Origin of the sequence: Paenibacillus taichungensis, assembly GCF_013359905.1 — a bacterium.
GTDB classification, from domain to species: Bacteria; Bacillota; Bacilli; order Paenibacillales; family Paenibacillaceae; genus Paenibacillus; species Paenibacillus taichungensis.
Genome location: NZ_JABMCC010000115.1, coordinates 576,716 through 807,401 on the forward strand (window position 1 = coordinate 576,716; position 230,686 = coordinate 807,401).

Below are 230,686 nucleotides of genomic sequence, written 5' to 3' on the forward strand. Positions count from 1 at the left end.
TTGGATTAATACGTAAGAAACGGGATAGACGTTTAAACCTCAGGAGAGTTTTCCTGAGGTTTTTTCTTGTAAATATGAACGAGTGAGTTCTAATAAAAAATAAGCACTTTTTTCCAACAAAATGCCAAATGAATGACAACGAAATGTTATTTCTATTTGTAACTGCTTACTTTATGCTAGATTTCAACACCCGATGAAGAGACTGGATTATGTCTGTACATACGGTTATGAGGGTTAGCCATTGTGCAGAAGAAAACAAGTTCTTCGGATGTAAGACAGAAGTGCACGTAGAGAACCTTGATGTATTTGTAAGCGGTAACAAAAAACAGACTAGGAGGAAATCATGTGAGGAAGAGTCGTCGATTCATGTTCACGCTGTTGGTCATTTTATTAATGGTTTCGTCAGTGCCACTCCCTGCCACAGCCTATCAAAATCCGCAAACGTTACCGGATGAATGGGGACAATATGGACTCGGGGACCCCTATGTATTGAAATTTAATGGATACTATTACCTGTATGTAAGCACAAGAGATACGGACGACGGTGTCAAAGTCTGGAGCTCTAAAGACCTGGTGAATTGGTCGTACCGTGGATTAGCTACAACAGATCCCATTACGCACGGAGCTTATGCTCCTGAAGTTGTTTACTGGAATGGCATGTTCTACATGTATACATCACCTGCCGGAAAAGGACATTACGTGCTGAGCAGCACAAGTCCTACCGGACCCTTCAATGTAGTAACGGGCAACCTTGGAAAGTCGATTGACGGTAATGTGTTCATTGACGATGATGGCTCGTTCAGCTTCTATCACGCAGCACAGGGCCGCATAGATGCAGCACCGATGAGCAGTCCGACTGAGATCGGAGTGAGTGCGTCTACAGGAGTGGGGATGGGAGGCTGGACTGAGGGTTCAACCGTCTTCAAACGAAATGGAAAATACTATATGACCTATACAGGTAACCACGTATTTAGCAAAGGATATCGGGTGGATGTGGCAGTTAGCACCACAGGTCCGAGGTCCGGATATGTTACGGATAGCACAAACCCGGTATTAATTCGTACAGAGGGTCCAACCGTGGGATTAGGACACAACACTGTAGTAACAGGACCTAATCTGGACACTCACTATATGATGTATCACAATTTGGAAGGTAACGGAATCATTGGACCGCTGCGGCATCTGAACATGGACCGAATTGTATGGAATAACGACAAGATGATCGTGCAAGGTCCGACTTCAACGGATCAACCCAATCCAGAAATGCCTGTTTTCTATGACTACTTCGATCGTACTGCAATCGGAAGCAATTGGTCCAACGTGAACGGTGGTAATTGGGGCATCTACAATCAGGAACTCATGTGGCAAAATTCAATGGGCAGCTCAACTTGGTATAAACAAGTGACGGCTTCGAGCAGCGCATCGGATTATACGGCTGAATTTAACATGAAGGAAATGAATCGGGGAACGTCCACCAATCCGAGATACGGCGCTACATTCTCCTATACGAATGAGAACAACTACGGTGTTGCGCTGATCAGTTCGAAAAACAAAAGACTTGAGACATTTTTCCGAATTAACGGTGTGGATCAGGCTTGGCAAACATTCGATCTGCCTGCCGACTTCAATTATTCGAAATGGCATAACATACGGATAGAAAAATTGGGATCAACGTTTAAATACTACGTAGATGGTATGTTCAAAGCAACGCGTACCGCCAATGTAGGAGCAGGCAAAATTGGTGTTCTGACAGAGGATACACATGCGGACTTCGGCTATACTGCTTTTAGCAATGATGTGAACGGAAGCAGTGCATGGAATGCCTCCAAGCCGATTCCAGGCACAATTGAGGCCGTTCATTATATGAAAGGAGGCGAAGGTGTCGCTTATCACGATACAACGGCTGGGAACCTGGGCGGGGCTTATCGGACCGATGCCGGGGATATTCACCTGAATAACGAAGGACTGTTCAACTTAGGCTGGAATCAGACGGGAGAATGGTATAAATACAAAGTAAACGTAGAGTCAAGTGGATATTACGATATTGATTTTCGCATGGCTACCTCGTTGGACGGGGCTCAGATCCGAGTGTGGGATGGTTCGACCGACTTAACGGGTATCGTCAATGTACCTAATACGGGCGGATGGGATAATTGGAAAAACATCTCCAAGAAAAAGGTCTATTTAAATGCTGGACAACGGGAATTAAAGGTTGAATTCGTAACTGGCGAGGCTGATTTCTCAAGAATGACGTTTCAGAAGAATGTTGATGTGACAAGTGTAAGTGATAATTTTAACGACGGCGACGATAATGGATGGACACGGTTTGAAGGAACCTGGGCTGTAGAGAATGGTGAATACAGTGCAGGGAGCACCGGACCTGCGAAATCTACATTTGGGGATACAGGATGGGCAGATTATACGGTAGAGGCGGATATTAAGATGATTGACTCAGGGGGAGACGGGGGTTTACTTGTCAGAGTGTCCAATCCATCCCACGGCACAGAGCGAGGCCAGAACAATTATGATGCTTTACAAGGATATTATGCTTATCTGACCACAAGCGGAGTCAGTCTGGGCAAGATGAATTATAATTGGGCGCTCCTCAAGAGCAACGCGCAGTCATATTCCACCAATACCTGGTATCATATGAAAGTTGCCGTTAATGGTACCAACATCAAAGTTTATGTGGATGATATGGTTACTCCGAAGATCGATTATACGGACAACAGCCTGAATCCGTTCACGCATGGCAAAATCGGTGTTAGAACGGCAAACAAGCATACGCATTTCGATAACGTATCGGTTACTCCCTGAACCCGGAAGCCAAACGTTGAGAATGCAAATCGTTGTAACGAGAACTGGAATGCATATTAAGCCGCCAATTGGCGGCTTTTTTGCCTTAAACGATATAAACTATTGCGACCAAATGATGCCTTCCTCTGATCTCCTTCACCACCGTCATTTCCCATTAGCCAATCCAACCCAATTCATTGATAATTGAATGATGGATTCGACAGGAGAGGGTGGTTGGTAATGAAAAGTAGTGAACTTCTGAATGGATCGCATGTATCCTTTGGAGGAAAAGAGATGCTTCTCCAGGCTAGTAAAGAAGCCGCTTCTTATGGCGCATCTACATTTATGATGTACACCGGCGCACCGCAGAATTCGAAACGAAAACCTATTTTGCAATATAATATTGAAGCAGGTCATTTGCACATGAAGCAGCATGGCATTTCCAACATTGTAGTACATGCTCCATTCCTGATAAATTTGGCTAATAGTTACAAACGAGAAGTATTTGATTTTAGTGTACAGTTCCTGCGGGATGAGATTGAACGAACGGCAGCGCTGGGATCCAATCAGCTGGTCCTTCACCCCGGTGCCCATGTTAACGCTGGGGTAGACATCGGCATTCGGCAAATTATCCGGGGATTAAACGAAGTATTACAGGACGAAATTTACCCTGAGGTCCAGATTTCTTTGGAAACGATGGCTGGAAAAGGAACAGAATGCGGAACAAGTTTTGAAGAACTGGCACAGATTGTCGATGGCGTGCAACGGAATGAACGACTCTCCATATGTCTGGATACTTGTCATGTTCATGATGCCGGATACGATATTGTTCATCATTTTGATGGAGTACTCGAGCAGTTTGACAAGGTACTTGGCCTTGATCGACTAAAAGTACTGCACATCAATGATTCCAAAAATGTGCGGGGATCGAGGAAAGATCGCCATGAGAACATCGGACACGGACATATCGGGCTTCAGGCCTTGGATTATATTGTGCATCACCCCCAGCTTGCGTCACTTCCAAAATTGCTTGAGACGCCGTCGATTGGTAAAATTAAATATAAAAGTGCACCTTATCGACATGAAATTGCCCTGTTAAGAAGAGAGTGCTCTGAACCCGTGCAGAAGGAAGAGAATTCTTTAGAAAACAGTAAATAGAGAGTATCACAAACATTCGCTCACTCATTCCATGTTTATTCTCACGAGACATATGTTAAAATGGATGTAGAACGTTACTTTTTACTAAAAAGGAGGCCGCCATGCAGCCAATAGAGCCTCAAGACATCCAACACCGGATCAATAAACTTCTCGATCAGGACCTATATTTACACCTCGAACTCACGTCAGGTGCTTACGCCAGTCACTTCGATAGCACCAGGCATCCGGGGTCGGCATTCATTTCCAATGCGGTCATACGATATACGCAAGGATCTATCTCGGGCACGGGCCCATATCGAGTTGGCTTAAAGACCACTCACGGCTGGATATACGCTGAAGGACTTACACACATTGACGAGCTGGAACAAGAACGACTCATTCTGGCTGGTCACGATAGTCAAGGAAAGCTGGTTGTAGCTTTACAACTTAGTCGGGAATTGTTCTGATGAAAGCGGAGGATCAAATAAGCATGAATAACAAACAGATTGAACATCAGCGCATTTTAGTTGTGTTTCCCCATCCCGACGATGAAGCGTTCAGTTCATCGGGAACATTGGCGAAATACATAAAAGGCGGTGCTCAAGTCACTTATGCTTGCCTGACTCTAGGGGAGATGGGACGTAATATGGGCATCCCTCCATTTGCCAACCGGGTCACCTTGCCAATAATCCGTAAGGATGAACTCATAGAGTCCTCCAATGCGATTGGTATTCAAGATTTAAGGATGCTCGGTTTTCACGATAAAATGATCGAGTTTGAAGATCCTGAACTGCTAGATGGCCATATTTTGGCCCTGATCAAGGAGCTTAATCCTTCACTGGTCATTACTTTCTATCCGGGCTATAGTGTGCATCCCGATCATGATGCAACCGGAGCTGCGGTTACGCGAACGATTGGTCGACTGCCTGCAGAGGAGAGACCAATTGTGTACTGCTGCGCATTCTCGAACAATCACGAGGAGAGCATCGGAAAAGCGGATGTGATTGAAGATGTGAGTGGATTCCTCGCCGAGAAAATGGCATCGATTCGAGCTCACCGTTCGCAATTCCAAGCGCCTGAACTTGTCGGCAAGCGGGAATTGGATGATGAACAAATCCGAAATCGGTTTGGAAGAGAAGCGTTTTGGACCTATAAGTTCGATTAATTTTACAGTTTGTACAATCAAATTTTCGTAAAAGTCGCCATTATGGCGACTTTTTTTCGTTTTAAACATAACATATTGTTCAGAGGTGATTGGATTGGGAAGGGGCAATCGTATGGTTTCCATTGGCTTGCACGGGTAATAACATATTGACCATTAAACTCGTAAGGAGTGATACAATTGAAAGAACTTTGTTCTGTTTTTATTAAAATCCCGATGCTCTTTATGTTTGTTGCACTTACAGCTTGCTCTGGAGAAACGGAGCCGTCGTCCACCACTGAAACGTCAACACAAACAAATGAATCGGTTAAAGCTCCCACCACAGAAAACGAGGAAACATCTGAAACGACACGACCGCAAACAGAAAGTTTTGATTTGATGACAGGAGAGGGAAATTCTTCACAAACGGCAACCTTACATCAAGGAGAGGGTTTTTCATTGTACGTGTTTGAGAAGTTTTCTTTTGACGCTGCCAAAGGCCGCTTGTCGCTGATAAGCAATCCGGACTACTATGTAGATATTGAACCGCTGCCCTCAGATTATGATCTGGAAAAGCTTAAGACAACTGGGCAAGAGGACTTGGAAAAATTCGGTGCGGTGACTGATTATAGTGGAGAACTGATCGAGCATCCGCTTGGTTTCGCTGAGCTTTATCTTCAAGCCTCAGGTGAAAAAGGGATAAACGATTATATGGTCTGGAAATCAGAAAAAGGTGACGCTTTTTTATTCCGTCTTCACAATCCCAAAGGTGAAGAAGCCTCTGATTTCGCTGGTCCGGTCCTTGTGTCCTTATCCACGGTTCAAGGCGAATAGTCGTCATCGTCATCATAAGGAGTGAATGGACATCGTAATACCAAAAATGCGAAGCAAACGAATCATTCGAATTACTGCGATACTCATTTTACTTTTGCTCATATCATGCATCGCATTTGTTTATGTGAATGACAGACCTGGCGGACTAGCCGACCGGCGTATGTCCAAAACAATGGGAATGAGTGAAACCATGCATATTCCTATAGGAAAAACTGCTGAAGAAGCGATTCAGAAGTTTAGAGGCAAGGTTGATTCATTTCACATCATTCATCAAGAACCGGTGGACGGCGGCATAATTTTGTTTAAACAAAAAACGGGTCAGGAAAATAACAGCAATCTTCAGATGGAGTATGCTCGGAAGATAATATTCGGATGGAAGTGGGCTTGGGGTGGCGGATATTCCATCGGGGAATCATCTCAATTCACGTCTGCAATGGATTATATGAGCATACCTGAATTGAGTCATATATCGACACCTTTCCCTATGCTGTTTGGACATATACTAGACCCGGCTATTCAGCGTGTAACTGTCGAGTTCGAGGGGAATGAGAAACCAGTACTTGCGGAAGCCAAGCTGGTTGAGGTGGGCCTGGAAAGCATAATCTGGTTTGTAACACTGCCCTCGTCTGCAACAATTCCGTATGAAATAAAGGGATTCAATGATAAAGGGGAGCTCGTAACCCATAAACAAATGGATGATCCGAATGGCATGGGTTCCATGGTTCTGGAAGAGCGTTAAAGAGTGATCGTACGGGACCTGCGAGTAGGGCGGGATCGTCAAGTTTGGAAAACAATAAAAAGGGAACAACCCATTGTTGAGGGTTGTTCCCTTATACGTTACAAGGAAATTCGAGTTTACAAAAAAATAAGTAAAAGAATTCCGACTACGAAGCAATAGTATGAAAAGTAAATCAAGTTCCCTCTTGCCATAATTCCCATGAACCATCTCATTGAAAAGTAGGTTACGATAAGGGTCGTAATGAACGCTAAAATGTAAGGTACAGCCAACTGCGCTCGGTGCGGATCGGTTACAATGTCAGATGCACCTAAAATTACCCCGCCGATGCTAATCGGAATGTAGAGCATAAAGGAAAATTTCAACGCCGTTTCTTGTTTCATCCCGACAGCAATAGATGCAATGACTGTTGCACCAGAGCGGCTTATTCCCGGAATAAGAGCCACCGCTTGAGCCAGACCCACCAGTACTGCGTCTTTCGCAGACAAATCGCCATCTCTTTTGCGCCCGCGAAGATTTCGAATGAGCCATAGGGCAACCCCTGTAATCAGTAAACTAATCGCAACCGTATAGACAGAAGTGAATATTTCTTCAATTTTATCCTTGAACAGCACAGCCCCGATCGCAGCAGGCAGGGTACCAATGATTATGTATAGACAAAACATAAAATCTGCTTTGTACTCCGCATTGCGAGAGACTAGGAATCGCCAGCCTCCTACAATAAGTTTTTTGATATCTTCCCGAAAGATAAACATAATGGCAATCAGTGAGGCTGTGTTCGTCAAAATTTCAAAGGATAATCCGTTCTGCTCCATGCCAAGCAATCGTTGAACGATAATCAAATGTCCGCTTGAAGAAACCGGAATAGGCTCTGTAGCCCCTTGTACAATACCTAATAACACATATTTCAACCATAAAATAAAGTCTTCCATTGTATCCTCCTACTCATTATTTTCGATTAGCTTTGACATATTTCAGTTGGGCCACAATAATGACACTAATAATCACCAAAAGGAACCACGAACTGATCTTGCTAAAACTGACCAGCTGCCAGGAATCATGCTGGTCAGGGTATTTCCAGCCGTTAAAAAATGTAGCTATATTTTCAGCGGTCCAGATGAAAAAACCTACAATGATAAAAGCGAGTGTTAACGGCATTCGATAGGTAGTTAATCGTACCCGATAGATAATCCATGTTTTTCGAAAAACAATAAATACCAGAGCGGTCAACCACCAACGGAAATCGGGAATAAAATGATGTGTGAAAAAGTTGATATAGATGGCTCCACCTAACAGAAACGAAGATGCAAACCCAGGCCAGCCTGTCATGTCCATACGCAATCTGCGCCATATTTGACACATAAAGCTTGCAACACTTGCATACATAAATCCGCTATAAAGGGGGACACCAAAGAGCTTGGTATAACCAGGCTCGGGGTATGACCAGGATCCCATCCATACCTTATACATCTCCAGTACCAATCCAATCACGTGAAATATACATATGACTTTGATTTCATCACGTGTTTCCGATCCGCTCCGGTACATAAGGTATTGTACTGCTAATAAAACAAGCAGAATGGCATCATAGCGATAGAGAAAGGGTATCTGAATTACGCTAGAAAGGGCCAACGTTCCAAAGATCGCCACAGGAAAAATGCAACTCATCGCCTGATGATAACCAAAATGCAGGAGCTGTACTAAAGGTTTCAAGTTATGTTTATCTCCTTCCTAAGCCTTGTTCATAATAATATAGATATGGTCCGTTTGTAAAAAGAGAAAAAAAGATCTATATATTTTCTTATTTTCAATTCGTGCTTAATCAAAGACAAATAAGGCCCCTCGTCAACTGGAGGGACCTTGTTTTTTGGACAATTCAATTATGCATTTTGAGACAGCTTGTAGGCAGATTTAATCGTATGTTCGATGAGCGTCGCAATCGTTACAGGACCAACACCGCCTGGTACAGGTGTAATTGCTGAAGAAGGAACAAAGCAAGCTTCGTAATCCACATCTCCGACGTTGCCTTTGTTATAACCTGCATCAATAACGACAGCACCTGGTTTAATCCAATCTCCTTTAACAAAGAGCGGTTTGCCGACGGCTGCAATTATGATATCGCCAAGCTTCACGATTTCCTCCAGGTTCACGGTTTTGGAGTGGCAGGTCGTCACCGTTGCATTCCGGTTTAGCAGCATGGCTGAGACAGGTTTGCCCAGAATTGGACTTCTTCCGATGACAACCGCATGTTTGCCCTCGATCTGAATATTGTAGAAATCCAGAATACGCATAATAGCCTGTGGTGTACAGGAAGGGAATTCTGCATCTCCAAAAGCATTAAGTGCAAAACCGAGGGTCGTTACACCGTCAACGTCCTTCTCGATGCTAATGGCATCAAAAGCTGCTCTTTCATCGATGTGATTCGGGACAGGGTGCTGAAGCAAAATACCGTGTACGGAAGGATCATCATTTAGCTTGTTAATTTCTTGAATTAATTCATCTGTGGTGGTATCCGCAGAAAGAACGACCTTAATAGAATGCACGCCTAATCGAGCACAAGCATTTCCTTTCATTCGCACATAAGTCGCTGAAGAAGGATCATCTCCGACGAGAATTGTTGCGAGACAAGGCTGAATACCTTTTTCCTTCAGAATGGCAACCTTCGAGGCCATGTCTTCCTTCATAAAATCCGCTACCGTTTGTCCATTCAAGATCAGTTTATCAGTACTCATTTTCACATCGCCCTTTCAACATAAAAAAGAGGCAAGGAAATAAATATTCCTTACCTCTGCCCAGGCGTACGGCTTATTACAAAACCATATGCTCCCTCACGGTTCACCGTGTTCGCCAGTTACATATGATCGTTTAAATTGTTTAGATTGATAGTACTTGAAAAAGCAAAATTGTTCAATAGTTAATGGATTTCTCTTATAGAGAGATGACCTTAAGGATTAAGTATCTCTTCTATCAATGAAAATTCAACATGATCTACTTTCCAGCCCTTATTTGTATAGACGAGTGTGGCACTGCGGTAGAGTGTTTCCTTGTTACCATAAATGGAACTAGAACCCGAGTATTGACTTAATCTAGCTGTATTGCTGTCAGGGTAAGTCAGACTGGATTGGCTAATGATTTTGAATTTAAAGTCATATTCCATCCCTTTATCCCGAATAATTTGATTGATAAAACGATCTGTAAAATAGGCGCTAAAGTACGTCCGAATTTGCTTAATGGACGACAGATTTGTCGCTTCATTTAATTTGTCAACGAAGATTTGCTGTTGTTTGGCCGTTATTCTCTTTGTATTGGGCACTTGCACTTTGGGTTTTGCCATCGTTACCTGTAGTTGCTTACCATCAAGAGTAATGGTTGCTTGACTGGTTTGTTGATTCCATTGCACGTCAGCGCCTAAAGTTTGACTGATAAACCGCGCCGGGACATAGGTGGTGTTATCGTTTAATTCCGCAGGCACATCTAGATAAACTTCCTCATGGTTAACCAGTATCTTTTTAGAGTTAATGGTCAAAAGTATTGTCGATTCACCTTTGGTAATGGTGATATTTTTTAGTTCTTTGTTCCAGTTAACTTCCGCTCCCAAGTTTTCGGACACTGCCCGTAACGGAATTAGAACACGATTATTTTTTAGCATGCCTGTATCGATTGTGATGTACTGGTTTGCAGCTTCCCCGGTAGCCGCAAAACTCGGCAGGATGAGCAGAGTTGTTGTCAGCAAGGAAATAGTGATTTTCTTAAACATAGGCCCTCCTCAAAGGATTAATTGTTTGAATATGTAGACGTTATCAAATAGAAAATGTTTCTGTATGTAAGATGCCATTCTCCAAGCAGTAAGGTAGGCTCAGTTGAGAAAAGGACTTAATTCTAAATCTAATTCTAAACCTAAACCTTTCTTTTCCTTTTACCAGAAGAAACAGTTGATAACTGTTATCACTCGTGATATATTGTTAACCAGTAAACTATTTAATATTAAATTCCTGAATTAGTTTAATCATTTAAGGTTTTTTTAATTGTTTATAAGTAAATAAGGAGCGATTGAAGAATGGATTCAAACGATCGAACAAAACAGTTACTGTATGACCAATTCATCCGATTTTTACATGTATATGAGAATCACAAGGATACGGAAATTGAACATTTTCTAAGTATCGCTCAGCGGGAAAGCATGGACAAAATCCCTCAGCATTTGACCGCGGTTCATATGATAGATTGCATTGGCAAGCATGAACCTATTAACAACACGGGTATTGCTGAGGCGATGAATTTGTCCAAAGCGAGTATTACCAAGATCGGCAACAAACTGTTGGAGGAAGGATTCGTCAAACGTACGAAAATGAATGACAACAAAAAGGAGAGCTATTTCCGTTTGTCACCGCAAGGAAAAAAGATTTTTGAACTACATGAACGTTTACATGTACTTGAGGCTGAACGGTTTTATCGTTCTTTGGACAAATATTCGGAACCGGAGCTGAAAATAATACATCAATTTCTTCAAGACAGCAGCATGGATATGGAATCCAGATAAACTGAAGGAGAGTGAAACACTTGAGTCTGGCAGAATTGATCAGGGAACGCAGAAGTATTCGTAAATGTAATTCTACACCGGTGGAACAGGAGTTGGTTGTTGAATTGCTTCACAAGGCAACACGGCTTCAACCATCTGTTGAATCTGGCTCATGGCGTGTTGTTTATGCCGGAACTCCCGAAGCACGCAAGCGGTTGGTAGACTGCATGCTGGAGCAGATGTCGCAGAGCAAGTTCGGTAAGTTGATTCCGGGAAAACTGCTGGATGTGTTTAAAAAGAGGTTTACCGATATTCCTGCTCATGTCATTGTTATGTCGACTGTAGGACCGGATCGTCTGACCAATGACCGCAATTATGCGGCTGCCTGCGGGATGATGCAGAGCTTCCAACTGCTGGGATGGGAACAAGGGTTAGGAATGCTGTGGGATACAGAATCCATGATTCAGAATGAAGGCTTTTTCAAAGGAATTGGACTGCGTGAGGATGAAAGATTTGTTGGCATTCTTCATATGGGATATTACGACAAAGCGCCAAGAAGCCGGAAAAGAACACCAGCTGAGCAAAAGTGGACTGTATTTCAGGGTCAGACTACGTAGAAGGGGAGGATATAAAAATGGAATTGGCCAATCTGCAAGGAGGCATACACAGTCCAAAAGATTTTTTGGATCGACCGGTATCACAGGAACTAATCCTTGAATTGCTCAATCACGCCGTGTGGGCGCCAAATGATGGACTTCGTGAGCCGTGGCGATTTATTTTTGCCGATAATCGTAATGGGAAACTTATGCAGGGAATGCAGGAGCACGCTCCAGCCTATCTTCTGGTCTTGGTGAAGGAAGAGGCGGATCATCATAAGCGGGAAGAGGACTTTGCAGCTGTCTGCTGTCTGATCCAAAATTTTCGTTTGCTTGCCCATGAACAGGGCCTGGGTGTGCGCAGTACGTTGCATGACTGGATGTACGACCGGAGTCGTGCTGAAAAGTTTGGCGTGTTAGGCAACGAGCGAATTGCTGCGGTTCTGGAATTGGGATATGGCACTGTACAGCTGGAAGGGAAAGATGAGATAACAGAACCTCAGCTTCAGTTCGAACTGCTGTAGCGGGGAAGATATAGGGAAGAGAATTCAAATGAAAGAGGAACGACAAAACCTTAGCAGGGATTGTCGTTCTTTTTTTTGAGGTTAGCAAACATCCATTTCTAGCTGTTATAAACGTAACTTAGTTTCTCAAGAGGAGAGTTTGCAAAATTTCTAATCTTGGTTGAGTGCTGCTATCTGATCTTTGACATTTACATCACTCAATCCTCCGTGGTAACAAACAACGGATGTAATGTCGAGATCTGCATACTTTCTTAACGAGAGTTTTGCTGCGTTCATATCCGGTGTAGTCGGTGCGTGAATTCCACCAAGCATACCGTCTACACTGTACATGGAGTCCCCGGCAATGAGGGTTTTACTTTCCTTCAAATAAAGACTGATATGACCGGGTGTATGTCCAGGCGTGTGAATGACGCGAATCCCGCCGCAAAACGGCAGTTCCTGACCATCTATTAAAGTATGATTTACTGTGCCCTTTGGCGGATTATCCAGGTGACCATCTTTGATCAGAGGCAGTTCCCCTTGGATGTACGGCTTATCCAATTCGTGTGTATATACTTTAATAGTGTTGCCACGCGTCTGTAAAATCTCCGGAAGATTCCCTATATGATCGACATCCTGATGGGTCAAAATCACCGCATTTAATTTGTATAGAGAGACACCAGCCTTCTCCATTGCCACACGTAAATCCTCAAATTGACCTGGAAAACCAGTGTCTATTAGAATATTCATTTCTTGGTCCTTTAAAAGAATGGGGTGTATCACATTCCCATGATAGTCTAGATGGAGCATTTCGACTCCCTTTGAAATTTCCATAATATTAGTCCTCCGTAGAAAGAAATAGTATCTCTTTGTAAACGAATCAACTTCGTAAAAGATACGGGGGTAGAATTAAAAAAAAGATTAGTGTTTTCTTGTGAACCAAACCAAGTATAGGATGATCTAATGAATAGAAGGTATGAAGGAAAGGGGGAGCATTGGTGGATTTATCAGAAAAAGCCGAACTTGCAAGACAAGGAGATAAGGAAGCTTTTGTATTTTTAATACGTGCTGTTCAACAAAGCCTATTTGTTATAGGAAGATCAATCCTTAAAACGGATGAAGATTGTGCAGATGCGATACAGGAAACCATTGCTAAAGCTTTTTCTAATGTACATACACTGAAAGAGCCAACTTATTTTAAAACTTGGATCATTCGGATTTTAATCAATGAGTGTAATCGGATTATTAAGAAAAAAAAGCGAGTATCCCTTGTCCCTTATGATATGAGAAAGACATCTTATAAGGGGGATTTTGAACAAATTGAGCTGTTTGAGGTAATTGACGAATTGGATGAACAGCTTCAAACCATCGTGACACTTTTTTATATCGAGGACTTATCGGTCAAGGAAATATCTAGAGTGCTTGAAGTTTCTGAAGGAACAGTAAAGTCAAGGTTATTCAGGGCCAGACGACAATTATCAGAGCTCGTTCTAGGGGAAGGAGAGGGCAAATATGAATTTTCATGATCCGGTTGACCGTGAGATCAAGCAATTATTAAATGCTAAAAGAAAAGACCTGATCATTCCTGATACAGTACAACTTGCTATGGAGAACGCACTTTCCTCCATTTCGGAGCAGAAGGTAAAAAAGAAATATCCCCATAAAAAATGGAGATGGGCAGCAGCAGCTTTAGCCCTCTTTTTCATCCTAGGAGCGGTTTCGATTTATTCCGTACCAACATTTGGTGAGATGATCCGGTCTTTATTTGCCAAGGATAACCCGGATATTGGACTTTTGCGGGCACAAGAATTGGGACTAGTGCATAATCCTCATATCAAAGTAAAGGACAAAGGTTATACGCTGGTAATTGATGAAGCTGTTGCAGACCCTACCCGAGTGACGATGGCTCTTCAACTCTTTGATAAAAAAGGTAAGCACGATCGCTATAAGTTACTCCTTGGAGATCTGAACAACATTACAATCAAAGATGCTAACGGTAAAGACTTGGACACCATGTACGATATGGGGTACACAAATGATTTTTATTATATGGTTGCTTTCTTCAATGAGCCATTGGAGACAGACAAGATTACAATAGAAGGGAATATCGAGACGCTTGGCAAAAAGAATGAGCCTTCCATTGAAGGAGATTGGAACTTTAGCTTTGATATAGATATGAGAGAGGCTAACCAGCAAACAAAAATAGAAGAATTGTCTGGTAGCTACACAACGCCACACGGAATGACAGTCACTTTAAAGAGGTTAACGAGAATGGTGCAAGGAGTCCGTTTTGAACTGGAGACTGAACTCAATGATGCTGCAATGGCAAGGTCACCCGGTGATTTATGGGAAAAGCAGATGTTGAGCTTTCACTTTGAAACCATAGAGAATGAAGAAATTCATTCGGTAAATTCGAGAAAGAATGGTGACATGGTTAGTCTGATGTCTACTGATTATGCAGTCATTGGAGACGGAAAGATACGTTGGAGTTATATTTTCAAGTACTTGCCAGAGCACGAACCATATCGTTTTATTTTGGATGGTTACTCGGTCGCGGAAACAGACGGTAGCAGAATTTCCTTTAGGCCATCGGACCTGATAGAACCCAAAGCTTTTCAAATATTAACAGACCGCATAGAGTTGGTTGGGACGTCACTTGAGGACTCACAAAACCCTGATGCCACATTTGAAACCGCTTATGAATATCGGATTATGGGGTTAGACCACATTCCGGAGGAACTTATCCTGGTAAGACGTGTAGTGGATAAAAGGTACAAAGACCCGGACTGGTCCGTAATGCTAAAATAATTTATTAATGTGTAGTCTATCCATCACTAATATCCTCAGCATCACTTTCACAGCCGCCCTTCTGGGCGGCTTTTTGCATATTTGTTTTCCTGTAGGTAGAAGTCGATTTTTAGAAGGAAAACAGACATAAATCTAAACATATTAGAGATTAATCTTTAGTTTGTCAGGTTTTTATGTAACCGCTATCATTCTATAATTTAGTCAGAAAGGAGGTAAAAGTAAAAAAAAGAATTGCATCAAATGGTAATTGAGAACTTCAACCGAGAATCAGACGAAAGCAGTCGATAAGGCAAATACAATCATATTGGGAGGTAGAGTATGTTTAAATTTAGCAAAAAAATGTTGACGGTCATTCTTGCGGCTTCCATGAGTTTTGGCGTGTTTGCAGCAACCTCAAGTGCAGCGACAGATTATTGGCAGAATTGGACCGATGGCGGCGGTACGGTTAATGCTGTGAATGGATCGGGCGGAAATTACAGTGTGACATGGCAAAATACGGGGAACTTTGTTGTTGGTAAAGGCTGGAATGTTGGATCTCCAAACCGGACAATTAACTATAATGCTGGGGTTTGGTCTCCATCCGGCAATGGCTATTTGACACTCTACGGGTGGACAAGAAATGCACTTATTGAATATTACGTTGTAGATAGTTGGGGCACATACCGACCAACCGGAACGTTTAAAGGTACTGTCAACAGTGATGGAGGAACCTATGACATCTATACAACGATGCGATACAATGCACCTTCCATTGACGGTACACAAACCTTTGCCCAGTACTGGAGCGTAAGACAGTCGAAGAGAGCGACCGGGGTTAACTCCGCTATTACGTTCAGTAACCATGTGAACGCATGGGCAAGCAAAGGAATGAATCTGGGTAGCAGTTGGTCTTACCAGGTGTTAGCGACAGAAGGATATCAAAGCAGCGGAAGTTCCAACGTAACGGTGTGGTAAGTAATCCATGGTAAGCAACCCCACGGTGACCCGTTTAACGTAAGTAAAACAGATTTTTATACATTAGGGACAGGCTCAATGCCTTTTCCTCAGTTCTACCATCAGTCCGGATATGTTGAAGGCCGTTTTCAGTCAGACAAATGGCCTTCGACGTTGCCGGATGAGAATGGCAGTCATCATAGCCACTTATTTTCCCATTAGCTTAAAGGAGATCGTTCAATGAGAAAGCTGTTGATGTTCTTTTTAATAGCAACAATGCTAGTGATCAGTGCTTGTTCGCAGGATAAACCCGAACCGAAGGATAACCTTGTATTCGTGCAAGGTGGAACGTTTAAGAACAACAAGACCAATTTTGCCGGTAGAAATGTGACCCTGTCGAACTTTTATATCGGAAAATATGAGGTAACTCAAAAAGAGTGGGAAGATGTCATGGGAAATAATCCCTCAGGATTCAAAGGAGAACAATTACCCGTAGAAATGGTGAGTTGGTATGACGCGGTAGAGTATTGCAATCAAAGAAGCATACAAGAGGGCTTGAAGCCGCATTACAACATAGATAAGGGCACCCAAGACCAGAATAATAAGAATGATAACGATAATATAAAATGGACAGTAACGATTAATGAGGGAACTAACGGTTACCGACTGCCTACAGAAGCGGAATGGGAATATGCCGCAAGCGGAGGTCAGGAGAGCAAGAATTACACATACAGCGGCAGCAACAACGCCGACAAAGTCGCATGGTATTGGAAGAACGCCGGGGACAAAATCTTAACTGGAGACTGGAACTGGCCTGCCATAGAGAGCAACAAAAACAAAACTAAATCGATCGGTACCCAACAGCCCAACGAGCTTGGAATCTACGATATGTCTGGCAATGTCAGAGAATGGTGCTGGGACTGGTACAGCGATGCTGAGAGTCAAATCCCATTATTTCGGGTTGTAAAAGGCGGAGGGTGGATCGGCGGTGTCAATAATAACGAGATCGCTTTTCGAGGGAAATTTGATGCAAATGGTTTTGGTCCCGATCAGGGTTTTCGTGTTGCTCGCGGAGAATAGTCGAAAGGTGGTAAATTATCTAAATAGTTTAAGGCGGGCTCATATGCTGAAAAGTAGATCGTTGAACATAAAGAGATGTCCATGCTAATGCAGATTAGCCAGGACATCTCTTTTTTGAAATGCTTGTATTTCATTCAAAATGCACAGGATCGGAAACGTGATGCATTGCCATACAATTTGAACCTTTATTTTGAAGGATCAAAAAGTATCCTACGACACAAAAATGATCGGATCATACAAAAAAGTGCGTACTATTCAACGGTTAGGGCACCTGATAATCTAAAATTCGAAGGGCAAGTTGAATTGTCGTTCAATATAAAAAACGTACTGAAGGGGTGGGAAAAATGCCAGCGTATCAACTTCACTTGAAAGATAAACGGATCGTATGGGGAAACGCAATAGATGTGGAGTCTCTCATTGGCACATATCCACAGGACTCGATTAGAACAGGCGAGAATGTGGCTTTGGATTGGAAATTGCCTGACGGCATATATAGAGCAAAAGAGGTCGTCATTGAGCTGGATAAACTGCTTGAGGCGATTCTGGTTCAGCTGGGCGAACCGATAAACGGTGATCCTTCGGTGTTATTGGATAGCCTTCAAGCCAATTTGGCAATCTCCGGTGATTTGTCATCGCTACCGCTTGGTCCATTAGCTTTGAAGGATAAGGCAGGTGTTGAAATTACGACACAGGCGGCACGCATTGGTGAACAATTGGTTCACTGGGCAAGAGAGATTAATTCTGAAAAGAGGGCACTGTCGCAATATGGACCAGAGACCCTTGGAGAGCTGGAATTTAGAAGTCATTGCTACGGTCATACCCTAATACCGGAAGCTATTGCTCAGGTTTGGGGTCCCGCTGGGGGGCCGAGAGTTATGCAGTTATATAATGAATACTTACACCAATTTGTGTTACTGCGGGATGCATTACTTCCTTTTGCCAATTGGGAACAAGTACCTTTTGAAGTCAAGGAACACACGCAATTCAAAGGATTACGTTTTCTGGAGCCTGCCCGTAAGGTCTTTTTAACTCAATTGCTTGGGAAGGAATTAACGCACAAGGCGATTGTCCAGTATGCACAGAGTGTGCTTAGCTCGGGTTTGACTTCGGTAGGTTACGGCTTTCAATATCCTTTGGGAACTGTGTTGCCCGCTGGATTGGGAGAGTCGGCTGGAACGGCTGCGCGTTATCTTCTGAAATGGCATCCGGTACAAACCATTGAGACTAAAGATACAAAAGATATAGTTGCCATCTCATTGGAATATGAATATGACGATTATTATGCTGCACCACGAAATGAAGCAGGAACGGGTATACCTGGCAATAAGGATTACCTTCATATTTCAGAAGACCATAGTGATCTCCCATCCATCGCAAGGCTGCTTCCGAATACAGGGTCAGATCGAACAACCGTGCGTTTCACTGTGGAGAGAGATGGTCATGCATCATCTAGTGTAGAATCTAGTGTGGATCTTGGTCAGCTTTTCAGGGGACATCGATTTTCATATCGGCCTGAAAAGAACAACCATTCCAAGGAAGCTACTGTGAAGCGAACATCAACCAGCATTCATCAGGTAGCAGACATTTTGTCGCATTCCGGATTGGTGACAAATACGGACAATGGAGTCCATGTCATACCAACAGGCGGAAATGAACTTGTACAGTGGTCTTTGTTAGGCAAGCTGTATCCCGAAAATGTGGTGTTAGTGGACAAAGGAGATCAAGAGGAGCTGGAAGCAGCTTTGGTTTCTGGAAAGGGGTATGGAACGCAATTTTTGGTGTTGTAATGCTATAAACCATTCGTGACAGATGATATGACGACGGCAGCGTACTCGTACAGAGCTGCTGCCGTCTAATTACGACTACTTTAATTTACATTAGCGATGTCGCGGCGAGAGTCATCATTGTCGCAAGATACTTCGTCGGGGAATTTCTCGATATAAGTCGTGCCAAACTTGCACAACATCTGTAGCATGGGGGCCAGTTCCTCGCCCAGATCGGACAAATAATATTCTACTTTTGGCGGTGCCACCGGATAGACCTTGCGAATAATCAGGCCGTCACTTTCAAGCATTCTGAGCTGCATTGTAATCATGCGTTGGGTTGCGTCAGGAAGAAGTCGCTGAAGCTCATTAAACCGAATGGGACCTTTAGTTAAGTGATTGAGTATAGAAATTTTCCATTTGCCGCTAAGTAAGCTCATAACAATTTCCGAGGTACAGCGATAGGTTTTATTTCTAAAGTTAATCATCCTCCAACACACCTCTTTCACTTTGATTTTGTACTCCCCACTCACATAAACCTTCCAGAACGGGCAATAACGTTTCCGCTTTATCGGTCAGTCTGTACTCGACTTTAGGCGGGACTTGAGGATACTCTTTCCGTTCGACCATACCATCCGCTTCTAATTCTTTTAGTTGTGAACTCAGTGTTTTAAACGTAATCGCTCCAATTTGTCTTTTCAGTTCATTAAAGCGTACCGGTTGGTTTTCTGCTAAAAGATAAATTATGACCATCTTCCATTTGCCGCCAATGACAGACAATGTATAGCCAAAAGGCGTATCTTGAATATGTTTAACCTTACCTTGATATTCAGCCATGCTCATATTTATGCTATCCTTTCGGGTAGTACCTGTCATAATTGTGCGTACTACTTTTTGATTTGCGTTCAGTTTATACTAACCTTACTTTGAAGTAAAGGAGAGAAAACATGAATCAAAAAACAATACGTCTGTTAATGCCACAATGGCAAGGCGGGAATAATCCTAACTACTCTTTTGGCGCGGAACTGCTTGCCTGGCTGGCTCCTGATAATGATCAACCACTGATTCAAGTTCCTGTACAAGCATATGATGGAACTCCACTGGAAAACGAGAATGGTGTAAATGGGAGGAAACAGCTCCTTGAACAATTGGAAGCAGCCCAGCATATTATTCATGCTCACAAGCCTGACCGCATCGTCATGTTTGGCGGAGACTGCTTGGTCGAACAAGCTCCGTTTGCCTATTTAAACGAACGGTATAATGGAGAGTTAGGCTTGATCTGGATCGATGCGCACAGTGATTTGGTTGGTTACGTGGGATATGATAACGGACATACGTTACCACTGGGCAATCTTTTGGGAGAAGGGGATGAGGAGTTTGCACAACATGTAAAAATTCCTCTAAAACCTGAAAATGTCTTTATCGCGGGGTTGGCAACGCCTACAGAACAGGAGGGCGAAGTGATCTCAGAAGCGTTTGAACGATTAGGTATAACGACTGTAGAATCAGATGCAGAAATGATTCAAAGACTTGGCATTAGAACTTCCGGAGCTGAAGAGTTAACAAAAAGTACGGAATCCATCAAAGAGTGGATCAAAGAAAGCGGTATTAAGCATCTCGCTATTCACCTGGATCTAGATGTGCTTGATCCTAAGGCTTTTCGTTCGTTATTATTCGCGAATCCTGAAGGACCTTATACGTTCTCTCCTGCGGGCAGCATGCAAATCTCCCAGCTCCTGCATCTACTCAAAGAACTATCGGAAGAAACAGATATGGTGGGATTGGGTATAACCGAGCACATGCCATGGGATGCAATTAACCTGAAAAACCTGCTGGGGGAAATACCTATTTTAAATAAGTGAAATTATATGCGAGGGCTAATCATCGCTGAACAATAACTAATTTATCTCACCAAAGCAAAAAAAAGGGCCGTATATGACTACGGCTCCTTTTGTTTATCTTTCTTATTACTTGCCTCTGAATGAGAGCTTCAATGAAAAGGAACTGAACGATCTCCCCGAAGGGTCAGATATCAAGTTTACGTGTACCGATCCACTTCACCATCTCTGGGTCGTTATGAGAAAAGAATAGACTCTGCTTCGTATCTAATGCAGTAATCGATTCCATATCATCTTGGCTTAATTCAAAATCAAAGATATTGAAGTTCTCAACAATTCTCTCTTTACGAACAGACTTCGGAATGACAACGACATCTCGTTGTGTCAACCAGCGCAAAACGACCTGAGCAACAGATTTATTCACCTTTTTCGCAATGGATAGCAATACATCATTCTGGAAAAGATCATTTCTTCCTTCAGCAAAAGGCGCCCAGGATTGAATCTGAACATTATTCTCTTTCATAAATGCAGCACTTTCGATTTGTTGATTGAAAGGGTGTGTTTCAACCTGGTTTACCGCAGGAACTACCTCGTTATGAATGATTAAATCGATCAGACGGTCCATCTGGAAGTTACTAACCCCAATGGCACGGACCTTTCCTTCACGATACAATTCCTCCATAGCGCGCCAAGAGCCGTACACATCGCCAAAAGGCTGATGAATTAAATACAGATCCAACACATCCAATTGCAAACGTTCCAGAGATTTTTGGAATGCTTTTTTAGTGTTTTCATATCCAGTATCCTGAACCCAAAGCTTTGTAGTAATAAATAACTCTTCTCTTGGGACACCACTTCGTTTAATGGCTCGACCAACGGCTTCCTCGTTCAGATATGAGGCAGCTGTATCAATCAGGCGATATCCTGCCATAATGGCATCGTAAACGCTTTGTTCGCATTCATTTTGATCTGCAATTTGATAAACACCAAAACCCATAATGGGCATCTCCACACCATTGTTAAGTATTACTTTTTCCATGTTAAAGCCCTCCTTTTTATATGTTTATTATGTACCAAATCATAATTCTAGCGTTATATCATTCATATCAAATGTTTGCCTAATTATCTCACAGAACGTATAAAATTGATTTTTGACCTTCAAGTAAAAGACTTCTATTCTGCCTCGAATAGAAGTCTTAGGATTCTCCTTTAAAAATTACCCTTGCTCAAAACGTCCAAGCGGATCAAAAGAACTAAGCTTTCTTTTATAGCTTGACCCAGGCTACCAGGCCATCGGGTTGATCCGGGTTAATACCGTGCCGTTCGGCATTAGCCAAAGCGGCTATTTGCGAGATGAAAATGAAAGGAATACCCCGTACTGCTGTGTTAAGTGGATGACTTGTTGTGATCTCAAGATCTATGAACTCTTGCGGGATGCCCATCGCCCGATCGGCAAATGTAATAATGGTGGCTCCACGCTCCTTAATATCCCTTAACAGATTGTGTTGATGCTCAATACCACTGTCCGATAAGGCAGCGATCACTAAAGTATCCGAGCTTACGGTGACCATCGGCCCGTGCCGAACGTCAAGAAGATGGTATGCGTGGGCTTGTGTCTTGGCAATCTCGGTCAGAGCGATGGCGCCCTCAGCTGCCAGCCCTTGTAGTTCACCGTCTGCGAGCAAGACTGCGTTCGTCCAATTGAAGTTGGAGACGCGGCGGATGCTGTCCTCTACACGTGCCATGTAGGCTTCACCTTGATGAATCGCTTCCTGCATATCGATAATCAGCTCCTCATCACCAGCAAGAAAAGCGGCAAGCAGCAGATTGGCTGCATACAGATTGGTTACTGTGCGGGTCTGGCAAACGCTATGGTCGAAAGCCCAGGGCAGTTCCAGAGGGAAATCGGCGCTTTTGGATAACGGCGAGTCCGTTACACAAGAAATCGTTAATAAAGGAATACGTCGATCAGACTGGAGCAAACGCAATGCTTCAACGACCTCACTCGTACTGCCAGATCGTGACGGCGCTATGATCAGACTACCCTCCAGCATGGGACGATAGCGGTCTGCATGGAGCATGAGATCACCCGCGGCAAGTGACATTGCAGGCAGGCCGGCACGCAAACGGAAGGAAAAAGCGGCCGCTTCGCTCAAGCAATAACTGGACCCGGCGCCAACAAAGGTTACGGAGGTAATCGCTTGAGCTTGGACAAAGGCAGTAAATTCCGTGCGCTTGGCCAGTAAATAGTTGTACGTCTGCTGCAGGGCCTTATATTGTTCTTTTACTTCACGATACGTCAAACTCATAAAAAATACCTCCCGGGAATGATTTAGATTGATAACTTCAGTTTGTGATCTTTTCGATCAAATATACAGTTATATGATTGTGTTAATCATAATTATGCCTTTACAACGCACTAAATTGCAATAGTTTTCCAAAATAATGATTGATTTAATCAAATAAAAAGATTATTATGATCACAAGCTAGAAATTATCAAATGTTTCCCATACTCATCTGACCCGTGAAGGGAGGTGCAGGATCGTTCAAATCGTCGCGAGCGACGAAACCTTAAAAGGGGGAATGGATATGCCACTGATCTCGTCCACTGAAATGCTGCAAACAGCTCGCAGAGACCAATACGCCATCGCTGCATTTAATGTTCATACCCTGGAGATGCTTCAGGCTGTCGTTGAAGCGGCTGTAGAAACCGAGTCACCACTCATTATTCAAACTACGGTGGGTACAGTCAACCACTTGGGTCCAGATTACATTGCTCATGCGGCTAAAACCGCAGCGGACTTGACGGATATCCCTATCGTACTTCATTTGGATCACTGCACTGATTTCTCAACGATTATCCGATGCATACGAGCAGGTTATACCTCTGTAATGATCGATGCATCCATGTATCCTTTTGAAGAAAACGTGAACCTAACCCGTAAAGTGATGGAGGTTGCCCAGGCATCTGGTGTAAACGTGGAGGCAGAGCTTGGCAAGGTTGGGGGCGTTGAGGACGATATTGTCGTTGAGGAACAGCATGCTTCCCTAGCAGATCCGGAAGATTGCGTGCAATTTGTTGAACGCACCGGCGTAACTACACTCGCTCCAGCAATCGGTACCGCACACGGTATTTATAAGGGCCAGCCGAACATAGATTTTGAACGAATTGAAACCATTGCGGATCGAGTATCGGTTCCTTTGGTGCTGCACGGTGGTTCGGGCATTCCAGCTGAACAGATTCATCGGGCGGTTGCACTGGGGATGTCCAAGGTAAACATAGCCACAGAGCTGCGTATTGCTTTTTCCGAAGCTATCAAAGATGTATTTGTAATCCATCCAGAAGAGAATGATCCACGCAAATACATGGCTCCGGCGAAGGAAGCAGTTAAACGGCTTGCCATGGAGAAAATACGGTTATGTGGAAGCACTGGCAAAGCCGGCGTAGTCCGATGATTACCACAGTTACACTCCATGCGGCCATCGACCGGACGTTGTACGTTGACAAGTTTGGCGTAGGTCAAGTGCATCGAGTGACAAGACAGGTTAATGAGCCAGGTGGCAAAGGCAATAACGTAGCCAAGGTGATCCGGCAGCTCGGCGGTGAAGTCACAGCTACAGGCATTATTGCCGGCAATAACGGTGTATTTATTGAGAGAAATCTGACTGAACGGGGAATACGGACTGCTTTTATCCAATCAGAGGGAGACTCCCGAGTCTGCCTTAACATTGTGGACGATTCCAGTGGTACCTCTACAGAGCTGCTTGGGCAGGGCCCAACCATGTCAGAAGCCGAAGTTGAAGCGATCAAGAAAAAAGTACAGGAGCTCGCCACTCAGTCCAGTGCAGTTGTGATGTCTGGAAGTTTACCCCCAGGTGCGCCGGACACATTGTACGCAGAATTGATTTGTATTGTCCGTTCAGTAGGAACGAGAGCCTTTCTGGATACAGGTGGAACAAGTTTCAGCATTGGGCTGAGTGCAACGCCCCATTTCGTGAAGCCAAATGAACTGGAACTGGCCGAGTGGCTGGGGCAAAAGCCGAAAGACATTAACGGATGGGCCCGTGCAGCGCACAGGTTGGCGCATCAGGGCATTGACGAGGTGTGCATAACACTCGGCAGTGACGGTGCTCTGGCTATTTTAAATGGAAAAGCATATCTGGCAAAACCGCCATCCATTCAGCCTGTGAATACGGTAGGTTGCGGAGACGCCTTTGTTGCCGGCATGGCATATGCAGGAGAACGCGGTGATTCGCCCGACTCCAGACTGCGTACGGCTATCGCGGCTGCCGCTGCGAATGCAATGTCTTCCAAAGCAGGTGACATCGATCATGTACTCTTTGAGAAGTACGTACATCAGGTGCAAATTATACCTTTATGATAGTTGAAGGTTTGGAAAACCAGCTTCATATCCCTCATGAATAACCGTTAGATAGATGCTTTTCTTATGGGATGCAGTTCATGTCGACATATTGCAATCCATCCTTTCATCCTACACAATAGAGCTAGCACGGGCTGAAGTTAACGGATATCATGCAGGCCCAGACATATTAAAGGAGAGACTTATGCAATATTCAAAGGGTGAACTGCGCAGAGCACAAACATTGGAACTGATTAAATCGCATGGGAAAATATCGCTGCAAGAGATTGTCCAGACGGTTGGCTGCTCGGAAGCAACCGCAAGACGTGACTTGGACGCACTTGAAAAAGCGGGCGAGATTATTCGAACAAATGGGGGAGCCATATATGAAGGAGGCCTGACGTCGGCGGTATCGGAGCTGCCTTTTGCAGCAAAACGCGATTTCCGGCGGATGGATAAGGAACGGATTGCGGCCACGGCGGCAGCCCTTGTTAAAGAGGGAGACATTATCTGCCTGACGGGAGGTACAACGACGTTCTTTATTGCGAAAGCACTCAAAACGCACCGTAATATTACGATTGTCACCAACGCGGTGAATATTGCTTATGAATTGGCTGATGCCGAAGATATTCAGGTCGTCGTGATTGGCGGCGTTATGCGGTCTAAAAGCTACGAGTTATGCGGTCCGCTGGCGGAAAGCGTAATCGACAAAATTAACATTACGAAAATGTTTCTCGGGGTGGACGGAGTAACGCAGAATTTCGGCTTTACGATGCATTCCGAGCTTGAAGCTCGTATTGCCCAATTAACAATGGAACGTTCCAGCGAGGTTTATGCTGTATTCGATCAAAGCAAGATTGAGAAAAGTGCTTTGTTTACGATTGCTCCCTTAACTCAGGTGACTGGAGTGATTACGAATAAACAGCCGGAGGGATGGTTTGAGCAGGCGTGCCGGGAGCATCAGATTGCGATACATACAACTACAGACCACATTGCTTCTATATAAATACACGTAAAACTCAAATGTCCTTCCCTTCATATGCTGGCTAATTTGCAGGACAAGGGAGGATATGCGAATGCATTTTTCCAAGTTTATGCTGATCATTGCGATGGTTTGTGTTGTATTCGCTGAAGCAGGCTGTTCCAGCTCCTCCTCTTCAGGCGGCGATACATCCGCAGACCCGCAAGGTAAGGTGAATCTGGTCTTTTGGAGTCATCAGGAAGACGCCATTGTGGGCGCATACAAGAAATTAATATCCAAATACCAGACCTTACACCCCGATATAACGATCGAGTATCAGACCTTTCCATATGATGTATACAGCCAGAAGCTGAAAGCCTCATTCTCCGCGAAGAAACCACCCGATATTGCCGAATTTTTCGGCACGTGGGTGCCCGAATATTCCAAGAACGACCTGCTTGTCGAAATCCCTGATAGTGAAAATGTAAAAAAAGAGTACTATGATGCTCCCCTTGGGGGATATTTGCGAGATAACAAGTTATATGGGCTGCCACTTGAGTACAACATTGAGAATGGCGGCATGTTGATTCACCCGCAAATGCTCAAAGACCAAGGCTTCGATCACGCACCGTCCAACTGGACAGAGCTTGTGGACTACGCCAAAAAATTAACTGTCCGTGAGAACAATGTCATCAAAGTCAAAGGCTTCGATTTTGTATCTGCAGACAATATTACGTTTACTTTCTTATCCCTTATTTTGCAGCAAGGTGCAAGTTTTATGGGTGAAGACGAACATGTTAATTTCCACTCACCGGAGGCGGAGAAAGCGATGTCCACCTTGGTTTCGCTCGTGGCCGATGACAAAGTTGCGGATTTAACCACGTTCGGAAGCGAGCTGGATACCTCTGACTATTTTTTTCAGGGGAAATCAGCCATGACCTATCGCGGTCCGTGGACGATTGCTGCGGGACAGAACAACTACAAAGTTGATGATTTTGAATACGTTTCCGTGCCTTCCTTTACGGAAAATCCACCTGTTTTTGCTGCCGAATCCGGTTGGGGGCTAGCGGTGTCCAAGAAAAGCAAACAACAGGAGGCTGCGCTTGATTTCATCCAATTCATCTCAGAGAAGGACAACCTCTCGACCTGGAATACGGATACCTTTACCGTTCCAGCCAAAAAAGAAATTGCCGAAAACCCGGAATTCCTGAAGAACAATCCTCATCTAAAGCCCTCGCTGGACATATTGGCGTTAGGTCAATGGATCGGTCCTATAGCAGACCGGGATTTCTTCTTCAAGCAGGTTAACGACAATTTCCAACTGATGGCCAGTGGGCAGCAGAATGTTCAGGACGGGTTAGCGAACATCGAACAGACAATCAATGATAATCAGGATCAACATAAGTGATAGGGGTGCTGGGGTATGAGTACTGCTATATCTACCAACAAGGCGGAAAAGGTTAACCCAGCGGTAAAGTCAACAGCTTACAGGGCAAAACGAAGGTTCATCATCATCTCACTCGTACCGATCTTGCTTCTGTTCGGGGTGTTTGCTTTCCTTCCCATCGCTTGGAGCCTGGGCTTGTCCGCATTCAAGTATGATCCGCTCAGCTCAAACGCGATATTCGTGGGGGCGCAGAACTACATTCGTATGTTTCAGGACTCCATCTTTCTGAAGTCATTGTGGGTAACCTTCAAATTTGTATTTATCGCCGTATTGATCAACATTGTTATTACACTTTTGATTGCTTCAGCGATACAGCGAGTCCGCATCCCTTGGCTCAAAAATGGCTTTCGGACCGTATTTTTTCTTCCCACGATCGCTCCGCTGGCGGGAACGGCTATCGTATGGAATACCATGTTCAATTACAATGACGGCTTGTTCAACATGATTCTCGCCAAGCTGAATATGGCGCCGATCCAGTGGCTCAGTGATCCGCATTATGCGCTCTATTCCATCATTATGATGACCTTGTGGGCTGATATTGGCTATAATATCGTTCTTTTCATTGCTGGACTCGATTCTATCCCGGATATGTACTATGAAGCAGCGACGCTGGAGGGAGCGGGCCGATGGCATGTCTTTCTTCACATCACACTGCCACTGCTGCGCAGAACGTTGCTGTTTGTATCCATCACGACAGTTGTTTCCTATTTTCAGGCCTTCCCACAATTTCAGATTATGACCAAGGGCGGACCCTTCAACGAAACACGAGTGCTGTCATTGCAAATCTATGAACAGGCATTCTCCAGCTCCAATATGGGGTACGCATCTGCTATGGCAACCGTATTTCTAATGATCATCCTGCTTGTGACGCTGCTGCAACTTCGGTGGGGACGCACGCAATGGGAACATTGAGAGGAGAGGGGAGAAGAAACCGATGCCGCGTAAATTCAGCCTGTGGGAAGGGTTTACTATCGCAGTTCTTGCAGTTATAGCTTGTGTTATGCTTTTGCCTTATGTATGGATGGTGCTGTCATCACTGAAAAGTAACATGGACATCGTCTCGGGTTCCGGCGGTTTTTTTCCAAGTAAGCCGAGTCTGGACGGATACCGAACGGTTTTTAGCGAGGCGCCTTTTGTCACGTGGTTGCTGAACAGTCTGGTGACTTCCGTCATTATAACAGTGGTGACCTTGTTTACTAGCGCTCTAGCCGGATATGTTTTTGCCAAGCATCAGTTTAAAGGCAAGAAACTGCTATTCATTTTGATCCTGGCAACCATGATGATTCCCTTTCAGGTTATTATGATTCCCACGTATCTGATCACCGCTGAGCTTGGACTGGTTAACCATTTGCTGGCGATTATTTTGCCTAATCTGGTTAGCTCCTACGGCGTATTTCTGGCCAAACAATTCATAGAAGAGATTCCACAGGAGCTGCTGGAGGCAGCAAGGATGGACGGTTCTGGCGAATTCAGGCTGATGCTTCGTATCGTTATGCCGCTTATTCTGCCGATGCTGTCAGCGTTGGGGATATTCACGTTTATGAACTCCTGGAACAACTATCTGTGGCCATTGATTGTATTAAATGATGAGAGCAAGATGACCGTTCCACTGGCATTGGTCTATTTTAATGGAACGCATCAGGTCAATTACAACGTCGTCATGTCAGCTGCGGTACTGATTACAATACCGGTTATTATAATGTTCCTGATCTTCCAGAAGCAATTTATTAAAGGCCTAGCTATGACGGGCATGAAATAACGGGTGAGGAGAAGAGTTATGACTAAAATCTCAATTATCGGAGCAGGCAGTGCATTTACGCGAGAGATCGCTATGGATATCCTGCTGATTGAAGGCTTGGAGGGTGGCACCATTGCCCTGGTTGATATTGACGAGCGGCGGCTTGAGTTGGCACGCAGGCTGGTGCTTCAAATCGTAGAACGGACAGGAAAGAAGTGGGAGGTGCTTGCCTCTACGGATCGCAGAGAGGTCATCGGCGGTTCACAGTTCGTGATTAACCAAATTGAAGTAGGCGGACTGGAGACGGTTCGTTATGAATATGAAATTCCGCTGAAATACGGGGTTAAGCAGTGCATTGGCGATACACTTGGACCCGGAGGACTATTCAAGACACTCCGTACCCTTCCCAGCTGGATTGAAATTGTACGGGACATTGAAGCGCTCTGCCCAGACTGCATCATTCTAAACTATACCAATCCGATGTCGGCGGTTACACTCATGACTTCCCGCATTACGGATATTCCGGTAGTGGGACTATGCCACTCCATTCAGAATACGTCGGCTCAACTGGCCGAATATGCCGGAGTTCCATATGAAGAGATGTCATGGAAAGCCGGAGGTATTAACCACATGTCCTGGTTTGTGGAGCTGTCGCACGCCGGGAGGGATCTGTATCCAGTACTACTGGATAAAATGAAAACTCCTGAACTGCTGCGGCTCGACCCGGTCCGCTTTGATGCGATGAAATACCTGGGTGCATTCGTCTCGGAATCCAGCGGCCATTTCTCGGAGTATATCCCATATTACCGTAAACGCCAATCGCTTATCGACCAGCACTGCAACTCAGGTTATAACGGAGCTACGGGGTTCTACGCTGACAACTGGCCGATCTGGCGGAGAGAGAATGATGAACAGATCGTTTCACAGCTTGAGGGAACGGTACCGCTTGAGCTGAAATCCAGTAATGAATATGCTGCCATCATCATCGAAGCAGTATTGAAGAATGAGCCGAAGGTCATTTATGGTAACGTTCCTAACCGGGGGCTGATTGAAAATCTGCAGGCTGATGGCGTGGTGGAAGTGGCCTGTCTCGTTGATGGGAAAGGCGTTCAGCCCTGTCGCTTTGGAAGATTGCCCGAGCATTTGGCCGCATTATGTCGCTCGAACATGGCTTTTTTTGACCTGGCTGTAGAAGCTGTGCGGAGGAGTGACAGGGAGATGGCTCGCCATGCACTGATGCTCGACCCACTAACTGCTGCCGTATGCTCCCTGGAGGAGATCAGAAGTATGTTCGATGAACTGTATGAGGCGGAACAGGGATTTGTTCCGGTATTGAAATGATGCAGAGACAGCAAACAAGTCCCGTTGTTGTCATTGCTGGCGAGCTAAATGTAGACGTCATTGTATCGGGAACGGATGTTATGCCGGAATGGAATCGGGAGAAAATGGTCGATGGCTTCGAGATTGTTCTTGGTTCCTCTTCAGCAATAACGGCCTGTGCGCTGGCAAGTCTGGGAGCGGATGTGAGATTCGTTAGCGTAGTGGGAGATGACGATTTCGGCAAATTCTGTATAGCTGAGCTGCAGCGTATGGGCGTAAATACAGAGCATGTAAGCCGATTATCTGGCATCAAGACAGGTGTAACTCTGTCGCTCTCCACACCCGATGACCGCGGGTTGTTAACTTACGCTGGCAGTATCCCATTGTTAACACCGGATTATATCCCTGAGTCCCTGCTACAGCAGGCCGCACATCTTCATTTTGGTTCCTATTATTTGCAGGATGGAATGAGACCTCATTGGCGAGAGATCTTTACAAGATTGCGGGCAGGTGGAATCAGCACGTCTTTTGATACCGGCTGGGATGTATCCAATCAATGGGACCGCGAGGGCATAAGTGCACTACTGACGGTGACTGATTTGTTTATTCCCAGCGAGGATGAACTGCTGCACATTTTTCCTGCCGACGGAGTAAGCCATGTGCTTGATTCCATGCTTCCTGATGTGGCGGGTATTGTAGCGGTTAAACAAGGGTCAAAAGGTGCTACACTGCGCGAACTGGACGAAAGTAGAATATCGGCCGAATCTTACACTTTGACGCCCGTCGATACGACAGGAGCAGGAGACTGTTTCAACGCAGGAATCATATATGGATACTTGCTTGGAATGCGAAGCGATGAACTGCTGCGATTTGCCAATGCATGTGGAGCATTGTCCACACTTGGCATTGGTGGCACAGGGAGTTTGCCGACGATGGAGGCTGTTCTTCTTTTGCAGGCTGAGCATGAACAATAAATCCTGATTTTAATCTAACACAACCAAATTGATCAAAGGGAGTTGAGAATATGTTGAAATTCGGTAAAACATTGCTGATGGGATTAAGTATGGCGATAGGCATAGGACTGGTTTCAGGCATTGAATGGTCCTCATCTGCTGCAGCAGCAGGTACGGATTACTACGTAGCGACAAACGGAAATGACTCCAATGCGGGAACGAGCAGCGCTCCATGGAAGACGCTTCAGCACGCAGCGGATGCTGTTCCTGCAGGCAGTACAGTGCATGTTCGTGGCGGTGTGTATAACCAGAAGCTGAAGATCACCCGCTCAGGCTCCGCTTCACAAGGGCCGATTGTATTCACTAACGATGGTACGGAGACACCGATTATTGACGGCACAGGACTTTCGGTTAGCGGGATTGAAGGGTTGATTGACCTGACCGATGTGAATTACGTTACTCTTCAAGGATTTGAAATTCGCAATTATACTACAGCTACCAAGGACGTCATGCCCGTAGGCATTTATGTTCACGGATCGGGCAGCTTTATCAATTTGTCTGGCAACAAAGTCCATGATATCAAAAACACGGCCACTCCAACTGGTAGTGATCTGCTTGGCCGTGACGCACATGGGATCGCCGTATACGGCACAAAAGCACCTGAATCCATTCACGATATTACGATTAGTGGTAATGAACTGTATAATCTTGTGCTCGGCTCCAGCGAATCGCTGGTTCTCAACGGGAACGTGGACACCTTCTCGGTGACGAATAATGTTATTCACGATAACGACAACATTGGCATTGATCTCATCGGTTTTGAGGGGAAAGCGCCGAATACGGCTTACGATCAGGTGCGGAACGGACTCGTGAAGGGCAACAGAGTCTACAATATCACTTCCAACAATAATCCTTCGTATGGGAAGTCACTTCCGAATAACAGTAATGCGGCCGATGGCATTTATGTGGATGGTGGCAAGGATAGTATTATTGAACAGAACTACAGCTACAACAATGATATCGGTATCGAGATTGCGTCAGAGCATGCCGGTAAATCTACCAGCAATATTACAGTACGCAGTAACGCAGTCTACAACAACCGACTCACCGGCATCGCGATGGGCGGTTATGATACTAAACGCGGCTCCACAGTAAACTGTAAGATCGTTAACAATACCGTATACAAAAATGATACGCTTGGCGATGGCAGCGGCCAGCTTTACGTTCAATACGATACACAAAATAACGTAATTAAGAACAACATTTTCGTAGCCAGCTCTACAGATGTTTTGATTTACAATGAATACACCAAGAATTCCGGAAACGTTGTGGATTATAATCTTTATTTTGCCCCTGCCGGAAGCAATGGAGCCAGCTGGACATGGAAAAATAAAGATTACACAGGATTCTCCGCTTATAAAACGGGAACTGGCAATGACGCGCATTCCTTGTTCATTGATCCCAAATTTGTGAATGCTTCGGGATACGATTTCCATCTTCAATCTACATCTCCAGCAATTGATGCCGGGAACACGGACAATGCAATTATTGGAACACTGGAGATTGAGGGGAAACCAAGAGTACAGGGAGCTGCTGTGAATATCGGCGCTTACGAGTGAGACTTATAACCTAACGGGAAGACTCTCCCGAAGGCAATCCAACAAAGGCAGCTGAGTAATCAGCTGTCTTTGTTTTATTTTATTTTAAGAGTACTAACCCATTTTAAATAGCTGTACCTGAATTAGACCTTACGTAAACTCATATTTAGGTAGGGAGCGGCATTTCCATTTCGAGCCAAGGATAGTAAAATCGGTTATAGCATGATTAATGCTAAGGTTAATTCACAACTGTAGCGAAGAAAGGAGGGGATGGAATGAAACTCGGTTTTATCAAGTACAGCATGATTATCTATTGGGCCATAATCTTAATGCTAGTTTTGAGTGCGTGTTCCCGATCAGAGCAAAATGTAAGTCCGTCACTCCCACAACCCGCTCATCCTAAACAACAGCCAGCTGAATACAGGCCAAACCCTGATGAACCCGGATGGAAGCTTGATAACAGACCTGTGGATTTGACCTGGTTTGTGGGTGCGAACTGGTATGGTCACACATGGGGTGAGAGCATAACCTCCAAGATTGTAACTGAGAAAACAGGTGTCAACATCAAATTCGAAATCCCATCCGGCGAAGCCAGTGAACAAATTGCGCTCATGATGGCCTCCGATAAGCTGCCGGATTTGATAACAATAGGTTCGTGGGAAAGTGCGATTAATAAGTTATGGGAAGGAGATCAGGTATATGCCTTAAATGAATTGGCGGAGCAATATGATCCTTACTTTTTCAAGGTCGCGGGGGACGGTGCATTGAAGTGGTATCGTCAGGAAAACGGCAATACATATGGCATTCCAAATGATTCATACAGCCCCAGCCTGATGCAGGCCACTGGTTTGACGGCTGCGAACCAAACCTTCTTGGTGCGAAAAGATCTGTATGAGGCTATGGGAAGACCGGATTTGAGCACTCCGGAAGGCTTTCTGAACGCACTGCAATTGTTAAAGGATCAGTATTCTGTGTATAAAGGTCAGCTCATCAGTCCTTTCTTTGCTCAGGGGAATGTCTCTTACGGAATGACTGATTACCTGCAAAACCTGCTGGCTATTCCGCATGAAAAGGACGGCAAATTTAACGACCGTATGACCGACCCGGACTATATCACCTGGCTAAAAACCTTCCGCACAGCATATGAGCGAGGCTTGATTAATGTAGATTTTCTGGTGGACTCGAATGCTCAGGTAGAGGAAAAAACCAGTAATGCCCGTTATTTTATGATGATTCGCGAGTGGACTGGTATGGCGGCTATCAATCCGATTCTGGCTGCGGGTGCATATCCGAATTCGTACTACATCGCTGTGGATGGACCGCAAAACAGTCAAGGTGATTCCGCCAGACTGTTCCCTGGCAACATGGACGGCTGGATGGTTACGATGATTAGCAAATCCACCAAGAGTCCTGAACGAGCCATCCGATTTTTGAGCTATTTAGCGAGCGAAGAAGGCCAAAGGGATGTATTTCTGGGCAAAGAAGGCGAAACATGGGCGATGAGGGATGGCAAACCGCAGTTGACAGCCGAAATGGTCCAATTGCTTGACACAGATAGGGAGCGTCTGGAAAAGGAATACGGTATCATGGATACCTACTGGATGCTGCGCAACCCTGCTTTCGTTAACCAGTGGAGACCAGAAAAGGCGGCATCCGTTAAGCAAATGGAGGAGTTCGCGAATAAACAGGCGGATATGGACAGCGGCATCTATAAGGGAATAGATCCTGTTGGAGATTCCGATATAGCCTTATCCTGGTCGCGTATTTCTCAGAATTGGGAAGAAGTTCTGCCTGAACTGATTACTGCCAAAGATGAAGCTGCTTTTGATAAAATATTCGAGAATTTCTTGGCCCGCCGTGTGAATTACGGTTTTAATCAGGTAATGGAGTACCGTCAGACCGAGCTGGAAGCGAGAAAAGCTAAGATGGCTGAATAATCATTTCCTAACAACCTCGCTTTCTATCGACTAACTTGTAATATATGGTATAACAAAGGTGGTGAGGATTTCAGAGTGAATTACCTACTGACTAGATTGAGGAAACTTTACCGCAATGCCCGTATATCCCAAAAGCTGTTTCTGGCGTTCAGCCTGATGATTGCCATTCCCGTTATTTTAGTATCCTTTTTATATATTCGCATGCAGGAAACCCAGCTATATAAGGACGCTATGTCAGCGGGCAACAGCCATGTTTCATGGTTGAACGAACAATTGCGCAGCAGAATGGACATCATTGAGAACGCTTCCAATACGGCGCTCACTCAAAAGTCATTTGTGGATTTTATTCATTCCAATATGCTTGTGGATGGACTACGACTGGTGAAGTTTAAGCAAAACCAATTTGAGCAAATGCAAAATATCATTCAGAGTAATGCGATGATCAGTGAGCTCAGCTTTTACGTGGATAACCCGAACTTGTATGAAATCTGGCCTGAAATCTATCATTATCAGAAATTTTGGCCGCAAGATTACTGGGCTAAGCTTCGAGATGAAGGTGGTGCGGCTTACCGCTTATTTTCTTTTAAGGATGGTGAACATACGCTATCATACTACCGGCTGGTTCGCCTTCAGGGTCAGGAGAAAAAAAGGCCTAGTATTATGGAAATTCGCGTTCCACACAGTATGTTTTTCAGCGATCTGCTCCAGGAGAGCAAGGGAGACTTCTTCTCTGTTTTAATGAACGAAAGCGATCCTCCCCAATATGTTTATAATCCTGAGCATGAGTTTTCTCGAAAAGCCGGAGAAGGACTGGACGAAATCCTTGGTGGTATTCATCGCCAGCTGGATGTACTGCCACAGGAAAGTCCCGTTAAGATTAAGGTAGGTGATCAGAGCTACTATGCACTGTACCGATATATCGCTCCGCTAAATACTTATGTGGTCGATATCGCCTCCCATCAGGCATTGATGAAGGGGCCACGCAGCTGGTATGCATTTGTGGTAACGATTACATTATTTGTTCTGCTGCTCATCATGCTGCTTGTATCACATACAACTCGGCGCATTTTCCGACGGCTGGACAATGTACTGGCTTCAATGCGTCAGGTACGAAAAGGAGAACTGGATGCAACGATTGATACCGGCCTTGATGAGAACGAAAGAGGGGATGAGATTGATGAAGTGGCTGTGAGCTACAACAAAATGTTACATGAGGTTAAACGTCTGATGACACAGGTCGTGGATAAACAATTGATCGCCAAAAATGCACAGCTGCATTCACTGCATTCGCAGATCAACTCTCATTTTTTGTATAACGCACTGGAATCTATTCGAATGCTCGCGGAGGTTCAACGGCAACCTGCTATTGCGAATTCACTTGTATCATTAGGTTCGCAACTTCGCTACAGCATGCAGTGGCGCAGCGATACGGTTGCGCTTCGCGAGGAACTTGCTAACATTCAAAGTTACGTTCAATTTATTAATTTAATGGAAGGCGGCAGCATCATATTGAGGGCAGATCTTCCGCAGGAGGTGCTCCGCTATGCAATTCCTAAAATGTGCATGCAGCCTATCGTTGAAAATGCAGTGCATCACGCTGCACCATCAGGCGGGAGTGTGTGTATTCAGATCACCGTTTCAGTGGAGAATGAACGCTTGCTTATTAAGATACAAGATGATGGAGAGGGGGTAGACCCGGAGATGTTATTTCGACTGCAAGCGGCACTGCGGGGAGACTCGGATTCGCCGATTGTTACCAGCAAGAACGGACTTGGTTTGGAAAATGTGAATAAGCGGCTGCAGCTTCATTATGGCGAGGATTACGGTCTTTGGATTGATAGTGTTCAGGGCGTTTTTACCTGTGTAACGATACGTTTGCCTTGGGAAAATGTAAATCTTGGAGGGTGGTAGGAGTGATCAATATTCTGGTTGTGGACGATCAAAAGCACATCCGTGACGGTCTGCAGGCGATGCTGCATCAATTTCCTCTGGAGCTGAACAATATTTACTGTGCCGCAAGTGGGATGGAGGCGCTAATCCTTTTGCGCCAGCATAACATTCACATTGTTATTACTGATATTATGATGCCGGACATGGACGGGCTGGCACTGATGGCACAGACCAAAGAGGAGCGCATCGAGGTGGAATACCTCATTATTAGCGGTTATAGTGATTTTACATATGCTCAAAAAGCCATCGAACTTGGGGCAAAGGGATACTTGTTAAAACCTCTGAAGCGAGAGGATCTGCAAACTTCACTAGAGCATGTATGGAAAGAAATTCAGACACGGCAGGCTCTTACGCACAACATACAGCATATCTCTCGTCTCGCCCGAGAGACTGATCGTAAAGAATTACGAATGTTTATGCGGGGAGCATTAAACGATGAGGCTTGGATCCTCCAAATCCAGGAACAAAATCCTTCGCTTTGGCACAATTATCGCTTATGTTTGCTGCGAGAGAAATGTTGGATCAACCAGCCGGGTTCCAGCAGCGTCCATAGCATGGAAGGTATTGCTTATGATGTATTCGGTAGACAAGGTTGCGTTTGCCTGCAACACAGCCCGTATCTGATCCTCGCAGTGAGTGCAGCCATAGACCCGGAGGCTTTGCCAGCGGCGCTCAAGGAAGGAATGATCGATGCGATAACCGTTATGACTGACCCGCAGCAAGGATTGAAGACGTTGCCCGGCAGTTATACACAAGTACATGAGTTATTCCACCATAGTTATCTGTTTCCAGATCAATATATCATCCTGCCAGCAGTTATTGAGCATATGGAGCAGCAGTGGCAACTCCCTTATGAAGAGCTTTATGAACTGTTCCAGTCTGTTGGGACTGACGATAGTGGTAAAATTGCTCAGGGCGTGTCCGCAATATTTCATAAAAATGTGCTGCAACGCTATCATATTCGCTATACCCAACAGCTCTGCGGCGCCACAGTGCAGATGATGGAGGAATACGAACGAGTTGTTCGTCCCTACATGGGTGAAGAATCGCTGGATCTTGAATCTTTGCGTAATCTCTTTGATTATCCGGGGATGCGCGATTATATTCAAGCGCTGCAACAGCAGCTGCTTCGACTGAATCAGTTTTATTTTGAATATAAGCACAGTTATCGCAATTCTCAGGATCTAAATGAAGCTATCCGTTTTATACACGAAAGCTATCATAAGCCGCTGGACCTTGCGATGGTATCCAATCATGTGTCGCTTAATTACGCCTATTTCTCAAATCTGTTCAAGAAGAATATTGGCAAAGGTTTTGCCGAATACCTGAGAGATGTACGTATGGATAAAGCGCGGCGTCTCCTAGCCGAAACCGACCATAAGATTGTTGAAGTGGCTGCTATGGTAGGCTATGAAAGCTACAAAAGCTTTACACGAGCGTTCCGCCTTGCGATGGAAATTCAACCCACAGAGTATCGACAAATGATGCGCCAAAAGGTAGAACGTGAAGTGCAATACCACAGTACAAATATATAAATTGAATCAAAACCCAAAAAATTGGGATATAACAAAAATAATTGTACCTTTTCAGCAGTTTATCCTATTCGATAGAATAAAGATGTTCCCCGATGTAAGCGATTACCTTTAAACGCATAGATTGGGAGAAACTATTATCCTATCAAAGGAGGGCAATTATGAAACCATCTCACTTTACAGAGAAACGGTTTATGAAAAAGGTACTTGGTTTGTTCTTAGTGGTTGTGATGCTGGCCAGTGTTGGTGTGCTGCCAACTACAAAAGTTCAAGCAGCTGGAACGACAGTTACCTCAATGGAATATTTCTCACCAGAAGATGGACCTGTTATTTCAAAATCTGGCGTTGGCAAAGCCAGCTACGGATTTGTTATGCCTAAGTTTAATGGAGGCTCCGCAACTTGGAACGATGTTTACAGTGACATTGGTGTTAATGTGAAAGTAGGTAACAACTGGGTTGATATTGATCAAGCCGGAGGTTATATCTATAACCAAAACTGGGGGCACTGGAGCGATGGAGGATTCAATGGTTATTGGTTCACCCTTTCCGCAACAACCGAAATTCAACTGTACTCCAAAGCGAATGGGGTTAAGCTTGAATACCAACTTGTATTCCAAAATATTAACAAAACAACCATCACAGCGATGAATCCGACACAAGGGCCGCAAATTACAGCAAGTTTCACAGGCGGTGCAGGCTTTACATATCCAACGTTCAACAATGATTCTGCGGTGACCTATGAAGCTGTAGCTGATGATTTGAAGGTATATGTAAAACCCGTAAACAGCAGCACATGGATTGATATTGACAATAATGCAGCCAGCGGCTGGATTTATGATCACAACTTTGGCCAATTCACCGACGGTGGAGGAGGTTACTGGTTTAACGTAACGGAATCGATCAACGTCAAATTAGAATCAAAGACTTCCTCGGCTAACCTTGTTTATACCATTACGTTTAATGAACCTACAAGAAATTCATATGTCATTACGCCATACGAAGGTACAACCTTCACAGCAGATGCGAATGGTTCGATTGGAATTCCACTTCCCAAAATTGATGGGGGTGCGCCAATCGCCAAGGAACTGGGCAACTTTGTATACCAGATTAACATCAATGGACAATGGGTGGATTTGAGTAACTCCAGTCAGAGCAAGTTTGCATACTCGGCTAATGGCTACAACAACATGTCTGATGCCAACCAGTGGGGATACTGGGCCGATTATATCTATGGTCTTTGGTTCCAGCCAATCCAGGAAAATATGCAGATTCGTATCGGATATCCGCTGAACGGACAGGCGGGTGGAAATATTGGTAACAACTTCGTCAACTATACCTTCATCGGCAATCCAAATGCTCCGCGTCCGGATGTATCCGATCAAGAGGATATCGCAATCGGAACTCCAACCGACCCGGCTATCGCGGGCATGAATCTTATCTGGCAGGATGAATTTAACGGAACTACGCTGGATACAAGTAAATGGAACTATGAAACAGGCTATTATCTCAATAACGATGCTGCTACCTGGGGATGGGGAAATGCAGAACTGCAGCACTACACAAACAGCACCCAAAATGTATTTGTACAGGACGGAAAGTTGAATATCAAGGCTATGAACGATAGCAAATCTTTCCCGCAGGATCCGAATCGGTATGCACAGTATTCCTCCGGTAAGATTAACACCAAGGATAAACTTTCCTTGAAGTACGGCAGAGTAGATTTTCGTGCCAAGCTTCCTACTGGTGATGGCGTTTGGCCAGCACTGTGGATGCTTCCAAAAGATTCTGTATACGGCACATGGGCTGCATCAGGTGAAATCGATGTTATGGAAGCGAGAGGACGTCTTCCAGGCTCAGTAAGCGGTACTATACACTTTGGTGGACAATGGCCCGTGAACCAGTCTTCGGGTGGCGATTATCACTTCCCAGAAGGGCAAACTTTTGCTAATGATTATCATGTGTACTCCGTAGTCTGGGAAGAAGACAACATTAAATGGTATGTAGACGGTAAGTTTTTCTATAAAGTCACTAACCAGCAGTGGTATTCCACAGCTGCACCGAACAACCCGAACGCGCCTTTCGATGAGCCGTTCTATCTCATTATGAACTTGGCAATCGGTGGAAACTTTGACGGGGGCCGTACTCCGAACGCGTCCGATATCCCGGCAACTATGCAAGTAGATTATGTACGTGTGTATAAAGAACAGTAATAAAACAGCCGTTTGCGCGATTGGGGTCGTGTCGAGGCATTCACCATAGTTATCGGTGATGAAGCAAATTGAACGGAGAAGACTGGAAGACCAACAACAGAAATGTTGTTGGTCTTTTGGTTTGAGAAGGTAGCTGGTTAGTCTTAAGCGAAACTAATCTTTTCTACAATAATGAAGCAACCTTCGTTCAACAATTGAACGAAGGCTGCTTGTAATTCCATGAAAATGCTTTTAATGACGGGAATCTGATTGCGCTGGTACTACAGAGGCCTCTTCACGAACTGCCGCTTGTACTGTTGGACGTGTTACCCCAGCGGCTTCTTCACGAACTGTGGCTTGTGCTGCCGAACGTGTTACTACAGGAGATTCTTCACGCACAGCCGCCTGTGCAGATGGACGTGCCACTACAGCTGCTTCTTCGGGAACTACCGCTTGTGCAGATGGACGTGTTACTACAGGCGCTTCTTGACGGGCTACCACTTGGTCATCTGAACGTGGTACAACCGAAACTTCCTCACGAGCTGTCGCTTGAGCTGTTGGGCGTGCTACCACAGGAGATTCTTCACGAGCAGATGGATGCGTTACTGCAGGAGCTTCTTCTCGGACAGCCGCTTTCTGTGATGGACGTGTTACCGCGGAAGCTTCCTCACTCGCAACCACCCTCGGAGTATTGCTGGAAGCCCAAGCTGTTGTCATTGTACTAATTGCAGCAACGACGAATAGCGTCGATATCGCTACAACAAAGGTTTTCTTTTTCACATTCTTTACGTTAAGCATAAAAGTTAATCTCCTTTTTAGTTGTTTGCCATCCCCGGATAAAGAGGAGCAGAATTGTATAGGTAGATTCCTTGATCCTGCCACTACGTTCAGGATGGTTTCCCCATATCGTTTACGATCCGCAAGGGACATTCCCTTTACAACTTCTTCATCGCAGGACAGTTCACTCCACGTATGAATATCTTTCGAAAGCATATGAACCAATGGATTGAACCAATGCAATGCACGGGCTACTAATATGAGCGCCTTGATCCATAGATCTTTCCTTTTCAGGTGGATCAGTTCATGATGGAACACCATACCGATATCCACACTTTCAGAATTCTTCAGAGGCAGATAAATAGTAGGTTTCCTCAATCCAATTAAAAAAGGACTGCGAATTAGAGCGCTGTAAGCAAGACGAACCTCGCTCTTGAGACCCAGATTCTCCTTGATTACAGGGAGCAGCATAGCAACATCGCTAGTCTTCGGAACGCTGGTTCGCGTAAGTTTTAATGTCTTGAGAAACCTGTGATAACAATATGTTTGCCATGCTACAAAAGTTATGGTCCCGATTCCCCATAAGCATATAAAAGCGAGAGCTACGTTTGCTGAAATGGTCTGTACCTGGATGGCAGGAGCCGGATTGAATGGTCCAGGTAAAACTTGTTGAACATTTAAGGGTAACTCGTTTAATGTAGTACTGGATGTAAACAATGAAAAAATCCAATGAAAGACCAGAAAGATGGGCAATAGATACAAAGCTAAAGCCATTTTCCCAATTCCAAAACGCCATTTTGCAGGAATGACTTGAAAGGGAGCAAGGCGCAAAGACAGAATGAAAGCGACAACGACACTTCCGGCAACAGTCAGCGTAGACAGTAACACAAGAATGGTATTCATAGACTACACCTACTTTTCTGAAAACCATTGTCTCAGCTCTGCAATGTCTTGATCAGAAAGCTTGTCGCCATCATACAAAGCTGAAATCAAATTTTTTACAGAGCCTTGATATAATCCATCCAGGACTTGTTGTGCCTCCAATAGCTTGTAGTCTTCGGGCGAAATACGGGGGACATACTTGTTGGTACGTCCATCCCTTGTAGCTGTAAGAGCCCCTTTGTCTACTAGCCTAGAGAGAAAGGTGGAGATGGTTTGCGCCTTCCATGCTTTACCCCTTTGGGAAAACATGTTCAGCAGTTCGGTGGAGGTGACAGGTGGCTCACACTCCCAGATCACTTCCATCAGCTCCATTTCAGTATCTGATAATTTTTGAAGATGGTTCACAGTGAACACTCCTTAACTTCGTTATGCGTCCATATCGAAGGTTATTACTACACTACGTAGTAGATATAAGTTACTACAACGTGTAGTAGATAGTCAAGTATTGAATGGATGCTGCGGAATCAGAGGCAGGTCTGTACTAGCTATCAGCTCAATCTTTGATTGATTATAATGCAGAGACGAATGTCTGGAGTATATACTTAGTCATAAATTCTGAAATCACTATAGAGGAGAAATGATATGAATCTGTTTCATATACAATCTACATTGCAAGAGATCGATTGGACTGCATCGTTCCTGGAGAATAACTTTATCGGTATTGGTTGGCCGGCGACAGGAGATTTGGAGCATGAGCCTGCAGAAGAATGGAAAGAGCAATTAGTTCAACGCTACAGGATAGGAAAGACGGAAATTCGTGATGTCCTGGACACGCTCCATACTTTTGCCTACGTCATGCAGGACGGGGATTATGTTTTGATAAATGATGATGAATGGACATATGTAGGGGATTTGGGTGATTATTTTTACGATGATTCCAACGGAACCGGAGAGGAATACATATGCCACCGACGAGGCGTTACCTGGCTGGGACGCATTCCCTTAGCAGAGTTAAATGATAAAGCACTTGCACTTGTGAGTCATTACTCAATCATTGCGAAATTCGAACACCCAATTACACAGGCTCAACTGGAGCCCTGGGTTTCGATCACCTCTGTAGCCACTGAAGGAGATAATCATTCTTCAGTTAGAGTAGATGAAGGCACTATTCAAGAAGCACTCAATGTTCTAAAAAAGGCATTGCATAGCGAAGAAGAGGACCTGCGAATCCGTGCAGCGGCGGTAATTTTACAATACGCCAAATCCTAGGGGCGTTCTCAAATTGGTTTCTTTAATATCGGCTTCCTAGTTAGGGATAAGAGGTGGGACATAGGACATATGTATATGAGTTAAATAATAGTTAGTGTTGACCAGACGCCAAATGGTGTCATAATATTTAAGCGACACTACATGGTTTCGAATGAAATTAACTGCTTTTTCTTGGCAATCATATGTAAGAGTGAATCTTTTTAGAAAATACAATAAAATGATTAGCATGATGAAGGATGGTCCCTAATGACAACTAATAAAACTAATCCCAAGGTGGATGAATATTTAAACAAAGCAATGAAGTGGAAGGAAGAATCAGAGAAGCTAAGAGAGATCGTTCTTTCCTGCGACCTGACCGAAGACTTTAAGTGGATGCATCCTTGTTACACGTTGGAGAATAAAAACATCGTTATCATTCATGGATTTAAGGAGTATTGTGCGCTTCTTTTCCATAAAGGAGCCTTGTTAAAGGATGAGCAGGGTATTCTAATTCAACAAACAGAAAATGTACAAGCTGCTCGCCAGATCCGGTTCACCAATCTTCAACAAATCGTTGATATGGAAACCATCCTGAAAGAGTACATTCTTGAAGCCATTGAGATTGAAAAGGCCGGATTGAAAGTGGCACTCAAAAAGGATACAGAATATGCTGTTCCAGAAGAGTTTCAAACAAAACTGGATGAAAATCCTGATTTGAAAACGGCTTTTGAAGCACTGACACCTGGACGTCAACGGGCATACCTTTTTTATTTTTCCCAACCGAAGCAATCCAAGACTCGCGTGTCCAGGGTTGAGAAATCTACACAGCAAATTCTGGATGGAAAAGGGTTAAATGATTAAACCGTTAATTTAATTTGGGAAGCAGCTGTTTTAAAATTAATTTATATTCCTTGAAGCACCTGCCTTGGTAGGTGTTTTTTTGTTTTGTCTTTTGTCGAATATGAAAGCATCTTGTCAAATGTACTATTGCATGGTATCGTTGATAACGATTATCAATATCATTTGAAAAAGGTGGGTTTATTTTGCTGAAACGAAGAAATTCAATATGGATTATATCCGTATTTATTGTATTGCTCGTACTGAGTGCATGTGGTCAGTCCGCAACATCAAGCAATACAACGGAGACCGCAAACACAACCGGAGCTGCGGACACGGAATCATCAAGCGGCTCAACATCTGCGTCTGATGCCGATACTACAACAGGTGCCGAAGGAGAGACTGTTACATATCAATCGGATGCAGGTGAAGTGGAAGTACCTGTGGAGCCGAAACGAATTATCGATCTGACCGCATTTTCAACAGGGTACTTTGTTGCACTCGATGCTCCAGTCGTCGGAGCCTTGTCAGGTGCAATAAACAACAAGTACATCAAGGATCAGCTCAAAAGTGAGGGGACAACAGATCTGGGAGAGCAGCCAACAGCTGAGCAACTAATCAGCCTAAAGCCTGATCTGATCATCGCATACACAGGTACGGAAGGTCTCGACAAGTTGTCGCAGATTGCACCAGTGGTACAGTTACAATATGGTAAGCACAATTTCAAGGATCTCATGTTGGAGATGGGCAAACTGACCAATAGAGAAGCCGAAGCAAAAGACTGGATCACACAATGGGAAGCGAAGATAAATGAGTTGAAGCCAAAAGTGCTTGCCGCTGTAGGAGATCGTACAGTCTCCATTTTGAATCCATACGCCAAAGGATTATTTGTATTTGGTCATAATTACGGTCGTGGTGGTGAAATACTCTATGACGAATTTGGCCTGAAGGCACCAAAAAGGGCTCAGACAGAGGCAATTGATAGTGGCACAGGCTGGGCCTCAATCTCGATGGAAGTGTTACCGGAATATGCAGGCGACATCATCTTCACTAGCCCGTGGTCAGGAGATACAACCGATCCGAAGATTGTATACGATAATACGGTGTGGAAAAACCTAACTGCGGTCAAAGAGGGCCATGTGTTCCAGCTTGATCCGACCTCCGATACATACAACGACCCTGTATCGCTTGAAGGTCAGCTGAAGTTTATCTCGGACAGCCTGCTATCGGTGAAGTAGTCATTGAGTAATATATATTCTTTCAACCCTTTGGCGAATCTGGACCAAAGGGTTTTTCAATTTCATTTTCATGATAATATGAGAGGAAGTATGCGAAATAAATCTTGGTTAGGAGAAGATAATATGGACGTTTTTGCAGAATATCTAGCACGAATTGATAACCTGGGACATCGGGACCGTACGGAAGAAGTTTTAGAATGGATTATCAAGAAGTACCCAAATTTAGTACCTAAAATAGCGTGGAATCAGCCCATGTTTACCGATCATGGCACATTTATTATTGGATTTAGTGTATCCAAACATCATTTGGCTGTGGCGCCTGAGAAGGCAGGGATTAATCATTTTTCCGATGAAATTGTGAAGGCCGGCTATGAGCACACCAAGGAGTTGGTGCGTATCCGGTGGGATGGACCGGTTGATTTTTCATTACTGGAACGAATGATTGATTTCAACATTACGGAAAAAGCAGACTGTTCAACCTTTTGGCGGAAATAGGCATGATCGATAGCCTACAACAAAAGACCTCGCTCTCACTTATGTCGGTGAGCGGGGTCTTTGTAATGGGTTATTCAGCAATTGGTTTGCACATTGCACCAAAATAATCTATGACTACGCTGCTAAACGCGATAGCTGCTTTCGATATATATCTGTTTTTATGCGACAATAAAGCAATTTCCCTCACTAGGTTCTGATCCTCGATCCGGAGATATACAATTCGTTCCTGCGGGTTTCTTGCTGTATTGGGTATAAAGGCAATCCCAATCTCCGCCTCCACAAGTGCAGTTAATCTTGCAGGCTCATCTCCTTCATAAACATACTTCGGTACGAATCCGACGGATTGACATTTGGAGTCCACCAGATCACGAATACCATATCCTTTTTTCACCCCCACAAACCACTCATCCTTAAGCTCTTCTAATGTGATGCTGCTTCGATTCGCATATTGATGACCGAGAGGCACAGCAACTACAATTGGGTCCTGGAACAGCATCTGACATTCGATTTCATCTCCCTGGATTGGAGGGGAAGACAGACAAAAATCAATTTCGCCTCGGTGGAGAAGCGTGCACATTTCTTCCAACGTAACCATTTGTACATGAAACTGAACATTCGGCTTATTTTTTCGGAATTCCCGCAAGATTCCTGGTAATGTGCTTGCTGTAGTAACTGCCAATTGAAGTGTACCGTGATCCGGGTTGGAGAGATCAGCAATTTCCTGTTTTCCCTGTTCCAATTCGAATAAGGCTTTTTCGGTCCGTCGAAGGAATGTTCTTCCGAATTCGTTTAACCGCAGTTTTCTGCCCAATCGATCAAATAACGGTGCACCCAAGTCATCCTCCAAACGTTGTATCGTCTTGCTCAGTGAGGATTGAGTGACATGCAGCTTACCCGCAGCTTCTGTCACATGTTCACATCGGGCTAACGTCAGAAAATAGCGTAGCTGAAGAAGTTCCATTTCGCACCACTCTCTTATTCCTTTTAGTTCATCAAATCATAACATAAAATGCGTTGGAATAAATAAAGGGATTCCATTAAGATGACAACAGAAGAAGGAGGGATATACATAATGAATGTTCGAAATATATGGTTAATGATATCTGTGGGCTTGGGAATCATGCTGAATCCGCTCAATTCCTCCATGATATCTATAGCAATTGCAAGACTACAACAGGAGTTTATACTTGATGTTACGACCGTGTCATGGATTATTTTTTCCTTTTACATTGCAAGTGCTGTGGCTCAACCGGTCATGGGCAAGTGCAGTGATCTGTTCGGCCGCAGAAAGATATTCCTTATCGGTCTGGTTGTTGTCTTTGGTTCCTCCATGTTAGCTCCGTTATCTCCAGACTTTTCTTGGCTTATCGTATTCCGGATCATTCAATCTGTTGGCACAAGCATGATGGTAGCCGTCGGAATGGCGATTGTAAGAATCCACGTTACTGAGAAACAGGCTGCTGCCCTGTCTATCCTTGCGATGTTCCTGTCTGGTGCAGCCGCGGTAGGCCCTTTTATTGGCGGTGTATTGATTCATTGGTGGGACTGGCAAAGTATTTTTCTAGTGAATATTCCATTGGTAATCGCAAGCTTTATATTCGCCTGGAAAACCATTCCCAAAGAAGCGACCCTCAAATCCAACTATGGCGACATGTCCATCAGAAAATGGTTCCTGCTGATTGATGCGCCCGGCATACTTTTGTTTACCGTCGCATTGGTGACTCTGCTAATGAGCGTGCTTTCCGTTAAATCAACCGGACATCTTTTAACTTGGCACCTTATGGCAGGAGGGATCGGATTGCTTGCATTAGCAAGTTTTATCCGACATGAATTGAAAACAGCGTCCCCCTTTATTCCGCTGAGGGTATTTGCCAAATATCCCGAAATGACCTGGGTGAATGTACAATTTATGCTGGTTAACACTCTGTTTTACGCTCTGTTTTTTGGTGTGCCATCTTATTTACAGCAGGTACGCCATCTGAACGAAGTTCATACAGGACTATTGATGCTAACCCTTGGTTTATGTTCACTCATCTGTTCTCCTCTCGCCGGACGCTGGATTGACAAATCAGGTACGCGGCCAGCTTTGATCGTTTCAGCGGTGTTAATGACGTGCGGGTCCATCTGGATTGTGGCATTGGATAAAGGCTCACCAGTGGTGAATGTCATCTTGCCCTTAGCTGTATTTGGTATAAGTAATGGGCTCAACAGTGTTGGTATGCAGGCGGATTTGTTTAAAAGCACACCCAAAGATATGATCGGTGTCGCATCAGGTATTTTTAATACATCGAGATATCTGGGGACCATTTTGTCATCGTTGTTGATTGGAATTGTCATGGGAGACACATTCAGTTTTATAGGATTTCAAACGCTTGGAATCATCCTGACAGTATTAGCTGCATCTTTAATCATCATGACCTTACGACGCCAGAAATCATCCTCAACGCAGACGTTATAGTGCCGAATCTCATAATTCATATCATTACGTAGTCATATATTGCTTTCGAAATTGAAGCGGAGAAAACCCGATATACCGTTTGAAACAGGATGAGAAGTAGGGAGCATAACGAAAGCCCACTTCTTCTGCAATGCGATCAATCAACCAGTCTGTAGTAACCAGTAATCGCTTTGCACGTTCTAAACGAAGTTCATTTAAATATTCAATTGGCGTTTTACCATACTTCATCTTCATGCAACGGATAACATAGTTGGGATGAAAATGGAGAGCTGCTGCCAACGTTTCATTCGTGACCTTTGTCTTGTAATTCTGTTGAATATATATTGCTGCTTGTTCTGCTAATCGTGTCTGCACGGAATCCATAACCCGCAAGCTGCCTTCTTCCAGCATGGAAAGCAATTCACCTAGCAAGCGCTGCTCCTGCCAAAAGGAGCTATCCATTTCTAGTGTCAATAATTGCTCCAGAAGATTGAAAGCCGCTTGTGGATGGGCTAATTTCGAATGTTTAGGAAGCCTTAACGTATAAGGATTGCCAAACGGTCTGGAGGAATCTTGCAACTCCGGTTCATGATCAGAAGAGGTCAGCAAGCTTTCATATCTTTCAACATGCTCGAAATGCAGCCAGTAAAATACCGTTTTATGTGTACACGGCCTGACCGAATAGTGTTTTCCTTCTGGCAGCAGGATTAGTGAGTCTCCTTTCTCCAAGGTCCATTGCTGATCATTCTCTCCAATATATAATTCTCCCTTGACCACAATCAGTACATCGTAGATACCAAGCTTTTTCCGGTTCGGATGTTGATCTCCGATTTCATATTCAGAACGTCCTGCTCCTAGATAATAGGGGAGTTGGGGGACGTTAAGCTCTATGATTCCATCTCCATTCAAAACAGATAACCCTCCCTATTAGTGTTAAATTTTATAGAAAAAAGTTCAATTCAATTCTATTTTCCCATGTAATCACAGCTTATAATTGAAAACCACAAGAGTCAATTTTATAGGAGGAATTCCATAATGCGAAAAGCCAAAGTAGCCATTCAAGACACCTTCTGGAAAGAATACTCCGAATTAGTCCGTCAGACTGTCATTCCTTATCAATGGGAAGCGCTAAATGATCGAATCGAAGGCGCGGAGCCGAGCTATGCCATCCGTAATTTCCGAATTGCAGCTGGCTTGGAGAAAGGTGAATTCGGGGGATGGGTATTTCAGGATAGTGATCTCTACAAATGGTTGGAAGCGGTTGCTTATTCAATCAGTAACCAACCTGATCCCAAGCTGGAGAGCATCGCTGATGAAGTGATTGATCTGATTGGTCAAGCTCAACATGAAAATGGCTATGTAAATACCTACTTCACCATTAAAGAGCCTGGAAGACAATGGACCAATCTGTATGAAGCTCACGAGCTATATTGTGCTGGACATATGATAGAGGCAGCAGTTGCATATTATCATGCGACAGGGAAACGCATTTTTCTCGACATCGCATGTCGGTTCGCTGATCTCATTGATAGCTTGTTTGGAACCGAGCAAGGTAAAATTCAGGCGTATTGTGGGCACCAGGAAATTGAATTAGCTCTGATTAAACTGTACAACGTTACAGGAGAACAACGTTATTTGAATCTGAGCAGTTATTTCATTAATGAGCGCGGTAACAAGCCAAGTTATTTCGTGGAAGAGTGGGAACGCCGGGGAAGGAAAAATAATTGGTCACAGGGGACTCCCAATCTTGAGGTATATCAGTCTCATCTGCCAGTGAGAGAACAAACGGTCGCTGTGGGTCACTCTGTTCGTGCAGTCTATATGTACACCGCCATGGCCGATTTGGCACGCCTCACGAATGATTCAAGTTTGCGAGAAGCCTGTGAGCGGCTCTGGATCAATACAACGCGCAAGCAAATGTATATTACCGGCGGCATAGGTGCAACACATCTGGGGGAAGCATTCACGTTTGACTATGATCTGCCTAACGATACGGTTTATGCAGAGACCTGTGCCTCCATTGGACTAATTTTCTGGGCACGTCGGATGCTGCAATTGGAAGCCAAAAGTGACTATGCTGACGTCATGGAAAGAGCACTATACAATAATGTACTTGGCAGCATGTCCAAAGATGGACAACATTTCTTCTATGTAAATCCACTAGAGGTATACCCGGACGCAAGTGAAAAAAATCCAGACAAACATCATGTGAAGCCCGTACGGCAGAAATGGTTTGGTTGTTCATGCTGTCCGCCTAATGTGGCACGTTTATTGAGTTCACTTCATGATTATATTTATGACATATCTAATGACGGAAAAACGGTGTATGTGCACTTGTTTATCGGTAGCGAGCTTCAATGGGTGACAGGAGACGGTCTGCAAGTAACAGTACACCAACGATCCGAATTACCGTGGCATGGAAAGGTGGAGTTCTCGATTTCTTTGGCTGGTAATGATGCTAAAGCTGCTCCATTTGAGATTGCAGTCCGCATTCCTCAGTGGTTTCAAAGTCAGGATCCAATATTAAAGATCAACGGAGAACCTCAACATTATCGTAAGCATAATGGTTATGCAAAAATGGAACGTGCTTGGTCCGATGGTGATACAGTAGAGTGGATATTGCCACTAGAGACCCAATTGATCGCTGCTCATCCTCTGATCCGACCAGATGCTGGGAAAGCTGCCATCCAACGCGGCCCACTCGTTTATTGCCTGGAGCAAGTGGATAATGGATCTCCACTGTCTTCACTCTCATTCGCAGAGGAGCCAGAGTTGAGAGAACACGAAACGCCTGAACTGCTTGGTGGCTGCATTACTGTAGAAGTTGATGGGCTACTTGTGGATGAATCCGTGTGGTTGGATAATCAACCTTACAAGCCGTTACACAAAAACGTCAAACCAGTACAACTCACAGCAATCCCTTATTATTTATGGGGCAATCGACAAGCCGGAGAAATGAATGTTTGGCTTCGTACCTGACTCTATAACTCGTTTGTGACACCTTTCATTGAAAATCGGTAAAGAGACACAATTACTAAAAGTCGCCTAAATAGCGACTTTTTGCTTTATGGTCATGCTCATTTAATACAAACAGCTTCTTTTTTTAAACGAAATTTAAGATACGCATTAAACCAATGTAAGGTTGATCTTCTATACTTGCCTCTGAGCTTCAAAAATCATTCGAGGGAGAGATTTATATCAATCATACACGTTCATACACATCAAATCGAATCAGAATAACAGCCATCAGCGCACTCGCTATAATTCTGACCGCATGCCCGATCATAAATACGGGTAGTGCTGCCGCTAATGCAGCTCCTGTATCAGCTATTTCACAGGCCACAAAAGATATTCAGGCTCAAGCGCCTATCCAATATCGAATTCAAGCCCGGCTGGATGAGAAGAAGATGACCATACAGGGGAGTGAATCCATTACTTACAGAAATACGAGCAAAGATACATTGAAGCAACTGGTTTTTCATACTTATGCTGATGCCAACCTTTCGGAATCGACACAGACGACCATGTTTAAACATTCCAATGAAGAGATTAGCAAAAATAATCTTGATAAGAAACCGGAAGACTTTCTTGGAGGAATTGATATTGAAAAGGTGACGACCGGTGGGCAAGCCCTTGATTTCAGTAATAAAGACCAAGCTATGTCGGTGAAATTGGAGCAACCCCTTCAGCCTGGTGAATCCGTGTCGGTTCAAGTCCACTTTAATCTGAAGATTCCCTATGGAGCACAGCGGTTATCGTATTACAAAGATATTATCAATGGGGCTCATTGGTTCCCTGTAATGTCAGTCTATGATGAGGCCAAGCATGAATGGGATAGCAAACCTTATAGTAAAACATTTGAAACGGATTATTATACTTCAGCGGATTATGAAGTTCAGTTCAATGTTCCCGATCAATATCAGGTAGTGATGCCTGGTACGATAACCACACGGGATGATGAAGAGACTGGACGCAAAGTGGTATCCACCGTAGCCGAGAATACGAGGGAGTTTGCTTTCTTTGCCAGCCCAAACTTCAAAGTGGACAGCGTAACCCGGAATGGCCTCACCGTAGAGTATTATTATTTTGACAACCAGCCAGGTAAGAAAAAAATCGTTGATGGGTATGTTGATCAAGCATTCAAAGCCATTGATTTTTTCAGTGATAAATACGGTAAATACCCTTATCCTGAATTCCGGATTGTTGAATCATATGTAGAAGGTGTAGCTATCGAGTATTCAAGGCTTATCCAAATGGGGCAAATCGGAATAAATTCTGCTCCAGAACAGGACACCGTATTTGTGCATGAAATCGCGCACCAGTGGTTTCATGCGTTAATCGGGAATAACTCGGAGACAGAGTCTTTCCTGGACGAAGGATTTGCGGATTTCTCCAAAGTGTATTTTTCTGAGAAGCAGGGGGATACGATGAATGGCTTCAAGTCCATCCAATTTGACGATTCCACTGTGGATAAGGCTATTGCTTCAACTAATGACGAGGTGGGAGATTGGGCAAGCCCAGTTTATTACGATAAAGGCCGTCAAGCGATATATCAATTGTACCGTTCCGTCGGGGAAGAGAAATTCGATGCCTTTATGAAAGAGTATTTTAAGCGCTATGTGTACCAAAACGCTACGATTGACGGACTTCTGCAAACGATAGAAGATGTACTGGGGAAAGAGGCGCGAGATGATATGAAGACGGCTTTATATGAGCCTAATTTTACGCTGAAGCCCGAGTATCAACTGTCGAATGAGGAGAAAACGGCATACCTGCATGATCAGTTTCAATCGCTGTATGGATCAGCGTTAACTCAGGTTCCGAATTTACCTTTTGAAACGATGAGCCGTGTGATGGATAAAGCCCTTCAAGGTGAGCGATTAGCCATTGTGCTCAGTGATCAGGTGAGCAAGGCAGCGAACAAACAACAGGAAGCTATGGTAAACCAACTGACAACTCTTCTGGATTTAACCGGAGTGAAGTATGACCTGATCCAGGACCGGCAGGAATTGAAGCAAAAAATGAAAAAAGAACTGGCTACCAGCAACCTAATTGTACTTGGTAACGCCAAATCAAATGGTTTTGTACAAGCGTTAAAATCCAGCATTATAGACCGTGCTACCCATATCGGTTTTCAATGGAAAACGACTATGAACCAACCGTCTGCTGCGGGAGCCTATGTGATCAAACACCCTTATAATCAAAATCGTTTGATGCTGCACTATTTCTGGAATGAAGATCATCTGAGCAGTGGGAGTCTTGAACCATTTATGATGAAGATGCAAGAATCCATTGGATTCAGCAGCGCTTATTATCAGTACTATATGTTGGACAAGACGGGCAAGGTAACATTGGATAAAAAAGTGGAAAATCCACTTTCGAAATTTTTCGCTGAAGAATAACCCGAAGTGTCCATTCTTATAAAGAAAGATTAAATACCTTGGCAATTGTCATGGGAAGATCATCATATTGTCTCTGTTATTGAGTCGCCAATATGGCGACTTTTTTTATTTAAGTCCATTTTAGGTTTTTAAAACCTGTCCTGAAGGGTAAATATAACGTGGATCTTTAAATGGATGTCAAATAAAACACTGCGGAGGAAAGTGAAGAATGTTAGGGAAAGCATTGATTGTTAATATACTGCAAATAATAACAATATAATGTGCAAAGACACCTAAAAATGTACGACACGACAGTAACATCAATGACAAGAAAATGATTAGGATTCGGAGAACACCGAGATGAGGAGGACATATGAAAACAACCAAGGTCTCATTTTTTGTACTATCACTAATTCTGCTCCTAGTGGCGGGGTTATCCGGATGGTCGGGGGATGCCAATGCAAACTCTAATTCAGGTAAAACCTATGTGATCGGCACGGACATCACATTTGCGCCGTTTGAATATCAAGATGAAAATGGGGATTATGTAGGCATCGACATGGATTTGCTGGATGCGATCGCCAAAGATCAGAACTTCAATTATCAAATCAAAGCCCTGGGATTTAATGCGGCAGTGCAAGCTCTTGAGTCAAATCAGGTGGATGGCGTCATTGCCGGGATGAGTATCACGGATGAACGCAAACAAAAGTTTGATTTTTCAGAGCATTACTATGAATCAGGCGTTGTTATGGGGATTAGTGCCAATAATGATACTGTAAAAAGCTACGAAGATCTTCGCGGAAAAAAGGTCGCCGTGAAAACGGGCACAGAAGGATACAGCTTTGCTGAGTCTATCGCCTCAAAATATGGTTTTACCATTGTTCCATTCGACGATTCTTCGCAAATGTATGATGATGTGAAAACTGGAAACTCGATTGCATGTTTTGAAGATGAACCAGTTCTAAGATTCGGGACAAATCAGAATAACGGTTTGAAAATCGTGACCAAGAAAGAAGACGGGGCTTCCTACGGATTTGCAGTAAGTAAAGGGCAAAACCAGGAACTTCTGAAAATGTTTAATGAAGGATTAGTGAATATCAAGGCTAACGGTGAATTTAAGCGCATTACCGAGAAATATCTTGGTGAAAATGCCGTTGTCGCAAACCAAGGTCGTTGGGAATTAGTCCAAAAATCTCTGCCGGCACTGTTCAAAGGTCTGGGAAATACCCTCTTATATACGATTATTTCGCTGTTTTTCGCTTTTATCATCGGCTTGATCTTTGGCTTTATGAAAGTGGGTCAAAATAAGTTCCTTCGTGGTGTTGCTACTGTATTTGTGGATATTTTCCGTGGGATACCGTTGATCGTCTTGGCATTCTTTATTTATTTCGGGATTCCTCAGGCCATGGGCTTCACCATGCCACTGTTCCTGGCCGCCATTCTGACGTTGAGTCTGAATGCAGGGGCGTATGTAACGGAAATTATTCGCGGGGGTATTCAATCGATTGATCGTGGACAGATGGAAGCAGCCCGTTCATTGGGACTTCCTTATCGCAAAGCGATGATAAAGATTGTAATCCCTCAGGCCATACGGGTTATGATTCCTTCGTTTATTAATCAGATGGTTATTACATTGAAAGATACGTCGATCTTGTCCGTCATTGGCCTGGTGGAGTTGACGCAATCCGGTAAGATTGTTATCGCAAGAACATTCGCCTCTTTCGACATTTGGTTGACTGTTGCGATTATGTACCTGATTGTTATCATCACATTGACTAAAATTGCTGACTACCTGGAGGTGAGGGTTCGTCGTGGGTAAAATTAAAGTAGAAGGATTAAAGAAAAGTTTTGGCACGAATCATGTGTTGAAAGGCATCGATATATCGGTCAACGAAGGTGAAGTTGTCTGTGTCATTGGACCTTCAGGTTCAGGTAAAAGTACGTTTTTGCGCTGCATAAACCAGCTAGATGAGATCACAGCTGGACGGGTTATCGTAGATGATCGAGATCTAAATGATCCCAAAACGAACATTAACAAAGCTCGCGAGAACATAGGTATGGTATTTCAGCACTTTAACCTGTTTCCTCATTTCAGCGTGCTCAAAAATATTATGTTTGCCCCCAGAGAACTTGGGATTTTAAAAGAACAGGAAGCACGCGATACGGCACTTCGTTTGCTGGATCGGGTTGGTTTGTCGGATAAAGCAGACAGCTATCCCAACCAACTTTCGGGCGGACAAAAACAACGTGTAGCAATCGCTCGTGCGCTTGCTATGAATCCGGACGTTATGTTATTCGATGAACCAACTTCGGCGCTCGACCCCGAGATGGTAGGCGAAGTCCTTGGTGTAATGAAGGATCTTGCGAGCGAAGGTATGACGATGATTATCGTGACTCATGAAATGGGCTTTGCCCGTGAAGTTGCGGATCGGGTTGTCTTCATGGACGGTGGATATGTTGTAGAGCAGGGCACCCCTGTTGAAATATTCGGAAATCCAAAAAATGAACGGACGATCAGCTTCTTGGAGAAAGTACTCTAAAAAGCCAAATCAAAACCCCTTCAAGATCATTTCTTGAGGGGTTTTTAGTGTGCATTTAATTTGAATGGGTCATTGCTCGTAGACGTTTTACATCTTCTCTTGGCGGAAAACCAAACATGCGAGAATATTCACGACTGAATTGTGAAGGACTCTCATAGCCGACCTGAAAAGCGACATCCGCAGCATCCGTCGATTCAGACAATAACAGACGCCTTGCTTCCTGCAGTCTTAATTGTTTTTGGAACTGAATAGGACTCATGGCGGTAACCTCTTTGAAATGTCTATGCAGTGAAGCCACGCTCATTTTTCCAATCTCCGCAAGCTCCTCGATGCGAAACGTTTGATTATAACTACTTACAATCCGTTCAATCACATCTCGGATGCGGTACGTAGCACTTCCTTCAAGTGCAATCTGCTCTAACATGCCTCCATGCTCACCTTCAAGAACTCTGTAGAGAATTTCCTTGATATAGAGAGGGGCCAATATCGAGATATCCTTTGGTTTATCCAGCAACCGGACTAATCGAATTAGGGCATCCAACATCGTTAACTCCGTCGGGCTGACATATATGCCTCGTTTGGCATTTTCCTTCCGCCTATCTCGCAATTCGGTATCGCGTAATACATCCAGCACTTGCTCCGGCGTAAATACAAGATTTAGAGCCAAATAGGGAGCGTCTGAGGAAGCCTCAACCACTTGTGCGGTAACCGGAAGGTCCAAGGAGGCCACAAGATAATCGGCTGGACTATATCTAAAGCGCTCCTCGGCCAGCCATACATCTTTTGCACCTTGAACAATAATGCACAAGGACGGTTTGTAAACAGCATGCTTCGGACCGGTCACTGATGAGCGACGAATAAAAAATAAAGAAGGAATCGCAGTTTCATTTAAACCTTCGTGTTCTGAATATTGCTGAATAACACGGGCAAGATCTTCCTGTTGCTTATATATGGGCTTAGACATAATATCCTCCTTACTCCTTCAACGGAATAGCCCAATTATAAACCATGAAGATCCCATATATAAATGGTCTTGAGAAGATTAGGCAATCTTTTGCGATGAATTGGTTATCGGTCTTAAATTCACTTGGTGCATAATTGGATGACAGAGACACGGCAACAGCCTTACTTTTTTAGAGAGGAGAATCAGAATGAAAAATCGTTCTCTCGCTATTAACGAAATGCGTTCTGACTGGAGGTGAGAATTTGTTTACACGGATTAAAAATCTGTTTGAGATAAAAGGATATCGTTTATTCATCATTTGCATTCTGCTGGTCGGAATAGGTATTTCAATTACTCAGCCATATCTGTCCTTGTATGCCACCGAAGTTTTGGGAATGAGCATGGGAACCTTTGGCGTTTTCATGGCAGTAAGTTCATTAGGTGGAGTACTGGTCAACTCGCTTATTGCCAAACGGTCAGATCGCGGTTTGGATCGGAAATGGTTAATTATTTTGGCAATGCTATCGTCTGCGTTGGGATACGCTTCATATTTGGTGTTTGATCAATTCATTATTCTGTTGGTTGTCATAACTTTTTTTAGTGGATTAGGCGCACCTGCGATGCCGCAAATCTACGCCTATGCACAGGAATCGGCAGTAGCAAGTCAAAACAATGATAAAACGTTCGCTATGTCTATATTACGTTCACTTGTGTCCTTAGGCTTCCTGATTGGACCACTTGTCGGTACAGTTATATTGGGTGTACTTGGATATAAGGGACTCTTTCTGGGCACGTCCTTTATCTATATTACCATCGCATTTCTTGTTTTCTTTTTTCTACAAAGACGAAAATTAGTCCAGCAAAATAAGGATAAAGTAAAAAGCGCACACACTTCATCGCTGAAAAACAAAAAAATCATGCTGCCGTTTATCGCCTTTATCTTCATGTTTGCTGTAAATGCGATGAATACCATCAACACACCGTTGTTTATTGTTCATGAGCTTCAGGGTACACCGATGGAAGTTGGATTGGTCGTTAGTATCTCTGCTTGTTTGGAGATCCCCATTATGCTTGTATTAGGTTCCTTGGGCAAGAAGATATCAAACCACAGTTTGTTGATCATCGGTTGTTTTGTTGGGCTTTTTTATTACGCCATCTTAAGCCTATCCACCCATTCCTGGCAGCTTATCGCGGCGCAGCTTCTGCAGGCAATATATGTAGCCATTGTGATGGGGAATGGACTAAGCTATTTCACGGATTTGTTGCCTCATTCACCGGGACAGTCCACGACCCTCTATTACAATGGCTCTATTATTGGTCGTCTTGTGGGAAATATGGGCGGCGGTATTCTTGCCCAAATCATCGGATTTCGTCATGTGTACTGGATGTGTATCGTTATCATGATTTTCTCTGTGTTGATCCTATGGGCGACAAGGGTTCATTCAAAAGCCAAACCAACAGCAGGACACTCCGCGTAGTTCTTATTGCTTCAATTCCATGTTCAAAAGAAAGAGGCTGGCAGGTGTTCACTCAGGTGAATCTTGTTTAGGCTTCTTTTCCATCTGCAATGGCCTTCTCGCCCGTTGAATAAACCAATTGGTTACGAACCAGGGAGGGCAGGAATCTTAGATAGAAAAAGCTGACAGCGATCGTGCAGAATGCCAGCATGTAATGCAGCCAGGTGACCGATAACCAGAATGGAAAGGTAAGGGCGATACCTCCCAGAGCCAGTGAGTGCCCAAGCATCATAATTGGCTCGATTAATGAATTAACTCGGCCCATATTTTGTGGGGGAACAAGCTCTGGCATCCAACTGCCAAGCGCAATGTTAATGGGAGCTATGGTGATTCCCGCCAACAGGATGAGAACAAGATAGACTTCGATCCGCACGGTTGTTCCAAGTCCTCCGATGAGCAGGCTAGAAATGAATAGCCCCGATATCAAAATTGGAGTTCTTGTGAAGCGCCGGATGAAGTGAGGAGCAATGATACTGCCTATCAGAAAGCCGATCCCCATAAAGACAGTAATGAGCGAAGAATGAACGACGTAATTGTCGGGGCTTAGCTTGTATTTCATGGTGAAGATGGGGAGTACAGAGAAAACACCGTTTACAATACCGAAAAAAAGAAATCCACTAATCAGTACGAGAAGCAATCGATTTTCGGAAATATACCGAAGGCCATGCCAGAAATCCTTAAAAAGAAGTGATAGCCGTAGTTCCCGAATAGAGGTTCTTCCGTTGGGGATACGGGCACGTTCGGGGAAATCTCCCCAGGCTAACAGAAGACCGGAGATCAGGAAACTGACACAGTCGATGATAAAGGCACCTTTAATGCCGATAAAATGATAGGCCCCTGCTCCTAAGCTCATGCCAAAGAGCATGAACATCCCCATGATCATTTGATTGAGGCCGGAGGCCTGAACGTATTGATCCTGATCAATGCTGCCTTGCAGCAATCCCATTTCTGCTGGACCAAAAAATTTGGATATCGAGCTGCGTAAGAAGAGCATCAAAAAGCAGAAGAACAGCATGTCATAATGAACAAATAATAGCAGCAGCAGGGTAAGGCCTGCCCTGATCCAGTCACTGTAGGCGGCAATATGCTTGCGGTCGAATCGGTCAGCGATGACACCAACGATCCAGAACACAGTCAAAGTGGGCAATGAATACATCAGCTCTGCCATCGTAGCGAGTGATGGGCGCTCACTGTACCTGTCTACCAAATAAAAGGCGAATGCCATATTTCCAATCACGGTTCCTAGCTGTGACGCAAAAGTCGCAATGAAAAGCTTACAGAACGTTGGATTACGAAAAAGCGACTTCATTCCTTTTCCCCCTAATCTTACGTTTCTTTGATCGATACTGGATGGAGCAGATTCTTCAAATAAAGCATCAAGGCTTCATACTGCATTCGAGTATTTGCTTTTTCAGGACCAATGGCAATGTAGTGAGTCATAATCCCCTCCTGAAAGGAAGCTGCGAGTCTGGATATATCCATAATGTTCATGACAGGTGAGAACTCTTCACGTTCCACACCGAATCGAAGCAGCTCCGCAAACTGTGCGATTCCCTTTTCATATCGTTCAAGAAGCAGCTCGCGGCGTGGCTCTTCGCGCCACCCGACCAGAAAGTACTCATAGAACGCTGGCATCAATCCTCCGTGGGGAGAACGATGGAGTTCTTGCAACTGCTGGGAGTAAATCGTAGTCACCATTTCCCATATGGAGGAAGAGGAATCCATTAGCTGATTGATATACTGTTCATAATCGGCATCCTGATAATCCAGTAATGCTTCGAAAATATCCTCTTTGGTCTGATAATACAAGTAAATCCAGCCCCGACTCATTCCAGTTTCCTGAATGATATCCTTTAACGTCGCTGCACCATAACCCTTTTCGGTAAACACCCGTTTGGCTGCTTCAAGTATTTGCAGATTTCTCCGTTCTTTTTGAGTATCTGTTAGTTTGGGTGACATTTCACCACTTCCTTCCCTTTTCATCAAAATGAACCTCGTGTCATTTTTATAATAATGACACGAGGTTCATTTTGCAATAGAAAAAAATAATCAACGCAAGAACAATTCTTCAAGTGCGTTGATTATTTTTATATCACTCATCCAAATTGAAATTCTTCAACGAATAAGTAGTCATTTGCATGTTATTGGCGTAGTCAATTTGAAAGATACAGGAATATATCACGTTTAATACGTAATCAAAGGCAATTTGTGATGAAAACGTACCGATCTTTGCATGTTTTGTTTCGTCATTCGGCACCTGGATACAGATCGTACTCATCTTGGCCAACTCACTTTGATGATTCGCGGTAATCGTAATAAATGGAATTTTTGCACGCGAGAAATGTTGGGCTGCCTTTAGGAAAATGGGCGATTTTTCATGATAGGTCAAAAAAATGGCGCAATCCTGTGGGGTAAGATTTATGGTGTGGTAGGCCCATTCAGATAGCTCTGTTGTGATCACGACGTATTTATTGATTTTAATCAATTTATTCTGAAAGCTCTTCGCGCGAATCTGAGAATCCCCCAACCCATAGATGAAGATTCGTTTCGCCTGATCAAGCAAATGGGCTGCTTCTGTTAGAGAGGCTTCATCCATAAAAGCAAAGTTTTTCTCAATCGTTTCTTTCATTAGTTCAGCTATATCTTTTGCCACCTGGAGTGAAGATTCGCCAAGAGCGAACGGATAATTGGGATCGATATTGGAGATGTTCTGAGCATCCTGCTGAAACTCTCGGGCAAGCTTAATACTGAACTCCTTAAACCCTGAAAGTCCAAGCTTATGAGTTAAGCGATTGATGGCAGAATGTGACGTGTATGTAGCTTTGGCAAGCTCTTGAATATTCAAATGAAGCATTAGCTCCTTATGAGTCAGAATATAAGAAGCGATGCTTTTTTCATTTGGTGTAAAGTGGTTCATGTCTGTTAATTGGGTCAATATTTTCAACAGGTTCACCCCGGATTCATTGAAATAACGTTGATGTAGAGCGTCCAGTAAACATTTTGTTTAAAAAGAGGGCATCAGAATTACAAAACATTGATCAAATGTACCGTAATTTCTTCAAAGCTCCTCCGGAGGATTTTCTTCTTCTATAATAAACAAAAAAGAGCCTAAGGGGGAATTCATATGTTAACCATCGGTTACATTGGCAATGGCAAAAGTACAAATCGTTATCATCTTCCTTTTTCATTGAATCGGGATCATTTGAAAGTAAAAACGATATACGCCCGTCATCCGGAGAAAACGGAGTGGGAGAAAGTTCCTGGTGTTCTGTATACAGATGATCTTGCAGCTTTTATGAATGACGATGACATTCAGTTAGTAGTGGTATGTACACACACCGAATCTCATTATGAGTATGCAAAGAAGGCACTCGATTACGGAAAGCATGTACTTGTTGAAAAACCTTTTATGCTGACCAAGGAAGAAGCCGAATCCATTTTCCAATACGCCAAAGAAAAAAATCTCTTGATTCAATGTTATCAGAACCGACGATATGATTCGGATTTTCTGACGACTAAGAAAGTGATTGAGTCAGGAAAGCTTGGCGATTTGCTGGAAGTGGAGATGCATTACGATTATTATCGACCGGAGATCCCGAATGCTACCACCCATTTTTCCAAATGCAAAAGTTATTTATACGGGCACGGTGTTCACACCATTGATCAAGTATTATCCTATTTCGGGCAACCGGACAAGATACATTACGATGTCCGTCAATTGCTGGGGCCTGGCAGAATGAATGATTATTTCGATCTGGACTTTTATTACGCTTCGCTGAAAGTATCAGTCAAATCTAGCTTTTTCCGCTTAAAGCCCCGCCCGAGTTTTATAGTATACGGCAAAAAGGGAGTATTCGTAAAACAAACTGAGGATCGTCAAGAGGAACATCTGAAGTTATTTTACCTTCCTGAGGGACATCCCGATTTTGGTAAGGATTTGCCTCAGCACTATGGCGTACTGACGTACCTGGATGACGCAGGAATATACCATGAAGAAAAAGTGATCTCTGAACAAGGCGATTATGCAAGAGTGTATGACGATATCTATGAAGCCATCAACCATGGCAAAGAAAAAGTGATTCAAGACAAAGAAACGATCGCGGTTATGGAAATATTGGAAAAAGGTATGGAGGAGTGTAACTAATATGAAACTCGGAATTGTCGGAGCCGGAATGATTGTAAGGGATCTATTGAGCTTTATTCATGAAATTCCTGCGATTACGTTAGAGGCCATATGTTCCAGACCTGGTCATCAGGATAAATTGCTAACTCTGCAAGAAGAGTATGGTATTGCACAAATATATTCGGAGTACAGCGATATGATTGCAAATGATGAAGTGGATACGATCTATATCGGACTACCAAATCATCTTCATTATGCATATGCCAAAGAAGCGTTATTAGGCGGCAAACATGTTATCTGTGAGAAGCCGTTCACTTCCAATTTGCAAGAATTTCTTGAACTTAAAGAGATTGCACGGCAAAAACAGCTGGTGTTGGTTGAAGCCATCACAAACCAATATTTGAAGAACTATTTGTCTATGAAGGAGAATCTGCACAAACTGGGTGACATCAAAATTGTGGAGTGTAACTATTCCCAATATTCATCCCGCTATGAGGCTTTTCAGGCTGGAGAAGTGCTGCCGGCATTTAATCCGGAAATGTCTGGTGGAGCCTTGATGGATATTAATTTGTATAATATTCATCTGGTCGTAGGGCTTTTCGGGAGTCCGAAGAAGGTGGAATACTGGGCCAACATGGAACGCGGAATAGACACTTCAGGTATGTTGCTTTTGGACTACGGTGAGTTCAAGTGTGTGTGCATTGGTTCCAAAGACAGCACAGCCCCCAATGCAACGAACATCCAGGGCAATAGAGGGTATATCCATATGACGAGCTCGACCAACAAATGTGAATCCTTTGATCTTGAGCTTCATAAGGAAACGCCGATTCGGGTAGATGTTAAGGATCATCCTCATCGCATGTATGACGAGTTTGTTGAATTCGAGCGTATGATTCGTGAACAAGATTTGGAGAAAGTCACAGCTATGCTTGAGCATAGCGAGAAGGTGATGGAGGTTATTGAGCAAGCCAAACAATCTGCCAATCTTGTATTTGGACCTGATCGATAATATATTCTGAAATTACAGTATGATTATTGTATTATCTTTTTGTGCATTTCCCAAGATGACTGTGTTAAAATGCGGTGAAAGATATAAAAAGTTTATATGTCAGTGAACCAATAACAGTCTTCTTGGGGAGTATTTAATGATAACGATTAAAGACGTAGCAAAGTTAGCGGGTGTCGCGAGTTCAACCGTGTCCTATGTACTCAACGGCAAAAAACATGTAAGTGAGCACACAAGACAGAAAGTACTTGCAGCAGCAAGTGAGCTTAATTACATCAAGCACGGAGCCGCATCCGAATTAAAGCGAAAAAACACACAAACGATTGGTGTTATTGTTCATGATATGTCCGTCCCCTATTTTTCCGACTTGGTGAGTGGAATTGAATCCAGCGCCATAAGTCAGGGATATGATCTGATCGTATGCAGTTCTTTAGGCGGAGAGCGATCGACAGCCGCACGCTTTATCAGAGAGAGAAGGCTGGACGGCGTGATTGTAATCGCTGAAAATATTGAAGATGAGTTGTTGTTGCAGGCTGCTGAAACGGGATTTCCTATTGTTGTGATGGACCGGGAACTCCATAGTGAGCATATTGTAAATGTTCTGATGGATGATGAGCAGGGGGGGTATATGGCAACCCGTTTCCTTCTGGATAAAGGTCACCGCGCAATAGCCTACATTAGTGGACCTTTAAATTCGGATTGTAATCTGATGCGATATCAGGGTTATCTGAGAGCTATGCATGAAGCTGGGGTGGAAGAAAATGAGAATTGGAGACTTGGCGGCCAATTTCTGAAAACAGGTGGCTACAACGCAGCAAAGTTGCTAATGGAGGGAGAGCTTCCAACGGCAGTCTTTTTTGCGAATGATGAAATGGCCATTGGTGGCTTAGAGGCATTTAAAGAACACCAGGTTTCCATACCCGAAGATCTATCCATTATTGGATTTGATAACATACATGTAACCGAATACTTAAATCCACCTCTTACGACTTTTCGACAACCCAAAACAGATGCAGGCTCCTTTGCTGGACATGTACTCATTCAAATGTTAAAAGGAGAAGCTGTTGAGTCTACTTATAGGATCAATATACAGTGTGTCGAGCGAGACTCTGTTTCGCAGATGATCCTTTCTGAATGAAAATAGACTCAAAGAGACCCAACCTCAGTAAGGAGAAGTGGGTCTCTTCGTTGTTAACTTTTATTTGAAAGCAACATTCTCATGATTACTAATAGATGTTCCATGTTGATTGGTTTGCTCATATACTCTGTGGCTCCTGCGTTAATAATCCTCTTGCGATCTTCACTCATAGCCCGTGCCGTCAAAGCAATAATCGGCAGATTTTGATATTCTTCCATCAGCCTGATCTGTTGGATTGCTTCATAACCATCCATAACTGGCATCATAATATCCATTAAAATCAGATCTATAGCCGAGGATTGCTTCAGTTCCAGCAAGGCTTGTTCGCCATTTTTAGCTATGGAAACCTTCAGGCCTTGTGCTTTTAGAACCTTGCTTAAGGCAAACAAATTCCGATCATCGTCATCCACAAGCAAAACGTGTTTGTCCTTTAATATATCGTATTCTACCGAGGGAACTGATTCTGCTGTGGCTGCTATCCGTAAACTTTCGGATATTTCCCAGTCATCGGAGACCTGATCCTTTGTGATGGGTTGCTCATGCTGAGAGAAAGGGTTGTATTGAACAGGTAAATAAACGGTAAAAGTACTTCCACGTCCAAGTTCACTCTCCACAACGATATGTCCACCTAACAACATAGACAGCTCTTTCGTGATAGAAAGCCCCAAGCCTGTTCCTCCGTAGTGACGTTCCGTGTTTTTTTCAGCCTGCTGGAATGCCTCGAATATAATGGATTGTTTATCTTCCGAAATTCCAATCCCGGTATCTTGAACGGAAAACGCCAAAAATGCCTCTTCTGTCAGCCGTTCCGTTTCCAGTAATTCTTCCTCATTGGCCATTCTAATCTCAAGTTGAACAGACCCCTGAGAGGTGAATTTTAAAGCATTGGATAACAGGTTATTGATAATTTGCCTTAATCTCTGAGCATCCGTAAAGATCATATCCGGTACACTGTCTTCAACGTGAACCTGAAGATCAACATGTTTTTCACGGGCAATCTCACCAAAGTATTGCATCACACTTTCCGGAATCTCAGTAACATTGACGGCTTCTGCCTCAATATTTAATTTGCCCGCCTCCACTTTAGACAAATCCAGAATGTCATTGATCAGCTTTAGCAAATCCTCACCGGATGAGTGTATGGCCTGTGCATATTCCAATTCATCTGTTGTCAGTGATTCGGAATTATTTTCTTTGAGAAATTCAGATAATAATAAGATGCCGTTCAGTGGTGTACGAAGTTCATGTGACATGTTGGCCAAAAATTCCGACTTATAACGGGTGCTTCGTTCAAGTATTTCCGCATAGGTAATCAATTCAGCTTGGGCACGTTGTGCCTCAACTGTTTTTTCGTCCGCAATGAGCTGTCGTTCCTCCAGCTTGCCGTTTAGTACTTGCAATGATTCAGCTTGCATCTGAAGCTCCTCAGATTGTGTCTGTAATTCTTCCGTGTACACCTGCAGCTCCTCATTCATTCGTTGGGACTCTGTCAACAAGGATTCAATTTTCATTGTATTTAGAGTGCTGTTGATCGCAGCCCCAAAATCCTCTGTAATCGCCTCCACATAAGAGATTTGAATGGGTGTTAATGGTGAGAAGGCAGCAATTTCCGCAACAGCAAGTACTTCACCCAGGAAACAGATGGGAAACAGTAATAGCGAATGGGGAGGAGCGGAACCCAGAGAAGAAAAGACCTGGACATAATTCTCGGGTAGCTGATGGAATTCCATAAGTTTGGCTTCCTTGGCACACTGTCCCACCAGCCCTTCTCCCATCTGGAAAGAGGTACGAATATTTAATTGGGCATCACCTGCAAAAACAGCAGTTCGAATCATCAGATCCTGTGCATTCTCCTCTTGACGTACATAGAGTGCTGCATAGGGATAATGAAGCTTATCTGCCATATTACTTAGGAAAATGTCGCTTAGAGATTCAATCTCATGGATTCCCTGATATTTTGACATCATGTTATTTGTGTGTTCCTGCAGTTCGATTCGTTCCTGCTGAGAGCTAAGCAATTCATTCGTGACATGTCCCAAATCACTAATTTCATCATTGGATGTGATGGTGATTCGGCTCATCAGGTTTCTGGATGACGTTAAACCCAATATACTCTCCGTAATATTCCGTATTGGTTGGGAAATTGTCCGCGACATTAACCAGGCGGCTGATATCGTCACAACCGCAATGAGTCCCCAAATGAGATAGAGAAGTTCAATCAATAATGTGTTTCGTTCTGCCTGTCTGGCAATTAATTGATCTGTGTTTGCAGTCATGCTTGTACGGTACTCGCTGATTTGAGAGCGAATTTGATCCATCTGATTGATGCCGTCATCCGTTTGATATTGCGTCAGAACATCCCGATCCCGACCCTCCCGTTTAAGAGCAATCAATGGTTCACTTGATGAAGTAATCCAATGATCAACATTCGTTTTCAGGTTAGCAAGACGATTGGCTTGTGTTGAATCTTCCGTACTCCATGACAATAGTTTGTCATAGTTGTTCTGCAATTCTATACGACCTGACAGATAAGGTTCCAAATATTTGTCATTGCCAGTAATGACATAGCCTCTCTGCCCCGTTTCCATATCCAAAATATTTTTCTCCATTTGATTGGTCAGATTGGTGATTTCGCGATCCTGATGCGTAATTACGTTTGTTTCCTCCTGAAGCGCATTAATTCTGGAATGCATAACAAGTACAAAAATCAGTAAAGCTGTACTCATAAAAACAGTTAATGATAGTATTTTATTTTGAATCGTAAAACGTCTTCTGATGACACATGGCCTCCATTCGAGTATATAAAAAATGTAATGCGGAACCCTTTCAATTCTACGCGATTCCCCTCGGTTTAGATAGGTAAGTAGAAAGTTTTATCAGGTTTTATCCGTACTCTGGATGATGTTTGGTCTAAATGGACAAACTTTATGAGCTTCATAACAAAGCACTCATTAATGTTTCCTGTTATTCTATTATTAAAAGCTAAAAAGGCGGGACTATCCATGTCCATGAGAAACGGAAAGATAATCAAGGCACCACAAGAGATGGAACGTGCACCAGACAAGCAAGGAAGCTTAAAACAGAATGGGTTATCCGTTATTCAATTCTGTTTGCATACACAGGGGACAACAGGTTCATTTTTTCTGAAAGATCACATGTTGTTGTTCGTTATATCGGGTGTGTATACGGTCCGATTCAAGGATCAGGAGTACACTGTGCGCAGTGATGAAATGGTGTTTCTTCACAAATCGATTCGTATTGATTACATAAAGTCGGGTGAACCCGGCTCTGAATTTATGCTGGATTATATGATGTTTTTCCTGAATGAAAGTATGCTCGAAGAGTTTGTTCAGTTTTCTGGCTTCAAACAGACAAATAGCGTGAATGAAATCACTCCGGTGTCCATTATTCCGGTCAATGAACTCACTAGCTCGTTCATAGCGTCATTGAAACCCTATTTCGAACATCCAGACAAGGTACAAGATGGACTTGTCCGGCTTAAATTCATGGAACTTCTGTTTCATCTGGCGCAAGCCAATGAACAATTCTTACATCAACTACTGCAACCGAATCATAATCAAAACAGTAACTTCGGCAAAATAATGGAGGAGAATATAACGAATCCCATCTCCATAAGCGATTTGGCTTATTTGTCCGGCAGGAGCCTGTCTACCTTCAAGAGGGATTTTCAGACGCTATACCACACTTCACCCTTGAAGTGGATTCGTAATCAGAGGCTGGACAAAGCCAAGAAACTGTTGGCCGAGACGTCTCTGTCCGTCACCGACGTCTGTTTCTCAACAGGTTTCGAAAACGTTGCCCATTTTTCCAAAGTGTTTAAGCTACAGTTCGGGCTTCCGCCCTCGGAGTTTAGACAGCAATGCAAACGAAGCGAGGAAAAGATTAAATAGGGCCAGCATATTCTGTCCATACTCTAATAACAAGTGACTATGTGCAACTTTTGTGTAAAGCGCTTCGCGATAAAATATCGTGAAACGCTTTTTCCTTATTCGAGACAAATGAGCTAAATAAACAAATCCAATGAGCTTAGCAGCAAAGAAATGCATCTATTTTCTTGTTATTCTTGACACATGCGTTACAACGTTGTCTCAACCTAAATGTCTGAGGAGGATTAACCAATGGAATATGTGAAATTAGGAAATACAGGCATGGATGTATCTCGGCTTTGCCTTGGCTGCATGGGATTTGGTGAACCAGGACGTGGTTTTCATCAATGGGTGTTGAATGAAGAGAATAGTCGTCCCGTCATTCAGAAAGCGTTGGAGCTAGGCATTAATTTCTTTGATACAGCAAACGTATATGCTGGCGGAACAAGTGAGGAGATTCTCGGTCGGGCTCTTAAGGACTACGCTAATCGAGATGAAATTGTCCTTGCAACAAAAGTGTTTTCCCGCATGCATGACGGTCCGAATGGCGCCGGACTTTCTCGAAAGGCAATTATGAGTGAGATCGACAAGAGCCTCAAGAGGCTGGGAACGGACTATGTGGATCTATATCAAATTCACCGCTGGGACAACCATACCCCTATTGAAGAGACCATGGAAGCATTACATGATGTGGTGAAGGCAGGGAAGGCAAGATATATTGGTGCTTCTGCCATGTCAGCATGGCAATTCCAAAAGGCTTTGCATGTCGCCGAGAGAAATGGATGGACTCGCTTTGTATCGATGCAGAACCACTATAACCTGATCTACCGTGAAGAGGAAAGGGAAATGATACCTCTTTGTCAGGAAGAGAAAATCGGAGTAATTCCTTACAGCCCACTTGCTTCTGGCCGGTTGACCAGAGATTGGCAGGAAACAACACAACGTTCCGAAACGGATCAGGTTCAAAAGGCCAAATACGATGCGACAGCCAGCACCGATCGATTGGTGGTAGAGCAGGTAGCAGAAATCGCTGAAAAACGCGGCGTTCCCCGGGTACAAATCGCTCTTGCCTGGCTGCTGCACAAGAATCCGGTTACAGCTCCGATTATTGGCGCTACGAAGACATCCCATCTCGAAAATGCAGCTGAAGCTATATCGATTGCGTTAACATCAGAAGAAATAGCATGCTTGGAAGAACCGTATGTACCTCATCCGGTATATGGACTTAATGTTGGATTTAAGTAATGTAAGAAGAAAAACCAATCCGGAAAGCGGATTGGTTTTTTTGAACAGAACAACATAGAAAACAGACTAATTCTTTCTTTGTTGTTTGATCTCATTACTCGAGTTCCGAAAACTTTTAGGCGTTTGGTTTTGATGTTTTTTGAAAGACTGAATGAAGTTATTTACATGGTTAAAACCAACCCTATGAGCTATTTCAGTTACTGTATAATCGGTTGAAATTAATAGCTCCATGCTCTTTTTGATCCGGTACTTAATTAAGTAATCATACGGTGTCATATGAATGGTCTTCTTAAAACTCCGTGTGCACTCCGAGATGCTCAGATGTGCTGTATCAGCAATTTCTTGCAGGGTAATATTCGTTGAATACTGCTGATGGATAAAGCTGAGCATGAGTTGAAGGCGCTCTTGCTGAAGCTTTACATATTTGGGCGCCTCCTCGGAGGAAAGCGTAATATTATGAATCAAAATTAACCACAATTGTACGGTTTTGATCGAAACCTCATATTCCCAACCCCATTTTTTTGTCATATCAAATCTCTTTTTCATATCCCATAACATATCTAGCACAATCTGTTGCCATTCTACATCGCCCTTGATTACCAGCGACACCAGTGAAGAGTCTGTATAAGGTAAAACATAATTTTTCTCCATGGCACTATCTGCGTAGAAGGCTAACAGCTTTTCAGGGAAATTAAAACTCACATATTGACCGTTGTGGGTCAGATGTGTTGTAACATGCAAGACTCCTTTATTAATTAGGATAGCTTGACCAGCTAATAACTCATGATCAACACCGTTTACCTGTATAACCAACCTTCCTTGAGTAACTAATGTAATCTGTAGTTCTTCATGCCAATGCAAGTCATTAAATCCTCTACCTTCAGGAATAATTTTCTCAGAATTAGCTGTGTACATAATGTAAGGAAATGAAGCATCAGGGAAAAGAATCGTCTCGTGAAGCTGCTTTGACATTTAAATGCGTCCTTTCGAATGGTGATATTTATATATAATATAGCGATATTATTACACAATTAAAATATTAACGATGATATTATTATATCCAATCTTTGTTTTATCACCATAATCCTGTACACAGAATTTGGATAGAACATGTTGAAGGAGAAAGTATGAAAATGAATAAATCGTTGTATCCGCCTCATCCGTACCTGTTGCTTTTTATCAGCATTTTGTCCATCTCCATTTCTTCCATATTAATAAAGTCCTCAGAGACACCAACCTCTGTAGCTGGGATGTACAGATTGTTCATAACCGTAATACTAATGCTTCCTTTTGTTCCTTGGAAAAGTCTTCGAAACCTTAAGATGAGCAAAAAAGATTGGAGTGTTGTATTTTTAGCCGGACTCTTTCTCGGGTTACATTTCTTATTCTGGATGGAGTCACTGGTGCATACCTCCGTTGCAAGTTCCATGGTCATTTTATCGTTGCAGCCCTTATTTGTAATGGTCGGGTCATACTTCATCTTCAAGGAACGAGCAAACATGGTTACGATTCTATGTCTGGTCACAGCTCTTGCAGGGTCAGTTATTATCGCATGGGGTGACATCGGAGTATCTAGAGAGGCGTTGATCGGAGATGGATTATCTTTATTGGGTACCATCGCGGTTTCGGCATATATGCTTGCTGGACAAAAAGTCAGTCACAAAATCGATGCAAATGTGTACAGCATTATTGTCTTCTTTCTTGCGGGGAGTGTCTTGCTTATCTACAGTCTATTTAATCATATCTCCCTGACCGGATATAACACTTCAGATTGGATGTATTTCTTGTTGCTTGCCATAATCCCAACCATTTTTGGACAATTTCTTATTAATCTATTATTGAAATCTTTAGGCGCAACGACGCTTTCTATAGGCATTATTGGAGAGCCTGTTCTTGCGATCATACTCGCCTTTGTATTTCTGGGAGAGACCATCTCTCTGTTTCAGTTTATAGGCGGGATGATGACTGTACTCGGCATGGGGGTATATTTTTGGGCAAAATCCTGGCGATACACCGTTTCTGAAGTTCGAACTTGACGTGAATTTACACATCTACAACTATAAGACAAGTAGAAGAGGAGAATATATATATGGCTACCATTGATGATTTTTTGAAACTGGATATTCGCGTCGGAACCGTTACAAAAGCTGAGTTTTTTGCAGAAGCGAAAGTGCCTGCGATCAAACTTGAGATTGATTTTGGACAAGAGATCGGGATAAAAAGGTCTAGTGCACAAATTACTAAAAGATATGCAGCCGAGAAACTGATCGGGAAACAAATCATAGGGGTAGTCAACTTTCCGCCACGCCGGATAGCCGGGTTCAAATCAGAAGTATTGGTTCTGGGAGGAATACCCGAAAAAGGGGATGTCGTTCTGTTAAAACCAGATATCAAACTGCCCGATGGAACTCCGATTGGATAATAGCTCGTTTTGTCATATTGGTGTAACAGACAACGGGTAAGATGGCTATCGAGGTGATTGATCATGAAGAAAATATCAGCCAAATCGAGTTGGCCAATCGGAAGAAATGTTTTACTCTCGGCGGCCATTTTGGTTGCACTAGCTGGATGCAGTTCTAACTCTGCTTCTCCAAAGCCATTGGAGATTTCAGGGATGAACAGCAGTCAGGAGGAGAAGCAGGCTGTCCCTTCGGAGAAAATGAGCTACTGGAATGAACAGCGAAAAGGGACCAATTTTATGAACTCCACATCTCTTCCTGACAACTATGAAGCAGCCAGGGAACAGGGCATAGAGTTCGTCCGGCTTGCGCCCGATAAGTGGAGTAAGGATCGAGATTTTTTGTTTAACGACAAGCCAGATGCCAATATCAACGCAGATTTTTTGATAGGCAGCTCGGATAAGTACGTAGGTATCGTGGAAGCGGATTTTGCCCGACTCAAAGCGGATCTGGACGCCGCCGAGGCTAAAGGGATGAAAGTGATTATTACAGTGCTTAGCTTACCGGGAGATCGCTGGCGGCAGTTTAACGGGGCCAAGAATGATGATCGGATCTGGAATGATACTGAATATCACAAGCAGGCTGCTCAGTTTTGGAAAGATCTTGCAGCACGATTGAAAAATCATCCTGCCGTCATAGGCTATAACCTGATTAATGAACCTCATCCGGAAACGGGTACGGGTTTTCATGACTTCTGGACGCAGGATTATTCAGAGTGGTATGCCAAAGTGGAACATACCGCAGCTGATCTGAATTCACTCTATGACACGATAACCAAAGAGATCAGGACAGTAGACCAGACAACTCCCATCATTTTGGATTCGGGGCTCTACGCAACACCTTGGGCCTTTACGTATCTGAAACCGATTAATGATCCTAACGTGTTGTATGCTTTTCATATGTATGAGCCTTATGAGATGACAAGCCAGAACAAGAAAAAAGGATTTACGTATTCTTATCCGGGGAGCGTAAAGGTTGGAGATGATGAGAGGGAAAAAGAATTTAACCATCAGGCCCTGAAACAATTTGTCGAGCCTGTCGCCAAATGGGCGTCCGATCATAACATACCTGCAAACCGGATTATAGCTTCCGAATTCGGGACGAATCGAATGGTTCAAGGTGCAGAACGCTACATGTCGGATCTGATATCAATCTTTAATGAATACGGATGGCATTGGGCCTTCTATGCATTTCGTGAAGATACCTGGGATGGGATGGACTATGAACTAGGCAGTGAGAAGCCCAACTGGAAGTATTGGGATGCCATAGAAAAAGGAGAGCAGCCATTACGCGGTACGGTAGACAATCCGATTTGGAATGAGATCAAGGAAAGCCTGACGAAGTGAAATGGAGAAAGATCACCATTGCATTAGTGCTTGTTCTATTAGGGATCGGCTGTTATGCAAGGGAGATTGAACCTAAAGCTCTGGCAGTAACTCGCCTGGATATCGTCAATGAATTCGTGCCAGTATCTATGAATGGAATTCAAATCGTGCAATTTTCTGACACCCACTTGGGTTCCGATTATTCGGTGGATCAGCTTCAATCCTTAGTTGATCGTATGAATCGTCTGAAGCCAGATATCGTAGTGTTTACTGGAGATTTAATGGATCATTACACACGCTTTGGCTCAGATAATAGAAAGAAAGCACAACGAGTATTAGCGAAAATAAATGCACCTCTCGGAAAATATGCGGTTTACGGAAATCACGACAGGGGGGGAGGAGGAAGCCAAAAGTATAAGCAATACATGCAGGACGCGGGGTTTACCGTATTGGTCAATGAGGTACACGCGATCCGTACTGCCACAGGGGATAAAATAAACATAGCCGGACTCGATGATTTTTTGCTTGGAAAGCCGCAAGTTAAGCGTACGCTGCAATCGCTCCGTAAACAGGATTTCAACCTGCTACTCGTCCATGAACCGGATGTTGCGGACCAATTGAGCGCATATCAGATTGACCTGCAACTGTCCGGCCATAGCCATGGTGGGCAAGTCAGAATTCCTTTGATCAAACCGCTTATTACAACTGCATTAGCTCACAAATATGTCGCAGGACTATACTCCTTGCAAGGCAAAAGCAAGCCGCTAAAGCTATATGTCAATCGAGGAATCGGAACCACCCGAATGCCTCTGCGCTTCTTCGCAAAACCCGAGTTAACCGTGATTCGTTTGACTGCCGCTGTAAGCTGATGTTAACTAAGTAAAGCTACTATTCACGGCAGATGCAACCTAGAATGCAGAACAGCCTCCGAAAAATTATTCGGGGGCTGTTCTTGATTTGAAGTTCATTCTGATGATGAATTCTGGAATAACTAGCAGCAAAGCAATAGAGCCATAAATACTTACAGTGTAGCTTGTAACATAAGCCAACCCGAATCCCAGATGAAAAAGGGAAGTGATGAGGTGAATCAACATGTTCGTGAAGCAAAAGGCATAACTTCGAATCATCCAGTTCCGGTGTTGAACCATTCGTTTCTGTTTAATTTGAATGAGAGCGGTAATCGTAATGAATAGCCAGATGATATTAAGCGCATTGAAACCGATACTGCCTATTTTCCCTCCAGTAGCGTAAGGGGCCATATAACCGGAAGTCAGTACAACAAGCGCTACGGACACAATGTAAACATAACCATTTATACGGTGGAACCTGCGGCTCTTTTCAAAAATCCGATTAGAGAAGTTGAGTAATCCAGACTCCATGGCCAAACATGCAAACGCAACATGAACGTACATGACATTCAGCCAGATCGGAAGATGAAGCTCACGCTTCGAACCGGTCTTATGGCTTAAAAAGCTTGAAGCTTCAGGGTCTATCCAATAGTTCTTCACTAGAGCATACACAATAAAGAAAATACTGACGCAGGCCAGCCATCCGTATAACGTTCCTCGTTTCTTCATATCAAACTACAACCCCCGAAACTCTTTTTTGTGCACATAGCTAACCAGGCTAGTTTATTCGTTTTCCTGTTAATTTGGAAGCAGGAAGAAGGCCAGCCTTAGCGATTCCATTCATTTTATCTCCATCCACGGCAACTTCGAATTTCAGATTCAAACGCATAGGTTTAGTAATTGACAGGCTCCAGGTCAACTTGTTGTCGCAGAGTACAGGGTTCATAAATGGGATTGTTTCGTTACCTTGTGTTGCTGTGCCCTGGATCACATCAGAAATTGTCTTTATGTAGAGTTTGACCTCCAGTTTACCGACAGGTGTAGCGATTGTTGTGTCCCAATTCCCATCAAAGACGGTTGTCTGAGTGTTCTCATTAAGCAGTATGCCAGAGGTCACTACCGTTTGATTCATCACAATGTTCGGTTCGTTGTCCGTCAACGACTTGTGAGTGGTGGGCGCAATGCCCTTTGCTCTCCAAACGGTTCCTCTACGCTCATACTCAAACAACTGCTCTATCTCGTGTGCGATACGTGGCCCCAGTTCACGTTCGACCAGATACAACGCAACATCAAGCCCGGAGGTCACACCGCCGCCAGTAACCAGATTACCATCATCCACTACGCGTGCCGGGACAGAAATTGCCCCAGTCGCACCAAGTAAATCCATACCCAAACGATGTGTTACAGCAGATCTTCCTTCCAGGAGTCCTCCCATAGCTAACAAGAGGGAACCACCGCAGACTGTAGCGACTAAGATGTCTTTGTGGTCGAGAGCTGTCTTGATCATTGTAGTCAATTCCGTATTCATGGCTTTACCAAGAAGGGCAGGAATCGAGTCTGGACCATCTCCTTCAACATTACCGGCTGCACCAGGCACAAGTATGATACCCCCACGTTCCGGGTCAAGAGTGTTGTTCGCTTCAATTGTCAAACCATTCATACCACTAGTCACTGGTCTTGGACCTTCAGCCGTGACCATCTCTACTCTTACGGCGTTGTCGGTATGCATGGAAGCGGCGCAAAATACTTCGTAAGGTGCAACGGCATCCAATAGGTCGAAGCCATCAAATAACACGATTTGAACAGTTAACATTTCATCCATCCCCTTATCTTTAAGTCGTCCGTACTCACAGTTAGAATCGTAACAAACGAATATCTCAAAGGAAGTCCTAAAAATGTCACAAAACGATAAACAAATCATCACAGAATATAGTCTCGACTTGGTAAAGGAAGAAAAAATGATAAACTAGATGGCAGAGGTGGGATAAGCATGAGTATGTATCATACGATACTTGTTGTAGATGATGATCAGAGCATCGTCGAGCTATTAAGGGACTTTCTAGAGAATGACCAATTTCACGTAAAGACTGCTTGTGATACGGAACAAGCTTGGGCCATACTGCAACAGCATTCCATAGATTGCATTGTACTGGACATTATGATGCCGGGACAAAACGGATTTGAGCTATGCCGTAGAATTCGAGGGGACAGCAATGTTCCAATCCTTTTCTTGAGTGCTCGCAGTGATGATGTGGACAAGATCCGTGGCCTTACGCTCGGAGGAGATGATTATATCGTCAAAACGGCTTCGCCTGGGGAAATTGTTGCCAGAGTGAAAGCCGTGTTACGGCGCACTACTTCCAGGCAACCCATGGAAAGGAAGATCTTGGATTATGGACGCATCCAGTTAAATCTGACTGCAAGAGAAGTCCTGGTCGAAGGGGGAAAAGTCGAGCTTACACCTAAAGAATATGAGTTGTTGCGATTATTTGCGGAGCACCCGAGGCAGGTTTTCTCCTATGAACAACTGCTTGCAAAGTTTTGGGAAGGTGTAGGCGACAGGCATACCATTCGGGTACATCTTAGCCGGCTTCGCGAAAAAATTGAATCCGATCCAAACCATCCACAATTCCTCATCAACGTGTGGGGAGTAGGATACCGTTTTGAGGGAGTGTAACATGAGAAAACTCCGTATTCGTACATTTACTATGCTTTGTTTATTCTTCTTGCTTACATTGCCTTGGATCTTTTTTGTCACGGCTCACTTTATGGACACTCAGTCGTTTAGCATCTCTACAAGCCAACAGCAAAATGATACGCTGCAAAGACATCTCACTGAGATGATCCACATGATTGAAGTTGGTACGGATAAATGGACGTATACCGGTTGGCAAAACGAACTTCATACTGAGTTGAGCAAAGCAAAGATGGATGTGGAGATTGAATCTGCGTCCAATTCGGAAATATATCGTTCCAGCCCGAAGCGTCACAGTCGATTCTCGTCGACCGAACAGTTCTCTGTCATAAAGGATGGGGAATTGCTGGGGAGGGTTGTTCTTTATCTGCCTAAATCCAACGGAGTTCCAATGATTGCTGCATTTTTCGGACTGCTGCTTTCTTTCTTTGTGGTTGGAGTTGAAATGAGAAGATTCCTTCTTAAACCTCTTGAGAAAATGAGCAAGGCGGCCAGACAAATTGCAGCAGGACATTGGGAAGTCCAATTACCTAAATCCAGAATCACGGAAATTGCCGAAGTCCGTGATGGATTCGAAGTTATGGTGAAGGGGCTTGAACAATCCCACCGTAAACAAGTGGAGCTTGAGGAAGAACGCAGATTTGTCACCGCAGCCGTTGCACATGATTTACGCACACCGTTGTTTGCCTTGCGGGGGTATTTGGATGGATTGGAACAAGGAATAGCTCAGTCACCGGAGAAGGTCACCCGATATATTGCCGTATGCAAAGAGAAATCCGCTCAATTGGATCGATTGGTTGAGGACCTCTTCACTTTTACAAAAATGGAGTACTTGGAAAGTGAACTTAACACAAGAACGCTAGATTTAACACAGATCCTCCGAAGGTCGATAGAGAGTGTGAGTCCACAAGCTGAGCAGAAACATATTTCTATCTTAAACCAATTAACTGACGGTTGTTTTATTAACGGAGATTCGTATGTATTGGAGCGTGCGATGAACAATATATTGGAGAATGCCGTTAGATATACGCCATCAGGTGGCGCAATAACAGTCCGATGCTGTAAAGACGGCAAGAAAATCAGGTTTACAATCCGTGATACTGGACCTGGTTTCTCTTTCGAAGAATTAGAGCGAGTTTTTGAACCTCTGTATCGTGGGGAAACGTCTCGAAGTCGTGCAACTGGAGGCAGTGGATTAGGATTAACGATCTCACAACGAATGATGAAGCAACATGGAGGCGAACTTATGGTAAGTAACCACCCTGACGGTGGAGCAGTTCTGACAGGATGTTTACCGCTAACTGACCCGAATTAAAAAGATTTGAGCGGTCCTTGTCTCCTAAGATTAGGGTATGTTATTTAACGCATATTATGATGGATTTTGACTTTAGACTGGAAGAGAGGTAAGCCTTATCCCAGCTTCCAGTCTGGATATCACGATATTATGCTTGATTTGTTAACGTGTTAGATATAATATGTTCATATGTTTAAACTCTTAAACGTAATGGAGTGATTTAAATGCAAGCCATGGTAATTGAGAAATACGGGAAGAATGTTCCCTTGATACAGAAAGAAATGCCTATTCCTCAAATCGGAGATCATGATGTATTGGTGGAAATCCATGCAGCAAGCTTAAATCCGATTGATTTTAAAATAAAAGAGGGCAAGGTAAAGCTCCTGCTGAATTACAAGATGCCATTGATCCTTGGCAATGATTTTTCCGGTGTTGTGGTCAAGGTGGGTAAACAGGTAAACGCTTATAAACCTGGAGATGAGGTATATGGAAGACCGCGTAAAGACAGAATTGGAACTTTGGCTGAATACATTGCTGTCCATGAAGAAGACATCGCGCTGAAGCCCCAAAACTTAAACTTTGAAGAAGCAGCATCCATACCACTGGTCGGTCTTACGACATATCAAGCCTTTTACGAAATTTTGAACCTTCAGAAAGGCCAAAAAATTTTGATTCACGCAGGATCAGGAGGGGTTGGCACGTTCGCCATCCAGTTGGCCAAATTAATGGGAGCTTATGTTGCTACTACTGCCAGCGATAGAGGTTACGCATTGGTCCAATCCCTTGGTGCCGATCGTATTATCAATTATCGTAAAGAAAATTTTGAAGAAATACTGTCGGGATATGATGCGGTGTATGACACGATAGGAGGCGAGGTGCTGGAAAAATCCTTCCAAGTACTTAAGCCGAATGGGAAAATAGTATCTATTTCCGGTTTGCCGAACGCGAGATTCGGGCGAGAAGCCAACTTAGGCTGGTTAAAGACCACACTGCTATCGATTGTGAGCCATAGGATTACAACTCTTGAGAAGAAAAACCAAGCAAAATATCATTTTCTGTTTATGAAACCAAGCGGGTTGCAATTAGAGCAAATAAAGGGTTACTTGGAGGAAGGTCTCATTAAACCAGTGATTGATAAGGTTTATAATTTCAAGGATGTCGGGCAAGCATTTCAGTATCTTGAAGGTGGAAGTGCCAAGGGAAAGGTCATCGTTAAAATGAAGTGAAGTGTTCAATGGAGATGTATACCGTTCTTGTCCGAATGGAGGGCAAGAACGGATACTATAATTCTCATTCTCTTTATTTTATCGGTATCCAGATTTGTGGCGGCTTGTGAGGTCCTGAATATACTTCAAGTTCAGGTATACCCGCATGCTCGTAAGGGTTGGAAGGAAACCATTCAGAAATAATCTGCTTCCATAAACGCTGCATACTTTCTGGCATCGGACCTTCAACTTCAAAGACACTCCATTTAGAAGCTGGAATTGTGAAGGATGATAATCCTTCAGGCACTTCACCATCATAAGCCGTAGCAATCCAATATTCCATCTGCTTCTCCTGGATTTCGTTCTGATCCACACAGACACCTAACAATCCTTGAATTACACCATTATTCAATTCAAATAAACGATCTTCTGTACCACTCGTATACGCATCCTGCCACATTTTGGCTATGCCTCGCAAGTTTTCCCCATCGATATAAGAGAAAGCCTGCTTTATCCCTACTAATGTAAACGCAGCTTGTTCAACAATTCTGTGATTCATCGGTTCTGCTCCTTTTAGACTTAATTGAATAACCAAACGATTATACGATTTGATAGAAGTAATGTTCTTACGCGCTTCACTGGGGGCAATTCCGTGCTGTCTACGAAAAGCTTTGGAGAAAGATTCAGGAGTGTCATAACCATACTTGAGCGCCAGATCAATGATTTTCTGATCACTCTGTATCAGTTCATTGGCTGCCAATGTTAACCGTCTTCGTCTGATATATTCGGCTACCGTAACATCAGTTAATAAGGCAAACGTACGTTGAAAATGAAAGGGAGAAATATGAGCTTGAGCTGCAATTTGCTCCATAGTCATATTTTCGAGTAAATGTTCTTCCATATATGCAATAGCTGCCTGTAATGATTCGATCCAGTTCATACGGTTAACCACTCCTTGATTCCTATAATAGATGAAGACTGATTCAAGAACCTGTCATTATGTGCTTTCATTTGTCCGGTTAGGGAAAGAGGGAGAGGAAACCCAATACACACGAAAAAAGATAACCCCTGATGAATTCAAAGGCCATCTTTTTTCGAAAAAAAGAATTGAACGAAAAATAACGCTATGATATAATCGTTAGCGCCATTGACAAACAAAATGAAAGTATGTACTTATTTTTATCCCTACTTTAATTTTACATCTGGAATTTTGATTTGTCAATGCTCTTTTTCATCCCAAAAATAGGAGTGGTTCGGAGAGATGCAAACACAAGATTGGCAGCTGGAACAGGAACGTCTAGAGTCTGTAAGAAGCAAACTGCAGGCCAGAATCACAGAATTGGAGCCAGAGGTTGCCGGAATGCGTGACCAGGCTTCGGAAATTCGCAAGCGCTTTTGGGAAGAGGTGACGATCAATACCAGCACCCACGAAGATTTCGAAGAGACTTTCTATACCATTAACCAGCAGTCCGCGGTATTGGCCGAGCGGGAACGGGGTCACATGCGGTTGGCACAGCAATGGAATAACATGAAGCGTTTGCTCCCGTCCCCTTATTTTGGCCGCATCGACTTTCAGGAGAAAGGTCTGGCCCTCCCCGATCAGATCTATATCGGCGTATCTTCTTTTGTCGACGAAGACGGATTGAGCTTTCTGATCTATGATTGGCGTACACCGATCGCGAGCATGTACTACGACTCTTCCCCTGGCGTAGCGTCCTATGTGACACCGATCGGGCGAATCGATGGCACAATGGAGCTGAAACGGCAATTTCAGATCCATAACGGAGAAATCCGCAATATGTTTGATGCAAACGAAACGATTGGAGACCAATTGTTGCAGCAAGTGCTCGGCAAAGGTGCAGATTCACAAATGAAAAGTATCGTGGCAACCATCCAGAAGGAACAAAACGCCATTATCCGTAATGACACAAGCCGAATGCTAATCGTACAAGGAGCAGCTGGTAGCGGTAAAACTTCCGCAGCTTTACAGCGGGTGGCGTACTTATTATACAAACACCGCCAGACGATTAGTGCTGATCAGATCGTCCTTTTCTCACCGAATCCGATGTTTGGCAGTTATATTTCCACTGTCCTTCCGGAGCTCGGCGAAGATAATATGCAGCAGACTACTTTTCAACAATTTCTCGACTATTGGCTCGGCTCTTCGTTGCGTCCGGAGGATGTCTTTGATCAGATTGAATATGTACTAACCTCGCATGGAGCTCCGGGCTATGAGGCGCGGCTTCAGGGGATTGAATATAAAGCCTCCGATGCTTTTCTGCAAGCCTTGCAGAACTACGGAAACTGGCTGGGGCAGGAAGGCATGCGATTCAACAGCATTCGGTTTCGAAATCGTGATTTGATTACTGCGGAGCAAATGAGAGCCAAATTTTACGGCTATGATCGTTCCCTGCCCTTGCTAAATCGCGTTGTACTCTTACAGGAATGGCTGCTGAAAGAGTTGGCTTCGCTGGAACGCAAAGAACGTGAAGAATCGTGGGTACAAGAAGAATTGAATTATCTGGACAATGATCAGTATGCGGATATCTTCGAAGTGTTGCATAAAGATAAGGAAGTATTTGATATCGCGGAACAGTACGCCAAAGTTCGCGAGAAAATAGGCAACAAGCGTCGGGAAGATGAAGGCGATTTTGATTTCGCGCAGAAGGAAGAGGAGCTGCTCGGCCGTAAGATCGTGAAAGAACGTTTTAACCCACTAAGAAAAGGTATCAAGAAATTCTCGTTTGTTGATATCAAAGGTATATATGGCGATTTGTTTGTTGACGAAGCCGCTTATCGGGAGAAAACGAATGCTACGTTTATCCCCACGCTATGGCCTGAGATATGCAGTCAAACCAAGGAAAGCCTGCTCCAGAACGCGTTGTTCCATGAGGATGCGACTCCCTATTTGTATGTAAAAGAAATGATTGAAGGTGTTCGGACAAACACGGAAATTAAATATGTCTTTGTTGATGAAGGTCAGGATTATTCAACATTTCAATATGAATATCTCAAAAAGCTGTTTCCCCGAGCTCGTATGACCGTGCTCGGCGATTTCGGGCAAGCGATCTTCACACAGGCTACTAATTTAGCCGCAGCTGATTCACCACTAGTCCGTCTCTACGGTGAAGCCGAAACAAGTCTTTTCTCCCTAGTACGCAGTTATCGCTCTACGAAGGAGATCGTTGAATTTACAAGAGCGATGCTTCTAGACGGAGATGAAATTGTAGCCTTTGAAAGAAAAGGCCTAAAGCCCCTGCTGACGAGAAGCAACGACAGAGAGAAGCTGGATGCACAAATGGTGGCAGATATCGCGTCGCTAAGAGCCGAGGGCTTTGATTCCATAGCTATTATTACGAAGACCGCCGCCGAAAGCCATAAGGCCTATGAATCGTTACAGATTCAAGGAGGCGAAGCGTTGCAGCTCGTTACGAAGGAAACGTTCAACTTCGAAAAAGGTATAATGGTCATCCCTGTGTACCTTGCCAAAGGTGTTGAGTTTGATGCAGTCTTGGTCTATGATGCTTCGTCTGGAGCTTATGGTCGCGACAATGAACGCAAACTGCTTTATACGGCGTGTACGCGCGCTATGCATCGGCTTCATCTGTACATGACGGGCGATTGGTCACCTTTCATACAGGCCTTTCCAGTAGATTTGTATGAGGAATCAGAGGCTTATACAACGGAGTAAACATGCTCGCATTGTCTGATATCTAGCAGCGTATGAGAATTGAACTACTTAAATAAGTAGCACTAGTCGCCTTTTAGGCGACTTTTTTTTGAATTTCTAAGTCATTATAGAGATGAACTTGTCAGCGATAACCTTTGAATTATTTCCATATTGTTATACTCAGCATAAATTTTATTATATGGGTGGACTAAGCTTACAGTTATATAATAGAAATACGTAACCAGAAGAATAGATTGCATACATAAAGTAAAGAGGAGCTAAGACATGTTAACCAAAATGAACTTGCAGGGAAGCTGGGAGCTTCAACTGGATGAACATAAACAAGGCGTACAAGGTCCATTTAACGATACCATAACGCTGCCGAACACGACTTCTCATGCGCGCAAAGGAAGAAAGAATGATGAGTCTCAGATCGGGTCTTTGGCTGATGAATATTCATATGAAGGATGGGTGTGGCTGAAAAGGGAGATTGATATACCTTCAACGCTTGCTGGCAAGAAATGCAGTTTGTATCTGGAACGCACGCGCATAACCAAGTTATGGGTCGATGGTGAAGAAGTTGGAGCGCAGGATAGTCTTAACACCCCCCATGTGTATATCTTGCCGGAAGGGCTATCAGAGGGAGAACACACCCTCACTATCCGGGTCGATAATACGGACTATCCGACGAAAGGCGGGCATCTTACATCCGTTGATACTCAGACCAACTGGAACGGAATTACCGGGAAGCTGGAGCTTCATTTTTACCACGACGTGCACTTGGGTGAGGTACAGATCTATCCCAATGCTACAGAGCGAACATTCAGAATCACAAGTACATTGTCCAAATCGATACCAGGTACTGTATTGTCCGTTACTGCGCAAACCTTCAAGCCACTCTTAAAAGAGACTTATGGATATGTGGCATCAGACAGAGATCATGTGGTGAATGAGCAAACCTATCCATGTAGCCAGGACGAAGTTAATGTGCTCTACAAGATGGGAGACGACGCATTGCTCTGGAGTGATTCTGACCCACATCTGTATGTGCTGACCCTTACTCTGATGGGTGAACATGGCGATGTGCTGGATACAACTGAAATCATAACAGGACTGCGAGATTTTGAAGCGAATGGAGATGCTTTTACCATCAACGGTCGAAAGACCTTTCTTCGTGGAAAACATGATGGTCTAATCTTCCCGCTTACAGGTTACGCGCCAACCGATGTGGATGAATGGCTGCGAATCCTGAGCATTTCCAAATCATATGGTATAAATCATTATCGTTTCCATACCTGTTGTCCGCCTGAAGCAGCGTTCACCGCTGCAGATATGCTTGGCATCTATATGGAGCCTGAATTGCCATTCTGGGGAACAATCACGGATGAACTTGACCCACAGCACAATCAGGCTGAACAGGACTATCTCATTCGAGAAGGCTTTGCCATGCTCAAGGCGTATGGGAATCATCCTTCTTTTGTAATGATGTCACTCGGTAATGAACTTTGGGGCAGTAAAGAAAGACTGAATGCCATTATCAAAGCGTATAGAGCATTTGATCCACGCCCTCTGTACACCCAGGGTTCAAACAATTTTCAGTTCACTCCGCTGATTCTAGAGGAAGAAGATTTTTACTGTGGCGTACGTTTTTCCAAAGATAGACTTTTCCGCGGCTCTTATGCCATGTGTGATGCACCGTTGGGTCATGTTCAAACCGACGTGCCTGGTACTCTGAAGGACTACGACGACATGATTTTGCCCGTTGGAACAGTTTCAGAGAATGAGAGAATTCAAGCAGAAGAATCTGAAATTCAAATTCAATATGGCACGGAAGCCAAGACTGTGAAAGCCGCTTCTGTTGAACAACAACTCATTCCACATCTACCCGTCATTTCCCATGAGATTGGACAATATGCCATGTATCCCAATTATGAAGAGATCGAGAAGTATACCGGATCGCTGAAGGCAAAAAACTTCGAGGTGTTTCGGGAACGATTGCAATCCAAAGGAATGGGACATCTGGCTGAACCCTTTTTCAAAAGCTCTGGCAAACTTGCAGTAGCCTGCTATAAGGAGGAGCTTGAGGCGGCATTTCGATCCAATCATCTGGCAGGATTTCAATTGCTCGATCTTCAGGACTTTAGTGGACAGGGGACAGCACTGGTAGGTATTTTGGATGCCTTCATGGATTCGAAAGGGCTGGTTATTCCCGAGGAGTGGAGAACGTATTGCTCCGATGCAGTGCTTCTGGCCCGATTCGAGAAATTTAACTACAATTCGGGTGAAGATTTCAATGCCCACATTCAATTAAGGTACTACCGAACAGATTCATTGAGGGGTTATAATGTGGAGTGGGAAATGCGTGATTCGGATCAGCGGATTGCACAAGGAAAAGACGAGATTTCCTTTGTCTCTGGAGAAACTTGGTTTGAGATTAGCCAAATTAAGTTCAAGCTGCCTGATGTGAAAAAGATGACGCCGATCACTCTATCCCTGCACATTCCAGGTACCGATATTCGGAAACAATATGACCTATGGATATACCCTGATCATGATGTGACAGCTATTGAACATGACTATATTTATAAGGAATTGTCCAATGAAGTCATTAATTTACTGGAAAAAGGCGAGAGTGTGCTGTTACTCCCAACACTCGAGGATAACGATAATTCAGTTGAAGGCACATATTGTACCGATTTCTGGTGTTATCCGATGTTCCGATCCATTTCGGAAAGCATGAACAAGCAAGTTCCCATCGGCACACTTGGACTTCTAATTAATAACGCACACCCAGCATTGAAGCACTTCCCAAGTGAGGTGTATTCCACTTATCCTTGGTGGCATATCGTTATGAATTCACGGTCTATTATTTTGGATAAGGTCGCAGAAAATGTTCAGCCTTTCGTTCAAACCATCGATAATTTTGAACGTAATCATAAGCTGGGGCTGCTGTTTGAATGCCAGGTTGGAAAAGGTAAGCTGCTTGTTGGGGCACTAAATTATGATAAATTGATTAATCAGACAGAAGGGCGCCAGTTACTTTACAGCCTTGCACAATATGTAAAAAGTGAGGACTTCCAACCGGAAGCCAAGATAGAGCTGGATGAGCTTCAACAGTTGTTAGGCAAGAAATAGAACCTGAATAGCAGGTTCTTAGTGACAAAAACATCCACCGATCAGATCCGCCATACTAAACGAGAGTTTGTTCTCAGAAACTAACAAGAAACCCTTCAAACTGTTTTTTTTACAGTTCGAAGGGTTTTCATTAATTATAGACGCTTAAAAGTGTCACTACTGTTTTACTCCCAAAAGCATCGACGTAATCAACAGTAACATAGTTAGTTAACAAGAAAATTATTATGTAAACTTAGTAAAAAGTCAGTTTTATTTCTTTTTACCTTAATGACATAAAACCTCCATCATATGTAAACCGTAATGGGGTACGCATGAAGGAGGATACATATGAAAAGCCATGTGCATCAAAAAGAAGAAGAGAAACTGAGCTGGATTAGTCTTTCCTTATTTGGAGCAGGATGTACGCTAGGGACCGGATTTTTCCTCGGAACAAGTCTGGCTATTCATTGGTCCGGTTTATCCGTGCTTGTACTTTTGGTGCTGGCTGCTGCGGGGACCTATTTTGTATTTGGAGCATTGGCTCAGATGACGGCAGAAGATCCGAAAGAAGGGGCTTTTCGAACATATGCCGGGGAAGCGTTCGGCCCATGGGCCGGTTTCGGAAGCGGATGGATGTATTGGTCTTCCGAAATGCTGATCATGGGCAGTTCATTAACGGCGCTCGGATTATTCTCTCAATTTTGGTTTCCTAAGTTTCCATTGTGGGTGTTTGTGGCAGTATACGCATGCATTGGATTGTTCATCGCCGCATTGGGAGCCAAAGGGTTAACTCAAACAGAAAATGTGCTCGCCGTAATCAAGTTAGCTGCAACGGTTGCTTTTATCGCGATTGCAGCTGCGGCTTGTCTTGGCTGGTTAGATGTGAAGATTACACCGCAGAAAATAACGAATGAATGGTTCCCTCACAAAATAAAAGGCGTGTGGACTGGGTTTATTTATGCCTTTTTTGCCTTTGCCGGGATTGAGGTCATGGGTTTAATGGCAGCCAAGCTGAAAGAACCTAAGGACGCTGTGAAGTCAGGCAGAGTGATGTTGTTAACCGTCAGTACGCTGTATGTTGTGGCGATTGCCTTGATCCTGCTACTGGTCCCCGCTGCTAAGTTAACACCAGACGAGAGTCCTCTCGTCAAAGCAATGTCATCGATTGGATTTACGGTTGTGGTTCATATTCTCAATGGGATTTTAATAATCGCTGGATTCTCCACGATGGTCGCTTCAATCTATGCGATTACGTCCATGTTGGTTAAACTGGGTGAGGACGGAGATGCACCGAAGATGTTTACGAAGACTTGGGGGAAAAAGAACATGCCCCTATATGCATTAGGATGCACCGCGGCTGGATTAATCCTTTCTACTCTCCTGGCATTATGGATGCCTAAGAGCCTATTCGAATATGTAACAACCGCAGGTAGCTTGGTATTAATGTATACCTGGCTTCTGATTTGCATCACGTATATCAAGAAAATGAAGCCAACAAGTTGGAATCGCATCAAAGTATGGATCGCCATGGTCCTTATACTTGCAGCAGTAGCTGGCACGGTTATGGAAAAAGCCAGCAGAAGAGGTCTGCTGGCAAGTATAGGTCTTGTTGTATTGATAGCCTTGATTACTTACATTGTAAACAAAGTACGAAAACCGCAATCTTCGCCATCTACTGAGCCATCAAAGCCCTGAATGGGTGGACTGGTATCAGCTATTTCGTCAATTTGCTAATGGCTTGCTTCATGCGCAAAAAAGGACATTTGGAAGGGGTCTGCTCGTCATCGGGCAGGAAATATTGTTTCCATTCCAGATTATCCTGCTCCCCATACCACATGAGCGAAGGATGAGCCGGAACGGCATCATAGGCTGCCAAACGCTTACGAATCAAGGTTTTCATTTTCCGGCCAAGAGGTGTGTTGTCATTAATGGATTCAAACACCCATCTTGGTTGAAAAGCAAACATAAGATAAGGGAAGTGCCTACTGGCTCTAAGCTCGTGCGCGGGAGTGGCACAGAAACAAAAGTAAGGCTCCCCGCCAAAGCAAAATTCCCATGTGGCTTCATGCGGATCAGTCGAAATATGTTCAGGCCAGGAGGCAGTATCGAGTGAACTTACCCGGTTAAGCATCTCCCAGAACAAGGACTGATACTGCTCCACCGTTGTGTTGTTTCTCAAATCATCCGGTGTCTCGCAAATGACAACCAAAGAAGCGTAATGTCCCGTATCCCGGGAAACGGGTCCATATTGACTAAGTAATTCCGCCATGTCTTCAGCAGAAGCTTGTGTACGCGGATCCCTGGTGAATCCGTATCTCAAATGTCCTGAGAGAAAACCCATCCTTCCGGGAACACAAGGATACGTATTACCCTCATCTGCAATCATATTGGAAAATTTTGAATAAGCGTCCTGCTGCCATTCGGGCAGACCTTTGAATGATGCATTTATTTCATCGGCACTGTACAGCTCTGCCATGGATTCCCCAACTCCATTCCACATGATACCGTTAACGTATTAATGCGGATGGCGTTGGGTGACTGTCCAGTGTAGTTTTTATGTCAGAAAAAGATAGATCGTACAGCTTCAAAACCGAAGTACAGGCCAAATCCGATCAGACAGATCCCTGAGATAATGGAGATCCAGCGCAAAACGGTTTCGTTGCTGCGTTTATGAAATCGACTAGCCATGCCAGCCATGATGACATCCCAGACAAGGATGCCTATGAAAATACCAGAACTGTATATTAGTAGATGAGCGGTGTCAGTATGCTTCACGGTTGTAGCAAGAATAGAGCCGTAAATACCGAGCCAAAATAAAATATTCAGCGGATTGGACAGGGCCATGAGAAAGCCAGAAACAAAAGATTTCCCAACCCTCGCTTCTGCTGTAGAAGAGGCCTGAATGCCATCTTTTAACTTAGATAGTGTTTCCACACCGGTATACACCAGAATAAAGCTGCCAAATGACCAAAGAAACGAGCGCATGAACGGCGTGTCCAGAAAATGAGCAACTCCAAAGTAGATCAGAAGCATGTACACCAAATCGGCAAACATGGCTCCCAGTCCCAGAATCCAGGCATGCATAAATCCGTGGCGGGCTCCGCGATCCAACTGAGCGGCATTAATCGGACCAATTGGAGCTGATAGTGAGATTCCCAGAATAATATAACTAAACAGTACAGACATATACGCGTTCACTCCTTAACGGGTTCGACGAATTGTACCGGTAAGTCACACACATATGGGTACAAGTCATCGTATTCCCGTCTGGAGCAAATTAGAACAAGCTGTGCGTCGCTTAATCTAATAAGGACTCTACATCCAGCTGAATAGCTGTACAATGATATCCGTTGCATGAGCTTTCTTCACATGGGCAGGCGGATAAACCGACAACCAGATCGGTCAATGCCTCCATCTCCACATAATCACCAGCACGCGAATCAGGAGCTACGACATCAATCTTGCCCAGATCATCTACAACCGATTTCATAAACAGATTAAATGGATAATGCTGATCCGGTGGCAAAATCCCGAACGGTTCAAGAGCCTGATTTAGGTTATGATAGCAGCTGGCATGATCTTTTTTGTCATATAATACTTCATACATCTCCGGACGACAGGCGGAGTTGAAGAAATCATGAACACCAACCGTGTCACGAAGGATCTTAAGCAATGGTTGATATTGATTGGAATACACGGATTGTCCTGGTTTGATCCGGTAGGAGCGCAAAACGTCCATCGTTACACCTGGATCTAGTCGATTATTGGCATTTTGAGCATCATATGCAACAAAATCAACGACCTGCTGCCCCTCCAAATCGGTCACCCGAATTAATGAACCTTTATTTACCTTAACGGCATAACCCGTTTTGGCCGGGATACGAACAGACTGCTTATGGCGTTCCGTTGTATTCATATTCATTCGTCACATTCCTCCGCTGTTTTTGCTTTCAGTATGCGGAGCTGACATGGCTTTCATGCACTTTGGCAAACATACGGCTCACATTGAAAATGATGTAGGTTGTATTCAGTTTTTATACTGGAAACAGTGGATTACCCTTCATGCCGACCCATAGTTCGGATGTTTCCAGCTGACCAGCCAGATGAAGCAACCAGTCTTCACGGCCTTTCGTTGCCATAATCTGTACACCCATCGGCAGGCCTTCAGGAGTCAGATGCACAGGAACACTCATGGCTGGTTGACCCGTCAGATTCGCGAGCTGAGTGAACGGAGTGTAGGTAAGACTTGGCTCAAACATCTCATAAATCAGCTGCTGCTGCTGGATCTTGTCCAAATCGCTAATACGCATCAGCTGCTGAATCTGTTCATCATGAGGTGTCAATTCGCCGATTTTGGGTGCTGGAAAAGCATTTACAGGTGTGACATAAAAATCATAGCGTTCAAACAATGTGGACATCTGAGCTGCGGCAACATCCCATTCGGCCAGACTATGTACGAATTCGGCAGCGGATACTTTTTTGCCGGCTTCAGCCAGCACCCAGGACTCGATCTCCATATCAGCAGAGGTTAATGCTCTGCCCATAGAACGTTCCATCGAAGAGATCATCGCCGCCATTTCGCCGCTGTTCATCATGTAATAGTTCTCCATCAATTTGACTCCATTAACCGGACTCAGCTTTTCTTCAACCTCATGACCTTGTTCTTCCAGCCAGCGGACGAGCTTGTATACAGATTCTTTGGCTTCCGCGCTGACAGGTGTCCCCACAGGCGAATCCGTAGTATACGCAATTTTCAGTTTGCGTTGATGAGGATAGTTCATATCAGCCAAGTAGCTGCCCGGAAAGAGGGGAGCATGGAACGCAGCTTCGGGTTGAATCACTTGCAATGTATCGAGCAAAGCAGCGCTGTCGCGAACTGAACGGGATAATGCAAAATCAATCGAAGCACCCTGCCACTGACGGCCAACACCCGGTCCAACAGGTGTCCGCCCACGTGTAGGCTTGAGTCCGAACAGGCCGCTGAATGAAGCAGGGATTCGGATGGAACCGCCACCGTCACTGGCTCCCGCAAGGGGTACAATACCCGAGGCTACTGCGGCAGCGGCGCCTCCACTTGAACCGCCTGGCGAGTGATTCGTATTCCATGGATTTCGACTTGGTCCGTGAAGACGGGGCTCGGTAATATTTTTCAGGCCAAATTCCGGTGTATTAGTATGTCCAATGATAATGAAGCCTGCATCGCGCAGACGGGAAACGAAATTAGAATTCCGCTGCGCGCGATGCTCACTGAGAAGACGAGAACCCGAGGTGAGAATTTCACCTTCCAGGGATTGAGAGATATCTTTCAATAACAAGGGCACGCCGGCAAAGGGCTGCTCTCCCGGACGAACCATACTCGCTTCCTGACGTGCACGTGTTTCATATGTACGAATGACTGCGTTAAGCTGCGGGTTCACTTCTTCGAGGCGTGCATACGCCGCTTCCAGCAATTCGACAGGGGATATCTCCCGTGCGCGAACCAATTCAGCCAAACCTATGGCATCGTAAGATGTATATGAAAATGATGAAGATGAAGACATGACGATCGTTCCTCTCTAAATTGACTTAATCTACTATTCCATAAGTCATCGTACCACCGGAATAGCGAAAAGACAAAAGGCACTGAACATCTCAAAGGATGTCCAGTGCCTTAATTGATTTGCTTTTATATAAAATTCAATTCGTACGAAGCTTTGGTGCACCGTCAGCCGGAGTCGCTGATCGTTCTTGCTGTTTGGAGATGGCGAATAGGGCAATCCAGATGAGGATGAAGCCCACCAGTTGCTCCCATGTAATTAATGTACGGAATGCAATCCAGTTTACCAGTACACCGGCCATCGGGAAGCTCAGTTCTGCAAGCGTTGCGACTGAGGCCTTGGTGGAAGAGAGCCCTTTGTAATATAAGAGAAGACTCAGTAAGCCTGGCAGTAAAGCCTGGCCCAGAATATTAAGTGCTACAGCCGCCTGTTCACCTGTAGCGGAAGGGAATGTCCAGGCAGCACCTTCGTTCCACGTCATAAAGATCAGCAGCGGTAAGGCTACGACAAAGCGCAGAGAGGTGACCGTTTCATAACGGGTTTGCCCCAGCATCAGCCGCCCCATAACCGTTGAACCACCCCACAATGCAGCTGCACCCAGTGATAACAGGCTGCCTGCATGAACCCAATTGTCCCAGTTGCCAAGGGGAAGGGTAAATCCGAAAGTGAGCAGGTATGTTCCTGCAAATGCAATGATAAACAGTCCACCGAAGCGGCGAGGCAATGTTTCTTTCAGCAGCAGCTTAGCCAGAACAATCGCAAATAGCGGCTGCATCTTTTGCAGTAACAAGACGGTGTTGGGATCGTTATGCGTAAGTGCCAGAGTGAACAATACCGTGGCGAGAGCAGATCCTCCCCAGGAGATAAATATCACGGCTATCCAGTGGCGTGCACGTAGGTTTTTCAGATCGGCCCGGAACTTCCACAAGACGGGAATTGCCACAAGGCTGACAATAATATGTTCCACCAGTACAATTTGAGTGGAGGTCATTGTTTTGAGCAAAATAATACGGAACAGTGGATCTACACCCCAAAGGGCGGCGCCGAGCACGACGAGCCAGAATCCGGTATTACTTCGTTCCTTGTGGTAAACTGTTGATGCAGATTGGGTCTTTTCCATATTCAGGACTCCTTCGTCAGAACACGGAATCTTCAGTTGGCAAAATCGACAAAAGCCCCCGTTTTGGTATACACCAAATAAACGGGGGCTCAATCATTAACATGTCGTACGAAAATAAGCCTTTCCGTAACGGCATGTCAATGTGTTGATCTTCTCTCATCCGGACTGTACCGTCGGCCTTGGAGTCACACCAAGTCAGTCGCTGAATCCCTACATCGGGTCAAACAGCGAGTCGCGGGCTGGTTCCGAAGAACATCACCGCCGGTTGGGAATTGCACCCTACCCCGAAGATCCTATTCAATTATATTGTGTTGAACAAGCTGTAACATTAATAAGTCCATCTTATTCCTGTAAGCGCTAGCAGTTCAAGTGTTTTTTTAGAATATGATATTCCAGCTTCCCTGTTGTCTGCGTAATAATACAATCTGCCCTGCATGATACGCATCGTGAAGTACCCAGCGAGCTAGTTCATGTGCCCATTTTTCATCCGTATCCATGTACGGAGCTTCAAGATCGGATTCTTCTAATGAAGAGAGCTGATCACGAAGCTGTCCGGCTAATTGTGTTGTGTTTTGCATAAGTGCACTCCAGCCAGTGGTATCGGAAGGGTCGCCGGGATCTCCAAAGGTGGATTCATTGTTTTCGGCAGGTGTACCGGAGGGTGTTTTGCCCTGAATACGACTCAACAAGCGATGATTATAGTAATACATATGGTTAACCAACTGCCAGATGCTTAATCCACCGGATGATGGAACCCAGGCTGCCTGTTCAGTAGTCAGTCCTTCGAGTGCCTTGGATAAAGGCACAATCCAGTTACATTGATCCCAGGTATCATCTTTCTGAATGAGCAATAGTTCTGTTGCTGTTGTAGTCATTGATTTTTCCTCCCTAAAATGAATTCATGGTAACTAGCTAAAGTGCTTAAATGTGGTTACAATTAATATAACCCAAACACGAATGATTGTAACTATCTTTTTGATTTTAGATGGTTACAATTTAGCGGAGGTACGTATGGATAGACTATGGACTGATTTTGTAAACAGTGATTACCATGACTGGCGTGGTGGAAATCGCTCAGAGGACAGGCTTGGCAAAGCCGAATGGCAGCAGGCATTCCTCAAACAATGGCAACTGAATGCAACTGTACCTGCTTCTTCTGAAGAAGAGGGGGTTTTGAGAAACTTCAGAAATGAATTGCAGGCTATTGCAACTGGTTTATCTGACGGAAATGCATTATCAAACAAAGACCAGGAATGGCTTAACGGCATAATGGAGGAAGGTCAAGTCATAAGAAGACTGAACGCTGGAGATGAGGGACTGAATCTTTCACTTATTCCTGTAGGAACTCAATGGCAGCAGGTCATGGCAGAGGTCGCAGCCGATTTTGCCATCACTGTAGTTGAAGGGGATGGGGGAAGAATTCGTATCTGTGACAATACGGATTGCCGTTGGATTTTCTATGACGATACACGTAGTAGAACCCAGAAATATTGTGATGACAAGATGTGTGGTAATCTGATGAAGGTTAGAAGGTTTCGGGCAAAACTGAAGAAGGATTAGCAGCAAGAGTAGGGTATATGCAAGGAAAGTGTGATTTATTGTACTTTGCAACAGACAGGAAATATTCAATAAGATTTGTATAAAACCAAAATTGAATCTTAGCATCCACTTCTATATAATGGTTATATACTTAAAATATTTCAGCTAGTCATTTCATCAGAGATTAACATCCAGGATTCAAGCGTATATCCAACAAAAAATAATGATTGGAGATGTGTCTTGTGGGGACAAGTTATCTACTGAAAAATGGTTGTGTATTGTCTATGGATTCGTCGATGGGTCAGTATAAACGGGCGGACGTTCTCATTGAGGATTCTCTTATTACTGCTATCCAGCCCGATCTGAGTTGTATTGAAGCGGAAGTGATAGATGCATCGGAGATGATCATTCTCCCTGGACTTGTTGATACGCACCGGCATGTATGGGAGTCACTTGTAAAAACAGCGGGAACCAACTGGTCACTGCCGGTCTATCTGCAGAATCTCTACTATGGAGCGATGGGAAGTAAACTCCGGCCACAAGACAGCTATATCGCCAATTTGCTGGGTTCTTTGGAAGCGCTTAATGCAGGAGTGACCACGGTGCTTGACTGGAGTATGCCTTATTCCCCGGAGCACACGGATGAACTGATTCGCGGACTTCAGGATGCGGGTATTCGGTCGGTTTTCGCTTATGGTGTACCAGGTGAGACGCCCTACTGGAACAGAGAAAGCAAGCTGACGTATTCGAATGATGTGAGAAGAGTTAAGGAACAGTATTTTTCTTCACGGGATCAGCTGCTCACGTTCGGTCTTGCTATTCGAGGTCCGGAGTTTAGCCATTGGGATACCACGGTGAAGGAAATTCAGCTTGCCCAAGAGCTGGATGCGATATGTTCAATGCATGTTGGCTTTGGAAGCTGGGGGTCTGTAGATCGTTCGATAAGTAAAATGTATGAGGCTGGTTTACTGAGCCCAGGTCTGAACGTCGTACACGGAAATACAATGGATACGGATGAATATAAAATGTTGGCCGATAGCGGCGCATCACTGTCCGTCACACCGGAAGTAGAGATGATGATGGGGCACGGGTATCCGGCAACGGGCTACTTCCTTGAAAATGGTGGAACCCCAACGCTCGGAGTCGATGTTGTAACATCAACAGGTGGGGATATGTTCTCCCAGATGAAATTTGCGCTTCAAGCTGAACGTTCCCGTGAAAATGAACAACTTTTGCTCCAGGGTGAAATGCCTGGTGAGCTTAATCTGCAATCCAGTCAAGTGCTGAGATTTGCAACTTCTGCTGGGGCAAAGGCTCTGGGACTTGAGCGGAAGGTTGGCACACTTACGCCAGGTAAAGAAGCCGATCTGATTATGATCCGAACCACCGACCTTAACTTGTTCCCGGTGCATGATCCGGTTGGAGCCGTCGTTCAATTTGCCAACCCATCCAATGTGGATACTGTGTTTGTAGCAGGTCGTCCGGTGAAGCGCGGAGGCAAGCTGCTGCATGTCGATCTGAACGAGGTTCGTCGGAAGGCTCTGGACAGCAAGGAATATCTGCTATCTCAATATCGGATGTCGGATGCAGAGCGAATTGTATTTTCATAAGTTAGACAATCCATGTGAGTGAAAGTTGATTCTCTTCTGGAATGAAAAGAGAGAGTTTTCATCTGGATTATACATTTAATAGCATTACAAGTGAGGGGCCGCATAAGGGTATGCGGCTCTTTAGCGTACCTGATTATCGTGCAAGATGACAGGTGGAGCAAGGAATAAACCACAAAAAGAGGCGAAAAGGTACTGTATTGGCATGGTTGCAAGTAACAACGAGTTTATAATGTTTTGTTGAAGAAAAAAGCTGTTAAAAAACTGCGCATAATATAAATTATACGCAGTTTTGTTTTAAAACGATTTTCATATTCACCCCTGCCCAACAGATCATGATAATTTTCGTCTGGAATGGACAGAATATACCATCATCCCAAAATAAATTTAACAAAGCAACGCGACAAAGTGTAGAAATCGATAGATTTTTGTAGTTGGTCAGTAAGATAGAACAAAGGGATTTTTCATAGAACAGATGAACCAAACAAATATTTGAAGTATAGAGACACAATCATCATTTTCAATACGAGAGGAAACTGTGTATGAACCAAAACCAGAATCGATCTTCCCTGTTTAGAAAAAAGCCGATTGCCACCGGAGATAACGAAAGCAATATGTTGAAAAGGGTACTTGGCCCATTGGATCTGATGACTCTTGGGGTAGGTGCGATTATCGGTACGGGTATCTTTGTACTCACAGGCGTTGCTGCCGCAAAATATGCAGGTCCCGGTTTGGTACTGTCTTTTCTGCTGGCAGGTATTATCTGCGCCTTCGCTGCTTTGTGTTACTCGGAGTTTGCATCCAGTGTGCCTGCTTCAGGAAGTGCGTATACATATAGCTATACCGCTTTTGGCGAAGTCATTGCCTGGATTCTAGGATGGGATCTTATTCTGGAGTATGGATTTGCGAGTGCCGCTGTTGCTAGCGGTTGGTCTGGATATTTTCAAACGTTATTGTCCGGATTCGGGTTGCAATTACCCCATGCGCTCACCAGTGCATTTAGTCCTGAAAAGGGAACCTATTTTGATATCACCGCAGCAGCGATCACGTTAATTATTACGTTCCTGCTCACCCGTGGGGTGAAAGAGGCTGCTCGTGCCAACGGAATTATGGTAGCGATTAAAATTATCGTAGTTCTGATCTTCATCGGTGTGGGTGTGTTCTATGTGCAGCCGGATAACTGGCAACCATTCCTTCCATTTGGTATCTCCGGGGTAACCGCAGGGGCGGCAACGGTATTTTTTGCTTACATTGGGTTCGATGCTGTCTCTACGGCTGCGGAAGAAGTGAAACGTCCTCAACGGGACTTGCCAATCGGTATCATTGCATCTCTTGCGATCTGTACCGTGCTTTACATCGTTGTATCCTTGATCCTGACAGGGATTGTACCTTATCACATGCTGAATGTGAGTGATCCAGTTGCCTTTGCCTTTGAATTTGTGCAGTTGAAAGGATTGTCCTGGATTGTTTCGCTTGGAGCGATTACAGGGATTACCACTGTATTACTTGTTATGATGTATGGTCAGACACGTTTGCTTTATTCCATGTCACGGGACGGACTGTTGTCTCCGGTTTTCTCCAAAGTCAGTGGCAAAAGCCAAACACCTGCTACCGGCACTTGGGTTGCTGGGATCATCGTCGCTTTATTCTCGGGATTCATCTCACTTGGCCATCTGGCAGAGTTGACCAACATCGGAACACTGTTCGCTTTCGCGGTTGTGAGTCTGGGGATTATCGTATTGCGGAAAAACAACCCGGAACTGAAAAGGGGATTCCGCGTGCCTTTGGTTCCGCTGATTCCTATTCTAAGTGCTGTTGGCTGTATGTATCTCATGACACGTCTTGCGGCTCTGACTTGGATTACGTTCTTCGGTTGGTTGATTATTGGTTTAATCATCTACTTTGCCTACGGTCGTCATCACAGTCATTTGAATCCGGCACGGCGTATATCGGACTCGTTCAAAACAACAAATGGGAAATAGCTGTCATAGCTGATTCATACATTGTAGAGATATCGTGAAAGATTAGTAAATTAATTTGTCACACTGAAACTATACGTTAATAGAGTCAACTCAACTGTCTCATACCGTATCGCCAAAACGGCGGGGTATGGGGCTTTTTTTTGTGCGAGCAGTTCATGTGTTATGAAAAAAATGCTGATATTTAAGGTTATATTTGGGTCTCTAATAAGTAATATATCTATCCATTTGAGCGGAGCCGGGGTTGCGGTCAGGGCAAATATGACATATATTTGGGGGTGTGACATGCCATCAGACATAGGAGAGGGGATGTATCATGAACACACCATTACATACCAATCAACATCACCAAAATTCGAATTTCGGTTTTGCGTTGGCTGACTCAGCCGTACTTGCCGAGGCGAAGCTAATCCTTTCACATCCAGAAGACACAAACGAATTTCAATTGGACATTGATCCACAGCGCCTTTTGAAGGATGGACGCAAAGTATCGGTTGTTGCGCGGCATATGGATACACCGCCGGATCGGCAAGATACAATTATCATATATGGGGAGGAGTTGGGATTTGCACAATATACAGTTGATCTCCGACCAGACAGTACATGCTCACTCACTCTCATTGAAGGAATAGATCATCCGATCGTATTGGATTTGGGAGAATTTGCAGAAGGGGAGTACGAGCTGCGAATTTCACTGCACGTGAAAACACCCCGCATCGCAGAAGGACCACTGGAGCCCGAGCAGCACGCCATGGTGAAATATGCTCAGGTTGTAACTGTAGCGATATGTCTGTTTCCAGCCGAAGCTGTGCAGATGAACGCTGTACCCGAGAAGGTATGGACACGGGATAATCATGTGTTTGACTCCTACGGCAGTGGTGGCTTTATTCTCGCAGATTTGCCTCGTATGGCGAAACGTGTAGAAGATCTGATCGGTTCTGGAAACCATAATCTGATTGAACAATTCAGTGAGGGTGACCTTTCGGACACCTTGCTGGAGGAAGGTCTCATGGCGATTGCCTGGGGAGTAACACCATGGTGTTATTCGATATATTCGGCTCCGGATGAACATTCGAGAACTTTACTTTCGGTAGACAAGCTGGGTGATGAACCTCAGACTACGGGAATATACCGTGTGCATCCTGGAATTAAACAATTAAGTATCGTGCCGGTAAACGAATTGGCCTACTGGCCATCTTGTGCAGAGAAAGCATGGCCTGTAATTGATGTTGCGGGTGAAGGTGAGACGCTGCGTATGGACTTGTATGTTCAGGTCTGTGAATCAGTGAATGGACTGCACGAAAATCCACTACCTTCATTTGTACTCACCCGCAGTGAGGGACAACCCGAAGCGATCATTCCACTAATCGATGTCGTAATTGTAGATTAATAAATAGAAGTGTGGTGACGAACACAGATGATGACCGAAGAAATTCAGGAGCAATACGCCGATGAGCTTGAAGCTTTTCATATATGGATGAAAGATGCGGGCTACACGGGACATACGGTAAAATCATACACAGGTGACGTTGCTGAATTTCTCGTCTCTATTCATGGAAAGTCACTGGAGCAGGTCAAAAAACTTCATGTGTTATCCTTCTTGTCCCGAGCTCGAGAAAGAGGGGTCAGTGACTCGACACGGAATCGGAAACACGCAGCGGTGAACTGTTTTTATAAGTCATTGATTGAGCTTGAATTGGTGACCAATAACCCAGCTTTCGGAATCAAGAAATCCAAAACCGAGCAAAATCGGGCCCCCGTCTTCCTTGATGAAAGCGGTTTGGAACGATTTTTGCAATCGGTTGAGGGTAAGTACCGTACACGAAACCTGGCTATTTTTCTGCTCATGGGATACATGGGATTGCGGGTCGGAGAGGTGCATGCCTTGAACTGCAAAGACTATAATGCGGAACGGCGCACACTGGATGTATTCGGTAAGGGCCGGAAATGGCGTACATTGCCTGTGCCTGAGATCGTTGCCGAACTGTTATCCCAGGCTCTTCAGGAGCGGCTGGATCCATGGCGGGCGAAAGAAGAGGCATTATTCGTGTCTCAAAAGGGGAAACGATTGTCGATACGCAGTATTCAGCTTATATCAACCGAAACTTTTGAACGCTTTCAGCAGGAATCAGCATCCAATCAGCGTGTGAACTACTCCAGTCATAAACTGCGTCACTCATTTGCGACCATGATGCTTAGACGCGGAGCAGATCTGCGAACGGTTCAGGAGCTGTTGGGTCACTCCTCCATTCAAACCACCACAGTGTACACCCACGTAACCAGCCGCGAGAAGGAAGAAGCGATGGCCTTGCTGGATGTCAAACTTCCTGCGTTTGCGGCTGATATGTAAGAGAGAAGCTTCGTTTATATAATAGAAGAAAGTAATGATAGAGAAACCTGTCTACGTGACAGGTTTTTTTGTGATTTTATGGTAGAGGAGTATTAATACATTTAATGGAAATATGAGAGGTGATCAAAAACAATAAAATAATTAAGCAGTATATATATACAGAATAATTATTATGTTAACTTAAATTTGAAATCAATGTATACTTTTCTTTTCCATATGAAATAGGGTGATATTCTAGCCAGAGATTGACCTTCAATTGAAACTTAACGATATACAATAGTGTAAGCTATGCTAGCTCATTTTGCAGGCAACTATTAATACTTATTTATATTAAGACCAAAGGACCACTCGCATCCTCATAACGAAGATACAGGTGATCCTTTAGTTATACAATCTTAACGATATTGCTCATGATAAAATAACGTGATTAGTCAAACGCTCGATTTGGATTTACTCCAGTCCGGCAATCTGTTCCTTCAATTTGTTGGCAGAGGCTTGGAAAGCGACTTTCTCTGTCTCATTCAAAGGAAGTGGAAGAATCTCGCGCACACCGTTGCGATCAACTACACATGGAACACCCAAATATACATCGGATACGCCATTGTAATCTTCCAGCAATGTGGAAACGTTCAGTACGGAGCCTTCATTGCCCAGAATGGCAGCCACAATACGGTCCAAAGCGAGCGCAATTGCATAGGAAGTGGCTCCTTTGGCATTAATAATCTCATAAGCCGCATTTTTGGTCCGATCAAAGATATCCTGTTGTGTTTCTTCATCCAGATCCAGATTCGTTCCAGCAACGTTGGCGAGGCTCCACACCGGTACTTCAGAATCGCCATGCTCCCCGATAATATGAGCGTGAATGCTGCGTGGATCAATTCCTTTGTTTTTACCAATAAGGTAACGGAAACGTGCGCTGTCCAGCAACGTACCAGAACCAATCACGCGCGAAGCGGGCCAACCGCTTTGTTTCCAAGAAGTATAGGACAAAATATCTACAGGATTCGTTGCAATCAAAAGAATACCATGGGAATTAACTTCAGTAATACGTTCAATGATCTCTTTGAAAATGCTTGCATTTTTCTTCAGCAAATCAATGCGAGTCTCTCCTGGTTTTTGGGAAGCACCCGCAGTAATAATAATGATGTCTGCGTCTTTGCAGTCGGAGTAATCGCCTGCCCATACTTTAACGCCCCCAGTAAATGGGAGACCGTGATTCATATCCAGCATTTCGCCGGTAGCCTTATCATGATTCACATCCACAAATACCAACTCGGACGAACGCTGTCTTAACATCAGCGTGTATCCCGTTGTTGTTCCCACCGCACCCATGCCTACAATAACGACACGACTTGGTTTGAGCGCTGCACTGTTTACCATTTTCATATCCTCTCCTTTTTGGGGTATACTTCCATCCATATTAAGGGATAAGCGTTCGAAAAGCGAGCCATGTCTATAAACTTTTTCACATTTCATGTCTTTTTGCAGAAGATTTCGTCGAAAACCTGGTTTCTGTTTTAAAGAAGAAACAGATGCAGCAAAAAGATCGCTATCTGCTTCCAGAGAGTGGAGATGAACCTTTTCGACATCGTTTGTGGTAGAATAGGAGCAGTGGATTCAGATGAATCGTAAAAACAACATGAATGGACAGGCATGCGCGCCTGCTTATTGGATGAGAGAGGTGGAAACCACTTGCGTTCGCAATGGATCAAAATCGCGCAGACAGCATTGCTGTCTATCAGTATAGCTGCTCTGCTGGCGGCTTGCACCGATTCGGGAGAGACCCCGGTGGCAGAACCGCCGCAGGAGCAAGAAGATAACGGGAATATGGGCCAGACTTTAACCGTTGTTCCCCCCGCAAACAGTACACAAGCTGCGGATACAGCCAAATATCAAATTCAGACCCGTTTAACCGATTTTCAGCTGCTTAACGGTAACGGTGGATTAGCATGGGGAGTGACGCGGAACGCCCTGCGTTTGTATTATACTCAGGATCAGGGAAGTACCTGGACCAATATTTCACCTTCGGAAAATGTTCAGTTTCCGGCTAATCCGCAATATGGACAAAGCATTTATTTTGTAGATAGTACACATGGATGGATTGTTCGTGAAGGAATGGGCGGAACAGATACGATGGTGCTGCGCACGAACAACGGAGGAGCTAGCTGGAGCCTGTCCTCTTTGTCCAAAACGGATAAGGTGACGGCCATCACATTTGTTTCTCCTGAAAAAGGCTGGATACTGACAACAGTGGATACTTCCATTGGCAAGCAAGACAAGAAACTGTATCTTACCGAAGATGGCGGTATTACCTGGAATCAGATGACCTCCAGTGACGAGGACGGCAAACCAGCATCTGCAGAGATCCCCACACGGGGTTATTCAACTGGGATGACGTTCTCGGACTCGGATCACGGGTTCTTGACCGCTCTAGAGTTCGGTACGCCGAAATTGTACGTTACAACGGACGGGGGCCAGCATTGGAAGGCGGGTCCGTCATTCTTTGACCGAAACAAATTTAACGGGTGTGGTAATTTTAACATCAGCTCGCCACAATTTTTTGGACGGGAAGCTAAAACAGCTTGGATGTCGATATCCTGTTCTCAGGGGGAGAGCACCAAATTCAACGGATTTTTCACCACCAATGGTGGAGAGAGTTGGCAGTTATCAACGTTTAGTCTGAATAAACAAACCGGAATCAATCGCGGTCTGACTCCCACATTTCTGAATTCTTTGGAAGGGTGGGTCATGCAGAAAGGCAAGACTTATTACACCAAAGATGCCGGCAAGACTTGGAAAGCACTTCCTACAAGTGAAGTATTGGAAAACATTCTTAAAGAGTACCCAGAGATCGTCAAGCTCCAAATGGTTTCTTCAAAACTAGGCTGGATTTTGGTCGAAAATACAGATGCCAAAAGATCACTGTTGCTGCAAACCGTAGACGGCGGTGTGCGTTGGAAAGTACTATAATTGTGGTTGAATAGAACTTGTTTAGAAGAGGAACCTCCGGGTTTCTTTTCATTTTAATTACTTTGTGAATTAAATCACAATAAATCCCTTCAAATGATGTTATATTGAATTCAAGAAGAGATGGGAGTGATGAACATGAGAACGAATGAACAAGCTCAATTCACGCAGGCGGACGAGTTAACCAGATATATGCTCCAATTATGCTACACATGTGATGATGCCAACCGTTGCACTACTGAGGAAGAAGTCAAAGCCTGCATGGCGAAGTACGCACAGGCAGATGAGCCTGAGCAGACGGATGGTGGAGAAGTAACACGCGGATATATGGATCTGATGTACGCTTAAAGTGTAGAAAACAAAAAAGGCGCTGACAGCATAACGCTATCAGCGTTTTTTTGATTGTGTTTTAGTACCCCTAATGAGCTAAACTACCATGTCAGTAGCCTTTTTTTGTTGGAAACAGATTAATAATAGTTGTTTTGTCCATACCTCCATCTAACTACACACGTACATTAAACTATGTTTATAGGGAGATGTCTTGACTGAGTTGTCTAGATGAGAAAATGGTCCCCAAGGCTTACAGGCGATCCAAGGAATACTAGGTGTAGAGGGCATTCCAGGACCACAAGGTCCAGCGGGAGCAGTAGGCCCTCAAGGCGAAGCAGGACCATTCGGGCCGATAGGCGTCTGGAGTAACGGGAGCGGAGCTGGCGTACAGGTCCAACGGATCCGACTGGTGTTACTGGCGCTACAAGTGCAGTCGGAGGTTTTTCCCTTCGACATATTGGATTTGGATCCGAATAACAAGTTCCGTGTTAACGTGCATATATATTACAGGAGACGGGTCAAGACTCCGGCTGTCCTAGGTTTGATGAACGGAGGGGAGAGACATGGGCATTGAATCATCCTGGATGTTTGATTTTTTTGGAACCGTCTTTCCGGTAGTATTTGTCCTGATTATAGGTATTGTTCTTCTGTCGGTAGGGAAAGAAGTGTGGAGATGGGGGCGTAATAACTCAGAGCCTCTGCTTACTGTACCTTCACGTATTACCAGCAGGAGAATGCAGATGAGTCAGTCGCACTCCGAACCAGGAAGTACAGCCCGTACGCTTTATTACATTACTTTTGAAGTGGAGAGCGGGGATCGGCTCGAATTCAAAGTGAATGGTGATGAGTACGGTTTGTGCGCCGAGGGAGATGAAGGTCGACTCTCTTTCAAGGGAACGCGTTATGTAGGCTTTGAACGCTACAATCGTTTGTATTCAGAGCGTGTACGCGGATAAACCGGCTGGCTTGCGCCATAGTGGCGTAAGCTTTTTTTAATTTCTATTACGGACAAGCGTTTCTTAATGGGGCTAACGGGTTTCTATATAAGAAGAGACTTTATTCAATTTATGGTCCATATTCGGTGAGTTGATGTAGACTTATATGATGAATGGACCATCCCAATAGAGGAGGAAATGATGATGTCATTTACAGATCAAGTCGTGGTTGTGACGGGAGCAGCCAAAGGAATCGGTCGAAGTGTTGCTGAGGCCTATGCAGTTGCAGGGGCTAAAGTCGTACTTGCAGACTATGAGGAAGCGGAAGGGGCTGCTGCTGCTGCTTCGATTCGCAATGAAGGTGGAGAAGCCATCTTTGTCCAATGCGATGTACGTCAAGAGAAGGATATAACGAACCTCATTCAAACGACAATGGATGAATTCAAACAAATTGATGTGCTCATAAACAATGCGGGTGTCTCCAGATGGAAATCTCCCTATGAGCTAACGCTGGAAGAGTGGGACGATATACTCAATACCAATGTGCGAAGTTGCTTTCTCGCAAGCCGGGAAGTGGCCAAACATATGAAGCACAACGAAAATGGTGGAGCGATTGTAAACATGGCCTCAACACGTGCGTTTATGTCAGAGCCAGAAACAGAGGCCTATGCTGCATCCAAGGGAGCTATCGTGGCGTTGACACATGCGATGGCGGTCTCCTTGGGTAAGGACAAAATTCGGGTCAATTGTATCAGTCCGGGATGGATTGAGACAGGCAATGTTGAAAAATTGAAGCCAGAGGACCATGAACAGCACCCAGCAGGACGTGTAGGTGTTCCTTCGGATATCTCCCGTGCTTGTTTGTATTTGTCCGATCCGAGCAATACCTTTGTCACAGGGACCAACCTGATTATTGATGGGGGCATGACCCGAAAAATGATATATGAGGACTAGTACCGGGATTTCTCCGGTCAATTGTAAACTTTTGAAAACATAGCAGAAATAAGCCCAAGTTAAGCACTTGGGCTTATTTGTTTTTGGTAACTCGGTTGCTATAATAAATGTGATTTTACCACAGTACAGGAATGGAGGGAGAATATGTTCGGGAACTCATCCCGGAAAGTGTTTTGGCTATTACTGCTGATTGGAGGGATTATAATGACAGGCTTTGAATCTACTGCTGAAGCTGACGCAGATATACGAGCAGCCTGGGTATGGCAGGCCAAGTCTGTCAGTGATGGAGGAAATGAGCTGCTGGACAATGCGGCTAAACATAAGATTAACAGACTTTATGTGAATGTGGATATGAATCTGTCAGAAGAGGTCTATCATACGTTTATATCCAAAGCCAGCAAGGCAGGAATCGCAGTTGAAGCACTTGGCGGAGATCCTTCATGGGCAGTGAGTGGTCGTGAAGGTCCAATGCTCAAACTGGCGTCCTGGGTAAGCAATTATAACCTGGCTGCTAAGCCGGAAGAGCGTTTTGACGCCATTCATCTGGATATCAAACCGTATGTATTGCCACAGTGGAATGAAGATGCCAAGCCGCTCGTCCAGTCCTGGGTTGTCAATATGAAGCTCTTGCTGGAACAGGTGAAACAGAATGGGGCGGTTGAAGTGAATGTCGACTTGCCTTTTTGGTTGGATTCATACACGGTGACAGGTAGCAGAACTACTGACGATGCGGATAACGAGTCGTTGTCACACTGGTTTATCGGACAATTTGATCATATTACACTGCTCGCATACCGTGACAGCGCGCAAGGAAACAATGGAATTATACGTTTGGTAGAACAAGAAATGATATGGGCTGACGCCAGGAGTGGTTCGATTACCGTTGGCGTAAATACCAAGCCGATGCCTGGGGAAGAGTTCACGACTTTTGCTGGCAAAGGTGCGGCGCAATTGGAGAGTGTCTTAAGTGAAGTGGCATCTGCATTCACAGATCATGCTTCCTATGCAGGTTCGGCTGTGCATGACATCGTGTACTGGGGGCAGCTGGAGCCAGGGGAAGTACCATTACCAGAGAATCCATCCAATCAACCTGAAATCCGAGGAACCTATATCTGGCAGGCTTCTCAGGTTACGAATGACGGTGGAGATCACATTCTGGAGTTCGCCAAAGCGCAAAACATTAATTGGTTATACGTCCGGCTTGATTTGGATCAACCGTACTCCAGTTATCGCAGTTTTGTGAAACGTGCTCAGACTCAAGGTATTGAGGTTCATGCGATGGGCGGTCATCCAATCTGGGGTAAAAAGGAAAATCGGCCACGGATACAGCGCTTGATCGATTACGTGAAAAATTATAATGCCGAATCCGAACCGGATGAACGTTTTAAGGGAATCCATCTAGATATTGAACCGTACACCTTACCTGAATGGGAAAATGATCGGGATACGCTGCTGACCGAATGGGCTGCCAATATTGCTTATTTCCATGAAGAGACGAAAAAGGACAGTGATCTGGAAACGAGTGCCGATCTGGCTGTTTGGCTCGATACGTTCCCGTTACCGGGAAGAGACATGACTGTCAGTGAATACATGATCTCAACACTGGACCACATATCTCTAATGGCATTCCGCAACATTGCTGAAGGCTCCAATGGAATTGCCGACGTCGTCAGTCAGGAAATGAAAATCGCGGATCGTTTGGGTAAACCACTCCTGATCTCGGTGGAGATGAAAGAGAATTTTGAAGGTAAACATATTTCATTTTATGATAAGGGTGCAGCGGAGATGGAACGCCAGCTGGCACTGCTTCCAGATCTGTTAAGTGAGTATAAAGCCTACAAAGGCAATATCGTCCATGCTTACGATTACTGGATTCAAGCCAAGCCCTGAATAGGCAGGTTATATAGGAAATGTTATGTCTCGGGACTTCACTTAGGGTGAGGTTCCGGGTTTTTTTTATGGTAAAAAAATAAAATCGTGTCACCGAATGGGCATCTGCACAATACGATATACGGTGATGAAGAGGTTCAACAAGGGAGGAAACAGGATATGGCTGTTATTAAAGCCAACTCGGAAGACGTCAAGCTGCTCGCTAGACTGATGAGAGCGGAGGCTGAAGGTGACGGCGAACAAGGCATGCTGCTTGTAGGCAATGTGGGTGTAAACCGGGTGCTCGGCGATTGCTTGGATTTCGGTGATATTCGGGACATTAATCGAATGGTGTTTCAGAATCCGGGTGGCTTCGAGTCTACGCAAAAAGGGTACTTCTACCAACGGGCAAGATCATCGGAAATACGCTTGGCACAGCGTGTCATTAACGGCGAACGCTTCTGGCCAGCCAGCAACTCCCTGTGGTTTTTCCGTCCGGTGGGGGAATGTCCGCCAACCTGGTATAACCAGCAAAATACAGGCCGTTTCAAGGCGCATTGTTTCTTCAGTCCGACAGGCGAAGACTGTCCAACCGTATATTAAATTTTGGGAGGAATCATTATGATTAACCAGCCGTATCAACCGACACAAGTTATGGGCCAACAGGCCAATTCGCAAGTCCAAGGAACATCATATAAAATTGGTAACGGTATGCCAATGATGTCCCCAACACCAGGCATGGTTTCACCTAGTTCCACAAGCGTACCTCCGCTCGTATCAAGTGGTGCTCCAATGACACCTACGGGTGGAGTGGTAACCACTACTGCGCCACAGTTTGAACAATCCTACATTGAAAATATTTTACGGCTTAATCTGGGCAAATGTGGAACATTCTACATGACATACGAAGGTAACAAAGAATGGAATGCCCGCATTTTCCAAGGTATTCTGGAAGCGGCTGGTCGTGACCATATCATCATCAGTGACCCGAACACTGGAAAACGGATCATTCTTCTGATGGTCAATTTCGACTATGCTACATTCGATGAGCCGTTGTTGTATCAATATCCAGGTGTGATCGGGAACTATCCGCAACAACCAAGCAGACGCTAATCCTTACAGAAAAAAGAACATAATATAATACGGCCATACAGAGCTGTCTCGATTGCGGATGTTATTCCGCAAACGGGGCAGCTTTTCCTATATGATGATATAGAGCATAATCAAATAAAAACTTAACATAAACAGAAGTAACCTTTTTCTCAAATAAGGGCACTTAAAGATAAATACATCAAGCAGCAAGCGCACAGGAAGGAGCGAAACATATTGAAGACATGGATCGATGGAGCACTCCAGGGGCAAGCCGAGGCTTATGAGCAGCTGGTGACGCAATTTAGCGGGATGGCACTGGCTGTCGCTTATCAAAAATTAGGGGATACGTTCCTGGCCGAAGATGTGGTACAAGAGGCATTCACGGAGGCCTTTGCGAATTTGTCCAAACTGGACAACCCTGATGCTTTTCCCGGATGGTTCAAAGTCATCGTGGAGAGACAGTGTTACCGTCTAATGAGGCGTAAGCAGCATGGCACCGTCCCGGTCCTGGAGATTGAGGATGTAATTCAGGAAGAGAATCTGGCTCATAATCCTGAAGAACAGGCTTTGAAAGGAGAGGTGCATCGCCTCCTGCGAGATTCGATTTCCAATTTGCCAACTTCCATGCAGCTTGCTGTTGAACTGTTTTATTTTCAGGGCTACTCGCTCAAGGAAATGTCGGAATTTCTCGGGGTTAATGTTCCGGCTCTGAAGAAACGGTTGTATGATGCCAGATCCAGGCTCAGACGTTCATTGCCTGTGGCGGATGTGATTTCAGTATTTAGTGATCTATACGAAGGAGGAAAAGGAATGCTTCACATTATGAATGGTGACCATGCGGCAGATCGATTAAGACAAAGCGGGATTCAAGGTGAAATTTTGGTCTGGCGAGAGCTTTATACATTTGGACCGATAACAAGAAATATGAGGAATGAGAAGGATCGAAGTGAACGAGCACAATATTTGGAGCATCACTTGGGTATTCCACAGACTGAATACTTGAAAATCAAGGAACTTGAGCAGACACTTAAGTCATTCCATCAGCACGAAGAGATCGTCCTGTGGTTTGAGTATGACCTCTATGATCAGGCAATGCTATCGTATTTGCTGCACTATTTCAGGGAACAGGACCTGAAGAATACAAAGCTGAATCTGTTATGCATCGATAACTATCCAGACATAGAACATTTTCGGGGACTTGGGCAACTCACCCCCTCACAGATTGGACGTTTATCAGGTACCTGGCACGTGATGGGGGTGGAGGAAATCCAGGCTGGCAGCGAGTTTTGGGCAGCGTATGCATCATCTGACATTCAGGATCACAAGGACTACTTGCTAAAAAATACATCGGTGCTCCCTTTTTCACATGCTGCATTCAAGGCCCACCTGTCCCGTCTGCCTTCTGTATTGAACGGACTGGGCATAATTGAGCAATCGACACTGGAGGCCATAAGAGAGGGCGTGAATAGTCCTTATCCATTGTTCAAGCATGTTGGAGACCAATTGCATATCTTGGGAATGGGTGATCTGGAGTACTGGGCTCATCTGAAGAGAATGACAGAGGAACCACATGCTTTACTTCAATTAAGCGGTGTACAAGCTTTTCCTAACTTCCAGCAGCATCATGATGAATTCCGTCACGCTGTCTTGTCTTTGACCGAACTCGGTATTCAGGTGCTGAATGGAGAAGTAGACTGGGCACTATTAAGACATGATACTTCTTATACTTCCTGGATTGGTGGTCTTCAGATAGGCGAAGAGGAAGACACGCCTTGGCGCTGGGACACCGTTAATGGGAACGTAGTGATCCTATAGAGAATGCGATGGCATCAGAAATAAAATAAAAGCAGTAGAAGCAGTAGAGGGGTAATTGCTTAGCTAACGTGCCAGCTAATCCTCATCATCCATAAAATCATGAAAAAAGAGTATCCCGCCATGCCTGAGCATGAGCTAGGATACTCTTTTTGTTAGTTCAACCTTTATGCTACTTGGCCGCATCCAACTTCAATGCAGTTACCATCTTACGGAACACATCCGTATTATCGAGATAGCCGGAGAACAGGTGGGACCCTGGTCCCGAGGCGTTGATTGGCACATCGTCGAATGTGTGGACTTCCTGGCCTTCATCATGAGGCAGGTTACCCGTGTAGTGAACACCGTCCGGGTCTTTGTCCGGGTTAGCGATATACCATGCCTTGTCTTTGACGTTAGGGTCCTGGATGGTAGGACTGATTGGCACCGGATTAGCGAGATAATCCTCATTGTTATCCGGCATATTGCCCCAGCCAACAGCGATCTTCCACTCGGAATCCGGATTGTCCGGGAATCCATCACCGTTTGCATCCACATACGTCGGGAACTTGGAATCAGCATATGTGCCGATCAATTCACGGAGTTCGTCACCCGATTTACCTTTGGCGGCTTCCGTGTTATACGTTCCGTTTAGAGTAAGGGAATGACCGTGGTCGGATGTGACGATAACGAGCGTATCCGGGTGTTTCTTCGCATATTCCTTAACCTGACCAACCGTTTGATCGAATTCAATTGCATCCCATACGGAGCGTTCAAAATCCATCGTGTGAGCCTGTTTATCAATCGATGCACCTTCGACCATCAGGAAAAATCCGTTTTTGTTCTGTTCCAGCACTTGAAGGGCTGTGTCAGTCATTTCCATCAACGTTGGCTGATCGGTATCCTTGCCCACAATTTCTGCATTGTTAGGCTGAGTATACTCCCGGTCATAATATACGTTCATGTTGCCTTTGCGGAATAATCCAAGCAATGATTTGGTAGAGGCAGACTTGTCCAGATTTGTTGCATCTGTCACGTAGGTATATCCTTCTTTTTTGAACTCCTCCACAATATTACGTCCATCTTTGCGTTTTCCGCCGTCAGCTGCTGGAAGGAACCACTCCAGACCACCGCCAAGAATAACATCCGGTCGATTGGCTTCATTCAGATACATGCTCGCAATCGCTTCTTGCTCCCCGCGCTTACGTGTATGTACAGCCATTGCAGCAGGTGTCGCATCTGTCACATCCGCAGTCGTTACAAGGCCGGTAGCCATGCCACGTGTCCGTTTCACCAGCTCAACGATGTTTTCCACCTTCGGATCGTCAAAAGGGTCTGGTGTATTGTCCGGGTAGACACCCTCGGCATTGACGGCCGTTTTGTGACCAGTTGCATAAGCGGAAGCACTATTGGCTGAATCGGTGACGATCGAATCCATGCCAGAGGTGGTGACCATGCCCATGGCATCCATTTGTTCCATCTCCAGCCAACCCTTGAATTTGCCTTCGTTAATACCCTTGGATACAACACGAGCGGCGGTGCGAATATTGGCACTCATGCCATCGCCAATCATTAGAACGACATTTTTGGCTTGCTCACCGTTTGTCAGTGTCGCCGTGTCTTTGGAAGGATCGAACACTTGGTATACGACCCGTGAATATGTACGCTTGCCTGTAGCCGTCGTCTCGGCGGTTACCACAATGGAATCACTCTCTTTGAAGGCAACATCCCGTATGGTGTATTCTGTGCTCAGTTCGGAGCTGCTTGTCCACGTTCCGGACTTGCCGAAGTATTTGTCCGGTGACAAGCCATTAACCTGGATTTTAATGTCTTGCGATTTTAACTTGGCACCGTTCAATTCAACTCGGAAATCGAGCTTCTGGCCTGCCAGAATCTGAGCGCGGTCAATAGGTAAAATGGTAAATGCGGCCGGGGCCGTCTGTTGCTGGGCAGATACGGGTTCAGCATTGACCTGCCAAGGCACTGCTGTAATTGCAACAGCCGCGCTAAGTAGTAGAGCATTCCATTTCATAGCATGATGGCTTTTCATGAACATACCTCCGAGATCAATTTGTTGTTCTATTTGGAAGTATATAGCTGAATGATTAACTGAGCGTAAGAGAAAAGTTAAACCGTAAGCAAGAAGATGCATATATTTGTTAGTAAAACGTAAAAAAAACTGCGCATTCGGTACATTTGTTAACGAAATAGCCCGTATGCATCATTTCGTTGTCATAGGACACGGATTGACTGTGTAGTGTAGAATTATATAATAAAAGAAGCATATCCTTGTTATTCGACAGAAGAAGGTGGAGGTGAATGCATTGGGAAGTTGAAACTGCATATGAGCGGCAGAATGGCAAATATCCTACATTTTCGAAGGAGGTGGACCTATTTGCCGAGGAATGACGGCGAATAGGAAGATAATTTGAGTGACCCCTTACCGAGTATATTAAATTTATTTTTAATTGCTTTGCTTGTATTGATGAATGGTTTCTTTGTCTCGGCAGAATTCGCGATGGTCAAAGTTCGTGGCAGCCGGATTGAAGCTTTAGTGGAAACAGGTAATAAAAATGCGATTTATGCTTCTAATATTGTACGCAACCTGGATGCTTATCTGTCTGCGTGCCAATTGGGCATAACGCTTGCTTCACTTGGACTCGGTTGGCTAGGAGAGCCAGCGATTGCTCACCTGTTAGAGCCCATGTTTACTGCATTTGGAATGGGTCCGGTATACGTACACGGTATTTCCATTGCGATTGCTTTTGTTATTATTACGATTTTGCATATTGTACTCGGGGAACTTGCTCCCAAGACGATGGCTATCCGCAAATCAGAGACGATTACGTTATGGTCTGCGGCGCTGCTTACGTTCTTTTACAAATTAATGTATCCCTTTATATGGGCATTGAATGGTATGGCGAACAGCCTGCTGAGAGTGTTTCGCATGGCACCGGCCTCGGAGCATGACTCAGCGCATAGTGAAGATGAAATACGCATTCTGATGAAAGAAAGCAATAAGAGCGGTTTAATTGATAATACTGAATTGGCGCTTGTTGATAATATATTTGATTTTACGGCAACAACCGCCCGTGAAATTATGATTCCGCGGACGGAAATGATCTGCCTGAATGCCAATCAGTCCATGCTGGAAAATCTGGAAATTGCCAGTGAGAGCATGCGTACCCGTTATCCGGTTTATAACGGTGACAAAGACCATATTATCGGTTTTATTCACATTAAAGACCTGATGCGATCTCAGCTTACAGATACCATCTCGGTAATTCGGCCGATTCTCGCAGTACCCGATTCCACTCCGATCAGTGACCTGCTCAAGCGGATGCAGCGTAGCAAGACACAGATTGCCATCCTGATTGATGAGTACGGAGGAACCTCCGGCCTTGTAACGCTTGAAGATATCATGGAAGAGATCGTGGGCGAGATTCAAGATGAATTTGACCAGGAGCGTCCGGTGATTGAGAAAGTGGATGAGATGGAATACTCTATTGACGGGCTCATGCTGATTGAAGAGGTTAGTGAGCGCTTTGGTCTGGATATGGACCGGGCAGATTATGATACGATTGGCGGCTGGTTATACTCCAGAGTAGACACCATCCCACCCGAAGTAGGGCAGTCGGTAGAGTATGATGGATATGTCTTTGTCATTCAAGAGACCGAACATAAGCGGATTTCGCGTGTGAATGTGATTAAGCTGGATCTGATGGTTGAAGGCGAAGGCGCCTAATCCAAAGTATTATTTATGGAGACAGGAGATTCCAGTCTATAGAGAGGCCGTACGCTGGATTATTCCATTGTGCGGCTTTTTGTTTACCCTATAATCGTAGCATGCACGGCTGCAAACAGGGTATAATGGAACGACTTTGCAAGATAGGAGAGGTTGAGATTGAGCTATCGCATTGAGGTTGGATTTACGCCTGTATTTGAATTCATGGCCAGTTTGCATACATATATTTGCCGGAAATCGCATAAAAAGATTGATTTATCCATAGCCTGGGCGCAAGAAACAGAAGGGCAGCTAACACCTGAGCTTGCTACTGTCTTACAAAATATGAACGTGGATGATGATTGGAAATGGATGTATCTGCTTGTCTGTTTGCGAGTGGAAGCTGAGGAGCCAGAGGATTTTATTGAATGGTTTAGCCAACGAACAGTGCTTGACCTTCATGACATTTTTAGTCGGTACAGTTTCCCTTATACGGATGATATCGCTGCTTTCCAGACCAAGATGACCTATGTCTTAACCGGCTGGAATGAGCAATATTTTCGTTTGCTTGATCCCGCCATCTTGCAGCATCTGCGCCAGGAGGTTCTGAACCGCAAGGAACAGTTAAATCAATCTCCCCAGAAAGAGGTACTCGACGATGCGACCAACGGGTTGATGTTCCGGGACATGAAGGGGCTGGATAGACTACTGCTTGTGCCACAATTTCATTTTCAACCGCTAAATGTCATCCTGCATTTTGGGGATACTCTGCTGTGCCATTATTCCTCCAGATTGTATATGGGAGATCACGAATATATTCCGACCCATCATTTGCGTGTGATTCGCAGCTTGGGAGAGAAGAACCGACTGAAAATCATGCGTTTTCTGCATCAGGGACCACGTTCGTTCATAGAAATTGTTCGTCACTTGAAGCTCTCCAAAGGAATTACTCATGACCATCTTTCCAAGCTTCGTGGAGCAGGGTTGGTCTATGCGCATTTTGAAGGAGAGAGCCTGGTTGAGTATTCACTTCGTCTTCATGCACTAGAGCAAATTTTACCGAATGTCATGAATTATTTGGAGCAATAACGTTTATCAAAATGTGGTTTTTAGAAAAAAAGTATTCCTCTGATACAGCCGTATGTTTGTTGTGGCCGAACTGAAATTTATTCAGTAAATCCGCGCAAAACATACGGCTATTTTATCGCTTTAAAGTGGATATTAATGGTTTTAATATAAATATTTTTTTGTGGTTCTCTATTTACAGAACCAAATACGGTTCTTATAATAGGGCTTATCGAACTTATACCTTACTAATTTCATAGGAATTATATATATTCTGGATTATTTCGGGAATTAGGAATGGCTGAGCGAGAAAAATATGGATTATTTATGAATTGGGGAGGATTTTATGAGAGTGAAAGGTTTATCCGTGGCATCGTTAATCATCAGTAGTGCGATTGTGTTATCGGCATGTGCTGGAGGTGGGGGAGCAGAGACCACTACTGCTGGAAGCGGGACAACAAATTCGGGCACACAAGCGACTCCGGTTTCAGCAGCACTGGATGCACCCTTTCAGGCAACGGACCTGAATCAATTACCTGAGACGGCAAAAAAACGAACGGATACGGTGATTGTGGGACTTACGGATCCCAGTGGGGCTTTCACACCGTACTTCCATCAGAGTGGATATGATGGCAACGTTGCTTCATTGCTATTTGCTTCACTTGTGACCGTAGATGAGAAAGGATTGCCTGTTCCTGATCTCGCTGAAAGCTGGGATGTGTCAGACGATCAGCGTACATACACGTTTCATCTGAGAAAAGATTCCAAGTTCAGTGACGGCTCCGCGCTCACCGCAGATGATATTGCTTTTACATGGACCATTCTGCATGACAAGTCGTATGACGGTGGATTCGATATTTTCTCCACCAAGGTGAAAGGCGGTAAAGCGTATACCAAAGGAAAGGCAGATCACATCGAGGGTATTAAGGTCATTGATCCGTTAACGATCTCGGTCACGCTGGAACAACCCAACGCAACTGCTCTGCTTACATTGGGCTCAGAGGTGTTATCCAAAGCCTACTACGGCAAAGACTATCAATTCGGCAAGCTTGAATACATTAAAAATCTTCATGCAACACCTGTAGGCAATGGTCCTTATAAACTCGAAAAGTTCATTCCGGGTCAGGAAGTTCGATTCGTTGCCAACGAATTCTACTACAAGGGCAAACCGAAAACCGAGCACTTCATATATAAAACATCGGAAGGAGACACCTGGCAGTTTATTGAGACCGGAGAGATCGACTTCACTTCGTTCACGGCTACCCAGGAGAATATCGATAAGCTGAAAAATATCCCATACCTTAACCTTCTACCTTACACACCAAGTACATACGGATATTTACAGCTTAATCTGGAGCATGAACAGCTTCAGGAAAAAGAAGTACGGCAAGCCATCACCTATGGCCTGGATCGTCAGTCCATCTATGTGGACGCCAACCAAGGGGCAGGGGCTGTTGCCAACATCCCGACTTCACCTATTTCCTGGTCATATACGGAAGAAGGTATTAATCCATATGCCTATGATCCGGACAAAGCCAATCAATTGCTGGACGACGCAGGTTGGGTGCCTGGAGCGGATGGCATCCGTGAGAAAAACGGGAAGAAGTTGTCCCTGCATTTCCTCGGAACGAAGAGTCCGGCCACTGATATCTTCATTGCGGTGGCCAAAGAAAACTTTGAAGCGATTGGCGTGCAGTTCCAGCCGGAAGTCTTCGCTGATTTCAACTCGCTTGTTTCCAAAGTGGAGGGTGGCGATTACGATGTAGCTTCCTTCTCTACACCGATGTTAACGGATCCTTCGGACGGTGTACTGCAATTTGTGGATGGTGAGCTGAAGGGCTACGACAATCCCAAAGTGAAAGAGCTGTACAACAAAGGTCTGGCTACGACAGACATTGAGGAGCGTAAGACAGTATACAAAGAGCTGTACCAGTTGCTCAACGATGAGCTGCCTGTCATTTTCACCAGTTACAAAAAAACAGTTTACGCCTATAACGGTCGGATCGATGGACTCTCTGTCAGTCCATACCGCGGGATTGCAACCAGCTTGCCGGAATGGTCTCTGAAATAAGCGGTGGTATGAATCAAGAAACATCAATACCGAAATAAACAAAACGTCCCTTGTGTTTGCGATGTCGCAGATGCAGGGGACGCATTGATAAGGAGCCTGATATGAGCACTTACATTGTGAAACGGATGACATATATGGTTCTTATTTTGCTGGCCGCTTCCGTTCTGATCTTCAGTCTGTATGCACTTACCCCTGGCGACTACATCTCCAGCAACATTAAGCTGAGTCCTGAGCGCAAGGCCGAACTGCGAGAATTATATGGACTGGACAAGCCCGTTATCGAACGATATCTCATCTGGATGAAAAATGCTGTACACGGGGACTTCGGATATTCATTGGCACAACAAAAGCCAGTGCTCTCGCTGTTCAACGAATATATCTGGAATTCATTCCTGTTAGCTGCGGTGACCACATTCCTGACCTGGTTTATCGCGGTTATTATCGGTGTGATCGCTGCCTATAAGCAGTACTCGTGGTTCGATACCTTCGTGATGATAGGCATATTTGCAGCCATGTCCGTGCCATCTTTCTTTATCGGATTGTTTTTGATCAAACTGCTGGCGGTTGACCTAAAATGGTTGCCTCCAGGCGGCATGATGACTACAGGAAGTAATGCTACCGGTCTGGCCTATGTCAAAGAGGTGATTCAACACATGACCTTGCCTGTAATTGTTATGACCCTTCTCGGGGTAGGCTCACTTACCCGTTACTTCCGCAGCAACATGATTGATGTGATCAAGCAGGATTATATTCGCACAGCACGAGCCAAAGGTTTAAAAGAAAGCAAAGTTTTATACACCCATGCCTTGCGCAATGCTCTGTTGCCTGCGATAACACTGATTGGATTCGAGCTGCCGTCCTTATTCGGTGGTTCACTTATTATTGAGAAAATATTCAGCTGGCCTGGTATCGGCCAGTTATATATGCAGTCCTTTTCGCTACGGGATTATCCGCTGCTGATGGGCTTTACCATGTTTATCGCCATTCTGACCGTCATTGGAACGCTGCTGTCTGATGTGCTCTATCACATCGCAGATCCGCGTGTCCGTTTGCAATAGGGGGGCTATGAACATGACAATCTCTTCATCGTCTGTAACGAGAAATGCCGCAGAAGCTACCTTACCTTCAAAGGTTCCGGCCAAGTCTTCTTTATGGAAATTGTCGATCCGAAGACTGCTCAAGAACAAACTTGCTGTTGGCGGATTCATCGTGGTTTTGTTGATGTTTGTTGCTTGTTTCATTGGACCGCTGTTCTCACCATATACCGATAACAAGATCAATATGACAGCGATGAAACAAGGCCCCGGCATTCATCACTGGCTTGGTACGGATGCGCTTGGTAGGGATGTGCTTACCCGTGTGCTGATGGCTGGTCGTATCTCGCTCACTGTTGGTTTGGCCTCCATGGTTCTATCCGTATTTATCGGCTCTTTGCTTGGAGCCATCGCCGGATATTATCGTGGCATTGTTGATCAGGTCATTATGCGGATTGCCGACTTGCTGCTTACGATCCCGGGATTGCCGCTACTGTTCATTTTCGGCGCGTTGTTATCGGATTGGAAGGTTCCGCCGGATTCCAGAATGTATATCGTCATGTTGATGCTCAGCTTTGTCAACTGGCCCGGTATGGCCCGAATGGTACGGGGACAGATGTTAAGCTTGCGAGAACGTGAGTTCATGCAGGCCGCTATTGTTCTTGGCTTGCGTGACCGTCGCAAACTGTTTCACCATCTTCTGCCCAATATCGTTCCGCTTCTCATCGTCATGGCGACTCTGAATATCGGAGGGTCCATTCTCAGCGAATCGGTACTTAGCTTTTTTGGACTGGGTGTCATGCCCCCAACGCCTACATGGGGCAATATGATCGATGCAGCCAACAACATGATTGATTTTCAACAGCATCCGTGGTTATGGATTCCGCCAGGGCTGTCCATTTTCGTGACCGTTATTGCGATTAACATTTTTGGTGATGGTCTTCGAGACGTATTAGATCCCAAACAGAAGAGAAGGTGAGCACGCCTCATGCAAAATATGATTGAAATTGAACAACTTGAAACTCATTTTTACTCAGAAGAAGGAAATGTCAAAGCCGTGGACGGCGTAAGCCTGAATGTACGTGAAGGGGAGACGGTGTGCATCGTTGGTGAATCAGGCTGTGGCAAAAGTGTAACCGCCATGTCGATTATGGGATTGATTGAAGAACCGGCTGGCAAGGTAGTAGGAGGTGTGATCCGTTTTGATGGACGGGATCTGCTCCGGGAAAGTAAATCTTCGCTGCGTGCCATCCGGGGCAATGACATCTCCATGATTTTTCAGGAACCGATGTCCTCGTTGAATCCCGTGCTGAAGATCGGTGAGCAATTAATGGAGCCGCTGATTGTACACTTGAAAATGAGTAAAAAGCAGGCTCGTGCCAGAGCGGTTGAGCTGATTGCCGAAGTTGGCATTTCACGTCCCGAACAGATTGCAAACAGCTATCCGCATGAGCTGAGTGGAGGTATGCTGCAGCGCATTATGATTGCCATTGCCATCTCATGTAACCCGAAACTGTTAATCGCGGATGAACCAACCACCGCACTGGATGTGACCATTCAAGCGCAGATATTGGATATGTTACAACACATCAAGTCCCAATCAGGAACCTCCATTCTGATGATTACGCATGACCTTGGCGTTGTAGCCGAGATGGCGGATTATGTCGTTGTAATGTATGCAGGCAAAGTGGTGGAAGAGGGGAAAGTGGTGCAATTATTTGAATCTCCCAAACATCCATATACCCAAGGATTACTACGCTCCAAGCCAATTATCAATCAACGGCAGGATGAATTGTATTCGATACCCGGACATGTACCTGATCCACTGTCCTTAAAAGATTCCTGTCATTTTGCTGATCGTTGTGAGCACTGTATGTCGATATGCACCACGCAAATGCCGACGCTGAAGCAGCTTGGACCTGGTCAGAAGGCTGCATGCTTTCTGTATGAGGAGGCATTGAGTCATGTCTGAACCTCTATTGGAAATTGAACATCTCAAAACCTATTTCCCAGTGCGCAAAGGCTTATTAAATCGTACGGTAGCCCATGTGAAAGCAGTCGATGATATCAGCATCACGATTCATGAAGGCGAGACGTTTGGATTAGTGGGTGAATCCGGAAGTGGCAAGAGCACCGTTGGAAGAACGATCGTGCGATTAACGGAAAAAACGGAAGGACAGATTCGTTTTCAAGGTGTTGACTTGCATCAGTTATCTATGCAGGAAGTGCGGAAGATCCGTCCGCAGCTTCAACTTATTTTCCAGGACCCCTACAGTTCACTGAACCCGCGCATTCGCATTGGTGATGCGATCGGGGAGGCTGTATTGGATCATGGGTTGGCTACCGCAAGCGAGGTTCGTGATCTCGTCAAGGAGGTACTCGGAGCCTGCGGATTGTCATCTTATCATATTGATCGTTTTCCCCATGAGTTCTCTGGTGGACAGCGACAACGGATTGGGATTGCGCGAGCTTTGATCTTAAATCCGAAACTGATTATCGCAGATGAACCGGTATCAGCACTGGACGTGTCTATTCAGGCTCAGATTATCAACCTGTTCAGACGGCTTCAGCAAGAGCGTGGCCTTGCTTACTTGTTTATTTCGCATGATCTGAGTGTGGTGGAACATCTGTGTGACCGTATTGGAGTGATGTATCTGGGCTCCATGGTCGAGACGGCCTCCAGAGATGAGTTGTTCGGCAATCCACTGCATCCGTATACGAAAGCCCTGCTATCAGCTGTACCTGTGCCGATTCCCAAATTGAAACGGGAACGAATTGTGCTTAAAGGGGATATCCCCAGTCCGGTGAATCCGCCAACTGGATGCAAGTTTCATACGCGTTGTCCATGGGCAGAAGATATCTGCAAGCAGCAAATTCCAGCGTATCGGAACGTTGGAGCGGATCATTTTGTAGCCTGTCATTTGGTCTGAAGCATGTGAGAGTAATTTCATATCAACGGTATCTTATGGATACGTAATGGAATTATTTAGGTTTCATCCATTCTGTATGTGTTCATTCGAAGAAGTATCAAAGTACCAAAAGACGCTGCCGACATGTAAGTCGGAGCGTCTTTTATTTTTTTTGAAACCTTCTAACCACTACATCCGTTTAATATTTACACAAAATCAAATTTGGAAAATGAAGGGTGGATACATATGCGGAAATTAAGAATAACGTCCATGCTGAAAGTCATGATTGTTGCAGCACTAACGGCACCCATAATTCTTGCGCTACCAACCGAAGAGGTTGCTGTTGCCAGTCCAAGTATCCAGCCTCACGCGCTTACTCCACCGCCACCGCCTTTGGAACCAAGTATTCATGCACTGACTTCCCCAAAATATATTTATCAGGCAGAGGGGACTGTTATACCTGGAGGGGGGCTGACTGCGGTTGTAAATACAACAACAACGACCTTCTCGGAAATGAAATCGCTGCAAGTCGATTATCGACTTGAACGCTGGACGGGATCGGCCTGGATTCTCTATCAATCCGGTTCCAAGAAGAAAACCCAAACGCAGACCCTGAATGCCCAATCGAGCTGGACCGTGATAACCGGCTATTACTATCGAGTCGTCAGTCTTCACACGGCCGATGATGGGGTCAAGCCTGAGACGACAACACATATTTCAAGCAATGTATTATTTTAATTTACTTGCGAGTACTACCTGGAAATTTTTGTTCCTGCAGGTCGTTGGCAATGGCAGTCATCTCTTCTTCCGAGACGGTTCCGAATAAGCTCATATTGACAGAACCCATCATCCATTGAAAGGTATTATAGGGGGGACCGAGGTACATAAATGCATCGCTGCCATCAGCCAATTTGACGATACTTGTTTCGCGAAGCATGGGCCCCTCAATGACCTGACCAGGCGAAACATAGGCATAATCAAACTGAATGACTTCTTCTTCACCATTTTTGCCTTCGCCACTATAACGAACCCTCATTCGTTGAGATTCGTAATAATCTTCCGGATTGACGGGATTGAGGGTATCCAGCATGAGCTCAAATTTGATCTTTGTAAACCGCTCGGGAATCGCTTTTGATAACAAAAAATCACCCATAAATCCCGAGCGTGCTATTTCCTTGGTTACAACAATAGGTTCAAGTAAATGTGATGTCTCATAGAAGGGGAGAACAATATCTTCATCCTCTTCTGGTTCGTCTCCAGAATAGAATTTGGGAGCTTCATTAACTCCTCGTTCAGGAGGTGGAGGGGTCTTAGCTGTCGACGGATCAGCGCCAAAATGAGTAGTGCGATCCTCAATAACAATGGATTTCATCCCATTGCCCCATTCCTTGATCGATTGTACAAAAGGGGAGACGGCTTGCGTCCCGGTAGGCATACTGAAGATGACGGCGCCGATGGTCACGGACGCAGCCACAATAACAGATAAACGTATGGTGCGCATTCTTTTCTTGCGTGCGCCAACCCGGGCAATTTCCTTTTGAACTCGGAGCCAGGATTGACGCATAGGTTCGGTGTTGGAAGCAGGGGTGGCAGATGCAGCCTGATGGAAGGCTTCGTCAAAAGCCATATCAAACGCGGCATCGAAAAAATCGTCTTCCAGCTCTGAATCGAATGAATCAATATGCTTATCGGATTTGCCTTTGCTCAATACTTCCACCCCATTCCTTATGTAATTTCTTTTTGATACTTCCGCGGGCTCTGAACAAACGTTGCTTCACAATTTCTTCGGATGTATCAAGCAGATCGGCCATTTCCCGATAGGAAAGACCCTCTTTCCAGCGTAGCTCCACAAGTACACGGTATTCCGGCTTAAGCTGTTCCAGATAGAATTCGATGGATTCCTGCATCATTTGAGTCTCCACCGTGCTCTCCACGGAAGCGGCCGTCTGATTAATTGTCTCCATATCTATAAAAACACTATCCGTATCCAGTTGGTTACGGTTATTTTTATTTTTTCTCAGATAATTAATGGCGGTATTCCGTGTGACAACCTTCAGCCATGCTTTCAGTTTGACTTCGTTGTCGAAGAGAGGTTTGTTTTTTATGATTTTAATAAAAGCTTCCTGAATGATATCTTCTGCTGCTGCACGTTCTTTGATGATGTAAACGATGAGACCATGTACCATATTATAGTATTCGTAGTACACTTCTTCTTGAAGCTGCGGGCCCAAATTATGGAAATCTGAGGCTAAGAGTAATTGGAGCCGATTGGCCATGATGTTCTCCTTTCTGGTGAACAATCCACAAACATTGGTATCATTTCATTTTACAACATTATATGGAAGCGATACAATGGGAGGTTAGTCTGACAGAAGCGGAAAAAGTATAGCCGAAATAGAAAGAGGCCGCCTCACTAACCACTAAATCATGGTCAGTAGGCAGCCTCTATGAGTTACTTAATAATCGCAGAATAACAGGTACAAATGGCTTAGAAAGCCCAGTCACCGTTCAGGAAGATGGCTTCACGCTCACCATTTGCTGTCACGCCATAAATATTCGTTTCCGGCGATCCCATCATGAAGTCTACGTGAGTAATGCTGGAGTTCATGCCGCGAGCTGCAAGCTCCTCGGTTGACATGGTTTTGCCACCATCGATATTGAAGGCATAGGAACTACCGATAGCGAGGTGACATGAAGCATTCTCATCATATAGCGTTGTGTAATAGAGAATACCACTTTCCGAGATTGGAGAATGGAAGGGCACCAAAGCGACTTCACCGAGATAATGGGAACCTTCATCCATATTGATGAGTCTTTCTAGTGTATCTTGACCTTCTTCGGCGTGGAAATCAATGATGCGTCCTTTTTCAAACGTAAGAGAGAAGCGATCAATGATACTTCCGCCATAACTGAGTGGTTTGGTGCTAGACACTTTACCGTTCACCCCAAATTTGGCTGGTGCTGTGAATACTTCCTCTGTCGGAATGTTGGCCACAAAACGAGTGCCTTGTTCATTAATGCTGCCCGCTTGCGCCCAAATGTGCCCTTCAGGAAGATCAACGGTAAGGTCGGTTCCCGGTGAGACAAAATGCAGAGTTTTATATTTTTTGCTGTTCAGGGCAACTGCTTTGTGCTCCAAACGCTCAATATGCTGCTCCCAAGCCGCTACAGGATCTTCCAGATCAGCTCTTACAGCAGCAAAAATGGCTTCCCAGAGCTGTTTCATCTGCTCAGCAGGGGGAAGGTCAGGGAATACTTTGGCGGCCCAATCCGGCGAAGGACAGGCTACTCCTGTCCAGCTCATTTTGTCTGCCTGCTGATACTGACGATATTTGGACATCGCCTGACCGTATGTACGCTGATGAGTGGAAATGCGTTCTGGATCGATGCCTTTTAGCAGGTCCGGGCTGGATGACAATACGGTCAAGAACGCAGCATTGTTCGCTGCCAGCTCCTCAAGCTCAGCGGCATGCCATTTCGGTGTATCTTGGAAGGAGTCCTCAGGGGCCATTTCAAACCGCAGTCGATTGACAGTTTCGTCTCCATATTTGACGATAACTTTCTTTGCTCCGGCCTCGTAGCCTTTGCGCACCAACAGACGCACGAATTCAGCTGTATCAATCATCGCGCTGATAACGAAGATTTGTCCGGGCTGAACGTTGGCTCCAACTTTTACAGCCAATTCAGCATAACGATCCAGTTTTTGTTCAAAACTCAACATATCAAGTTCCTCCATATCATGAATGCCCCGCATACGCAGGAAAAGAGAGGAGTGACCCTCTCTCTCATTTACACTATTTTAAATTAGAAAGCCCAGTTGCCTTGAAGGAAGATTGGCTCTTCACTACCTTCAGAAGTAACACCGTGAATGTTCATTTCTCCTGATCCAATCATGAAATCCACATGAGTGAGACTGGAGTTCATGCCATGGCTGATCAATTCCTCTTTGGACATCGTTTTGCCGCCTTCCAGACAGAAGGCATAGGCGTTCCCGATAGCCAAATGGTTGGATGCATTTTCATCAAAGAGGGTGTTGTAGAACAAAATATTCGTGTCTGAAATTGGCGATTGATGTGGAACGAGAGCTACTTCACCCAGATAATGTGCGCCTTCATCCATTTCAATCAAGCTTTTCAATGAATCGAGTCCTTGTTCGGCAGTATAATCGACAATTCGGCCATTTTCGAAAGTGATGGAGAAGCCGTCGATCAGGTTGCCGCCATAGCTCAGTGGCTTGGTGCTGCGAACTGTTCCGTTAACTCCAGTTTTCAGTGGAGCTGTGAACACTTCCTCTGTAGGCATATTAGCAACGAAGACATGTCCCTGCTCATTGATGCTGCCACCGGATACCCACAGATGTCCTTCAGGAAGCTCGATTGTAAGGTCTGTGCCAGGTGCAGTATAGTGAAGTTTTTTGTATTTTTTCTTGTTAAGCAGATCTGCACGGGAGTCGAGATTCAGCAAATGTGTTTTCCATTCTGCGACAGCATCCTGCTCACCGATGCGAACGGTTTTGAAGATGACATCCCATAATTTATCAATTTGCTGCTGTGCCGGAAGATCAGGGAATACTTTGGCTGCCCATTCAGGGGAAGGAACGGCCACAATGGACCAGCTGAATTTGTCTGCCATCTGATAGGAACGATATTTCTCCATCGCTTTACCACGAACTTTCTGACTAGTCACGATGCGTTCTTGAGGAACGCCTGCAAGCAGATCCGGATTTTCTGCAATAACATGCAGAATGGCGGCACCTTCTTCTACGAGTTCAGTCATTTCTCCTGCAAACCATTTTGGTTCAATAGAGAAGGATTCTTCTGGTGCGAGATCATAATGAAGACGTGTAATAACCTCATCGCTCCAGTTTACTTTGACCAGCTTGGCACCTGTGCCATAAGCAGCTTTGACGATTAGGCGTACAAAATGTGCTGCCGAGATTGGTGCGTTCACGACGAGAGTCTGCCCAGGATGGACATTAACACCGACTTTGACAGCCAGTTCGGCATATTGTTGTAAATTCGTTTCAAAATTGTTCATGCTATTTTTTCCTCCTGTTTGGTATAATGTCGTAGCTGTTTGTTATTATAGTCCTCATTACAGGTATGTAAGGAGTCAGTATGGTTCCCTCATTGAATAAGGTATACGTTGCTACGATATATATTGTACAATTAACCAATAATAATTACCAAACTAGGTTTACCATAAATTGTGGAGACCTGCAACTGAAGAGAGATTAAAGGAGAGAACGATTGTGAATATTGAGATTATTCGTGCAGAGATGCGTCGTGAAGATGAGAAGAATTATGTAGGTAATACGGTTTTTCGTGCAGAAGGCGAAAAGTCAGTTTATGAGATTACGTTTATGAGCAAGAACGGCAAGGATTGGGACTATAGTCTGCATTTCACTGAACAATCCGGTGATGAAGATGAATTGTTGCGTATGGACGAGCTGCTGGAAAACGATGACGATATGTACAATCAGCTGCTTGATGCGGCACTGGACGCTTTCCCGGCATAATAGGATCGAAAGGTTCTTGTTCTAATATGGAATGTAGCTGATTATACTAGACGGTGTATGCCTGAAACAGGGCGTCCACCGTCTATTTTATTGGGAATAAGGAATAGTTACTCCAGAAAAGGGAAGTCTATGACAGATGAATGGAACCAGAGAGACAATCCGCCTGAATGGGAGGTAACCGTGAATGGCATCTGACAATCTGATTACAGCAGGAATGACGGGACTTGAAGAAGTCGCGCACGATATCCTCAGTCTGCGTACACTGTTCGTTAATGTTGTGTTCATCGGGGAGCCTGGAAGCAGGAACTGGGTGCTCGTGGACACTGGAATGGCGAGTTTCACTGATCAGATTCTTCATGTTGCAACTGAACGCTTTCCTGGTCCACCGTCTGCGATTATTTTGACACATGGTCATTTTGATCACGTCGGGACCGTCATCGAACTGGAACAATTCTGGGGCGTCCCGGTGTACGCACACCCGCTGGAACTGCCTTATTTGACAGGTGTGAAGGATTATCCTCCGGCCGACCCTACTGTTGGTGGCGGTTTGATGGCACGGCTGTCATTTGCTTACCCTAATGAAGCTATTAATCTGGATGATCGGATATTCAGTCTGCCGGATGATCATTCCATCCCAGGTGTTTCTGGCTGGGAATGGTTGCATACACCAGGTCATACACCGGGCCATGTGTCGCTATTTCGAAAAGAAGACCGTACACTGATTGCGGGAGACGCGATCGTCACCGTGAAACAGGAATCGCTCTGGAGTGTGCTGCTTCAGGACAAACAGTTGCACGGTCCACCCGCGTATTTCACGACGGATTGGCAAGCGGCTCATCGATCAGTTCAGCATATTCGTCGACTGGAGCCCATAGTTGCTGTTACCGGGCACGGACATTCCTTAACCGGAGAAATGCTGAGAGATTCGCTGGAGCGACTCGATCTTGATTTTAAACAGACCGCCGTTCCGGATCACGGCAAATATGTGGATTGATAGAGCAGATGCCATACATGGGTATTCCATTGAAATCTGGAATGATTCATTACGGCAGCATAAGGGGATGGAGACAGCCACGGAGCATCGTAGCTGTCTTTTTTGTCGTTCCATCATGAATTTGTTCTCTATCATAGATTGGTATTTTGTGCCCGGTCATGATATAGTCGAGCCGTATAATATAACCTTAGTATGCAGGAGGTACATATAACGATGACACAGCAAAATGCAGCTTTCGAAGAACAATTTGGAGGTATACCAGCCGTCTGGCTTCGTTTTAATCAATTCGAAGCGGCAGTTATTCCGAGTGTGGGTGCCAACCTGGTCGCTTTCCGTGATACAGAGCAGGGATTCCGTTATTTGCGTGAGCCAGACCAGGAACAGATGGATGAATTTATGGCTGCACCTGCCGTATACGGTATTCCGATTCTTTCCCCACCAAATCGCTATGAGGATGGTCGCTTCCCCTGGAATGGTGAAGTTTATGAACTACCTATAAACGAACCAGCTACAGGCAACCACCTGCATGGATTCCTGCATGATGCCGAGTGGAAGGTTGATGGGTTCGGTTCTGACGAGTTGGAGAGTTATGTTGTGCTCAGTCAGGAAGTGAAGGAAGGACATGAGTTCTACAAATACCTGCCGTTCACCTTCACAGTGACGCTCCGTTACTCGCTAAGTAGTCTGGGACTTCAGCAGCAATTGAATGTTCGGAATAACGGGAAGGAACGTATGCCGAACCTGTTCGCATTCCATACAGCCATTAGCGTACCTTTTGCACCGGAAAGCCAGGCATCCGATTACACCGCCAAAATAACGATTGGTCAGCGTCGTGAATTGAATGAACGTTCTTTACCTACAGGACAATTTCAACCGCTTACACCAGAGGAAGAGCAATTAAAGGAAGAGGGCGTTAGTCCGTTTTTTGCAGCCATGGACAACCACTACACGGCTGAACCACAGAACGGTCGCAACTATATGGAGCTTACTGATCATCGTACCGGTGACAAGCTGGTATATGATGTAGGGACTTCGTACAAGCACTGGATGATCTGGAATAACAATATGGCTGGCGGATTCTTCTGTCCTGAGCCACAGATGAACCTCGTTAACGCCCCGAATGTACAAGGCATTCCTGCTGAAGAGATCGGTCTGATTGGTCTTGAGCCGGGCGAATTATTCGAGCAAACCAGCCGTCTATATCCGATCAAAGCTCAAAAATAAATACTCAAGCACTTTGCTTCACGCTTACATTTTTGTCGAAAAGGTGAAAATTGCACAGGCAATCATGTATAATATGACAAGATACACAAGCTTTGCTCATAAAAAGCATTTTGCATAAATCCCAAAAATGACTTTGGAATCAACAGATGTAAGATGCTGTGAAGAAAAGAATGTATACGTATTTTTTTAGAGACCCAAACCATCTTTTTGGAGGAGGAAAAGCAAGTGGAATACCGCATTGAGAAAGATACGTTAGGTGAAATGAAAGTACCAGCCGACAGGCTGTGGGGAGCTCAAACGCAACGCAGTAAGGAAAACTTTCCGATTGGTCGCGAGCATATGCCGATGGAAGTCGTGCGTGCTCTTGCCATTTTGAAAAAAAGCGCTGCAGCTAGTAACCATAAATTAGGTAAATTGTCCGCTGCCAAATCGGATGCGATCGCTTATGCCGCTGATGAAATTATTGCAGGTCGGATTGATGATCATTTTCCTCTCGTAGTATGGCAGACGGGTAGCGGAACACAGTCCAACATGAACGTAAACGAAGTCATTGCCAATCTGGGTAACCAGTTGCTTGAACAAAAGGGCAAGGAAGAACGTCTGCATCCGAATGATGATGTAAACATGTCCCAAAGCTCTAATGATACATTCCCAACGGCTCTGCATGTTGCAGGAGTACTTGCTGTTGAAGATCAACTCTTGCCGGCAATCGCGGTGCTGAAATCCACTTTTGCAGACAAATCGGAAAAATTCAAAGATATTATCAAAATTGGACGTACTCATCTTCAGGATGCAACGCCAATTACACTCGGTCAGGAAATCAGCGGCTGGGAAGCGATGCTCGATAAGAGTGAACGTATGATCCGCGATAGTGTGAATTATATGAAAGAACTCGCAATTGGTGGTACAGCTGTGGGAACCGGAATTAATGCACATCCTGACTTTGGTGATTATACAGCCAAGGAAATTGGCAAGCATACCGGCAAGGATTTTGTATCCGCACCTAACAAATTCCACGCACTTACAAGTCATGATGAAGTGGTATATGCTCACGGTGCAGTTAAAGCGCTTGCAGCTGACTTGATGAAAATTGCCAATGATGTTCGCTGGCTGGCTAGTGGCCCACGCAGCGGTCTGGGAGAGATTCGTATTCCGGAGAACGAACCGGGCAGTTCCATTATGCCAGGTAAAGTGAATCCAACTCAGAGCGAGGCGATGACCATGGTGGTTACGCAAGTCATGGGGAACGATGCGGCGATTGGCTTCGCGGCAAGTCAGGGTAACTTCGAGTTGAATGTGTTCAAACCGGTTATTATCTATAACTTCCTGCAATCTGTTCAGCTCCTTGCTGATTCCATTGTTGCATTCAATGATAAATGTGCGGTGGGTATTGAGCCTAACCTCGGCCAGATTGAACACAATTTGAATAACTCGCTTATGTTGGTTACCGCTCTTAATCCGCATATCGGATATGAGAATGCAGCCAAAATCGCCAAGCTTGCGCATAAGGAAGGGCTGTCTCTGAAAGAAGCAACATTGCAGACAGGTCTGCTTACGGAAGAGCAATTCGATCAGTATGTTGATCCAGCGAAAATGATTGCCCCGAAAGCTTAATCAGTCATTATCATGCGAACTTCATTCCAATAAACAAGCGACCTGCATACGCAGGTCGTTTTTTAACTCGTGCGGTTCTTGAACTAATGCTTGTCAGTATATACGTATACATATAAACTACATATGCGACTGTTTTTTAATTGATCGGAATTGTTTATTTCATTGGAGGTTTCTGCGTTGTCGAAAAAGAGAAGATTTACGATACGCTCCAAAATTCTATTGGGCTATCTAGTGGTTGTGTTGTTATTTGGTGCCGTTTTGCTGGTGTTATCTGCCCAAATTGATGCATCGCAGAAGGAAATCGATTTTATCAGCCACCACGACCTGGAAGTGCATAACCTGACCAATGCAATTGAGAAAAATGTTCTGAATATGGAAACAGGACAGCGGGGATTCATGATCACCGGGGAAGAAAGTTATTTGGAGCCATACAACCAAGCGCTAACCCAGTGGAACTCCAATTATGCCGAACTGTATGAGCTGGTTAGTGATAACCCATCCCAGCAGATGACTCTGGAAACCATCAAAACACATATTGTCCGCTGGATTGATGTTGCCGGATCAGCCTCGGTGGCCCTAAAGAGACAAGGAGATCAGGATAAAGTCATTGAATTTTTCCATTCCGATCCAGGGAAAGGCGAAATTGATCTGTTAAGATCCGAGTTCGAGAACTTCCGCAATACAGAGTTGCGACTGACGGAAAGCCGGGTGACCGAGCTCGCAGCACGAAGCTCCACATTGCTTACCATTATGTATACCTTATGGGCTGCCGTTGCCGGACTATCTGTTGCTGCAGCGCTCGTCATTTCGGGCAATATCGTCAAGACCCTGCGTGAAGTCAAACATACCATCAGCGACATATCTCAAGGCGGCAATCTCACACAGCGTATTATTGTCCGTACACAAGATGAGGTCGGTGATTTGGGTAAAGAGACGAACTTATTGCTGGATACGGTACAGGAACAGAATCGACTTAAGGATCAGGTTGCCAGCATTGCTACACTCTTGCAGAACCCTGCAAGTTTGGAGGGCCTGTCACGGTTGTTCCTAAACCAAGTCGCGATCCTGCTAGAAGCCCCTTATGGCGTGTTATATGCGATGAAAGAGAACCGTCTCATTCGTGTAGCTGCGTATGCGGCAGATGGAGAGAAAGAGCGTTCCCTCGGTAAAGTATCCGTTGCACCGGGTGAGGGATTAGTCGGTCAGAGTGCGATTGAGAAGCGAGTTTTGCAGATGAACGACTTGCCTCAAAATTATATTCGCATCTCATCGGGACTTGGTGATGCGTCAGCTGCATCACTCACGGTAGCCCCGGTGGTATTTGAAGGTAAAACGATAGCTGTAATCGAACTGGCCTCTATGAAGCAGATCGAACCAAAGGAAACAAAGTTGCTAACCGAACTGATCGAAATCTTCGGCGTCTCGCTTCATTCCACCGTAACACGCATGGAATTACAGCATTTGTATGATGAATCACAGGTGTTGAATGAAGAATTGCAGACACAATCGGAGAAATTGCAGGCACAGACCGAAGAAATGGTGTCCCAGACGGAAGAATTACATATGCAGACAGAGGAACTGCACATGTTGAACGAGCGTCTGGAAATGCAGAAAAATGCGGCTGAGACCTCTGCTAGCGAACTTGCAGAAGTAGCCGATCAGTTACGGACAAGCTCTGGTTATAAGTCTGAGTTCCTGGCGAATATGTCGCATGAACTGCGTACCCCGCTAAACAGTATGCTAATTCTGTCCGAGATTTTGGCTGAGAACAAACATCAGCACTTAAATAGTGAAGAACAGAAATATGCTTCGGTGATCCATGCATCAGGTAAGGACCTGTTGAATCTGATTAACGACATTCTCGACCTTTCCAAAGTGGAGGCTGGGGAGATGGAAGTGGATTTGGATGATGTCTATCTTGGAACCCTGCCGGAAGCGATGAATCAATATTTCCTGAAAACGGCTGAGCAAAAAGGAATTGATTTCCGGATTCAGCTTCAAAGCCCTCTGCCGGAAACGATTGTTTCCGACGAGATGCGGTTACACCAGATTTTACGGAATTTGCTATCCAATGCATTTAAATTCACCAATGAAGGGGAAGTAGCCTTAACCATCTCCAGAGTGAGTCTGTCCAATCCTGAAACGAACGGAGCAGAGACGGATGTCATAGCCTTCTCGGTTAGTGATACCGGGATTGGCATTGCGGACAGCAAACTGCTGCAGATCTTTGATGCCTTCAAACAGGCGGATGGAGCCACCGCCCGAAAATACGGTGGAACTGGACTGGGACTGTCGATCTCTCAATCTCTTGCCAATCTGTTGGGAGGATCAATCTCGGCAACTAGTCGCGAAGGACAAGGAAGTGTCTTCACCTTATTCCTCCCACTTAGAAGGGAAGAGCCTGAGGTTATGCAAAACTCCAGATTGTTCTTGAACGAGGTAGCCGTGACTGCTCCTGAAACAAACAAATTCTCAGGCGAGAATTCAACAAACGTCGAGATGTTATTGACGCCACTTGAAGAATCATTATTGAATGGCCGCCAGGTTCTTGTTGTCGATGATGATATTCGAAATGTGTATGCCTTGGCAAATGCCCTTGAGCAGTATGACATGAAGGTGATTACAGCTCAGAATGGCTACGAGTGTCTGGAGATGTTAGAGAGCGGAGAAGCGAACCCGGATATTATCTTGATGGATATCATGATGCCAGAGTTGGATGGATATGAAACTACTCGCCAAATCCGTGAGAGATTAAATCTCAAAAAGCTCCCTATTATTGCTTTGACTGCCAAAGCCATGAAAGAAGATCGTGATAAATGTATTGCGGCAGGAGCCTCAGATTATATTAGCAAACCGCTCAATATGAAAGAGGTACTGTCCCGGATGAAATTGTGGCTGAGTCACGAAACATTGGGAATCTGATCCTTTCCGTTTGTAATTCAACATGTATCAACTCGAAAATAAAACCTATGCCAGTTGCGGAACGATTGCTGCAATTGTGTCATGGGTTTTATTTTTTTCTCATGTAAGCTATTTAAAAGAAAATGATGTTATAATACTTAACAATAATCAAGGTCAATTTCAATAAAATGGTTAAAACCAAGTGTATAACCTTTGTTTAAGTCCAAATAAAGGATATAAACCGCTTTATGCGTTATATATATGGGAGGTAATGTCCATGCAGCTTACGGTTAAAGAGGCTTTACAGGTGTACCCGTTGTCTGAGGCCAGATTGGTTGCAGGTGGGGAAGGGACTTCACGGATGATGAAATCCGTTAACGTCATGGACGCTCCAGATATAGCGGATTGGATCAAATCCGGAGAATTGCTTTTCACAACCGCATTTATTATGAAAGACAGCGAGACCGATGCACTTCGTTTGATGCGCCGCCTGAACGAACGTGGTTGTGCCGGATTAGGCATTAAATTGGGCCGTTTCTGGCAGGCCATTCCGCAAGGAATTATCGAGGAAGCAGATCGACTGCGGTTACCGCTGCTGGAACTGCCGTTCCAGTTTACATTTTCCGACCAAATGAATGCGTTATTCAGGGCTGAACATGAACGCAGCAATCGTTTACTGCACGAGGTGGTGCAGAAACAGAAAAAATTGATGCACTTTGCATTGCAACAGCAACAGCATCGTAATGTATTTGCCGAACTGGCTACCGTGTTGAATTATCCGCTTGCGGTTATTGGATCCCGTGGCCATGTACTGTATGGCAGCGAAGGCATTGCGGCAGATGCAGTAGTGCAGGGTTGGCCTTGGAAGTCCGTCATGCACCGAGTGAAATGGAATCAGGCAAGCTGCCACCGGGTACCAATCAAGCAGAATGATGAAGAATACGGATTTTTGCTCGTCTTTACAGACTCGGCGCTGTCACTTAGAGCGGAGGAAGAATTGTTTCAGCAGGCTGCGGATGTCCTGGCATTCTATATGGATATGACCTATCGTGAACACATTAACCCCACCGTTCAGGATGAGATGCGTACGCTGTTAACCCAATATCTAGATAACAAAATGACGGTAGATGAACTCACCAAGCTCAGCGAAAATAAAGGGGTTCATTTGTTCCAGGGGACCTATCAATGTGTGTTGATCACACTGGAACCGTCTGTTTTTGCAGAAGGAAAGCTGCTGAAGCAGATCCACCGCGAGTTGCAGTACAACCCACTTATGCAGTTCACAGCCTCACAGCATTTTCAGATTGAAGATGGCATACTATCCATCTATACCTGTCCAACAGGGCGGGATTATGGAGAGGAATTATCAGCATTCCTGCTGAATCGGTTCGGTGATGTTCTTGCAGCACAGGAAGCCAAGGGAGCACCTGCACCGCGGTTTTGGATCAGCAAAATGAAGCATGAACCGAAGTCACTGCGCGAGGCCTATCAGGAATGTCTGGATACCCGTCAACTGGCTCGCCGATTCGGTATGAAAGATCGGGCTCTCCAGTTCGAGATGCTGGAATTCGCCTATGTATTCCAACATGTTCCGGATAACATCATGGAGAATTATTGCAATAAAGTACTTGAGCCTTTACTGGCGAGGGACGGCGATCCCAATCAGGTACTAATGAATACGTTGGAATCTTTTATCGAGAATGATGGACTTATTAACGAAGCTGCGAAGCAGCTGTTTGTGCATCGGAACACCGTTACCTATCGAATGGAGAAAATCGGAAGTTTGCTGCAAATGGACTTTAAGAAGACTAATGATCTGCTAAAACTAAAGCTGGTGTTCACCTTCCGCAAGTTTGTGCGGGATAAAACCTCGGCAAGACCTCATTCGCATAATCATTAATCCGACGGCAGGCCCAATTAATAAGTAGATAATGATCTTAACCCTTATTCCGAACAAGGTTTGTGCAGCATGACAATGAAGCAAACGTGTCAGATAAAACCGTATTTCCCTTGAGGAAGTGCGGTTTTTTTGCGCTTTTCATTACATTTGAACAATCAATTCCCGTGCACTACTAACAAATCACATAACTGATGTTATGTTATATTACAAAATTGCGTAAATATTGTTGTCGCAGTACGATGAGGCACTTAAAATGAAGAACAACATTCCACAGAAGACCGGAGGTTCTAACATGGGCGATTTCATTAAACTCGTTAACAGCTGGTCTATTACACAGTTCGTGCATACGTTTGGCGGACTATTCGAAGAATCACCTTGGGTGGCGGAGCGTTCTTGGCCTTCAAGACCATTCGACTCTTTTGAACACATGATGAATGTGATGAAAAACGTAGTTCAGACATCCGATGAAAGGGTCAAGTTGCAGTTGCTTTGCAATCACCCGGATCTCGGTGCACGAATCAGCATGAGCAGCAATTCCGTTCAGGAACAGGCTGGTGCAGGGCTTAATTCACTTTCGGCGGAGCAATATAACGAGCTTAGTAAATTAAATAAAGAATATACAATCCAATTCGGCTTTCCTTTTATATTGGCCGTGAAAGGTCACACAGCACAGTCCATCTTGGAGTCCATGCGGAACCGCAATAGGAGAGGAAGAGAGGAAGAATTCCAGACCGCCTTGAAGGAAGTGTTCAAGATCGCTTCTATTCGATTGGAGCAGTGGCTGGTACAGGTTGGTCATGAAGATGAATTTGGATGTAAGCCATCCGAAGTAAAGCAGCGGACCATGTATTACGGCAAAGGTGATGTATGGATGTACCGCTCATACGCCAAACCCTTGACGGGTATTCAGGCCATACCGGAATCTCCATTTACCGGACGCAATAATATCCTGTTCGGATTAAACATTAAAGTAGCCGTGCAAAGCGACGAATTTCTGCCTTCTTTTATCGAAGGAGATAATTCTCTCGTCGTTGCAACGGATTCAATGAAGAATTTCATCCTGAAACATGCTGCGGATTACTACGGAGCTACGGTGGAAGGTTTTCTCGCTTACGTCAGTCGACGTTTTCTGGAGACATATCCGCATATGACCAAAGTGCAAATGACGGCAGATCAGATTCCTTTTGAAGATGTGCTTGTTCGCAGAGAAGGAAGCCTTCGTGCAAGTGAGCTGGTATTCCGTTATTCCCAGAATGATCGGGCGACAGCTGCACTTGAAGCGCAGCGAAAAGGAAATCAGGTTGAACTGAGCAATCATTTCAGTGGTGTCGCAGATATCAGGCTGATTAAGGTCAAAGGCAGTGAATTTGCCGGTTTCGTCAAGGATGAGTACACGACCTTACCTGAGACATGGGATCGTCCACTGTTCATTTTCCTGAATATCAATTGGCGTTACGAAGACCCGAGAGATGGCATGGATGATCAGCGCGGACGTTATGTAGCGGCGGAGCAGGTGAGAGATGTAGCTGCTGCCGTATTCCATGCGTGTCGTTCGGCATCCATTCAGCATCTGATTTATCAGATTGGACTTAGGCTCTTGCGTCGATTTGGACAGCTTAGTGAGGTTTCATTCGAATCCAACAATCGGACATGGGAAACGGTGCTGGAGGAAGTAAAAGAAGGAGAAGGTAAAGTATTTACCGAGGCCAGACCTGCTTATGGGTTTCAGGGCTTCTCAATGACAAGGGATGATCTAGAGGATGACCATTGGGGCTCAAAGAAAGAAAGGGAGGCATGATGTCGGTGGCTGGTGGACGGATTACTACGCATGTGCTGGATACTTCCAAGGGCGTTCCGGCCGCAGGTGTGCGGATTGAACTTTTTGTATTGCATAGGGATGGCGAGAAGGAAAACAAAATGAAAGTTGCTGAATCGGTGACTAATAGCGATGGGCGTCTGGATGCACCGTTGCTTGAAGGAGGGAAGCTTGAGCAAGCGGTCTATGAGCTTCAGTTCAACGTTGAGGGTTATTACGCACAGCGATCTCTTGAAGAATTGGGGCAGGCATTATGGACGGTTGTACCGATTCGGATTGCCGTTTCCGATGCTGCAAGTCACTACCACATTCCTTTGTTGATTGCGCCAGGAGGTTACAGTACATACCGGGGAAGCTGAAATATACGAATCCGGTTCTGATCAGGGGAGGGTCATCCATATGACAAGATTAGACACGATCATCCGGGGGGCCCGGGTTGTATTGAGAGATAGCGTGGAAGAGCTGGATATTGGGATTACTGGTGAAAAAATATCAGCTTTGTCCTCACACCTGGTGGGTGATGAAGATACTGAAATAATAGAAGCAATTGGCCTCACAGTGATGCCAGGGGCAGTGGACATCCATGTTCACTTCAATGAACCCGGACTGGCGAACTGGGAGGGATTTAAGTCGGGATCAGCATCATTGGCTGCTGGTGGAATTACGACGTATGTCGATATGCCGCTTAATGGTGTCCCCCCAACGATTAGACCGGAGGCTTGGGAGTCGAAAATGAAAGCAGCCAACGGTCAATCCTATGTTGATTATGCGTTCTGGGGAGGACTTGTTCCCGGCAATCGGGCCGAGCTTGCACCTTTGACCGATATGGGTGCGGCGGGTTTCAAGGCATTTATGTCCGAACCTGGCGGAGAAGGGGAAGACATCTTCGCCAGAGCGGATGACGATACACTTTTGAATGGCATGTACGAGATCGCAAAACTAAACCGTGTGCTGGCGCTTCATGCCGAAGACGAGACGATGGTTGCTGAACTGGGAGCCAGAAGTATTGCAGATGGACGAATTGGCCCGATGGATTACTTGCAATCTCGCCCAGCAGAAGCAGAGGTTCAGGCGGTGTCACGAGCACTGCAATATGGGGAGCAAACCGGATGTGCACTGCATTTTGTTCATATCAGTACACGGGAAGCGCTTGATCTGATTGCAGAGGCAAAACAGCGCGGGTTGGATGTAACTTCTGAAACATGTCCCCATTACCTGACTCTGACAGAGGAGGATGTTGTCCGGTTGGGAGCTGTAGCGAAGTGTGCGCCACCTTTGCGAAGTATGGCTGAGCAAAATCGGTTATGGGATGCGCTGGGAGCAGGTCTGATTGATGTTATCGCATCCGACCACTCACCCTGTCCGCCATCGATGAAACAATCTGATAATTTCTTTGAAATCTGGGGTGGCATCTCGGGTGCGCAAAGCACGCTGCTGCTCATGTTGGAGGAAGGACATCTTCAGCGAAATGTAGCCCTTCCGCTACTCGGAAAAGTTCTGGCTCTGCAACCTGCAAGAAGACTTGGGTTGGAGAGTAAAGGTGAGATAGCCATCGGCAAGGATGCGGATCTGGTACTAATTGATTGGGAGAAGAGTGCAACCTTAAATACGGATGATCTGCACTACACACATAAACAGAGTCCTTATGTGGGACGCACGTTTTCCTCCAGCATTGTAGATGTGTTCTGCCGGGGCACACGAATATACAGTTCAAAAACAGGATTATCGGATGAACCTTTAGGACGGTTTATCCGGGCTAACTCATCTGTTCCGGTTGGTGTTGAAGGAACGGAGGGGGTGTCATGAACGACGTTGAAGGACACACATCTTCTGGAACGAAACGTTCCACCCAGCCTTTGCCGCAATTGGAGCAGGTGGAGATGAAAGGCATGCTTGAATGGTTATCCGCCTATGGCGCTGATGCCCAGGGTGGTGTCACACGTCTATTGTACGACCAAGCATGGTGTGAGGCACAGCATGCGCTTGCGGCAAAAATGCAGGAGAAAGGGTTAGCTCCTGAATTCGATCAATCGGGCAACCTGTATGGAACTCTGCACGGTAGAGGTATGGGTTCAGAAGTGGGAAAAGGAATGGAAGAGGCACCGATTGTTACGGGGTCCCATATCGATACTGTGGTGCATGGTGGAAAGTATGACGGCGCATATGGCGTAGTTGCGGGAGTGCTCGCGCTAGAGTATCTGAAAAAAAATTTTGGGGTACCCAAACGAACGCTTCAAGTCGTGTCCTTATGTGAGGAAGAAGGTAGTCGATTCCCCTTCGCTTATTGGGGATCACGGAGTATAACGGGGGTAAGCGGGCTGGAAGAAGTTCAATATTTGAAGGATCAGGAAGGCATTACCTTTGCACAGGCAATACATGATGCAGGCTTTGGACCAGATAGTAGCTATAGAACGGCTTCACAAACATACGGTGCGTTTATAGAACTTCATATCGAGCAAGGCCAGGTCCTTGAACGATTGGGCCATTCGATCGGTATTGTATCGAATATTGCAGGCCAGAAACGCTTTAGCATTACAGTAAGTGGCGTAGCTAATCATGCCGGAACTACACCGATGGCCTGGCGCAAGGATGCACTTGCAGGTGCAGCCGAAATGATTACAGCCGTAAGAAACATTGCGCTTGAAGCGGGAGAACCACTTGTAGCCACAGTGGGACGAATAACAGCCGATCCGGGTGTGGGTAACGTCGTTGCATCCCGGGCCGAATTCTCGCTCGATATCCGGCATATCAGGCAAGAGAGCATTGATGGATGCTGGCACAATATGCTACAGGAATTTAGCAGAATCGCAGCCGAGCAACAGCTCGGACTGAACTGGGAGGAGCACTTGTCTGTCATACCTATTCCGATGAACGAACAGATTACGTCAGACATTCGTGATATTTGTGAAGTGGAGCAATTATCCTATATGCACTTGCCAAGCGGCGCAGGACATGATTCGCAGATCTTTCAGCCGGCTTGTCCTACAGCGATGATCTTTGTACCAAGCCAAGATGGCATTAGCCATAATCCCCTTGAATATACAGCTGAAGAGGACCTGATGAAAGGTTTCCGGGTTCTGGTTCAGTTACTCTATAAATACGGTTACGGGAGTTGAGTGAAGATGTCCAACTATAAAGAATTGTCCCCGTCCTTGCGGACGATCATGACACCGGGGCCAGTTGAAGTCGACCCAAGAGTTCTGAGGGCATTATCCTTCCCGATCCTGGGGCAGTTTGATCCGGAGTTCACTTCCCTGATGAATGAGACGATGGCCATGCTGCGTGAACTATACATGACAGACAATGAGTGGTGTTATCCGGTAGATGGTACATCCCGCTCAGGGATTGAAGCCGTGCTGGTCAGTCTGATTCAGCCAGGGGACAAGGTGCTCATCCCCATCTATGGACGTTTCGGACATCTATTGGTTGAAATTTCGGAGCGATGTGGTGCCGAGGTTATCTTTTTTGAAACAGAGTGGGGAACGGTATTTGATCCCGAAGAAGTTATTAAGGCGATCCATGCACATAAGCCGAGTTTGGTTGCGATGGTTCACGGTGAGACATCAACCGGGCAAATGCAGCCTCTCGCCGAGATTGGAAAATCCTGCCGTGAACTCGATATTTTACTTGTCGTCGATGCGGTTGCCACAATTGGAGGGACACCTGTCGAGACGGATGCCTGGCATCTGGATGCAGTCATGGGAGGAACGCAGAAGTGTTTGTCCGTTCCATCCGGGATGGCCCCATTAACGTATAACAGCCGTGTGGAGAAGAAACTGATGAGCCGCAAAACCGTCGAACGGGGCCTCCGCGATGCAACAAGCGCTCGGGCTGAAGGGCGCACGATTGCCAGTAATTATTTTGACTTGAGCCAATTGCAGGACTACTGGAGTTCGGCACGATTGAACCATCATACAGAGGCAACTTCGATGCTCTACGGTCTTCACGAAGGACTGCGAATTTTGCTTCAGGAAGGTCTGGATGCCCGTTTCCAGAGACATCGGATCAATGAACGTGCGTTAGTCGCGGGAATTCAGGGTATGGGGCTCAAACTGTATGGAGAGATGTCCAGTAAACTTCCAATGGTCACCTGTATGGAAATTCCGGAAGGCATAGACGGAGAGTCGGTACGCAGCATGCTTCTGAACGATTTCAGTATTGAAATTGCCAGTTCGTTTGGACCATTGAAAGGCAAGATTTGGCGTATTGGTACGATGGGATTCAGCTGCCAGCGCAAAAATGTACTCCATGTGCTGGGCGCACTGGAAGCTGTACTGTTGCGTCATCGTCACGCCTTGCCAGCAGGCGAGGCCGTACAGGCAGCGCTGGATGTGTATGCCGGGAAGGAGGGCGCCTTATGTTGAACCAGATGCCGATATCCAGGGAGGTGATGGTTACCTCCCCACATTATTTGGCGAGTGCGGTTGGCAGCTCAATGCTCCAGCAGGGTGGTAACGCTTATGATGCTGCTGTCGCTGTAAGTGCCGCGCTGGGCGTAGTCTACCCGCATATGACTGGACTTGGCGGAGATGCTTTCTTTCTGATTCACGACGGTGCAAGTGGTGACATAACGGCCTACAACGGTAGCGGTCGTTCAGCAGCAGGCATTCATGCCGACACGTTCAAAGCGATGGGGATGAGCGCCATTCCTCAGCGAGGTGTGCTTAGTGCAATTACCGTTCCTGGAATGGTAGATACATGGTGGGAAGTCTGGTCCCGCTATGGGAAGTTAAAGTGGGAACAGTTGCTTGAACCAGCTGCGCTATATGCGGAAAAGGGATGTCCTGTATCTCGAAATCTGCGCCTGTGGCTGGAACGTGATGAGGATTTCATTATGGGGCATACAACGCTGCGAGCGGTATTTGCCCCTTTTGGTACACTTTTGCAGGAAGGGGATCTGCTCTTGCAGCCTGATCTTGCCTCTTCCATTCGCCTGATTCAGGCAGGTGGACGCGATGTTTTTTATACCGGGGAACTGGCGGAGCAGCTAACTTCGGCTATTCGTGAGGATGGCGGCATGCTTGCCCCAGCAGATTTCGCGGCTCACAAGGGAGAGTGGGTGAAGCCGATCACTACCGATTACCGTGGCTATCAAGTTCACCAGATGCCGCCGAATTCACAGGGCTTCTCGATGCTGATGATGTTGAATATGCTGGAACATATTGATCTATCTTCCGTGGCGCGCACGTCCCCCGAGTTTTATCATCTGATGGCTGAAGTGGTCAAAAAGGCATTTCGTGACCGTGATCGTTATCTCACAGATCCGGATTTCAGGGATATTCCGCTGGAAAATTTGTTGTCCAAGGTTTATGGAAATGAATTATGGAACGAGATTCAGTCCGCTCCACCTGCTGTGGCACAGCCTTTTCTGTCCAAAATGATGGGTCAGGATACGGCTTATGCGGCGGTTGTGGACAATGAAGGCAATGCCGTCTCGTTTATCCAGAGCCTGTACTTTGATTTTGGCGCTGCTTATGTGCCCGGGGATACGGGTGTGATCATGCAGAACCGAGGTTCCTTTTTCTCACTTGATCCGAAGGACGCTAACGTATTAGAACCAAATAAACGCTCATTCCACACCCTAATGCCGGGTCTTGTCACTCGTAACGGGAAACCTTATATGCTCGTAGGCACGCAGGGTGGTGAAGGCCAACCTCAGACACAGTTATCAGTTCTTACGGGTGTGCTGGACTACGGTCTGAACATTCAGGAAGCCATTGGGCTACCGCGTTGGGTGTATGGGCGTACCTGGGGCGAGGAAGGCGACACGATGAGAGTGGAGAACCGCTATCATGACGACGTATGTGACACGCTTACCCGGTGGGGACATAACGTCGAAGCCAGAGCGCCGTGGGACGGGATTATGGGGCAGTCACAAGGGATTGTCATCCGTGAAGATGGCATGATTAGCGGGGCAGCAGATCCCAGGGGAGATGGCATGGCTATCGGCTGGTAGCGTGATTTATGTAAAGCATCATGCATAGATCCAAAGAAGATCATCTTTAGAATGCAGGATCAGAATAAGTAAATTTACGCAGATAGATACGGATAGGGGAGATTATCATGGGAACGATCCTGCTAAAAGGTGCACAACTCGTCACAATGAATGCAGAAGAGGATGTATTTACGGGAGATTTGCTGATCGAGGACAATAAAATCAAAGAAATTGCGGAGCATATCGATGTTCAGGCAGATCAGGTCATTGATGCTCGAGGCAAAGTACTGCTTCCAGGTTTTATCCAGACGCATATTCATCTGTGTCAGACCTTGTTCCGTGGACGTGCGGACGACCTGGAACTGATGGATTGGCTTCGTCAACGCATTTGGCCGCTTGAGGCGGCGCATGATGAAGAGTCTGTCTATTACTCGGCGATGCTCGGCTTGGGCGAATTGATTTCCAGCGGTACAACAACGATTTTGGATATGGAGACCGTGCATCATACCGATTCGGCTTTTCAGGCGATGGCTCAGAGCGGCATTCGGGTGATTTCCGGCAAAGTAATGATGGATCACGGGGATGAAGTTCCTGAACCGCTGCGTGAAAATACGGCTACCTCGCTGCAACAAAGTGTCGATTTGTTGGAGAAATGGAATGGATTCGGCGGTGGGCGCATTCAGTATGCGTTTTGTCCACGCTTCGTCGTTTCGTGCACCGAGGAACTATTGGTAGAGGTACGTGACCTGTCGAATAAGTACCATGTGAAGGTGCACACCCACGCCTCCGAAAATCGTGGGGAGATCGAATTGGTTGAACACGAACGCGGCATGCGCAACATTGTCTATCTGGATCATATCGGTCTGGCTACCCCAAGACTGGTGCTTGCCCACTGTGTGTGGCTGAGTGAGGAAGAGAAGGAGATTATTCGCAAACGCGGTGTAAAAGTCACCCACTGCCCTGGATCGAATATGAAACTCTCCTCGGGTATAGCTGATATTCCTGATCTGCTGAATCGCCAGATTGCGGTGGGGATTGGTGCGGATGGTGCACCGTGCAACAACAATCTGGATATGTTTCAGGAAATGCGCCTGACCGCGCTCATTCAAAAGGTGCCTCACGGTCCAACAGTGATGGACGCCCGGACGGTGCTGCGCATGGCGACGATGGGTGGAGCAGAAGTGCTCGGAATGTCCAAGGAAATCGGCAGTCTGGAAGTGGGGAAAAAAGCAGATATGTTGCTGCTGGATCTGGATGATTTTCATACGTACCCTTCCTATGAGACTGATGTGTACTCCCGTGTAGTCTATTCTGCAACTCGCAGCTGTGTAGACACCGTTATTATTGATGGAAGCATCGTGCTCCAAAACCGGAAGATTCAAACGATTGATCGTGGTATCGTACTTCGTGAATCGGATAAAAGTATTGCAAGATTGATGAAACGCATCTAATCAAATGCAAACGGATGAAACTCATCCAATGGACTGTCTGAGCAGGAGTTAGACTTTCAATCTTCGCTAAAAAGGCTCAGAATCACTTCTACGGATTCGGATTCAAATCCCTGAAAGGATGGAGACGCCATGGAAATGCATGATATGTGTGCAATTACAGTGCGGGAACCGCGCTGTGTTCTCGCAACAGCAGTTAAGGTAGAAGGTCATGCTTACCGTAAGCAAGGAGTCTCTATGCTTTTGACCGAAGAAGGTACGATGTATGGCAGCATCAGTCCAGGTTGTCTGGAGAGTGATCTGCAAGCTAGGGTGGACCGTGTGCTGGATACACAGCAGTTGGAATTCGTGGAGTATGATATGCGTCCCGAAGATGATCTGTCCTGGGGAGAAACCATTGGCTGCGGCGGATTAATTATAGTGCTTTTAGAGCCGGTATGTGGTGAACTCAGGTCGGTCATGTCCCATATGCATGCGTATTTTCAATGTGGCTCAGCTGTGGTACTAACCCGTTCATTCTACGAGCATTACACCCAAATTCATTATTTGATTCAGCTCGCTGAGGATGAGGAAAGCCAGACATCATTATCACATTCTCCAGTTGCCAAGGGAGCTTCTCTAGGGCCAATAAATACGTTGATTACAGAGGATACACCGCGACTATCGTTAGTCGTTATTCATTCGTCTGAAGCTGACGCTGTCGCATCTAATTCTGGAGAGAGTGATCTTCAGAGGCATGGATTGAATGATGCAGAGCGGTGGGATGTTCCCCTCCAGATCTCTGCAAGATATGAGCCCAAATCCCGTCTAATTATCATTGGAGCCGGAAATGATGTGATTCCGGTCGCCCGTCTGGGCAAATCAGCAGGATTTCGTGTGGTCATAGCAGATTGGCGAGAAACCTTATGCACCGCGGAACGCTTTCCGGGGGTTGAACTTATCCATGGTTTCCCAAGTGAGATCATGCCTGTATTGGATATCCAAAGCGGGGATTATATCGTATTGATGAGTCATCAGTTTCCGAGAGAACGGGAATTTCTTGAATTACTTGAGGATCGAGATTATGCATATATCGGTATTATGGGCTCCAGAACACGGACAGCACGTTTGCTGAACGATCTCCCCCCACTAAAACATCTGCATTCACCCGTTGGCTTGAGCATTGGTGCTGACGGACCGGAAGAGATCGCAATCAGTATCGCAGCAGAACTTATTGCCAGTAAACGAGCTGCTGTTGCCACAGAGCGTCGCAACGTACAGAGGGGGATTGCACATGCGACTGACAGGCATCGTGCTAGCGGCAGGTAAGAGCAGCCGAATGGGGCGGGATAAACTGTCTATCGTCATGCCTGATGGAAGATGTTTGGCTGGATGGACATTGGAAGCTGCATTGAATTCCGATTTGGAGAAAGTTATCTGTGTGGTCAAACCTGAGGATTCACTGGCATGGATTCCCTCCATCTGGCTTAATGCAGCATCATATGGCGGTAATCTTGATATGAGGACGAAGCTACAGATTGCAATCTGTACCGACTATGCATACGGTATGGCCATGTCCCTTCATTGTGGCATTCTGTCTGCAATGGCATACAGGCCAGAAGGTGTGATGATGATTTTGGCAGATCAACCGTTATTGCAGGCACGAGATATTAACAGGGTTGCTGAATCGTTAGCCGTCAACAAACGGTGTGATTATGCAGCAGCTACGGATGGCAGTGGAGGTAAGCCTCCGGTCGCCTTTCGTGAACATATGCTGGGGCCTCTTTTGTCGCTCAGCGGAGATGAGGGGGCGCGAAAAATCATACGCAATGCCAAATATACAGGCACACATGTATCGTTGTCTGATTTTAGCTTTTGGGATGCGGATACCGAACCAGAGCTCGAGCGAATTTTGGATTATGTGAATGGGATAAGATGAATGAAAATCAAGGCAGAAGGAGCGATTCCTTGTGTATTATTTCTCGAAGTAATGAGGTCAGCCAGACCATCTGGTTGGCCTCTTTATCGTTTTTATCTAATTGGTTATGTAGTGGCTTGTGTTAGCTTTTGAGAGTTAATAATGCATCAGGCACAAATTAAACCATCTATTTATACGTTTATCCAAAATGATGTGAAGATAATTGACCTTATTGTTGCAGTCCCATATGATTTGAAGAATTATTTGGATCATTCGTTCATATCCAACACCCCGCAGACAGATTCCAGGTAGAGAAGGGAGATGGAAGGATGGTCATGCCGGCATATGGGTCAGGAGCGCAACCAACGGTTTGGCAGCCCGTTAATCTAGATGAACTTCAAGCTTTAAAGAATGAGCTGTCCGGGAAGTATTATTTTGCAGCAGGGACCACATTATTACGTACTCAGTGGGAGGGCGGCCTTGTACCTGTACCTGAGCATATGATCAGCCTTGCTCGTATTCCAGATGCAAGCGGCGTATATGTGGATGGAGATGATTTGGTCATTGGAGCACTGACGCGATTAAGTCATTGTGCCACAGACGTTCTTCTACAACAGCTGCCCATTTTACAATCTGCAATGAACGCTATCGCCGCTCCTTCTATTCGAAATTTGGCGACAATTGGCGGAAACATTGTATCGGGAGTAGGAGACTCCATTCCCGCACTCCTTGTCTACGATGCACAGCTGTACTGGTTGACGGACAACGGCATGGAGATGCGCAGTCTTTCGTCCTGGCTGAACGGTGGTCGTGACGGCAGTCGCAACCCGAATGATGTATTAATGAGAATTCATATTCCAATGGAAAATACGCCTTTGCCTGATGCCAATAGCGAGCAGACAGCTGTGGCGCGTGAAATTTCATTTTACCGTAAACTGGGTCGGCGGGAGACCTTTACAGCATCGCTGGTGACGATTGCTTTTCACGGAGAAGTGGATATAGATGGCCACTGGATTAAGATAGCGATCGCTGCAGGTGGAGGTTCAGGTATGGCCATGCGACTTACGGAGTCGGAAAAGCTGCTTCTTGGCGGGGAGACTTCAGTTATGCAAGCTTCATCTTTAGCTGCCTCGGTTATGGCGGAATTCGTGACTTATAGCGATGCATTCGCTACAGAAGAGTACCGCAAACAAACGGCAGGTAATATGCTCGGTGCCGGACTCTGGGAAGCACTTCGCTCATAAAAGAAAACCATTTTGGAGAAGCAAAGTGTGAGACCAACAGCTTCTGAAGGCAGAAAGGAGAGAGAAAATGCTGTTAAATCGGGATAGTAGTGGGAAACGCTGGCATCTGCGGCCAGATGGTATAGGCAAAGTAACAGGACAGCTTCAATATCTGACAGACATGACGCTGCCCAATATGATCCACGGAAGGGTCCTTCGAAGCTCTTACCCTTATGCCCGCATATTGTCTATCGATACTACCAAAGCGGAAGCTATGGAAGGTGTATTTGCTGTACTCACCGCCAAAGATGTACCCGGTTTGAACCTGTTTGGCATCGCAACTCCGGATCAGCCTGTATTTTGCGAGCATGTCGTTCGTTATGTCGGTGATGCCATTGCCGCAGTTGCTGCGGACTCCCCGGAACGTGCAGCGCTCGCTCTGGATGCCATCCATGTTGAGTATGAAGAATGGACTCCGCTAGACAGCCCAGAAGCTGCACTGGCACCCGGTGCACCAGAGCTCCATGAACATGGCCCCGGCAATGTGCTGCACCGTACCGAAATCAAGCGAGGCAATATAGATGAGGGCTTTGCTGCATGCGAACATATTGTGAGTGAGACGTACGATACCCCTCGGCAGATGCATGCCTATATGGAGACAGAAGGCGGGTTATTTGTTCCTGATGAAAATGGGAGACTCCATGTCTACGCGGCTACACAGCATGGTTACAAGGACAGGATGCAGCTTGCCCGAATCATTGGATGTTCCGAAGAGGATATCCGGGTGGTCTCATCTCCGATAGGTGGTTCTTTTGGCGGGAAAGATGAGCTGAATGTGCAGCCTTATGGGGCACTGCTTGCTTTAAGGTCCGGACGTCCTGTGAAAATGCACAATTCACGCAAAGAATCCGTACGTGCAGGCCTGAAGCGCCATCCGATGAAAATTGAGATGCAGACTGGAATCAGCCGTGAAGGCATGATCCAGGCTCACCGAGTCCGCATTACCGCAGACACCGGAGCATATGCCACGCTGGGGGCACCCGTCCTGAATTTTTGCACAGAACACTGTCTCGGACCTTATTCTATTCCCAATGTAGATGTGGAGGGTGTCTCGGTATATACGAATAATGGGGTGTCGGGAGAGTTTCGCGGATTTGGCGGAAATCAGGCGATCTTTGCAATGGAGGGTCAGATGGATCGACTCGCCGAGATTATGGATATAGACCCCTGGGAGTTTCGGAGACGCAACATGAGGGAAAAGACCGATCCTGGGCCACTAAATCAACGGATTCTGGTCACGGATGGTCTGTCGCAAGTATGGGAGGCGCTGGATCGTTCGGAGTTATGGCAAAAGCATCAGCATCCCCCAGCAGATATTGCTCTGCCTCCCTGGATTAAACGTGGAGTGGGTGCAGCCATCGCGATGCACGGAGCAGGGTTGGGTTATGGAATACCCGATCCGGCGGGCGGCCGTCTATCTCTGAATGCCGAAGGTAAGATTGAAGTGGCATTCAGCTACGAAGAATTCGGTCAGGGACTCATTGCCACGCTGGAAATGATGCTCTGCGATCTGTTCTACTGCTCAACATCCGATCTGAGTATTATTATTGGGGATACGGATCGAGTGCCGCACAGTGGTTCAAGCACCGCTTCGCGTTCAACGACGATGGCCTGGATGGCTCTTCAGCGATTACAGGCACCATTTCGGTCCAAAATTTTGTCAGTAGCCTCTGCTTTGTCAGGAATTCCTGCTGACGAACTGATTACTGGAATAGAGGGAGTATGGCGTAAGGGACAGCTTTCTCCAGAAATTAAAGCAGATGAACCGGCGATGAATTCCAGCGTTGTTGTTTCTTACGTTGATCTAGCGAAGCATGGAGAAGCAGAAGATTGGATTTTTGATACTCAATTTGAATATCCGACCACGCCGGACAATGTTGTTGGTGGGCATTATCTATATACGTATGCGGCAGTAGCAGCAGAAGTGGAGGTAAACACACTAACCGGGGAAGCCAAATTGCTGGATACGAGGCATGTGGTGGCTGCTGGCCCTGTCATCAATCCAATGGGATTCATCGGACAGATCGAAGGCGGAAGTGTAATGGCTCTGGGTTTTACATTGACCGAGGATGCCGTGATGCAAGACAGTCGCTATATGACAACCAATTTGGACACCTACCTGATTCCGACGATTCGCGACATTCACACCAATCTGGATGTGGAGGCCATTGAAGATTTGCCAGAGGGCGATCCGTTTGGACCACGGGGTATTGGCGAGATTGGTTCGGTGGCGCTTGCTCCGGCCATAACAGCTGCGATTCATCAGGCTACAGGTGTGTGGGTTAATCGTTTGCCAGTTCCGCGCGATCAACTGATCAAACCAATTGGCGTCTTGCTTCAGGAAGGAGTGAGCTCATCATGACTGAACCTTTGGGCGATTTCTGGACAGCCGTTGTGAATGGCGAGGAGAAACAATTGCAGATCACCCAGACAACCCGTCTTGTGGACGTACTGCGCTCGCATTTAAATCTAACCGGAACAAAAGTTTCTTGCGAAGTCGGCCGATGTGGCGCTTGTATGATACTGATGGATGGAGAGCCGGTCAATTCCTGTCTCGTTATGGCTTATCAATGTATTGGAAGCGAGATAACAACAATAGAAGGATTACAGGGTGAAAAAGAAGGCGAGTTACATCCAATTCAACAGGCTTTTGTGGAGGAGGGCGGCTTCCAATGCGGATATTGTACTCCCGGAATGGTCATTTCCACCAAGGCATTGCTGGATCGCAATCCGCAGCCTAGTCAGGAACAGATTGAAACGGGGTTATGCGGCAACTTGTGCCGCTGCACCGGATATGGAGGAATAATACGAGCGGTAAACAAGGTGATCGATGAGCACGATAGAAAGGGTTCTACCCAATGATCATGGAAGTAGTGAGGTCAGAGCTTTCTCTGAATTTCAATATCATAAGAGTTTTTATAGACCAACCTATGTTCTGGGGGTTGGTCTTTGTTGTTGTTTAATGAAACAACATACGAAAATGGTTCGATTCGGGCATTGCGAAAACTAGTTCGTCTGTATACTTTTCATTTGTCCATATGTTACTTATAATAAATGTCCTATGAAGATGGTGTAATTGATATTACACACAAGGAGGGGTGATTCGTGAACAAATCGGATCGTATGCTGGCCATTGTACTTGAGCTGCAGCGGGGGAAGGTTCAACGTGCGGAAGATTTAGCTCTCTTGTTTGAAACAAGTGTTCGAACCATATATAGAGACATTCAGGCGTTATGTGAGGCAGGAGTTCCTGTGGTAGGAGAACCCGGAGTAGGATATTCACTTATGGAAGGATACTTTTTGCCTCCGATCAGCTTCACAGCTGAAGAAGCGGTAACACTTCTCATCGGACTTGATTTTGTGGAACAGCGCTTCGATAACTACTACAAAAGTACATCCCTTACGTCCCGTTCCAAAATTGAAGCAATCCTGCCCGTGCCTCTTCGGGAAGAGGTGGGACAGATACAACAGGGTATCCGTTTACTTCGTTCACCGGACAGTGATGCACGCGAGCGAGAGATCGAACATATGGGAATCATCCGAAAGGCAATGCAGCATAAGCTCAAAATCCGTTTTCATTATCATAAACCTGGAACTATTAATGAAACCGTGCAAAAGACCATCCGTATGGCCTCCCCTTATGGGATGCTTTGGATGCAAGGCTCATGGATGCTGATTGCCCGATGTGATTTGCGACAGGAGATTCGTCATTTTCGTATATCCCGCATGAGCGACCTGGAGATTAGTACAGATCCATTCGATCTTCCTCCAGGTTTTAATATTCATAGTTACTCACCAGCTGACAACCGTGATGTTCATGTCCGTGTATGGTTTCATGGTCGAATTGCAGATAGAGTGATTGAAGCGAATAATTACTATATGGAGAAAGCAGAACTGCAAACAGATGGATTATACGCAGATTTTCGTGTAAGGCATCCAGAAGATGTACTGCGTTGGATACTTGGCTGGGGAGCTTCGGCTCTGGTTTTGGAGCCTGAATCGTTGAGAATCCGTATTAGAGAAGAAGCAAGCAATCTCCTTAAACACTACTGACATAACGTTGTCAGTAGTGTTTGTGTATGATCGGTTTATAACCGATTGAAGGAGTTGTGTATTTGTATGGAAACGACAATAACAAGGAACAACGAAGAGATTCGACGTGATTTTGAACTGACGTTGGAACGTTATTTGCAGGAACTGGAGCTGATGAGCGATGCTCAGTTAAGCTACAAATCCAGTGAGACTGAGTGGTCGGTGGGCCAGATGTACCAGCATTTAATTCAGTCTGCAATGAAAATGCATTTAGCCAATGTTCAACTTTGTATAAGCGCAGAGGAGGACATGGATAAGAAGCAAAACCAGGGCAAAACAGAAACAGGTGAAGCTGTTTTTGCGCAAGCAAGTTTTCCTCCAATACGTATCCACGTTCCTGCTTCTCCTGAGTATACTCCACTACAACCGGATGGAAGAGAATCAATAATTCAAGGATTTAATGAGGTAAGGCATGAAATGCGGAGATTGGAAGTGCTGCTGGAAGAAACAACGCTGGAATCTACGTTGCCACATCCCAGGTTCGGTGGTTTAAATGCTGAGGAATGGTTTGCATTGGTGGAGATGCATTATCGTCATCATTTCTTGCAGCTTGAGCGTTTGAAAAAGGCATGGGAAGAACAGGTGCAGAGATGAATGAACAGGCAAAGCATGATTTGATGGCAAATAATATAACAATTCAGCAGACTCATACGAGAGAATTTCTGTCCCATCAGTTAGATATAGAAGCAGAATCTGATGAAGGAAACCGCTACTGGATCGGCGTTGTGTCTGCATCACATGTGGAAAAAGGGGTGGAGGGGGGCTTCGCCCAGCTCTGTCACGGCAAGGTAGCTTCACTGCGCAGAATGAATGCAGGAGACTGGCTGATCTATTATTCGCCGCGAACAAGCATGCAAGGAGGCAAGGTACTTCAAGCATTCACGGCCATAGGGCGTATAATAGACGATCAGGTGTACACGCACCATGTGTCGGATTCCTTTGTACCGAATCGGAGGAATGTTCAGTATTATCCTTGTCAGCAGGTGAAGATCGCTGATTTACTGGATCAACTGATTCTTACGCGGGGACAGGCACGGTGGGGATATCATTTTAGATATGGTCATTTGCAGATTCAAAGAGAGGATTTTCTGAAAATTGCAGTTGCCATGTTGGGGGCTGAGGTAGAAACCTGCTACCCTACAAAGTTTGATCAAAGAGCCAGATCATATTTATGTGGCACACGAAGCTAAAGCAAAATAGACCTTTTGAAGAGAAATAAAAAGAATTGAGTTTTTAACTACGTAATAAATATTATGTAAACTTATTATTTTCGATGACATCCATAAACTGTATCTATATTGCTAGGGACGGATAGAGCTGGATTTAGGTGAATTTTCAGTTCGAATCTTTGAATGAAAAACTTCTGTTATAAGGTCTTCAATATTGTTTCTTTGAAAGTGCAGGATAGCTGTATCGGGTCTGATATAAACCGTTTTCGACGAACGTGAGAGTGCAGGATAGTTCTCCTTGTGAATGTAAGTTTAATTACATAAATAACGTTGTTATACGAATTATTTTTGCACTCATCTGTTTCTGGGACAATCTCAACGTGATAAATATGGAGTTTCGAAAAAAAAGATAAATTATACTGCTTCCACTTGAAATAATTCAGTGTGGTAAGACTCGTAAAAAGGCATATTCAAACGTGTGTAAATGTGTTCATTTATCGATGAGGGACAGTATGGAGTAATTTCTCAAAATCGGGCTATTGCTCCCTTTTAAGATCAATTTCATATGGATTTGCGATGGATTTAGTACCGCTTTCAATGTATGCTTTTGGAAACTGGAAAGGAAGTGGGAAAAATGGAACGCGAACTGGCGTTGGAAATTGTCCGAGTAACAGAATTGGCTGCGTTAGCTTCAGCACCCTGGATGGGGCGGGGCGACAAGAATAGTGCAGATGAGGCGGCTACTTTGGCTATGCGCGCCATGTTCGATTCCGTGTCTATTCGCGGCACGGTGGTAATCGGTGAAGGAGAAATGGATGAAGCACCTATGTTGTATATCGGGGAAGAAGTCGGCAACGCTGAGGGCCCCGAGGTTGATGTGGCTGTGGATCCTTTGGAAGGAACAGAGATCGTAGCCAAGGGCCTGAACAACGCTTTATCGGTTATTGCAGTCGCGGGAAAAGGCAACCTGCTCCACGCACCGGATATGTACATGGAAAAGCTGGCTGTAGGTCCGGCTCTGGTGGGCAAGGTCAGTATCGAAGACCCGGTTGAGGTGACATTGGAGAAAGCAGCTGAAGCATTGAACAAAAACATCTCAGATCTAACTGTCATGATTCTGGATCGTGTTCGGCATGAGAGCATAATCAAAACATTGCGCAAGGTTGGTGTTCGAATCAAGTTCCTCAGTGATGGTGACGTTGCTGGCGCAATGGCACCTGCGTTCCCAGAGGCAGGTATTGATCTGTATGTCGGATCAGGAGGAGCACCGGAAGGAGTGCTTGCTGCAGCCGCCTTGTCCTGCCTTGGAGGCGAGATTCAAGGTCGCCTAATGCCTGCGAACGCAGACGAATTCCAGCGCTGCTTGCAAATGGGAATCGATAATCCCTACAAAGTATTAACGATGCAGGATATGATCGGCACGGAAGATGTTATTTTTGCCGCAACAGGTGTTACTCCGGGTGAAATTCTTGGTGGTGTGCGTTACCTCGCAGATGACCGGGCAGAGACCGATTCCATTGTCATGCGTGCCAAAACCAAAACCATTCGTTTCATTCGTTCTCAGCATTTCCTTCCGAATAAGGAAGTGCTACACAAAGTACGGCAGCTTCAGTCGACACCTGAGCCTTCGGATCGCATTCCAGCTAATATCACCATTTTAGAACAGGCTGAGTTCAGTCAATCATCCGTTGGTAACGGTGTGACGACCTGATGTAGGTCTGTACTATAGTTAGCTGGGCCAATAAAGAACTATTTGTAGTCATGTGAATCATAAGGGAACATGGGACAAGTTACAAGAAAATATAGTAAGCAAGAGGTGGGGAATTTGTTTACACAAATCCTCATCTTTTTTTGTGTTAAAAGCATTGACAACGTTTACAACACATGAGAAGATGTACGCGCGTACATAATTATTTGATACATGGCATCGGTTTTGCATGTGTTCAGGAAGCATGAAGGAGGTGAGATCCATGGCATCCCGTAAAGAAGTGGCTGATCTTGCCGGTGTTTCAGAAGCTACAGTATCCCGAGTTCTTAATGGCGTTGGTCCTATTAAAGAGGAAACCCGCCGTAAGGTTATTGAAGCTTCTGAGCAGTTGGGTTATGTGCCCAGCGCACTGGCCCGCAGCTTTGCGAGAAGTAAGAGTGGTAACCTTGGCGTGGTGTTGCCCTACGTTCCGAAGGCGCACTTGTTCTCGGCATATTTCTTCTCGGAAATGCTGAGTGGCATTGGGAGCAAAGCCAGGGACAACGGCATGGACCTGCTGGTCATGTTCAGGACACCGGGTGAAGTGATGAATTATACGGATCTGTTCCGCCGTCAGAAAGTGGATGCTTGCATCATTCTCGGCGCGCGGGATGATTATGGAGAACTGGAAGCCTTGCAACAGCTTCAGCAGGAGGGACATCCATTTTGCATCATGAATCAGCACTTTGATAGTGAATCATTCATGGAAGTGGATGCTGATCATGTGGAGGGCAGCAGGCAGGCAATCCGTCACCTTACCGATCAGGGCTACCGGAATATCGCCTTTCTCAATGGTCCGGATAGTTACTCCAACAGTCAGGAGCGGCTTCAGGGCGTTCAAATCGGACTGAATGAAGCCGGAATGCAGGTGGATTCCAGTCTATTGTTGGAGGGAAATTACAGCAGACGAAGCGGTGTGGAGGCAGCTGCCACCATTGCAGCTCAGCTTGACGAGATTGACGCTGTATTTGCTGCGAACGACCGGATGGCAATCGGTGTTATGCATGGTTTGCGTGAGCGTGGGATCAAGGTTCAGGATTTCCCCGCGTTTGTGGGTTACGATGACTCCGACGCGGCCGAGATGGCAGTTCCACCGCTGAGCAGCGTCAGGGTTCCTTTTTATGAAATGGGAGAACTGGCTGCATCCAAGCTTATTCATAGATCATTGGGAGTAACAGCTTCATCGGTGAATACCGATTTCCCCTCAGAAACTGCAAGGCAGTTGTTGCCTACAGAGCTGATTATCCGTGCCTCTTCAATTCGTAATTAATACATGGCTATGATAACAGCGATCGAAAGGATGTTCTGTCATCGGAGTGGCAAGTGTAAATATTCTTTAGTTCAACCTGTATAGCTATATCCCAAAGGAGGAAATGACCATGTCAAATCGTCTTCGTGTCGGAATGGTTGGATACAAATTTATGGGAAAAGCCCATAGCAATGCTTATCGCAGTCTGCCGATGTTTTTCCCGTCTGCCCCACTGCAGCCGGAGATGTCTGTAATCTGCGGACGGAACGAACAGGGAGTTCAGGAGGCTGCCAGTCAGTTCGGCTGGTCTGAAAGTATAACGGACTGGCGCGAGCTGGTGCGGCGTGATGACATCGATCTGATCGATATTAACGCTCCAAGTGATGCCCATAAGGAAATCGCACTGGAAGCCGCTCGTCAAGGTAAACATCTGTTCTGTGAAAAACCGCTGGCTTTGTCGTTAGCTGATTCGCGTGAAATGCTCCAGGCTGCTGAAGAAGCAGGGGTTGCACACATGGTCGGATTCAACTACCGTTTCTCTCCAGCAGTGCAGCTGGCTAAAGAGTTGGTGCAAAGCGGACGCCTAGGCAAAATCTATCATTTCCGAGCATTTTTCCTTCAGGATTGGATCATGGACCCTTCGTTCCCTTTGGTATGGCGTCTGCAAAAAGAAGTGGCCGGTTCCGGCTCACATGGCGATCTTGGCGCACACCTAATTGATCTGGCACGTTTCCTGGTGGGTGAATTCAAGGAAGTAATTGGGATGAGCGAAACCTTCATCAAAGAGCGGCCGCTGGCTTCGGAAATGACCGGACTTAGCGCCAAAGGCAGTTCGAACGCAGATGCTCCGAAGGGTGAAGTGACGGTAGATGATGCAACGTTGTTCCTCGCACGGTTTGCAGATGGTGCGTTGGGGAGCTTCGAGGCTACACGCTTTGCAGCAGGTCATCGCAGTACCAACTCGTTTGAAATCAACGGTAGTCTGGGCAGCGTCCGGTTTGATTTTGAACGGATGAATGAACTGGAAGTGTATTTTACGAAGGACGATGAAGATGTGCAGGGCTTCCGCCGTGTTCTGGCGACTGATCCGGCACACAAATATGCTGAGGCGTGGTGGCCTGCGGGACATACGATTGGATTCGAGCATACGTTCACACATGAAATGCTGGAGCTGGTGACTGCGATTTCCGAAGGACGGCAGCCTGAGCCAAGTTTCCATGATGGGGTTGCCTGTCAAGCGGTATTGGAAGCCGTTGAACGTTCCGTTACAGAGCGCCGCTGGGTGTCGATAGAAGAAATGTAATCATTAAACCACTGAATTGTGAACTGGACATCATGGTGGCACTCATTTGAAATAAATAAGCTGCATTTAAGCTAGGATGTTGACCTCGGAGAGGTCTTGAGTTTGAGCAAGGTTCGATAGTATGACAATAACTTAACTTCCGGAAAGCGAGTGATGGGTGATGAGCAAAGCACTAATCGTATGGGGCGGCTGGGATGGACATGAACCAGAGCAGGTAGCAGCGATTTTTGAACGCATTTTGAAGGAAGAACAATTCGAGGTTGAAGTCTCAGATACATTGGAAGCTTATGCCGATGCAGAGAAACTGCTGGGTCTGGACCTAATCGTTCCGCTGTGGACAATGGGACAGATTGAACAGGAACTGGTCAATAACGTATCTGCGGCTGTTCAGAGCGGCGTAGGTCTCGCGGGCCTTCATGGCGGGATGTGTGACGCGTTCCGCAACAACGTCGACTGGCAGTTCATGACGGGTGGACAGTGGGTTGCGCATCCAGGGAACGACGGCGTGGAGTACACGGTAAACATGAAGCGTGGTTCCAGTCCTTTGCTGGATCATATTGAAGATTTCCAGGTGAAAAGCGAACAGTACTACCTGCACGTGGACCCTGCAGTAGAAGTGCTGGCAACAACACGTTTCCCAATTGTTAACGGTCCTCACGCAGCGAATGGCCCAGTAGATATGCCAGTCGTTTGGACCAAACGCTGGGGTGCAGGGCGTGTGTTCTACAACTCGCTCGGACACCATGCAGATATTGTGGAGATGAAACAGGTTACTGAAATGATGCGTAGTGGTTTCAAATGGACTGCAGCAGGCAAAGCTCTTGCGCAAAGCCGCAAGGACGCAGTGACTGAAGTTTACACAGGAATGGCTGATAACCAAAGTCACTAATTAAATTTAAATCTAATTCATATCCGTTGAGATAAATATATTGACCCACATAAAGCGGTCTTGAGTTGTTTTGGAAGCGCTATATCAATTGGAAACACGAAGGGAGTCCACGCATGAAAACAATGAAAGTAGGCATTATTGGCTGTGGTAAAATCAGCGGTATTTATATGGAGAACTGTCACCGATTTGAGGTGCTCGATCTTGTTGCGGTTGCGGATCTTGACCGGAACAGAGCAGAGGAGCAGGCAGCTGCTTATCATGTTCCTAACGTATACACGGTAGATGAAATTTTGGCAGACCCTGAGATCGACCTGATTATCAATCTGACAATCCCTGCCGTTCATGCAGATGTATGCTTGAGAGCGCTCGAAGCAGGCAAACATGTATATGTGGAAAAACCACTCGCCGTCACACGAGAAGAGGGTCAGGCGGTTCTCGAAACAGCTAAGCGTAGAGGGCTGCTGGTAGGCTGTGCGCCAGAGACGTTCTTCGGTTCAGGAATTCAGACGGCACTCAAAGTAGTAGAGGATGGTGTCATTGGCAAACCTGTGGCCGCTACCGCATTCATGATGAGCCGTGGGCATGAGCATTGGCATCCAGATCCGGAGTTCTACTATGCAGCCGGCGGCGGGCCGATGTTTGATATGGGGCCTTATTACCTGACTGCGCTCGTACAATTGCTGGGACCAATCAAGTCAATTGCTGGCATGACGGGCAAAGCGATGGAACAGCGGACGATCACGAGTGAGAAAAAGCGGGGTCAGAGCATTCCTGTTGAAATTCCGACGCATGTAGCGGGATTGCTGCAATTTGAGCAGGGAGCTATCGGCACGCTGATTACGAGTTTTGACGTATTTGGCGGAAGTGTATTGCCACCGATTGAAGTATACGGCACTCATGGAACCCTACAGGTTCCTGATCCAAACACATTCGGCGGTCCAGTTCGTTACCGTTTGCTAGGTGATGAGGAATGGACTGAGGTACCCCTTCTGCCAGGATATCAGGAAAATACACGTGGCATTGGTGTTGCAGATATGGCTTATGCTGTGGGTAGCGGACGTGCTCACCGGGCAAGTGGAGAGCTTGCCTACCATGTACTCGAAGCGATGTGGGCGTTCCATGATTCTTCGGATGAGCAGACTTTTTATAAAATGGACAGCACATGTCAGCGCCCAGCTGCACTGCCTGCAGATCTTCCATTGTACACACTTGATCAATAATCGATTAAGTTAGAAGATAGCCCTGACTCCCGATGCGAGGGAAGCAGGGCTATTTTCATTTTATATAAAGGCATGATCAGGGTTTTAGGGTTCAAATCCAGCTTGGCTAATCCAAATTTCATGTTCCTCAAAATGCGCCTTCATTCGCTCGACTACCATTTTGTACGCCTCAGGACTGTACCAATCTTCCTTGCCCACTTGTTCATAAAGTGGCTTCATGCCAAGTCTCCGGGTTCGCTTGCCCTCACTGCCATCTCCCATGAAGTAATCATCAACGCATATACGATCAACAAGCGGCCTTAGGATGGCTGCAAAATTTTCGCTGCTGGGTAATACTGGCGCAATAGCAGCCTGTGTGGGGATACCGGCATCTCGCAGTTGTTCCAGGGCACGCAATCTGCCAGCGATTGGCGGAGCAGAAGGACTGAACTGCTTGCGGATATCATCCAGATCCGTTTCCACGGTCATGCTAACCCGGACCCGGTCACCCAACTTTTGCAGCAGATCGATATCTCGGGTCACCAATGGGCTTCGGGTCTGAACCAATATAAAATCGGGTGGATCCTCGGCCATAACTTCAAGTAAAGAACGCGTGATTTGCTCCTTATATTCAACGGGCTGATACGGATCTGTACTGGATGACATAAAGAGAGTGACTTTACCTTTTGATTTCGCACGTTTCAGCTCTTTGGCAAACACATTGGCGGCTTCCTGTTTCACATCAACCCAGCTGCCCCATGGTTCATTGCGAAATAAAGAGACGGGCATTTGCCTTACATAACAGTAGGAACAGCCAAAAGCGCAGCCTGTGTAGGGATTCAGCGTATGCGTATAACCATTAAGGAACCCGGTTCCTTTGTTCAGCAATGTTTTGGGTACTTTGTATACCAAGCTGGTCTTCATGATTGATCACGCCTTTGTTCACGATAATTGGCAGGTGTGCTACCTGTATGTTTTCGAAATACAGTAATAAAATACGCCGGATTGGCTATGCCAACCTGGCGACCGATATCTGTAACGGTGAGCCGAGTGCTTTCAAGCAATTTCCGGGCTTGGGTGACTCTTTTTTCCTGAATATACTCCACCGGAGTTAGGCCGGTAATCCGTTTGAACACCCGATGCAGATGATATGGACTCCCGTGACTCACATTTGCAAGAATATCTAGTGTTAGAGGCTCGGCAAAATGATGTTCAATATAGTCTGTTACAACAGAAATCCATTCCTGATCGGGGATGCGCTCGCCCGTTGGTTTGCAGCGTTTGCATGGACGGAAATGTAGAGCTAATGCTTCTTCAGGGTTGTTAAATATAGTGACATTCTCATATTTGGGTGCTTTCGACTTGCAGGAAGGTCGGCAAAAGATGCCTGTTGTCTTGACACCGTAATAGAATTTACCATCAAAGCTGCTATCGTTGTGGATAATGGCATTCCACTGTTTTTCATCTATAGGAACTGAATTTGTTTGATAGGGGTTGGGACTTTCCAAAAGAATCACCTCAAGTCTCATTATACCCCTGATTTATGGAGATCGACGAAGTTTCAAACAAAAAAGCAAGATATCAATATGTTGGAAATGGACATCCCTTCAATCTGGTTGAAATATAGGCTACAATGTACAGGATGGCAAGCTGTTTAATTGTGAAATTTATTTACGAAAGAGGTAGATTGAATGGTTCGTTTTGGAGTGGTAGGTACCAACTGGATTACAGAGAGGCTTCTTGAGGCCGCTGCACAAGTCGAAGGATTCGAATTGACTGCCGTGTACTCAAGAACTGAAGATAAAGCTAATGCATTTGCAGATCAATATCAGGCTGCACTTCGATTCACCAACCTCGAAGAGATGGCGACGAGTGATGGTCTTGATGCCGTGTATATTGCTACACCGAATACCTTTCATGCCGAGCAGGCAGAGTTGTTTCTGAGAAGTGGAAAACATGTACTATGCGAGAAACCTTTGGCCGCCAATGGAGTAGAGGTCCGTCGAATGATTGATACAGCGAAAGAACATGGAGTTCTGCTCATGGAGGCCATGAAATCGACCCTTGTTCCCTCGTTCAAAATGGTACAATCTCACCTACATAAAATTGGCCCTGTACGTAAATATGTGGCGAGTTACTGCCAGTACTCTTCCCGGTACGACAAGTATAAGGAAGGAATCGTCCTGAATGCGTTCAAACCCGATCTTGCTAACGGAGCGCTAATGGATCTTGGGGTGTATTGTCTCTATCCATTGATTACGCTATTCGGCGAGCCTAAACAAGTTCAGTCCCAGGCAATGATGCTGGAATCAGGGGTAGATGGACAAGGCAGTGTCATTCTGAATTATGATGAGATGGAAGCGGTAGTGACGTACTCCAAAATCTCCAATTCTCATGTTCCAAGCGAAATTATGGGCGAACGCGGCAGCATCCTCATTGACAAAATTGGTTCACCCGAACATGCGGAGATACGCTACAATGATGGTACGGTGGAAAAACTCACTGCCGAGCAAATTCATCCGTCGATGTATTATGAGGTGGAGGAATTTGTCAATCTGATTCAGCAGGGCAAAAAGGAATCGGACATGAACACGTATGAACGTTCCTATGTTACCATGCAGGTGATGGATCAAATCCGGCAGCAGATTGGTCTTGTTTTTCCTAATGATTAATTCTGGAAAGTGAGCTGAGACGAGATGAGCATAGATGAGCAGAAGAGCAGAGTAGCCGGCCTGGAGCTGGCACAGATTATTTTTATCGGGCGAACCTTCGAGGAATATATGAAGATGTTTAACCTGACCGTGGAAGAAATTAAAGGTAAGTCTGTTCTCGATTGTCCAGGTGGGGCTTGTTCATTCAGCAGCCATGCGCGAGAGTGGGGTGCAGATCCCATGGCAGCGGATATTGCCTATGAACATGAGATCGGCCAACTGGAAGTGAAGGGACTTCAGGATATTGAACATACGATGAAACAAATGGAACAAGTACAAGACAAATATAGATGGGATGATTTCGGTTCGATCCATGGCTTGGAAGAAGAACGTAGACGTGCAATCACCGACTGTGTAGCGGATATGAGACGTTTCCCTGATCGTTATGTGGCTTCTGTACTGCCGGAGTTACCTTTTGCCGATGAACAATTCGATCTGACATTGTCTGCGCATTTCCTGTTTACGTATGCAGATCGACTGGATGCCGAATTCCATCTACGGACGATCCTTGAGCTGTTGCGAGTGACCAAGCGGGAGCTGCGTATTTTTCCTACGGTAGACTTGTCTGGCAAGCGTTATGAGCATATGGATCAATTAAAGGATATACTGGAAGAACGCGGATATATTACTTCTGAAGAGAAGACTTCATACGAATTCCAGCGAGGAGCACACACGATGCTCCATATTGTGAAATCCCGGTAAAAATATCTGGATTGCAACAACACAGACAGCACTTCATTCATGAAGTTTTAGTAATATACGCATGATCAGAAGAGGTTAGGAGGTTTTATCGGATGAAAAAAGTACTTATACTTGGTGGGACACGGTTCTTCGGCAAACGTCTGGTTGATCATTTACTATGGGAAGGAAAGTCTCAAATCACAGTCGCAACTCGAGGGAAAACGAATGTAGACTTTGGACCAGAGGTCAATCGGATTAAAATGGATCGTGAGGACCCGAAATCTCTTGCCGAGGTTGCGCAGACCGACATGTGGGATATTGTCTATGACAACATCTGTTACTCGCCGGATGCGGCGAAGTCGGCTTGTGAAGCTTTTGCCGGACGCACCCAAAGATACATTTTGACATCAACGCTCTCGGTATATGGAGATCCCAAACCCGGATTTACCGAAGCAGATTTCGATCCATACACCTACCCGGTGCAATACGGAAGCCACGAAGATTTCTCCTACGGCGAGGGTAAACGTCTAGCGGAAGCTGTGTTTTTCCAGGAAGCGGATTTCCCAGTGGCGGCGATGCGCATTCCAATTGTACTCGGGATTGATGATTACACGCGAAGACTTCATTTTCATATTGAACATGTGCAAAAAGGAAAACCTATCGGTATGCCCAATCCGAACGCCGAAATTGGATTTATCAATTCCACCGAAGCCGCGAGATTTCTGGCTTGGCTTGGACATTCATCGATTACAGGACCTGTGAATGCAGCGTCCAAAGGGACGATAACACTTTCCGCCATGATGCATCTGATCGAAACGGTAACAGGCATGCAATCTCAGGTACTGACCGAAACGATCAAAGAGGACATGTCACCCTTTGGAATTTCGGAATCCTGGACAATGGATACATCCAAAGCAGAGCAGGCGGGATATACGTTCGAAGCATTAATGGATTGGTTCCCTGGTCTGGTTCGGGAAGTCGCTCTGGCTCTTCAATCCGAGGGATAAATTGAACTAAGAATATTTACGCTTGCCACTCCGATGCCAGAACAACCTTCCGATCGCTGTTATCCCCAGATTTTTTGGATTCCCTTTTTCAAAGGGGAAAATCCGAGGATAAAGGCGAACGCTCCGCTTCTTCAGATTATTTCTGTCCTCTACGTTCTTGTGTAAATGCTTAGTTCAATTTATATAAATTCCATATATATATAAGAGGTACATTTCATAAAAAAGGACGCAATCAGAGAGATATTCTCCGATGCGTCCTGTTTGTATTTGCTTCAACAAAACAGTTTCTCTCAAGTCAGGGTTGGTCTACGACTGATTTTCCTCTTTATTCGCAAGGTACAGAGGCCGAAGCGCGAATACGCAGCTCCGATGGCATAATGACGGTCTGTGGTTCCTCAGGAGCCTTACCTTCAATTCGGTCGATCAGCATCTGCATGCCGATGGCACCAAAATCATAGGCAGGCTGTGCAGCAACCGTGAGAAAGGGATCAAAGGCAGAAGCCAGATCGAGGTCATCAAAACAGACGACCGAGATATCTTCAGGCACACGCAGCCCCCGTTTACGTAAAAGTCGAATGACGCCAATGGCGAGCATGTTATTTGCTGCAAATATGGCTGTAGGTTTGTGTTGATGTGCAAGTAAACTGTCGATACCCACTTCATCGCTGAAATCCCGGTAGCCTGTTCGAAGGATTAAGCCTTCGTCAAAGGGCAACTCGGCTTCCCGGAGTCCCTCCATATATCCTTCTTCTCGCAGCCGCGCAGTCGAAACCTCGGAAGAACCATTAACCAGAGCAATGTAGCGATGACCCAGATTCGTCAGATATCGAATCAATTGAAGCGCCCCATCTCGGCTGTCCCCAGCGATAACGTCAGATGTGATTCCCGGGACAGTGCGGTCCAAAATAACAAACGGAATGTTACGTTCCTGCAGCTGCTTCAAGTGATTCAGCGAGCGGTCCCCTGCAGGTGCAAACAGTACACCATCGACGCGAGTAGACAGAATGGTTTCCACATAATTTTTCTCCTTGTCGTAATCCTCGTCGCTATTGCTGAACAAGAGGCGGTAACCACGCAGATTGGCAGCATCCTCAGCCCCCCGGGCCAGCGTTGTATAGAAGGGGTTGGTAATATCCGTAATCAATAATGACAGCATCTGAGTCCGTTGCAGCACAAGACTGCGCGCATTCGAATTGGGTATGTAACCAAGTTCTTCGATGACCTGTTGTACACGCTCGCGTGTAGCCGGGCTAATACGACCTGTTTGATTAATGACTTTAGAGACGGTCATGGCGGAGACGTTGGCTTTTTTGGCAATATCATAAATGGTAATCAATAGGATCTAACCTTTCCGCAACATAGTCTTTCCATTCTATAGGATAATGCCGATTGACAGCAAGATAGGCTCATGCTATCTTAGGGTTACCGATAACCCTAATCATAAAAAAGTTGATTTATTTCAGTCTAACCGCTCTTCATTTTTGCTCACATCGCTTCCTTCACACTCCATAACAGGACAGCATAACGGAGTCAATAATATAGAGCGGTTTATTTAATCAAGCATTTGTAAACGCATTCATAGTAAGAAAAAGAACTGACCGTTGGCATGCAATGGTAGTGTATTTCCTCGGGTATCGGTGAACAGAAGGAATCAAAATTCCTAAATAGCCCCATCAAATTGCATACGGACAAGTCACAAGTCATTCGTACCTATTCTATGAAACCATTGAAGGAGGACGTTTTAGTATGACACATCAGGATTATCGTTATAAACAGGCATTTCCCAAGATTGGTATTCGTCCCACAATTGACGGCAGACGCAAGGGTGTTCGTGAATCCTTGGAAGAGCAGACGATGAGCATGGCAACTTCCGTTGCCGAGCTGCTCGCAGCAGAACTTCGGTATCCCGATGGATCGCCGGTAGAATGCGTCGTTGCCGAGTCCTGTATTGGCGGCGTCAACGAGGCAGCGGCAGCAGCGGAACTATTCAGTCGTTCTAACGTGGGCGTGACCATAACCGTTACACCTTGCTGGTGTTATGGGACAGAAACGATGGATATGTCTCCATCCATTCCTACTGCGATCTGGGGTTTTAACGGCACTGAACGTCCGGGCGCAGTATATCTGGCAGCAGTACTCTCTGCCCATGCACAGAAGGGGATCCCGGCTTTTGGTATCTATGGCGAGGATGTACAGGATGGAGGAGATACGACGATTCCTGATGACGTTCGTGAGAAATTGCTGCGTTTCAGCCGTGCTGGTCTTGCCGCTGCAACCATGAAGGGACGTGCTTATCTGTCTATCGGCTCGGTATCCATGGGCATTGCCGGCTCCATCGTGAACGATTCCTTTTTCCAGGAGTATCTGGGCATGCGGAACGAATATGTGGATATGAGTGAACTCACTCGTCGTATAGAAGAAGAAATCTATGATCCTGAGGAGTATAAGCTGGCGCTAGCTTGGGTGAAGGAGAACTGTAGTGAAGGAGCGGACAATAATCCTGCCCATCTGCAGACAGATCGCAAACGCAAAGAGTATGAATGGGAAACGGTAGTGAAAATGACGCAGATCGTACGTGACCTGATGGCTGGCAATCCGAATCTGGCGGAGCTGGGTTTTACTGAGGAATCCATGGGCCACCACGCGATTGTCTCCGGGTTTCAGGGACAACGACAGTGGACAGATCATTCACCCAACGGAGATTTTCTGGAATCCATCCTGAATTCTTCCTTTGACTGGAATGGCAAACGTTCTCCTTATCTGGTGGCAACAGAGAACGACAGCCTGAATGGTGTGTCGATGTTATTTGGTTCCTTACTTACACATACCGCGCAGATCTTCGCAGATGTACGCACCTATTGGAGCCCGGATTCGGTAAAACGCGTGACAGGGCATCAGCTGGAAGGAAACGCAAAGGACGGTATTCTGCATCTGATCAACTCCGGTTCAGCAGCATTGGACGGTACAGGGCAACAATCAAGAGCAGGTGAGCCTGTGCTCAAGCCTTTCTGGGAAATTACAGACGAAGAGGTTCAGGACTGCCTGAAAGCGACCTCGTGGCGCCCGGCATCTGTCGAATATTTCCGGGGCGGCGGCTATTCGGCTGATTTCCTGACCAAGGGCGGTATGCCTGTTACGATGACGCGTCTCAATTTGGTTAAAGGACTAGGGCCAGTACTGCAGGTGGCTCAAGGTTACACCGTCGATCTGCCTGAGGATGTACATGATACGCTGGATCAACGGACAGATCCGACTTGGCCATCCACCTGGTTTGCACCTGTTCTGACGGGATCAGGAGCTTTTACTTCGGTCTACGAAGTGATGAATCAATGGGGCGCGAACCATGGCTCCATCTCTTATGGACATATCGGAGCGGATTTGCTGACACTGGCCTCCATGCTTCGTATCCCGGTGAGTATGCATAATGTACCGGAATCCGAGATTTTCCGTCCACGTGCCTGGGGGCTGTTCGGCACAAGTGAACCAGAAAGTGCCGATTACCGGGCATGCAGCGTCTTTGGACCGTTGTATCGTTAACATCCAAACGGCTAGTCGCGGAAGCAAAGGAGGCATGAGAGATGGGAACTCAAGCAACGCATGTGCTTGCTGCCGATTACGGCGCCGGAAGCGGCCGAGTAGTCCGTGGGACTTTTGACGGGAGTAAGCTCTCGTTAGAGGAAGTGCATCGATTCAGTAACGATCCTGTACACCTGGGAGACGGATTGTACTGGGATTTCCTGCGACTTTTCCACGAACTGAAACAAGGGATTGTAAAGGGCATGCAAGGCATCTCCCAACCGGTCCGTTCCATTGCTGTGGATACGTGGGGAGTCGACTATGGATTAGTGGACGGGGAGGGAAGATTATGCTTCAACCCCCGCCATTATCGGGAATCGCGTAATGCGAAGTGGATGGAAGAAGCCCTGCGCATGGTAAATGAAGAAGAGCTATATTCCATGTCCGGTGTCCTGCCACAACAAATAAATACCGTATTTCAACTGCTTGGAAGTGTGCGCGAGCACTCGGAAGGTCTGCGGCCAGATGTGCGCATGTTATTGATGCCGGATTTATTTAACTATTATCTATCTGGTCAACAGGCCAGCGAGTACACAATTGCCAGTACAAGCGGACTATTGCATGCCGGAGAGGTTCGTTGGAATGAACAATTGATTGGCCGACTGGGTATCCCGGAGACGTTATTTCCACCTCTCGTCCAGCCAGGCACGGTGCTGGGGCAGTTAACGGATGACTTGTGTGCAGAGTTGAACATTGAACCAATGCAAGTGATATCTGTAGGTTCACATGATACAGCATCTGCATTGGCAGCTATTCCTGCGACAGATTCGGAATTTGCCTTTATTAGCTGTGGCACCTGGTCACTCATGGGCGTGGAACGCGACAGTCCTGTATTGGATAATCGTAGTCGTCAACTAGGGTTCACCAATGAGGGCACGGTAAATGGCAAAGTACGAACCTTGAAGAATCGCTCAGGACTGTGGTTATTGCAGGAGTGCAAACGGCAGTGGGAACGGGAGAATCAACGTTTTACCCATGAGGAACTGGTACAGCTCGCTGATTCGGCAACTGCTCATCAATGTTATGTATCGCCCGGTGATGGGGTGTATTTGGCGCCAGGCGACATGCCAGAGCGAATCCGGCAACAGTGCAGTGCCAGCAGGCAAGCAATACCTGAAACTACCGGAGCCATTGTGCGTTGTATTCTCGAAAGTTTGGCGCTGGAGTTCAGACAGACTCTGGACGAACTGGAGCTAATTACAGGCACTCGGCCACGGGTGATTCATATGGTCGGTGGCGGTGTGCATAATCGCTTATTGTGTCAATTTACGGCGAATGCAGCAGGGATTCCCGTGATAGCGGGTCCTGCCGAGGCAACCTCAGCCGGAAATTGCATGCTGCAATTCTTGGCACATGGCGAAGTGAGCAACTTGTCCGAGGTGAGAGAAGTTATGGCTTCTTCCTTTTCTCCCGAAACCTATGAGCCAGAAGACACCGCAAGGTGGCAGGAAGCCTACGTAAGATACCAAAACCTTAATCAAAGGTTGGCGAGTGAATCCAATTAGATGAGCATTTTATAAAATGCTAAAAAGAAAAGTCAAAGGAGTGGAGCAGAACATGTCTGAACAACAGGTAAGGGAAGAACTGACCAAATATGCCCGCAGAGCGGTTGCTCAGGGGCTGGTGGTTGGACCTGGGGGGAATCTGAGCGCACGTTTCGAAGGAACGATGCTGCTTTCGCCGAGTGGTTATGCACTAGAGGATCTGGAGCCTGAGGAATGGATCGCGATTGATATTGCGACAGGAGAGACACGTGCCGGATCAACACGTCCTTCCTCAGAGGTGTTGATGCATCTGTATAGCTATCGGGTCAATCCTGACATTCAAGCCATTGTGCATACACATCCGGCATACACCATCGCTCTGAGTCTCGTTTTCGATGAATTGCCTCATTTGTTCCCTGATCAGTCGGCACTGGTGGGAGATATTGGCTTTGTCCCTTATGTTCTGCCCACAACCAAACTTCTTGCTGATGCGGTGGCTGCCAAGGTTGAAGAACACACAGCGCTCATTCTGGTTAACCACGGATTGGTCACGACAGGTAAAAACCTGCGGGAAGCCTACTACCGCACCCAGGTGGTGGAGGAAAGCGCCAAGGTGTACATGATCGCCAAGGCAGCAGGGGAGCCTAAAGTGCTTACTGCGGAAGAATACAAGGAGATCCAATCTCTTGAAAGTGAAGCCTACCGCGTACAGCTACTCCAACAGCTCAAGTCGTAAATGAATATTTATAATTAAACGAAGTTTAAAGGTTATCTCAACAAAGAGCAGATTACGTCCTCCAGAACAAAATCTGGAATACAGGATGTGAATTGCTCTTTTTTATTTTGGAACAAACGGCTAGTACATGGTCAGAAAAATAATACATAGTAATTAGGTAAGAATTATTGAAATTATTGTCGATTGAAGGTATACTGTCGTTAATCATCAGTGAGTAACAACAAAAAAAACTACAATTATTTATATATGAGGAGTGAATTTAGTGGGTCCTGAGCTAAACGAATTGGAGTTGGAATACGAACTGCTGAAGCAGCTTCGGGACGCGAGCGCTCCCATCGGGGCCAGCACGTTGGTTCATACCCTGGGCAAAACGTACGGTCTAAGTCAGGCTACAATCGGAAGAAGACTTATGGAGATGGACGTTGAAGGTTTCACGATACTGGAGGGACGGAAGGGAAGGGTTCTGACCGAACAAGGGCTGGAGCGAATCAAGATTCTGGAGAAGGATTTACAGCAAAAAAGTGTGAATTCCCAGCTCATTCAGATGCTGAACCATTCCGGTGAAAAGGCTCTGCTCGATGTCCTTGTAGCCAGAAGGGCTCTGGAACGGGAAATTGCTTCTCTGGCAGCACAACGAGCCTCAAAAGAATACATATTGTTACTGGAAGCCTCTATTGCTACCCAGCATCTATTGCTTTCCCAGAATGTTATTCCTTACGAGGAGGACCGGGAATTTCACAGGCTGCTGGCTTATGCGGCTCAAAACCAGATTCTGCTGCATGCGGTTGAACTGGTCTGGGAGACAAGCCGTGATTTCCTGGAAACAGCTTATATTAGGCAAAGAGTAGGAAGTGAACTGGTTGTGGACCATCAGCGGATTCTGGAGGCAGTAGCGGCGGGCTCCCCGGAACAGGCTGAAGCGGCAATGGTGAATCATATTAACCAGATGATTGAGGATGTTAAACGATATTTTGCCATGCAGAACCTTAATATAACTTCGGATAATAACCGGTGATAAAGGAGTTGAGCTTGTGAAAACAACTTATCGATTAGGTATAGATATCGGAGGCACATTCACGGATGCCCTGGTTATGGACAATCATGGCAGGGTGATTGTGGCACTGAAGACGCCATCGATTGCAGCAGCTCCTGAACAGGCGATTTTTAATGCACTTGATCAGCTCAAAGCGGGTGGAGTGGATCTTCAGGAGATTGATCTGTTTGTGCACGGAACAACGCTTGGTGTTAACACCCTAATTGAGCGTAACGGCGCAGTTACAGGTCTGTTGGTCACCAAAGGGTTTCGAGATATTCTCGAGATTCGGAGGCTACGTCTCGAGGATACTACCAATCTGTATGGTGACAAGACCGATGCGCTTGTTCCGAGACATCTCGTTAAGGAAGTGGATGAGCGAGCGCTTGCGAGTGGTAGCATACTTCAACCACTGGATCAGGAGCAACTGCTTCAAGCGGTAGACGAGCTGGTGGAAGAGGGGGTTACAGCCTTGGCGATCAGTTTCTTGCACGCTTATGTCAATCCTGCTCATGAGCAGCTCGCGGAAGAGTTAATCAGGGAACGTCATCCGCACCTGTTTCTCTGCAGAAGTAGTGCCATTTGGCCGCAGCAACGTGAATTCGAACGTACACTCGCCACAGCCATGAATGCATATGTTGGGGAACGCATGGGATCATACTTTCTGCGTCTGCAAGAAGGAATTGGCGCTTACGGTTTGAAAGCCAATTTGCTGTCCACGATGTCCAATGGTGGAATCATGACGGCGGCCAGAGCGGCCAAAGAGCCTGTACGTACTCTTCTGTCCGGACCTGCGTCCGGAGTAATCGCTGCAACGCATATTGCTGAACAGGCCGGCATTCATCAAGTCATCACGTTCGACATGGGCGGGACAAGCGTTGATGTTGCTCTCATTGATAAAGAGCCTACCTATTCTACCGAGAATAAGGTTGGGGATTTTCCAGTTATCATTCCCGCTGTCGATGTAACCGCGATTGGAGCGGGTGGGGGCTCGATTGCCTGGCTCGATTCCGTAGGTGTACTCAAGGTGGGACCACGAAGCGCAGGAGCCAATCCGGGTCCAGTCTCCTATCATCGTGGGGGAGAAGAGCCAACAACGACGGATGCCTATCTGCAACTGGGCATTTTGCAGGCTGATCGATTCCTTGGTGGACAGATGCGTCTCTATCCCGAGCTTGCAGAACGTGCTCTGGGCAACCTTGGCGAACGTCTGGGACTAAGTCCCACGCAAACTGCACAGGCCATTCTTGATGTGGCCACCGCCAATATGTATGCCCAGTTCTCTCCGCTCATGGCACGTAAGGGTGTTGATCCCCGTGACTTTACGTTGCTCGCCTATGGTGGAGCTGGGCCGATGCATGCTTTTCTCATGGCGCGTGAAGTAGGCATCCGCCGAGTGCTGATCCCGCCATCTCCAGGAACACTTTGTGCCATGGGCTGCACGGTTGCCAACCTTCGCAATGATTTCGTTCATACCTTGCATAAAAGCAGTCAAACACTTGAGCCTGGTGAGTTATCGACTCTTTACACCAGACTGGAGGATCAAGGGCGTAGTTGGGTTGAGGAGGAAGCACGCGGAGGAGTGAAACTGGAACATATCTATTGCTTGTATAGTGCCGACATGCGTTACGAAGGTCAGGCCTTTGATTTGGAGGTTACGCTCACATCCGATGAAATCGCCGATCCTGAGAAAGCAAGGAACAAATTCCATATGTACTACCAAAATGTGTTTGGCATCAGCCAGCCGGAAGCTGATGTGATGTTCGTTAGTCTGAGAGCGACCATTGTTGGCATCCTGCCTACCCAAAGCACCGCGTCTCCGGCAGAGTTGCCATTCGATGAGAGTGAAGCAGAAGAACGAATCATCACTTTCGACCACGCACAGCGAATAGCAAAAGTTCTTAAGAGGGGACAGATACCATTGAATATGCCCATCCACGGGCCCATTATTGTGGAGGAATATGATACAACCATTTTCATCCCGCCTGGCTTTACGGTATACCGGGATGCTTACGGAAATGTGATTGGGGAGGTGGAGCAATGATTGGCGACAAGGTTTTTCTTGAAATTTTCAACAACCGGATTCAGGCTGCGGTAGAGGAAATGGCCAATGTCGTGCTGCGCACAGGATTCACCGCTTTTGTTAAAGAAACAGGCGATTTTGGAACCTACCTCTTGTCACCATCCGGGGAAACGTTTGGGTCGCCATTGGAGACGGGTTACAATCTGTCCCTCGGCATCCCCGCAGCGGCGACCATAAACAGCATTACAGATTGGAAGGAAGGCGATTTGGTTATCTGTAATGATCCTTATTCCACCAAAGGCATGGTGACACATCTACCGGATGTCCATCTGATCAAGCCCTACTTTCACAAAGGAGAAATCATCGCATACGGCATGTGCTTCGTTCATTCATCCGATGTAGGTGGTAAGGTACCGGGGAGCGTATCTCCAAGCGCCTACGATATTCATATGGAAGGCATTCGTATTGCTCCAGTCAAGCTGTATGAAGCAGGCGTTCTTAATGAGCAAATACTTCGTATGTTTCTGGACAATAGCCGCATTCCGGAGCAAAACCTCGGTGATCTCAAGGCACTGATGGCAGCTTTGAATCGGGGGGAGCAGCGACTAGAAGAGCTTATCGGCCGCTACGGTGTAGAGCGAATTCAGCAGGGCATTGAGCATTTGCTGGAATACGCTGAGTTGAAGGCACGCGCCATCGTACAGGAGATCCCGGATGGTTCGTATGAGTTCTGGGACTATCTGGAGAAAGGCCCTGGCGGTTATCCCATCCGATTGCGCTGCAAAATGACAATCGCGGGCAGTGATATTCATCTGGACTTTAGCGGAACCGACCCTCAGGTCAGAGCTTCGTTCAATATTCCTACCCACAATCAGCAGGGGCATTACATGCTGGTTCCCGCACTCATTCGTTATTTCCGTACGCTCGATCCAACGATTCCATGGAATTCGGGCATGATTCGCATGGTTCGAAATTACGCACCACCGGCTTCAGTTCTTAACCCGGAGCCGATGGCAGCGGTTGGCGCAAGAGCTGCTACCTTTATTCGGCTAATGGATGTCATCACAGGCGCTCTTGGAAAAGCTCAGGCAAGTAAGGTTCCCGCCGCAGGAGCCGGACAGGCATGCATCGTTATGATGGCGATGACAGATGCGTCAGATGGCAAGAAAAAGGTTGGCGTGATCCAGCCGATATGCGGCGGTTCAGGAGCAAGACCGATGAAAGACGGAATTGATGGCATGGATTTTGCCGTGGGTCATCTTCGAAACATTCCTGCGGAAACAGTAGAATCCGAAATGCCTGTGCTCATAGAGCATTATGGCCTTCGTGCTGATTCTGCTGGTGCTGGAACCTTCCGTGGTGGAAGCGGAATCGACCTGTGTGTCAAAATTCTTACACCAGATACCGTAATGACCGCCAGAAATATGGAGCGTATGGAGTTTCATCCGTGGGGCAGGCTTGGCGGAGGTGTTGGTACCCATGGGGAAGCTATTCTCAATGCTGGACGTGCAAGTGAACACCATCTGGGAAGAATTGATGAGTTGCTGCTCCAACCCGGAGAGACGGTGACGTTCCTGTCACAGGGCGGAGGTGGATATGGCGATCCATTTGATCGGGATCCACTGCTGGTTCTGGAGGATGTTAGAAGAGGACTGGTATCCACGGAAAAAGCTCTTGAACTGTATGGTGTAGTCATAGAAGGCCGGAATCTGAACGTGAGTGAGACCAGACAGTTGCGGGCCAATCGGGAACGGCAGCAGGAAGAATTCGATTATGGTTGGACAAGGAAACAGTTCGAGGCCATATGGACTGACGAGATGCAAGTATCGCTGAATCAGGCACTGCTCAATGTTCCGCTGGCACTCAGAGACTACCTGAAGCGTCAGACCATGGGAGTCGTGGAGGAGAATTCCGTATCCGTATCTCCACATGAAATATCAGGCATTATGGAAGGATTGCGTCAGAAAATAGGATTGCATTGATAAGGTACATGAAGGAAAAACGAATTAATTTTTGTCAAATTCATAAAACCAACTAAATCGATGGGGGAAATTCTCATGTTTAAATCAAACAAGAAACGCTTTCTCAGTCTCGCCTCACTGACACTGGCCGGTACACTGGTTCTCTCTGCATGCGGTGGAGCAAGCAGCTCCAGCAATACAGCAGGAGGATCCGATTCTACTGGAGGAAGCGGAGACAAGGTTAAACTGACCATGTTTATCTGGGCTGGCTCCAATCAGGATGTCGTTCCAAAAGAAGTGGTAGCAGATTACGTCAAAGAGCATCCAAATGTAGAAGTTACTTTTGAAGAATCATCCAATGCAGTCATGTATCCGAAAATGGTCGCTGGCAAGCAGGCTGATCCCAACAATCCAGTTGTTAACTTTGGTTACTTCAACGCAGATGCGACAGCAAAAGGCTTGAACGATGATATGTGGGAGTCACTGGACACAAGCATCGTGACCAACATCAAGGATATCCCGGAGCAGTTTCACAAGCCTGACAATAAGGGTGTCGTGTGGGGAGTTTCGAGCTTCGCACTCGTCTATAACAAGGACCTTGTAAAAACACCGCCAACAAGCTGGAATGATCTGTGGGATAACGAGGAATTCAAAGGGAAAACGGCACTCTGGGACTACATGTTCTATTCCTATATTTCTCCACTTCTTGCAGTCAAAGGACAGGAGCTTGGCGCATCGTATGAGAATCCGGAGCCAGCATTCCAGTTCTGGGCAGATCACAGTGACCAGATCGGTACATTGGTTACATCCAATGACCAGTTGAAGGCTCTTCTGGAGTCGGGCGATGCTCTGATTGCTCCTTTCAGTGCACAGGTTGCACAGACATGGATCGATGGCGGTTCTCCACTTGCTGTAGCATATCCGAGCGAAGGAGCTATTTCTTTCCCATACACACTTCAGGTTGTGAAGGGGTCAACACCTGAGCAGACACGTGTAGCCAACGAAATTATCAACGAGCTGCTGAGCGCAGAGGCGCTATCACAGTATGCAGAAGCAACAGGTACACCGGTAACCAGCACAACTGCTGCCGTTCCAGACAAATACAAGGACGATCCTTCCTTCTCCGTGGAAACACAGAGCAACGGGATTAATCCTGATTGGGATGTTCTTGCTCAGAACAGCTCTTCCTGGAAGGAACTATGGGACCGACTCGTCAAAACCAAACTTCAATAAATGATGGTTTTCAGACAAACCACGATAACGGGTTCTATTTTGAGCCCGTTATGGACGGGAGGAAAACAGAGATGAGCAGTGAACAAGAACCCATTTCCATCGAAACAAGAGAAGTTACGAAGACCTACGGAGAGCGTGCCGCGGTTAACCATGTGTCATTGCAGGTGAAGAAGGGAGAATTCGTTTCCCTGTTAGGCCCGAGTGGCTGCGGCAAAACAACACTTCTACGGATGCTTGGCGGACTTGAGCAGCCGGATCAGGGGAGCATTTTGCTGGGAGGTCGGGATGTAACCGGCATCCCGGCCTATGGTCGTAACAGTAACATGATTTTTCAACAGCTTGCGCTATTCCCGCATATGGACGTATTCAACAACATCGCCTATGGGCTGAAGGTGAAGAAGTTACCGAAAGCCGATATCAGGAGGCAAGTACATGAGATGTTAGAGTTGGTCCAGCTCGGAGATTATGGTAGACGAGCTGTTTCCCAGTTGTCTGGGGGGCAGGCTCAACGCGTAGCGATTGCTCGCGCTTTAATCAACAGACCCGAAGTTTTGCTGCTCGATGAGCCACTTTCCGCACTGGACATGCAGCTGCGTCTGGATATGCAGCGCGAACTAAAACGCATACAACGAGAGTTCGGTGGTACGTTCATCTTTGTAACGCATGATCAGAATGAAGCCATGAATATGTCAGACCGGATCGGTGTCATGCGCGCTGGCAAGCTGCTGCAATATGCTACGCCGGATGAAATCTATGAAAAACCGACAGACAGCTTCGTAGCCAAGTTTATTGGCGATACCAATCTTCTGGCAACAAGGGTGCTTGGACAGGATACGAATGGAATCCGGGTTGAATGCTTCGGGTATTCGCTGCTGGTGAAGACAGGTGAGGACACCCCGGTTGCCATAGTAGGTGCCCGGCACTCGTTGTCCATTCGGAACGAATATATTCGACTTGGAGAGGATGCGATTCCTTGCCTGAATAAGCTGGATGGACGTGTCATAGAAGCAGTGTATGGCGGGGCAAATATTCGTTACACGATCCAGATTGCTGAGGGGTTTCTGGTTCAGGCCAGTGCACTGCATCAGCGGGGAGCCTCTCGTTTTAGCCCGGGAGAGCCAATTCGGATTGGCTTTGATCCGGAGGACGCGCTCTTGTTATCCGAACCAATGCTGCAAGATCCGGCACAGGAGGAAGGGATATGAATCGGATTGCGGATCGGATCGTGAATCTGTATTCATCCAAAAACCGCCGATGGATTACCCAGTTGCTGCTTCTGCTGCCTGCACTGGTCCTGATGGGCATCGTGTATCTGGGTGGTCTGCTTATCTTTGGCAGATACAGCTTTGATATCTATGAAAATGGCAAGCTCGTCCGGGGCTGGGAGTGGGATGCCTATCGCGCTTTTCTGTCCGATCCGTACTATTGGAAACTGATAGGCACCACGTTTCGCGTTGCTTTCAAGGTTACGCTATGGAGCCTGCTGCTTGCATACCCGCTAGCTTATTGTATAGCAGGCCTAAAGAAAACGGGCATGAAGCAATTGTTGCTGCTACTTACGTTTCTTCCGCTACTGGTCAGCGCAGTTGTGCGATCCTATGGCTGGCAGCTGTTGCTATCCAAACAGGGCTTTATGAACTGGCTGTTCATACGGCTTGGAATTACGGATGAAGGCTTCAGTATGATATATAACGAGACTGGTGTGGTCGTCGCACTTGTTCATATTTTTCTGCCGTTCATGGTCTTTCCGATCCTGAATGTATTGTCGCAAAGTGACGCTTCTCTAAAAGCGGCTGCTCAGGATCTGGGAGCAGGAAGCTGGCGGACATTCCTGACGATTACCCTACCTTTATCAGCGAGAGGTATTGCTAGCGGGGTACAGATTGTATTCACGCTATGCCTTACGGCCTTTACAACGCCTCAACTGATTGGCGGAGGCAGAGTCATGACACTGCCAGTATTTATTTACCAGCGAACACTGGATACCAACTGGCCGATGGCTGCGGTAGCAAGTATGTTCTTGCTCATTTCTTCCATCATCGTTTCACTTTTGGTCAATAAAGGAGCGGAAATGCTGATGTTCCGTCGTTCCCGGAAGGGAGGTCAGGCTTATGGTTAAGTCCAACAGGCTCACCAAACTGCTGCTCTATATATTTGCAGGGGCCGTGGCGGTTTATCTACTATTGCCGTTGCTAATGATCCTATTGACATCTGTAGGTTCCGGATCGGCCAGTAAATTCCCTCCAGAAGGTCTTACCCTGAAGTGGTATGCAAATCTGGGAGAGCAGACTCAATTTCTCGTTGCATTCAAGAACAGTCTGATTGCTTCCACTGGTGCGGTATTGCTGGCGCTGATTACCGGAACACTTGCAGCGCTGGCCATCGTGCATTACCCTTTCCCGGGTGCTGGCATCTTAAGAGCCTTTTTTGTATCCCCAATGGTTATGCCGAAAATTACGCTTGGTATTGCGTATCTAATTTTGTTCTCCAAAATGCATATTACAGGCGGATTGTTCGCTCTTATTTTGGGTGAAGCGGTCATCGTGCTTCCATTCGTGCTAACGCTTGTAGGCAGTGCATTGGCCAATCTTCAGCCCGCACATCGAGAGGCGGCAGCAGACCTTGGAGCAGGTCCACTGCGTATCTTTTTTACAATCACCTTGCCACAGCTTAGACTATCTCTGCTCCTTTCAGGATCAATCGCATTTGTCTTCACTTTTGATCAGGTAGAGGCTGCATTGCTGCTGCTTCGTCAGGACAGCTACACACTACCGATACAACTGTTCCTGTATATGGAGAAGTGGCAGGACCCGACGATCGCGGTTGTATCTGTCGTACTTATCGCTTTTGCACTGGCCTTGTTCATGATCATCAAGCTGGTACTGCGCTCAGTACCCGGACTTGAGAGTTTGTTTGGGGGCAGGAAAAACAAAAGGAGGACTGAATCATGAACAATTCACTTCATATATCCCATAGCTCGGGTCTAAACCGGGACCGAGCGGAAGATGTAATGAAAACTCAGGGACTTAGTGCCCTGATCGCAACCACACCGGAAAATATTCACTATGTCATCGGCTCCCAGCTACGCGCGAGCAACTGGACCATGCAGATTTACGCCATTCTACCTGCCGACCGATCCGCTCGGCCATGTATCGTCATCCCGACGAATCGTTTGGGCGTTGTGGCTCAATTCGGTATCACGGGAGTAGATATATTTGCCTACAGTGACTTCTTCGTGGAAGGTACGATCGAAGGCAAACCTTCTACGGATGATATTGATCTGTTCTACTCTCTGCTACAAACGACAGTCATTCATCCGGGGCCGATAGAAGCGCTTAAGGCTGCACTGAAACAGCTCGACATCGAGAATCAACCGATTGGAATCGATGAGATGCGAATTGCTCCTGAACTTTTGGCACGGGTCAAGGAGGATGCTCCTCAAGGAGCGGTTGTTCACGCGTACAAGCTATTTCGTCAAATCCGCTTGGTTAAGACACCTTTCGAGATTGAGCAGCTCCGACAGGCTGCCCAAGTAAATGAGAGAATTGAGCAAGAGCTGATTGATCTGATCGCAGCCGGTGTTCATGAGAAGCAGCTTGCCGACCATTATCGGCTGTCTGTGATGAGAGCAGGCGGGACACCTGCAATGACTGCGGTAGGGGCGGGTCCGCGCAGTGCGCTTCCGCTCATCGAAAATTATTTTCATACCATCGGGTCAGGAGATCAGATCCGCTTTGATCTGTGCTTGCAGTTGGAAGGATACTGGGGAGATACAGGACGTACCGTTGTAGCAGGAGAGCCAACTCCCTGGATGACAAAGCATTTTAATGCTGTAAAAAGCGGATGGGAGACTGCACTTGAAACCGTACGTCCTGGCGTCAAGGCTTCCGACGTATTTCATGCGGCTGTGTCTCGCGTGCAACGTGAGGGAATTCCTCATTACCGACGCCAGCATGTTGGTCATGCCATTGGCTTGGAACTGTACGACGACATGACTCTCTCTCCTGGTGACCAGCGCATACTGGAGCCTGGCATGGTACTGTGTGTGGAGGTGCCATATTATGAGCTCGGCGCTGGTGGCTTCCAAATCGAGGATACGGTTGTTGTAACTCCAGATGGATATGAGTTTTTGACTCATATGGAGCGTAAATTGTTCATTAAATAACGATTAATGGAAGGCTTCAGCCAAGCGATCAGTCAGCAGCCGATCATGGAGCTTTTCTGCCGAGAAAGTTGGAATATCATGATTCAGCAGGGAACTAAGACGTTTCGTAACATTAGCCTTGCGCTGTTTGCCGGAGGTTTTGTGACTTTTGCGTTACTATACAGCCTCCAGCCCCTGATGCCCGAGATTAGCGAGGCATTTGCGATCTCGCCTGCACATTCCAGTCTGACCCTCTCAGTTACAACGATTGCCATGGCACTGACCATGTTGTTCATCGGTTCCTTATCCGATTCATTGGGAAGACGCTTTATTATGACAGCAGCTTTAGTTGTTTCATCTATTATTGCAATGATTAGTGCGTTTAGCCCTGGATTTACTGAGCTGCTTCTGCTTCGTATTCTCCAGGGAGTTGCACTTGCCGGGTTGCCCGCGACAGCCATGACATATCTGTCTGAAGAGATTGAGCCTTCCAGTCTAGGGTATGCTATGGGCCTTTATATCAGCGGAAATTCGATTGGAGGTATGGCTGGTCGTTTTATCAGCGGCGTGATCACAGACTGGCTCAGTTGGCGTGCCGCAATTGGTTTTATCGGTATTCTTGGCCTATGTGCGGCCGTTATCTTCTGGCTGGTCATCCCGCCATCCCGCCATTTTGTCAAAGCGACTCCTGGATTCAAAAAGATCATTCCTCTTTTGTGGTCACAGTGTCGGAATACACGTTTACTTTGCCTGTATGGACTGGGCTTTCTTCTGATGGGTGGCTTCGTAACGTTGTTCAACTACATCGGATTTGAATTAACTGGAAAACCTTATCATCTTAGCCAATCTGTCGTTGGTAGCCTTTTTGTCGTGTACCTTATGGGTACATTGAGCAGCACCTGGATGGGCAGGCTTGCAGATCGGTATGGAAGATCGAATGTCCTTGGAATCGCGCTGGGTATTATACTGGCTGGTGCAGTTTGTACCATTCACCCAGATCTTTGGGTCAAAGTAATTGGACTTGCGCTGTTTGCCTTTGGTTTCTTTGGCGGACATTCCATCGCAAGTAGCTGGGTTGGACTCGTGGCGGATCAGCATAAATCCCAGGCTAATGCCTTGTATTTGTTTTTCTACTACGTGGGATCAAGTGTCAGCGGAACTGGAGGGGGCCTACTTTACAGCCATCTGGGTTGGATTGGCATTGTGGGCATGATTGGTGTGTATGTGGTAATCGGCTTTATTTTGTGTCGGTTTCTGATAGAAAAGGTAAAAGAACATACCAGGCTTACTTTTTAACTAAACATAGATCGAATGTTTGTTCGTTCATCACAAAGCACTCATTTTGACCCATAATCATCCAATAGTCCTTAATACAATAACTAACTTTTTTCGACAAGTATTGCATATCCCGAAATACCGAGTATAATACTGGGTAAATAGATGCAAAGGGGATGCAATAAACGATGAAAACACATGCTGAACTGAACTCACTTCTTGTTGACGATTATCTGGATCTCCTGAACATAGCGAAACAGCTAGGTGATGAGGAGTGGAAAGAGGCCATTCTGCAAGCATTGAAAGAAGAAGTGGATGCTAATCATCATCTGGATTCAACCGAGGTTAGACAGGATCTTTGGAGTCAATTTGAAGGTATTAACGAACAGATGCATGATCTGTTAATGCAATTGAAAAATGCCGAGGGTCCCGAAGAGAAAGAACAGATTATTGAAGCCATTTGGGGACTGAAAGTGGACCGACATGCCATTACTCGCAAACTTGAAACCATGAGCCGTGCTAGCGCTGGACATCAATAAAGCTCTAACGTTTATTATAAAAAAATAAAAACCCGCGTGCCGTCCTATGGAATTAATATTCCATGGGTTGGCATGCGGGTTTTGTGTTTGTTGCTGTACTTGTTTATTTAAGGGTTAGAACTGTTTAGCGAGTGTACGTGACTCTTCTATAGCTTGTTGTTTGATCTCATCTGAGCGTTCCTTATATTGGTTATGTCCTTCCACAAAAATGCCTTCAAGCTTCGGCACACCAAGGAAAGACATAATAATGCTCAGGTAACGATGACCGGATTCCATCTGAGCCGCAGGCCCTTCGGAATAAATGCCGCCACGAGCCTGAATATGCAGTGCCTTTTTGTTGGAGAGCAATCCAACCGGGCCTTGTTCCGTATAACGGAACGTTTTACCAGCCACGCAGATGGAATCGATATAAGCCTTCATAATTGGAGGGAAAGAGAAGTTCCACATCGGTGTCACAAAAACATATTTGTCAGCAGATGCGAATTGATCCGATAATTCATTCAAACGTTGAACCTTGGTCTGTTCTTCAGAAGTCAATTCGCTGCCGGTTTGAAGTTTCCCCCAACCACTGAATACATCTGCATCAATATGAGGAATATCCGAGCGATACAAATCCAGATGAATAACCTCATCCGAGGGATGGCTTTCACGATATGCATCCACAAACGCTTTACCTGCAGCCATGCTGAAAGAAGTTTCATGATCATGAGGATGGGCAGTAATATACAATAATGTAGACATACGGTTCTTCCTCTCTATGATGTTTTTGCCAAAAAGGGCTGACATTAATAAGCGACCGATGTAGTATGCATCGTTTGTAACGTTTTATACCTGGATAGTGACCTGGTACTCAATCATGTATAATACATTGGTGTAAGGTGAATCGAACGATACTAGGGATGAGTGAGATGAGCGCATATGGGAATGGATCTGGAGAAGCAACGATTAAGCATTGAAGCAGCGAAATTGTATTATCAATCGGATTACAGCCAGCAGGATATTGCGGTCAGGCTGGGCGTGTCACGTCCAACGGTATCAAGATTACTTCAGTACGCGAAAGATCGTGGTTACGTTCGCATTGAAATTATGGACCCGCTGGAGGATATCGACATTATCGCCGGGGAACTCAAAGCCAAGTATAATCTGGATACTGCGCTTGTATGTTTTGCCCCGTTAAAGAGTGATGAAGAAATTTTGAAACATATTAGTAAAAGAGCAGCAGATTACTTACAAGATACGGTTCAGGATGCGGACATTATTGGGGTAACCTGGGGGACAACGATGAACGCCGTCGCCCGTCAGCTTCGTCCCAAGCAGGTCAAAGGCGTCGAAGTGGTTCAACTTAAGGGAGGCGTAAGCCATTCCCATGTGAATACGTATGCGGCAGAAATTGTTCATTTATTTGCGGAAGCTTTCCATACGGTTCCCCGATATTTGCCTTTGCCCGTGATCTTCGACAACATTGAAGTCAAGAAAATGGTAGAAGCAGACCGACATATTGGCAGAATTGTGGAACTTGGCCGACAGGCGAATATTGCCATGTTTACCGTAGGTACAGTGAAGGAAGATGCACTTTTGTTCAGACTGGGGTACTTTAATGATGAAGAACAGCAATTGCTGATGCATTCAGGTGCAGGTGACATTTGTTCACGTTTTTTTGATGCCGAGGGCCGGTTGATCAGTGAAGAAATTAACAACAGAACCGTCGGAATTGATCTGGCTGAGCTGCGAAATAAGGAAAAATCGATTCTCGTGGCCGGGGGAAAACGTAAAATAGAAGCCATTCATGCTGCGCTCAAAGGTCATTACGCCAACATTTTGGTAACAGATCAATACACAGCTCAGGCTTTGCTTCGATTATAATGCAATGGATGACAACATCTGCCACGCGACATGGGCGGATGTTTTGCTTTCTTAGGCAGAAGCTATATTATACGATTCCTCCCAGTAAGCGAAGTCGTTTGTTTAGTGAAGTTTCCATGGAATGTGTTTAAATTTCAAGGTTGAACAAAAGTTCATATTGATTTTTACATATGTTCATGTTAGGGTAGGGATATAGAAAATAACTAGTTCAGATAAGGGGAGATTGAATTGACTACACCACAATTAGCCAAAATGATAGATCATACCTTGCTTCGTGCAGATGCAACACAAAGTGAAATGGCCAAATTGACCGAAGAAGCGAAACAATATCAATTTGCTTCTGTATGTGTTAACCCGGGCTGGGTTGCTTATGCTGCTGAACAGCTTCAAGGTACTGGCGTCGATATTTGTACTGTTATCGGTTTCCCTCTGGGAGCTTCCACTTCCGAGACCAAAGCATTTGAAACTAAAGATGCCATCGCCAAAGGTGCTACTGAGGTGGATATGGTCATCAACATTAGTGCTTTGAAAGATGGCAAAGATGATGTTGTTGAACAGGATATCCGTGCAGTTGTTGAAGCAGCAGCGGGTAAAGCTTTGGTGAAAGTCATTATTGAAACTTGTCTGTTGACGGATGAAGAGAAAGTACGTGCATGTCAGGCAGCGGTAAAAGCTGGGGCTGATTTTGTCAAAACCTCCACAGGTTTCTCTACGGGTGGAGCAACACCAGAAGATATCGCTTTGATGCGTCGTACCGTAGGTCCGGATGTAGGCGTTAAAGCTTCCGGCGGCGTGCGTAGTCTGGAAGACATGCAAAAAATGATCGATGCAGGAGCAACTCGGATTGGCGCCAGTTCCGGTGTGAAAATCATGCAAGGCGAACAATCTACATCTAATTATTAATTCGTGAGTAATTGGCTCGATAAATTTCACTAGATGGAATGCTTGGATGCTTTAAAATGATTTAACTTGTTCTTCATATCTCTCGATGGATGTGAAGAACAAGTTTTAAAGCTGATCCAAATTTATATTTTAAATAAAACCCAATCATAAAAAACCGAATTTATTGTAAGCGCTTCAACCGTTTTCTGAAAGGTTAATTCATCACATATATGGGAAACCTTTGAGCTGAATAAACATCCGGCTTAACTACCTTCAAAGGAGAGATAGAATGAAATTCCTAATTGCCCTTCTTGGTATACTTGTTGTCTTTGGACTGGCTTATCTGGTCAGCAACGGTAAGAAGAAGATCAGATATCGTCCGCTAATCATCATGATTGTTTTGCAAGTAATATTGGGATACGCATTATTGAACACAGAAGTGGGTACATTTTTGATTGGCGGTTTCGCGACCGTATTTGAAAGTTTGCTTGGCTATGCGAATGACGGTATTTCATTTGTATTCGGTGGTTTGACTACCGTTGGTGCAGACAGTGGGGGCGCGCCGTTCTTCCTCAGTGTATTGATGCCGATCGTCGTTATCTCAGCGCTCATTGGGATATTGCAGTATATCCGAATCTTGCCTTTTGTTATAAAATATATTGGTCTGGTATTAAGCAAAGTCAACGGAATGGGCAAACTGGAATCATATAACGCGGTTGCTTCGGCTGTATTGGGGCAATCTGAAGTGTTCATTTCTGTGAAAAAACAAATTGGGTTGCTGCCTAAACATCGACTGTACACTTTATGTGCCTCGGCGATGTCCACGGTATCGATGTCCATTGTCGGTGCCTATATGTCCATGATTGATCCGAAGTATGTGGTTACGGCACTTGTGCTGAACCTGTTTGGCGGTTTTATCATCGCTTCCATCGTGAATCCTTATGAGGTTTCTCCGGAAGAAGATATATTGGAAGTACAGGAAGAGGAAAAACAATCCTTCTTCGAAATGTTGGGTGAGTACATTCTGGATGGTTTCAAAGTTGCTATCGTCGTAGCTGCAATGTTAATCGGTTTTGTTGCTCTGATCGCACTGGTTAACGGGATCTTCAGTGCAGTGCTCGGCATTTCGTTCCAGGAACTGCTTGGTTATGTGTTTGCACCATTTGCCTTCATTATGGGTGTTCCTTGGAAAGAAGCGATTCAGGCGGGAAGTATTATGGCTACCAAAATGGTATCCAACGAATTCGTTGCCATGCTTGATCTGACCAAACAGACTACTTTGTCTGCTAGAACAACAGGGATCGTATCCGTCTTCCTCGTATCGTTCGCGAACTTCTCCTCAATCGGTATTATTGCCGGTGCGGTGAAGGGACTTCATGAAAAACAAGGTAATGTGGTGGCCCGCTTCGGTCTGAAACTGCTTTACGGTGCATCGCTCGTCAGCGTACTGTCTGCGATCATCGCCGGACTGTTCTTGTAAAGCCGGATTATTGGAAGGAGTGCTTAAGTTATGTCAACATTCAAAAGAGTACATTTAATCGTTATGGATTCAGTGGGAATTGGTGAAGCGCCGGATGCAGCGGAATTCGATGATTTCGACGTCGATACCTTTGGTCACATTGCACGTGAACGCGGAGGATTGAAGATGCCGCATATGGCCAGTCTTGGACTGTCCAATATTAAGGAAATTGAAGGTGTGCCTGTAGCGGACGCACCAAAAGCTTTTTACACCAAAATGCAGGAAGCATCCAGAGGCAAAGACACTATGACGGGTCACTGGGAACTGATGGGCCTGTACATTGATACGCCATTCCGTGTGTTCCCAGACGGGTTCCCGGATGAGTTAATTCAGCGCATTGAAGAAAAAACAGGCCGTAAAGTGATTGGGAATAAACCGGCCAGCGGCACGGAAATTCTGGATGAGCTGGGTGCGGAGCATGTTGAAACTGGCGCGCTTATTGTGTACACATCCGCGGATTCGGTTCTGCAAATTGCAGCACATGAGGACGTTGTTCCATTGAAGGAACTGTATGAGATCTGTGAGTTCTGCCGTGAAATTACACTTGAAGATCCGTATATGCTGGGTCGTATTATTGCACGTCCATTCGTAGGTGAAGCTGGTGACTGGAAGCGTACAGCGAATCGTCATGATTATGCGCTCAAACCGTTTGGACGTACCGTTATGAATGAACTCAAAGATGGTGGTTTTGATGTCATCGCTCTGGGTAAAATCGCAGATATCTACGATGGAGAAGGTGTAACCAAGACTGTACGTACTGTCTCCAATATGGATGGCATGGACAAACTGTCCGAAACGATGGATGAAGATTTCACCGGACTCAGCTTCCTGAACCTGGTTGACTTCGACGCCCTGTTCGGTCACCGTCGTGATCCACAAGGCTACGCTCAGGCACTTGAAGAGTATGATGCTCGACTGCCAGAGATCTTCAGCAAAATGACAGACGATGATCTGCTGCTCATCACAGCTGACCATGGTAATGACCCAACCTACCGCGGCACGGACCATACACGTGAGTATGTGCCACTGCTTGTTTACTCTCCACGCTTCAACGAGGGTAAAAAGCTTGAACTGCGCAGCACGTTTGCTGATGTTGGAGCAACAGTAGCTGAGAACTTCGGAGTGAAACTGCCGGAATATGGTACAAGCTTCCTGAAAGATTTGAAATAGTCAACATTCTTATCTTTAACTGAACATGGGGAAATCTGATATTTTCTTGAAACACAAAGTCGGACAGGATGACCACGGGGGCAGCTTCGGCTGCTCCGGTTCCTGACTTTCATTCAATCATATGGATAACTGGAGGAGATTTAATCATGAGTACACATATTGGAGCTAAACCCGGAGATATTGCAGAAACAATCCTTTTGCCAGGAGATCCACTGCGTGCAAAATTTATTGCAGATACGTATCTTGAAGATGTTGTTTGTTACAACGAAGTTCGCGGAATGCTCGGATTCACGGGTACATATCAAGGACACCGTATCTCAGTACAAGGCTCGGGCATGGGGATTCCATCGTTCAGCATCTATGCCAACGAACTGATCAGCGAATATGGTGTGAAAAACCTAATTCGTGTTGGAACTTGCGGAGGTATGCAAGAACATGTACGTGTTCGTGATGTTATCCTTGCTCAAGCTTCATGTACCGATTCCAGCATGAACAAGCTCGTATTCGGCGGATATGATTTCTCCCCGATCGCGTCGTTCTCCCTGCTGAAAGAAGCCTATGACCGCGCAACTGCCAAAGGCATGAAAATCCATGTCGGAAACGTGTTCAGTTCCGATTCCTTCTATCGTGACGACCGTTCCGTGACTGAGAAATTGATGCAGCACGGCGTACTAGGCGTTGAGATGGAAACAACTGCACTGTACACACTCGCAGCCAAATTTGGCGTAAACGCACTCACGATCCTGACAGTAAGTGACCACTTGCTGACGGGTGAAGAGACTTCCGCCGAAGAGCGCCAAAAAACGTTCAACGACATGATGGTAGTAGCACTGGAAACAGCAATTACGCTGTAATTGTTGCTAAGCATTATTTGATTTTGATCGAAACTTTTGTTTTAAGCACGTAGTGAAGGACCCGGAATCGATTCTAAAGAAGCGAAGCGTTCGCCTTTGTCTCCGCATTTCAACCTTATCAAAGGTTATTCAAAGAAATTTGGAGACAACAGCGATCGAAAGAACGATCCGGGGCCGGAACGAATGCTGCACAAAGTGTTCTATACAAATCACCCACAACGAAGGAGAGATCATCATGAGAATGGTAGACATTATTGCTAAGAAACGCGACGGAAAAGAACTGACAACAGCTGAGATTGACTTTGTTGTTCAAGGATATACACAAGGCGATATCCCTGATTATCAAGTCAGCGCTTGGGCGATGGCTGTATTCTTCAAGGATATGACTGACAAGGAACGCGCAGATTTGACGATGTCCATGGTAAACTCGGGCGAGACCATTGATCTGTCTGCCATCGAAGGTATCAAGGTAGACAAGCACTCCACGGGAGGCGTTGGTGATACTACAACGCTGGTACTGGCACCGCTTGTTGCTGCTCTGGATGTTCCAGTTGCCAAAATGTCCGGACGTGGATTGGGTCACACTGGTGGCACAACGGACAAACTGGAATCTGTTGCAGGTTTCCACGTGGAGCTTGAGAAAGAAGAGTTCATCCGCCTCGTTAACGAACATAAAGTTGCCGTTATCGGTCAAAGTGGAAACCTTACGCCGGCAGACAAAAAGCTCTATGCATTGCGTGACGTTACAGCTACCGTTAACTCCATCCCACTGATTGCCAGCTCCATCATGAGTAAGAAAATTGCAGCAGGTGCCGATGCGATCGTATTGGATGTTAAAACGGGTGCTGGTGCATTCATGAAGACAACTGAAGATGCAAAAGAACTGGCACATGCGATGGTAAGCATCGGTAACAATGTAGGACGTAAAACGATGGCTGTCATTTCCGATATGTCCCAACCACTAGGTCTCGCTATCGGTAACGCGCTTGAAGTGAAAGAAGCCATCCTTACGTTGCAAGGTAAAGGACCGAAAGATCTGGAAGAACTCTGTCTGGCGCTTGGACGTCAAATGGTATTCCTTGCTGGTAAAGCAGACTCCCTGGAGCATGCTGAGGAGAAATTGAAAGAAGTGATCCAGAACGGTAAAGCGCTGGATAAATTCAAGGACTTCCTGGCAAATCAAGGCGGAGACGCTTCAGTTGTAGATCACCCGGATCGCTTGCCACAAGCGAAATATCTGGTTGAAGTACCAGCAGATAAAGACGGATATGTAGCTGGTATCGTCGCTGACGAAATCGGTACTGCTGCAATGCTGCTCGGCGCAGGCCGTGCAACAAAAGAATCCGAGATCGATCTTGCTGTAGGCTTGATGCTCAACAAAAAAGTCGGTGACCAAGTGAAAGCTGGCGAATCCCTCGTAACGATCCATGCGAATCGTGAAGACGTAGCAGACGTAATCGCCAAGATCAAAGAAAACATTACCATTGCAGATCATGCCGATGCTCCGGTATTGGTGCATGATATCGTAACTGAATAATATATCAGGCAAACAAGGTTAACCTTATGCCTGAATTGAATTTAAAGCCCCGAAGCTGTGCATTCCATAGCTTCGGGGCTTTTTCTTATTTATTATGCAAATTATCATACGTCACAACTGAATCTGCACTGGTGTAAATGTAAGGGGTGGATGGCTGATCAACCGGAGTTACCTTCGTCGCCCGAATCTCAATGGTGTCCTCGCCATTCACTTGAGCAGAACCAATGGTGCCATCGATTTGTACCCAACTGTCTGTAGGAAAGCTGTCTGCATTCGGGACATGAATCATCACGCCAAAGGGTGCAGCGTCTGCCGGGCAGCACATCACAAGAAATCGTCCTAATGCAAAATGAGATTCATGCTCCATGCTTTTGTCTCGATATACAAACCCGGTAAGGCTGATGGCCTTGCCTGCGAATTGTCGTTGAAACATGTCGATGGACCCCAATGTCTCGGAGAAGATTTCGGGATATACCTTAATGACAGATTCCGCATATAACTTCTCTGCAAGTTCAGCAAATTCACGACTATACTCATCCGGGGGAACAAATTGTACTTTCGTGGCAGGCACAGATGATTCAACATTTGCAGTTTTTTTGGATAGATCTTTAATGTCCAGTTCTGCTGTATCAGGTAAGGGTTCTTTTCGACGAATCTCCGGAGGTCCATACGTTAGGGACATGCCTTTCTTACTGGCCATAGAACTGCCTAGTGCCTGATCCGGCAAAAGAAAACCAAGTATTAATGGAATGGCAATCAATCCATATATCAGCGAGCTGCGTACCCATACTGAAGGAGGTGGATGCTCACAGTGGCAATGGAGCTGGCTAGTACCAAACAGTCCGTGCCAGGCCATGATGGCGGCAATAAGCAAAAAGGGAACAGGGCAGCATAGAAGCAATCGCTGCATCGTTGGAGCCAAGTAATAATGAAGAGAATCCGTTGAATTCAAACGAATGATGTATACAGCGAGCCCGCTGATCCACAGCGCACGAATCAGGTTATGCCATTGGATAGGATGAGATTTGGTAACCGGAGCTTTGGTCGCTGTATAACCAGGATGGTTCATTTAATCACCTCTTTTGATCAGATAATACATTCATAAATGCTCATACCAAAAGGTTAATCAACCATGACCCTGCGAAAACCAAAGCAATAATGGCCAGGCTCAGGCCAATAACAAACCGGGTGCGGAAGGTGGAAAGCAGCATCAATGTGCTTTTGAAATCAAGCATTGGACCGAGAACCAGAAAGGATAACAGCGGTCCCAACGCAAACGTGTGAGAGAAGGCTGAGGCTACGAACGCATCGGATGTCGAACAGAGAGACAATACATACGCAAAACCCATCATGAAGACATAGGAGGCAACAGGCCCATTACCCAGAGAAATGAGATCACTGCGGCTGATAAAGGTTTGAATGCAGGCTGTTATTAGAGCACCAATCACCAAATATTTGCTCATATCTACAAATTCGTCACCCGCATGGATGAAAAAGCTGCGCCAGTTTTTATCGTGAACGTGATCATGATCGGCAGAATGGGAATGAGGCTGTGCCATTTTAAATCCGGGATGTGTCTTGACCTCCGTCACTGTAGCCTTCGGTTTGCGCAAAGGATTCTGACGGACGAACATATACACCAGACCGCCGATGGCAGCTGCAACTGCAAAGGCCAGTCCCATACGGGCGATCGTAATTTCGGGATGGGAAGGAAAAGCAAGCAGGGTCGCGGTAAAGACAATTGGATTTACAACAGGGCCACTAAGAATAAAGGTCACCGCGATATAGGGCGGCATGCCTTTATGCATCAACCGTCGAACGACCGGAATCATACCACATTCGCAGATCGGGAAAATGATTCCCAGCAGACCCGCCACCAGCACACCTCCGACGGGGTTCTTGGGCGTTAGTTTGCGAATCATTTCCTCAGAAACAAACCATTGCATTAGCGAAGACAACAGCACCCCTATGAGCAGAAATGGAGCAGCTTCGAGAAAAATGCTGATGAATATCGTTTTCATATTTTGAAAGGCTTCACTGTTCCAAGCTTCTTTCAGATTGGGAGCCATCGTGATCAACACGGGAACAAGAAATGCGCAGGGAATCAGGAATGAGAGGAGCTTAAGATTGGCTGCCATTTTCATGGGATAGACCTCCAGAACCGGGACTTTGCTAAAATATATGCTTGTACCGTCCGCATCATACTCGTTCTCATTAATTAATCAACATTTTTACGATTTACATATTTGGAGCAAAACTTGTTATGTTGACAAAAGAAACGAGGTTCAGGTATAGTTTATTTCGTTAATCGTAATAATTACTATTAACTAATCATTATTTTTCAGCCCATCGGTCGAGTGGAAGCTACATAGCATTCCGATTTTTTAGTTTTAAGAGGATAAATGGAAGGGAGTAATTGAAATGACAGAACAACAGGTACAACCCCGAGTTCCGGTGACTGTATTAAGTGGATATCTGGGCGCAGGCAAAACGACATTGCTTAACCATGTGCTTCACAATAGGGAGGGTATGCGAGTCGCTGTCATTGTGAATGATCTGAGTGAAGTTAATATTGACGCTGGCTTGATCCGGGATGGTGGTGGATTGTCACGTATTGATGAGAAGCTGGTGGAGATGTCCAATGGCTGCATCTGCTGCACGCTGCGTGAGGATTTACTGAAAGAGGTGGAGCGGCTTGCGCTGGATGGTTCTTTTGACTATATATTGATTGAATCGACAGGTATTGGAGAGCCAGTCCCCGTTGCCCAGACATTTACGTATATTGATGAAGAGCTGGGGATTGATTTGACGAAATTTACGCGGCTCGACACGATGGTAACGGTAGTAGATGCTGCCCAGTTCTGGCGTGACTTCTATTCCAAAGAAACGTTGAAGGATCGGGGGCAGGAAGCCGGAGAGGAAGATGTACGGGGGATCGTTCATCTGCTGACGGATCAGGTTGAATTCTGTGATGTGCTGATTCTGAACAAGTGTGATCTGGTAACGGAAGACGAGCTGCTCAAACTTGAGAAAGCACTACACGCGATGCAGCCGGAAGCTCGACTTATTCGCACCACATATGGACAGATTGACCCGAGGGAGATATTGAATACCGGACGGTTTGATTTTGAAAAAGCAAGCCAGTCTGCGGGCTGGATCCGCGAATTAATGAAGGAAGAACACACACCAGAGACAGAGGAGTATGGCATTCACTCGTTTGTGTACCATCGGAAACGTCCGTTTCATTCGGAGCGTTTGCTGCGCTGGATTGCCAAATGGCCTGAGAGTATTGTTCGTTCCAAGGGCCTAATGTGGCTGGCTACACGTAACCATATGGCGGTGTCGTTTAGTCATGCGGGAACATCCAAGCAGTTGGGACCAGCCGGGTTGTGGGTAGGCGCGATGAGTGACGAAGAGCGACAAATGCATTTTGGTGATACACTTCCGCCTATTCCGGATTGGGATGAGCAGTGGGGCGATCGGATTACGAAGCTGGTGTTCATCGGGATAGACATGGACCGACTGGAGATCGAACGGACGTTAGATGAGACACTGCTAACCGACGAAGAGATGATAATGAACTGGCGAGAACTGAAAGATCCATTTCCTGCGTGGAGTTGACAAACGTAAAAGCATGGGCTAAACTCGTTAAATAGTAATAATTACGATTAGATAAATCAAAGGAGGCCATTTCCATGAGAGTCATTGTAACCTTAGCTTGCACCGAGTGCGGAGATCGCAACTATACAACAACCAAGAACAAGCGTAATCATCCGGAACGGATCGAATTGAAGAAGTATTCACCACGATTGAAGAAGATGACCATTCACCGGGAAACAAGATAATTTTTTTTGTCATTTTTACATCGTAATAATTACGAAAAGAGGAAAAACCATGATTCTATCTTCCATGCGTGATGTGGTATTCGGATACGGCAAAGAGCCAGTCATTGACCAGCTGTCACTGGATATCCATGTGGGGGAGTTTGTCGGCATTACAGGACCAAATGGTTCTGCGAAGACAACCATGCTGAAATTGCTGCTGGGGCTGTTACAGCCCTGGAGCGGCACGGTACATATGAATGCACAGTCCGTACGTGGCAGTAAGCTGAACATCGGATATGTACCCCAACAGGTAGCATCGTTCAACAGTGGATTTCCCAGTACGGTGATCGAACTGGTGCGATCCGGATGTTACCGCAAACTCGGTTTGTTCCGCAGATTTACATCCGAGCAGGAAGCCATTGTGGAACGAAGCTTGCGGGAAGTCGGCATGTGGGAATACCGCAACGCCAGGGTTGGCGAACTGTCTGGTGGACAAAAGCAGCGAATCTGCATTGCCAGAGCATTGGCAGGCCAGCCGCAAGTGCTTGTACTGGATGAGCCGACTACAGGCATGGACCGGCGCAGCCGTGAAGGGTTCTATGATCTGATGCGCCATTATGCAGACGTCCATGGACTGACGATTGTTATGGTCACCCACGGATTAGAAGAAATGGGCAACCGGTTGGACCGGACGATTACCCTGGAGCGGCAAGAAAGTGAGGAATGGCAGTGTTTGAGTACGAATTCATGCAGCGTGCTTTCTGGGCAGGCGGACTGATCGGAGTCATTGCTCCAATTTTAGGAGTTTATCTGATGCTGCGGCGTCAGGTGCTGATGGCGGATACGTTATCCCATGTTTCATTGGCAGGCGTTGCCCTGGGTTCAGTGATGAACCTAGATCCGGTGATCTGTGGATTTGCGATTGCGATTATCGGCGCATTGTTGGTGGAACAACTCCGGCGAAATTACCTGACATATAGCGAGGTACCTGTAGCGATCATTATGACGTCGGGGCTGGCCCTTGCTGTAGTGCTCATGAGTCTGAAAACCAATCTGTCCAAGACATTTAGCTCTTACCTGTTCGGTTCCATCGTTGCCGTTAGTGATATGCAGTTGTGGATTATGGCGGCTGTGTGCGTCATCGGACTGATTTTTTTCATCGTACTCAGAAGGCCACTGTACAATTTGACGTTTGATGAAGAGACAGCTTCCATTGGAGGCATTCAGGTTAAAGGTTTATCCTTTGCCTTTGCTGTCCTGACAGGAATGACTGTTGCTTCAGCCATGCCGATTGTTGGCGTATTGCTTGTGTCTGCTTTAATCGTACTGCCCGCTGCCCTGGCACTGAGATTGTCACGCAGCTTTACAGCAGCGATCCTTATTGCAGTCGTCACTGGATTAATCGGTATCTTTAGCGGACTGACAACCTCTTACCATCTAAACACACCACCGGGAGGAACGATTGCTCTTATCCTGTTGGTCTTTCTATTGATTGGAATATCAGCGCAAAAGCTGATTGGACGATATAACCGTAAACGTCATCGTAAAGAGAGAAAACAACAACGTGCAACTCTATTCATACATTCAAGGGAGAATACGCCACATGAAATTCAATAAAAAATCAGCTCTTGCTCTATTGTTCAGTCTTACACTTATCGTAGCCGGTTGTGGACAAAATCAGTCCGCTTCCGATTCCAGTACCAGCTCGGCCAACACGCCGGTACCAGCCGAGACTGAAGAAGCCAAACTGAACGTTGAAGTCAGCTTTTATCCAATGTACGAATTCACCAAAAATGTAGCTGGCGATCTGGCTAATGTTCATACACTCGTTCCTGCGGGCATGGAGCCGCATGATTGGGAGCCGACACCACAGGATATGGCGAGCATCGAAAAAGCGGATGTGCTTGTCTATAATGGGGCGGGAATGGAATCCTGGATCGATCAAGTTACGGATAGTCTGAGCAACTCCAAACTCATTCAAGTAGAGGCAAGCCATGGGATTGATCTGCTGGAAGGATCGGAAGAAGATGAGCATGATCACGAACATGGCGATACAACGGACACGCATGATCATGCGGATGAAGCCACAACAGAGGAGCATGATCACGATCATGACGCTGAAGCAGAAGAAGGACATACACATGATCATGATCACGGTGGACTTGATCCCCACGTTTGGCTGTCACCTGCACTTGCCGTGAAGGAAGTACGGAATATTGAGGCTGGACTCGCACAGGCTGCACCTGAACATGCGGATCAATTCAAGCAAAATGCCGATGCCTACATTGCCAAATTGGAGGCACTAGATCAGGATTTCAAAGCAACTGTAGCAGACAGCAAACGTAAAGATTTCATCACACAGCATGCTGCATTCGGTTATCTTGCACAGGAATACGGTCTTCAGCAAGTACCGATTGCCGGTCTGTCTCCTGAACAAGAGCCTTCCGCAGCGCAAATGGCATCCGTTATTGATTTTGCCAAGGAGCATCAGGTGAAGACGATTTTCTTCGAAACGTTGGTTTCATCCAAAGTGTCAGAGACTATCGCCAACGAAGTAGGAGCCAAAACAGCTGTGTTGAACCCAATTGAAGGATTGACGGAAGAGGAAATCGCAGCTGGAATGGATTACATCGGTGTAATGCGGCAGAATTTGGAGGCACTGAAACTGGCGTTGAATGAATAGCGTTTGTGCTTATTAACAAGTAGAGTTTACGAAAAAGAAAACCCATTTGATGCCTGTCATCGAAAAAGGTACAATAATACAACATGCTGAGGAATGGCACAGCCATTCCTTTGCCTTTGGCCACGCAGAGAGCACAGGGATGTGCTCTTTTCGTTGTTCAAGGTGACGGAGATCATGCGGGGAACGGGAGGAAACGCCTTATGGATTTACATGAAGAACAGGAAGTGCTGTTAAGCCAGCAACCTACCCATCTATGGAGAAGACGCAAGCTGGAGTTAATGCAGTGGACGGAACGCGAGAAGCAGACCGTGGCAGCGAAGAGGACGGAGATTTGGAACGATGTCGAAGTGGATGCTGAACTTGTCGCTACCTTGACTCTCCTTCACAGAGCGGGCGTACGTACCGAGTTTTCTTGCGCTGGTGTAAGCCCACTCGATGAACCGATAGATCATTCTCTTTATGCCTATGTTACACTTGTACAAAACGAGGCAGCCGATCGATTTGTGAACTTTGCGCTGTCGAAGATGCGGAGCAGATTGCTTGCTACACTGGAGACAGGAACGGGTCGGTATGATCTGTCTTCTTTTTTCATCGGTCATAACCGGAGTTTCTGCTGGTGGATGCAATATTGCGCCGCACATTTCACGGATCGAAACGATTATAGTGTAGCGACGTAGTACAGTGATAGGCATTTTTACTTGGAGGCAAGGGAGGTAGGACCTGATTGAATAAATGGCTCAAAACCATACTGTTTCTGGTGGGTTCGGCGCTACTGACTCGCTTTATACCTTTTTCTTCATTGTTCCGTAACCTGGATACGATGATTCACGAATTTGGCCATGCGCTGGTAACACTGTTGTTATCGGGCAAAGTATTGCGTATTGAATTGTACGCAGATCACAGCGGCGTTACATATTCATCCATGCTAACACCAGGCAGATCTATATTGGTTTCCTTAGCGGGGTATGTCACGGCGTCCCTTTTTGCCTGGCTGCTATTCTATCTTTACCGGAAAGGGCGGCACATGTGGGGGCTCGGCATTATGACGGGTGTAGCTCTTGTATCGCTTCTCTTCTATGTAAGGGGAGAATTCGGCATGCTCTGGCTTACAGGCTTTAGTGCGCTGAATGTTGTGATTATGATCTTTGGTGCCAAAATCGCGAAATTCTATTATTTATTATTGGCTTTCCTCACGCTGGAAGAGTCCGTAGTTAGCGCCATGTACGTTGGGCTAATGTCCTGGACACAGCCGTCCCGGGCAGGGGATGCAGCCAAACTCGCTCAGCAGACATTTCTACCAGCGCTGTTCTGGGGAACGTTGTTTGCACTGTTTGCACTGTGGTGTGCGAAGGGGGCACTTACGCTCTTTTTCCGAAAAGAAAGCTCCGCCCGCACTTCAAAATCCCGTGGATTGCGCGGGCGTAATGTTTAAAAAAACAGAGAAGGCACTTCCTTTTATTAAAGGAGAGTGCCTTTTTGTGTGTCTTCGTGTCAATCTCCAAGATTGTCCCATAACACATAAAAGTAATAAATTTCTTCCATGATCGCCTTATCGTCCTCTGCGGCAATACCGCCCTTCATCCGTGCAAGGGTACCCAGAATATCGTAAATCGTCTCACGCTCCACACTGAACTGTATGCGATTGACGATCTTGTCCCAGGCTTTCATCGCGTAATCGATTTGGGACTTGGCTTCAGTCCATTGTTTGCCCTCAACCTGTTTCTGCAATGTTTGTACAGATTCAAGCAAGCGATCATCAGCACCAAAGGGCTTTTTGAGAAGGGCTCCGCTTGCCATTATCGCAACGAACACAAGAATGAGGCAGATCGGAAGCACATACAGCAACCAGAAACGCGATTTCATTCAATCGCCTCCTTCATGTAAATTTAGAAAGGCCCCTCATAATCGCCCATATCGATTTTTTCAGTGATCTTATCCTTAAATAGATCAATATACAATTTATCGTTAGGCAATATGGCGGCAAAAGCAATATCCTGTATCGTCACTTTTTGCTTCTTAAGCTGCTCGCTGAGCCAATTTGTATCTTTGTTTCGTTCCTCCAGATTTTGCTTAATCAGCAAACCGTCAATGATAATCTCGGTCATTAGCTTATTTTTAGGAGGATGCATATGCATGTCTTTGGCCGTTACAGGTTGATTCTCGGGTTTCAACACAACAGAGAGACTGCCGTCCGGTTCAAGAATGGCATAATCTAGTGTAGTGATGTCAAATACATCTTTTTGCCGCAGCATCATGGTCAATTCGTCGAATTTCACACGCATTTTACTCAGGTTTTGTTCGAGAATTTTACCGTTCTGGATGATCAGTGTAGGGTCAGAGTCCATCAGTTTGGAGATGGTACGATTTTTCAACGTAATATACTGAAAGATAATCGTGATAATGGTGAAAATGGTCAAGGCCACAAAATGAATCCATGCCTTGGAGGAGAGATCGGTCGCAAATGTACCTGCGATGGAACCGATCGTAATACCGTTAATGTAATCAAAATACGTCAAGTTGCCCATTTGTTGTTTGCCCAGCACCCGGGTATAGATGATCAGGGTCAGAAAGGCGATAATCGATCGCACAGCAACAACCCATGTTTCTTCCATCATGTATGTATCACCTTCCTTCGCTTCATCTTACAGATTGAAAATGTGAATGCTTGAAGCCATTCTTTAATTCCACTCAGCATATTTTGTGGTCTATAACAAGCTTTTCCTAGGCTGGATAATCTTATTCTTGAAAGCAAAAAACCGAAACCTGGCTAAGTGCTCCAGGCTTCGGTTAATCATTCGATACATATCTTTAAATCGGTCAGGCCAATTAAAAGTAAATAATATTGCGGTTATACACCCGAGTACGCCATAAACCCACCATCCACAGGAATAACCGTACCTGTAACAAAACCGGACTGACTTTCATCTGCCAGCCACATCAGCGTGCCTAGAAGATCTTCCGGTTTGCCGAAGCGACGCATTGGCGTGTGCGCAATGATTTTGCTTGAACGTTCGGTCGGCGAGCCATCCGGCTTAAGTAGCAGATTACGATTTTGTTCAGTCAGGAAGAATCCTGGTGCAATGGCGTTTACCCGGATTCCCGATTCGGCCAGATGTACCGCAAGCCATTGCGTGAAATTGTTAATCGCCGCTTTGGCTGCACTATACGCAGGAACTTTGGTCATCGGCGAAGGGGCACTCATGGACGAAATATTAATGACAGTAGCTGGAACATCACGTTCAATCATTTGTCTTGCGAAGATTTGGGTAGGGATGAGGGACCCGACAAAATTCAGATCCATCACCTGACGGAATCCCTCGACACTTACATCAAAAAAAGTAGTGATATCCGGCTGTTGCAAATCTTCCTGTCTGAAAATTTCATTGGTGGTATTGGCACTGGCATTGTTGCCACCCGCTCCGTTAATAAGGATATCGCAAGGTCCAAGCTTCTCTTGAACAACAGCTGCTGCCGCTGTTACACTATCGGCCTGGGTCACATCACAAGCTACAGCGATCGCTTTTCCACCCGCAGCCTCGATTGCCGCAACAACTTCTTCCCCTTTGGATACGGTACGGTTCAGGATGGCTACACTTGCACCATGGCGTGCGAGCTCTTCAGCCATGGAACGACATAGAACACCTGCTCCACCAGTAATTACAGCTACTCTGCCTTCCAGACGGCTTGAGCTTTCTTTGGCAAAGTCACTCATGCTTTTGACCTCCTTTGCAGGGAGTCCCAGACGCCCCATAGATACATAATTCCCAGAGCCCGATCATAGAGTCCATACCCAGGTCTGCATTGCTCTCCCCAGAGATGACGTCCATGGTCCGGCCGTGCATAACCTTCAAATCCAATATCGTGATAGGCTTCCACAACACCGGCAATATCGACATTTCCATCCTGACTGCGGTGGGATGTCTCGATAAAGTCTCCATTATCGTAGATTTTGACATTACGGATATGGGCAAAAGGAATACGGTCCTTGAACTCGTGGATCATACCGATAATATCATTGTTCGCATTAGCGCCAAGAGAGCCGCTGCACAACGTTACACTATTGTAAGGGCTATCATACAAGTTCAGATATCTGCGAACATTGTCTTGGCTCGTAATAATCTTTGGCAGTCCAAAGATTGGCCAAGGCGGATCATCCGGATGAATGGCCATTCGAATACCTAACCGTTCAGCAGTAGGAATGATCTCCTGCAGGAAATAACGGGCGTGTTCCCACATATCTTCCTCTGTTACATCCTTATAGGCTTCGAACAGACCTGTTAAATACTGCAATCGTTCCGGTTCCCAGCCAGGCATCGTCAATGCGGAATTTTCAGTGATGCGTCGAACCAATTCCAGCGGTTCAATATCGGCGATTTTGCTATTCTCGTAGAAGAGGGCGGTAGAGCCATCTTCCATCTCCTTATGCAAATCGGTACGCAGCCAATCAAAGATCGGCATGAAGTTGTAACAGATCACTTTAACGCCTACCTGGGCGAGTTTTTCCATCGTTTTTTTGTAATTCTCAATATATTGATCACGTGTAGGCAGACCGAGCTTGATGTCTTCATGAATGTTAACACTCTCAACGACATCCAGATGTAACCCAGCCTGATCTGCAGCAGCTTTGACTGCCAGAATTTTGTCCATGGGCCATTCCTCACCTGCCGGAACATCATGCAGCGCCCATACAATACCTTCGACTCCGGGAATCTGCCGGATGTGGTCAAGTGTTACGGTATCATTGCCTTCTCCAAACCAGCGAAAAACCATTCTCATCACATTCACCTCATCAAGATTAGTTTAAAGAACAGGTAGATCCATCATCATTGAAAATAGGAAGGGTATGTATCCCGCAGGACAGCCAGATCCGTAACGGTCAAATGCAGATGTTCCTGCATAATGTGCTCCGCCGTTTGGGCATTGTGCTGTTGTATCGCCTGAACCATGGATCGATGCTGTTCGAGCAAATGATCCCAATGATGATCCGAAGACAGACGGAGCATTCGACTCCGGTTCAGATGCACGTTCATATGCTGGATCACGGACCAGGTGTTTTTTTTGTTACAGCCTGCAAAGAGAGTACTATGGAATTCCTCATCCAATCCGAACATTCGTTCATCATCCGGTTCAAGTATGCATTCCTGCTGCTGCGCAAGGTTCTGCTCCAGTATTTTCATGTGTTCATCTGGAAATTGCACACACGCGAGCCGTATGACGGCACGCTCAAGCTGCTCACGCATGAAACGTGCTTCCTCCACAAGATCAACCTGAATCAGAGATACATAGGTACCTCGCTGCGGATAGACTTCCAGCAGACCTTCCTGCGCTAATCGGACGAAGCTTTCTCGAACAGGGGTCCGACTTACATTGAACTCAAGCGAGATCTCTTTCTCCGAGATGGCGGTACCGGGAGGCAGCTTTAAACTCAGAATTAACTGCTTCAACGTCGTATAGACCGCCTCACGAGAAGAGAATGTTTGTTTGTTCAGAGAAGACGGGTTTATTAAGGATGATAATAATTCGGCTTTGGACGAAGACCTAGGGGGAAATTCCATAATCTCAACTCCTTCTAGGATATACTACCATACTTGTATGGTAGTATGGAAGCGCTTTATATAAGTTGTTCTAAAATCTATCGCATATAGCTTGCTGTTAGCGAGATGCTGGAGTAAACTATAGTCATTAGGTTCAAACGTTTAAACCAACAGTCATGACAACTGTGATATCTGTAGAACATATAGAGGTGAAACTATGGGACAAAAAGCGATATCTATTTTTCAAACCTGCATCCCCTTATTCCAGGTACTTAGCGACAATCATCGTCAGGCGATTTTACTTGCTCTTAGTGAGAAGGGCAGCATGACAGTGAATGAAATTACAGAACAGTTCAACCTGTCACGACCTGCTATATCTCATCATCTCAAGTTATTGCTTGAAAAAGGGCTCATCTCTGTAGAACAGAAGGGCACACAACGATATTATTCCGCTTCATTAAGGTCTTCAGTGGAATTATTGAAGGAACTGGTTGGGGCGTTGGAAGAAGAGTGCTTATAAGCAAGAGTTGTTAACATGCCTAGGCATGTGGACTATATGTTCGTATGTTTAAACGAATCATCATTAACTCGGAAAAGGAGTTGTATTATATGAGTGTCATGCAGGAATTAAGCGAACATGAAGTCGAAGAAATTTTACAGCAGCAACGGCAGTTTTTTCGCTCAGGGGCTACTCGTTCGGCTGAGTCTCGCATTACACATTTAACCCGGTTGAAACAGGCGATTCAGAAGTATGAGTCCCGTCTTACTGAGGCGCTCTATCAGGATTTGGGCAAGAGTGAGTTCGAATCGTATACTACAGAGATTGGATTCATGCTGGATAGTATCACGCACACCATTCGGCAAGTGAAGAAATGGGTCAAGCCGGTTAAAGTCAAAACCCAACTCGCGCTGATCGGGTCTAAAAGTTATATCATTCCTGAGCCATATGGTGCGGTATTGATTATTGGACCTTTTAATTATCCATTCCAGCTGTTAATTGAACCCCTGGTTGGCGCGTTGGCAGCTGGCAATACGGCAGTACTCAAAGCATCAGAGAACACACCAGCCGTATCAGCTGTTATTCGCGAGATGATTAGCTCGGTATTCGAACCATCATACGTTCACGTGGTCGAAGGAGCCAAAGATACAACCACGGCGCTTATTAATGCGCCTTTTGACTATATCTTTTTTACAGGAAGTGTACCCGTTGGCAAAATCGTCATGCAGGCCGCTGCCAAAAATCTCGTTCCAGTGACGCTGGAGCTTGGCGGTAAAAGTCCGGTCATCGTGGATAAGCATGCAGATATTAAAGTGGCTGCACAGCGTATTATATGGGGAAAGCTGCTCAATACGGGTCAGACCTGCATCGCTCCAGATTATCTGCTTGTGCATGAACAGGTGAAAGATTCGTTGATCTCCGAAATGAAAGCAGTAGTGGAAGCGTTCTTTGGGACAGATATCCAGCATAATCGTGACTATGGGAGAATCGTCAATAAGGCGCATTTCAAACGTCTCACGACTCTTATTGAACGTGATCAGGCTCATGTCATCTATGGTGGTCAATCCGATGAGGAAGACCGTTTTATTGAACCGACATTTATTGATGCTGAATCGTGGGAAGCAGCTACGATGGAAGACGAAATTTTCGGTCCGATTCTGCCGATTATCAGTTATTCCCATATTGATGAGGCGATTGCAGGTATTTTGAAGCGGCCGAAACCGCTGGCCCTCTATCTCTTTACATCGGATACACAATTACAAGATAAAGTGATGCGAGAGGTTTCTTTTGGGGGAGGATGCATTAACGATACGATTACCCATGTAGCCAACCCACGTCTGCCGTTTGGAGGGGTAGGACATTCCGGCCTTGGCTCGTATCACGGGCGGTATAGCCTGGAGACCTTCTCTCATATGAAAAGTGTGCTCAAAAAGAGCACCAGATTGAACTTATCTATTTTATATCCGCCATACGATAACAAGCTGAAGACGATTAAACGTCTATTAAAATAAAATAACTGACTTTTAATCGTAAGCAAATTAAATGCCATCTGGAATGATGTTCAAAGGATGAAGCTCATTCGGGAGCAGGCTGTTCCAGTCTATAGCGTGTGGGTGATATCCCTGACCAGCGCTTGAATTGACGACTGAAATGGGCAATATCCTTGTAACCTAGCATGGCAGCGATGTTCTGAACCGACAACTTAGGGTTGCCCAGCAGAACTTTGGCTTCATGCAGAACCATTTCAGATAAATATACACGCGGAGACTGACCATATACCTGCCGAAATACACGGTTACAATGTGAGGAACTGATGCCCAGCTCTGCTGCAATATCATCAATGCCATAATGGCTGGTAGACTCACGTCCCTGCTTAAATTGCTGACTCACCAGTCCTTGCAGCCGATTACGAATTTGATGGGCCAGTTCGATCTTCTCATATCCATCCGTGAACAATTGTGCGGCTTCCTGAGAGACAGCCTCCCATAAATGGCCGAACAACTCAAATACCGCAGATTGCAGCTGCATGCGCTGTACCATCGTACTCGCCGCCCGGTTATCCGCTGAAGACATTAATTTGCGAAGGACAGGCTCGATCTGGCGGGTAACCGGACTATCTGCATCGAACAAAACCTGCTTGATTCGTGCAAGCAAAGAGAGAAATAACTGATCATCGATATCAAAATGCATGCAAAAATACGTAAAACCCTTGCCTTTATGGCTCAGGCTGGAATGAATGCTCCCTGGAGGAATCAGGAGTAATTCTCCAGCCTTTTGAATATACAGCTTGCCGTCCACGGTCATGTATTGTTCGCCTTCCGTTACATAATTCAGCTCATATTGTGGATGTTCATGGGCTGGATAATCCCAATCGGCCCCGACACTTCGCAAATGTATAGCGAACAAATTCACCGTTGTTTGTACATCCGGGTAAAATACTTCATGTACACTCTCTCCCAAAGCGGGAGGCAAATAGGTGGAAGACATGGGAGACCCCCTTGATAAAAAATATGGAAACAGATGTAACCGCTTTATTTATATTATAGTCTATTAGCTTGATTTGGGTAAATATCCGATTGATTTGACCATGGTCTACGGTGGAATGCCCATGGTAGGATGGGGCTAATGAAAACGTATGCAAACCATTTTGAGAGGGGTCATCGTTCATGAGCACATCCAAATCCATCTTTTATAATGCCCATCACTCACCGATCGGGGCTTTTGCCAGCTTTACGCTTGGATACAAAGGAGCCAAAGGCGGACTAGGCCTGGAGCTTGGCAAGCCAGCAGATCAGAACGTATATATCGGTTTACAATCTCGCGATAGTGAGCACTACGAAGCTTTACCATTTTTCGAAGCCGTTGAAGATGCAAGCGTTCGATATGATGTAGAGAAAGTGGACAACTCGGATTCAGATCAGGTGTCTTCGGCCTCGACAGAAAATGGATTGAGCACACCAGCGGCATCACAGGGAACACGCCCACTAATTTCAGCATTCCGCGATGAAGAGATTACGCGCGAGTTTACTTCTGGAACAGATACGTGGACGGCAGGTGATCTGACTTTCCGTATCTACTCACCTGTGCGTCCTGTACCCGAACCGCTGAGTGGTGATCGTGAAGCATTAATGGATGCACTTGTGCCTGCGGTGCTGGTGGAAATGACAATTGATAACACGCAAGGACAGCAGCCGCGTAAAGCATATTTTGGCTACCAAGGTAATGATCCTTACTCAGCCATGCGCATCGTCGGAGGGCCTGAGGGTGGGTCATTAACCGGAGTTGGACAAGGTCGCCTAACCGCCATTTTATCTGCGGATGAGGGTCTATGGCCTGCTCGAGGATTTACATTGGAGAAGATATTGCAGGAGAAACATCGTGAGAATCTCGCGTTCGGACTGGGCGAAACAGCTGCACTGCTGATGGACGTTCCCGCAGGAGAGAAGCGTACATACCAATTTGCCGTCTGTTTTTATCGCGGCGGGATCGTTACTACGGGTATGGACACGACCTATTGGTATACACGTTATTTTGCAGATATCCTGGATGCCGGAAAATACGCGCTTGGCCGTTTCAACGAGCTAACTGCTTCCTGTAAGGAAGTTGAGCAACGTCTCGGTGTAGCTGCTTTGAGTGAAGATCAGTCATTTATGCTTGCCCATTCTATTCACAGCTATTATGCAAGTACACAACTGCTGGATGCGGATGGAGAGCCGTTCTGGATCGTAAATGAAGGCGAATACCGGATGATGAACACACTTGATCTGACCGCAGATCAGTTGTATTTTGAACTTGCACTAAACCCTTGGACCGTGCGTAACGAGTTGGAGTGGTTTGTGAAACGTTACAGTTATACGGATCAAGTGCGGTTCCCGGGCGAAGAGAAGGAATATCCGGGCGGCATTACGTTCACGCATGATATCGGCGTAGCCAATGTATTCTCACGTCCGGGGCACTCGGCATATGAACTGGTAGGTATCGATGACTGCTTCTCGCAAATGAGCCACGAGGAACTGGTCAACTGGCTCTGCTGTGCAACCGTATATATTGAACAGACGCAGGACCGGGAATTTGTTAAAGAGATGCTGCCCGTCATTCGGGATTGCTTTGAAAGCATGTTAAACCGGGATCATCCGGATGAAAACCAACGCAACGGCCTGATGGGGCTGGATAGCAGTCGTACCAAAGGCGGAGCCGAGATTACCACTTACGACAGCTTGGATGTGTCACTTGGACAATCCCGCAACAACATCTATCTGGCTGGAAAATGCTGGGCCGTCTATGTAGCCCTGGAGAAGCTGTTCGCTGCAGAGAAGCTGGCTGATTTGTCTCATCACGCAGGACGTCAGGCGGATCGCTGTGCAGCCAGTATCGCAGCCCAGTTAACCGATGGTGGTTACATTCCAGCAGTTATCGCCGAAAATAATGATTCCCGTATCATTCCGGCCATTGAAGGCTTGGTGTTCCCATACTTTACCGGCTGTGAAGGCGCGCTGGATGTAAATGGCCGTTTCGGTCCTTACCTGCAAGCGCTCCGAACCCACTTTAGAACGGTTCTTGTCCCTGGTACATGCCTGTTTGAAGATGGAGGCTGGAAACTGTCTTCTACGAGCAATAACTCATGGCTAAGCAAAATATATCTATCCCAGTTCATCGCACGAGAACTGCTGGGCGTGGAATGGGATGAAACAGGGAAGGCATCTGACGCTGCTCATGTAAACTGGCTGCTGCATCCAGAGGAATCTTACTGGTGCTGGAGTGACCAGATCCTGGCAGGTGTGGCGGTCGGAAGCAAGTATTACCCGCGCGGAGTAACATCAATTCTATGGTTGCTCGAAGGCAAAGGTAATCGTCTGGAGCAGATCTATGCCAGCAAGGAGGCTGTACAATGAGCAACACAACCCTTCAATCGAATTTTTCCGGCCCTCAATACGATGCGTGGCTTGGATATCTTCAAAGTCAAACCGCAGTAAAAGGAGCCGTCAAAAAATCAGCCCCTGTCTGGAGTCATATCGTGACTGTAGCGGAAGATCAGGAAATTATATCAACAGCATCAGCCGAGCTGACTCAGGGACTGGATAAGCTGTTTGGCATCAAACCGAAAGTTAAACAGGAAACTGTCAGTCAAGTGAGCAAGTCGGATTCAGCCCACCAGGAGGCACAAGGGATCTGGCTTGGCACATGGACGGGTTCAGAAGCCGTGGCTCAGGCCTTTAGCGACACGGAACGCTCTACCGTGCAAGGAGAAGGTTATATTATCCGCGAAGATAAAGAGCAGGGTAGGCTATTTATTGGTTCTGAAACCCCTCAAGGTGTTCTATACGGTACTTTTCATCTGTTAAGGGAGCTTGTTCTGGAGCAAGAAAATTCAAACGATGTGCATCCTGCCATGGGAAGATTAAGCTATATCTCTGAGCAGCCCGTTAATGCATTACGCATGATCAATCAGTGGGATAATGTAGACGGCAGCATCGAGCGTGGTTATGCTGGAAAATCCATTTTCTATGACAATGGAGAATTCACTCGTGATCTTGCACGTATTCGAGATTATGCCAGATTGCTTGCTTCTACAGGCATTAACGCTATTTCAATCAACAACGTAAACGTGCATCAGCGTGAGAGCTTGTTCCTGACGGAACGTTTCCTGGGTGATGTTGCGAAGGTTGCTGCCCAATTCAGAGCGTACGGCATCCGATTGTTCCTTAGCGCCAACTATGCTAGTCCAATAGAGATTGGTGGATTGATTACGGCAGATCCGCTGGATGAACAGGTCCGTGAATGGTGGAACATTCAGACAGCCAAGGTGTATGCGGCAATCCCGGATTTTGGCGGCTATCTGATCAAAGCGGATTCGGAAAATCGGCCTGGACCCTTCACATATAACCGTGATCATGCTGATGGAGCGAACATGCTGGCCGAAGCACTTCGCCCGTTTGGTGGACTAGTAATATGGCGCTGCTTCGTCTATAACTGCAAACAAGACTGGCGTGACCGCTCAACGGATCGCGCACGGGCAGCATATGACCACTTCAAACCACTGGATGGCCGATTTGCGGATAACGTCATTTTGCAGATCAAGAATGGGCCGATGGACTTTCAGGTTCGCGAGGCCGTATCTCCGCTGTTCGGTGCAATGGAGAACACAAATCAGGTATTGGAATTCCAGATTACGCAGGAGTATACGGGCCAGCAGAGGCATCTCTGTTATCTGATTCCACAGTGGAAAGAAGTATTGGATTTTGATACGTTTGCCAAGGGACCGGGTTCTGAAATCAAACGCATTGCTGACGGTTCTCTGTACAATAGACCCTACAGCGGCTTTGCTGCAGTATCCAATATCGGTGCAGATGCTTGCTGGACAGGACATCCGCTCGCTCAGGCGAATCTATATGGATATGGAAGACTTGCCTGGAATCCGGAACTGTCATCGGAAGAGATCGCGGAGGAGTGGGTCAGACTTACATTCGGACATGACGAAGAGGTCGTTCGTCTAATCTCTGGCATGCTTTTGAATTCATTGGATATCTATGAAAGTTATACAGCACCACTCGGTGTAGGCTGGATGGTTAATCCGGAGCACCATTATGGGCCTAATGTGGATGGCTATGAATATTCCAAGTGGGGTACGTATCATTTTGCCGATTGTGATGGCATTGGTGTGGACCGTACTGTGAGAAGTGGAACCGGATATACATCGCAATACCACCGCGAAAATGCCGAAAGATATGAATCCGTAGACTCCTGTCCGGATGAGCTGTTGTTATTTTTCCACCATGTCCCGTATACGCATGTTCTGCATTCTGGCAAAACGGTCATTCAGCACATTTATGATACACATTTTGATGGAGCAGAGCAGGCGGAAGCCTTAGCACAGACCTGGAGACAGTTGGAAGGCAAGATTGATTCGACTGTATTTGATAAGGTGTCTGCGTTACAGGCAGGGCAAGCGGAGCACGCCAAGGAATGGCGTGACATGATCAATACGTACTTCTATCGCAAAAGTGGTATTGCAGATGAACAAGGAAGAACGATATATTAATCTGGATACGAGAGTGATATAAGTTGAACTAAACATTTACAGGGTAACAGAGAGGCCAGACAAATCTGACGAAGCCGAGCGTTCACCTTTATCACCTTCGGAGGAAAGAACAACGTTGGCATACACGAGAAGGAGGGAACATATGGGACATCATCAATTACCAGAGACCATGAAGGCTGCTGTCATGACAGAGCCGGGGCACATCATCATTGAAGAACAGGCTGTACCACAGCCGGCTGAAGACGAGGTGCTCATTCAGGTGATGGCCGTTGGCGTTTGCGGATCGGATGTGCATTATTTTGAACATGGTAGAATTGGCCGATTTGTAGTTGAGAAACCGATTATACTTGGACATGAATGTGCAGGTATCGTAGCGGCTGTAGGTTCAAGAGTATCACGGCTGAAAGAAGGAGATCGGGTAGCCATTGAGCCCGGGGTAACCTGCGGACGATGCACGGCATGCAAAGAAGGTCGTTATAATCTATGTCCCGATGTGCAATTTCTAGCGACGCCTCCGGTAGATGGGGCATTTGTACAGTACATGACCATTCGGGAGGATATGGTTTTCCCGATCCCGGATCATCTGTCTTTTGAAGAGGCAGCCATGAACGAACCTTTCTCGGTTGGCATTCATGCTGCACGACGTAGTAAACTGGCTCCTGGCACCACACTTGCCATTATGGGCATGGGACCTGTTGGATTGATGGCTGTTGCAGCGGCTAAATCGTTTGGCGTAGAACACATCATCGTTACAGATTTGGAGGAAGTACGGTTGGAGGCTGCTCGTCGTATGGGCGCCACCCATACCATTAATGTACGGAACGAGGATGCACAGGCGGTGATCCGTGAGTTAACGAACGGCGTCGGTGTAGATACAGCTTGGGAAACTGCGGGGAATCCGAAGGCACTTCAGTCTGCATTATATTCGCTCCGTCGAGGAGGCAAGCTTGCTATTGTAGGACTGCCCGCACAGGACGAAATTGCACTGAATGTTCCTTTTATCGCGGACAACGAGGTGGATATATACGGAATCTTCCGTTACGCCAATACGTATCCGGCGGGAATTGAATTTCTGAGTTCAGGCCAGCATGATGTGATGTCCCTGATTACTGACCGTTATTCGCTTGAGGAGACACAGCAGGCCATGGAACGGGCATTGCACAATAAGAGTGGCAGTCTCAAAGTAATGGTGTATCCGAACGGAAAATGAATCTATTTCAAAGGAGCCCTGATATTTAGGGTTTCTTTTTTTGTATTTTTCGCCATAAAAGGATTAAACAAGCTTCCATAACGTGGTATAATGCTTGAAGATTTTAATATATAAAATTATACACACCACATTGGTTAAATAGCATCTAGCGAAAGGAACTGAAGGTAGTGAGAACACATGAATTTATGATTCATTCTGATTTCCACCGGGATGATCTGATGTCTGTTTCTTCTCAAGCGTCGCGTTTTGCCTCGGATATTTCATTGTCATTTATGGATGCGAATCATGAACATCGTGTAGATGTCAAAAGCCTGCTCGGAATGGCGCTTCTTCCCATTCGACATGGCAGTGTGGTGAGATTGCAGACACGGGGAAGAGATGAACTTGAAGCGTTGGAATATATGCTAAATGTATTGGAGAAGGGCTTAACTTGAACTCTGAAACCTGTGCAAATCACAGTGAATTGTAAAATATTTATCGTTTCTTCAATTCCGACTGGTACTTCGTCCAAAAAAAGAGTATAATAAAATTTAGTTCTATTCTAAGAAGTACCCATATTAAAGGAGTGTAAATAGATTATGCCAAAAGCTGATATCCATCCAAAGACACAAACAGTAATTTTCTTCGATGCAAGTGCTGATTACAAATTCCTGAGTTCTTCGACTAAATTCTCGAACGAAACAATGGAATGGGAAGATGGTAACACTTACCCAGTAATCCGTGTGGACACTAGCTCCGCATCCCACCCATTCTTCACTGGTAAACAAAGAAACGTGGACATCGGTGGTCGTGTTGATAAATTTAACCGTAAATACAACATCAAATAGGTTGTCCAACCATTACAAGAAAACCTCGGGATTAATCCTGAGGTTTTTTTGTTTGCATACCGATTAGTAAACCCATGTAATTCAGAGTAAAAGTAATTCTAATACTCCTACATATTCATTTCCTCTAAAATTAATTCAACCAATTATTGCGCTTACAACACATTCGGATGTACACTAGGAAACAGAATCAGACATATTGGAGGAGGAAATAGAGATGAGCAGCATCAATCATATGGTAACGTTTACACTTTACGCAGGTAAAGATACACCCGAAGCAGAGGCATTTTTGAAAGAGAGTGCGGATGCACTGGCGAATATTCCCGGTGTAGAGCAATTTCAGGTCTTGCGTCAGGTGAGCGAAAAAAATGAATTTGACTATAGCTTTTCAATGGTCTTCGCCAACCAGGCTGCATATGATACATACAATGATCATCCGGTTCACCGCAAATATGTAGAAGAACGGTGGGAAAAAGAAGTTAGTCGCTTCCAGGAAATTGATCTCATTCAGCATGGGAAGTAATGAAATGATGAATCTCATTGAACCAAACAGAAGATAACATGAACTTCGAAAGCGTTTTCCAGTTTGATTAATGAGGGTTAAATCATTATTAAATCCTTTTTTTCATCACTAAATTTCGTGACTACACATGTGGCTCAAAGGAGGGGACTGTCCTTATGAAATTGGATCTTACAGGTAAAACAGCACTGGTGACAGGCGCAACCGGTCAATTGGGAAGGGTCATCGCTCGTACGTTGGCAGACTGTGGTGCTGATCTCGCGCTGCATTACATAAATAATGATACGAAGGCTAGAGAACTTCAGGCTGAGATTGAAGCCATCGGTCGGAAAACGGTCATTGTTCAGGGCGATATCACGAAGCAGGATACGGCATTTCGGATGCGGGATGAAATTCAGTCCAGCCTTGGCGATGTGGATATCGTGGTTGCCAATGCAGTCATCCAATATGCCTGGACAACGGTGCTGGAACAATCACCGGATGATTATATAAGTCAGTTCGAATCATGTGTGATGCAGAGTGTGTATCTTGCCAAAGCATTCATCCCATATATGAAAGAAGCCAGAGCTGGTCGATTCATTGGTATCAATACGGAATGTGCGATGCAAAATTTTGCTACCCAGTCTGCATATACGGCTGGAAAACGCGGCATGGATGGTTTGTACCGTGTGCTGGCGAAAGAGGTAGGCGAATATCAGATTACGGTCAACCAGGTTGCACCTGGATGGACGATCAGTGAGCGCGACCGCAACAGTGAGTCGGGGCATGATGAGGGTTATATTCAAACTGTACCGTTGAAACGCAGGGGAGAAGATCAGGAAATTGCCAATGCGGTAGCATTTCTGGCTTCCGACCTGTCCTCGTTTATTACAGGAGCTTATATCCCGGTCAGTGGTGGCAATGTGATGCCTGCCATTTAATATTGATTTATGGATGTGATGAATTACTAAACATGCAATGAACCGCTTTTTAAACCATAACAAGCCAAGATCCGTTTGTCAGTCCATGACAAGCGGATTTTTGTATATATCCATAAATACATATGATTTTGTTTCTAATTTCAAAAGATTGGGGTAAAAGAATAGGTAGTTTAACGCGGTGGAAACATAACTCAAAATAAGCGAATAAAGGAGACCGACCTGTCATGAAAAAAACAATTGCAGACGTTCTGGTCGAAGCACTATTGAACGCAGGCGTCAAACGCATCTATGGTATCGTTGGAGACTCCTTGAATGCGGTACTCGATTCCATCCGTCGTTCGGGTAAAATTGAATGGATTCATGTCCGCCATGAGGAAGTTGCAGCTTTTGCGGCCGGGGCAGATGCCCAAGTGAGCGGAAGTATCGCCGTATGTGCGGGCAGCAGCGGACCGGGAAACATGCACTTGATTAACGGTCTGTATGACTGTCATCGGAACCGTGTACCGGTACTTGCCATCGCTGCTCATATTCCAAGTGATGAGATTGGGAGTGAGTATTTTCAGGCGACTCATCCAGAGTATTTGTTTCAGGAATGCAGTCATTATTGTGAAGTCATCACAACAGCCAAGCAGATGCCGCGTTCCTTTACGATGGCAATGCAGACCGCAGTAGCGCGTTCAGGCGTTTCCGTCATTATACTGCCGGGTGATGTAGCGGCTTTGGAAGCGGCGGACCTACCTGTTCCGGAGCATGTATATCATGCGACACAGCCTGTTGTACACCCTTCCGAACCTGAACTGCGGAAACTGGCGGAATTCTTGAATCAAGGAAAAAAAATTACGTTGCTGTGTGGTGCAGGCTGCGCCGGTGCGCGTGAACCTCTGATGCAGCTCTGTGATCGCTTGAAATCTCCTATGGTTATTGCTTTGCGAGGCAAGGAATACCTGGAATACGATAACCCGTATTCGGTGGGCCTCACAGGATTAATCGGATATTCCTCCGGTTATCATGCCATGATGGACTGTGATGTGCTCCTGATGTTGGGAACTGATTTTCCGTACCGTCAATTCTTCCCGGAAGATGCGGTTGTACTTCAAGTGGATATTCAGTCTTCACACCTTGGTCGCCGTACAAAGCTCGATTATGGATTGTGCGGAGACATAAAGGCCACCATTGAAACATTATTACCTTATCTCACGGAAGAACATAGCGACAAACATTTGCATAAAAGTGTGGAACGTTACGAGAAAGTTCGCAAAGAATTGGATGAGCTTGCCGTAGGTAAACCCGGAAAAACACCAATTCATCCACAGTATCTAACCAAGGTTATCAGCGATGCTGCAGCAGAAAATGCAATCTTCACCTGCGATGTAGGTACACCTACGGTATGGGCGGCTCGCTATATTGAAATGAGCCGTAATCGCCGATTGTTAGGTTCATTCAGTCATGGCACTATGGCGAATGCTCTTCCACAGGCAATTGGAGCGCAGGTGTCTGATCCGGGAAGACAAGTGATTTCTTTGTCCGGTGATGGCGGCATTGCCATGCTGATGGGTGATCTTCTGACGCTTAAACAGCATAATCTCCCGATTAAAGTTGTCGTGTTTAACAACGGTGCACTCAGTTTTGTTGAACTGGAGATGAAAGCTGCCGGATTGCTTGAATCCGGTACCGAGCTCGTAAATCCCAACTTTGCCATGGTAGCTCAAGCGATGGGCCTGGAGGGGATACGAGTTGAAGATCCGGCTGATCTGGAAGGGGCTGTAGAGCGTGCATTGCAGCATGATGGCCCTGTTCTGATTGATGTTGTGGTGAACCGTCAGGAGCTGTCCCTGCCTCCGAAGATTAATATAAAACAGGCCGAAGGCTTCACCTTATGGATGATGAAGGCGGTGCTGAATGGGCGTGGCGATGAGCTGATTGAGCTGGCCAAAACCAATTTACTAAGATAAGTATAAGGTTTTCCTTAGCATTATCGCACCATGTTCAACTGTCGATCTGACAATGTAAATGCATGAAATTAAACTGTACATCTCACCAAAAAGAAGGGGAATGTTACACGCTTTTATTAACGAGTTCTCCTTCTTGAGATGTGTGGAATGTGATGAAAATTATAGTATGTGCTCATATTATATGGTTTGTTTTTAAATTGAAACTCCTTTAAAATAGGTAAAGTCAGGCAGGATTCAAAGCTTTTTACTCTACATATGTTGCATTCCAACGCAATACCGCTTCATATCGAATTAATCGATCCGATGACAGATGACGAACACACATGGAGGAGATCAAAATGAGTCACAAAGGAAAAGTAGCAATTATCACTGGAGCAGGAAGTGGATTAGGCCAAGCGACTGCACTGAAGCTGGCAGAAAAGGGCGCGTCTATAGTGGTCGTTGATCTCGTGGCTGAAACGGGTCAGGAAACTGTAAAACAGATTGAGAAGCTGGGCGGTAAAGCCATTTTTGTACAAACAGATGTAAGTAAGGCGAACGAGGTAGAGAATTATGTTAACAAAACGATCGAGGAATTCGGTCGAATCGACATGTTCTTCAATAATGCCGGGATCGCTGGTCCTGGTATTAAACTAATTGAGCATACTATCGAGCAGTTTGACCAAATCATTGATATTAACCTGAGAAGTGTATTTTACGGATTGAAGTATGTGATTACTGAAATGCTCAAAACAGGCGGTGGTTCCATCGTCAATACGGCATCTACAGCAGGTATTGTGGGTGTTCAAGCAGTTGCACCTTATGCAGCGACGAAGCATGGCGTAGTTGGACTAACACGTACAGCGGCCATTGAGTATGGCAAAGAAAACATTCGCGTGAATGCTATTGCCCCAGGTACGATTGAAACTCCAATGGTGGTTCAGTTCGGGAAGGATAATCCTGAAGTATTCAAAGCAACCCTTGACAGCATTCCATCCGGTCGTCTCGGTAAGCCTGAAGAGATTGCCAATCTGGTATCCTTCTTACTGGGAGACGAAGCTCCTTATATTAATGGCGCTGTTTATCCCATTGATGGTGCTGTAACTGCACAATAAGGCACCAATCAGACTGGAATAAGAAAGAGAGGCTACTGTAATATTACAGTGCCTCTCTTTTTGCGTGTTATCATTTTTATTCTTGATTATAAGCTCCATCATGCGACATTGGATGATTCGGTCTGAGCTGTTGTGGTAATTGCCGGACGGTAGGCAAGAATGATGATGATCATTGCAATTAGTACCCCTACAGCTCCAATCCAGGTGATGGATGACAATGATACTGAGCTGACAGCGATTCCCCCAATACCGGCACCAGCAGCCATGGCCAGTTGCATTACGGAACTGTTCAGACTTAACATAATTCCAGACGATTCTGGAGCCATTGTAACCAGATTATATTGCTGTGTTGGGCCGGAAGACCAAGCGGAAAAGGACCATAGGATCAACACAATGAAGATGGCCATACCTGAATGAGCCGTGATGTTTAGCACCAGCAGACTTATGACATGCAGGGCCATTCCCAGGATGAGTGTTCGCTTTACTCCCATACGATCGGCGCTGTATCCTCCAGATTTGGAACCAATCAGACTTGCGATCCCAAAAGCCAGCAAAGCGGAACTTAACAACGTTTCGCTCATGCCTGCAACAGATACCAAGTAGGGTGAAATGTAGGTATACGCAATAGAATAGCCTCCTAACCAGAAAAAGCTGACAAGTAGCGCAAATCCAATACGAGGTTGTTTGAGGAGCGCTAATTGTTTTTTCAAAGGAACGGGTGCTTCGCCTTCAGATGGCGGGATCGTAGATGCAATAACAATCATGGCAATCACACCCAAAATCGCGATACCTGCAAAAATAAGTTTCCAATCCCAAGCTGCAGCTACCATTCTTCCCAGTGGAACTCCCACGATTAGAGATGCGGTAAACCCCGTAATGACTGTTGCGATAGAGCTGGCCTGTTTGCCTGTGGGCGCTATTTTGGCAGCGACTGTCAGGGCTGTTACAACGACGACTCCAGCTCCCAGCGCCATAAGGACACGTGCAGCGATAAAGAGTCCATATCCAGGTAACAGGTAGGCCAAGACGTTGCCGACGACAAAAAGTCCCAGAAAGTAGAGCAGCAGCTTTCGTCGATCCATGCGGGATGTTAAGGCGATAATGATGGGCGTACCGAGCGCATAAATGAGTGAAAAAATTGTGATCAGCTGTCCCGCTGCAATCAACGATATATTCATGGTGTCCGAGATCCGATCCAGAATGCCCGCAATGACATATTCGGAGGTCCCTACAAGAAAGCTGACCAAGGCCAGGACATAGATTTTCCATGTGTTAGACATGAGTATATAACCTCTTTCTAATTATAATTATTATATTTTTAGAAATATAGAAATAAAGACGAGAGAACAGGATTAAGATAAAACTAATCTACCAATGAGGCAAAGCGAGTACTTAATCTATCAAATGTACCGCGTGCTATAGCAAAAGGGTATTTAAATGACAACCATAAGGCTCAGCGGACTAAGTAGCATTACCAATATAATGATTTTATATTTCTAGTATTATGGAAATATAAAACAAAAATTTTACTTCTCTAACAGATAAGGAGCGAATCTCTGTACAGTATCTGTATTCAGACTGTAGTAAATATACGTACCTTTCTTTTGTGAGGTCAACAAACCACAATCGGAAAGTTGCTTCAGGTGATGAGATAAAGTGGAGAGCGCTACAGTTACAAGCCGATTCTCCAAATCAGCTGGACACAGGTTGCTTTCACCCGAAAGGATCTGAATGATTTTATATCGCGTTTGTTCACCTAGCGCTTTATGAATTTTGACAGCCTGTTCAGTATCAATCGGATTGGATTGCATCAAAATCGGTCCTTTCGTCTTTATTTCTTATTTCTATAAATATTGAAATAACTTTATCATGTCTTTAGAAAAAAGTAAACTCCCCGCGAAGATCGTTGTTTCCAGTCGAACACGAATCAACTGAAAGCAAAAACCTTTGCAGGGAGTTGAAAAGTCTATCTACATACTAATTACAGGCGTTCAAGAGACTCAACGTAATCTTTGGCATCTTTCAATGACAGGTTTCTGGCTTCACGAGCCTTTTTGATTGCAATTATTTTCTTGCCCTGTTTTGCAAGCTCCTGCAACTCTTTATCAAGTTCAGTGAGGTCAGCCTGTGCCGGTGGAGTTAGAGACACATTCGCTGCAGAATCGTTATAACTGAGAGGGGAATGTGTGGTACGTCCTGAACCATTCTCCAGACGTTCAACATCCCTTTTCAATTCATTTAACTGGGTCTGCAAGCTGATGACGCGAACTAATAAGATAAGAATAAGAAACAAAAAAACAACTAGAACAATGGTGTTAATTTCCATGCATGCAGGTGCCTCGCTTTCCTTGCTTCAAATACATAACTATTTAAGCTGTACCGGGATCTCCTTAACACCTCGAACAATCATGCCGGGTCTCCATTCAAGTTCATTAACATCCGTCTGAAGCTGCATATCGGGAAAGCGGCGAAGCAGTGTATTAATCGCAATCTCGCCTTCAAGTCGCGCGAGAGGGGCTCCCAGACAGAGATGAATGCCTTTGCCAAAAGCCAAATGTGGGCTCTTCTCACGTGTGATGTCAAAAACATCCGCATCTTTAAATTTCTCTTCATCCCGATTGGCTGAATCCAGTGCTACAATGACTAGTTCACCTTCAGCGATGTGATGTCCATGAAATTCTATGTCCTCGGATGCCCAGCGAGATGTGCTGAATTCAACCGGACCGTTATAACGCAGCATTTCTTCAACAGCATTATGGATTAACTCAGGCTGCTTGATCAGCAGGTCGCGTTGTTCCGGATGCTCCAAAAGGGCAAGTACACCATTACCGATCAGATTGACAGTTGTTTCGTGCCCGGCGATGATCAGCAGAGCGACAACACCAAGCAGTTCCTTTTCAGTGAGTTGTTCTCCTGATTCTTCTGCTACAACGAGCTGACTGATCAGATCGTCACCCGGCTGCTCACGTACTTTGGCAAACCAATTATTCAGGTAATCAATGAACTCCTGGGCATGCTTCTCAAACACTTCGGAATGCTCCGCACTTGTCGCATCGATAATGGAATTGGACCATAAACGGAATTTGTCCTGATCTTCAAGAGGTACACCCAGGATCTCGCTGATGACAATGATCGGTAATGGAAATGCAAACTCATCAATCAGATTCATCTTATCCTGGGAATTGAGATTATCCAGGAGATCGTCAGCAATATCTTGAATGTGGCTTCTCATGCCCTCAATCAATCTTGGAGTAAAAGCCTTCTGTACGAGTCCACGTAACCGGCGATGATCAGGTGGGTCGGAAAAAAGCATGTTATGCACGAATATATTTTGTTGATCGGGTCCATAACGTTTGACTACGTCCTTACTGAAACGGTTGTCTTTCAACACTTCCACTGCATCCTCATAGCGGCTAATAATCCAACCGAAATCACCATGAGGAAACAGGACTCTGTGAATAGGATCATTTTGTCTCAGCTTTTCGTATACGGGGTAAGGGTTCTGTGTAAATTCTTGAGTGAACAACTCAGACTGTGAAGTTTCATTAGTACTCAAATGGTTAATCTCCTCTCATCAAAAGCTCGTATTGTTACGCATCTTATCTAAGGGATCATATGTTAATTTCGGTGGCTTCATACGAAAAGCCTGCACCATCTATATATTCAATATTGGATGGATTGAAACCTTGTTTTTGACTAACAAATATGGTATAGAAAGCCTATTTAATTTTAGATAGAATAGCACATGGAATAAGGAATAAAATCAATAGAAATGAAGTAAAGACACAGACTACTGGGCTGTGTTTTTTTGTGAGATTGGACTTGAGCTGCTTGAACCATATTACGTGGTGTTTAATGAACTATAGGGACGTATGGCCTATAAATTGAAGTTATCTACAACAACAACGAGGATTCAAATTAGTTTTGAATGCAACCTCCATGATGCAACGATATAAGTAATTCACAATTATGCTACGAACTATGTCCATTGGCTCAGGAAGAATGCCGATAAGAAGGACGTTTCAACCATTTTTGGCGTTTTCTAAGTCCGTTCAAAGGCTACTGTGATAAGATAAAACTTAATAAGAACATACGATCTGTTTATGCGAGAGGAGTAACCTTGACGATGGAGATGCTTAAGCCACCCGCCGAGACACTATATGAGACAGAATTAAGGGCGTTACGAGAAGAAGATACGGGAAAACGTCCTCCAAACTGGCTACTGTCCCCGGCCTATGTCAGAGATTTTATTATTGGCAGGGATAAACCTGCAATGTTGAATGGAGAGGAGGTTTCCATTACACGGAAATTTTATGGCAACGATGTTCTCATTGAACGTGCTGTAGTGACACTGGCAGGCAATCGGGGCTTGATGCTTGTTGGAGAACCCGGAACAGCCAAGACCATGCTCAGTGAACTGCTGACCGCCGCCATTTCTGGTACCAGTCTCAACACAATTCAGGGTACGGCAGGTACAACCGAAGACATGATCAAATATTCCTGGAATTATGCCATGCTGCTGGATAAAGGCCCGTCCGAAGCTGCACTTGTACCCTCGCCTTTGTATAACGGAATGAAGAAAGGAATTCTTACCCGTTTTGAGGAGATTACACGTTGCCCCGCTGAAGCACAGGATAGCCTGATCAGTATTCTTAGTGACAAGGTGATGAGTATACCTGAGCTGGATGGTGGTGTGCTGTTTGCCAAACCGGGGTTTAACGTGATCGCTACGGCGAACATTCGTGATAAGGGCGTCAATGAAATGAGTGGTGCGCTGAAGCGCCGTTTCAATTTTGAGACGATCAAACCGATTAGCAGTGTGAAAATGGAAGCCAAAATTATTGAATCCCAGGCGCGAAGCCTATTATTACATAGCGGAATAGACACCGAGATTAATTCGGATGTGGTTGAATTGCTGGCTACGACATTTATGGAGCTTCGCACAGGAATGACGCGGGAAGGTTACAAATTGGATACGCCCCAAGCGTCCATGAGTACGGCTGAAGCCGTATCTGTATATGTACAGAGTGCAATGACTTCCTATTATTACGAAGACAAGGGAATCGCATTGGATCGGCTGGTGCAAAACATGCTAGGGACGATAGCGAAAGAAAGCGACAAGGATCTGTCCATTCTCAAAACTTACTTCTCCAAGGTCGTGAAGGAGCGTTCGAGAGAAGAAGGGATTTGGAAGGATTACTATGAGGAAAAGAAATGGATCGGTTAACAAGAAATGCGGATTTGGATGTTGCACAGTTACAGACGCTGTTTGAGTCGCAAGTGTATAACCTGAACAACGGAACGGTTTATTTTCCTATACGCCATCATAGTCCAGCCTGTTCCTATCATTTGTTGCGATTAATTGAAGAATACAAGCCGGATATCATTCTAATCGAAGGACCTGAGAGCGGCAATCCTTTACTTCAAGTTCTGTCTGATGAGGCGACCGTACCTCCTGTCAGTCTTTACTACACATATGATAGTGAAGAGGAGAGAGCGGCCTGTTATTATCCGATGCTTCGTTATTCTCCTGAATATGTAGCGCTGAAAGAAGCAGCTCGGCTGAGCATCACTGCAACTTTTATCGACCTGGATTATCATCATTTCTCCAAGCCCAACAAGGCAGAACAGCGGGAGATATCCATTCAAGACGAGACATTGCTTGCAGGGTCTGAGTTTATCCACCGTTTATGCCAGAAAACAAACTGTCGAAGTTTCGATGAATTGTGGGAGAACGTATTTGAAATTGGTGGTCTGGAGAAGTCAACACAGGCATTTGTACAGGATGTATTCACGTACTGCACCTTATCCCGGATGTGTTATTCAGCAGAGCGCTTGCACAGTACAGGTGATTTGGCAAGAGAAGCTCATATGAGAAGTCGTATTAAGCAGGCTGGGCAGGAGCATGAACGTGTGCTTGTCATTACTGGCGGATTTCATACGTATGGACTGCTGATGCCCGAGAATCATGAGACGGACTCTGAAGAGATGACGATGCAAGAGCTTGTGAAGGCTCAGAATTCGGTGCATCAGCAGATGTATCCCATGGTCTACACGTTTGCCGAAGCGGATCGGCTGAATGGGTATGCAAGCGGCATGCCTTACGTGAATTATTACGAACAGATATGGACTCAGCTGCTTCGGCAAAAGAACTCCGTGTACAATTTGACCGCTTTGGACTTGTTATCACGACTAACTCGCAAGCTGAGGGAAGGGCATGAACATGTATCAACCAGCGACGCTATTGAGGCATACAGCATGGTTCAAGGACTCGCAGGACTGAGAGAAAAAAGGGAAGGTGGAGTCTATGAGCTGATGGATGCAACACTTTCTTCCTTTGTAAAGGGTGAACTTACGTTAGCTTCAGACAAACCAATACAAGAACTGCACAGATTGCTAACCGGGGATGTCATCGGAAAAGTGGCTCCCAACCCATTCAGTATTCCGATCGTTGAGGATTTCAAAGAACGTTGTACAGAATCAAAACTTCAAATTCGTACTACAGGCCAACATAAGAAGATACTTGATTTATATGCCAAACCAGATCATCGTCGGCAAAGTCAATTGTTTCAATGTATGGTCTATCTCGTTCCGGATTTCGCGAAGCGACAATCGGGCCCGGATTGGATTGCACAGCGTGACATGAACCTTGTTCGGGAGACGTGGGTATATTCCTATTCCTCCAGAATTGAGGCTCGATTAATCGAGAACTCGCTCTATGGAGGCACAATTCAGGAAGCCGCTACGCGCAAGATGGAAGAGGAAATGCAGGGAATACCGGATCATCACAGCGGTGACCTCGCCAAAGCCATGCTGCAGGCTCTGCTCATGGGCCTGCAGGATAGCGCAATGAAGCTGTATGAACAAGTAAAGTCAGCGCTCCGGAAGGATGGGAATTTCTTGTCACTGTGCGGAAGTCTGCATATTTTGAATCGAATTCAGCAGCATCGCAGTCTTCTTGGGTTGTCTGAGGAACAGCAGCTTCTCAACCTCGTGTCCGAAGCCTATAACAATGCCGTGGACAAACTGATGCAGCTCTCAAGAACGAATCCGGATGAACATGAAGCGATTGTCCAGGGACTGAAGCTGCTTGCCATGCTGGCAGAATCGTCCGAAGAGCATTTCCGGGATGAACCATTCAGGGCACATCTGGATGAACTTCTGTCAGACAGCCAGCTTCCGGCACAGCTGGAGGGGGTGTGTATTGCCGTATCTTCAGGACTTGGCGATAGGCATAGAGAAGAGATCGTGGATCGAGCACGTGCATATATCCGGGGATCGCAGGAACAGACTCGCCAGACTGCACTTTATCTACAGGGTGTGTTCTCTGTAGCACGGGACGCTTTTCTGTATGAAGATCAGCTTTTATCAGAATTGAACTATATGATCGAGAAGCTTGATTATGAAGAGTTTATTCGTATGATCCCTGAACTTCGTTTGGCGTTTACTTACTTCACACCAATGGAGACAGGCCTAATTGCGGATCGGGTTGCGAACTTGCATCAGGTAGAGAACGAAGAGATGTCATGGCCTTCTGTTGACGAACGATTGCTGATCCAGACGAAAACATGGGATGAAGCCCTTCGGAAGGAGTTTGACACATGGAAGCTGATCTGAATGAGCTCAATACTACCAAGGAAATGGTGAAAGACAATGCAGAGCTGAACCGGGCAGAGACCTTAAACCGTTGGCGCCTTATCCTGGGTGAATCCTCCGAAGAAGGACTGTCCAATGCAGATGACTACTCCCCTGATGATTTTAAATATACCGAAGTCGATGAGATTCTCGGATATCTGTATAATCGCGAATATGGTGAAGAGCAGGGTTACAGAAAAGGGGGAGGAAGAGGCCCCTCGGACCTTACCGTCCCCAAATGGTTGCATAAGGTCAGGGAACTGTTCCCGAAATCAACGGTAGAAATTTTGGAGAAACAGGCGCTTGACCGTTATGGCCTAACGGAATTGTTAACGGACAAAAAGCTGCTGGAATCCCTCGAACCCAATATGAACCTACTCAAGAACATTATGCAATTTAAAGGACGAATGAAAGGCGACGTATTAAAGAGCGCCAAGGAAATCGTACGAGTCGTGGTTGAAGAGCTGCGACGCAAACTCGAATCTCAGACCAAAGCGAGCATTATGGGGAAACGCAGCCGTTATGCATCCAGTTCAGTACGTTCCTTGCGCAATTTGAATTTCAAGCAGACGATTACCAAGAACTTGAAGAACTATGACAAAGACAATCGAAGATTTGTAATTGATCGTCTATATTTTGATGGGAATATCCAGTCTCACAACAAGTGGGACATCATCATTGGTGTGGATGAGAGCGGAAGCATGTTGGATTCAGTGATATACAGTTCGGTGATGGCAAGCATTTTCTATCGCCTGAATGCACTGCGAACAAAATTGTTCATTTTTGACACACAGGTTGTCGATTTGAGTGACAGGCTGGAAGATCCGGTAGATGTGCTTATGAATGTGCAGCTTGGCGGGGGAACGCATATTACCAAGGCACTCCGTTATGGTGAGACGTTAATCGAAAATCCTGGGAAAACAATATACATTCTCGTTAGCGATTTGGAGGAGGGTTACCCGATCCAGCACATGTATAAGGCATGCAAGGATATTCTGGATACGGGCTGCAAATTGCTTGTGCTGACCGCACTCGATTTTAACGGAGATACCGTGTACAACAAACATGCTGCGCAAACGTTATCCAATATGGGTGCACATGTTGCTGCGATTACACCCAATGAGTTGGCAGATTGGATTGGCGAAATTATTACTTAATTGGTTATATATAAGATCATTTATAAACTCATATTCGAGGAGGAATGTGTCATGTTAACTGCAGATCGCGCAGTAGAAGCTCTGGTGGAGAAGTTTGCAGAGGTGTGTTCCAATGAATATTCGTTGAAAACGGATCGGAGTCCGGAAATCATAGATTATGTGATGGGAACGACGGATAAGTTTCCTGATATGATGGGAGGTTCCAGCCATTATGCGTACCAGACGATAGAAGTACTCATGAAAATTGCCAAAAAAGATGACGGAGACATCTTTTTTCGAGCGGGAGCCATTGTAATTCATATGGAATCCAATTATTCCAGAAGAAATTCGTGGAGAACCGATGGTTTTACGCTCTGCCTTGGAAACGACTCGGAAGCTTATGGACTGAGTGGAAAGAGCAAAACCAATGATCGGATGGGCGAATTGCTGTCCCGTTTGGAGAAAATCAATCGCTATGCTGGAGAGAAGGAAATTCTGGATGAATTAAAGAGCAGACTGAAGGGGAATTCCCATGATGTAATCAATGGAATGATACTCCTCCGACTCTATTCAGATCTCAATAATAGCCCTTCCCATCTTGCCCAGGTGCAACAGTTCACTCAATCTCTGCCAGCATTGTTTCAACATGTGATGACCCATGATACAAGTAAGCTGCGGAAAGAATTGCATGCATTGATTGAGCCATTGGTGGTTTGCAATTTTCAAACGAAGCATAACAAATCTGCATATGAATTAAATGATGAATTCCTCCGGGAGAAGCATAATCAGGTTATAGCTGAGAACTATTCGAACACTCCTCTTTCCAAAAAGGAGCAACTGTCTTACAGTGAGTTCGACAAGACGATGATCCTCTTGAGCAATGCTTTGTTGTATTTGGTTAACATCAGTGGCGGCAAACAACGTTTCCTTGAAGACAAAAGTGAGACCGGTCTTATTTTGCTCGAAGCCATAAACCAATTACATGAGATCTATCCACTTGAAGTTCGGCGCTATTTGTTAAGTATGGATACAAGAACGAAAAATGCCAACGAATTGCTGTCAGGGCTGGTGCCCCTGGACGAGCCATATCAGCTCATCGAAATGTTGCGTAATGAACTCGAATCGTACACCATACCATGGCAATTTCTGCAATCAACGATTGTGAATGATCCGCAACAAGCAATTCGTGCATACCACATATTAAAACCCCCATTCCTCAAATTGTGTATTCAAAAAGTGCTGGAGGATCATGGAATCGCAGTGCCAGATGTGGATGAAACGGTTGAACAAGCCGTATTCAGCGCTCTTCGACATCCATTAGATGGAGGCAGACAGGGACTTGCGATTGCACGATATTTGAACGGTGAAAGCTCCTTTGAAGAATACTGGGAAGATCCGAATAGTCGAGGACTGTTTAATAACCTGAATCGTGACAAAAGGCGTGTTCATAACTTGATCAGCATTAGTTTCCTGCCTTTGAATTCGGAGGCGATGCGTCGGTTCGTGATTCTAACCACGTATCCCGAGTGGACACTGGATATCGTTTCTGATATGTATCAATCTTACGCGTTTAGCGGTGAGAAGCTGTTGGAACTTTACGGCCAAGATCCAGAGGTAAAACAAGAGAAATTGCTGTCCAGTCTGATTTCTCTCAACGGTATGACCGATTATAAGTACAAATCGATGCCTCAGGATGAATATCGACGGATCATTCAGCAAAATCTGGACTTTGCTCTGGGACAGTACAAGAAACTACCCACGGACACGCGCATCTTAATTTTGGAAATCACCTTTGAACAACGTCAAGAGCTGTCGACTAAACAGGTAGCTGAAGCAATTCGTGCCGGATTGCAGGATTCATCCAAAAAGGCAAATGGCGTGGCATTATCTGAATTCAATCGGATTCCTGACCAGGACTTATACACGACAATATATCGTTCGGAGAAAAAAACGGGTGTGAAAGAAATGGCTCTGAGCGCCATCCGCAGTTTGGATAATAGCAAGGAGATATACCTTGAGCTTCTGAAGGGTGAGAAGTCTGCCGAATGGAAGAACCTGATTCAAATTCTGCTGGATACCGCGGATCAAAGTCCAGAGTATGCTCATGCGGCACTTGCAGATCAGGCAGATGCCAAAAAGCTGACCAGACTAAGTTGGTTTTCTTTGAACGATCTTCCTTCTCTGATACGTTCAGAGGACAATCAACCATTAGATGATCGAATCAAGCAATATATCTTGGTCCAATCAATAGATCATACATCTGCGCCGAACGAAAGACTGAATGAACTCCGTGAGTATGTAAGCGAGGAATCGCTCGCACGTTTTGCTAGCGAGCTGCTGCAGTTGTGGATTCAGGAGAGTGCTTCTGCGAAGGAGAAGTGGGTAATGTACCTCTCGGCACTCTTTGGCGATACTCAAATTGTGAATATATTGGCTCCCCAAATTAAGGAATGGACAGAAAACAGCCGAGGGGCCATTGCGGCTGATGCTGTAAAAGTACTGGCCTATCTTAAGGAACCTTCTGCTCTTATGGCGATTGACAAGATTAAACGCACTGTGAAGAACCGCCAGGTTAAGGGTGCGGCTGAAGAAGCGTTGCAGCTGGCAGCGGAAAATTTGGGACTCACCTCTGAACAACTGGAAGATCGACTCGTCACCACACTTGGTTTTGATAAGAATGGAACGATGCAGCTGAGCTACGGGGAGCGTTCATTCCTGATTAAAGTGAATGGAGATCTGCAGGTCGTTGTTGTAAATGAAGAAACGGGTAAATCTGTGAAGAGTCTACCTGCTCCTGCACAGAAAGATGATGCTGAACTTGCAGCACAATCTAAGGCACGTTTCACACAATTGAAGAAGGATCTCAAAACAATGGTTAACATCCAGGCGCAACGTCTGGAAGAATCTTTGTCAAAACAACGGCTGTGGTCTGCTGATGAGTGGACAGCGTTGTTTGTACAGAATGTAATCATGCAGAAATTTGCTGTAGGTCTGATATGGGGCACATATGAAGATGGTCAGTTGGTCACCACGTTCCGTTATATGGAGGATGGAACGTTTAATACCGTCGATGAGGATGAATACGAGCTGCCTTCGGGATCTCTAGTGGGATTGATTCATCCACTCGAACTTGACCAATCTACGCTCGAAGGATGGAAAACGCAGCTGGAAGATTATGAGATCAAGCAGCCGTTTGAGCAGCTGAATCGTCAAATTCATGTGCCTGAGGATGAAGACAAAAATAAGGTTGAATATGACCGCTTGCCGGAGTCGGATTTCTCTCCCACCGCATTCCCCAAAGCACTGGAGAAATATGGATGGATCAAAGGTCCAGCACAGGATGGCGGCTGGTATCATGAATTTTACAAAGAGTATGGAGATCTTATCGCAGAACTGCGCTTCAGTGGTACCAGCATTTCATATTATGAAGGATTGGAAGATATCACGCTGGAATCTCTGCACTTCTTTAAACCTGGCAGTCAGAAACATTACTATTATAGCGATCACAAGTCCATTGCTTTGGGTGAAATTGCAGGTCGTGTGTTCAGTGAGACGATCTATGATATTTTAAGAGCGTCAGGACGTTGATCACGTGAGTGGATTTGAACTGAAATTTCGGATGTTTTCGAAGCTGTGTACGGAGGATTATTTGATTCGAAATGCCAACAAAGGGTTGTACAAACGGTCTCTGAAAGAGTTGGATAATGGCTTGACTGTGCAATACACTTGGAATGAAGCCTCTGTGAGTTGTCAGTTGAGTGATGGTACACATTGTTCGCTTGAAAATACGCTGGATCATTGGGAGTGTTCCTGTCCGGCAGACAACATTTGCAAACATATACTGATTTCGATTTTGTATTATCAGCGGGAACATCAGACAGAAGATACATTAAATCAGGGTGAAGCAGCGTCATCAGAGGAGTTGGAACCTGATTCTGGCCTAGTAACGGAGTCCCGCTTCCGCTGGATGGTTGAATCGGATCTTGCTCCTTTGATTAAATCATATAGTTCTTCATTGGTTGAGGAGGTTCTGTTCCGATTAAGATATCCCGAGCAGATTGAAGTATTGGAAGATTCTCTTCTAACCGTGCGTCTGGTGAAACAAGAAATTGAGGTTTCGTTTACAGAGGAAGCTAGTCTGGCTAAGGCCCTGTGCAAAGAAAAACAAACTGCCGGTAATATGGCCAAACTTGAAGCATTATTGCGGTATCGGATGCAACAAGGTTTGGATGATACGGAAGCCATAAGTGGAAGAGTCCATGATACCACGTTTTCACTTCAAACGGTGCGGGAATGCCGTTACATGCTGGCAGATCTGCTAAAGACGGGACTTGCTCGTCTACCGCAATCGTATATTGCTCAATTGGAGACACTGGCGATTGCGGCCCATAGTGGTCATCTTCCTGACGTTGAGCGGAGTTTACGCGGGATTCAGGGGGAACTGCAATTGTTTTTTAACCGACACGTACGGTTCTCCATGCAATCGATGCTTGATCGGGTAAGCAAGTTGTATCTTGCATTACAGGTGCTTGAACAAGAGAAGGTATCTGCATTCAAACAGAGTCAGCTCATTGGCAGTTTCCGAAGTAAATACTATACGGTTCCAGAGCTGCATCTGTATGGACTGGGTGCTGATGCATGGGAGACACGCTCCGGTTACCGTGGAATCACTTATTATTTCTATTGCTCTGATGATGCGGAAATCTATACGTACAGCGATGTGCGGGCTGTATACTATGAAGATAATCAATTCTCATATACAGAGCATTATGGTTCCTTCACTCCATGGCTGCCCAATCTGACTTTTCGTCAATTTGCCGGGGAAGAGATTCAGTTTCGCTCGGTGAAAGTGAATGAAGAGCATAGACTCTCCTCCGGGGAAGGCGCAAAGCTTACACTGTTGCCTCGAACATCAGTGGAAGAGGTGAATCTGGGCAAGTACATGCAAGATATACCCTCCGTACTCGCTGAAGATGCACGCTCATTTGAATTGTTTTCCGTTCCGAAAGAACGACTGGCGATGATCAAGGTTGCCCGGGTTTTAGAGCATCGCTTCGAGAAGCAATCACAGGACCTTATTCTAACGATGGAGAGTGACCATGGGGAGACGTTGGATCTGACTCTTCCTTATTCAACGGAATGGGAGACCATGATCAAACGGCTAGAGTCTGGCTATGGAGCAGGAACACTCGAAGACTTCTATGCTTTTGTACGTATAGAGCAACAACGGATATACCCGATCAGCTTCCTGAAGGGTCCAACAGTGATCAGTCTGAAACTGGATACGGGTTATGGAAGGACGGGGAGAATTGGAAGACTATAGTCAGTTGATGCAGAAGATTAACAGCTGGTCAGAAGAGCTGTTTCTTCGCGGATTATCCCAATTCACATTGAAAGATATTGATGTATTGGAACAGCTAATTGTGGAGACCTCGAGGTTCCAAATGGCTTTCCTTCGTGAAATACTGGAACTCTTGATCGAAGAGGGCCGAAAAACTGCTCTGGGGAGCGGTGATGAGGAGCTAATGTTGCTTCACTATTGCCGCCTCACACAGTATGTAC

At 45.6% G+C, this 230,686-nt stretch carries 198 protein-coding genes and 2 riboswitches (2 of these 200 cut by a window edge); of the genes, 147 read left to right on the forward strand and 51 right to left on the reverse strand.

Annotated elements, in window-relative coordinates; all coding sequences use genetic code 11:
- The 7 genes from HP548_RS21745 to HP548_RS21775 form a co-directional block, all read left to right on the forward strand.
- Positions 1–9, forward strand: partial view of a family 43 glycosylhydrolase gene (locus tag HP548_RS21745; protein ID WP_175382811.1) — the 3' end only. Its footprint begins 1,320 nt before the window's first position; only the last 9 of its 1,329 coding nucleotides appear in the window; the start codon falls outside the window, past its left edge; its stop codon occupies positions 7–9.
- A gap of 336 nt (positions 10–345) precedes the next feature.
- Positions 346–2,817: a family 43 glycosylhydrolase gene (locus HP548_RS21750; RefSeq protein ID WP_343054909.1), complete on the forward strand. Its 2,472-nt coding sequence runs from the start codon at positions 346–348 to the stop codon at positions 2,815–2,817.
- A 219-nt stretch (positions 2,818–3,036) separates the two neighbouring features.
- Positions 3,037–3,954, forward strand: a complete 918-nt coding sequence (locus HP548_RS21755) for a deoxyribonuclease IV (RefSeq protein ID WP_175382812.1) — start codon at positions 3,037–3,039, stop codon at positions 3,952–3,954.
- Between the two features lie 101 nt (positions 3,955–4,055).
- Complete coding sequence (locus HP548_RS21760; RefSeq protein WP_099854138.1) at positions 4,056–4,400, forward strand: YojF family protein; 345 nt, start codon at positions 4,056–4,058, stop codon at positions 4,398–4,400.
- Positions 4,401–4,423: 23 nt separating this feature from the next.
- Positions 4,424–5,098: a bacillithiol biosynthesis deacetylase BshB2 gene (gene bshB2 / locus HP548_RS21765; RefSeq protein ID WP_175382813.1), complete on the forward strand. Its 675-nt coding sequence runs from the start codon at positions 4,424–4,426 to the stop codon at positions 5,096–5,098.
- A 168-nt stretch (positions 5,099–5,266) separates the two neighbouring features.
- Positions 5,267–5,908: a hypothetical protein gene (locus HP548_RS21770; protein WP_409347669.1), complete on the forward strand. Its 642-nt coding sequence runs from the start codon at positions 5,267–5,269 to the stop codon at positions 5,906–5,908.
- A gap of 25 nt (positions 5,909–5,933) precedes the next feature.
- On the forward strand, positions 5,934–6,647 hold the full coding sequence (locus HP548_RS21775; protein WP_175382814.1) for a hypothetical protein: 714 nt from the start codon (positions 5,934–5,936) through the stop codon (positions 6,645–6,647).
- 116 nt (positions 6,648–6,763) lie between these two features.
- On the opposite strand, the gene HP548_RS21780 is transcribed toward HP548_RS21775, so the two are convergent.
- The 4 genes from HP548_RS21780 to HP548_RS21795 all read right to left on the reverse strand — a co-directional run bounded on the left by HP548_RS21780 (position 6,764) and on the right by HP548_RS21795 (position 10,401).
- The gene (locus HP548_RS21780) at positions 6,764–7,576 is read right to left on the reverse strand and encodes an undecaprenyl-diphosphate phosphatase (protein WP_175382815.1); all 813 of its coding nucleotides are present in this window, start codon (positions 7,574–7,576) and stop codon (positions 6,764–6,766) included.
- Positions 7,577–7,592: 16 nt separating this feature from the next.
- The gene (locus HP548_RS21785) at positions 7,593–8,357 is read right to left on the reverse strand and encodes a DUF817 domain-containing protein (protein ID WP_175382816.1); all 765 of its coding nucleotides are present in this window, start codon (positions 8,355–8,357) and stop codon (positions 7,593–7,595) included.
- Positions 8,358–8,524: 167 nt separating this feature from the next.
- On the reverse strand, positions 8,525–9,376 hold the full coding sequence (locus tag HP548_RS21790) for a bifunctional 5,10-methylenetetrahydrofolate dehydrogenase/5,10-methenyltetrahydrofolate cyclohydrolase (RefSeq protein ID WP_175382817.1): 852 nt from the start codon (positions 9,374–9,376) through the stop codon (positions 8,525–8,527).
- A gap of 51 nt (positions 9,377–9,427) precedes the next feature.
- Positions 9,428–9,509: riboswitch (ZMP/ZTP riboswitch) on the reverse strand.
- A gap of 79 nt (positions 9,510–9,588) precedes the next feature.
- Positions 9,589–10,401, reverse strand: a complete 813-nt coding sequence (locus HP548_RS21795) for a stalk domain-containing protein (RefSeq protein WP_175382818.1) — start codon at positions 10,399–10,401, stop codon at positions 9,589–9,591.
- A gap of 300 nt (positions 10,402–10,701) precedes the next feature.
- Between HP548_RS21795 and HP548_RS21800 the strand changes: the two genes are divergently transcribed.
- The 3 genes from HP548_RS21800 to HP548_RS21810 are packed head-to-tail and all read left to right on the forward strand — an operon-like array spanning position 10,702 to position 12,283.
- A complete protein-coding gene (locus tag HP548_RS21800) occupies positions 10,702–11,184 on the forward strand; it encodes a MarR family transcriptional regulator (RefSeq protein ID WP_175382819.1) in 483 nt (160 codons plus the stop codon).
- 11 nt (positions 11,185–11,195) lie between these two features.
- Positions 11,196–11,780 carry a nitroreductase family protein gene (locus tag HP548_RS21805; RefSeq protein WP_064638421.1) on the forward strand — a complete coding sequence of 195 codons (585 nt, stop codon included), beginning with the start codon at positions 11,196–11,198 and terminating at the stop codon, positions 11,778–11,780.
- Between the two features lie 17 nt (positions 11,781–11,797).
- Complete coding sequence (locus tag HP548_RS21810; protein WP_175382820.1) at positions 11,798–12,283, forward strand: nitroreductase family protein; 486 nt, start codon at positions 11,798–11,800, stop codon at positions 12,281–12,283.
- 150 nt (positions 12,284–12,433) lie between these two features.
- Here the strand turns inward: HP548_RS21810 and HP548_RS21815 are convergent, their stop codons facing one another.
- On the reverse strand, positions 12,434–13,096 hold the full coding sequence (locus HP548_RS21815) for an MBL fold metallo-hydrolase (RefSeq protein ID WP_175382821.1): 663 nt from the start codon (positions 13,094–13,096) through the stop codon (positions 12,434–12,436).
- A gap of 164 nt (positions 13,097–13,260) precedes the next feature.
- On the opposite strand from HP548_RS21815, the gene HP548_RS21820 reads away from it, so the two are divergent.
- The 5 genes from HP548_RS21820 (at position 13,261) to HP548_RS21840 (ending at position 18,870) form a co-directional block, all read left to right on the forward strand.
- Positions 13,261–13,788 (forward strand): sigma-70 family RNA polymerase sigma factor, encoded by a 528-nt coding sequence (locus HP548_RS21820; protein ID WP_175382822.1) that lies wholly within the window; start codon positions 13,261–13,263, stop codon positions 13,786–13,788.
- The gene (locus HP548_RS21825; RefSeq protein WP_175382823.1) at positions 13,775–15,070 is read left to right on the forward strand and encodes a DUF4179 domain-containing protein; all 1,296 of its coding nucleotides are present in this window, start codon (positions 13,775–13,777) and stop codon (positions 15,068–15,070) included. The genes HP548_RS21820 and HP548_RS21825 overlap by 14 nt, the downstream gene beginning before the upstream one ends.
- A gap of 318 nt (positions 15,071–15,388) precedes the next feature.
- Positions 15,389–16,024, forward strand: a complete 636-nt coding sequence (locus tag HP548_RS21830) for a glycoside hydrolase family 11 protein (RefSeq protein WP_076288544.1) — start codon at positions 15,389–15,391, stop codon at positions 16,022–16,024.
- Positions 16,025–16,243: 219 nt separating this feature from the next.
- Positions 16,244–17,083, forward strand: coding sequence for a formylglycine-generating enzyme family protein (locus HP548_RS21835; protein WP_175382824.1), 840 nt, complete (start codon positions 16,244–16,246; stop codon positions 17,081–17,083).
- Between the two features lie 344 nt (positions 17,084–17,427).
- The gene (locus HP548_RS21840; RefSeq protein ID WP_175382825.1) at positions 17,428–18,870 is read left to right on the forward strand and encodes a hypothetical protein; all 1,443 of its coding nucleotides are present in this window, start codon (positions 17,428–17,430) and stop codon (positions 18,868–18,870) included.
- 80 nt (positions 18,871–18,950) lie between these two features.
- Here HP548_RS21840 and HP548_RS21845 read toward each other — a convergent pair whose 3' ends face one another.
- Together HP548_RS21845 and HP548_RS21850 are read right to left on the reverse strand one after the other, a co-directional pair.
- Entirely contained in the window at positions 18,951–19,334 is a 384-nt protein-coding gene (locus HP548_RS21845; protein ID WP_063565020.1) for a winged helix-turn-helix transcriptional regulator, read from the reverse strand.
- Positions 19,327–19,689: a winged helix-turn-helix transcriptional regulator gene (locus HP548_RS21850; RefSeq protein ID WP_076288548.1), complete on the reverse strand. Its 363-nt coding sequence runs from the start codon at positions 19,687–19,689 to the stop codon at positions 19,327–19,329. The genes HP548_RS21845 and HP548_RS21850 overlap by 8 nt, the downstream gene beginning before the upstream one ends.
- A gap of 104 nt (positions 19,690–19,793) precedes the next feature.
- On the opposite strand from HP548_RS21850, the gene HP548_RS21855 reads away from it, so the two are divergent.
- Entirely contained in the window at positions 19,794–20,708 is a 915-nt protein-coding gene (locus HP548_RS21855; protein ID WP_175382826.1) for an arginase family protein, read from the forward strand.
- A 163-nt stretch (positions 20,709–20,871) separates the two neighbouring features.
- Here HP548_RS21855 and HP548_RS21860 read toward each other — a convergent pair whose 3' ends face one another.
- On the reverse strand, positions 20,872–21,723 hold the full coding sequence (locus HP548_RS21860; protein WP_076288550.1) for an aldo/keto reductase: 852 nt from the start codon (positions 21,721–21,723) through the stop codon (positions 20,872–20,874).
- Positions 21,724–21,949: 226 nt separating this feature from the next.
- Complete coding sequence (locus tag HP548_RS21865) at positions 21,950–22,993, reverse strand: SIS domain-containing protein (protein WP_175382827.1); 1,044 nt, start codon at positions 22,991–22,993, stop codon at positions 21,950–21,952.
- Positions 22,994–23,274: 281 nt separating this feature from the next.
- Between HP548_RS21865 and fba the strand changes: the two genes are divergently transcribed.
- The 13 genes from fba to HP548_RS21930 all read left to right on the forward strand — a co-directional run bounded on the left by fba (position 23,275) and on the right by HP548_RS21930 (position 40,692).
- Positions 23,275–24,141 carry a class II fructose-1,6-bisphosphate aldolase gene (gene fba, locus HP548_RS21870; protein ID WP_175382828.1) on the forward strand — a complete coding sequence of 289 codons (867 nt, stop codon included), beginning with the start codon at positions 23,275–23,277 and terminating at the stop codon, positions 24,139–24,141.
- Positions 24,138–25,067, forward strand: a complete 930-nt coding sequence (locus HP548_RS21875; RefSeq protein WP_175382829.1) for a 1-phosphofructokinase family hexose kinase — start codon at positions 24,138–24,140, stop codon at positions 25,065–25,067. The genes fba and HP548_RS21875 overlap by 4 nt, the downstream gene beginning before the upstream one ends.
- A 184-nt stretch (positions 25,068–25,251) precedes the next feature.
- Positions 25,252–26,052, forward strand: coding sequence for a DeoR/GlpR family DNA-binding transcription regulator (locus tag HP548_RS21880; RefSeq protein ID WP_076288554.1), 801 nt, complete (start codon positions 25,252–25,254; stop codon positions 26,050–26,052).
- Positions 26,053–26,122: 70 nt separating this feature from the next.
- Positions 26,123–27,415, forward strand: coding sequence for an ABC transporter substrate-binding protein (locus HP548_RS21885; protein WP_175382830.1), 1,293 nt, complete (start codon positions 26,123–26,125; stop codon positions 27,413–27,415).
- 15 nt (positions 27,416–27,430) lie between these two features.
- Positions 27,431–28,366, forward strand: coding sequence for a carbohydrate ABC transporter permease (locus HP548_RS21890; protein ID WP_175382831.1), 936 nt, complete (start codon positions 27,431–27,433; stop codon positions 28,364–28,366).
- Positions 28,367–28,388: 22 nt separating this feature from the next.
- Entirely contained in the window at positions 28,389–29,213 is an 825-nt protein-coding gene (locus HP548_RS21895) for a carbohydrate ABC transporter permease (protein WP_076288557.1), read from the forward strand.
- An 18-nt stretch (positions 29,214–29,231) separates the two neighbouring features.
- Positions 29,232–30,533, forward strand: coding sequence for an alpha-galactosidase (gene melA / locus HP548_RS21900; protein ID WP_175382832.1), 1,302 nt, complete (start codon positions 29,232–29,234; stop codon positions 30,531–30,533).
- Positions 30,533–31,486 (forward strand): carbohydrate kinase family protein, encoded by a 954-nt coding sequence (locus HP548_RS21905; protein WP_175382833.1) that lies wholly within the window; start codon positions 30,533–30,535, stop codon positions 31,484–31,486. Before melA ends, HP548_RS21905 begins: the two co-directional genes overlap by 1 nt.
- A gap of 50 nt (positions 31,487–31,536) precedes the next feature.
- Positions 31,537–33,084, forward strand: coding sequence for a right-handed parallel beta-helix repeat-containing protein (locus HP548_RS21910; protein ID WP_175382834.1), 1,548 nt, complete (start codon positions 31,537–31,539; stop codon positions 33,082–33,084).
- Between the two features lie 254 nt (positions 33,085–33,338).
- The gene (locus HP548_RS21915) at positions 33,339–35,000 is read left to right on the forward strand and encodes an extracellular solute-binding protein (protein WP_175382835.1); all 1,662 of its coding nucleotides are present in this window, start codon (positions 33,339–33,341) and stop codon (positions 34,998–35,000) included.
- Between the two features lie 96 nt (positions 35,001–35,096).
- Positions 35,097–36,911, forward strand: a complete 1,815-nt coding sequence (locus HP548_RS21920) for a sensor histidine kinase (protein WP_175382836.1) — start codon at positions 35,097–35,099, stop codon at positions 36,909–36,911.
- 2 nt (positions 36,912–36,913) lie between these two features.
- Positions 36,914–38,485, forward strand: a complete 1,572-nt coding sequence (locus tag HP548_RS21925) for a response regulator (RefSeq protein ID WP_175382837.1) — start codon at positions 36,914–36,916, stop codon at positions 38,483–38,485.
- A gap of 158 nt (positions 38,486–38,643) precedes the next feature.
- Positions 38,644–40,692, forward strand: coding sequence for a glycoside hydrolase family 16 protein (locus tag HP548_RS21930; protein ID WP_246318153.1), 2,049 nt, complete (start codon positions 38,644–38,646; stop codon positions 40,690–40,692).
- 231 nt (positions 40,693–40,923) lie between these two features.
- Here the strand turns inward: HP548_RS21930 and HP548_RS21935 are convergent, their stop codons facing one another.
- Together HP548_RS21935 and HP548_RS21940 are read right to left on the reverse strand one after the other, a co-directional pair.
- On the reverse strand, positions 40,924–42,351 hold the full coding sequence (locus HP548_RS21935) for a M56 family metallopeptidase (RefSeq protein ID WP_175382838.1): 1,428 nt from the start codon (positions 42,349–42,351) through the stop codon (positions 40,924–40,926).
- 9 nt (positions 42,352–42,360) lie between these two features.
- On the reverse strand, positions 42,361–42,735 hold the full coding sequence (locus HP548_RS21940) for a BlaI/MecI/CopY family transcriptional regulator (protein ID WP_076288565.1): 375 nt from the start codon (positions 42,733–42,735) through the stop codon (positions 42,361–42,363).
- Between the two features lie 237 nt (positions 42,736–42,972).
- Between HP548_RS21940 and HP548_RS21945 the strand changes: the two genes are divergently transcribed.
- The 4 genes from HP548_RS21945 to HP548_RS21960 all read left to right on the forward strand — a co-directional run bounded on the left by HP548_RS21945 (position 42,973) and on the right by HP548_RS21960 (position 46,148).
- Positions 42,973–43,599 carry a hypothetical protein gene (locus tag HP548_RS21945; protein WP_175382839.1) on the forward strand — a complete coding sequence of 209 codons (627 nt, stop codon included), beginning with the start codon at positions 42,973–42,975 and terminating at the stop codon, positions 43,597–43,599.
- 246 nt (positions 43,600–43,845) lie between these two features.
- Positions 43,846–44,439: a YdeI/OmpD-associated family protein gene (locus tag HP548_RS21950; RefSeq protein WP_175382840.1), complete on the forward strand. Its 594-nt coding sequence runs from the start codon at positions 43,846–43,848 to the stop codon at positions 44,437–44,439.
- A 182-nt stretch (positions 44,440–44,621) separates the two neighbouring features.
- Positions 44,622–45,653, forward strand: a complete 1,032-nt coding sequence (locus tag HP548_RS21955; protein ID WP_175382841.1) for an ABC transporter substrate-binding protein — start codon at positions 44,622–44,624, stop codon at positions 45,651–45,653.
- A 123-nt stretch (positions 45,654–45,776) separates the two neighbouring features.
- On the forward strand, positions 45,777–46,148 hold the full coding sequence (locus HP548_RS21960) for an iron chaperone (protein ID WP_063565000.1): 372 nt from the start codon (positions 45,777–45,779) through the stop codon (positions 46,146–46,148).
- A 70-nt stretch (positions 46,149–46,218) separates the two neighbouring features.
- On the opposite strand, the gene HP548_RS21965 is transcribed toward HP548_RS21960, so the two are convergent.
- On the reverse strand, positions 46,219–47,109 hold the full coding sequence (locus tag HP548_RS21965; RefSeq protein ID WP_175382842.1) for a LysR family transcriptional regulator: 891 nt from the start codon (positions 47,107–47,109) through the stop codon (positions 46,219–46,221).
- A gap of 111 nt (positions 47,110–47,220) precedes the next feature.
- Here HP548_RS21965 and HP548_RS21970 point away from each other — a divergent pair, with 111 nt between their 5' ends.
- Positions 47,221–48,606 (forward strand): MFS transporter, encoded by a 1,386-nt coding sequence (locus HP548_RS21970; RefSeq protein ID WP_175382843.1) that lies wholly within the window; start codon positions 47,221–47,223, stop codon positions 48,604–48,606.
- Between the two features lie 24 nt (positions 48,607–48,630).
- On the opposite strand, the gene HP548_RS21975 is transcribed toward HP548_RS21970, so the two are convergent.
- Positions 48,631–49,494 carry a helix-turn-helix domain-containing protein gene (locus tag HP548_RS21975; protein WP_217504776.1) on the reverse strand — a complete coding sequence of 288 codons (864 nt, stop codon included), beginning with the start codon at positions 49,492–49,494 and terminating at the stop codon, positions 48,631–48,633.
- Between the two features lie 126 nt (positions 49,495–49,620).
- Between HP548_RS21975 and HP548_RS21980 the strand changes: the two genes are divergently transcribed.
- Positions 49,621–51,564 carry a glycoside hydrolase family 127 protein gene (locus HP548_RS21980; protein WP_175382844.1) on the forward strand — a complete coding sequence of 648 codons (1,944 nt, stop codon included), beginning with the start codon at positions 49,621–49,623 and terminating at the stop codon, positions 51,562–51,564.
- A 223-nt stretch (positions 51,565–51,787) separates the two neighbouring features.
- On the opposite strand, the gene HP548_RS33440 is transcribed toward HP548_RS21980, so the two are convergent.
- Positions 51,788–51,928: a hypothetical protein gene (locus HP548_RS33440; RefSeq protein WP_246318154.1), complete on the reverse strand. Its 141-nt coding sequence runs from the start codon at positions 51,926–51,928 to the stop codon at positions 51,788–51,790.
- A gap of 64 nt (positions 51,929–51,992) precedes the next feature.
- On the opposite strand from HP548_RS33440, the gene HP548_RS21985 reads away from it, so the two are divergent.
- The 3 genes from HP548_RS21985 to HP548_RS21995 all read left to right on the forward strand — a co-directional run bounded on the left by HP548_RS21985 (position 51,993) and on the right by HP548_RS21995 (position 56,506).
- Positions 51,993–53,987, forward strand: a complete 1,995-nt coding sequence (locus HP548_RS21985; protein WP_246318155.1) for a M1 family metallopeptidase — start codon at positions 51,993–51,995, stop codon at positions 53,985–53,987.
- 352 nt (positions 53,988–54,339) lie between these two features.
- Positions 54,340–55,785, forward strand: coding sequence for an amino acid ABC transporter substrate-binding protein/permease (locus tag HP548_RS21990; protein WP_175382845.1), 1,446 nt, complete (start codon positions 54,340–54,342; stop codon positions 55,783–55,785).
- Positions 55,778–56,506: an amino acid ABC transporter ATP-binding protein gene (locus tag HP548_RS21995; RefSeq protein WP_064638330.1), complete on the forward strand. Its 729-nt coding sequence runs from the start codon at positions 55,778–55,780 to the stop codon at positions 56,504–56,506. Before HP548_RS21990 ends, HP548_RS21995 begins: the two co-directional genes overlap by 8 nt.
- Positions 56,507–56,561: 55 nt before the next feature.
- Here the strand turns inward: HP548_RS21995 and HP548_RS22000 are convergent, their stop codons facing one another.
- Entirely contained in the window at positions 56,562–57,470 is a 909-nt protein-coding gene (locus HP548_RS22000; protein WP_175382846.1) for an AraC family transcriptional regulator, read from the reverse strand.
- 242 nt (positions 57,471–57,712) lie between these two features.
- On the opposite strand from HP548_RS22000, the gene HP548_RS22005 reads away from it, so the two are divergent.
- A complete protein-coding gene (locus HP548_RS22005) occupies positions 57,713–58,927 on the forward strand; it encodes a sugar efflux transporter (protein ID WP_175382847.1) in 1,215 nt (404 codons plus the stop codon).
- A gap of 67 nt (positions 58,928–58,994) precedes the next feature.
- Here HP548_RS22005 and HP548_RS22010 read toward each other — a convergent pair whose 3' ends face one another.
- The 3 genes from HP548_RS22010 to HP548_RS22020 all read right to left on the reverse strand — a co-directional run bounded on the left by HP548_RS22010 (position 58,995) and on the right by HP548_RS22020 (position 61,910).
- The gene (locus HP548_RS22010; protein WP_175382848.1) at positions 58,995–60,275 is read right to left on the reverse strand and encodes an MFS transporter; all 1,281 of its coding nucleotides are present in this window, start codon (positions 60,273–60,275) and stop codon (positions 58,995–58,997) included.
- A gap of 17 nt (positions 60,276–60,292) precedes the next feature.
- Positions 60,293–60,925 (reverse strand): TetR family transcriptional regulator, encoded by a 633-nt coding sequence (locus tag HP548_RS22015; protein ID WP_175382849.1) that lies wholly within the window; start codon positions 60,923–60,925, stop codon positions 60,293–60,295.
- Positions 60,926–61,058: 133 nt separating this feature from the next.
- Positions 61,059–61,910, reverse strand: a complete 852-nt coding sequence (locus tag HP548_RS22020) for a MurR/RpiR family transcriptional regulator (protein ID WP_175382850.1) — start codon at positions 61,908–61,910, stop codon at positions 61,059–61,061.
- Between the two features lie 180 nt (positions 61,911–62,090).
- On the opposite strand from HP548_RS22020, the gene HP548_RS22025 reads away from it, so the two are divergent.
- The 3 genes from HP548_RS22025 (at position 62,091) to HP548_RS22035 (ending at position 65,233) form a co-directional block, all read left to right on the forward strand.
- Positions 62,091–63,110: a Gfo/Idh/MocA family oxidoreductase gene (locus HP548_RS22025; protein WP_175382851.1), complete on the forward strand. Its 1,020-nt coding sequence runs from the start codon at positions 62,091–62,093 to the stop codon at positions 63,108–63,110.
- 1 nt (position 63,111) lies between these two features.
- Positions 63,112–64,098, forward strand: a complete 987-nt coding sequence (locus tag HP548_RS22030; RefSeq protein ID WP_175382852.1) for a Gfo/Idh/MocA family protein — start codon at positions 63,112–63,114, stop codon at positions 64,096–64,098.
- Positions 64,099–64,234: 136 nt separating this feature from the next.
- The gene (locus tag HP548_RS22035) at positions 64,235–65,233 is read left to right on the forward strand and encodes a LacI family DNA-binding transcriptional regulator (protein ID WP_175382853.1); all 999 of its coding nucleotides are present in this window, start codon (positions 64,235–64,237) and stop codon (positions 65,231–65,233) included.
- Positions 65,234–65,286: 53 nt separating this feature from the next.
- Here HP548_RS22035 and HP548_RS22040 read toward each other — a convergent pair whose 3' ends face one another.
- Entirely contained in the window at positions 65,287–67,959 is a 2,673-nt protein-coding gene (locus HP548_RS22040; protein ID WP_175382854.1) for a CHASE3 domain-containing protein, read from the reverse strand.
- 276 nt (positions 67,960–68,235) lie between these two features.
- On the opposite strand from HP548_RS22040, the gene HP548_RS22045 reads away from it, so the two are divergent.
- Both HP548_RS22045 and HP548_RS22050 read left to right on the forward strand, forming a co-directional pair.
- Positions 68,236–69,144: an AraC family transcriptional regulator gene (locus tag HP548_RS22045; protein WP_175382855.1), complete on the forward strand. Its 909-nt coding sequence runs from the start codon at positions 68,236–68,238 to the stop codon at positions 69,142–69,144.
- Positions 69,145–69,372: 228 nt separating this feature from the next.
- Complete coding sequence (locus HP548_RS22050; protein ID WP_175382856.1) at positions 69,373–70,365, forward strand: aldo/keto reductase; 993 nt, start codon at positions 69,373–69,375, stop codon at positions 70,363–70,365.
- 66 nt (positions 70,366–70,431) lie between these two features.
- Here HP548_RS22050 and HP548_RS22055 read toward each other — a convergent pair whose 3' ends face one another.
- Positions 70,432–71,337, reverse strand: a complete 906-nt coding sequence (locus tag HP548_RS22055) for an AraC family transcriptional regulator (RefSeq protein WP_099854058.1) — start codon at positions 71,335–71,337, stop codon at positions 70,432–70,434.
- A 155-nt stretch (positions 71,338–71,492) separates the two neighbouring features.
- Here HP548_RS22055 and HP548_RS22060 point away from each other — a divergent pair, with 155 nt between their 5' ends.
- The 4 genes from HP548_RS22060 (at position 71,493) to HP548_RS22075 (ending at position 75,018) form a co-directional block, all read left to right on the forward strand.
- Positions 71,493–72,401: a DMT family transporter gene (locus HP548_RS22060; RefSeq protein ID WP_175382857.1), complete on the forward strand. Its 909-nt coding sequence runs from the start codon at positions 71,493–71,495 to the stop codon at positions 72,399–72,401.
- Positions 72,402–72,454: 53 nt separating this feature from the next.
- On the forward strand, positions 72,455–72,787 hold the full coding sequence (csaA, locus tag HP548_RS22065) for a chaperone CsaA (RefSeq protein ID WP_175382858.1): 333 nt from the start codon (positions 72,455–72,457) through the stop codon (positions 72,785–72,787).
- A 192-nt stretch (positions 72,788–72,979) separates the two neighbouring features.
- Complete coding sequence (locus HP548_RS22070; protein WP_175382980.1) at positions 72,980–74,170, forward strand: glycoside hydrolase family 5 protein; 1,191 nt, start codon at positions 72,980–72,982, stop codon at positions 74,168–74,170.
- Positions 74,167–75,018: a metallophosphoesterase gene (locus HP548_RS22075; protein ID WP_175382859.1), complete on the forward strand. Its 852-nt coding sequence runs from the start codon at positions 74,167–74,169 to the stop codon at positions 75,016–75,018. Before HP548_RS22070 ends, HP548_RS22075 begins: the two co-directional genes overlap by 4 nt.
- Positions 75,019–75,084: 66 nt before the next feature.
- Here the strand turns inward: HP548_RS22075 and HP548_RS22080 are convergent, their stop codons facing one another.
- Both HP548_RS22080 and HP548_RS22085 read right to left on the reverse strand, forming a co-directional pair.
- On the reverse strand, positions 75,085–75,726 hold the full coding sequence (locus tag HP548_RS22080; protein ID WP_175382860.1) for a DUF2306 domain-containing protein: 642 nt from the start codon (positions 75,724–75,726) through the stop codon (positions 75,085–75,087).
- Positions 75,727–75,775: 49 nt separating this feature from the next.
- Positions 75,776–76,810, reverse strand: a complete 1,035-nt coding sequence (locus HP548_RS22085) for a DJ-1/PfpI family protein (RefSeq protein WP_175382861.1) — start codon at positions 76,808–76,810, stop codon at positions 75,776–75,778.
- 177 nt (positions 76,811–76,987) lie between these two features.
- Here HP548_RS22085 and HP548_RS22090 point away from each other — a divergent pair, with 177 nt between their 5' ends.
- The 3 genes from HP548_RS22090 (at position 76,988) to HP548_RS22100 (ending at position 80,212) form a co-directional block, all read left to right on the forward strand.
- Positions 76,988–77,674, forward strand: a complete 687-nt coding sequence (locus HP548_RS22090; RefSeq protein WP_076288593.1) for a response regulator transcription factor — start codon at positions 76,988–76,990, stop codon at positions 77,672–77,674.
- Position 77,675: 1 nt separating this feature from the next.
- A complete protein-coding gene (locus tag HP548_RS22095; RefSeq protein WP_175382862.1) occupies positions 77,676–79,007 on the forward strand; it encodes a sensor histidine kinase in 1,332 nt (443 codons plus the stop codon).
- Positions 79,008–79,210: 203 nt separating this feature from the next.
- A complete protein-coding gene (locus HP548_RS22100) occupies positions 79,211–80,212 on the forward strand; it encodes an NADP-dependent oxidoreductase (protein WP_175382863.1) in 1,002 nt (333 codons plus the stop codon).
- A gap of 73 nt (positions 80,213–80,285) precedes the next feature.
- Here the strand turns inward: HP548_RS22100 and HP548_RS22105 are convergent, their stop codons facing one another.
- Positions 80,286–81,131 (reverse strand): AraC family transcriptional regulator, encoded by an 846-nt coding sequence (locus tag HP548_RS22105; RefSeq protein WP_175382864.1) that lies wholly within the window; start codon positions 81,129–81,131, stop codon positions 80,286–80,288.
- Between the two features lie 321 nt (positions 81,132–81,452).
- Between HP548_RS22105 and helD the strand changes: the two genes are divergently transcribed.
- The 3 genes from helD (at position 81,453) to HP548_RS22120 (ending at position 88,670) form a co-directional block, all read left to right on the forward strand.
- Positions 81,453–83,882 carry an RNA polymerase recycling motor HelD gene (helD, locus tag HP548_RS22110; protein ID WP_175382865.1) on the forward strand — a complete coding sequence of 810 codons (2,430 nt, stop codon included), beginning with the start codon at positions 81,453–81,455 and terminating at the stop codon, positions 83,880–83,882.
- A 264-nt stretch (positions 83,883–84,146) separates the two neighbouring features.
- Positions 84,147–86,996, forward strand: coding sequence for a glycoside hydrolase family 2 TIM barrel-domain containing protein (locus HP548_RS22115; protein ID WP_175382866.1), 2,850 nt, complete (start codon positions 84,147–84,149; stop codon positions 86,994–86,996).
- 327 nt (positions 86,997–87,323) lie between these two features.
- Entirely contained in the window at positions 87,324–88,670 is a 1,347-nt protein-coding gene (locus tag HP548_RS22120) for an amino acid permease (RefSeq protein ID WP_175382867.1), read from the forward strand.
- A gap of 19 nt (positions 88,671–88,689) precedes the next feature.
- Here HP548_RS22120 and HP548_RS22125 read toward each other — a convergent pair whose 3' ends face one another.
- The 6 genes from HP548_RS22125 to HP548_RS22150 all read right to left on the reverse strand — a co-directional run bounded on the left by HP548_RS22125 (position 88,690) and on the right by HP548_RS22150 (position 94,507).
- On the reverse strand, positions 88,690–89,451 hold the full coding sequence (locus tag HP548_RS22125) for a YqcI/YcgG family protein (protein ID WP_175382868.1): 762 nt from the start codon (positions 89,449–89,451) through the stop codon (positions 88,690–88,692).
- 83 nt (positions 89,452–89,534) lie between these two features.
- The gene (locus HP548_RS22130; protein ID WP_076288601.1) at positions 89,535–90,161 is read right to left on the reverse strand and encodes a LysE family transporter; all 627 of its coding nucleotides are present in this window, start codon (positions 90,159–90,161) and stop codon (positions 89,535–89,537) included.
- Positions 90,162–90,273: 112 nt separating this feature from the next.
- Positions 90,274–90,897 (reverse strand): DUF1989 domain-containing protein, encoded by a 624-nt coding sequence (locus HP548_RS22135; RefSeq protein ID WP_246318157.1) that lies wholly within the window; start codon positions 90,895–90,897, stop codon positions 90,274–90,276.
- A gap of 112 nt (positions 90,898–91,009) precedes the next feature.
- Positions 91,010–92,515: an amidase gene (locus tag HP548_RS22140; RefSeq protein ID WP_175382869.1), complete on the reverse strand. Its 1,506-nt coding sequence runs from the start codon at positions 92,513–92,515 to the stop codon at positions 91,010–91,012.
- Positions 92,516–92,651: 136 nt separating this feature from the next.
- Positions 92,652–93,632: a DMT family transporter gene (locus tag HP548_RS22145; RefSeq protein WP_175382870.1), complete on the reverse strand. Its 981-nt coding sequence runs from the start codon at positions 93,630–93,632 to the stop codon at positions 92,652–92,654.
- Positions 93,633–93,776: 144 nt separating this feature from the next.
- Positions 93,777–93,928: riboswitch (FMN riboswitch) on the reverse strand.
- 81 nt (positions 93,929–94,009) lie between these two features.
- Entirely contained in the window at positions 94,010–94,507 is a 498-nt protein-coding gene (locus HP548_RS22150; RefSeq protein ID WP_175382871.1) for a DinB family protein, read from the reverse strand.
- A gap of 136 nt (positions 94,508–94,643) precedes the next feature.
- On the opposite strand from HP548_RS22150, the gene HP548_RS22155 reads away from it, so the two are divergent.
- The 5 genes from HP548_RS22155 (at position 94,644) to HP548_RS22175 (ending at position 101,107) form a co-directional block, all read left to right on the forward strand.
- The gene (locus HP548_RS22155; RefSeq protein ID WP_175382872.1) at positions 94,644–95,192 is read left to right on the forward strand and encodes a CGNR zinc finger domain-containing protein; all 549 of its coding nucleotides are present in this window, start codon (positions 94,644–94,646) and stop codon (positions 95,190–95,192) included.
- A 212-nt stretch (positions 95,193–95,404) separates the two neighbouring features.
- Positions 95,405–96,781 (forward strand): amidohydrolase family protein, encoded by a 1,377-nt coding sequence (locus HP548_RS22160; RefSeq protein WP_175382873.1) that lies wholly within the window; start codon positions 95,405–95,407, stop codon positions 96,779–96,781.
- A gap of 539 nt (positions 96,782–97,320) precedes the next feature.
- Positions 97,321–98,760 carry an amino acid permease gene (locus HP548_RS22165; protein WP_076288607.1) on the forward strand — a complete coding sequence of 480 codons (1,440 nt, stop codon included), beginning with the start codon at positions 97,321–97,323 and terminating at the stop codon, positions 98,758–98,760.
- Between the two features lie 313 nt (positions 98,761–99,073).
- The gene (locus HP548_RS22170) at positions 99,074–100,147 is read left to right on the forward strand and encodes a hypothetical protein (RefSeq protein WP_175382874.1); all 1,074 of its coding nucleotides are present in this window, start codon (positions 99,074–99,076) and stop codon (positions 100,145–100,147) included.
- A 27-nt stretch (positions 100,148–100,174) separates the two neighbouring features.
- On the forward strand, positions 100,175–101,107 hold the full coding sequence (locus HP548_RS22175) for a tyrosine-type recombinase/integrase (RefSeq protein WP_175382875.1): 933 nt from the start codon (positions 100,175–100,177) through the stop codon (positions 101,105–101,107).
- Between the two features lie 450 nt (positions 101,108–101,557).
- Here the strand turns inward: HP548_RS22175 and HP548_RS22180 are convergent, their stop codons facing one another.
- A complete protein-coding gene (locus HP548_RS22180) occupies positions 101,558–102,487 on the reverse strand; it encodes an L-lactate dehydrogenase (protein WP_063564963.1) in 930 nt (309 codons plus the stop codon).
- A 312-nt stretch (positions 102,488–102,799) separates the two neighbouring features.
- Between HP548_RS22180 and HP548_RS22185 the strand changes: the two genes are divergently transcribed.
- From HP548_RS22185 to HP548_RS22220, 8 genes are all read left to right on the forward strand, one after another.
- The gene (locus tag HP548_RS22185) at positions 102,800–104,077 is read left to right on the forward strand and encodes a WD40/YVTN/BNR-like repeat-containing protein (RefSeq protein ID WP_175382876.1); all 1,278 of its coding nucleotides are present in this window, start codon (positions 102,800–102,802) and stop codon (positions 104,075–104,077) included.
- A 135-nt stretch (positions 104,078–104,212) separates the two neighbouring features.
- Entirely contained in the window at positions 104,213–104,422 is a 210-nt protein-coding gene (locus HP548_RS22190) for a hypothetical protein (protein WP_024632043.1), read from the forward strand.
- Between the two features lie 545 nt (positions 104,423–104,967).
- Positions 104,968–105,360, forward strand: coding sequence for a DUF2500 domain-containing protein (locus HP548_RS22195; protein ID WP_062319566.1), 393 nt, complete (start codon positions 104,968–104,970; stop codon positions 105,358–105,360).
- Between the two features lie 183 nt (positions 105,361–105,543).
- Positions 105,544–106,293 (forward strand): SDR family NAD(P)-dependent oxidoreductase, encoded by a 750-nt coding sequence (locus HP548_RS22200; RefSeq protein ID WP_175382877.1) that lies wholly within the window; start codon positions 105,544–105,546, stop codon positions 106,291–106,293.
- Positions 106,294–106,497: 204 nt separating this feature from the next.
- Positions 106,498–108,183 (forward strand): hypothetical protein, encoded by a 1,686-nt coding sequence (locus HP548_RS22205; protein WP_246318158.1) that lies wholly within the window; start codon positions 106,498–106,500, stop codon positions 108,181–108,183.
- Between the two features lie 159 nt (positions 108,184–108,342).
- Positions 108,343–108,765: a cell wall hydrolase gene (locus HP548_RS22210; protein ID WP_076288615.1), complete on the forward strand. Its 423-nt coding sequence runs from the start codon at positions 108,343–108,345 to the stop codon at positions 108,763–108,765.
- An 18-nt stretch (positions 108,766–108,783) separates the two neighbouring features.
- Positions 108,784–109,275, forward strand: a complete 492-nt coding sequence (gerQ, locus tag HP548_RS22215; protein ID WP_076288616.1) for a spore coat protein GerQ — start codon at positions 108,784–108,786, stop codon at positions 109,273–109,275.
- Positions 109,276–109,488: 213 nt separating this feature from the next.
- On the forward strand, positions 109,489–111,069 hold the full coding sequence (locus tag HP548_RS22220; protein ID WP_175382879.1) for a sigma-70 family RNA polymerase sigma factor: 1,581 nt from the start codon (positions 109,489–109,491) through the stop codon (positions 111,067–111,069).
- 169 nt (positions 111,070–111,238) lie between these two features.
- Here HP548_RS22220 and HP548_RS22225 read toward each other — a convergent pair whose 3' ends face one another.
- Positions 111,239–113,095, reverse strand: a complete 1,857-nt coding sequence (locus tag HP548_RS22225; protein ID WP_217504777.1) for an alkaline phosphatase — start codon at positions 113,093–113,095, stop codon at positions 111,239–111,241.
- 378 nt (positions 113,096–113,473) lie between these two features.
- On the opposite strand from HP548_RS22225, the gene HP548_RS22230 reads away from it, so the two are divergent.
- From HP548_RS22230 to HP548_RS22265, 8 genes are all read left to right on the forward strand, one after another.
- Complete coding sequence (locus tag HP548_RS22230; protein WP_175382880.1) at positions 113,474–114,790, forward strand: hemolysin family protein; 1,317 nt, start codon at positions 113,474–113,476, stop codon at positions 114,788–114,790.
- Positions 114,791–114,949: 159 nt separating this feature from the next.
- On the forward strand, positions 114,950–115,858 hold the full coding sequence (locus HP548_RS22235; RefSeq protein ID WP_246318159.1) for an ArsR/SmtB family transcription factor: 909 nt from the start codon (positions 114,950–114,952) through the stop codon (positions 115,856–115,858).
- Positions 115,859–116,180: 322 nt separating this feature from the next.
- Positions 116,181–117,905 (forward strand): ABC transporter substrate-binding protein, encoded by a 1,725-nt coding sequence (locus HP548_RS22240; RefSeq protein WP_175382881.1) that lies wholly within the window; start codon positions 116,181–116,183, stop codon positions 117,903–117,905.
- Between the two features lie 101 nt (positions 117,906–118,006).
- The gene (locus tag HP548_RS22245) at positions 118,007–118,963 is read left to right on the forward strand and encodes an ABC transporter permease (protein WP_063563946.1); all 957 of its coding nucleotides are present in this window, start codon (positions 118,007–118,009) and stop codon (positions 118,961–118,963) included.
- A gap of 13 nt (positions 118,964–118,976) precedes the next feature.
- Positions 118,977–119,918 (forward strand): oligopeptide ABC transporter permease, encoded by a 942-nt coding sequence (opp4C, locus tag HP548_RS22250; RefSeq protein WP_099853979.1) that lies wholly within the window; start codon positions 118,977–118,979, stop codon positions 119,916–119,918.
- A gap of 9 nt (positions 119,919–119,927) precedes the next feature.
- Positions 119,928–120,911: an ABC transporter ATP-binding protein gene (locus tag HP548_RS22255; protein WP_175382882.1), complete on the forward strand. Its 984-nt coding sequence runs from the start codon at positions 119,928–119,930 to the stop codon at positions 120,909–120,911.
- Positions 120,904–121,869 (forward strand): ABC transporter ATP-binding protein, encoded by a 966-nt coding sequence (locus HP548_RS22260; RefSeq protein ID WP_076288624.1) that lies wholly within the window; start codon positions 120,904–120,906, stop codon positions 121,867–121,869. Before HP548_RS22255 ends, HP548_RS22260 begins: the two co-directional genes overlap by 8 nt.
- 225 nt (positions 121,870–122,094) lie before the next feature.
- Positions 122,095–122,586 carry a hypothetical protein gene (locus HP548_RS22265; RefSeq protein ID WP_076288625.1) on the forward strand — a complete coding sequence of 164 codons (492 nt, stop codon included), beginning with the start codon at positions 122,095–122,097 and terminating at the stop codon, positions 122,584–122,586.
- Position 122,587: 1 nt separating this feature from the next.
- Here the strand turns inward: HP548_RS22265 and HP548_RS22270 are convergent, their stop codons facing one another.
- The 4 genes from HP548_RS22270 to HP548_RS22285 form a co-directional block, all read right to left on the reverse strand.
- Positions 122,588–123,556, reverse strand: coding sequence for a hypothetical protein (locus HP548_RS22270; RefSeq protein ID WP_099853973.1), 969 nt, complete (start codon positions 123,554–123,556; stop codon positions 122,588–122,590).
- Entirely contained in the window at positions 123,534–124,124 is a 591-nt protein-coding gene (locus tag HP548_RS22275) for an RNA polymerase sigma factor (RefSeq protein WP_076288627.1), read from the reverse strand. The genes HP548_RS22270 and HP548_RS22275 overlap by 23 nt, the downstream gene beginning before the upstream one ends.
- A 212-nt stretch (positions 124,125–124,336) precedes the next feature.
- On the reverse strand, positions 124,337–125,569 hold the full coding sequence (locus HP548_RS22280; protein ID WP_175382883.1) for an aminopeptidase: 1,233 nt from the start codon (positions 125,567–125,569) through the stop codon (positions 124,337–124,339).
- Between the two features lie 83 nt (positions 125,570–125,652).
- Positions 125,653–126,885 carry an aminopeptidase gene (locus HP548_RS22285; RefSeq protein ID WP_175382884.1) on the reverse strand — a complete coding sequence of 411 codons (1,233 nt, stop codon included), beginning with the start codon at positions 126,883–126,885 and terminating at the stop codon, positions 125,653–125,655.
- A 214-nt stretch (positions 126,886–127,099) separates the two neighbouring features.
- On the opposite strand from HP548_RS22285, the gene HP548_RS22290 reads away from it, so the two are divergent.
- The 26 genes from HP548_RS22290 to HP548_RS22415 all read left to right on the forward strand — a co-directional run bounded on the left by HP548_RS22290 (position 127,100) and on the right by HP548_RS22415 (position 160,047).
- A complete protein-coding gene (locus HP548_RS22290; RefSeq protein ID WP_083678844.1) occupies positions 127,100–127,366 on the forward strand; it encodes a hypothetical protein in 267 nt (88 codons plus the stop codon).
- A 184-nt stretch (positions 127,367–127,550) separates the two neighbouring features.
- Positions 127,551–128,360 carry an MBL fold metallo-hydrolase gene (locus tag HP548_RS22295; RefSeq protein ID WP_175382885.1) on the forward strand — a complete coding sequence of 270 codons (810 nt, stop codon included), beginning with the start codon at positions 127,551–127,553 and terminating at the stop codon, positions 128,358–128,360.
- Between the two features lie 213 nt (positions 128,361–128,573).
- The gene (locus tag HP548_RS22300) at positions 128,574–129,584 is read left to right on the forward strand and encodes an aldose 1-epimerase (RefSeq protein ID WP_175382886.1); all 1,011 of its coding nucleotides are present in this window, start codon (positions 128,574–128,576) and stop codon (positions 129,582–129,584) included.
- Between the two features lie 225 nt (positions 129,585–129,809).
- Positions 129,810–131,198 (forward strand): class II fumarate hydratase, encoded by a 1,389-nt coding sequence (gene fumC / locus HP548_RS22305; RefSeq protein ID WP_163754215.1) that lies wholly within the window; start codon positions 129,810–129,812, stop codon positions 131,196–131,198.
- 177 nt (positions 131,199–131,375) lie between these two features.
- Entirely contained in the window at positions 131,376–134,120 is a 2,745-nt protein-coding gene (locus HP548_RS22310; protein WP_175382887.1) for a CHASE3 domain-containing protein, read from the forward strand.
- Positions 134,121–134,376: 256 nt separating this feature from the next.
- Positions 134,377–135,999 (forward strand): PucR family transcriptional regulator, encoded by a 1,623-nt coding sequence (locus tag HP548_RS22315; protein WP_175382888.1) that lies wholly within the window; start codon positions 134,377–134,379, stop codon positions 135,997–135,999.
- Between the two features lie 253 nt (positions 136,000–136,252).
- A complete protein-coding gene (gene pucL / locus HP548_RS22320; RefSeq protein ID WP_246318160.1) occupies positions 136,253–137,797 on the forward strand; it encodes a factor-independent urate hydroxylase in 1,545 nt (514 codons plus the stop codon).
- Positions 137,797–138,174 (forward strand): hydroxyisourate hydrolase, encoded by a 378-nt coding sequence (uraH, locus tag HP548_RS22325; RefSeq protein ID WP_175382889.1) that lies wholly within the window; start codon positions 137,797–137,799, stop codon positions 138,172–138,174. Before pucL ends, uraH begins: the two co-directional genes overlap by 1 nt.
- 40 nt (positions 138,175–138,214) lie before the next feature.
- Positions 138,215–139,621 (forward strand): allantoinase AllB, encoded by a 1,407-nt coding sequence (gene allB / locus HP548_RS22330; RefSeq protein WP_175382890.1) that lies wholly within the window; start codon positions 138,215–138,217, stop codon positions 139,619–139,621.
- Positions 139,618–140,931: a M20 family metallo-hydrolase gene (locus tag HP548_RS22335; protein ID WP_175382891.1), complete on the forward strand. Its 1,314-nt coding sequence runs from the start codon at positions 139,618–139,620 to the stop codon at positions 140,929–140,931. Before allB ends, HP548_RS22335 begins: the two co-directional genes overlap by 4 nt.
- A 6-nt stretch (positions 140,932–140,937) precedes the next feature.
- A complete protein-coding gene (locus HP548_RS22340) occupies positions 140,938–142,179 on the forward strand; it encodes a pyridoxal-phosphate-dependent aminotransferase family protein (protein ID WP_175382892.1) in 1,242 nt (413 codons plus the stop codon).
- Positions 142,173–143,771, forward strand: a complete 1,599-nt coding sequence (gene ggt / locus HP548_RS22345) for a gamma-glutamyltransferase (RefSeq protein ID WP_175382893.1) — start codon at positions 142,173–142,175, stop codon at positions 143,769–143,771. The genes HP548_RS22340 and ggt overlap by 7 nt, the downstream gene beginning before the upstream one ends.
- 107 nt (positions 143,772–143,878) lie before the next feature.
- The gene (locus tag HP548_RS22350; RefSeq protein ID WP_090806403.1) at positions 143,879–145,201 is read left to right on the forward strand and encodes a 5'-deoxyadenosine deaminase; all 1,323 of its coding nucleotides are present in this window, start codon (positions 143,879–143,881) and stop codon (positions 145,199–145,201) included.
- Between the two features lie 129 nt (positions 145,202–145,330).
- Positions 145,331–146,506, forward strand: coding sequence for an XdhC family protein (locus HP548_RS22355; protein ID WP_175382894.1), 1,176 nt, complete (start codon positions 145,331–145,333; stop codon positions 146,504–146,506).
- Positions 146,472–147,116, forward strand: coding sequence for a nucleotidyltransferase family protein (locus tag HP548_RS22360; protein ID WP_175382895.1), 645 nt, complete (start codon positions 146,472–146,474; stop codon positions 147,114–147,116). Before HP548_RS22355 ends, HP548_RS22360 begins: the two co-directional genes overlap by 35 nt.
- Positions 147,117–147,424: 308 nt before the next feature.
- Positions 147,425–148,339, forward strand: coding sequence for an FAD binding domain-containing protein (locus tag HP548_RS22365; RefSeq protein WP_175382896.1), 915 nt, complete (start codon positions 147,425–147,427; stop codon positions 148,337–148,339).
- Between the two features lie 67 nt (positions 148,340–148,406).
- The gene (gene pucD / locus HP548_RS22370; protein WP_175382897.1) at positions 148,407–150,740 is read left to right on the forward strand and encodes a xanthine dehydrogenase subunit D; all 2,334 of its coding nucleotides are present in this window, start codon (positions 148,407–148,409) and stop codon (positions 150,738–150,740) included.
- Positions 150,737–151,240: a (2Fe-2S)-binding protein gene (locus HP548_RS22375; protein WP_175382898.1), complete on the forward strand. Its 504-nt coding sequence runs from the start codon at positions 150,737–150,739 to the stop codon at positions 151,238–151,240. Before pucD ends, HP548_RS22375 begins: the two co-directional genes overlap by 4 nt.
- Before the next feature lie 243 nt (positions 151,241–151,483).
- Positions 151,484–152,431: a WYL domain-containing protein gene (locus tag HP548_RS22380; protein WP_175382899.1), complete on the forward strand. Its 948-nt coding sequence runs from the start codon at positions 151,484–151,486 to the stop codon at positions 152,429–152,431.
- Between the two features lie 66 nt (positions 152,432–152,497).
- Entirely contained in the window at positions 152,498–153,064 is a 567-nt protein-coding gene (locus tag HP548_RS22385; RefSeq protein ID WP_175382900.1) for a DinB family protein, read from the forward strand.
- Entirely contained in the window at positions 153,061–153,660 is a 600-nt protein-coding gene (locus tag HP548_RS22390) for an EVE domain-containing protein (protein WP_409347670.1), read from the forward strand. The genes HP548_RS22385 and HP548_RS22390 overlap by 4 nt, the downstream gene beginning before the upstream one ends.
- Before the next feature lie 613 nt (positions 153,661–154,273).
- Positions 154,274–155,350, forward strand: a complete 1,077-nt coding sequence (gene glpX, locus HP548_RS22395; protein ID WP_163754166.1) for a class II fructose-bisphosphatase — start codon at positions 154,274–154,276, stop codon at positions 155,348–155,350.
- Positions 155,351–155,609: 259 nt separating this feature from the next.
- Positions 155,610–156,656 carry a LacI family DNA-binding transcriptional regulator gene (locus tag HP548_RS22400; RefSeq protein ID WP_175382902.1) on the forward strand — a complete coding sequence of 349 codons (1,047 nt, stop codon included), beginning with the start codon at positions 155,610–155,612 and terminating at the stop codon, positions 156,654–156,656.
- Between the two features lie 109 nt (positions 156,657–156,765).
- Positions 156,766–157,938, forward strand: coding sequence for a Gfo/Idh/MocA family protein (locus tag HP548_RS22405; RefSeq protein WP_175382903.1), 1,173 nt, complete (start codon positions 156,766–156,768; stop codon positions 157,936–157,938).
- A 160-nt stretch (positions 157,939–158,098) separates the two neighbouring features.
- Positions 158,099–158,827 (forward strand): ThuA domain-containing protein, encoded by a 729-nt coding sequence (locus HP548_RS22410; RefSeq protein ID WP_090995973.1) that lies wholly within the window; start codon positions 158,099–158,101, stop codon positions 158,825–158,827.
- 113 nt (positions 158,828–158,940) lie between these two features.
- Entirely contained in the window at positions 158,941–160,047 is a 1,107-nt protein-coding gene (locus HP548_RS22415) for a Gfo/Idh/MocA family protein (RefSeq protein ID WP_175382904.1), read from the forward strand.
- Between the two features lie 84 nt (positions 160,048–160,131).
- Here HP548_RS22415 and HP548_RS22420 read toward each other — a convergent pair whose 3' ends face one another.
- Entirely contained in the window at positions 160,132–160,950 is an 819-nt protein-coding gene (locus tag HP548_RS22420; RefSeq protein WP_175382905.1) for an SPL family radical SAM protein, read from the reverse strand.
- A complete protein-coding gene (locus HP548_RS22425; protein ID WP_175382906.1) occupies positions 160,947–161,555 on the reverse strand; it encodes a bifunctional transcriptional activator/DNA repair enzyme AdaA in 609 nt (202 codons plus the stop codon). The genes HP548_RS22420 and HP548_RS22425 overlap by 4 nt, the downstream gene beginning before the upstream one ends.
- Positions 161,556–161,717: 162 nt before the next feature.
- Between HP548_RS22425 and HP548_RS22430 the strand changes: the two genes are divergently transcribed.
- The 3 genes from HP548_RS22430 to HP548_RS22440 all read left to right on the forward strand — a co-directional run bounded on the left by HP548_RS22430 (position 161,718) and on the right by HP548_RS22440 (position 164,425).
- Positions 161,718–162,698 (forward strand): Gfo/Idh/MocA family protein, encoded by a 981-nt coding sequence (locus tag HP548_RS22430; protein WP_175382907.1) that lies wholly within the window; start codon positions 161,718–161,720, stop codon positions 162,696–162,698.
- A 24-nt stretch (positions 162,699–162,722) separates the two neighbouring features.
- Positions 162,723–163,439 carry a class I SAM-dependent methyltransferase gene (locus tag HP548_RS22435; RefSeq protein WP_175382908.1) on the forward strand — a complete coding sequence of 239 codons (717 nt, stop codon included), beginning with the start codon at positions 162,723–162,725 and terminating at the stop codon, positions 163,437–163,439.
- Between the two features lie 92 nt (positions 163,440–163,531).
- Positions 163,532–164,425, forward strand: a complete 894-nt coding sequence (locus HP548_RS22440) for an NAD-dependent epimerase/dehydratase family protein (RefSeq protein WP_099853925.1) — start codon at positions 163,532–163,534, stop codon at positions 164,423–164,425.
- A gap of 325 nt (positions 164,426–164,750) precedes the next feature.
- Here HP548_RS22440 and HP548_RS22445 read toward each other — a convergent pair whose 3' ends face one another.
- Positions 164,751–165,761, reverse strand: a complete 1,011-nt coding sequence (locus HP548_RS22445; protein WP_175382909.1) for a LacI family DNA-binding transcriptional regulator — start codon at positions 165,759–165,761, stop codon at positions 164,751–164,753.
- A gap of 410 nt (positions 165,762–166,171) precedes the next feature.
- Between HP548_RS22445 and HP548_RS22450 the strand changes: the two genes are divergently transcribed.
- The 13 genes from HP548_RS22450 (at position 166,172) to HP548_RS22510 (ending at position 182,429) form a co-directional block, all read left to right on the forward strand.
- Complete coding sequence (locus tag HP548_RS22450; RefSeq protein WP_175382910.1) at positions 166,172–167,962, forward strand: L-fucose isomerase; 1,791 nt, start codon at positions 166,172–166,174, stop codon at positions 167,960–167,962.
- A gap of 41 nt (positions 167,963–168,003) precedes the next feature.
- Positions 168,004–169,506 carry a rhamnulokinase gene (locus HP548_RS22455; RefSeq protein ID WP_175382911.1) on the forward strand — a complete coding sequence of 501 codons (1,503 nt, stop codon included), beginning with the start codon at positions 168,004–168,006 and terminating at the stop codon, positions 169,504–169,506.
- A 52-nt stretch (positions 169,507–169,558) separates the two neighbouring features.
- On the forward strand, positions 169,559–170,221 hold the full coding sequence (locus HP548_RS22460; protein ID WP_175382912.1) for a class II aldolase/adducin family protein: 663 nt from the start codon (positions 169,559–169,561) through the stop codon (positions 170,219–170,221).
- 262 nt (positions 170,222–170,483) lie between these two features.
- Positions 170,484–171,236 (forward strand): FCD domain-containing protein, encoded by a 753-nt coding sequence (locus HP548_RS22465; RefSeq protein WP_175382913.1) that lies wholly within the window; start codon positions 170,484–170,486, stop codon positions 171,234–171,236.
- Between the two features lie 16 nt (positions 171,237–171,252).
- On the forward strand, positions 171,253–173,298 hold the full coding sequence (locus HP548_RS22470; protein ID WP_175382914.1) for a hydantoinase/oxoprolinase family protein: 2,046 nt from the start codon (positions 171,253–171,255) through the stop codon (positions 173,296–173,298).
- Positions 173,295–175,259 (forward strand): hydantoinase B/oxoprolinase family protein, encoded by a 1,965-nt coding sequence (locus tag HP548_RS22475; protein WP_175382915.1) that lies wholly within the window; start codon positions 173,295–173,297, stop codon positions 175,257–175,259. The genes HP548_RS22470 and HP548_RS22475 overlap by 4 nt, the downstream gene beginning before the upstream one ends.
- A gap of 75 nt (positions 175,260–175,334) precedes the next feature.
- On the forward strand, positions 175,335–176,471 hold the full coding sequence (locus tag HP548_RS22480; protein ID WP_175382916.1) for an ABC transporter substrate-binding protein: 1,137 nt from the start codon (positions 175,335–175,337) through the stop codon (positions 176,469–176,471).
- 71 nt (positions 176,472–176,542) lie between these two features.
- The gene (locus tag HP548_RS22485) at positions 176,543–177,676 is read left to right on the forward strand and encodes an ABC transporter ATP-binding protein (protein WP_175382917.1); all 1,134 of its coding nucleotides are present in this window, start codon (positions 176,543–176,545) and stop codon (positions 177,674–177,676) included.
- Entirely contained in the window at positions 177,673–178,590 is a 918-nt protein-coding gene (locus HP548_RS22490; RefSeq protein WP_175382918.1) for an ABC transporter permease, read from the forward strand. Before HP548_RS22485 ends, HP548_RS22490 begins: the two co-directional genes overlap by 4 nt.
- A complete protein-coding gene (locus tag HP548_RS22495) occupies positions 178,583–179,422 on the forward strand; it encodes an ABC transporter permease (RefSeq protein ID WP_175382919.1) in 840 nt (279 codons plus the stop codon). The genes HP548_RS22490 and HP548_RS22495 overlap by 8 nt, the downstream gene beginning before the upstream one ends.
- Positions 179,419–180,636: a M24 family metallopeptidase gene (locus tag HP548_RS22500; RefSeq protein ID WP_175382920.1), complete on the forward strand. Its 1,218-nt coding sequence runs from the start codon at positions 179,419–179,421 to the stop codon at positions 180,634–180,636. The genes HP548_RS22495 and HP548_RS22500 overlap by 4 nt, the downstream gene beginning before the upstream one ends.
- 78 nt (positions 180,637–180,714) lie before the next feature.
- Complete coding sequence (locus tag HP548_RS22505; protein ID WP_175382921.1) at positions 180,715–181,911, forward strand: MFS transporter; 1,197 nt, start codon at positions 180,715–180,717, stop codon at positions 181,909–181,911.
- Positions 181,912–182,078: 167 nt separating this feature from the next.
- Positions 182,079–182,429 (forward strand): hypothetical protein, encoded by a 351-nt coding sequence (locus tag HP548_RS22510; protein ID WP_063563897.1) that lies wholly within the window; start codon positions 182,079–182,081, stop codon positions 182,427–182,429.
- A 114-nt stretch (positions 182,430–182,543) separates the two neighbouring features.
- On the opposite strand, the gene HP548_RS22515 is transcribed toward HP548_RS22510, so the two are convergent.
- Entirely contained in the window at positions 182,544–183,170 is a 627-nt protein-coding gene (locus tag HP548_RS22515; RefSeq protein ID WP_175382922.1) for an FMN-dependent NADH-azoreductase, read from the reverse strand.
- A 183-nt stretch (positions 183,171–183,353) separates the two neighbouring features.
- Between HP548_RS22515 and HP548_RS22520 the strand changes: the two genes are divergently transcribed.
- The 6 genes from HP548_RS22520 (at position 183,354) to HP548_RS22545 (ending at position 190,254) form a co-directional block, all read left to right on the forward strand.
- The gene (locus tag HP548_RS22520; RefSeq protein ID WP_053780650.1) at positions 183,354–184,292 is read left to right on the forward strand and encodes a sugar-binding transcriptional regulator; all 939 of its coding nucleotides are present in this window, start codon (positions 183,354–183,356) and stop codon (positions 184,290–184,292) included.
- A gap of 252 nt (positions 184,293–184,544) precedes the next feature.
- On the forward strand, positions 184,545–185,195 hold the full coding sequence (gene deoC, locus HP548_RS22525) for a deoxyribose-phosphate aldolase (protein ID WP_063563980.1): 651 nt from the start codon (positions 184,545–184,547) through the stop codon (positions 185,193–185,195).
- A gap of 268 nt (positions 185,196–185,463) precedes the next feature.
- On the forward strand, positions 185,464–186,654 hold the full coding sequence (locus HP548_RS22530; protein WP_113054646.1) for a NupC/NupG family nucleoside CNT transporter: 1,191 nt from the start codon (positions 185,464–185,466) through the stop codon (positions 186,652–186,654).
- Between the two features lie 30 nt (positions 186,655–186,684).
- The gene (gene deoB / locus HP548_RS22535) at positions 186,685–187,863 is read left to right on the forward strand and encodes a phosphopentomutase (protein WP_175382923.1); all 1,179 of its coding nucleotides are present in this window, start codon (positions 186,685–186,687) and stop codon (positions 187,861–187,863) included.
- 146 nt (positions 187,864–188,009) lie between these two features.
- Positions 188,010–188,717 carry a purine-nucleoside phosphorylase gene (gene deoD / locus HP548_RS22540; RefSeq protein ID WP_076288673.1) on the forward strand — a complete coding sequence of 236 codons (708 nt, stop codon included), beginning with the start codon at positions 188,010–188,012 and terminating at the stop codon, positions 188,715–188,717.
- Between the two features lie 235 nt (positions 188,718–188,952).
- Positions 188,953–190,254 (forward strand): pyrimidine-nucleoside phosphorylase, encoded by a 1,302-nt coding sequence (locus HP548_RS22545; protein WP_175382924.1) that lies wholly within the window; start codon positions 188,953–188,955, stop codon positions 190,252–190,254.
- Between the two features lie 85 nt (positions 190,255–190,339).
- On the opposite strand, the gene HP548_RS22550 is transcribed toward HP548_RS22545, so the two are convergent.
- Entirely contained in the window at positions 190,340–191,323 is a 984-nt protein-coding gene (locus HP548_RS22550) for a TIGR03943 family putative permease subunit (protein WP_175382925.1), read from the reverse strand.
- Positions 191,324–191,363: 40 nt separating this feature from the next.
- Positions 191,364–192,398, reverse strand: coding sequence for a permease (locus HP548_RS22555; RefSeq protein WP_076288675.1), 1,035 nt, complete (start codon positions 192,396–192,398; stop codon positions 191,364–191,366).
- Positions 192,399–192,675: 277 nt separating this feature from the next.
- On the opposite strand from HP548_RS22555, the gene HP548_RS22560 reads away from it, so the two are divergent.
- The 7 genes from HP548_RS22560 to HP548_RS22590 all read left to right on the forward strand — a co-directional run bounded on the left by HP548_RS22560 (position 192,676) and on the right by HP548_RS22590 (position 198,193).
- Positions 192,676–193,875, forward strand: a complete 1,200-nt coding sequence (locus tag HP548_RS22560; RefSeq protein ID WP_175382926.1) for a GTP-binding protein — start codon at positions 192,676–192,678, stop codon at positions 193,873–193,875.
- A 74-nt stretch (positions 193,876–193,949) separates the two neighbouring features.
- Entirely contained in the window at positions 193,950–194,099 is a 150-nt protein-coding gene (gene rpmG / locus HP548_RS22565; RefSeq protein ID WP_024631975.1) for a 50S ribosomal protein L33, read from the forward strand.
- A 49-nt stretch (positions 194,100–194,148) separates the two neighbouring features.
- The gene (locus tag HP548_RS22570) at positions 194,149–194,856 is read left to right on the forward strand and encodes a metal ABC transporter ATP-binding protein (RefSeq protein WP_175382927.1); all 708 of its coding nucleotides are present in this window, start codon (positions 194,149–194,151) and stop codon (positions 194,854–194,856) included.
- Entirely contained in the window at positions 194,802–195,695 is an 894-nt protein-coding gene (locus HP548_RS22575; protein WP_175382928.1) for a metal ABC transporter permease, read from the forward strand. The genes HP548_RS22570 and HP548_RS22575 overlap by 55 nt, the downstream gene beginning before the upstream one ends.
- Positions 195,682–196,761 carry a metal ABC transporter substrate-binding protein gene (locus tag HP548_RS22580; RefSeq protein WP_175382929.1) on the forward strand — a complete coding sequence of 360 codons (1,080 nt, stop codon included), beginning with the start codon at positions 195,682–195,684 and terminating at the stop codon, positions 196,759–196,761. The genes HP548_RS22575 and HP548_RS22580 overlap by 14 nt, the downstream gene beginning before the upstream one ends.
- Positions 196,762–196,961: 200 nt before the next feature.
- Positions 196,962–197,438, forward strand: a complete 477-nt coding sequence (locus HP548_RS22585) for a hypothetical protein (protein ID WP_175382930.1) — start codon at positions 196,962–196,964, stop codon at positions 197,436–197,438.
- A gap of 47 nt (positions 197,439–197,485) precedes the next feature.
- A complete protein-coding gene (locus tag HP548_RS22590; RefSeq protein ID WP_175382931.1) occupies positions 197,486–198,193 on the forward strand; it encodes a M50 family metallopeptidase in 708 nt (235 codons plus the stop codon).
- Positions 198,194–198,252: 59 nt separating this feature from the next.
- Here the strand turns inward: HP548_RS22590 and HP548_RS22595 are convergent, their stop codons facing one another.
- From HP548_RS22595 to HP548_RS22615, 5 genes are all read right to left on the reverse strand, one after another.
- The gene (locus HP548_RS22595; RefSeq protein WP_175382932.1) at positions 198,253–198,624 is read right to left on the reverse strand and encodes a DUF4363 family protein; all 372 of its coding nucleotides are present in this window, start codon (positions 198,622–198,624) and stop codon (positions 198,253–198,255) included.
- A gap of 23 nt (positions 198,625–198,647) precedes the next feature.
- Positions 198,648–199,373 (reverse strand): DUF421 domain-containing protein, encoded by a 726-nt coding sequence (locus HP548_RS22600; RefSeq protein WP_076288900.1) that lies wholly within the window; start codon positions 199,371–199,373, stop codon positions 198,648–198,650.
- Positions 199,374–199,609: 236 nt separating this feature from the next.
- Positions 199,610–200,473 (reverse strand): SDR family oxidoreductase, encoded by an 864-nt coding sequence (locus tag HP548_RS22605; protein ID WP_175382933.1) that lies wholly within the window; start codon positions 200,471–200,473, stop codon positions 199,610–199,612.
- Positions 200,470–201,537 (reverse strand): mannonate dehydratase, encoded by a 1,068-nt coding sequence (gene uxuA, locus HP548_RS22610; protein WP_099853880.1) that lies wholly within the window; start codon positions 201,535–201,537, stop codon positions 200,470–200,472. Before uxuA ends, HP548_RS22605 begins: the two co-directional genes overlap by 4 nt.
- Before the next feature lie 47 nt (positions 201,538–201,584).
- Complete coding sequence (locus HP548_RS22615) at positions 201,585–202,316, reverse strand: GntR family transcriptional regulator (protein ID WP_175382934.1); 732 nt, start codon at positions 202,314–202,316, stop codon at positions 201,585–201,587.
- 196 nt (positions 202,317–202,512) lie between these two features.
- Here HP548_RS22615 and HP548_RS22620 point away from each other — a divergent pair, with 196 nt between their 5' ends.
- Together HP548_RS22620 and HP548_RS22625 are read left to right on the forward strand one after the other, a co-directional pair.
- Complete coding sequence (locus tag HP548_RS22620; protein ID WP_076288684.1) at positions 202,513–202,815, forward strand: ArsR/SmtB family transcription factor; 303 nt, start codon at positions 202,513–202,515, stop codon at positions 202,813–202,815.
- Between the two features lie 98 nt (positions 202,816–202,913).
- Positions 202,914–204,305, forward strand: coding sequence for an aldehyde dehydrogenase (locus HP548_RS22625; protein WP_175382984.1), 1,392 nt, complete (start codon positions 202,914–202,916; stop codon positions 204,303–204,305).
- Between the two features lie 64 nt (positions 204,306–204,369).
- Here HP548_RS22625 and HP548_RS22630 read toward each other — a convergent pair whose 3' ends face one another.
- Positions 204,370–205,281 (reverse strand): helix-turn-helix domain-containing protein, encoded by a 912-nt coding sequence (locus HP548_RS22630; protein WP_099853878.1) that lies wholly within the window; start codon positions 205,279–205,281, stop codon positions 204,370–204,372.
- A 179-nt stretch (positions 205,282–205,460) separates the two neighbouring features.
- Between HP548_RS22630 and HP548_RS22635 the strand changes: the two genes are divergently transcribed.
- From HP548_RS22635 to HP548_RS22675, 9 genes are all read left to right on the forward strand, one after another.
- A complete protein-coding gene (locus HP548_RS22635; RefSeq protein ID WP_175382935.1) occupies positions 205,461–207,686 on the forward strand; it encodes a glycoside hydrolase family 52 protein in 2,226 nt (741 codons plus the stop codon).
- Positions 207,683–209,833 carry an alpha-glucuronidase family glycosyl hydrolase gene (locus tag HP548_RS22640; protein WP_175382936.1) on the forward strand — a complete coding sequence of 717 codons (2,151 nt, stop codon included), beginning with the start codon at positions 207,683–207,685 and terminating at the stop codon, positions 209,831–209,833. The genes HP548_RS22635 and HP548_RS22640 overlap by 4 nt, the downstream gene beginning before the upstream one ends.
- A gap of 142 nt (positions 209,834–209,975) precedes the next feature.
- Positions 209,976–211,043 carry an NAD(P)-dependent alcohol dehydrogenase gene (locus HP548_RS22645; RefSeq protein WP_099853872.1) on the forward strand — a complete coding sequence of 356 codons (1,068 nt, stop codon included), beginning with the start codon at positions 209,976–209,978 and terminating at the stop codon, positions 211,041–211,043.
- Positions 211,044–211,228: 185 nt separating this feature from the next.
- Positions 211,229–211,477 (forward strand): HPr family phosphocarrier protein, encoded by a 249-nt coding sequence (locus HP548_RS22650; protein ID WP_079696156.1) that lies wholly within the window; start codon positions 211,229–211,231, stop codon positions 211,475–211,477.
- A 144-nt stretch (positions 211,478–211,621) separates the two neighbouring features.
- A complete protein-coding gene (locus tag HP548_RS22655) occupies positions 211,622–211,870 on the forward strand; it encodes a type B 50S ribosomal protein L31 (protein ID WP_062319704.1) in 249 nt (82 codons plus the stop codon).
- Positions 211,871–212,084: 214 nt separating this feature from the next.
- Entirely contained in the window at positions 212,085–212,390 is a 306-nt protein-coding gene (locus tag HP548_RS22660) for a Dabb family protein (RefSeq protein ID WP_076288689.1), read from the forward strand.
- Positions 212,391–212,545: 155 nt separating this feature from the next.
- Entirely contained in the window at positions 212,546–213,307 is a 762-nt protein-coding gene (locus HP548_RS22665; RefSeq protein ID WP_076288690.1) for an SDR family NAD(P)-dependent oxidoreductase, read from the forward strand.
- A 224-nt stretch (positions 213,308–213,531) separates the two neighbouring features.
- The gene (gene poxB, locus HP548_RS22670) at positions 213,532–215,259 is read left to right on the forward strand and encodes a ubiquinone-dependent pyruvate dehydrogenase (RefSeq protein WP_076288691.1); all 1,728 of its coding nucleotides are present in this window, start codon (positions 213,532–213,534) and stop codon (positions 215,257–215,259) included.
- A 338-nt stretch (positions 215,260–215,597) separates the two neighbouring features.
- Positions 215,598–216,353, forward strand: coding sequence for an SDR family NAD(P)-dependent oxidoreductase (locus tag HP548_RS22675; RefSeq protein ID WP_063563872.1), 756 nt, complete (start codon positions 215,598–215,600; stop codon positions 216,351–216,353).
- A 98-nt stretch (positions 216,354–216,451) separates the two neighbouring features.
- Here the strand turns inward: HP548_RS22675 and HP548_RS22680 are convergent, their stop codons facing one another.
- From HP548_RS22680 to HP548_RS22695, 4 genes are all read right to left on the reverse strand, one after another.
- On the reverse strand, positions 216,452–217,633 hold the full coding sequence (locus tag HP548_RS22680; RefSeq protein WP_175382937.1) for an MFS transporter: 1,182 nt from the start codon (positions 217,631–217,633) through the stop codon (positions 216,452–216,454).
- Between the two features lie 246 nt (positions 217,634–217,879).
- Complete coding sequence (locus HP548_RS22685; protein ID WP_175382938.1) at positions 217,880–218,164, reverse strand: ArsR/SmtB family transcription factor; 285 nt, start codon at positions 218,162–218,164, stop codon at positions 217,880–217,882.
- Between the two features lie 170 nt (positions 218,165–218,334).
- Positions 218,335–218,679 carry a ribosomal L7/L12 family protein gene (locus HP548_RS22690; RefSeq protein WP_175382939.1) on the reverse strand — a complete coding sequence of 115 codons (345 nt, stop codon included), beginning with the start codon at positions 218,677–218,679 and terminating at the stop codon, positions 218,335–218,337.
- A 39-nt stretch (positions 218,680–218,718) separates the two neighbouring features.
- A complete protein-coding gene (locus HP548_RS22695) occupies positions 218,719–219,909 on the reverse strand; it encodes a cytochrome P450 family protein (RefSeq protein ID WP_090898352.1) in 1,191 nt (396 codons plus the stop codon).
- A gap of 570 nt (positions 219,910–220,479) precedes the next feature.
- Between HP548_RS22695 and HP548_RS22700 the strand changes: the two genes are divergently transcribed.
- The 6 genes in view from HP548_RS22700 to HP548_RS22725 are tightly spaced (at most 51 nt apart) and all read left to right on the forward strand, a layout consistent with a single transcriptional unit that may run on beyond the window.
- Positions 220,480–221,580, forward strand: coding sequence for an ATP-binding protein (locus tag HP548_RS22700; protein ID WP_163754056.1), 1,101 nt, complete (start codon positions 220,480–220,482; stop codon positions 221,578–221,580).
- Positions 221,568–223,970, forward strand: coding sequence for a DUF5682 family protein (locus tag HP548_RS22705; protein ID WP_175382940.1), 2,403 nt, complete (start codon positions 221,568–221,570; stop codon positions 223,968–223,970). The genes HP548_RS22700 and HP548_RS22705 overlap by 13 nt, the downstream gene beginning before the upstream one ends.
- A 23-nt stretch (positions 223,971–223,993) precedes the next feature.
- Complete coding sequence (locus tag HP548_RS22710) at positions 223,994–225,145, forward strand: VWA domain-containing protein (protein WP_246318186.1); 1,152 nt, start codon at positions 223,994–223,996, stop codon at positions 225,143–225,145.
- Positions 225,146–225,196: 51 nt separating this feature from the next.
- The gene (locus tag HP548_RS22715) at positions 225,197–228,712 is read left to right on the forward strand and encodes a DUF4132 domain-containing protein (RefSeq protein WP_175382942.1); all 3,516 of its coding nucleotides are present in this window, start codon (positions 225,197–225,199) and stop codon (positions 228,710–228,712) included.
- A 4-nt stretch (positions 228,713–228,716) separates the two neighbouring features.
- Entirely contained in the window at positions 228,717–230,447 is a 1,731-nt protein-coding gene (locus HP548_RS22720; RefSeq protein ID WP_175382943.1) for a hypothetical protein, read from the forward strand.
- Positions 230,434–230,686, forward strand: partial view of a hypothetical protein gene (locus tag HP548_RS22725; RefSeq protein ID WP_099853856.1) — the 5' portion only. It continues 26 nt past the right edge of the window; the window shows 253 of its 279 coding nt (coding positions 1–253); the start codon lies at positions 230,434–230,436; the stop codon falls past the right edge of the window. Before HP548_RS22720 ends, HP548_RS22725 begins: the two co-directional genes overlap by 14 nt.

Excerpts from the sequence above, each read along its gene's own strand:
- HP548_RS21755 (WP_175382812.1), top strand. The coding sequence starts at position 3,037 with ATGAAAAGTAGTGAACTTCTGAATGGATCGCATGTATCCTTTGGAGGA.
- HP548_RS21760 (WP_099854138.1), top strand. The coding sequence starts at position 4,056 with ATGCAGCCAATAGAGCCTCAAGACATCCAACACCGGATCAATAAACTT.
- bshB2 (WP_175382813.1), top strand. The coding sequence starts at position 4,424 with ATGAATAACAAACAGATTGAACATCAGCGCATTTTAGTTGTGTTTCCC.
- HP548_RS21775 (WP_175382814.1), top strand. The coding sequence starts at position 5,934 with ATGGACATCGTAATACCAAAAATGCGAAGCAAACGAATCATTCGAATT.
- HP548_RS21780 (WP_175382815.1), bottom strand. The coding sequence starts at position 7,576 with ATGGAAGACTTTATTTTATGGTTGAAATATGTGTTATTAGGTATTGTA.
- HP548_RS21790 (WP_175382817.1), bottom strand. The coding sequence starts at position 9,376 with ATGAGTACTGATAAACTGATCTTGAATGGACAAACGGTAGCGGATTTT.
- HP548_RS21795 (WP_175382818.1), bottom strand. The coding sequence starts at position 10,401 with ATGTTTAAGAAAATCACTATTTCCTTGCTGACAACAACTCTGCTCATC.
- HP548_RS21800 (WP_175382819.1), top strand. The coding sequence starts at position 10,702 with ATGGATTCAAACGATCGAACAAAACAGTTACTGTATGACCAATTCATC.
- HP548_RS21810 (WP_175382820.1), top strand. The coding sequence starts at position 11,798 with ATGGAATTGGCCAATCTGCAAGGAGGCATACACAGTCCAAAAGATTTT.
- HP548_RS21815 (WP_175382821.1), bottom strand. The coding sequence starts at position 13,096 with ATGGAAATTTCAAAGGGAGTCGAAATGCTCCATCTAGACTATCATGGG.
- HP548_RS21825 (WP_175382823.1), top strand. The coding sequence starts at position 13,775 with ATGAATTTTCATGATCCGGTTGACCGTGAGATCAAGCAATTATTAAAT.
- HP548_RS21830 (WP_076288544.1), top strand. The coding sequence starts at position 15,389 with ATGTTTAAATTTAGCAAAAAAATGTTGACGGTCATTCTTGCGGCTTCC.
- HP548_RS21835 (WP_175382824.1), top strand. The coding sequence starts at position 16,244 with ATGAGAAAGCTGTTGATGTTCTTTTTAATAGCAACAATGCTAGTGATC.
- HP548_RS21840 (WP_175382825.1), top strand. The coding sequence starts at position 17,428 with ATGCCAGCGTATCAACTTCACTTGAAAGATAAACGGATCGTATGGGGA.
- HP548_RS21845 (WP_063565020.1), bottom strand. The coding sequence starts at position 19,334 with ATGATTAACTTTAGAAATAAAACCTATCGCTGTACCTCGGAAATTGTT.
- HP548_RS21850 (WP_076288548.1), bottom strand. The coding sequence starts at position 19,689 with ATGAGCATGGCTGAATATCAAGGTAAGGTTAAACATATTCAAGATACG.
- HP548_RS21855 (WP_175382826.1), top strand. The coding sequence starts at position 19,794 with ATGAATCAAAAAACAATACGTCTGTTAATGCCACAATGGCAAGGCGGG.
- HP548_RS21860 (WP_076288550.1), bottom strand. The coding sequence starts at position 21,723 with ATGGAAAAAGTAATACTTAACAATGGTGTGGAGATGCCCATTATGGGT.
- HP548_RS21865 (WP_175382827.1), bottom strand. The coding sequence starts at position 22,993 with ATGAGTTTGACGTATCGTGAAGTAAAAGAACAATATAAGGCCCTGCAG.
- fba (WP_175382828.1), top strand. The coding sequence starts at position 23,275 with ATGCCACTGATCTCGTCCACTGAAATGCTGCAAACAGCTCGCAGAGAC.
- HP548_RS21875 (WP_175382829.1), top strand. The coding sequence starts at position 24,138 with ATGATTACCACAGTTACACTCCATGCGGCCATCGACCGGACGTTGTAC.
- HP548_RS21880 (WP_076288554.1), top strand. The coding sequence starts at position 25,252 with ATGCAATATTCAAAGGGTGAACTGCGCAGAGCACAAACATTGGAACTG.
- HP548_RS21885 (WP_175382830.1), top strand. The coding sequence starts at position 26,123 with ATGCATTTTTCCAAGTTTATGCTGATCATTGCGATGGTTTGTGTTGTA.
- HP548_RS21890 (WP_175382831.1), top strand. The coding sequence starts at position 27,431 with ATGAGTACTGCTATATCTACCAACAAGGCGGAAAAGGTTAACCCAGCG.
- HP548_RS21895 (WP_076288557.1), top strand. The coding sequence starts at position 28,389 with ATGCCGCGTAAATTCAGCCTGTGGGAAGGGTTTACTATCGCAGTTCTT.
- melA (WP_175382832.1), top strand. The coding sequence starts at position 29,232 with ATGACTAAAATCTCAATTATCGGAGCAGGCAGTGCATTTACGCGAGAG.
- HP548_RS21905 (WP_175382833.1), top strand. The coding sequence starts at position 30,533 with ATGCAGAGACAGCAAACAAGTCCCGTTGTTGTCATTGCTGGCGAGCTA.
- HP548_RS21910 (WP_175382834.1), top strand. The coding sequence starts at position 31,537 with ATGTTGAAATTCGGTAAAACATTGCTGATGGGATTAAGTATGGCGATA.
- HP548_RS21915 (WP_175382835.1), top strand. The coding sequence starts at position 33,339 with ATGAAACTCGGTTTTATCAAGTACAGCATGATTATCTATTGGGCCATA.
- HP548_RS21930 (WP_246318153.1), top strand. The coding sequence starts at position 38,644 with ATGAAACCATCTCACTTTACAGAGAAACGGTTTATGAAAAAGGTACTT.
- HP548_RS21935 (WP_175382838.1), bottom strand. The coding sequence starts at position 42,351 with ATGAATACCATTCTTGTGTTACTGTCTACGCTGACTGTTGCCGGAAGT.
- HP548_RS21945 (WP_175382839.1), top strand. The coding sequence starts at position 42,973 with ATGAATCTGTTTCATATACAATCTACATTGCAAGAGATCGATTGGACT.
- HP548_RS21950 (WP_175382840.1), top strand. The coding sequence starts at position 43,846 with ATGACAACTAATAAAACTAATCCCAAGGTGGATGAATATTTAAACAAA.
- HP548_RS21960 (WP_063565000.1), top strand. The coding sequence starts at position 45,777 with ATGGACGTTTTTGCAGAATATCTAGCACGAATTGATAACCTGGGACAT.
- HP548_RS21965 (WP_175382842.1), bottom strand. The coding sequence starts at position 47,109 with ATGGAACTTCTTCAGCTACGCTATTTTCTGACGTTAGCCCGATGTGAA.
- HP548_RS21970 (WP_175382843.1), top strand. The coding sequence starts at position 47,221 with ATGAATGTTCGAAATATATGGTTAATGATATCTGTGGGCTTGGGAATC.
- HP548_RS21980 (WP_175382844.1), top strand. The coding sequence starts at position 49,621 with ATGCGAAAAGCCAAAGTAGCCATTCAAGACACCTTCTGGAAAGAATAC.
- HP548_RS21985 (WP_246318155.1), top strand. The coding sequence starts at position 51,993 with ATGACCATACAGGGGAGTGAATCCATTACTTACAGAAATACGAGCAAA.
- HP548_RS21990 (WP_175382845.1), top strand. The coding sequence starts at position 54,340 with ATGAAAACAACCAAGGTCTCATTTTTTGTACTATCACTAATTCTGCTC.
- HP548_RS22000 (WP_175382846.1), bottom strand. The coding sequence starts at position 57,470 with ATGTCTAAGCCCATATATAAGCAACAGGAAGATCTTGCCCGTGTTATT.
- HP548_RS22010 (WP_175382848.1), bottom strand. The coding sequence starts at position 60,275 with ATGAAGTCGCTTTTTCGTAATCCAACGTTCTGTAAGCTTTTCATTGCG.
- HP548_RS22015 (WP_175382849.1), bottom strand. The coding sequence starts at position 60,925 with ATGTCACCCAAACTAACAGATACTCAAAAAGAACGGAGAAATCTGCAA.
- HP548_RS22025 (WP_175382851.1), top strand. The coding sequence starts at position 62,091 with ATGTTAACCATCGGTTACATTGGCAATGGCAAAAGTACAAATCGTTAT.
- HP548_RS22030 (WP_175382852.1), top strand. The coding sequence starts at position 63,112 with ATGAAACTCGGAATTGTCGGAGCCGGAATGATTGTAAGGGATCTATTG.
- HP548_RS22035 (WP_175382853.1), top strand. The coding sequence starts at position 64,235 with ATGATAACGATTAAAGACGTAGCAAAGTTAGCGGGTGTCGCGAGTTCA.
- HP548_RS22040 (WP_175382854.1), bottom strand. The coding sequence starts at position 67,959 with ATGAGTACAGCTTTACTGATTTTTGTACTTGTTATGCATTCCAGAATT.
- HP548_RS22045 (WP_175382855.1), top strand. The coding sequence starts at position 68,236 with ATGTCCATGAGAAACGGAAAGATAATCAAGGCACCACAAGAGATGGAA.
- HP548_RS22050 (WP_175382856.1), top strand. The coding sequence starts at position 69,373 with ATGGAATATGTGAAATTAGGAAATACAGGCATGGATGTATCTCGGCTT.
- HP548_RS22055 (WP_099854058.1), bottom strand. The coding sequence starts at position 71,337 with ATGTCAAAGCAGCTTCACGAGACGATTCTTTTCCCTGATGCTTCATTT.
- HP548_RS22060 (WP_175382857.1), top strand. The coding sequence starts at position 71,493 with ATGAAAATGAATAAATCGTTGTATCCGCCTCATCCGTACCTGTTGCTT.
- csaA (WP_175382858.1), top strand. The coding sequence starts at position 72,455 with ATGGCTACCATTGATGATTTTTTGAAACTGGATATTCGCGTCGGAACC.
- HP548_RS22070 (WP_175382980.1), top strand. The coding sequence starts at position 72,980 with ATGAACAGCAGTCAGGAGGAGAAGCAGGCTGTCCCTTCGGAGAAAATG.
- HP548_RS22080 (WP_175382860.1), bottom strand. The coding sequence starts at position 75,726 with ATGAAGAAACGAGGAACGTTATACGGATGGCTGGCCTGCGTCAGTATT.
- HP548_RS22085 (WP_175382861.1), bottom strand. The coding sequence starts at position 76,810 with ATGTTAACTGTTCAAATCGTGTTATTTGATGGCTTCGACCTATTGGAT.
- HP548_RS22090 (WP_076288593.1), top strand. The coding sequence starts at position 76,988 with ATGAGTATGTATCATACGATACTTGTTGTAGATGATGATCAGAGCATC.
- HP548_RS22095 (WP_175382862.1), top strand. The coding sequence starts at position 77,676 with ATGAGAAAACTCCGTATTCGTACATTTACTATGCTTTGTTTATTCTTC.
- HP548_RS22100 (WP_175382863.1), top strand. The coding sequence starts at position 79,211 with ATGCAAGCCATGGTAATTGAGAAATACGGGAAGAATGTTCCCTTGATA.
- HP548_RS22105 (WP_175382864.1), bottom strand. The coding sequence starts at position 81,131 with ATGAACTGGATCGAATCATTACAGGCAGCTATTGCATATATGGAAGAA.
- helD (WP_175382865.1), top strand. The coding sequence starts at position 81,453 with ATGCAAACACAAGATTGGCAGCTGGAACAGGAACGTCTAGAGTCTGTA.
- HP548_RS22115 (WP_175382866.1), top strand. The coding sequence starts at position 84,147 with ATGTTAACCAAAATGAACTTGCAGGGAAGCTGGGAGCTTCAACTGGAT.
- HP548_RS22120 (WP_175382867.1), top strand. The coding sequence starts at position 87,324 with ATGAAAAGCCATGTGCATCAAAAAGAAGAAGAGAAACTGAGCTGGATT.
- HP548_RS22125 (WP_175382868.1), bottom strand. The coding sequence starts at position 89,451 with ATGGCAGAGCTGTACAGTGCCGATGAAATAAATGCATCATTCAAAGGT.
- HP548_RS22130 (WP_076288601.1), bottom strand. The coding sequence starts at position 90,161 with ATGTCTGTACTGTTTAGTTATATTATTCTGGGAATCTCACTATCAGCT.
- HP548_RS22135 (WP_246318157.1), bottom strand. The coding sequence starts at position 90,897 with ATGAATATGAATACAACGGAACGCCATAAGCAGTCTGTTCGTATCCCG.
- HP548_RS22140 (WP_175382869.1), bottom strand. The coding sequence starts at position 92,515 with ATGTCTTCATCTTCATCATTTTCATATACATCTTACGATGCCATAGGT.
- HP548_RS22145 (WP_175382870.1), bottom strand. The coding sequence starts at position 93,632 with ATGGAAAAGACCCAATCTGCATCAACAGTTTACCACAAGGAACGAAGT.
- HP548_RS22150 (WP_175382871.1), bottom strand. The coding sequence starts at position 94,507 with ATGACTACAACAGCAACAGAACTATTGCTCATTCAGAAAGATGATACC.
- HP548_RS22155 (WP_175382872.1), top strand. The coding sequence starts at position 94,644 with ATGGATAGACTATGGACTGATTTTGTAAACAGTGATTACCATGACTGG.
- HP548_RS22160 (WP_175382873.1), top strand. The coding sequence starts at position 95,405 with ATGTGTCTTGTGGGGACAAGTTATCTACTGAAAAATGGTTGTGTATTG.
- HP548_RS22165 (WP_076288607.1), top strand. The coding sequence starts at position 97,321 with ATGAACCAAAACCAGAATCGATCTTCCCTGTTTAGAAAAAAGCCGATT.
- HP548_RS22170 (WP_175382874.1), top strand. The coding sequence starts at position 99,074 with ATGAACACACCATTACATACCAATCAACATCACCAAAATTCGAATTTC.
- HP548_RS22175 (WP_175382875.1), top strand. The coding sequence starts at position 100,175 with ATGATGACCGAAGAAATTCAGGAGCAATACGCCGATGAGCTTGAAGCT.
- HP548_RS22180 (WP_063564963.1), bottom strand. The coding sequence starts at position 102,487 with ATGGTAAACAGTGCAGCGCTCAAACCAAGTCGTGTCGTTATTGTAGGC.
- HP548_RS22190 (WP_024632043.1), top strand. The coding sequence starts at position 104,213 with ATGAGAACGAATGAACAAGCTCAATTCACGCAGGCGGACGAGTTAACC.
- HP548_RS22195 (WP_062319566.1), top strand. The coding sequence starts at position 104,968 with ATGGGCATTGAATCATCCTGGATGTTTGATTTTTTTGGAACCGTCTTT.
- HP548_RS22200 (WP_175382877.1), top strand. The coding sequence starts at position 105,544 with ATGTCATTTACAGATCAAGTCGTGGTTGTGACGGGAGCAGCCAAAGGA.
- HP548_RS22205 (WP_246318158.1), top strand. The coding sequence starts at position 106,498 with ATGACAGGCTTTGAATCTACTGCTGAAGCTGACGCAGATATACGAGCA.
- HP548_RS22210 (WP_076288615.1), top strand. The coding sequence starts at position 108,343 with ATGGCTGTTATTAAAGCCAACTCGGAAGACGTCAAGCTGCTCGCTAGA.
- gerQ (WP_076288616.1), top strand. The coding sequence starts at position 108,784 with ATGATTAACCAGCCGTATCAACCGACACAAGTTATGGGCCAACAGGCC.
- HP548_RS22225 (WP_217504777.1), bottom strand. The coding sequence starts at position 113,095 with ATGAAAAGCCATCATGCTATGAAATGGAATGCTCTACTACTTAGCGCG.
- HP548_RS22240 (WP_175382881.1), top strand. The coding sequence starts at position 116,181 with ATGAGAGTGAAAGGTTTATCCGTGGCATCGTTAATCATCAGTAGTGCG.
- HP548_RS22245 (WP_063563946.1), top strand. The coding sequence starts at position 118,007 with ATGAGCACTTACATTGTGAAACGGATGACATATATGGTTCTTATTTTG.
- opp4C (WP_099853979.1), top strand. The coding sequence starts at position 118,977 with ATGACAATCTCTTCATCGTCTGTAACGAGAAATGCCGCAGAAGCTACC.
- HP548_RS22255 (WP_175382882.1), top strand. The coding sequence starts at position 119,928 with ATGCAAAATATGATTGAAATTGAACAACTTGAAACTCATTTTTACTCA.
- HP548_RS22260 (WP_076288624.1), top strand. The coding sequence starts at position 120,904 with ATGTCTGAACCTCTATTGGAAATTGAACATCTCAAAACCTATTTCCCA.
- HP548_RS22265 (WP_076288625.1), top strand. The coding sequence starts at position 122,095 with ATGCGGAAATTAAGAATAACGTCCATGCTGAAAGTCATGATTGTTGCA.
- HP548_RS22275 (WP_076288627.1), bottom strand. The coding sequence starts at position 124,124 with ATGGCCAATCGGCTCCAATTACTCTTAGCCTCAGATTTCCATAATTTG.
- HP548_RS22280 (WP_175382883.1), bottom strand. The coding sequence starts at position 125,569 with ATGTTGAGTTTTGAACAAAAACTGGATCGTTATGCTGAATTGGCTGTA.
- HP548_RS22285 (WP_175382884.1), bottom strand. The coding sequence starts at position 126,885 with ATGAACAATTTTGAAACGAATTTACAACAATATGCCGAACTGGCTGTC.
- HP548_RS22295 (WP_175382885.1), top strand. The coding sequence starts at position 127,551 with ATGGCATCTGACAATCTGATTACAGCAGGAATGACGGGACTTGAAGAA.
- HP548_RS22300 (WP_175382886.1), top strand. The coding sequence starts at position 128,574 with ATGACACAGCAAAATGCAGCTTTCGAAGAACAATTTGGAGGTATACCA.
- HP548_RS22315 (WP_175382888.1), top strand. The coding sequence starts at position 134,377 with ATGCAGCTTACGGTTAAAGAGGCTTTACAGGTGTACCCGTTGTCTGAG.
- pucL (WP_246318160.1), top strand. The coding sequence starts at position 136,253 with ATGAAGAACAACATTCCACAGAAGACCGGAGGTTCTAACATGGGCGAT.
- uraH (WP_175382889.1), top strand. The coding sequence starts at position 137,797 with ATGTCGGTGGCTGGTGGACGGATTACTACGCATGTGCTGGATACTTCC.
- allB (WP_175382890.1), top strand. The coding sequence starts at position 138,215 with ATGACAAGATTAGACACGATCATCCGGGGGGCCCGGGTTGTATTGAGA.
- HP548_RS22335 (WP_175382891.1), top strand. The coding sequence starts at position 139,618 with ATGAACGACGTTGAAGGACACACATCTTCTGGAACGAAACGTTCCACC.
- HP548_RS22340 (WP_175382892.1), top strand. The coding sequence starts at position 140,938 with ATGTCCAACTATAAAGAATTGTCCCCGTCCTTGCGGACGATCATGACA.
- ggt (WP_175382893.1), top strand. The coding sequence starts at position 142,173 with ATGTTGAACCAGATGCCGATATCCAGGGAGGTGATGGTTACCTCCCCA.
- HP548_RS22350 (WP_090806403.1), top strand. The coding sequence starts at position 143,879 with ATGGGAACGATCCTGCTAAAAGGTGCACAACTCGTCACAATGAATGCA.
- HP548_RS22355 (WP_175382894.1), top strand. The coding sequence starts at position 145,331 with ATGGAAATGCATGATATGTGTGCAATTACAGTGCGGGAACCGCGCTGT.
- HP548_RS22360 (WP_175382895.1), top strand. The coding sequence starts at position 146,472 with ATGCGACTGACAGGCATCGTGCTAGCGGCAGGTAAGAGCAGCCGAATG.
- HP548_RS22365 (WP_175382896.1), top strand. The coding sequence starts at position 147,425 with ATGGTCATGCCGGCATATGGGTCAGGAGCGCAACCAACGGTTTGGCAG.
- pucD (WP_175382897.1), top strand. The coding sequence starts at position 148,407 with ATGCTGTTAAATCGGGATAGTAGTGGGAAACGCTGGCATCTGCGGCCA.
- HP548_RS22375 (WP_175382898.1), top strand. The coding sequence starts at position 150,737 with ATGACTGAACCTTTGGGCGATTTCTGGACAGCCGTTGTGAATGGCGAG.
- HP548_RS22385 (WP_175382900.1), top strand. The coding sequence starts at position 152,498 with ATGGAAACGACAATAACAAGGAACAACGAAGAGATTCGACGTGATTTT.
- HP548_RS22390 (WP_409347670.1), top strand. The coding sequence starts at position 153,061 with ATGAATGAACAGGCAAAGCATGATTTGATGGCAAATAATATAACAATT.
- glpX (WP_163754166.1), top strand. The coding sequence starts at position 154,274 with ATGGAACGCGAACTGGCGTTGGAAATTGTCCGAGTAACAGAATTGGCT.
- HP548_RS22400 (WP_175382902.1), top strand. The coding sequence starts at position 155,610 with ATGGCATCCCGTAAAGAAGTGGCTGATCTTGCCGGTGTTTCAGAAGCT.
- HP548_RS22405 (WP_175382903.1), top strand. The coding sequence starts at position 156,766 with ATGTCAAATCGTCTTCGTGTCGGAATGGTTGGATACAAATTTATGGGA.
- HP548_RS22410 (WP_090995973.1), top strand. The coding sequence starts at position 158,099 with ATGAGCAAAGCACTAATCGTATGGGGCGGCTGGGATGGACATGAACCA.
- HP548_RS22415 (WP_175382904.1), top strand. The coding sequence starts at position 158,941 with ATGAAAACAATGAAAGTAGGCATTATTGGCTGTGGTAAAATCAGCGGT.
- HP548_RS22420 (WP_175382905.1), bottom strand. The coding sequence starts at position 160,950 with ATGAAGACCAGCTTGGTATACAAAGTACCCAAAACATTGCTGAACAAA.
- HP548_RS22425 (WP_175382906.1), bottom strand. The coding sequence starts at position 161,555 with ATGAGACTTGAGGTGATTCTTTTGGAAAGTCCCAACCCCTATCAAACA.
- HP548_RS22430 (WP_175382907.1), top strand. The coding sequence starts at position 161,718 with ATGGTTCGTTTTGGAGTGGTAGGTACCAACTGGATTACAGAGAGGCTT.
- HP548_RS22435 (WP_175382908.1), top strand. The coding sequence starts at position 162,723 with ATGAGCATAGATGAGCAGAAGAGCAGAGTAGCCGGCCTGGAGCTGGCA.
- HP548_RS22440 (WP_099853925.1), top strand. The coding sequence starts at position 163,532 with ATGAAAAAAGTACTTATACTTGGTGGGACACGGTTCTTCGGCAAACGT.
- HP548_RS22450 (WP_175382910.1), top strand. The coding sequence starts at position 166,172 with ATGACACATCAGGATTATCGTTATAAACAGGCATTTCCCAAGATTGGT.
- HP548_RS22455 (WP_175382911.1), top strand. The coding sequence starts at position 168,004 with ATGGGAACTCAAGCAACGCATGTGCTTGCTGCCGATTACGGCGCCGGA.
- HP548_RS22460 (WP_175382912.1), top strand. The coding sequence starts at position 169,559 with ATGTCTGAACAACAGGTAAGGGAAGAACTGACCAAATATGCCCGCAGA.
- HP548_RS22475 (WP_175382915.1), top strand. The coding sequence starts at position 173,295 with ATGATTGGCGACAAGGTTTTTCTTGAAATTTTCAACAACCGGATTCAG.
- HP548_RS22480 (WP_175382916.1), top strand. The coding sequence starts at position 175,335 with ATGTTTAAATCAAACAAGAAACGCTTTCTCAGTCTCGCCTCACTGACA.
- HP548_RS22485 (WP_175382917.1), top strand. The coding sequence starts at position 176,543 with ATGAGCAGTGAACAAGAACCCATTTCCATCGAAACAAGAGAAGTTACG.
- HP548_RS22490 (WP_175382918.1), top strand. The coding sequence starts at position 177,673 with ATGAATCGGATTGCGGATCGGATCGTGAATCTGTATTCATCCAAAAAC.
- HP548_RS22495 (WP_175382919.1), top strand. The coding sequence starts at position 178,583 with ATGGTTAAGTCCAACAGGCTCACCAAACTGCTGCTCTATATATTTGCA.
- HP548_RS22500 (WP_175382920.1), top strand. The coding sequence starts at position 179,419 with ATGAACAATTCACTTCATATATCCCATAGCTCGGGTCTAAACCGGGAC.
- HP548_RS22505 (WP_175382921.1), top strand. The coding sequence starts at position 180,715 with ATGATTCAGCAGGGAACTAAGACGTTTCGTAACATTAGCCTTGCGCTG.
- HP548_RS22510 (WP_063563897.1), top strand. The coding sequence starts at position 182,079 with ATGAAAACACATGCTGAACTGAACTCACTTCTTGTTGACGATTATCTG.
- HP548_RS22515 (WP_175382922.1), bottom strand. The coding sequence starts at position 183,170 with ATGTCTACATTATTGTATATTACTGCCCATCCTCATGATCATGAAACT.
- HP548_RS22520 (WP_053780650.1), top strand. The coding sequence starts at position 183,354 with ATGGATCTGGAGAAGCAACGATTAAGCATTGAAGCAGCGAAATTGTAT.
- deoC (WP_063563980.1), top strand. The coding sequence starts at position 184,545 with ATGATAGATCATACCTTGCTTCGTGCAGATGCAACACAAAGTGAAATG.
- HP548_RS22530 (WP_113054646.1), top strand. The coding sequence starts at position 185,464 with ATGAAATTCCTAATTGCCCTTCTTGGTATACTTGTTGTCTTTGGACTG.
- deoB (WP_175382923.1), top strand. The coding sequence starts at position 186,685 with ATGTCAACATTCAAAAGAGTACATTTAATCGTTATGGATTCAGTGGGA.
- deoD (WP_076288673.1), top strand. The coding sequence starts at position 188,010 with ATGAGTACACATATTGGAGCTAAACCCGGAGATATTGCAGAAACAATC.
- HP548_RS22545 (WP_175382924.1), top strand. The coding sequence starts at position 188,953 with ATGAGAATGGTAGACATTATTGCTAAGAAACGCGACGGAAAAGAACTG.
- HP548_RS22550 (WP_175382925.1), bottom strand. The coding sequence starts at position 191,323 with ATGAACCATCCTGGTTATACAGCGACCAAAGCTCCGGTTACCAAATCT.
- HP548_RS22555 (WP_076288675.1), bottom strand. The coding sequence starts at position 192,398 with ATGAAAATGGCAGCCAATCTTAAGCTCCTCTCATTCCTGATTCCCTGC.
- HP548_RS22560 (WP_175382926.1), top strand. The coding sequence starts at position 192,676 with ATGACAGAACAACAGGTACAACCCCGAGTTCCGGTGACTGTATTAAGT.
- rpmG (WP_024631975.1), top strand. The coding sequence starts at position 193,950 with ATGAGAGTCATTGTAACCTTAGCTTGCACCGAGTGCGGAGATCGCAAC.
- HP548_RS22570 (WP_175382927.1), top strand. The coding sequence starts at position 194,149 with ATGATTCTATCTTCCATGCGTGATGTGGTATTCGGATACGGCAAAGAG.
- HP548_RS22575 (WP_175382928.1), top strand. The coding sequence starts at position 194,802 with ATGGCAGTGTTTGAGTACGAATTCATGCAGCGTGCTTTCTGGGCAGGC.
- HP548_RS22580 (WP_175382929.1), top strand. The coding sequence starts at position 195,682 with ATGAAATTCAATAAAAAATCAGCTCTTGCTCTATTGTTCAGTCTTACA.
- HP548_RS22585 (WP_175382930.1), top strand. The coding sequence starts at position 196,962 with ATGGATTTACATGAAGAACAGGAAGTGCTGTTAAGCCAGCAACCTACC.
- HP548_RS22595 (WP_175382932.1), bottom strand. The coding sequence starts at position 198,624 with ATGAAATCGCGTTTCTGGTTGCTGTATGTGCTTCCGATCTGCCTCATT.
- HP548_RS22600 (WP_076288900.1), bottom strand. The coding sequence starts at position 199,373 with ATGGAAGAAACATGGGTTGTTGCTGTGCGATCGATTATCGCCTTTCTG.
- HP548_RS22605 (WP_175382933.1), bottom strand. The coding sequence starts at position 200,473 with ATGAGTGACTTTGCCAAAGAAAGCTCAAGCCGTCTGGAAGGCAGAGTA.
- uxuA (WP_099853880.1), bottom strand. The coding sequence starts at position 201,537 with ATGAGAATGGTTTTTCGCTGGTTTGGAGAAGGCAATGATACCGTAACA.
- HP548_RS22615 (WP_175382934.1), bottom strand. The coding sequence starts at position 202,316 with ATGGAATTTCCCCCTAGGTCTTCGTCCAAAGCCGAATTATTATCATCC.
- HP548_RS22620 (WP_076288684.1), top strand. The coding sequence starts at position 202,513 with ATGGGACAAAAAGCGATATCTATTTTTCAAACCTGCATCCCCTTATTC.
- HP548_RS22625 (WP_175382984.1), top strand. The coding sequence starts at position 202,914 with ATGCAGGAATTAAGCGAACATGAAGTCGAAGAAATTTTACAGCAGCAA.
- HP548_RS22630 (WP_099853878.1), bottom strand. The coding sequence starts at position 205,281 with ATGTCTTCCACCTATTTGCCTCCCGCTTTGGGAGAGAGTGTACATGAA.
- HP548_RS22635 (WP_175382935.1), top strand. The coding sequence starts at position 205,461 with ATGAGCACATCCAAATCCATCTTTTATAATGCCCATCACTCACCGATC.
- HP548_RS22640 (WP_175382936.1), top strand. The coding sequence starts at position 207,683 with ATGAGCAACACAACCCTTCAATCGAATTTTTCCGGCCCTCAATACGAT.
- HP548_RS22645 (WP_099853872.1), top strand. The coding sequence starts at position 209,976 with ATGGGACATCATCAATTACCAGAGACCATGAAGGCTGCTGTCATGACA.
- HP548_RS22650 (WP_079696156.1), top strand. The coding sequence starts at position 211,229 with ATGATTCATTCTGATTTCCACCGGGATGATCTGATGTCTGTTTCTTCT.
- HP548_RS22655 (WP_062319704.1), top strand. The coding sequence starts at position 211,622 with ATGCCAAAAGCTGATATCCATCCAAAGACACAAACAGTAATTTTCTTC.
- HP548_RS22660 (WP_076288689.1), top strand. The coding sequence starts at position 212,085 with ATGAGCAGCATCAATCATATGGTAACGTTTACACTTTACGCAGGTAAA.
- HP548_RS22665 (WP_076288690.1), top strand. The coding sequence starts at position 212,546 with ATGAAATTGGATCTTACAGGTAAAACAGCACTGGTGACAGGCGCAACC.
- poxB (WP_076288691.1), top strand. The coding sequence starts at position 213,532 with ATGAAAAAAACAATTGCAGACGTTCTGGTCGAAGCACTATTGAACGCA.
- HP548_RS22675 (WP_063563872.1), top strand. The coding sequence starts at position 215,598 with ATGAGTCACAAAGGAAAAGTAGCAATTATCACTGGAGCAGGAAGTGGA.
- HP548_RS22680 (WP_175382937.1), bottom strand. The coding sequence starts at position 217,633 with ATGTCTAACACATGGAAAATCTATGTCCTGGCCTTGGTCAGCTTTCTT.
- HP548_RS22685 (WP_175382938.1), bottom strand. The coding sequence starts at position 218,164 with ATGCAATCCAATCCGATTGATACTGAACAGGCTGTCAAAATTCATAAA.
- HP548_RS22690 (WP_175382939.1), bottom strand. The coding sequence starts at position 218,679 with ATGGAAATTAACACCATTGTTCTAGTTGTTTTTTTGTTTCTTATTCTT.
- HP548_RS22700 (WP_163754056.1), top strand. The coding sequence starts at position 220,480 with ATGGAGATGCTTAAGCCACCCGCCGAGACACTATATGAGACAGAATTA.
- HP548_RS22705 (WP_175382940.1), top strand. The coding sequence starts at position 221,568 with ATGGATCGGTTAACAAGAAATGCGGATTTGGATGTTGCACAGTTACAG.
- HP548_RS22710 (WP_246318186.1), top strand. The coding sequence starts at position 223,994 with ATGGTGAAAGACAATGCAGAGCTGAACCGGGCAGAGACCTTAAACCGT.
- HP548_RS22715 (WP_175382942.1), top strand. The coding sequence starts at position 225,197 with ATGTTAACTGCAGATCGCGCAGTAGAAGCTCTGGTGGAGAAGTTTGCA.